The sequence below is a fragment of the Brucella sp. TWI432 genome (assembly GCF_039674445.1).
Lineage (GTDB): Bacteria > Pseudomonadota > Alphaproteobacteria > Rhizobiales > Rhizobiaceae > Brucella > Brucella chromiisoli.
On record NZ_JBDJNL010000001.1, the window covers coordinates 458,378 to 684,161 of the forward strand.

A 225,784-nucleotide genomic window follows, 5' to 3' on the forward strand; every position below is an offset into this window, starting at 1 on the left:
AATGGTTCAGATGGATGAACTCGGACCGGGTGAACTGGGCTTCATCACCGCTTCCATCAAGGAAGTGGCGGATACCCGCGTCGGTGATACAATCACCGAAGACCGCCGCCCGACCGAAAAGGCTCTGTCCGGTTTCAAGCCTGCGCAGCCGGTTGTGTTCTGTGGATTGTTCCCGGTTGATGCTGCCGACTTTGAAGACCTGCGCGCTGCGATGGGCAAGCTGCGTCTCAATGATGCGTCGTTCTCGTTTGAAATGGAAACCTCTGCGGCACTGGGTTTTGGCTTCCGCTGCGGGTTCTTGGGGCTTCTGCATCTTGAAATTATTCAGGAACGTCTTGAGCGTGAGTTTGATCTCGACCTGATCACGACGGCGCCTTCGGTTGTCTATCGCCTGAATATGCAGGACGGTTCGCAGAAAGAGCTGCACAATCCGGCTGATATGCCGGATGTGGTCAAGATCGAAGCGATTGAAGAACCGTGGATTCGCGCAACCATCATGACGCCAGATGATTATCTCGGTGCGATCATGAAGCTCTGTCAGGAACGTCGTGGCCTCCAGATCGATCTGACCTATGTTGGCCCGCGTGCGATGATCACCTATGATCTGCCGCTCAACGAAGTCGTGTTCGATTTCTATGATCGCCTGAAATCGATCTCGAAGGGCTATGCTTCGTTCGACTATAACCTCTCGGATTACCGTGAAGGCGATCTGGTTAAGATGTCGATCTTGGTGAATGAAGAGCCGGTTGACGCGCTTTCGATGCTGGTTCACCGTTCGGCTGCTGAAAAGCGTGGCCGCGCGTTGTGTGAAAAGCTCAAAGAGCTGATCCCGCAGCATATGTTCAAGATACCGATTCAGGCAGCCATTGGTGGCCGTATCGTTGCGCGCGAAACCATTTCGGCCCTGCGCAAAGACGTGACGGCCAAGTGCTACGGTGGCGATATTTCGCGTAAGCGCAAACTTCTGGACAAGCAGAAGGAAGGCAAAAAGCGCATGCGCCAGTTCGGCAAGGTGGAAATCCCGCAAGAGGCCTTCATTCAGGCCCTCAAGATGGGTGATGATTGATCCTGGGTTTGTTTTAAAGAGGCGCTTCGGCGCCTCTTCTTTTTTATAATATTACTTTATTATCTTTAAAGGAGATATTTATGTTTGGACTGCTGAGAGCTGCAATCGAGTTCTTAAACTCAGCCCTAAATCTTTTTGTGAACCGATCAGAGAAGCAAGACGAAAGCCGCCGAACGAAAGAGCAGCAAGCTTGGCAGTGGTTGGATTATCACTTGCCTGCTCTAGAAAACGCCGCGCAAGATGCATATTCCTTCATCTTGAAGAAGTCATCTGCGCAAGTTTTGCTGGATTATGCGGGAGCAACTTATCCCTTTGTTGAAAAGCTGAGTACTTTCCCATCAGACGACCGAAATGCCATCAAAGTCAATTTTCTGAAGCTTCGTGGTAAAGAATCCAAGAGAGGCTGGGCCAAGTGCAATTCTTATGTGAAACTATGGCGAAAATGCGTGGGACAGTTTCCTGCTGATTTGCCTGATTTGCCATACGATATTGAGAAGTTTGACAAGGTTTATCGAGTCTTTGTTACGGTGACCGGAACGAAGTAAGACGGAGGTACTGAAAATGTTTCCCGCAATCTCCATCACCTACTGCACGCAATGCAATTGGATGCTGCGGGCAGCGTGGCTGGCGCAGGAGTTGTTGCAAACGTTCGGACAGGACTTGAGTGAGGTGGCGCTGCGGCCCGGCACCGGTGGCGTGTTTGAAATCCATCTTTATATGCAGAACGGTCAGGACGAATTGATCTGGGAGCGCAAGCGTGATGGTGGTTTTCCCGAAGCCAAGGTGTTGAAGCAGCGCGTGCGCGATCTAGTCTGGCCTGATCGTGATCTCGGACATTCGGACAGCAAGCCAAAGCCGGAATAAGATAAAGCCCGCAAGTTGCGGGTTTTTGTTTATCTAAGTTGCAATCGAAATTGCTCTTGCTTGATCACAGAACGCACGCTTGCGTTATCGTTGATATTGCACAGGTTCGCATTTTCTTTTGTGCAGAAAAACCCAATAAATTGCCGCCCGAGTGAACGTTAGGCTTGTCAGCCGCGATAGGAGCGCTTATGCCAATTATGTAACGATATTACATAACAAATTGATGCAAGAGAGAGAACAAATATGGTAAAATTACTTGCTTCGCTTGGCTTTTGCGCGGCTATGGCTGTTTCAGCTCCGGCCCTGGCAGAGACAAAGGAAAAAGCGGTGTCCAGTCACAATCATTCTCATGATCACGCCCCTAAGCAGGATAAGAATGTTTACAACGGCTATTTCGAGGATAATCAGGTCAAAGACCGCAAGTTGTCCGATTGGGAGGGCGATTGGCAGTCAGTCTATCCCCATCTGAAGGATGGCACGCTTGATGCGGTATTTGCGCATAAGGCAGAGCATGGCGATAAGAGTGCCAAAGAATACAGCGATTATTATGAAATCGGTTATCGGACGGATGTTGACCGTATCGTTATCAAGGGTGATGAAGTGTCCTTTTATACAGGGGGCAAGGCCTCATCTGGCAAATATGTAAGCGATGGCTATGAGATTCTAACCTATGCCAAGGGCAATCGCGGCGTTCGCTTTATCTTTAAAAAGGTCGAAGGCGATAGCACAGCGCCTGACTATATGCAGTTTAGTGATCACCGCATCGCACCAGAAAAGGCTGATCACTATCACCTCTATTGGGGCAATGATCGTGCGGCTTTGCTTAAAGAAGTTACGAACTGGCCAACATATTATGCTTCTTCACTCAGCGGCAAAGCTATTGCGCATGAGATGATGCATCATTGATTATCTGATCTGCAAACAGAGAGAAAAAATCAAAGGCTGAGGCACGAAAAGTGCCTTGGCCTAGGTTATGTTGACAAAGTGAGGTAGCCGTATTTTGACGGCTGCGATAGCGAGGAACGCCTCAAAAGATTTTCTGGTTTTATCTTATCGTGTGGCAATGCGACCGAATTGTTTTAGTATGTTGAACATACGCTCAATGCGGTTGCGATCTTTGTAAGCTCGGAAGTCACAGGCGGGCGGGTCTTTCCGGTTCGCTTTGGGCAGAATAACGGGCTTTATGCCACTGCACGCAAGAGCGTTCCGAAACTATCGCCATCATACCCTTTATCAGCCAGCAATAGTCTGGGCTTCTTCACAGGTATAGACATCAATTCTGCGACAGCATTGTAATCCGAAGCTTCTCCGCCTGTCAGGATAAAGCCAAGAGCGCGTCCCATCGGTAAGATCACCACGCACCATCACTGCCTCCTAAAAGACAGTCTTGAATCATGCTTTAGTTGATTTTGGAATCCACTTTGTCAACGCGACCTAGCTGTGTCAGTCATTCTTACTTCCTCATTAGTCAGGTGCATTCAATTTTTCGTACGCTTCAAATAGCGCGGAAACGAGAACGCCATTTATGCGCATTCCTGTCAGATCCGCATCCTTTATGTCGGCATCCACAAGTGTGACGCCGCTGATGGTAATACCAGTCATGTTAGCGTTTGTGATGCTTATGCCGGTCATGTTTACATCATTGAATTTCGCTTTGCTCAAAACCGCGTAGAATCGTGCTTCTGACAGATTTACTCCGTCGAAATTGGTGCTGGACATATCTGCGCGGTGATAATGCTCGCCCTGCAACTGAGGTCCGTCGAATGGGGTGTTCTTTGGCGTATCACTCATGTTGGCGTATCCTCATGTTAATTCATCAACGATTTCAGTTTGCACTATAGCACCTGATTATCAACGGCTAACAAATGGACGAACGTCACGAGCGTCATGGAGTTCTACTGGGTCTCCTGAATTTTAAGGATGGGTCTGCGCAAAGTTGCGCATACCCCTATATTCCTGCCGGTATAATCTCGACGCCATACAACCACGATTATATCGGATTATTGTGCGCGCTAATCAAAACGGTGTAGTGGCGGATCGTGACACACCATTTTATTTTTGCTAACGATATCACTGTCAGTCTCTGGGAGAGTTGCGATGAATTGCGGACGATGTGGCGATGAAGCCTGCAAAGAGGGTTTGAAATGTTTAAGCTGCGGCGCTGAATATCGTCGTAAGCGGTTTCTTCTGTTCTCAACCGTTTTGTTGAGTTTGATTATTTCCGTTGGTTTCCTAGCGAATTGGTCAGGTTACGTGCCAGTCGTGTTTTGGATAGCCTTACAATTACCGCTGACTGCCTTGATGTATCGTGCATCTCGCAAATCTTGGCGAGTGAGACCGGTTAGTTAAAGTTTCGATTCTTTGTGTTTCAACCCCGCTTACTGCGGGGTTTTATTTTTGGAGCGATTGATAACCGCCAAACTTCTCGCTCTCTGCCTTTATCATCATCTCCGCATGCGCATTACCTAACAGCGTCACACAGCGCTGAATTTGCGGACCAATACGCGCGCACGCGCGAGGCTTCACCGATTTATCTGACATCATATCGCCAGAGAAACACCGATTTAATTCCGGTCATCACGCGAGCCTAAGCTGGAGAGGGTCTCTCCAAATTTGGAGACACCCGTTTTCATGGCTTTCACTAAAATACTACGATTTACTGGGTGTCCATTTTGAGCAGTGCGAGCGGGGATGGGGTTTTGAGGGTTTTGAAGGTTCCGCTTCTGGCGTATTTGATGTTTTTTCGACAAGGCAGAGAGCGCTAAAATGCCGCCGCATAACAGATCATATTCCGGCAAATTCCAGATAGGTTTCAAGGCTACCAAAATGTATTGGGGGAAATATTGGAGAAAGAAACATCCCCACTAAGGGAAATCTCTAATATTTTCAATTATTTACTGAAAAAGAAATGGCGCACCCGAAATGCTCCAAACCAATTTCTAACTAATTGAAATGATTGGAAAACTGGCGACGAATTTTGTGCGGTGGGGCGCGTAATGTATTGCAAAATGTGGCACAAAAATCAGCAATTAATTTAACCTAACACACTCAATAGATAGTCTCAATATTTGCAGATTGCCCCTGTGGATAAGGGGCGCTCTGCCACATTGATTTCAGTTGCCGCAGTCTACTTCCTCTTTGATCTGCTCGACTTCGTCCAATGTGCGGCACACGTTCTCGCAAGGGATACCATCGCCATCTCTGTCCGCCTGGCTGTATCCGTTGCACCACATTATCACGGCTTCCTTACATGAACGAGCTGCCTTACAGCTCGCTCGAGCTGCTTTCACGATCGGCGATGTTGTCTGCGGTGCCGTCAATGCGGCGGGTTGCAGTTCAGGGTTTCGCTGCTGCTTACGCCAATCCCATGGCATTTGAAATTCACCGCTCCAAAGCCCTCTCTTGGAAGATCGTGCCTCCTGTTCGTTTACGCTATAACGGCCGTCAGAATATTTCGTGTACTCTACCGCCCAACCACGTCTGACCATCTCTTGATTGATATCGACGCCATCAACGAAGCAAACAGCTATCGCGCGGCCATATCGATCAGTGTCCAGTTGCTCGCACGCAGCCCGGCCATTCCTTCCAATAATTTCTGCCAGGGCGTCGGCAGCCTTCGATCCACACAGATAGCGGTCTCCAAGTTCATTCAGACAAGGCTGCTTGCCTTCAGGCGCGTCGATCCCGTACAAGCGCACTCGTTGTTTCATACCTTCGATAATGATTGTATCGCCGTCGACGACGGTAGCTTTGCCTTTGAAATCGGCCGACACTGCCGGCCAGGCGATCAAACACAATAATGCTACTGCAACTTTAAGCATGAACTCCCCCTCACGTCGGCGCTGACCGATTTCATCGGCGCCACCTTTTGCCCACCGGCAACATGCATCTAGCCAAATCAAGTTGCAAGCTGGGCAGATACGGTGAGGCGGATGCAATCAGCCTCTAGTGGCTTGATCGCTGGCTTTCAAATGATCGGGTGTATGTCGCTTTAAAACCCGGGCTCTGTGCCGCAACAATAGCCGTCGCGTACCCCGAAGCTCCACAACCTTATCCCAGGCTGCAAGTGCGAAAAGCGCATTGCCCGAACAAAGAAGAAGCTGTTGCACGTGGAGATTATGATCGTCCCACTGCTCAATGTGAAATTCCATATCGTGATAAACTGGAAGACCGTAAGTCCCCATCTCGGATACCTTTCCATTGTATCGCGAGCATCACCGCCGGCAGCTATATAGGCTGATCATTCATACAGCGCCAGTGGACTACGTCGAGAATTGGTGTGATCTTGTGAATGACACACGTTAAGGATCATGGCTCATGGAGAATTTCGACGGTATCGCGGCAACATTACTTTCCTCGACCGCGACCTTTGCAGCATTAGTCTCTCTGCTCAAGCGTAAGGCGATACTATCCGATGAGGACGAGCGTGAAATGTACGAGCATGCGCTATTGTTGCTGGAAACTAGTCAGGCTGACGAACCTGACTGCGGCCCTATATATGAATTGGCTCGTAACGTTATCGAAGAACAGTTGAAGTCTCACGGGGAGGGATAAGCATGTGCGGACGCTTCACCCAGACATACACTTGGGCTGAGATACATGCCATGTATAATCTTATTCCTTCCACGCCGCGCAATCTTCAGCCTCGGTACAATATCGCCCCTACGACCCAGATTGGCGTCATTACACAGGACGGACAGAGTCTCGCATACTCTGAAATGCGTTGGTGGCTGGTTCCGTCATGGTGGTCAAAGGATTTGAAAAGCGTGCCAGCAACGTTCAACGCTCGGGCGGAAGACATTGAACAAAAGCCGATGTTCCGAAACGCAATTAAACGAACCCGTTGTTTGATCCCTGCTTCCGGCTTCTTCGAATGGACAGGTGATAAGTCCGACCGCAAGCCATGGTTCATTTCGGCTACTGACGGCAAGCCGCTGACATTTGCAGGACTGTTCGACACTTGGAAAGATCGCAGCACTGGCGAAGAGGTCCAAAGTTGCACGATCATTACGTGCGGCGCGAATGCCTTCATGGAACGCATACACAATCGCATGCCCGTTATACTTGATCAAAAAGATTGGCGTGATTGGCTCGCCCAACCGCGTACGGATTTGCTTAAGCCCGCAAATGATGACGTACTTCAGGCATGGAGAGTATCCACGAACGTCAATTCCAGTCGCTATCAAGGTGAAGATACAATGGAGGAGGTGCCGGAATGAGAGGACCGAAGCAAGCAGGTGACTATTCAGATCGGGATATCGATTGCCAACAGGACATGGCCGAGGGGTTCACCGATCGTTTCGACAGGGAGCTATTGAGTGGCAACGGTCGGCCGACTGCCATCAGGGAAGGCTTAAGAGCCACCCAACAGGTCGAATGGAACGACGTGGTAACAGACGCCGTCAATGCAGGTTGGTCAGAACAAGAGGCACAGACAGCGCTATCTATTGTCGTTGACGGGATTCTCCGCGGCGAGGCTGGTACTGATCCCGATGAGTAAAACGCAAAAAAGCCCCGACGCCGAAGCGCCGGGGCAATATCCTTGGGATGATAAATTATTAAACTGGTTGCGTGAGTAGGGACGTTCCAGAGGTCTCGACAGCTTGAAAATGCATTCCGAAGTAAAAGCCTATTAGTAGCAACACGGTGGAAATGATCGCTACGACCCACCATTGCGCTTTGATCTTCAGGCCGTCCGTCGTTATCTGAGGGCTGATTTGCATCAGACTGAACGCTGCTATGTGGCAGGCGCGGCCGAATTGCGATTGTGCAGAGCCAATCCAGTCCGGCGGCTGACCGTTGAAGTTCCACCAAAGTCCATACATCCCTGAAGAAGCTGAACCTATGGCGAAAAGGAAAACGGCTACTACAGCTAAGTGGCTACCTCGTCCTCCGTCTGGTCCGTAATGTCTTTCTTGCTTGAACAAGACTCGGTAGGCAGGAGGCGTATACTGGTAGAAAGTCATTACCGATGCGCAAAGCAAAGCAAACGATAGCGCGCTTGAGAGGTAGGGATTAGGAACCAAGGGCGCCAACATCCAGAACGCCAACGCGATCGAAAAGGCGAGCCACAGGAGGCGATTATTTTTTACGTTTGCCACTGTCAGCCTCCACTAGGATCATTGCGTGGGTCATGTTGCGAAGGACGCGGCTCGCAGACGTTACTATCTGCTCATGCTGGCGTACCTCGGCCTGTAATTCTTGTTGTGTAGACTGAAGGCGCTCACGCTCATTCGAAAGCTCGCTTTCCAGATTTCGGCGCTGCTTAACCGCCTTCGGACCTATCGCTAGTTTTTCGAGAAACGTTGAGAAGCTCATACGCGAATCCTTTCCCGAACGAGCTCGGACAATCTTGCGATGCCCTCAGCATTGTTGCGAGCTTGGTCCGCCAGTTTCACAACTGCTTCGCCAGTAGCGCGGATCTGCTCGGTATTTGCGCTTACGATCGAGCGTGTCGCTTCGCTTTCGGATGCGAATTTACGGACGTCCTCCAAATGCGCTTGTTGCGCTTCGGATTTTTCCTTGAGGATGGATTTTGCCCAAAAGAACATGGCGACAATGGCCGCCATCATAATCACGAGCAGCGAGCCTAAGAGAGGGTCATAATCCATAAGGCTCTTGCCGGCCGAGATGAGAGATGCATCGTTCATGGTAGCTCTCCCGGAAGGCAATAGGCTTTTCTCGCAGCATTATTCGCGCGAACTTCCAACTGCGTCTGTGGTGCATCGACACTAGAATAAGTGACGGGCTGCCAGGCTCGGCAAACATCTTTTGCGATTCCTGCCTCAGTCCCGACGGAACTCGTCGTCAAGTTCGGGGTGCACCCGACCAGCAAGAACGTCGTCGCGAGCAGCGACAGCGCGATCAACACGCTTGGAATGGATGTTCTCGATTTCATTGAGGACGGCTTTCTCTATGTCGGACCTTTCGGCTCGCCGCGCGAAATACGCAGCGAGCTTCAGGAGCAGGGTCAGGATCGAGAGCGAACTCATTTGTCGCTTATGACCGCAGAGACCTTTGGAGCCAGATGACGCTCAAGATCTTCAGGAGTGAGACCGAAATACTTTACGGCGTCTGGCACAGAATCGATAACGAACTTGACGCCACTTGCGAGTGCTGCATTTCGCAAATCAACCTTCACCCCGTTCGGAGTGGCTTTTGCGACAGCGTAGCGCGCACCGTTCATGAGAGCTGATTGCAGCGCTTCGCGGTGATTGGCTTCGATGGTGATGCCTGTCCAATCGCTCAGCTTCTTTGTTGCCCAGGTGATGGCGGCGGTGATTACTGCACCGAAGAATGCCAGCAAATAAGGAGTGAACTCGGCAATCAAGGAATCGAAATGCACGACCGTCGTTTTATCCGCCACCTCTTGGGCTACAGCGATAAGTGGCGCAATGAGAATTGCGATTACAGACAAGACGAGGAAGGCGAGGGCTTTGCTGATCATGATTTTCTCCATAAAAAAAGACCGCTAAAGCGGCCGCTGTGTTCACTTGATTGTTGCTTCCATCTCGTCAGCAAGATCTCGAAGCTTCTTGGCCATATCGCGCATGGGGTTTGGCACAGCGTCGACTTCGGTTTTTGGTCCGTCGATCAGGTCTAGATCGGCGCGGTTTGCCCACACACTGTAGCCTGCAGGTGTTTCGATCTGGACGCGCGCGCCGTCGGCCAACAAAACTTCAACATTGGTTCCCTTCGGCAGCTTTCCAGTAGGCGCTCCGGCTTTGGTCGAACTGGTTGGCACTTCCTTATTCGCCGCGACAATCGCGCCTTTCGGGAACGGCTCTAGCGCGGGCTCTACCTTTTCAGACATCGCAAGCGTTAAATCCGATCGCATCAGCGCTCCGATCGCAGCGGCGCCAGTTTTCTTGTCAAACACAAGGCGAGTGACATCCCACTTATTCCGTTGTGTAATCCCGAGGTTGGCTTGCACTTCAGCGTGGAAGAGAACTGTCTTCGGTGTGACTGGGATCTTGTAGAAGGCTGCCAGCTCAGCGGTTACCTTGATGAAGCTTTCCCATTGCGTAGCAGTGATCGGATATTTGCCCGGGTTAAACGGCGATTCAACAGATCCAGCCATCGCGCACATTGAAACGCCTATCGAATCCGTATTGCAGTTAAGCGTGTGCGCTGCGTAGCCATCCTTGATGGACCCGGAATTGCTGGCGATCGATGCATCTCCTCGGATGACAGATCCGTCACCCTGGATCAGGATGTGATAGGCCTTTTTATCCGTCGCATTCGCTGTATGCGTTCCAGCTGTCCAATGACAGATGATGCGTTTCATCGGGACGGCCGGCATCCATTGCGCTAATACAAGCGACATTTAATTCTCCTGATTTTTAAAGGAAAGCCCGCCCACTCAGGGTGGAAGGTGAGTGAGCGGACACGTCTTGGCCTATGGATTCAGCCAGACCTAAAACAGTGGGTTCAATCCCAAAGTGTCTTGAAAGCTTTTGCCTGCTCTTCCTGCGGGATGGCTGGCAGGATGATCCTCACGCCGGCCGGGAGGACAGGACCAAATGCTAAAGAATCCGGGTTGGCCTCCAAGAGCGCCTCGGTATTCTTGCTATGCTTCCCGTAATAGACGTAGGCGATGTCATCGAGCTTATCACCATCAACGGTGATATATACCTTTTCGCCTTTGATATTCGTGAAGACACGGTTCAGCATGATCTCACCTATCCTATGTTAGAACCCGGATCGCCCGTCAGGCTTGGAACGCCGGCTTCAACAACCGGACTGCGTGACGTAGCACCAGAAGGATTAGACTTTTTGGCTGTCGAAGATCGAGTACCGCCAGATCCGCTACCGCCCTGACCATCAGCAGAGTTCTTCTCATTCGCCTCTGTGCACGACAGAGATGTCGAATAAGCTCCGCTGGCAGAGAAATTGTGAACGACCGTCTTTGTGGACCAGATCCCGTCGACGTTCGATCTACACCCGCTGGCGACCGTTTGCGCCCCCGCCTGTGCGAAAGGCTCGCCGTTTATTTCAAACGTCGCCTCTTTGCTATCGCGCACAAGCTTCTTTGCCTGCGACTTGGCGGAGCGCTTTGCTTCCTCTGCATCCTGATGAGGCGTACGGATGACGAACTTAGGGCCATCCATCCCCGTATCCTCGGACACGGTCTTCTTTTCATTCTTGCCTCGGTCGTAATACGAGGCCTCGACATTCGAGTGCTTCGGCTCATCTTTTTCAGAAACAGAATAACTGAGAAGATTCTTGCCCCGGGCAGCGATAATGTCAGGGAGAAGCTCGCCGCTTGCAGTCATTCCGCTACCGCGATCGACAACGACAGCTCTTCCGGTCTTGATGGTGATTGATGCATTGAGCTTATCGCCAAGGCGCGTCATGAACTCGAGGGAGTTTTCCTCCGTTTGCGCCTCGTAGGTGTTAACCACCACCTTGATGCTTTCGGATATGACCAGCTCCAGCCCAACCTGCTTTGCGATGAACGAGAAGATGTCGCCGTAGGTGGCGTAATCTTTCTTCGGGAAAGCTTTAGGCTCTCGCTGCTTGGCCAGAGACTTCGCAGCAACTGACTTGGCCTGAATAGTTATCTGCTGCGGGAACCCTGAGAACACGACAGAGTCAACGGAGAAGTCACCGAAGTTTCTCATCTGCCCTTCATAGCCACCGACTGGCGTAAGGATGGCACCTGTTTTCGGAGCTTCGATAGATCCGTCAACATCATCGATGACAAGATTGAGTGTGTCAGACTTAGAGCCAATGTTGTCGGTGATGGTCATCGAGACGCCAGATCCAGCAAGGCGGGATGTGATGTCTACGCCATTCGCGCTGATGGTGAATTTAGGTACTGGCATTAGAAACCAATCCTCAATGAAACATTGAGCGTGTTATCCGCTCCGATGTTACCGGAAAGCGAGATCCCCCCAGCTGACAGGGCGATCGCAGCCATTCGCGCTGGAGACTTATCGTACCGTTTTAATGCAAGCGTCACGGTTATCGTCTGCGGCACGCCTGCGGTGTCGAACAATGTCTCTTCATTGCTTACCGACGTTGCGAGCCACTGGCCGAATATGTTCTGTCCTGCAGGGTTCATATGCACGAGCTGGAGAGGCGTCTGTGCGTTCGCTGCCTCTCTCACGCCTGCAAGCTGTGCCAACCCCCGGCCGTTGAAATGCCGGGGGTGAAATGTTGACGAAAGGGTAATCTCTTCCGATGCCGGACCAAGGCGATGCAAGAGCGGCGCTGCTCCGATGACAGCCTGTTCGCTCATACGCGGCGTAACTGACCGACTGATTGTTTCGACCGAGTAATTCGGTACTGTGAACCTGTACGGTCCCCACGCCATAAGCATTATGCATCTCCGTAAGATACGTTTCCGAAAACAGTTTGCAGAGATCTTGAAAGCTTGGCTTCCAGTTCCGCTGCTGCCTGCGAGACACCTCTTTTGATGGCGGCTTCGACAGAAGCAGGATCGCCATTTTTAACTTCGACCTTGATGTTTATTGGTGCGCTGACGCTTACCGTCGTGCCACCGCCACCGAGTTGTCCGATCTTGTTGTGCGGGATGATTGTGCCGTCAGAGCCGGGAGAAAATAGTTCCTGCCCACGTTCGTTGACCTCGTAGATGCCACCGGCTTTTACTGGGCCACCGAGAGCACGTCGGCCGTCAAGCTTTGGATCCAGAGATCCACCTGACGATGACACGCTTGCCCCGCCTATACCTCTGACCGCACCCGAAACCTGTCTAGCCAACGACAATGCTCTTTCCAGACTTGCCGTATCAACGAGCGGTGTTCCTGTAACAGATAGTTCGGTCTTGATCTGCTCTCCGATAGCCGATGCCTTAGCTTCCGCTTCGGCGCCACCCGTCGACAATGCTTGGATATAGGCTTGGATTCCCTGCTGTGCCGCGGCCGGCCACGATGCTGTCATGGCGCCGAGATCATTTGCAGAGCCGTCAGCCCCGGCCTTTGTCTTCACGCCCATATGGCCTTTGAGGGTGAAGTTTGGGTCCGCCGCATCACCAAGAAGAAATTTCTTCCATGAAGGTGTGCCGCCACGTTCAGCTTTGTTGACCCCGGCCTGAGCGGTCATGCCATAGAGCTTGATGATGTCAAAAAGGCTTGGCGCATATAGAGCTGACTCTTGGCCGAGTTGTTCCTTTTTCACTTCATCGAGATAGCGAGCCGTTTCAATAACGCCAACGGCTCCTAGAGCACCGGACGCCAGGCCTTTGACGCCAGTTCGGGGAGTTTTCCCGCCTCCGGGAATGACGGCGGGTCCTTTACCGCCACCTGCTTTCCCGGCACCACCACCACCGAAACCTAGAACGCGGCCGATGATGCCTCGAGTGGCACGCATCGCTGCGTAACCACCGGCGGCCAGAGCAAGGGCACCCATGACTTCGATTACCCGGCGCGTTGTCTGGCTTAACTGAGTGAACTCAGACGCAAGGTGATCGACAGACTTTAAGATGCCGCTGATCGGAGTTCCCCAGTCTTCAACCATCTTGATGAGTGCGGTTTCAATCGCACCTGTCGCGCGGGTGAAGTCACCGTAAAGGCCTTCATTCGCTTTCACACCAATCGTATTAGTGATGCCTTCCGGGGTATTGTTCATCAGCTCCATAGCCTGAAGAAATTCAGGCAGACGCTTGGATAAAATACTGGCACGAGCGCCCTGTCTCTGCGTGAAGAACGCATTGAGCTGTGCGATCGTTGGATCTGTCTGCAGGATGTCCATCAGCAAGCGTTCGGTATCCACGCTCTCAGCGCTGAACTTGTGGAAGTCACCAAGTTTCTTGGCCACATCCTTCTTATCCTTGGCTGACATCTTGCCGAACATTGGTTCGATCAGATCCATGATACCGGAAGTAAACATGCCTCTGTCGCTGCCGACTGGCAGATCCTCACCCAGCTCTTCGTTGAAGAATGTTTCCTCATCAATGTACTTGGTGATTTGATCCTGGACATCCTGTGTCAGACGGACACCGAAGTTTTCCTGGATCATCTTCGCTATGCCGCGCACCTTGAAGGCGTCCGGCTGCGTTACGTAATCGTCGTAATTGAGCCCCATGCTCTGGAGGGCGATACGACCGGGGTTGGTTGGAGATGCAAGTTTTGCTGAGGCGGTACGTGCGAACACACCAGCCTCGTCACCCTTATAGCCAGCCCGACGCAACACGACGCCCATGGCATTGGCAGTCTGATCTTTAAGGCCAGCGCTTTGCATTGCTGCGCCGCCATAGCGGACATACTGGCGTACGTCGCTGTCATCCATTCCTGCGTTCTTAGCCATCCAGACCAATGAATCCACGAAGCTGTTGATCTTCTTCACATCAGTCAGCGGGATCTGCCGTATCTGGGACGCACTTCGAATGGTTTCCGTTGCCTCTTCGAGAGTCACGCCCATAGCCAGCGCATAGTCAGTGATCGGCTGCATGGCGTTCATAATCGCGCCGGAGTCACGGATGCCGCCCTGGAGCAAACCAACCTGACCTTTTACGACGTCAGCATTGGTGAAACGGGTTTCGTAACCGATCTTCTCCGCCTGCGCATTCATTGCCGCTTTACCGGCCGCGTCAAACACATCGTAACCAAGCGCATCTCGATACGACTTAGCCTGATCGTAAGATACAGTGTCCATGAAGGCGTTGCGTGCAATACCACCAGCTCGGTGCATCGCATATCCGCCTGCGGCGCCGGCCGCCACTCCTGCTACAGAGGGACTGCGGCTACCACCGCCACCACCACCACCTGGGCGCGGTTGCGGCTTGCGGTTCTCACGCTCCATCTCACGCATTTTGCGGATGGTTTGTGACATCTCCTCGCGGACTCGGCGCTGAGAAGAGCTGATCCTCGATCGGCTGGTTATGCTGTAAGACCTGAGAGCCTGCTCCGCGGAGCGGACGGCTGATCTTTGTTCGTTGAATGCTGTGGTTGCAGACTTTAGCGCACTGCGCGCCGTGCGCATTTCGGCATTCATCTTTGCCGTCGGTTTGGTGACGGCCGCCAATGCGTCCTCGAGACGCTTGGCATGAGCGCGAGCTTCACGGAAGCTGCCGTATGTCTGGGCTAGTCCGCGACGAAGTTGACTAAACTCGCCCACCGCCGCTGCTTTACGACGTAGATAGTCGAGCTGGTTGCCGAGGTTCTTTGCCCCGGCAACACCGTTCTTGCCAAGTCTTCCGATCGCAGTTTCAAGACCTTTGAGGGCTTCAGATGTTTTCTTCGACGGTCCTGTTACGGAATCGATCAGCTGGAGACGAAGAGTTGCGATACGGGATGCCATAATGCCCACCTATTTAACTTGGATGGCTTCACCCCAAAGCTCAACGAGTTCGGGGAAAGTCATGTCCAAGATGGATTCAAATGAAACCCCGCCATGGCTTTCCTTCATCACCTTGAAAGCCAAGGTTAACCAGATGCCGATGTTTGCAGGGAGGGGTCTTCTTGCGCCGTCTCCGTCTCGTCCGTATCCAGATCCGTAGTCTGGATCCCATTCGGGGCCACCGCGGGGAGTAACGTAGACTGTGCGAAAAAACCCTCTTGCGCTGCCTCGACACGTTCGCCGTCAATGAAGTCGAGAGCACCGATGACAATCGTCGGAACGCTCATCCATGGCATGTCGACATCATCATCCGCGCCGGGACCATGTTCTTTCACAGCTTCGGCGCACGCGGTGATATAACTGCGCCACTCACGTAGCGATGGCCGTCTGATGGTGATCTGGTCAATTCTTACCCCGTCGTATTTGATGGGAAAATTCAGAGGCAGCACCATGCGGCGCTTCCCGTCCTCGTCAATGATGAGAGGAGGGGACTTCGCAGCTGCCTCTTTCTGCTTCTTTGTCTTGTCCGCGTTGCGAGCTTCCACCCTCGCGATTTCCTCTCTGCTGAGAGACGTCGTGACCTGGTTCATTCCTACTCTCCATCACTGCGCCCCGGCCTTATCGGCCCAGGGCTGTGTTCAGTTCTGCCAACTGGTCAATGCCGTCGATGATGCGTTTAGGTGGCCAAGCCTGAACCTCGTGCACGACATCCGAGCCTGCTTCGTAGCGCATGTATTTGATTGAGTTCATGATGAACTCAACGCCGCTCTTTTCTCCACGCTGCCAGCGATCACGAGAGTTGCCATTTATGGCACCTTCAACGATGCAGACGTGAGGGATGATGCCGCCGTCGAGTTCACTCAACATGCCGCCACGAAATGTGACGCGAGTTGTCCGACCGGGACGTAGCGCCATGCGCTTCATGATGTCTGGGTTGTGGCCCGCCATCTTCACAGTAACCTCGAGAGCTTCAATGGCCGACATCGCCTGATTGACGCCAAGGTCCATACCGCCGCCGCGATATTCCTGTGTCATCGGACGCGGAAGAGGCAGATCCACTTCTTCCGTATCGATACCGAAATCGAGGCTATCCAAGAACATGGTGAAGCCTTGCAAAATATGCCGCATTGGATGATCTCCTTATCGTGCGGTTTTGATTATGCTGTCTGGAGAGCGGCCCCAGCCATACGGGCGATTTCACGAGCGGCGTTGTCTGCAAGCACCGTGTAGTAACCGGTGTTGCGGGAGAACATGAACGTGATGTGCTCGATCGGAGCTGGCGCCTCTGCGTCATAGCTGATGTAGAGATGACCTGCCGCCCACGATTCCTTGGTGTTCAAGCCGGGATCAAGCCATACGCGACCGCCGAGTGTTGCGCCCAAAGCCATCCAGCGACGGAGACCAGAGTTAACTGTTTCCGCGATGTCAGTAAGGTTCTGGAGGCTGAACGGCTTGTCGATGAATGGTTCAGATGCAATCTCGACGGAATCGATGATCGTGTCGTGAGCGCGGCGCACAGACCAGAAGTTTTTCAGCGAGTCCGACGAAGGAACCCTACTACCCCAAAGCTTAAACCCACCGCGTGGCGAGCGCACGATCGCGGCGATCGCGTTACGGTTGAGCAGCTGTGATTCCGCTGCAGGATCGGTGATCGAATGCTCGATAGGACGCGAGATCCCGACGATGCCTTCAACAACGTGGTTCGACGGGGAAACCCAGAAGCCTTCCTCATAATCCACGCGAGCCTGAAGGCCAGCCACACGGGCCGATGCCGGCTCGTTCACCACTTCCCCATCCTTGAACACTTTAACCAGCGGTTCGACGATGAGCAGGCGATCTGTGTCATAGTCTAGGCGGTCTTGGATCGCAGCAGACGTAGTGGTTGCCGTCGAATCCTTGATCACACCAGCGCGGAAGCGGTTGGCTAAAGTCAGGAACTCAACCGTTACTGGGTTGGCCACAGTGCCAAGCTCTGATGTAGCCGTTGCAGGGGTAGTTGCCCCGCCACCAGTCAGGGTGACTGTAGGCTTAGTCGTGTAACCGAAGCCCGGCTTGGTGAGAACAATTTCATCAACAACGCCAGTGGTTGAATTGATTGTTGCCACTGCTTCGGCACCAGAGCCACCGCCACCAGTGATCGCAACTGTCGGGGCTTCAGTATAGCCAGCACCACCAGCCGTTAGTTCAAGTGATGCAACACCGTCAACCGGGCGAATGGACATGAAGCCGGGGGCTGTGAGCAGCTTAGGCTTGAGGCCATGCTCCCCCTGCGCTGTGCGCAATGCGTGCATACCGGTGTAGCCTGTCGAGCTGCCGATGATGTTTGACATCGTCGCGTTTGCTGTTTGGCCTTGCTGCACGCGCACCACAAGAACGGTCTGCGACACACGACCGGACTGATCGAATATCCCTTCGATAGCATCACGAAGCGTTCCGGCAGCGCCGAGACCAACGACCGGGCCATTCGATCCGTAGATTGGGATGACCTTATTCAGTGGCCACAATGTTTCATCGGCATCAGGCGCGGTGCCGACCAGACCAATTATACCGGTGTCGATGGTTTCGACAGGGCGGGGGCCGTTATTCCGCTCGACCGTTTCAATGCCGTGAAGATAAATGTCAGTCATTGGATTCTCCGTGAAGTTTCGGCCGCAGCCGCAACAAAAAAGCCCGGCGGTAAAGCCGGACTATCGGGTTTGGGTACACGCCGCGATAAGACGGGTCAGTGTTGGTTAAAACGTGTGTGTTTCCTACTCCGCAAATTTACGTTGTGGTGGGAGTTAGAAATATACTATGAGGCAGTAAAGACGGGGGCGGTTTTGCAAAAGAACAAAGTAGTTCAGGCACTACGAGGGATAGCGGCACTGGCTGTTGTTATTTTTCACGCCAGCGCGTTGCTCGCTGGTTTATCCGATGAGGCTAGACGGACTTACTACGTTCCGCTCGCCTTCGCGGGTGTAGACCTGTTTTTCCTTATTAGCGGATATATTATCGCATCATCGGTAACGCGGTTCGGTAGCGGGTTGCGCGCGTCTGGAGATTTCATCGTTAAACGTCTAATCCGCATTTGGCCTCCTTATGCGATTGCGACCGCTCTATTCTGTCTCGCGTTCTTTCTGAAAAATGGTGACGGACCCACTGTTTGGGAAATCACTCAAAGTCTTCTTTTTATTCAGTTCGATAACACCCCGTCGCAATACGGCTTTGCTGCGCTTGTTGTCGGCTGGACGCTAAATTATGAAATGTTTTTCTACGTCCTAATGGCGGCTGGCTTGCTTGTTCGCCACCGTTGGGCCTTTATACTGTCGGCATTTGCGATCTTGCTTCTAGCCGTACCGCTTTGGCAGCAACCCGATTTGTCCTTCATTCAGCTTTTGAATGCGGAACGTTTGCAAGCCAACGCATGGGTATTCACTAATCCGTTATGCTGGCTATTTCTCGTTGGCGCTGCGTTTCATTTTGTGGAACGGAAGCAAGTTACGGTAAGCAATGGCTATGTCTTGTCTGCTGTGGCTGTTTTGGCCTTCGCCTTCTTCATGGCGTGTTACCTTTCACCAGCAATGAGCCGACACGGGCTTACTGGAATGGGCCTCGCGGTTGTTCCACTTTTCGCGGCAGCTATCCTGTCTAGAAGTGTGATTGAAAAGTTTGTACCTATGCCGCTCGTCTACTTGGGAGACATATCGTACGCGACGTACCTGACGCATGTGATTATGTTGAGCGTAGTAAAAGCAGCACTGGCATCGATATTAGGCGAAGGATTTGCGCTGATGCTTGTTTCTATCGCTGTCTCTGTCGTCGTGGGAGCGCTCTACTACTCGATTATAGAGCGCCCCATTTCGGCGGTACTTACTTCGCTTCTGAACAAGCGTCGATCTCGCCCTGCAAGAGCCGCTGTTTAAAGTTTGGCAGCGTCTCTCCAAAAGGCGTCTTTCTGTTCCGGCACCCATTCGAGGGAAAGACGAACTGTCTCACTCAATGGATGCAGGCGATGAAAGTTTTGCGCCCCAACGACGAACATTTGTGCGTCGAAACGATCATCCTCGGTTGGCAGTTGGTCGATTATCGCTTGTAGTGGGGTCGGGATAATCCCGCCCTGCATCGCAGCAAGGGCGTCGGTTCGAGTGATAATCCCCATGACGGCAAGCTGTTGGAAGAATTGGCGTCGGCTGATTTCGTCAGGGATCGGCACTGGTTCTGGTTCTGGCTCAACAATTGCTGCGCCATTCCAGATTTTGCCGTAGACGGTTCCGCCGTGACCGCGCGTATATCCGAAGTCGCTATCGATCCCGATCAAATGGCCAGCGATTTGCGAGGACTGGAAGTCCGGTTCCATCGAGTAAATCCGACCATCATCATGCACAGCAATGTAAAACGGATGCGGGAACTCCTTCGCTAAGTCGAACCAATCATTTCCGTTGATATCTCGGAAAATTAGAACTGGTTGTTTACGCGGCTCCCCGAAGATTAGTTCGCCTTCTTCATCAAGTCCGACTGGTAGCGGAGGAAGCTCGATAATTTCCGTACTGGAAATGAATTTTCCGAAATCTCTCATTACCAGCCTCCTAATGCGCGCCAGCCTTGATTGGGTATGTATCTCTGTGGTTGCCTCGAATAAATATCGAGCACTTCCACATTGCGCTTTGATACTGCCGTCACCACGTAGCCAGATGCTCCCGTGATCGGCGAAGTTGCACTGCCTGTCGTACGCATTTCTTGCTGCAAATAGCCATCAAACCTCGTGTCACTAACACGCCAATTCAGCTGGTCTTGTATAGTGGCGAGGTTCCATCCACCAGCACCCAACGTGTTTGCGTAATTTGCTCCATCGGCCCAATTCGCTCCGCCGTTCGCTCTGCCGGAAATACTGACTGGCCAGTTATTGCCAAACCACGTCGCATCTACATTTAGCTCCAGCCCGCTGCCCCAGCCGATGCTAACGACGCCGCCGTTGAACTGCCGCACGGGCGTAAAGTCGAGCGCCTTTTGATAAATCGGATCAAAGTATGCTTTCAGCGTAGCTTTGATGTTCGCCCATGTTGATTTAAACATGGTCGAACTACCAGCTTCTACACCGGCAAAGAAATCTCCATCAGCAGGGGTTTGTTTTCCATTTGCACCGGCAACAGCTGCGCCTACTGTAGCGGTGGTGGGTTTTGGCACAGCATTAAACGCGGTGGATACCTTATGATCGACTTGCTCTTTTGTGTCATAATCCGTTGCGTCTGTAGACAAATAGGCCTCGACAAAATACTTGTCGCCTTGCTGCGGATTGTTGATTGTAATTATTGGACTGTTTTGAGTGTAATCATCATTCTCGCTGATCAAAGCTCCATTGATGAATACCAGGGCTGACGTAAAACCACCTCCGACGGTGATAACGCCATCGGGCTGAGGGCCGAAGATACCTTGCTCGAAGCGTCGACCGCCAATAGAAGTCGTCACAGTTGGGACATAACCGATCCCATCGTAAACGCGTGTGATGGACCCGTCCCACCATAATTGCCCGACGACTGGATTTGTTGGCGGGACAAGAGGCTCGGCAATCGCATCACGCAAGTTCGCATAAGCGGTTTCTGCCCCCTGCCGGGCACCGACAGAAATCTCGGCCGCGGTTTCCGAAGCGGCACGGTTAACTGCGACCGCCGCCCGATCTTCGCCTGTTACTTTTTTGTCGCTCGATACCTGTTCGCTTAGAGCCAGCGTTTGCTCGTAGTACGCTATTTGCAGCAAAGTTGCGCCGGGAAGGCTGGTAATGATCCAGTCTGTATAAGGACCACCTGGGCCCGTAATCTGCTCAAGCGTTATCGAGAGAGCGCCTGTCGAACGATTGAACGATTTCACTTTTGCTATTGCCCAATTCGCCACGGTGGATGCGCGCGAGAGCGCAAGGTATGGCGTGGGAGCAAAGAACTCTCTGTCAGCCGCCACAACGTTTAGGTTGAGCGTTGCAGCGTTCGCCAAAGTTGCTGAGGTATTCGACACGCAAATTACCGTGCCGCCCGTTACCTTCTGCTCAAACCTTGCGAGCTTAAGCGTGATGGACTCAGTACTTTCATCAAGGATCTGATCGGCCTGCTGCACGATAGGCGCAAGCTCTTGTTCGATCACAGTCAGGCCGCGAGCGATAATCGCGTCGGTGACTTCCTTTTGAATGTTGAGCTGTTCTTCGAGTGGAGCCAGTCTAGCCGCCACCGCCTCGATGAAGCCATCCCAAACGGCGGCACTCCAAGCTGTCCGCTTGGTCGAAAGGAAACTAGACAGGTCCGACATGTTATGCCACCTCGTAGGTCTTTACCGCGTCTTTGTCCTGGTCAATCAGGCTTTGCAAAGCGTCACCTTTGATGCGCGTGCTATTGGATGGGTTGATAACCAACCGACCGACTTTCACGCTTTTGGTGAGATCCACCTTGTAGAGCTTTTCAGGATCAATTTTCTTGTCTGGCATTTGCTTCATCCCAAGAGAAAGCCCACCGTTTTAAGGGTGGGCCTGGTTTCAAATATTATGGATATGCAACGCTTGTCGTGCTGGAGACAAGGAACACAGCCAACGCCGATGTGGTGCTGTATGTGGTCTTTCGTTTCCATGTCGATATCGCGGTGCCGAATGTCCATGTGAACGTCCGGCGGATAGAACCGTCTGGCTGCACTTCGTCTGTGACAGCTGAAGGTGCTGTTTCCGTACCAAAGCCGGCTCCGGTCAGCAGGCGACAGCTCAGGTCGTGGTTCACTTCGTCGTAATGCTCGAGGATTACGATCTCCATGATTTCCTTGACCGGACCCGGCGTCACAAAAGGTGTCGTGATATGGACACCGTCTCTGCGTGGTCGAGATACCGTTGCCTTTGACTGAAGCAGATTAATGCCAGGCATCAACTCGGTCGTACCAAGCATGACAATGCGAGCATTGATGTTGGCCGGAAGGTTCGCAAGAGGTGAAGCGCCGCTAACTACTTGGTCAATCGTGTGCCACACGGAGCCAATCTGAACTTCGTATGCAATGGCGCAACCATCGGGCACAGTCTGCCGGGTCACGAGATCGATACTGCAGATACCGCCGGAAAGGTTCCAAGGCTGCAGATTGACCGTGACACGTGGAGCAATGAACTCTGCGACCAACAGTTCAAAGCACGCATCAAGCGAGATACTGCCCTGTGACCATAGACCGTCAGTCGAGACGAAGAACGAACCCTGCGCATACTTATTGTTTTCAGCCATCGCCAACCAATGGTTGCCGGAGGTTATGACAAACCAAGCATATCGCTTACCACCTTCAAGGAACACAGGCTCGATCGCGAACCGTGTCTTGATCGGATGGATCTTAAGATCAGATGCCGAAACAGTTGTCGACGCATAGCAGGCTTCATAGTTCGGTGCGCCGTTCTGGAAGATCTCACACAATGCAAGGCGAACGTCACCGCCGCCGGCATCAACACGACTGAACATGAGGTTGACAGCTGTTACCCAACCCGATCGCGGCATCATGAATGTGTTGCCGGCGACCTGACCTGTGTACGAAGCTTGAACTACCGTCGCAGCCCAATATGGTTCTTCATAAGTATCGATGAAGATCTGACGCAGACGCTTGAACGAATGGTTCGGATCGCCGCTTGGATGTTGCTCCGAAAACTCAGCGTTGTATTCCACGCCGTCCTTATAGAACACACCCTTCACACTGTCGTAACGGCCGGTTTGCCACCAAGTCGCGTTCGTGCATACCACGAAAGGATCTCCGTAACGGATACGGGTTTTCGATGTCGTGTTGAGCTTGTACGAAATGGTCTGCGAACCACCGTTGGCAAGAGCGTGCTCTGTGGATCGCTCTACGATCGAGATCAGATTGTTTTCCGTATAGCGTGGAAGAACAAGCCCACCCTGTGAAGCCTGAATGCCCGTGTCCGAAGGGGTCAGCAAGCCCATGGTGAAGTCAGCCGAGTTGTCGTCGGCAAAGCGAATACCTTCTTCCACTTTCGTTACGGATTGGATGTGCGTGAGGTCCGTCCCGTTCGTGTCGAGGAAGTGATCCGTCTTTGAGTAAGACTTTCCTTCCGGCATGCCCGTCTGTTCAAATACACGGGCCATCTGTTCAAGCAGATAAACCTGCATGTCACGCGAAAGCTTATTGGAGTTGGATGCAACCAGCTTTGAAACGTCAGTCTTGAGACCTTCGACAACCGGCTGTGTTTCATCCATCCAATCTTCCACCAGCTGCACGCGGCTATCAAGCTGCCGTAGTGTGGTGATGCGATTGCGCGTGCTTTGCTCGACCGAAACGATTTCAGTACTGGAGAGTGTAACCCATGCGATCACCGCATTGGCGCTGTCGACAACCGGCCGGGTTGGCGATGGTGCAGGATCACCAAGCTGGATTGCTACGTTTGCCTTGCGCCATTCGATTGTTGCCGTCGGCTGCGGATCTACCTGCGGAGGGTAAACAGATCCATTGACAACAAAGTCACGAGGCTCTGTGCCATCAGCAACAGTCTGCGCCTGAAGAAGGATGGCGACAATACGTCGATTGCCCGAGGTCGGCACTTGAGCCAGCAAGTTCAGAACGGTTGGAGCGTCACCGCCCGTGTAAAGCCTGCCATCCTTGAAAAGGATAACTGGATTTTCAACCGTAACCTGAGTGGTTGCCGTTCGTGCGACTGTCGCGCCAGCATAGCAAGTATCAAGGCGGCCGCTGATCGCTGCTTGAATAAGCGTATCCAGAGCATCGCGTGGCAACTCTGCAATGTTTCTGAAGTCACTAAGGACCGCATTCTGGTTAGATGAAAAGCGGGCAATCTTCATAGTGAAGTCCTCTCGATGGGTATCATGCCGTGCCACGGCTGGGCGGCAGCAAAACTGAGATCGTTAATTTTCATTGGGCGGTAGGTGGCGGTCGTGAACCAGACCTGATCTCGCAGCGATCGCGATTTGTAGATCGCCTCACCGACATCATTCACTCGCTCTGTATTGAGGCCGATGTAGCTGTGACCGATGAACGTATCGCCAACATATGCCCATCGCCCTTCCTTCTCGTAAGTCGCTTTGACGCGGAGGAGGGCTGTGAATGGATCGAGCGCGATGTAACTGTAGTTGATGAACGGTGCGAACAAGCCGCCGGCCTGTCCGACGTTGATCTTCGATTCATCAAGCAGCCGCCATCGATCGTAAATGTATTGCGCCGCCACATCCGAATAAACGAAGGAGTGATCGACACCCGTCCGAGATCCTTCAGTAAGAAACGGCTCGAGGTATCTGCCAGCGTGGCGCTCATAGACGCGCTCTGGAGAGATGTTAAGAGGCGTGACGCTCTCAATGCCCGCCGGGATCTGCCCGGTCCCCAGCGTGCCGTCCCTGCCAACCGTAATGAGCCGGCCACGATTCTTGTTTGATATGAACGAGTGTCCGATATAGCTGTGATCGACAATGACATCGTTTGGCGATGCTTCAGCCGGGATGGCGAATGTTGTGACATCGAGCGCCACGTCACTGCCCCATGTTCCCATCTGGTCAAAGGATCTGATTTCAAATTCCACACCGTCAGAGATGATGGTTGCACGCCGGCCGTAATATCTGGCGGCTTCATTCTCCATTACGAAGAATCCACCCACATATCCCGGCACTTCCCTCGTGCCGTCACCGATCGCAAAGGCCGGCCGTTCACCGGGGATGCTATATGGATACAGCCGTAGCTCATCGAATTGCTTGCGCCATTCGGCCAGCGTGTCTGGCGAATAGTCTGTGAGATAAACACCGACAGGAGGGATGATCGCGTCATAGATCTCAGCGTCGACAAACGACAGGTATTTATTGATACCGGGAAGGGTGCCTTTGAGCCCCTTCATTTCGTAGATCTCAGCAGTGATCCTGCGCTTTTTCCACTCTGGCCAATTCTCTCTCCAGAGATCAACCCCTCGGCCCCATGCGAGGAACGGGAGGTGCGATACCGAACAAAGGAACGGGTCTCGCATCTTTTTCACAAGGTCAACGTCTACACGATTGACCGCAAAAACTGCGAGCTGTTCAAGTTCCTTTTCAAAGTCGGTCGCGTTCATAGGGAGGAGGGTTGCACCTCTATCCATCACGACACCTCAACTATTACCTCTGGCACAAAGACCGTGCCGTACTCTCCGGGAACAACATCGGCCGACGGCTCGATGACCTGGACCGTTTCCAGAGCGTTGTTTAGATGCGCCGCACCAATGATGCCGTCGACACGCAATGACTTTCCGATCGAGGATCTTGACTGCGCATAAGCTTCGATCGATGCTTTGGTGCGAGCCCTAACCGTGCTGACATCAGGCCCGGTTTGAGCCGTGATCTTCACACGTATGATTTGAGATACGACCGTGGCTGACCGGACATAAACGCTGTCAGTCAGCGGCCGGCGTGTCTTTGGCGACAGTGCGGCATAAACTTTGGCGACGACTTCCTGTGGCACAGTGCCGTCACCGTCACGGCCAAGCACGATAATATCGCAGCGATTGTTCAAACCCTTGATGGCTTCAACCTGCTTGATCATCGGGTCGGCCGACCATGCGAAATACCTGTAAGCGTCTTCCGGCCCCGCGGCGGCATAGCCATCCGGGGCAAGATTACGCCGCTGTCGAAACTCTTCATCGCTTTCAAAAACAGGGTTTCCCGCGGAATCTGTCCTGATAATGCGCCGGGTCATACCGAAGTCAGCTGCGAAGTTGTCGAGATCTGTCCCTCGCGCTGATGCGAGCATGACCGCACGAGCGACGTTATTACCGCGAGCTCGCCAGAGCAGTTCTCTTGAGGCGAAAACCTCAATGATGATCTTAGCCGCGTCTGTTTCCAACATCTCGACATTGTACGGCGGAAGCTCTGGCTTCTTTTCACGAACCTTGGCCCACTTCTGCTTGTATTCTACGACCATGTCTTCAAGGATTTGTTCGTAGCTAAGTGTCTCGATCACATCGGGAAGCGGGACAAGTGTTAGATCGATGGCCACGGCGTTTCCTCTCAGGTCAGGTGATTGTGTAAACTCCCCCTTCGATCTCGTTGAGGGCGATGATGGCCGTGCGCTCTACAGGGTTGGAATAATCCCCCAGATGACCGTTCTCAAAGAACACGCCACCTATTTGAAACTTGACAGTACCGGGGGTGGCAGCGTCGACATTCCCACGTAAGAAAACAAAGCCCGGTTCACCGAGTTGCCGCCCTTCAACGATGCGCGGCTCAAGAGCCTGCGCCGTTGCGACATACAGATCGATGATTGTTTCCACGGTTTGTGGCCGGTCAATGATGTTGGGGATGTTTGACCCGAACCCGCGAAGCTGAACGCGCTCACGCAATTCAGTCGTCAAGATCGTGATTATACTCTGGAGGCAATGATCCCACCCGAAGAGGCACCGACCGGTTGTCGCGTCGATGCCTACTCGAGCCATTAGCGTGTCTTCTTATCGAGAGTGGTTGGCGATGGTTCTCCAACCACGGCTGGTTCATTTTTACTACCTGATACTGAAATCAGACCAGACATCACGAGGTACTTTGCCTCGCGATCAGACAGCAAGAGGGATTCATCTTTCTTGCGTCCGGCACCGTGAATGAACCCATCTGCGTTAACGGTATAGCTTTTCTTGGTCATAGTTCCTGCTCCTAATTAGACGGCACGTCCGTGTTTGCTCTGCCCGGCTCTACGCCGCCATGGATATGATCGTTTCCGACATTCTTCCCGTCGTGCTCTTGCTTGCCCCCGGTCTGGGTGGAACCAGCAGCGGAGATCAAGTAGGAAACCCCGCCGACCTCAACGAGGAGTCCTTCAGCTGTAAAGCTAAGCTTCGACGGACCCACCTCAAGGACGAACCCTTGAGCTGATTGAGTGATGACAGCGTCACCAATAGAGGTGCGTTTTTCTGCACCTTTGTTGTGAGGCTGTGGTGTACTGTCCGTGAACCCTCCGCGGATCACGAAGGATTTTGAAAGCTCACCATCCGGCGACACGAGCATAACGCGCTGGCCTACAGACAGCGGGGTCCACTCGTTAATATCGCCAGCCTGTTCTGACCATGATGTTGGCGGGGACTCGACGCCATGGGCTTCGACGATCGCCGTACCTTTTTCAAAGTCGACTTCTTTGACAACGCCTTCTCGGAAGATGTTATTCTGGCGAACAGCATTGCGGCGAACGACACTTTCGATGGTCTCCAGACGCTCGACCAATTTATCGAAAATAGTGGCCATACTCATGTGGAGATACCTATATGTTCCCACTTGATCGGCGTCTTCAGTACAGGCTGTGAACCAACAGACGTGGAAAGCATCTCTGAGAGACGCTTGCCATAGCCAAGAGATTGCGCGCTTTGTTCGCTTGGCGTAAGCGCTGCATTGAGCGTGAGCATGTGCACCAAGTCGTCAACTCGGTCTTTGTAATCATCGAATGTTGAAATACGATCAAGGAAGTCTTTCACCTCTACAGGGATAACTCCCGCGATGTTTTCACGCGATGCTTTCATTTCAACAGTGAGCTGGCGCGCCGCCAACCGAAGACCGCCTTCGACGGATGCACCGCGACGACTGATAACCGTGTGGTATTTTGGGCAGATGTAATTGAATAGATCGCTTGCCACGCCGCCCTTGGTCAATGCTCGAAAGATCTGCTGCTCGAGCGCATCGAGCGTTGTCTCGATCTCACTATCGGTAGATGGGCACTCGAGGGAATATTCCGCGTGTGGCTGGCCATTCTTATCTTTCACAGTTTGAACGACTAGGATTTCAAAGGTCAGTGACATGAAGCGGTCCGCGTGGATTCCGCCGGCCTTAACCCAAGGATCTTTGTCGTAGTCTGTGTAGACAACCACACACGGGAAAACTCGATCGGTTGCAATATCCTCAACCGGCTCAATCTTGGAATCAAATATGTTTGGCCCAGCCAATGTCGGCCACGGCTCATCTTTATTGAGGTAGTTGTTCAGCGCGCAAACAGCGGCCATTCGCGTCAAGCTGCGATAAACACTCATACCTGCCCCTCTCTTTGAACGAGCAATAAGACCATTCGAGAAAGTCCGTCTCTCTGTGCGGAGACGACTTGAAATTCTGGAAGTTCTGGTCGGCCGGGGAAACTGATCAGATCGGACTGTTTTGGCTCATCCAATCTCACCGGGAAGTAAACTCTGTCAATTGATAGCTGCGGATCTCTGCCAGACTGAAGAGAACGCAAGTCGTTCGCTTCACGGTAGGATCTACGCACGCCAAGCTGAACGCCATATTCAGCCGCAATATAATCAAATATGCCTCTGCCTTTTATAACCTTGCGTCCCGCGTCGGGGCCGGGGCGACCGTTTGGTGTCGACTTCATGGGGGTGAACACGAACTCAATCGCGTTCACCCGATCGACCGTCCGGCTGACAGCTTTATCCATACGGTCGAACAGAGACATAGCTCACCTATTATTTTTTGCCTTCAAAAGGCGTGGCAGGATTGTTTTCCCGCGATGAGTCAGGAAGAGCCTTCTCATCGACATTGGCGTCCGACTTCTTGTCGCTCTTGGCGCCTTTAGCGTGGACAACTTCTTCGCCGTTCGCGAGGTCGTCATCACTATCGCCGTCCACATTATTGATCAGACCGGCCGACTTGTATGCCTTTGCGGTATCGACCGAGAGCGATACAGTTTCGCCCGCAGATACGGGACGGCCTTCGATGATCGTGTCATGCTCAACGATATAGTTTTTCATAACTCACCTTTTGACTGGGGCGGCGGCGGCCGATGTGACCACCGCCTTCCTGAATTAGAAGTTTGAGTTCAGGCGTACGCGGCCGGCGCCGGTCGACGCGGACACTGCTTCAGATGCGACCCCAGCCTTTGTGTTGGTGCCTTCAACTGTGGTGGCAATGCCGGCTGCGGTCATGTAAATGGCCTGGCCCTGCGTCCATGCTTCCGCAGCTACCTTTGGAAACTCATAGACTTCACCGATTTTCAGCTCAAACTGCTCGCCGGCTTTAGCCGAGGTTGCGGCCACACCAAACATGGTGCCGACCTTGACGAACGCGCCGGATACTACGGCTGCCGCTGCAACTACAGTGAGGTAATTGCCCGGCTGAATGAAGTTGCGCATTGGGATACTCCCTTGTTTCGCAAAAATGAAAAAGGCGCCGGTTACCTACCAGCGCCTATCGATTGATCGAGGTGACGATTAAGCCTTTGCTTCGCCCGGGTTCTTCTGCGCAAAGCGGAAGTCAGTCACACCGACACCGAAGTCATGAGCCAGCGTGTATTCAACGCCTTCAACGTCGAAGCCAATGCGCTCATTCGTGCGAGGCACTTCCGAACCGAGCAGGTGAAGGTAATGAATGCCACGGCCCATGGTCGAAGCCGCATCGGCAAACAGGAACCAGATCTTTTCTGCGACTGCATCAAGGCGATGCTCATAGACCGGAGTCAGTGAGCGGATACCCTGCGGCACGATGGCGTCAGTAGTGGTTGGAACGGTAACACCCCGGATAAGGATGTCCGCAGCGGTTTCCAGATCAGCGCCTGTGAAGAGGTACTTGGGAGTGACGTTGATGGATTCGCCGTCGATCGTCTTCTGCTTGCGGAACAAGAGGCGAGCGGCTTCGAGCGAATCCTTGGTAATCCCAGCGGCTGCGCCGATGTTATTATGATCAGCATGGAAGATACCCTTGCCATCCTTAAGCTTGATATTGCTCAGGATAGCCCCCCAGACAACGTCGCCCTCCAACTTTGCAGCCTTGAGACCCCAGTTGGAGATCATCTGCATGAAGGCGTTGAGCTGGTCGTTGATCAGCATTTCACGGGTAAACCCGATCTTGCGACCGTATGTCTGGAGCTTCATGCCCTCTGCGCTTTCGCGAACAGTACCGGACTTAAACTCGCCACTTTCACCCTTCGGCAGAAGATCAGGAGCCGAGCCGATGTCGAGCACTTTAGTTTCCCGGAAGTCCGAGAGGATCGTCTTTGTCGCGAAGAGCTGGAAAGTGTTTTCGTAAAGACCGTATGCATTGAGCAGGGTCTGGCGTGTGATGTCCCCAAGGATAATCGGGAAGTCACTGGTCGTGTGCAAGGCGCGTTCTGCAACATCGTGCATCGATCCGCGAACGTTTTCACCGCGTGCGCGGAGAAGTTCTTTCGCAATGTCCATCGTGGACATTGAGCGCCATTCGCGTGCGCCATCTTCCAGATCTTTGACCACGCCCTGACGATGAAGGATCGCATTTGCGACCATCTTACGAACGGTATCTTGTGCGTCCTGCATTCCGCGTGTCTCGATATGAGGGAAAGTTGGGTTGGACGCCTGACGCGCAACCAGCGTGGCAAACACATGATTGCGGAAATCGTCGACGCTACCGCCTTCGTCGATTGCCTTGCGAACTTCATCGCTTTCGACATCGATGCTTACCGAACGGGCAAGATCGTTGATGTCCTTAACACGCTTACGTTCAGAGGCCGTCGCTTCTGCCGACGCCGCATTTACCTGCTCAATGGTGAGCGGTGCCGGCACGACTGTTGTTGCAGGGGCAGGCTTGATTTCCGCAACGCCGCGAGCCTTCAGCTCTTCTTCAACCGCACGGCGAACAGCGCCTTCGGATTCCGCACGCTGCTTATCTTCTTCGTCGTATGCTGCGATGAGGCGAGCACGAAGAGCGTCATCTGTTTCGCCTTCGTTACGGGAAAGACCCGCACCCATTGCCAGTGCGTCAAGCTTGTCGCCATTGAAAGACTTGGCTGCTTCGCGCTTGTTCATTGCTTTATTCTCCGTGGAAATTGCGGGGTCTTCCGCAGTTTGGATCATCTGGCGAACCAGAACTTTTTCAAAATCTTCGCCAGCTGGCTCAGAGCGCTCAGAGCGAGAGATTGCCTCGTAGTCGGCAGGCACGGGGACCGCTGAAAGCTCCAGCGGTTCCCAGTCGATTGCGCGAAGGGTTGGCAGCCTGCCGTCAGAGCCTTCGGTTTTCTCGTAGCTATGGATGCGATAGCCAACGGAGATTGGGAGGGGATGACCGTCACGAAGATCCTGCAGGATGCTTTCGGCCATTGCATTTCGTGAGAACATGATCGTTGCGTAGCCGCGGCCGTTCTCAAATCGCACGCTGCCTGGAACAACAGTGCCAAGGCGGTTCTGCATGGAATACTGATCGTGCGTATCGAGCAGAGACATTGCGTTAAAGCGGCCCATTCGGATCGCCTTAGCATCAACGGCAAGCTCTTCCATGTAGTAGCCTTCGTCGTAGGAATAGCGCTTGACCGCAGCGCCGGTTGTCCAGCAAACCTCGACCGTGCGCTTTTCCTCGTTGAAGGTATCCGACCGCACCTCACAGGCCATGAATGGCTTAGGGATGCGGATCTCCGTTTCCAGAGATCTCTTAAGGGGTTTTGGCATTGCTGCCTCCGTTATCTTTAGCCTCACCATCACCGGCCCATTGAGCCTGCCCCTGCGAAGTCACCTTGCGCGGATCACTGTCGAGCACGACCTTGCTGGTGGTTTTGTCGACCATCAGATTCCACTCATCGGTTTCTTTGAGAACTTCTTCTGGGTCGCGGCCCGTGGAGGAAATGACCTCCTTCATCGATCGCTTGCCCATGCGAACCTCAGCGAGGTCTGCACGAGCGTCATCGAGACGAGTGATGCTCATCTTTTCAGGCGGATTCCACTCTGGATCTTCATCCCAGTTCTTTGGAATTTTTCCATCGAGCTTGGCGGCTTCGAGGAACCAACCCACAACCCGTTCAAGGACCATGGGGATGATGAGCTGCCATTGGATGATTTCAACAAAGCGTTGATACTCAAGCAGGCCGAGCTTGCCTGAAGCGAAGTTTGCCTGACTGAAATCACCTGTCACGACCTCGTATGGGATGCGTGCACCTGCCGCGATGCTGCGATGACGTGTGCGTATGTAAGGCTCAAGGCCTGCTGAAATAGCAGGACTGTTGAACTTGATGTCCTTGCCGCCACGCAACACACCAAACATTCCCGGCTCCATTCTTTCAAATGGGGTTCCGTAAATGTCTGTTACCGAGATACCTTCGTCGATATTTGCAGGATCATCCGTTTCCGCGATGCCAAGGTTAGGATCGTTCGGGTCCACTTCATCGTCACCAGGCACGACCATGCCGACAACACACGCCTCGACTTTCTTACGGATCTGCTCCGAGAGCTCGTAGTCAGCGAGGTTATGCATGTCCATCATGACAGGCGAAAGCCAAGGAACGCCATGAACCTGATTGGCCTGAGGCTCATAAAGATGCGCGATCTCTTCGGCCGGCACGAACTTACTCTGGAGATCCGTTGGAACCGTTAGCCATCCGGTGGATGATTTCGGGTTGCTTCCGTGCATCCAGTAGCCGCGACGGTTTCCGATCGCGTCAAACTCGACACCTTGAACAATCCGGTTGCCGGGGTTTGTGATCGGCGTGCCATACTTGCCCCAGTCACAGAATTCAGCGTCCAGGATCTGGAGTTGCAATGGAACCGGCAGTTTGTCTGCACGCTCTCGATACCGGCGACGAACATATACTTCACCGTCCGTCACCATCATTCTGGCCAGCAGGTGAATGCCGCCGTTGAAATCCAGATCAGTTCCCGTGAAGCAAACCTTCGACCATTTCTTGAAAATCTTGGAAACCCGAGGGTCTTTGAACCGAGGCGTGATGCCAAAGCCGACAAAGTTGTTGGCGTGAGCCGTTACGATCTTTGCCGCGAGCGCGTGATTGCGGACAAGGTTTCTCGACCGATCCCGGAGGATTGGACCTGCTTTACCAATTTCCGTATCAGCTGTTGACGACGGAGCACGGATGCCCGACGCAAGCCGTCCATTCGATGCGCCTTCATAGCCGCGAATCCCCGAAAGAATTTCCATTCTCTTCCGCTGCGCCAAGCGGTTCGCCCCAGCCCGTGGATTTATAAAGCCAATAGCTTTGTCCAGAAAGTTAGCCATTTAGTAACCCTTTCTGAACGTTGTGAAGACCGATCGAGACCGTCGCTTCTTTGGGAAAACTTCGGCCTCAAGCTGGTCGATGATGGCTTTCATATCCTCGCGGTTGCGATAGGAAACATCACGCTCACGGAATTTCACCCGCGTTGCGCCAAGGTAATAAGCTGTCTTGAGATCCCGCAGAAAAGAGAACTTTTCCTCGGGGGTGAACAGCTCCATCTCCAGCGGTAACGGGTCAGGTTCCACCAGCTCCGCTGGAGCCAATGGCTCTGCCTCGGGCTGGAGGATGTCGTTTGCATCTTCGTTATCTTCGATCGTCACCAGATGCTGCCTCCTCCACCCCAGTGACTGCCCGGCCGTCTGCGTGCATTAGGATCTGCACGCTTTGGCACCGGTGTTTCTTCGGGCGGTGTTTCGGGTTTATTTTTAGTGGATGCACGTCTTGACACCGTGACCCCTGATCGAAGCTTCGTCAGGTTCAGGATTACGCAGCACGCCCCCTGCATGGACTCACAGTCGAGGTAATGGTTTTCCTTACCGCGCTGCACCCATTTGACCTTGCCACCGGGAGCTCGCATTCGGCTCTCGGAAACAATCTGCTTGCAGTAATCCTGCGAGATGTCTTCAGGCAGATACCATGCGCCCGGCGTGCCATCTTCCCACCGGATCTTCTGCTGCACCCACGACTTGAAATAGTCGGTATCGAGACGGAGGAGATCCAAGCCGTTCTTGATCTCCTTGCCACCGATTTGGATGTCAATTTTGTTTGACGTGAGCGGCTTGCGCATCGGATTAGACGAACCCTTCGTCGCACGAACAAGGTTCGGGAAACGGCGGGCAAACGCATATACACGATGCTCAGGAACCAAGAATTTCTTGCCCGGCCGATAACCGGAATCCACAAGAACAAGTTTGATCGGCAAGCCGTCATAGGTATCGGTGATGACGGTTGCGAATGTGTCCCAGACCTCTTGATCTTCGGTAGGTCCATAGAGCTCGTTGGCTTCCACCAACCATGATGTGCCGCCCGGTCCCCATCCACGGATCGTGTAGATTATTCGATCGAGCTGCACGTCCGCCGTCAGCGTGAGGACCATCACTTCGTCTGGCACGCGGCCCATGACGTAATCAGATCCACGCTCTGCCACCTCGCTCCAGTCAGGAACATTGCCGCCGCCCAGTGAATACAATTCACCAAAGCCTTGGTTCTTTACTGACTGGATCGATCGAGGGTTTCCAGATCTTACTGCTTCCACATAGGCGGCCGCTCGATCCCCCCACGATTTAAACGGTGAGCAAAGACCTGAAGTCCAGTAGCTCAGTGTCCAGCTTTCAGGCTCTTCACCGTGCACCACACCTTCGGTATCGATGGACTGACCAGGCGCAACGTAATCGCCGCGCTCGTTCATCCATTCCTTTGTCGTCTTAACTGGGTCGCCATCCGGTGATGGATCCAACTCATAAATTAGGCAGCCGTTGCGAGGGCACTCGAGGTGTGCTGTCTTCATGGCCCGTGCTGGCTTGGATGGAAGCTCTCTGCCATCTTCCGACTTCGGCTTATCCCACGACAGGCAAGCGAAACGAGGAATGAAATATTCCTTGCAGTGCGGACATGGCCACGCCCAATGATGTCGCGTCCCGGTCATCCATAATCGCCAGACGGTAGACTTGATCTCTTCCGGGTCTGTTTCAGCCCAGAACTCAAGGCCGCTATCTGGATCGATTTCCACTTCGACAGCCCCTTCACTTGGTGTTGACGTGATGGCGTGGACGAAATCCGGGTACGTGTCACCGCGCGCATCAATCATGCCGACGGGATCGCCTTGACCTTTCAGGTTGCTTGCCAGCTCATCCACTTCGTCCGTTACGGCCAATCCGTAGGGGTCTGATTTCAGGGCTGTTGAAGATCCACCATGTGCCAGTCGCAGTGGCACACCGCTGATGATTTTCTTGGTCTTCTTCTGCTTCGACTTCACCGCAGACAGCGCTTTCAAAGAAGTGCTTCTCATCAACTCATCGATGCGCGGCTCAAACTGATTGGTTATGAAGTCTTTCGACGGGCCGACATACAGGATCGGAACCGGCTGCGTATCCAAGCGCTCCCCGATAATATCGAGGAATGTTTCAGTCTTGCCGGACTGCGCGGACACCACGAACACGACACGCTTGTGCGTACGGCCGTGAACAGCCATCGCAAACTTGGTCATGTAAGGTGTTATGTGTGGGTTTCTTTGCCCCGGTCGCCCTGCAGTATCTGGGTATTCTCGGTTGTCCATCGCCCATTGGATAGGGTTAGTCCTCGTCCTCGGCGTCAGCATCTTCCTGACCCGTGCGTAGAGCATCGATCTTTTTTCCGAGACGATCTGCGAGGCGGAGCCTTCCTTTATCAATGATGTCATGGAGCCTCTGCCGCTCTCGCGGCTCCTTCGTGATCTCGGCTGGCAAGCCATTCAAGTAAGCTACGAAAAGACCTGCCAGTTCATCGGCTGTTCCCAATGCTTCATCGAGTGTGATGAGTTCTCGATCTTTCCTCATGCGCGTCATTCGAGCGTCGAGAACTTTCTCAGCACGCAGCTGATCAAGCCCTTCGTTTCCGGTTTTCTTGACAGCGCCTTCACGCAGATATGCGGCGTAGGATTGGAAGACCGTACCCACCCGATACTTGCCCAGAGATTCGGAGAAGATGATTTCCTCCTCTTTCTCCAATTGGCGCAGCCGGCGCGTCGATATCCCGATCGCTTCAGCAAGATCAGTCTGGTTGACAATCATGTCCGCCAGTTTGATCTTCACTTCCGGTTTGATTGACGTACGAGGCTTTCTGGTTGACGTTTTCTTTGCAGCCGGCTTTTTGAGCGGCGGCTTTTTTTGCACGGGCTTCTTAGCCGCCGGCTTCTTCGCAACCATTAGAACCTCATCAATTTCTCGACGCGCTTACCCACATGCAGCTCAAGTTGCTGCGGACCTTCTCGCAAGAACGTAGCGAGCGACTGATCCTCGGGGATTTCTTTCATGAGTGAGGGGCCGAACAAGCGGCGGACCTTGCCGTATTTCACACCAGAAGATGCAAACTTGCCGCCAGCCCCGCGAGGCTGGTTCGACTTCAGGCCATAGGTCCAAAGCGCCCGAGGTGCGCGTGTTGACGTCCCTTCGCCCGGTGGCAACATCGCGTAGAAACCACCCTTCGTGGCAAACGATCGTTTGAAGATACGAGGGTTATTCCAAACACCCGATCGGACTGCGCCGCGTTCAGATGCCGAGCGGCCAACATTCATTCGATTACCTCGGCTTACCGAACGAAGTCCCCGATACTGTTCAATCGCCGCGCCGCCCTTAACACCGAAGATGTCGTAGGCGAGGATCGCTTTCCTCGGAACGCCTCTCGTCCCGGCGACAACGTAGCCCTGATAATTACCAGCCTTCAGGTTCATCTGTTTGTAGACGGCACGCTGCACGCTGGTCTTTGTCCGGCGACCCGCATCGACAATCCCGTTGTGAACCGCATTACGAAACTGAGGGCTCGATAGCCGCTCGGTCATTTTCCCGAAACTGCGGAGTGCACTGATGTCTCTTGTGCCAAGGCGGATCTGCATGGTGATTAATCCTTTTTGGGATCGGTCGCCTGTTCGATATTTTTAACGACGGCTCCCAGAGCATCGACCGTGTAAGGAACATCCTTTCCAGTCAGTGCGCCGCCCATCGTTACTGCATCTGCAAGCATGGCAACCGGTGTCTGGACCGTTGCCGCTACCGCTGCTTTGGTCAGGTTGGTTAGCATTCCGAACATGTTTGACCTCCAAACGACAAGTTTTTTCTACGAAACGTATTAATCGCTTTGTATTTGCGGAAAACCATTTCTATCGGCTCGCTGTCAGCCGATTAGATTTTCTAAAAACACCGGCTTCTACTGAGGCATCTCCGGCATACCACCCCATTTTCTTTCGTGTGGTTTGGGGCTTAACCGCCATGAAAGGCTCCACGTTTTCCCGGTGATCAGCCAGGTTTGGGACACACCCAAATGTCGGAATCGGAAGGGTGAAATGAAAAACGCAAAAAGCACTCAAAGACTGCGCTGCGCCCGACCCGCGGTGCCCCTGCCACCCCTCGGAAGAACCTAAAGCCCCACGGGGTCTAACCCATTGATATGTATTGATTATTGGCGGTGAGCGCTGATTGAGCGCTATAACAGCCGCTTATGAAGGCATTGCAGGGCAGGGCAAGCCATACCAGTGAGACGCACGCAAGAGCGCTTGACGGTATCAGGGCAGGGCGATGTGTGTCAGGTGATGCAGGCAGGGCAACACAGGGCAGGGCAAGGGCAAGCCGTGCATGTGGTGGCGCTGGTTGTGTGTGCGATTGTGTCCGGGCGCAATCCGTCCCTATGTAAGCGGGTATGACTCGGACATGTGGCAACACGCAATATTTTGTTTCACTTTCTCTTTCCCCTCTCTCTCCTCCTCCCCCCGTGTTGATTGGCAACACCTTATGAGCGGTACACGGGCATTATTGCGCTAGGGGCGGGTATCAGCGAAAGAGCGGTCTAATACGATATGAATGGATTATATGCGGTTATGTGGAAAACAATCGATGAACTAAGTTATTGATTTTATTAGTTTGAAAAAAATAATTTATGGGTTTTGCATTTTTCGCTTGTCAATACGAAATGAATTAAATTATACGTAATGTATCAGAACGGTTTAGCGGTCTGACGGGCGGGGTTCTCGCCGGTTCTTTGACATTGGAGCTTGGTTATCAAGGTTTCACTTTCCTTGTAGGTGTATCGGAAGAATGGCGGTTTACCGCGTATCATCTGACGATTGAACGGAAACTGATTCTAGCGAGACATAAGCGCAATAGGTGATTGATCCGTGGCGGGAGTGACAAACCGTCCAGTCAATCGGGGCCTGCGAAAATCTAGCGCTAATGCTAGTCCGGCCTGACTTAAGAATAGGACGCTTGCAAATATGCGCCGGGGTTTAACCTGACTGGCGATAAAGCAAAGAACGATAGGCAATATGCGGTCCGGCTGGAATAGCCCGGTTTGATGCACTGAACATGCGCCGCTCTATCAAGACTAGTCCCCTGCGATTGCAGGATACATAAAGAAACAAAAACCGAATAATCGAATTATCGAATACAGGCGGCGGCTTCATGCTTGCCGCCTTTCCGATTGTAACTCTAAGGCGTTCACATGAGCGCTTTATCGATGCAATCGAACAATCCGCAATTATGCGAAAAAGGTGATCCAATGGATTTTGAAACAGCGATTGAAAGCAACGTCTCACTTGATGAAGCGCTCAACGAATTGGAGCGACATGGCATAACAGCCGACTTTGAAGGCGATGAGCTTTTTGATTGCCGCAATGGTGAAACGATTGCATGGCGTCAAACTGGCGGCATGTATCAAGGCGGCGATGTGCTGGCGTATCTCGGCTATTGAATGACAGTATAAAGGGCAGGGCGCGACCTTGCCTTTTATGAAGTCATCCAGACTTCACCCCCCGCAATTATGCGACATATGGAAAAGGTTTTTATCATGACACAGTTCAACGTTCTCAAGGGTGCGGCTCTCGGTAAGGCTATCACTGGTCAGGGCAAAGCAATTGCCACGTTTACCGCACGGGAACATCAGCTCGCTTATTCGGCACTCGCTCATCTGGATGAGCACAATGACGCCAAGTACCTGAACGCTCTTTATGCCGTCACACCTGCGAACTATCGCGGTGGCTTGCGTGCGTGGGTATTGGCTTTCGGCAAGGCGTCATTTGAAGCAGATAACAACGAGTTTGCTTATGCCAAGGGCAAGAAATCCGACCTCGAAAAGGCAATGGAAATTGCCCCGGCGAATTACGCCAAGGAAGCTAAGGGCGGCAAAGCAGAACAGCCATTTGATGAGATCGAGTATCTGGAAAAGGCACTCAAGCGCTTGCAAGACAAGGGCGCGACCATCCAGACCATCAAGGCAATGGAAGGCGTTGTGCGTGTTGCAAAGGGCACTGCATTGACAGTGATCAAGGCTGAAAAGGCGGCAAGTCTGCCTAAAGCCGAAAAGCAGCTTGCATTGCCAGTAGCCGCAGCGGCCTGAAACAGCCAGCCATTCAAGGTAATTCACGGGGGTAGGCGTTAGCCTGCCCCTTTCTCATGTGGCTACGCAATGGCGCGCTTATGCGCTTTTTCGCGGCTTCATGCCGACCCCGCAATGATGCACAAAAGGAATAGACTGTTGGCAGCCACAATTGATACACTCGGCTTTGCAAAACACCTTCGGAGCGCTGGCGTTCCAGAACTACAGGCGGAGGCGCATGCGGAAGCGGTGCGCGATTATCTGATGAGCGAAGTCGCAACAAAAGCAGACATTGTTCGGCTGGAAGGCCGGATTGAGCGTCAAACGCTTCAATTAACGGTACGCCTTGGCGGCATCATCATCGCTGCCGTCGGCTTCATGGTTACAATGCAGAAGTTTTTCTAAGCTTCAGCACCACTCAAAAATCGACAGGCCGTGGGATTAACACCCCCACGGCTTTTTTTTACCCCCCGCAACTATGCGCACAATGGAGATCATCATGCTTTCACGCCCGGAATCCGTCCGGCGGCATATCGATGTGTCGCCCTTCAAGCATCCGCATTTTGAGACTTTTCGCGACCGCCAGAAACTGGCCTTCGTTCGCGAAGTAGCGGAAGCCGTCCGGCACTTCGACGCCATGCGTGAGCGTCTCCAAAAGTGCCGGATCTTGGAGGCTCTACAATGAAAACTGTTCTCGTGATGATCGCCATTTTGCATGGCGCGCCTGTTGAAACTCCAATTCGCGATTATTCGGCCGATCAAGCTGCCCTTTGCGTTGCTGATATGCACGCCGCATGGGAAGCCGGTTTTGACTCTGCGTGTATCCCTGCGGGTGAGCTGGACGTGCTTGCTCTCTCGCCCGTTTGCCGTGTCGCTGCCTATGCACCCACTGACGCAAACTTAGAAGCCTGTTACGGCATCCCAGTCGAGGAGGCGGTGCATGACTAACGCATCAATGTGCGATCGACCTCTCGCAGCGCCTGGCCTTATCAGCTTTCGTTGCCGCTCACCTTATGGCGGCTGGATCATGATCGGGGCAAATAATCCCGATGAGGCCATGAGCGAAGCCTTGCGCAGCAGCCAAACAGCGAGCCGCGACACACTGCAAATCTGGAATGGCTATCGCTATGTGCCGGTTTAATCGTCACCCGGTCGCCTACACATACCTTGTTGCCCGTGAACGGCGCACCACAACAAATGGAAGATGGGCGCTTTCGGTATTACTCGATGACGGCCTCATAGAGCCGCTCACCACTTACCGGAATATGGTCACGGCTTTAGCCGCGGCTCGTACCCTTGCCAGTCTGGCGGGTAACGTTGAGCTTCGACTGTCTTAATTCACGAGTTTGGCCGCCTTTCCCCACCCCCAAATTGTGCGGCTGATTTCCGATCTCACTAACGCGGAGGTGTCCCATGCGCCGGGCTTTTAAATCCGGCTAAATATCATCGGCGGGAAAACCGCGTGACCGCCCGCCCTCGCAACCGGCACGCACCCCCATCGCAATTATGCACCGAGGAAATCATGACGTTTGAAGCCGCATTCACAACAATTGGACTCGTTTATATCGCTGGGTCGCTTGTAGCCTTTTGTCTTCTACAGCGTGCGAAACGAGTCCCACTACCCGTAAAATGGTGGCGTTAATGAAAGCCACTCCTTTTATAGTCAACGTAAAATGCGGCTGTTTTTTCCAAGGTCGAGACTTCATCACTTCGCCAGATTGCCCCGAACACGGAGAAGATGATCTAGACGAAGAAGACACGTCAGCACCACCCCCGCCACGTATGGCAAATTCTGGAGACGAAAATGACAACGAATAAATCTGCATCCTCTGCACTTGCCACCCGCGCAATGATCGTCTCTCTTTCAATCTCACAATGGTCAGGCCGCCGCCTTGATCGGCAAATTACTGACGAAGTTAATCAACAGCACAACGCCGCCTCTGACGCCGGCCGCTATAACAAGCTGCTGCTACCTAAAGAGGCACTTGCGCCTATCTCGTCGATTGTGAACGAGACGCGCACAGACTTCCTAAAGCGTACACTTCCTTGGATGGATAACGGGTCGCGCATTATGTCGTCTGACGGTTATCTCGCTCACATGAGCTGGATCCGTGCACAAACATCCAAGTTTGAAAGAGCTGTTGAGGAGTTCATCGTTGCATATCCGGGCTATCTCAACGATGCGCGAAACCGGCTCAATGGTATGTTCAAGGACGATGATTATCCGGGCGCCGACATCCTGCGGAGTAAATTCGCAGTCGATTGCCGCGTCCTGCCTGTTCCAAGCAGTCAGGATTTTCGGGTGGATATGAGCGATGCCCAGGTAGAGCGTATTCGTGAGGAAATTGAATCGCACGTTACAGAGGCAACCAACGCGGCGGTTAAGGATGTTTATGCCCGTGTTGCTGAAGTTACCGGCCGCATGGTTGAACGGCTAAATGCTTATCGGCCAGCAGCGCGACCCGGTGATCGGGCAGAAGGCATTTTCAGGGACAGCCTTGTTGAGAATGTCCGCGATCTAATCAACATTCTTCCCGCGCTCAACATCACCGGTTATCCTGAACTAACAGCCATGGCCGACAAGTTGAAGCCTCTGGCCGCACACGATGCGCATGTGTTGCGTGATAATCCGGTAATCCGCCGTGAAGTTGCCAAGGAAGCCGCCGCAATATTGCAGACGGTCTCAGAGTATTTCGCATGAGAAAGATAATCGAACGGCTCAAAAGAGTTGTCGCTGCTTTCAAGGATCAACCGCGAAAAACGTACGCAGTGATCTACGATTATGTGGCGGACGGCAACGATGATGATGAAAGCTACTACGGTTATTTCTCTTCACGAGAAGAAGCTTTGCGCATGTTTAATGATTGCTATCCGCCGGAAGCTAACACTGTTCACAATGCACACCTTGTCGTTCTTGTTGAGGAGTTGCGCCCCTCACAGCATTAAAGCCGAAAAAGAAAACAACCTCCGCAAACATGCGAATTTATAGGAGACACACATGGGCGACCGTGTTTACGCCGCCATTACCTTTGGCGGTCACATCGAAACCGTAGCTGAGATGGAACAATTCGTTGATGCCTTAGTTGCCGAACGATTGAACAATCCTGATGGGACATTCCTGCCAAGGAAGGACGATGTAGGCCGATATATACGTGGTTGCGTTCAGGCCAAAGAAAGCCCTCAACTACATGCTGAGGAAGTCAATTACGGGACGTTTGAGGCTCTTGAAGACATGGTTGCCGACATCCACGGCCTTGGATGCTCCACGGATTATCAATCAGGCGGTGGCTTTGATGCTGGGATAAAGACCATTATGCCCGACGGTGATGAGCATGAGGTTAACTCCCACCGCGAGGGAGGAACCATGATTCCGATTGAGGACGTCATCGCCGCTCGCAACTCCCCGACCATGAGGGAGGCGTTTGACAAACTCATCGCTGATGCACAGCTTGGTTCTGGCGTTAATCTACCGCTCTTCACCGTTTCAGCAACTGTGGAATCTTGGCTCAAGATATTTATGGAGCCGTCATGAGCATCGGTATTCGTCCACCTCCACCGCCGCCAACAGTGCGCTTTCTTTTCATCCCTGAGATCGGCAGCATTAAGGAACATCGCTTTACAATATCTGCCGCGACCGTCGTCCCACTGGCGAAGATACGGGCAGCTACGAAAGAGATGTTCGATGAGGACATCGAACGCGTAAACGTCCTCTATCTGGGCGAGTATCGCGATATGTTCATCGGCGCTACGTCTTCGATTAATGGCCGTCATATCCGCAATATCCGCGCCACCGAGATCTACCGCAACAATATGATCGTGAATGTTCCGGGGACCGACCCGGATTCATTGCCAGCCCTCTCAGGTCCTGCCGTACTTTTCCCCGACTATCAGGTGTGGAAGTGAGCCGGTTCGGTGTGATGCATGGACCGTATGCCAGCCAGTTAACAGATTATCATTTCAAGCTTTGGTTTGCTTTCATCCCTGACGACGGAAAGATGACCCGTTACCAGCTGGCGTACCACCGCAATGATCCTGACCCTATCACCCGGCACCGAGAGATATTCGAGGGTAAGGTTCCTCAATATAAGGCGAACTTCAACGAATACCTCCCACCCGATGACATCCAGTCATATCCCGGCGAGCACTTTCCACGGCACAAAGGAGACACGATCAAGGCCGTGCTCGTATCACTTCTGACGGATCAGTACTTGGCTGATGTCATTAAGTTCTCTCGCTTCGGAATCCTCCCGATACTCGCGAAAGACAACGTACCTAAGAAATATCACGACAAGATCCAGTGTCTTGAACCCGCCACACATGGCAACACGGAGAAACAATCATGCATATTAAAACAGCCGCCCTTAATCTGATGGACTATCTCGACGAAGACACGCCAGCCTTTATGTGGGGCGCACCAGGCATCGGGAAGTCAGCAATCACTCATCAGATTAAAACTGAACGTAAATGGGGCTTGGTCGATTTTCGCGCTTCCACCCGTGACTCGGTCGCTCTCATGGGCCTGCCTGATTTCTCCGGCGATACGACGAAATGGAAAGTGCCTGACGAATTTCCGCAGGTAGAGCGCGACGGCAAGGAAGGTATCCTTTTTCTCGATGAGCTTAACGCTGCACCGCCATCGATGATGGCAGCGATGTTCGGTTTAGTTCTCGACCGCAAGGTTGGTGATTACCGCTTACCGGATGGCTGGCGCATCATTGCGGCAGGTAATCGCCAGTCAGACCGTGCGGCTGCACAACGTATGCCAAGCGCCTTGGCCAACCGCTTTGCCCACATCGACGTGGAGCCTGATCTCAGCGCTGACCATAACAACGTGCATCTTGAGCACTTCAACAGCATTGGCATTAACCCAATCCTGATGGCTTTCTTACGCTTCAGGCCACAGTTTATTCACCTTATGCCGGGCGAAACTTCGGGCAGTATCAAATTGCCGACTGACACTCGCGCATTCCCCACTCCTCGTTCATGGGAGCAAGCAGCCAAGTATATCGATAAGCCAAAAGAACGTCGCCTTAGCCTTATCACGGGCGTTGTCGGTGACGGCATAGCCGCAGAACTGGAAGGTTTCATCCGTATTTATCAAGATCTTCCGTCGCTGGATCTGGTCTTGGCCAATCCTAACAGCTCCCCAGTGCCAGAAAGCCCTGCTTCGCGGTTCGCTATAGCATCTGCCTTGGCCCGAAAAATCACCGAGAAGACATTCGAAAATGCCATGGCCTATATCCGCCGCATCCCTGCTCGTGAGTTTGAAATAATGTTCACCGTGGATGCAGTCCGCCGCGATACTGCCTTGTCACACACACAAACTTTTACTGACTGGGCTGTACGCAATCAGGACGTGACTATTGGCTAAGATTACTCAAATCTTTGGGCCTTACACCCATGTTATGAGCCGAACCCAAGCACGATGGAAGTTTTCAGGGGTCAGAGCTGATGGTTCCGCTGCTGCATGGGAGCTAACCTATTATGTTTCTACGCGAAAGTTTAAGGTTCAAGCGCTCAACACTTCCACTGAAAAGAAATATGCGGAGGCAATGTCTTCCGGGATGCTGCCTCTGCATCCCACTGGCGCCGCTCACTTTAAAGGAACCGTCACCGAAATCCTTCGGCAACACATCCCAAAAGAGCAACTGGCAGCGGCGATGGCGCGGTCGATTGCAGGAGGATGACATGGCAATAATTCGCAGAGTATTCGGCCCATTCCAAAGAGAAATAAAAGATGAGGGCCGAGTTACGGAGGAGTTGCACTGGCACTTTTTCGGTATCCGTGGAGATAGAACGACAGCGCATTGGACACTTGTATTCGACCCACGAAAGCGGTCTTACCGAGCGAGCAACAACCCCATTAACAGCAACCTTACTGGTCGCAGCCTGAAGGCATTGATTACTCAAGGAGTCGACCCGGTTGTGAAAAATGAAACCGCTCATCCAGATGCTTTTCTTGATGAAAGCCCTGTTATGGAAGGGACGATCACCAGCATCTTGAAGTCGAAACTTTCACCAAAAGATATTGCCTTGGCAACAGCCATGGTGATTAGGAAGAGATGAATATGGACGCACAAAGGTTAGCGACTGACTATAAACCACCCGTAGAAGTCACGAGGCCAAACGAAGTCCGCTTCTATTGGTCTGGCAAGATTAAGCCATATCCCCGTGCCCGTTATAGGCTGACATACATGGTCGATAGGCGTTCCTTCATGCTTGAGAAGTTTATCAAGCTACGTAGCGGAACCAGCAAGGAGATGAAACGAGTTGTGAGCAACGAAAGAACGGTCGCTCTCTTCCGTGACGCCCTCCTTCCTGAACAAGTTGCCTTGCTCACAAGACTCTCACTGGCATCATCAGAATAAAATCCCGCCAACCATGGCACCACGGAGACCTCCATGAAAACCGAGGATAAAATTCTCGCAGCCCAAACAGCGCTGCTTTGGGATCACCCATTCTTTGGCGTGCTCATGCTTCAAATGAACAAGATTGCTGTCGATGACCCGAAGCAGGTCGACACCATGGCAACTGACGGCCGCAATCTTTACTACCACCCACCATTTGTTGACAGCATGAAGAAAGACGAAGTTGTTTTCGTCCTGGCGCACGAGGTGATGCACAACGCTCTCGAGCACCATATCCGCAGGCAACATCGCAAGCCCGGCCGCTTCAACAAAGCGTGCGACTACGCCATCAACGGCGATCTTGTTGAATGCAAGGTGGGTAAGATGCCTGAGATTGGGTTGCTGGAAGATCGCTTTACGGGTCTTTCGGCCGAAGAAATCTACCGCATTCTCGATGATGAGGATGGCGGCGGCAATAGTGACGAAGGCAAGGGCGACATCGGCGGTTGCGGCACGACACTCGATGGCTGCGCACCGCATGATGAATCGGCCAAAGCTGATCTCCGTGCTGAAATGCAAACCATGATCCGTCAGGCGGCAATGGTCGCGCGATCGGCAAGTGCCGGCGTTGTACCTGCATCCATCCAGCGCATCATTGATGAACTGCTCGCACCTAAGGTCGATTGGCGTGCAGTTCTTCGACGTTTCATTGATGAATCCATCACCCGTGATTTCTCATGGGCGAAACCTAATCGCCGGATGATTCCATTCGGCTTCATTACACCCGGCACTGTGAGCGATGGCATTCCTCACATCGTCATTGCCGTGGATACGTCAGGCTCTATTGATGACGAGATCCTCAAGGACTTTGGCGGCGAGATTAACGGCGCTTTCAACGAAGGCGCAGTCGACAGGCTCACAGTTATCTATGCCGATGCCCGTGTGCATAGCATTGAAGAGTTTGAAACTGGCGACGAACTAATCCTTCATCCGGGTGGCGGCGGTGGCACAGCTTTCTCTGACACCTTCCGCAGAATCAACCGTGATTATCCTGAAGCCAAGGCAGTAATTTACCTCACTGACATGTACGTCTCAGACTTTGGTGAAGAACCGCAAATGCCTGTGTTGTGGGGCGTATATGGCCGAACGAAGCGGGATTTCGATAGCCTGACACCTCCATTTGGAGAGTGCATTAACATCAGCGTGTAACCGAACTAACCCGCCAACTATGGCAAAAAAAGGAAACCCAATGAAGCTCCCACGGTGGCTTCCAAAGGCCGCTTTTGCTCGCTTGCAAACGATGGACCAAGAAGAGGCCGAAGCTGAATTAAATCGTCTTCATGAGAGACACAAAGAAAAGCGTAGAGCATGGCGTGCGGCGAATAAAGAGTCGGCATATGCCAGCCAAGTGAAATGGAAGAGGAAGAACCGGAAGAAACACTTAGCCGCTAAAGCCAAGTACCGGGAAAGCGTACGCAACGACCCAGAACGAAAGGCCAAAGCTGCCCAGGTTAACCGCGAATATCGGGCGCGTACTGGTAATATATGGGCAAAGCGCTCTGACGAGGGGAACCGCAAGGCGTCATTGCTGCGGTACTGGCGTCTAAAAATACAGGACATGGCCCGTAATCGGCCAGAAAAACTACGCAAGGTAGTTAGTCCGATGGTGCCGGGATACCTCCAACCAGCTGCACGTGCTGATGTCATCAACGCAGTGATGGAGCTGGCGCTGTCTAATAAGGTGGATGGCCGAGATATTAAAGCGAGCGTGAAGCAATGCGTGGCCACGTACAATCGGCAATTTGATCACTTCAAGAACTTATCAATCGATGCACCTATAGCTGGCACCGATAACCTGAAACGGTCTGACCTTATCGATAGTGAAGCCTTCCATTTTTAACCGCCAAGCATGGCAGTATGGAGAATGACATGGAAAAGATTATCGCGTTTCTTGAGGGGTTTAAGGACGACGAAATGCAGGAAGGTATCCTTGAGAATATCCGCACGGTCAATGATGCTCTAAATCTCCTGCGTCGAAACCTTGATGCATGGGAAAATGAAGAGGTTACCGTGCAGGAAGAGCACGAAGATCTCATTCAAGATCTAAAAGACTTCCTGACGCCTGATCAATACAATCACGCCTTTGACTTTAACTTTGAAGTCATCTCCAGCAAGGCCGATGGTGCGGATATTACCGGTCCCATGCTTCGCGCCGCTCTTCACACATTCCTCAATGATCGAACAGATGACGATCTTCTTCGGAATATGAACATCTTCAATACGATGAAAAACGGAGAGTGACATGCCTCGCTATCTTGTCTCATGGGAGATCGACATCGACGCCGACACAGCGCACGAGGCAGCGAGGCAGGCTCATGAAATCGTACGCCGTCATGACACTACGGCCAATGTCTACAAGGTAATCGAGCACGATCGTAACGGCGAAGCGGTCACGGTTGACCTTGAGGAAGATAATCAGGCGCCGCCAGTTTATCTTCAAGCCTTCATTAGTGATCGCCAATGGCCAAACCCAAGCCAATAGGTGAAGCGCTTCTCGATAGGATTGATCGCGAATTGCATGCGGACCTCCTCGATTATGCCGACTGCCTCATCAGTGAATCGAACGACCACGCTCCCCGGTTGGATACTGGAGAGCGGTTTATCAATGTTGAGGAAAGGATCGAGGAATACCGGATCAAACTTATGGAGCAAACACAGATTTACCTGCGGCCAGTGTATGTCGATTACAATCATGACAAAGGCTACCACGCCGTGATTGAACCGCGCACCCAAAATAAACCCGCCAGCTATGGCAACAAAGGAGACTGAATTGAGAACAGATCAACAGATCGTCGACGAGACCAACGAACTCGCAAGGCTTTGCCTCCGTCATATAGGCACCGGTTATGAGGTTGCCGAAGGCCATTTGTTTTACGAGGCCGACGACCCGCGTTCAAAGACGGCTTGGAATATGGCCTGCGAAATTCAGCAGATGATGACCAAAACCGATCCGAATGATGCAATCACGAACCTTGATGCCGATTTTGAAGAAATCCCTCGCAACTTTCCTGTTCGCTTATGGATGACTGCACGCATGGTTTGCGAAACGACAGTCAAAGCGACATCCATGGAAGACGCAGTCGCGAAAGTGAAAGAAATTGATTTCGCCGATTATGACTTTGTCTTTGAGATGCAAGACGGAGATGAATCCGCGCATATCGAAGATCCTGACGATAAATCAGCAGACCCCATAGAGGTTGAATTATGGAGTGAGGGTGAGCCACTTTCATGGACCGCTGTTCATCTGACAAAGGATCTGGCGGCTCTCTTCGGTCAACCTTGGGACAGGCAGACAATCGATGATTTCGTATCTCGTGCGCACCGCGCCTGCACCAAGATCAGCGGCGGTATGGAGAGCTAACTATGAAACAGGAGATCTGGATCACCTTACGCTTGAAGGGGTATGTCGATGCTGACGCCGATGTGCAAAAAGTAGGGGAGAATTTACTCTCTCACCTCGAGAACCACATTCGGGAAGGCGGACAAGCACATGGGTTCATGAGCTCCCAGCCCGGTGATGTCCTTGAGATTGAGGAAGAGGCTGAGATTTACGATACCGAATGAACCACGCAATTATGCACAATAGGAGATACCTTTGACGCACGAAATCAAAACGACCCCTCGCGGTTTTGGTCTTATCAATTTTCAAGACTACAACGACATTGCTTGCAGCTTGCAAGAATCATCTCTTGGATCTGAAGCTGCCATCTGGCTGGGTCCGGACGATGCCTCGCCTCAGCGGCTGGTTCCGGGTAGTGGGTGGCAGCCAGTGCCTTTTCCGGACGGAACGTCCTTCACCACCCGCATGCATTTGACACAGGAACAGGTGCGCGATCTCTTACCCTATCTGAAAGCCTTCGCTGAGATCGGTACGCTATCGACGACATACCCGCCGATCGACAGTGCCGATGCATTATTTAATTGCTGCACTGAAGCAAAGGAACCAGATTGGTCACAGTTCACCCACCTCGAATTGGCTGGCTGTGTGAACGAGAATGATGACGACGATGATGAAACCTGCATCAACGGTAATCAATCTGCTGAACAGGCCCAGTTCTTCACTGTTTACGGTCGCGACAAGGAGGGGTTGGCTGAAGCAATTACAGATATTGACGACGCGAGGCGAGCTCTTCAGATTGCGGCTGCACTTTCTTTTCGCTCATGCCTGACTTGCCGTATCGCCACTTCGCTAATGTGACCGATATGCAGACATTTGCAGTCGAGCTAAGAATACGCATCTTCATTCTCGCCGATAATCCAGGCCAAGCAGTAAGCCAAGTGACTGCACGCCTTACTGAACCTCTTGCAAAACATGAGCCGCAATTGTTCAATGCTTCCAAGGTGGAGGCTTTGGCTTATCCCGCGGCTAATTTGGCCACGGATTAAACTTCGGAACCTCCCAAGTTTACGGAGGTTTTAATGTGCCGATCAATGTTTTTGTCTTTCACAATTTTAGCGTCGGTTGCATCTGGTGCAGCAAACGCTAGCCAAGCTATGGAGCAATTCGAGTTCCTTTCCATTTTGTCAGTGGCAAATGAGAAGTGCGTGGGCCAGAGATACAATCAGGCCTCAATCGACGGCCATCTTTATCGCTTAGGAATGGCTGAAGGATGGGAGAAAGACAAAATTGAAGCGGAAATTGTGAGCGAAAAAGAGCGCAGCGTCGAAAAGTATTTAGCTAATAAAAACAGATACTGTGCTGACGTTCAGGCCTCTAGAGACGATCAGTCCTCCGTTCTCAAGAACATGAAGATTATCGACTGATCGTAGGTGTAGAAACATGAAGGCCGGGCATGTCCCGGCCTTTTTATAACCCGCAATTATGCGAAATTGGAGACAACTATGCTTGCACAAGCGAACGCACTTGAACACGCGTTAACTGCAACACTCGATTATTCGGCATTTAAAAAGGCAGTTCTGAACGCCTGCAGGATAGTGGACAAGCGCAACACTATTCCTGTTTTGTCTACGCTACTGATCCGAACTGCCCGCAACGGCGCAGTCGTGTCGGGAACCGACCTTGATATTTACACAACCACCTTTGTATCTGGCGAAGTCTCTGACGGGTTCGCCTGTATCGTTGATGCGCACAAGCTCAAAGCCATGATGGACAAGGTCAAAGATGCTCGAGTGATTACATTCAGCCAAACCCATGAGCGCCTTGTGGCGACGATTGGCAAGCTCAAGCTTTCTCTTACGCAGGACATTGACCTTGATCAGTATCCAGAAGATGCGGGCTTTAGAAGCGACCTCAAGACGACGAATGTAAATTTCTTATTGCCGTCTGCACAGCTCGCAACCATCCTCAGTAAGATTGAGTTTGCCATCTCGACAGAGGAAACCCGTTACTACCTGAACGGTGTTTATATTCACTTCGATGAAAACCAGAAGAAGATGGCGTTCGTTGCGACAGATGGACATCGTTTGGCACGATATGAGATCGCAATGCCCGAAGGTTCAGAAGCCATGCAGGAAGATGGAGCCATCGTGCCGAGGAAGACAATTGCAGAACTATCGAGGCTTGTTGCTCGCAAAGACTGCCCGCCTGACCTGTCCATCTCAGTATCAAAAATAGGCATAGCGTTCACCATTGGCCATGAGGAGGAAATACTCGAATCCAAACTTGTCGACGGGACTTTCCCTGACTATGCCAGGGTAATTCCAACCTGCAACGAACATACGATCAATGTATTCACCGCCGATTTCATAAACGGCATCAAACAGGCAAGCGCTATATCTTCTCAAAGGGGAACAAAAATCACCCTTAAAACTGGTGATGGATCTCTGATAATCTCAAGCAAAGATGCCGATTTCGGGACGGCTTCCACGGATATTGTTGCCTTCCACGATGCCGATATTGAGATGGCATTTAACGGCGGATACGTGCTGGATGTGCTCGCGCGTATCGATGGGAAGACCACGATCATTGTCCACGACGCGGCGTCTCCCGCACTTTTCAAGGACACTTTGGACACTGATGCGACATTCGTGATCATGCCAGAACAAATTTAATACCCTGCCAATCATGGCCACCATGGAGATAATCATGAGCACACTCGTGCCATCCGCAACCATTGAACAACTGTGCGCTTATCGCGACGAAGCAATTCGATTATACGAAGATGCCTTTGAGAAAATCTCCGAAGCTTCAGCGGCCGTCACGAAGGCGGGCCGCATGTGGGAGTCAGCGTCGCCCGGTAAATCCAGCCGCTATTCCGATGACGCCGAGGAAGTGAAGGAGTTCTTCCGCGCCGTCCGTCTTCCTGATCGCGATCGCTACCTGCGCACAGCACGCCGTCTGATTGATGTGTCGGTCTGGTCCCACGTCATCGACATCGCCGGCATTGAGCAGCTCATGGATATGCAGGCCAAGAACGAGCTTCGTGAGCAGATGCGATATGTGCCGGAGCGCACGGGCCGCAACGGCGAGATCATCAATCAGGACGAGATCGACCGCATGCTTCCTGCGGTATCCCCGGACAACATCTACGCCACTCTCGAGAGGTTCCAGGGTGATGCGGAGATGATATTCCGGCGCGGTATCGTGAACGTTTTCACTAAGCTTGACCGCCGCTTCCGATCGCATGACGGGTTTAAGGTCGGCTCTCGCCTGATCATTGACTATTTCATGCGGAACCAGTCTCATCTCTATGGCGACCGGGCTGACATGCTGACCGACGTTGAGCGCACATTCCTCGTGCTGGACGGTCAGTCGGCGAGGGCGAATTACGCGGGCATCGTCGCCCAAATCAATCGCGTTAACCCTGGCAGTTATCTCCGCCCTCAGCAGTTCGAGGTCGAAGGCGAATACTTCAAGGTAAGGATCTTCAAGAATGGCAACGCCCATCTCTGGTTCACACGCAAGGATCTGGTGAAGAAGATCAATGAGATACTCGCAGACCATTATGGTGAGGTGATCGGTGATGGCATGACTCAAGAGGATGACCCCCTCAGGAACGTCAAGTCTACACCAGCGCGCTACTTCGGCTTTTACCCGACGCCCGACAAGGCTGCTGAAACCGTGATCAGTTATGTCCGCCTTCTGCAAAGAAAGGATGAGCCGCAGCTGCGAATCCTTGAGCCATCGGCCGGAACCGGCAACCTTGCGCGCCGCTGCCTCAGCAATCCGGCCATGTTCGACAACTGGTCAGGTGGACGAGACCGTTACATGTCGGAGTACCGTCTCGACAATGTGGTTGATTGCGTTGAGGTGCAGCCCCATCTGGCCCATCAGCTCGAGGCGCAGGGCGCTTATGGCAGAGTCATTTGTGCAGACTTTCTGCAACTCATACCCAGCCCAAACCTTCGTTACGACCGTATCGTCATGAACCCGCCATTTGACAGGGAAAGGGACATCGACCACGTCGTACACGCCATGCAGTTCCTCAAGCCAGACGGCCAACTAGTGGCAATCATGTCGGCTGGTACAGAGTTTCGTCAAACTCGCAAGGCCGTAGCCTTTCGGAAGCTGATGGAAGACCTTGGCGCTGATTGGAATGATTTGCCAAATAATTCTTTCTCAGAGGTCGGCACTTATGTGAATACGGGCATCATCTCTGTATGGAAAAACGGCAACAAGAAAGCTGGTCGTTATGATCGACCGACTTGGCCCAAGTTGGGTTAAGGAATAAACAGTAAAAACCTAACGAAGGATTCCCGATGTCGAACAAGCCCGCCTCCAGATTAATCGCAAAAGCATTGCCGCGCGGCTCACACTTCAACGCTCAATTCGCGCTACCTGGCCTTGTCCCCGATCTGGTCAGGGATCGCAATGGCGTCCGTAGGTTTGAAAGCGTCCGGGAGGCTGAGGTTGCTGCGATGGAGGCTGTCATCGGCCTTTACAACAGCCGGACAATCGACACACGTAAGGCAGGTGGCTACCGCCGCCTTGCCGGTGCCGAACTTGCTGTGATGCTCGACAAGGTAGACATCACACCAACTTACTTTGCCGAGATTGCCGGCGTGCCGCAGCACCGTGTGATGAAATGGCTGGATGGCGAGCAGGATATTCCACACTCAATCCATGTGCTCACGAAACTACTTGCCCACAGCGACCAGAATTTTGAGATCGCCCATCAAGTGACCGAGGAAAACCGGGATGACGGTAATAGCAACGAAGAATGATTTTCTAAACTGGATGACCCGCATGGGTTTGAACCAGAAGCAGACTTACCATGGTGCAAAACTGATTGGCATAATGGGTCAAACATCGGCCAGCCATACAGTTACAGGTAAGCGCGATCTAAAACAGGTTGAGCGCCTCGCAATGTCGGCGCTCCGTCTTGGTCTTAAGCCATGGTCTCCTGAATACGATTCACAGCTTGAGCGGATGGCTTTGGTTTTCTCCTCAACCAGCGGCGCCGATAAAACTGCTGATCTATGTAGCCCATCTGAAGGGCAGCAATGTCTAGAGCCCAGCACAGCGTCTCAATAGTTCCGAGGCGCTGTTTTCGTTTTTGCTCCTTGAGCTTGCGAGCACGTTCGCGAATAGAAGAATCTGCACTTTCGGGTAGCTTTATCTCTGGCAGTCTCAAATCTAACCAGTCGTCATTCCAGACTACCTGTAATAGCATTTCGAAAACCCATGGCTTTGGCATTGCACTTTTCACGCCATCGACTTTGATCATGCAGTCAAGTTTGTATCCGGGTATGTCGCCGGCTTTGCTGGAACCTCCGCCTGTGCCACCAAGGTTCGGTGAACGGAGGTTTTTAACCTGCGCACCTTCAACCAGTTCACGGAACCTTATTGCGGTGTGGAAACGGACACCGCCCATGCCGGCAATATCCTTTCCGCTCTCGAGCTCGCCGCGGGATGTCAGGTATTCAATAGGGCCAGACAGCTCGTTGATGAATATCGGCCGGCCGAGGTCATGAGGCACCACTGATCGCGTCGGCTCGACGTGGATCTGGATGGTGTCCGGTTGTCCATGACGCACAGCATTCAGCTTGGTTTTCAACTTCTGTCCTGCAGACATCTATCGCCCCTGTTTTACTTGCTTAGGACTGAGGTCAATGACCTTGTGAGGAATGCGGTCAAGTATTCCCCCATCCAGCAGCGTGCCGTCCGATGCACGTCTCATAGTGATCAACTCATCCAGCGCCTTTTGCCTGTCTACAAGTGACATTGCGGACCTGTTTGGATAAGGAGAGCGAGCAATTATTCCAGAAACTTGCTTGCGACTTTTCCCTAAGACGGCCCCAATCTTTGGCTCTGAAAAGCCAATCACCCACATAACCCATACCTTAAACAGGGTGGACTCGTCATGTCGCACTGTTGCGGTTCGACCATTTGTCCTCAGGGTCTTAGCCATTTCATTTGCTCCCCTTACGCACCACTTGGATACGCTTTTCTTTGCCCCTCTGTTTGATCAGAGTTGGGAATAAAGCGTTCGCATTTCGTGTGACTGACCCGCCGATTTCCCCTTCACGAACAAGATGTCCGTTCACGTATCGACAAAGGTTATGAGCAATGGCACGCAGCGCGTCAGCTTCTGACGGGAACAGGCGATGCTTTCCTCCCTGATCAAGGATAGGTTTAGCTTCAGCATCACATGCTCTACGAAGAAATGCTTTGTAACCAGCCGTGAGGCGCTCAACTCGAAAACCAAACTCGTTCATAGCATCGCCCCCTCAAGGTCTAGTGTGTTCTGGATGGAATCGATGTCGTGGTAGAGCGTCTTCGCCCCGTCCCAGATGAAAATCTTGCGGTCGCGTGGTGAACCGAAGCGATCTTTCAGCTTGAAGACTTCAATCTTCCCCCTCGATACGATGCACTTGCTGTCCCAATCTTCTCTCGCTTTGCCAGTATTGGTGCGAGGAGGGTTCTTCTGCAGCCAGTCGTAACGGTTGAAGTTTGCAAGCATGATGTCTGCGTGCTCTTCAAGGGAGCCGCCGTAGAAGTCTTCCATTTCAGGTTCTGGAATTTCCTTCTGGCGAGCCATCTTTGTGAACTGACAGAGTGCTATGACTACGCATCCAAGTTCTTGTGCGAGCTGCTTTAAATCACGCGCATTGAGATAAGCACGCTCGACTGGATCCATTCTGTATTTCGAGTGACGCTCTATAAGTTTGAGATGATCCACAACGAGAAGCCGCAAGCCGTGTTTACGCTTCTGCGAACGAGCAACGAACTTGATGGTGTCAATGTTCACGGGGGATTTGAACAGCATCTTGAGTTTGTGAAGTGAATAGCCCTTCTCAGTCTCCATAAACTTCTCGAGCTGGTTCTCAGTAAGGCCGCGCATAACGTCCCGAACGGGCACACCCGTATGCCCTGAAAGAGAACGCGCAACCAAGGAAACACCGTCCATCTCCAACTCAAATAGATAGCTTGGAAACTCCCGGCCGGTGAACAGCATCTGCTGCATTGCCATCGCAGTCTTGCCAGAGCCGGGGCCGCCACCCCACAGAACCAGTGACCCCGGAGGATAGAAGCCAAACATCTCTTCCAAACCGTACAGGCATGGGCGCAAGGCAATGTTGTTTGCTTTGTCCTCGCCAGCCGTTTCGATAATGTTTTTCAGAACGTCGGAGACAGTGGATTCATGATCGCTCGCGGATTCGCTGATGATGTCGGAAAGACGTTCAGTCGCACGTTCTACAAGGCGGTCAGGCGAGATTGAAATATCGAGTGCGGCCTTTTTCAGACTGTCACTCAACTCGATAATACGACGGCGAGCTGTGAATACGCGGAGCTCATCGGCATAATCTTCAAGAGGTATGCCGTTCTCCCTCGAGGCAGTGTGCAGAAGCATGGAGAGATATGCTTCGATACCCATGCCGTTGACTTCACCACCAATACGCCCAGCCAAAAGAGGCACACGTATTGCCCGGCTGTCCATTGCAAGCTGCTGCATGATTGCGAAGATCTTTTGATGGGCATCATTCGAAAATGAATCGATGCTTAACGTTCCCGCGACCGTCCAATAATTGGTTTCGTCCTGGAGGATTGAACCAAGCACCAGTTTCTCAAGCTCTATATTCGATGTTGCGCTGTTGGTGGTCATCTTTGAACCTCGAGACCCACACGTCCAGCCAATCATCAGGCTCTGGCGATGGGTAAATTACTGCTTCAATATTTTGCATAATTGCTTTTGCTTGGAGGGCTTCAGCTGCCGCTATTCCGGGAGGCTTGACGAGATCTCCTGTGCGCCTGTGTGACCTGTATCGATCACCGTCTGCGTAGATCTCAAGCCGCTCGACACCGTCTGGAATGTCGAAGCCGATCATCCCGGAAGTCGAAAGTGTGGCCCAAACAGACGCGCCATTGCCGGTAAGACGCTGCACTGCCAGAGAGGTTTCCATTCCTTCAGCAAGGCGCAAGGTGCGAGTGACGGGACCAAGCCGCACGGCGCCACCTTTTGCCGGACCGAAACCTAATTTGATCTTTTTGCCATCCTCACCGATCATCGCCCGGCCATCGGCATCAAGGAATATACGCCAGACCGCTATCAGTTTACGATCTACAGACTGCACCCCGCCGATAAGCGCCGGGTGTTCAACGCCTTCCAATTTCAAACGAGGGTGAAATCTTATACTCGGAGGCCAAGCTTCAAGGGAGGGGTTGCTGGCATCAAGGTTCAGGTGCCGTGAGATAAGATATTTCTCTGCTGGAGTGCCATCTATAGGGATTGCTTCTCGCCAGATTGCGCGGACGGTATCTGTCTTTCGCTCCAGATTGCGCTGATCTTGCTTGGCACGCTGTTCATCTTGACGCTTTCGCGCTTGCTCTCGCTTCTGACGCGTGGCGCGCTCTACCTCGGTCTCTTCCCGCGCATCAGGAATATTAACGCCAGCGAGGCCCGCAACCATTTCAATCGCACGAGGGAAGGAGACGCCGTCCAATTCCATAAGGAAGCGGAAGTGATCGCCGCTAACACCACAACCAAAGCAATGGTATCTGCCCTTCCGATCTTCACAATGAAATGACGGTCGGCTTTCACCGTGAAATGGGCAGCAACCCCAGAAATCTCCGCGCTGCACGTTGGTTTTCTTAGCGTCCCACGAAACGCGGGTCCGAATTACCTCCGATATAGGAAGTCGATCACGAAGGTCGGCTATGAAACTGTCAGTATAACGCATCCTATGCGCGTCCTGCTGGCGTGCTCGTCAACATATCGACGGTGGCATATATCTCATGAAGAGCTTTCGACCTTTCAACTTCAGCCGCCTCTTTCTGCATAGGGCTGGCATCTGGGTCGAAGATCGTGCCAAGAGCACGTATAAACTTGGCAGAAGATGGGCCATTAACCTCTGCCAATTCCGCAGCCCAGACACCCATGCCAATCATCACGAAGGAAGCGCCCGACATTCCGAGGCGCTGCGCTGCTGCCGCTGTTGCCTCTAAGAGCAGATCCTCAACATCTTTAAGAATCTGCACTTGCCCCTGGGCCGAAGGCCGAACGACGGTTTTACGCGGGTCTGTCATAGCAAGCCCTCCTGCTTATACGAGCGCCCTTTGTCGAAGGCATATTCCGGCTCATGGATGATGCGGACAGCATCGAGAATGCACAGAGCTTCAGCTTCATCGGCTGTGTTGTATGACCACCCTTGCTGATTGCAGTACTGGCGCGCTTGCTCTTTGAACCACTTGCTTTTGTCGTTCTGCTTGGCGTGTTTCATCGCGTCAGGAACGCGCGTTTTTCCATGGGTTTTCGAGCGCCATGTTTGAATGGCAACCATCTCCGGCTCGCGCAGATTCATCGTGTGACAAACCGTTTGCGCTATGCTTGGCCAGCCCGCCGAAAAAATAACCTGCTTCGCATCAATACGGTTGTCGTCACCGTGGGAAACGATGGTCGCCAACTCCATGGCGACGAGAGGATCTGGTAAGTCTTGGAGGAGGCGACGAAGATAAGAAGCGAAGGTTGCGAAAGCTTCCCCGGGCGCTGGCTGAGTGAACCGCCACGTTCCGTGCCTCAATTTTTCACCACCTGCCAAGCAATAAGCAAAGCCCATGCTGCGACCGGGATCAAAAACAAAATAGCTGGAAGGAGCGTCGGTCATACTGCACCTCCGTTGGAAGTGAACCATCCGAACTGTGTAGCGGTAACAGGGTTTGTGTTATCCCAAACCATCCAACAAAAATCGGGCGTACCGCCACTGGCTTTTCCACCAGCCTTCAAAAACTCACCGGGAGGACAGGACGGGCGCGGCGTAACCATCCAGATGCGTGCAGGTGGCAGCTCTCTATAGAGGCCGTCGGCCCGGCCGATGCTGGTCAGGAATCGCACCTCAGTAAAGGCGGCGACCTTTCCTTTGGCTACACTCAATGCCTTTCGGATGAAGGCTTCCGTACCAACTCCTTTGAAAAAGGGTGGATTCATTATGATATTGTCCGCCCACATCGCACGGTCGCCAAGGAAATCACTTTCTCCCCTGAACCAGCCAGCAGATCCAGTTCGATCGACGAGATCCGAACCGGATGCATTGTAACCATGGTCGATAAGCGTTTTAACAATATTGCCTTGACCGCAGCATGGATCGTGGATCTTCCCGATGAACCGCTCAACCTTTAGCAGCTGTGCAGTGCACCGTTCAGGCTCGACATACCAGTCGAGATCCCCGCGCTGCCAAATATGAGCTTCTCTTTTCTTCGCTGTAGGTTCCATCAACGTCTCCCTACGGAGCGCATGACGCGCTTTTCCATTACATCGAGACGCTTCTCGATCTGTCTGCTGAACCAAACGAGACGATATTTCATCGGTTCACCTGGACGAGGTCTGCTGATCATGCGCAGGAACAATGCCAGTGGGGTTGACCCCTTCAGCTTGTTGCAAGGCTCACATGCGGCAACGATGTTGTTTCTATGATCTAAGCCACCCGCAGAGCGGGGGATGATGTGGTCTCGGGTAGCTGTCTTCAACGTCAACCGAGAAAGGCAGTAAGCGCATTTGCCACCTTGCTTGCGGAGTGCTGCTTCACGATCTGCTCGTGCAAACGCAGCATCTAACTTGCGCTGTTGAAATCTTGTAGCTCGCCAGCCTGCCATGGCAATTTCCTATATGTGTGAGAGAGGAAGGGTTGGGGAGCATGGCTCCCCATGGCAGTGAACGGATTAATTTCCGGCTTCTTGCATTGCGCCAGAGAGATCCTTGTTCGCGAGTTCGGTCCCGTCATTAACGCCCTGCTGCCAGCGCTGACCTTCGCCAGAGCCGGGCTGGTATGGATTACCCGTGCTCTTGCGCTGTCTGCCGACGGCAAAGCCTTCTTCATAGGCGCGGTCTTCTTGAGGGGTGCGGTCTGCATCGAGCATGTCGAGCTGGCGACCAAGCTGATGGCCGAACATCTTGGCGATACGGATTTTACGCTCGAAATCTGCAATCACTTGTCCGACATCTTTGTCTTCAAGGGTCTTGGCGAACTCCACATCCTTCTTGGTCCAGCCAATATCTTTCAGGCGTTTGTAGACCGCGTTCATATCGCCCTTGGTTCCAGCCATCTTGGAGCCGTGATCCTTGAGCTCAGTGAAGCCCTTCAGAAACTGCTGTTCTTCGTATAGCTCTTGCTCAGTCTTTTGATTGTGGTCCTTCATTTTCATTCACGCCTCCTGTGCGCGGGGTTTGAGGCCAAGGCTCCGACGGGCTTGGTCGATTGACTTTCCAGACTTGAGGAGGTCGAAGTAACGGCCCTCCAGTTCCGGCGGGACATCAAACCCGCGCCGTTGAGCCCGCAGCTTTCGCATGTGCGTTGTCTGCTGCTCGAAGATGTTGGAGGGTGGAGGTGCAGGCTCCTTATCCGCCTGCTCCAAAGCCTCAATCAGAGCTTGTTCCGAAGCTAGAAGCTTGAGCCGGCGGCATACTGCGGCCCCGGACACACCCAGAAGGTGTCCCATTTGGCGCATGGATAGGTTGCGCTGCTGCATTGAAAGCAGCTTCCGATCTTTTTCATCGGTCCACCGTATCCAATTATACCGCTTGGTCTCTCCACCCATTCGAATAACCTCATACGTTACGTATTAACCGAAGGCGAGGAAGATGGTTGACGTCCGCGAGTGCGTCGCACGTCAATAGTCTTCTTAACATTCACCCGGTACTGCTTAGCCAGCATGTCGATCAAGATAATCAGAGGGCCGCTCTGAAGTTCATTTCTCTTTGATTCTAAACGATAAATTTGTGGCTGGCTTACCGCAAAACGACGTGCGAACTCCGCCTGTGACTCGTTTAGAACACGACGGATTGTGTAGATCTGATCCCCTGTGAGGGTTACGGCTGAGCCGATAACTGGAACGTCTATAGCAACCATTGTGATCTCCTTGTGATCAACTAATACGAAACGAATTAAAAACAGTCAATACGCTTGTTATTAAATCTTCTAGAATTCGAGGAAACCTGTGTTAAGGAGTATTGCGTATGAACACAGTAAATGGCGAAACGACCATGGAAGATACGAAACGAATGAAATCTGGGGATACTCCCGGTGAAAGGCTGCGGAAAGCTCGCTACTCATATGGCTTTGCGTCCGCATCCGATGCCGCGCGTCGTCTCGGAGTGAAAGTTCCGACGTACACTTCACACGAAAATAACACCCGATCATACACCGCCGATGAGGCGGTTTTTTACGGGGAAACATTCAAGGTTAATCCAGTTTGGCTAATCTTCGGCAGCGACTACGCTTCACCGGGCCGAGACACCATCGAGACAAGACCGCGGCGATCACCAAAAAGCATCGCTGTGAAGAATGAACCGAAGGCGTTAGCTCTAGAATCTATTCCGACAGGAGATTGGCGTGTTCCGGATCGGTTTCTGTCAGAACACCTCGGCGTGGATGTGGAGTCAGCTCGGATCGTGCAGTGTGTCGGCGGTAGCTCTGACGTCGCTGGGCCGTTGGGAGATTTTAATTTCTCCAGCTTGGAAAATGGCGATCGTCTTATCGTGGACGTGTCGGACAAAATCCCGGAGCCGCTTGCCCTTTTCATCGTCAGAGAGGGTGATAATCTTCTGTTTCGTGAACTGCGATATGTTGGAAAGGACGCTGACGGAATCGTCGATGTGGGCAGTCCGTTTTCTGCTCGTGCGAATTACACGATTGATCTTTCAACGATTGAAATCTTTGGACGTATCAAAGGTAGATTCTCAAAGATCTGATCTTGTGATTAATTACTAAGTTTAAAGGTTAGAACTTAGTGTTTCACGATGGTGAGCCTGGAACCCGAACATAGGAGGACTAAGCCCCGTGCTCAGAGAGCATCCGGAGTTAGCCCCTATGTCAGGTGATTTCACGACGGAGCCGCCTATCACCCTTCCGAGTTGGTCAATACCAGTGCCAACCCTCGACCGCACTTTATCGTCACAGCTGGGCCTGTAACGGCGAGCATCCCTTCGGTCTTTCGGAGTGGGACTGTACTTTGCTCGCGCCCGGTGGTAGTACTTTTCCTCGTGAGAGAGGCGAGATCGCCACCGTCTTCAACCGACCGATCTCGTTTTTTAGACCCCGGCTTTTGCGAGCCGGGGTTTTGTTTTTTCACAACGTATGTGTTCGCGTCAATACGAATTGTAAAAAAAGATACGAAAGGCATTGACCAACTTAATACGAAATGTATTATTGATGGTGTTGAAGACGTGTTTTCAGGCAGACGAACTCTCACAGGATTTCAAATTCGATGCCCCGCGACCATTCTAGCATTACCCACGAAGCCGAACTTTCCTCGGCAATTCAGACTTGGCATCGCGGCGAATCGTTATCTGCCCGGGAACAGGCTTTGATCGAAGAAGCGCAGTTTCAGACATTCAGGCGCGTGCTGATGTCCGACATGAAAGCTCCTTTGTCCGCTTCCGATCATAGGTGATCGGCTGTCGTAGCCATTCGAAGGGGAAACCCAATGAAAATCATTCAGTTTAATGCTGAAAACATTAAGCGCCTTGTAGCGGTTGAGATTGTTCCAGGTAGCAACCTAGTTCAGATCACCGGCCGGAATGGTCAGGGCAAGACATCAATCCTTGACGCTATCTGGTGGGCGCTTGACACAAACAAAGTCGTCCAGTCACGGCCCTTGCGTGAAGGTGAAGAGAAGGGCTTCGTGCGTCTCGATCTTGGCGAGTATATCGTTACCAAGACGTTCAAAGCAAAAGAGGGTGGTGAAGTCACCAAGTCTCTGACGGTGCAGAACCGTGACGGTGCCAAGTATGGCAACCCAACCGAACTTCTCAGCAAGTTTATCGGGGATCTGACGTTTGATCCGCTCGCATTTTCACGCATGAAAGCACAGGACCAAGTAAAAGCTCTGCGCGCGCTTGTTCCTGACTATGATTTTAACGTTGCTGATGCAGAGAACAAGCGGGACTTCGATAAGCGCACAGATGTCAATCGTAAGGTGCGAGAACTTGGTCTTCGTCTCGATGCAATCATCGTTCCAGATGATGCTCCTACTGAAGCTGTCAGCTCTGCCGATTTGATGGAAGAGCTGAACAAGGCGATGGACCATAACACCGCTGTTCAGACTGACATCAATAATCGCGACAAATTAAACCAACGCATTTTTCATATGCGGGAAAATGTGCAGTCACGTCGTCGCACGATTGAAGATCTTCAGCGCCGTATCAGCGAAGAGCAAACTGAAATCGAACACGCGGAAAGCTCCATCGCTGAGATGGACAAAGAGCTTGCCAACATGGGCGATATTTCTGCTCTTATTGAGATCGAGCCAATCAGCCAGAAGATTGCCGCGGCTGAAGAGACGAACAAGCTTGTGGCCGTGCGTGCTGAAAAGGAAAAGCTTGCGAGCGAGAAACAGCAAGCGGAACAGGAAAGCCAAGCGCTGACCACCGCAATCGATCAGCGTAAGGAAGCGTCGGCACAGGCGGTCAAGCAGGCCAATCTGCCTATCGATGGCCTTCAGCTCTCCGAAGACTCTGTCCTGTTCAATGGAATACCATTTGATCAGGCAAGTGATGCTGAACAGCTTCGCGTCTCAATCGCTATCGCAGGTGCGATGAACCCTCAACTGCGCGTAATCCGCGTTCGTGATGGTTCGCTTCTTGATGATGAGGCCATGAAGGTTCTGGAAGATTACGCCAACGAGAAGGATCTTCAGATCTGGATTGAGCGGGTGGATTCCAGCGGCGAAATTGGCGTTGTCATTGAAGATGGCCGGGTCGCGAATGTAGCGGAGGCAGCGGAATGAAAGTTGTCGCCTCCACCAACGACGGCTTCCTCGTCGAGATGACGGACGACGAGATCGCAAAGGCAGCGGGATACGGATCAACCTATGCGGATGCATGGGAGAAGGCCAACGGTAATAGCCGCAAACCGCTCGTTGGCGCAGTATTCGATGTCAGGGCTGCATACGACTATCACGTCCGCGTAAAGGACAACGCGGAGAAATGTCGAAGCTCTGCGGGCTTACTACGCGGGCTTGCAGATATGCTCGAAACAGGCATGCCGGAAGTAATCACTCTTCCGGAGCCAATTGTTTCTAAAAAAGCAGATGAGGTGCAATCATGATGGACGCCCTCGATTTTATCCCCAATGAAAAAGGTGAATACTGCTTTGAAGATGGCGTGTATTTCAACCTTCCGGAAAAGATCTATCACAAGGACAATGCCTTAGGCTCCACTTCAATCAAGGATCTCGCACGGAATCCCTATCGTTGGCAGTACGATCGAATCCGTCCGCGCCAGAAGATGGAAACGGAAGCGATGACTTGGGGAAGTGCATGGCATTGCCGTGTGCTGGAAGGCAAGGAAGCCTTTGACCTGCGATATGCCAAGCCACCGAAGCCTGACGATGTTCCGGGATGCCTCGTAACAACGGAGCATGTCAAAGAGTTCTTGCGTATGCATGGTCAGAAGCTGACCGGTACGAAAGGCGACATGATCGCACGCGCTAAAGATCTCGACGAGTGCCCACCCATCTATGATGAAGTGCTGGCGAAGTGGCGTGAGGAGCACCCAGATTATGTGGAGCTCACAGAACGCCAGGTGCAAGAGATTGAAGACGCTGTCACCAACATGGAAGCGGATGAAACTCTTCGAAATGTGATGCGTGCCGGATCTCTTATCGAAGGTTCTGCAGAGCTGTCGATCTTCTGGACTGTCGGCGGTGTTCGTAAGAAGGCGCGCTTTGACTATTCGCTCGCACCCACCGCAGGTCGCCCCAAAGCGCTAGTTGTGGATCTTAAATCCTTTACGACGTTCCGGTCAGGGACGGACGAGGAGGCGGCCGCGGATAAGGTCTATCTCGAATGCTATGACCTTCAAGCGGCCCATTACATGGATGCCTACGACGCTGCCCGTGAGCTGGTTGCTCAAGGAAAGATGTTCGGCACCGCACCGCGTCAGGGATACCTCAATGAGTTCCTGAATGCTCCGGGCGTTGATTGGGTCTGGGTAATGCTTCGTCGGGACTCCGGGATGCTGCCTGTTACCCTATCGATCGACACCGAAGATCAATTCTTCAAGAAAGCCCGCGACATTGTTGCCGACACGATCGACGTCTACCGCACGCATGTCGAGATGTTTGGGGTCGATAAACTCTGGCGACCAGCGCAACGCTTACCGCGACGTTTGAACTGGTCCGTAATGCCTACCTACAATCGAGGAGTTCGTTATGAGCAACCTAATGACCGTTGAGGACGCTGGCGGCTTTCTTGAACAAATCCGCGTCGACGTAGAGCCTCTGATTATCGACAGTGGGAAAAGCTTTGATCGCCTTAAAGCAGTCTTTCATATCGCTGTTCAGCAGGAACCGAAGATCCTTCAGTGTACGCTGGAAAGCTTACGCCGTGAGCTTATGAAATGCGCAGCGGATGGTCTCGTTCCTGACGCTAAGGAGGCCGTGCTTCTTCCGTACTACGATAACAAAGAAAAGGTGATGCTCGCTAACTATCAGCCGATGGTTCATGGCATCATTAAAAGGATGAAGGAGCTAGGCGACGTATTCACGATCGTCTGCAATCTCGTCCACGCGAATGATGAATTCGTTCTCGACGAAGCAGATCCGGATTCGATGTCTCACAAATCAGACCGGTTCTCAAAGGATCGTGGGGCCATCGTTGGTGGATACGTCATCTTTCGCGATGGTCAAAAGCGGCTGATGCATTTCGAAACGATGTCTATGGAAGATTTTGAAAAGGTACGGAAAGCCTCAAAGGCACCGGACAGTCCGGCATGGCGCAACTGGCCGAATGAAATGTATCGGAAAGCGGTGCTCCGTCGCGGTGCCAAATACATTACGATTAACAACGATAAAATTCGCGCGTTGATCGAACGCCAGGACGATATGTTTGACTTCTCCCAGCCAAAAGTCGCTGAACGTGTAAATCCTTTTGGCGGCGTGATTGAACACGATCAGACCAAGGCGATCTCTAACCATTCTCAGGCTGCAATGCCTATGGACACTGGCAGCCATACTGATAACGAGAAAGAAAAGGTCGAGTATCAGCAGGGAAAGCAGGAAAACAAGCCTGCTCAACAGACGAAGCAATCGTCTGATCAAGCCCAGACACAAGCTAAGGCCAAAGCAAAGGCTGATCTTCCTGACGTCATGCCTACGGTTCCTGACGTGCTGATACAGGCCGAACACAAAGATATGATCGTTGAGGGATGCACCAAGATTCTTGCCATCTCGCTCGATCAAACGATTGATGCGGCCGATCGACGTGTAACTCTGAAGCAGGCATCGGGCAACTGGAAGGGCACTTTCCCTGAATATGCTCATGGTTTGTTGAAGGCTTGCATCGACGCATCTGATTGGTCGATCCGGAAAGATGCCAAAGGTGAACCGTGGACAGCGGACCACGCTGCATTTGTTCACAAAGTTAAGACGCTTCTCAGTGTCGAGAAACTGAACGTCGGAAAGTATCCGTAAATTTTTGACGATGCATTTTGATTTTGGCGGTCAATGAAGGCCGCCGGAAAGGAAGAACCGTGTCCACATTTGTAACACACTTCGAAAATCTGCTTCGTCAATGCGAGGCAAAAGAACGGCAGCTTGCTGAAATCTTGAACTTCAGCAGTACGGGCGGCGAATTTCGGCTTCGTGTGACTGTCGACCATCCAGACCCGCAGGTCAGAGAGGCCGTCGAAAACCTAGCCGCTACATACACGCCCAACAAGATCATCCTGTCTCAAGTCCTTAAAGGTGCCCAAACTGAATATCGCAGGGCAAAGGAGGAGTTCGTGAAGACAGCATCGATCCATCCTATCGCTACAGAAGGGCCGGCCTCATGAAGATAAGAGTCATCGATTTTGAAACGACCGGCAGCGATAAAGACAAACAGGCTGGTAAGCCAGCCGCCATCTGTGAAGTGGGCTTTACGGATTTAGATTTGGAAACGGGTATCGGTCGCCCGGTCTCCGCCCTCGTGAACCCGGGAATGCCAATCCCTCCGATCACACGGGCGATCCACCATATAAGCGATTCGATGGTTGCCGATGCGATCAACACAATGGATGCCTGTCGTATGCTTATGGATGGCATGCAGGAAGGGGATGTTTTTGCAGCGCACAACCATAGCTTTGAGAAAGCTTTCTTCGGTGGCGGCAAGTTCGCATGGATCTGTTCACTGAAATGCGCGAGGGATATCCTTCCGGATGCTCCAAGCCATTCAAATCAAGTCTTGCGCTATTACCTCGATCTCGACAACGAGTTTGAATGGCCGGAGGCTGCAATGCCTCCGCACCGTGCGGGACCAGATACATATGTGACTGCACATCTTGTCAGAAAACTTCTCGAAAAGAGAACGTTACAAGAACTTATCCACACTACCAGCTCTCGCGTTATTCTCCAGACAGTCAACTTCGGCACTGCTCACAGAGGCAAACTTTGGGCAGACATGGATGAAGGTTTTTTGAGATGGGTTTTGGAGAAGGACTTCGACGAAGACGTGAAAAACACCGCGCGCCATTGGCTCAATGAAAGATCCCGGGCGGCCAAGAACTTCGTGTTCTAAGCGGACATCAGGCAACAGTAAAAATATTGTATTAGAATTTGGGAGTGAAGCCAATGGCTTACAAGAAGATCACCGTTCGCTTTGGTCAGAATGAATTCCAAGAGGACCAAATCTACGTTGTTGAGGACGGTGTTACTGAGGAGCAGATTTTGAAAGGAGACGATACGGGCGTGGTTTGTCTCTGCATCGCTGACCTGGCCGACACTCTCGTCGAATGTTTAAACCAGAAGATTGCGGCCTAACATGCAAGGTCGGCGGAAAAGTATCCCTGATAGGGTCAAATTGATCGCAGCACTAAGGCGGATGGGGCTGAAGATCGAGCAAGTTCAGTTCGATCATAATCCCGCTCTATGTTTTCGGCCGGTTAATCCCGAAACGGGGGATACGATCCCGCCGGCCAACGATCCGGAACATATCGATATGTTGCTCATCACCGAACACAAAGAGAAGACCTTTGGCAAAGGTGGCGAGAAGAGAATTACGACTGCTGGCAGCGACATCGGCAACTATCGAAAGTCGATACGGTTGAAGAAAGGACAAGAGGAGATGCGGCGCAGGATGCTTGCCAAGGAGCCGGGCTCGGAAACACCAAAGCCCAGAAGCAAATGGCCCTCACGCAAAATGAGATCTCACAAGCCCAATCGGGAGGTTTAGCCATGTCTGTCGTTAATACGTTTCGTATTTATTACGGTGATTTTAATGAGGACGTGCAGGCGGAGACGCCGACGGAAGCTCGCAAGTTGTTTCTGGAACGTCGCCCGAAAACGATCATCAAAAAGATCAAGCTCGTTCGCGGAGATACGAAATGAATCCTGTCGCCATGACTGAGAATAACGAGTTTGCGCCAGCGGTCCTGACTTACACAAATTATCGTGGGGAAGTTTCTACCCGTCGGATTATTCCCCATCGGCCTTACTTCGGCGCGACAGAGCATCATCCTGTACCGCAGTGGATATTGTCCGCTTACGACCTGGACAAAGGTGCGGTGCGCGACTTCGCACTCAAAGACTTCGGTCTGACGGTCGATCGAAAACAACTGACTGACGCAATCCATGAAGCAGTGTCAGGCGCATATGATTGCACGCGCGCTTGGAGCGCATGGAATGTTGGAACTATGACCGCGTCAGACTTCGTTCCTGTCGAAGACCGGGCCGAAGAGATCGCGGATGCTATTCTCCTTTCCCTACGCAGCTCGCCAGCAAAAGTACCAACCCTTTCGCCTATACCTGAGATCAATGTCCACGCGGAAGTCGAGGCGTATGAATGGCGCGGCGACGGTGATTACACAACGAACGAAAAGGAGAGGGCGCTTCTTGAAGATTTCGGCAACGGCCTGATCAGTAAGTTCGTCGAGCTTCTGGCCAATGTGCATGTGGTCAGCCGGTCCACATGTGTTGCGGACGCTGGTGAGGCTCGGGCGAACGCCGCCCATGAGTATTACGCAAGCCTCCCGCCATACCATTTAACAAAGGCCGAGTTTGAAGCGCTGCCCGAATACAGCGCAACGCTTCCAACAGGAACCACACCCGGCAAAATGTGGAAGCGTCACGACGGAGCGTATGATCCATCGTGCAAAGAACCCTTTTGGATTCTTGGTCAGTACGATCCAGAAGATGGCGGCAAAGGCCCGAACATCAAGATCAATTGGTACGTGCCGGTTTTGAAGCTGGACGCTCCCATTTCGGGAGGTGAAGCGAAGTGAAGAAGAAAAAGTTCCTTGTTGCTGATCTCCTTTGCGGTGCTGGTGGTTCATCTACGGGTGCGTCTCAAGCATTTGAAGCGATGGGCCTTGAAATGGAATTGGTTTGTGTGAACCATTGGCCAGTAGCCATAGATACACATCAGCGAAACCATCCTCACGCGCGTCATTTTGTTCAGGATATAGCCACAGTTAGGCCGAGCGAACTCGTGCCTGAAGGCTATCTGGATTTATTGATGGCTTCGCCAACTTGCACACATCATTCAAATGCGCGAGGCGGCAAGCCGACGAGCGATCAACAACGCAGCGACCCTTGGCACATTATCACTTGGCTTACAGAGCTCCGAGTCAAGCGGATCATTATTGAAAACGTGTGGGAGTTCGTCGGCTGGGGGCCAGTTGACCATAGAACCGGTCGGCCAGTGCAGTCTCGCAAGGGCGAGTATTTCCATGCATGGATCGAGACGCTGAAGCGGCTCGGGTTCGATCCCGAATGGCGGAAATTAAACGCGGCAGACTATGGAGATGCAACGACCCGGCAGCGTTTTATTCTTATGGCGCGGTCAGATGGACGAAAGGTCCATTGGCCGATGCCAAGTCACAAAAAGAAATCACTTACTGATGCAGATTTGTTTGCTGCTGAGAAGCCTTGGCGACCCGCACGTGAGATTATTGACTGGTCGATAAAGGGCCGATCGATATTCCAACGCCCCAAGCCTCTAGCACCAAAAACGCTCCTGCGCATTTATTCGGGTGCGGTTAAACACGAGTGGCCCGAACCGTTCATCGTGGTTCTGCGCAACCATATGTCTTCACAAGGCATAGATACGCCAATTCCCACGATCGCTGCCAAAGGCCAGCACATTGCTCTCGCTGAGCCCGTTGTCATTTCACCACGCCACGGCAAAGAGGGTGCTGGTCCTCGCCCTCGCGGCACAGAGCAGCCTCTTCCAACCATCACGGCTGGCGGGAGCCAGTTTGCGGTTGCCCAACCCGTCGTTGTTAACATGAAGGGCAAATCAAAAGCGTCCGGTGTAGACCTGCCTCTTCCAACCCAAACTGCCCATGCACCGCATTTGTACACTGCTGAACCCATCGTTCTATCGCAGAACAGTTTTGGTGTGGCGCGCTCAACTGAAGATCCCTTGCCAACAATCACTACAGGTGGAGCAGGCACGGATCGCAGGCCGGGCTGCGCTCGCCCAATGCTGATTGAGCCATTCGTTTTATCTCAGGCGTCTTGCGGAGCGCCCAGAGCCGTGAGTGATCCACTACCGTCATCGACCACCGGGGGCAGAGGCGGTTCCCATGCTTTGATAGCCCCTTATTACGGCTCAGGTTCCGGAGAGTCATGTTCATCGGCAACTAAGCCATTACCAACCCTCACTGCTAAGGCGCGCTTCGGCATGGTGGTGCCTGTTACGCAATCGAATGGCGGGGCGATCGCTCGCGATGTAGCTGAACCGTTACCGACGATCACCACTGCCAAAGGAGGGGAGTTTGCTGTCGTCCAGCCTGTGCCGTACGACGCCGAGAATACTCCATGTGCTGATGAGCTTGAATACGACATCCTTTTCAGGATGCTTGAACCACACGAGCTCGCTGGCGCCATGGGGTTTGATGGGTACCAATTTGCCGGGAATAAAACCCAACAGATTAAGCAGATTGGCAATGCTGTGTCGGTGCGAAAGATGAAGGCTTGCGTCCACGCCATCATGGGCGATGTGGCACCGGCTGAAATCGCAGGGTTCAAGGAGGCCGCCGAATGACGACGTGGTCCCCCCAGCAGAATGAAGCACTCGCGAAGGCAGGCGCTTGGTTGCGCATGCGATATGCTCCGACATTCTATCTTGCTGGATATGCCGGCACGGGCAAGACAACGCTTGCCATTCACTTAGCACAGCATGCCAAAGGTAAGGTCGCATTCGCGGCCTTCACTGGCAAAGCTGCTCGCGTAATGCGGTCAAAGGGGTGCCTTGGTGCGCGAACAATCCATTCGCTCATTTACTCTACTGAAGTTGATCCGATCAATGGTGATGTAAAGACACAGCTTCTCCCGCCATCCGCGCTTGAGGATTACTCGCTGATAATAATCGACGAGTGCTCGATGGTGAATGAGGAGATCGGTCAGGATCTGCTTTCGTTTGGAAAGCCTATTCTTGTCCTCGGAGATCCGGCACAGCTGCCACCGGTGTCTGGCGGCGGCTACTTCACAAGCCGTGATCCTGATTACATGCTGACGGAAGTTCACCGACAAGCTGCTGAAAGCCCTATCGTCAGGCTCGCCACGGCAATACGTGAAGGCAGGCAGTTCCCGAAGAGCTTCTGCCAGCCGGGACTTATCATCACTGCGCGCGATGACCTTAACCCGTCGCTCGTCACGAGCGCCGATGCAGTTCTTGTCGGCCGGAACAATACGCGGCAGAGATACAACAAGCGCTTGCGGGAATTGCTTGGCAAGAATGGCGAGCTCCCCGATGTTGGCGAGCCGCTGATTTGCTTGCGGAACGACACTTTCAAGAAGATTTATAACGGTGACATTTTAACCGTCGCCAAAAGACGATCGCTCAAAAACAAAATCAAACTCTGGATGAGCGATCCTGAAGGCGAACGCGAGACCACAATGGTTGACGTGTTGCCTGACTTTTTCCGGGATGACGTAGAGGCCGCTAAGCTTCCGTATTCCCAACTCCGTTCAACACAACAGTTTACTTTCGGCTACGCGATCACCTGCCACAAGTCGCAGGGTTCACAATGGAGCAATGTGTGCGTTTTCGATGAAAGCAGAGCCTTCAGGGCTGATGCTTCGCGCTGGCTCTATACCGCCGTCACCCGAGCTTCCGACCATCTCACTCTTGTCGTTTAGCGATCCAAGGAGCGCATCCATGTTTTCATTTTTCAAGAAGCGTCAGGCAATGCGAGCGGGCTATCCGTACTCGCTTCAGGAGTTCTGGCCGCCTCTCTATCTCAACTTTGGTGGGGAAGCGCCGAACGATGCGAAGGTCTTTCGCGATGTTTATCACGCCAATGTTGGCGATGTGATCCCCGTATTTTCAGCTGAAGGCAAAGTCGCACGCTACCGGCTGGATCGTATCACCAGCGCCGCCGGAAGCGATCATATCGTCTCGCCCCTCCAGTTTGATCTGACTTTTGTTTCAGTAAACCGCGCAGAAGTATCTGCAATTTCACAGGACAATCAACATGACTAAGAAGCTTTACGCAATTGCTACTCTCGTGTCTGCCCTAGCTCTGTCCGCATGTACGGATGCCCAGATTGCAGAGAGCAATATCAAGAAAGCCGCTGATCAATTCGAAATTAATCGCCGCATTGTTTTCTACAACGGCATTACTGACGGCTACATGCTGACGATTGAGGGGCTCTGTTCGATGGACCTGAATGAGAAGGGAACAGCGTTCAATGTAATCTGCAAAACAGGGCCAAGTGCATACAAGCGCCACACTCTGGTTCTGTCAGATAACACCAGTGCTTTTGTCGAACAGCTGGAGAGTGCACAGGCGAGCGCGTACCACTACCGCGTCGTCTTTAAACCACAGGCGCTCATTCCAGACGTGGACTTCCGCGGTGACGCAGAGGAGCTTCTGAAATGAGGGGACTACTTACAAGGATACGGCAGAGATTCTGCACCCACGATTGGAAGCCGACACGCTTTCAAGCTCTTGTTCCCGGCATCAGCTACAAATGCACCAAGTGCGGGAAGCAGAAACAGTTTTATCCACGTCCGACAAAGCGTGACGGATGACTGACCGCATTCAATGCTGCGTCCCTTACTGCAATCGCACACGTCATAACAGGGACAACACCAGTGAATGGATATGTTCTGTTCACTGGCCCACCTGCCCAACCCATCTGAAGCGCCGCAAGTACAAGCTCTTCCGTATATATAAGCGCCGCTTTGGAGAGAATGGGTTCTGGGCTTATCCCGCAGGATCTAAGCAGCGGATTGAAGCTGTCCGGTTAGACCGGCTCTGCAACACCGCATGGGATCGATGCAAGAAAGCCATCATAGAGAGAGCGATCGGAATATGAGCAGACTCGATCGAGCGATCGTCCGTAATGTCCTAGAGGGCAAGGCTGTTTTTACTGACAAAACAGCGCACCGCTTTGCCACAGTCGGGCAGCTGGAGTTGGTCCGAAACATACCAACAGAGAAATGGCATCTGATCATCAAGCGCGGCGATCAGATCAAGCTTAACTGGATCGCGCAATTCGCCCTGAACATCGCAGCCCGATACGCCCAGCATGGTGCAGCATTGGAGCACAAGTCATGACATTGTTTTCATCCAAGACATTGCAAGCAATTGATACGCTGTCCCGCTCTGTTGACGGGGCATACAACGTGTTCTTGAAGCGCCATGAAGGAAAGCCACCAAGTGGTAAATGTCAGGATTACGAAGGCCCATTAGTCAAAGGGATAAAGCACGAATGGGTTGATCAAAGCGGCGGTGGTTTCTCGGGAGATGACTTCCACGGAACCGTTACCTTTGTCGTCGGTGATTATCACCTGATTGTGAGTTACGCATCATGACAGTTTTATCAGCACAATCCATCCGCGCGCGCGGCATCTTCACACCCTTCCACGAACGCACAGTCAGCAGTGGAATGACCTTCGGTCTAGGGCCGGCCGGCTATGATGTTCGTATAGCGGAGACGGTCACTCTTGGCTTTCATGAGAAGGCACCGGGCATGTGGCGGAACAATCTCTCCATCCTTGCCAGCACGATGGAGCATTTCAACATGCCGGATGACTGCCTCGCTTACGTCAAAGACAAAAGCACATGGGCAAGGAAATTCGTTCTCGTGCAAAACACAGTGATTGAACCTGGCTGGCGCGGGCACCTCACGCTGGAAATCACATACGAAGGCGAGCAGGGATCACTGACGATAACAGAGGGTACACCGATCGCTCAGATCATATTCCACAAGCTGGATGAGCCAACTGAGAAACCATACTCAGGAAAGTATCAGGATCAGGCAGCAGGACCGCAGCCAGCAATACTGGAGAACTGATTTGAGATTGCCGCCCGCCTCGTCATTGAGCGGGCGGACTTCACCGCCAAAGGAGATAACAATCGAATTGTTGGAAGCTTGCCTCGATCGGGTAGCTCAGGCAATCGAAGATGATGAGGAGAGGGGCCACGCCTATCTGCCCATCTTCGAACGACTTGAGCGAGAACTTGAAGACATCCGGGATAGGCAAAGCACCTTGGCGAGAGTCCGTAGCCGCCTCAAACAATCGAAGGGTCGAATGGAAGTACGATCTTCATGAGTTCATCACGACGCCATTTCAAAGCGCCACCTGAACCGTACTCTACTCGATCTAACGTATGCCCCATTAAGATACGCCGGAGCTCATCACCGAGCCCGGCTTCTTTCATTCTATCCTCAAACGTATGTCGCAGCGAATAAACGACCTGTCCGTCTGTTTCGAGTAATTCATTTTCGGTCAAGAATTTGCCGAGCGTGGCAGACAAAGATGCCCCTTTATCTGCGTACCGGGGGAACCCTTTCGGGAATTTCTTGAATACCTCGTGCGCAACGCCGACCAAAGGAATCGTGCGGATAGAGGATTGAGTTTTGATCTCCCGCGGATCGTCAGGATCCTCACGCGGTTCAATGCGCAGATGCGGCACTGCATCATTCAGGATAATAAACTCTTCAGTGAGATTGCATATCTCACTCAGCCGTGCCCCTGTTTCGATTAGCGTTAGAAACACGCCGCGGGCCTGCTCATTGAGATTGGCCAGCTTACCCGGCTGCAGAAACTTGCCCTTGATCCATCCAGTTGAAAACGGAGGTCGGACACGCTTCTTCGATTTGTTGCCCTTCGTTCCATTTCGGAAGCCGAGGCCGTCGAATGGATTTGTTCTGTCAGGCTCACCGAGGTGATCAAAGTACCGCTTATAGAGTTGCCGCATATCGCCAAGGCAACGGTTTCCGGAATCGTTTGAGTAACGCTTCTCTCCCGGGGTGGACGGTACGATCTTCTTCAGCCAATACGCATATAGCTTTCTGGCGTCATCGCGCGTGATGTCCTCGATGGCCTTATCTTCGACGACTTCAATGAATGTATTGATCGCCCGGCGCTTCGTATTTTCCCAAAGCTCTTTCTGCTTCTGACTTTTGCCGGCAACTTCAGCGACGGCTATTTCCTTCAGGTACAAATCAAAGGCATCGGATACGGTTGTCTTCGGCTTCGTCTCGCCACCAAGAACGGCCGCGACTTCATCTGTCGAGGGTGAGCGCCCCATGATGGACGAAACGCGCGCGACGATTTCGTCGATCGACATCTGGGAGATCTGCTCCGAACTTCTGTAATCGAAGCCGAGAACTTCAGCGCGACGGATTGCTGCTTTGTATCGGGTGAGGGATTTGTCTGCTTCGTTTTCCAATACCAGCGACGACCAGTATTCATTGTCCGCCGCTTCAATCGCATCCCTTCGCTTTCGAGCGACGACGAGATCGCCAGTCTTCAGAGCCTTACGGATGTGTGTCCCGGACTTCAAAACGTCAACAAGGTTCACAGGAATCCTGCGCTTATAGTGATAATAATCACCGCGCATTATTAGGAATCTGTCTGGGTCTGAGAGCTTCGCTGTCCGCATTTCATGTCCTCGCTGGGGCACAAAATGGGCACGCTGTGGGGCACGAAGTCAAGAATAAAAAATTACAGGCGAATTATCCGTCTGGATAAATGCCTGAAAAATCAATGCGGTAGACCTAAATAAAGTAGAAGAAGAGTGGCGCACCCGAAAGGATTCGAACCTCTGACCCCCAGATTCGTAGTCTGGTGCTCTATCCAGCTGAGCTACGGGTGCTTGCCTGTGTGCCGCATCGTCTGCGGCGATGGGCGGTTGATAATCGGACCCATTGCTAAATGCAAGCACCTTCTTGGAAAAAAATGCGCTTATGTGAAGTTTTCTTGTCAACACCCGGTTTTGTGGGCTTTTTTAGCCTGTCATCAAGTGGGGAAAACCCCGGATAAATGAAAAGCGGATCAAAATTGGTCATGGAATCTATGCATTGGACGGGAATCACGCGGTAGAAAACTCTAACGATGCTGATTATTTTGCTTATTGTCCCAATTTGGCAGGTCTGGCAGGCGAATCTCGAAATGTGCGCCGATGGGGCGATCTTCGCGCAGCTCCACCGAGCCGCCATGAGCACGGATAAGTTCTTGCGCAATGGCAAGGCCAAGGCCGGTGCCGTCGCTGCGAGTTGACCCCTTGAAGGCTGTGAAGAGGTGATCACGGGCCTTTTGCGGTAAGCCTGGCCCCGTATCTTCTATGCCTATGATCGCCGTGGTGCCAATGCGGCCTGCTGAAATAGTCAGGCGTTTCACGGTGGAGACATCGCTGGTGTGATCGCGCTCCATTGCCTGCACAGAGTTGCGGCAAAGATTGCACAGAACGCGGAAGAGCTGTTCGGAGTCTGCAATGAGTTCAAAATCATCTGCAACCAGATTCTCAAACTCAATCCCGCCATCCGCGTTCAGATTGAGCGTTTCCTGCACATCGAGAACAATCGACTGAAGCAGCACACGGCGGGGCGCAGGAGGTGGCTCCTGGGAGCGACCATAGGCCATCACGCTTTCTGAATAGGTGATAGCCCGGCTCAGTGTGTGAATGAGCTTTGGAGCAAAGCGCTTCACCATTGGGTCTTCAGTATCCGCAAGCCTGTCCGACATGAGCTGTGCCGACGCCAGAATATTGCGCATGTCATGATTGATCTTGGAAACCGCCAATCCAAGATCAGCAAGATGCTTCTGCTCTTTGAGCGTGCGTTGCAGATCGCTTTGGATATGAGCAATCTGCCGCTGGGCGATACCGAATTCATCTTTGCGGTTTTCAGGCACGAGAATACGCGTTGGATTGTCGGGTGAGGCTGCAAAATCAATCATGTTTCGATGCATGAGCCGCACCGGGCGCAGCAGCATTTCATGGATGATGAGATAAATCAGGCTCGCAGCAATCACCGATATGAGCAAAGAGATGATAGCCACGTTGGTTGCGTAACTTAGCATGGCATGGCGAAGCGGTGCATCGGAAGTGACAATTTCAATGATGCGCCCCGGATTGGCGGATGGTGGGTTTGAACCAAAAATGCGCAACGTGCGATTGCCGCCGTTAAAAAGCGTTCCAAAGGCATCCCAGATCGCTGCGGCTTCGCTGATATTGTTAAGATCGACCACCTGATCGATATTGCCCGGCATTTCACTCATTGCCAGAAGATGCGATGCGCCAGCTTCACGCAAAGCGATTGCCTTGGTGCCTGTCGCGAGCAGAACCTTGTCCTGCACTTCGCGCGGAATATTCATGTGGCCGCTGGCGATCAATACCTCGCTGACAGCATCGACCGTATCAAGGCGCGAACTCATCCAACGCACACGCATATTGGCGATGGACGGAACGAAGATCAGAACTTCAGCTATAAGAACCGCAAGGGCGGTGAGAATGAGAAGTTTGCTTGAAAGCCGGTTGCGCCAGCGAAGACGCGTAAACTGGTTTGGTGACGTATTGTCCTGTGACGCCCGTTCGCCGGTTTCGGTGGATGCAGCTGTGGATTGGTCCGGGGGGCCAGAATGCGCGGCTGCGTCGGCCACGACGTTTCCGGTACTCATGGATTGATCAACCGCCACCATACATTAAATCCAGATTGAAAGGCTGCGGGGCATAATGCGCCCATGCCCAATTTAGTAAGCTTGCCACAATGAAATACGCAAAAATTTTACCTTTTATATATGGAGGCGTAAGAGAATTCCAACGGGCTTTAACTACTTTGCATGAAATTGGTTAGCAGCGCTTCCTGCTCCAAAACCTCTTTTCTCGGTTTCATAGCGTATTTCGCTTCTCCGGATATTATGCTCTCGTGGCCTCATTCTAAGTTTTATCTCCCTCATTCACAGGCATCGAGCAAATGTCACAATCAAAAAGATCACTCATATTACCGAAATTTAACTCGACCTGCTCAATCGCTGCGTGCAAAATCGCAGATGGGGAAATCCGTGATGGCTTAAGCAATGTGACATCTTGAGCACCCCATCATTTTGATACTTTTTGCGGGCATAATCTGCGGTCAAAGTGAATGTGCATATTTTGATTAGAATTTTGTCGACGTGTTCGGCAGAGTCTTGCCGGAGAGTTGAATGAAGTCCTGGAAGCAGATTGTTCTGTGCCTGCTTGTTATTATCGCTGCCGGTGGTGGCTGGTATTTTTACAAAAACAAGGCGTCTTCCACACAAGAAGCATCCGGCCAGCAGACCCATGAACAGTCTTCAGGAAAAGCAGCCCCTCTGGTGATTGTTGAGGCGGCAGGGCAGGAAACCATTAACAACCGCCTGACGGCTATTGGTTCTGCACGCGCGCTCAGCACCGTTTCGGTAACGCCCTATTCCAGCGGCACGATGAACAAGCTTTTTGTGAAAGCCGGAGATACCGTCAAGGCAGGTGACGCCATCGCGCAACTGGACAATGAGACAGAAACGATTGCTGTTGAAAAAGCGCAGATTGCGCTGAAGGATGCACAAACAACGCGTGAGCGCATAGCCCGGCTTCGCGCCACCAACACCGCAACGGTTGTGCAGGAAATAGAAGCCGATCTGGCGCTTGCCAATACCAAACTTGCCCTGGAAGACGCGCAGCTTGCTTTAAGCCGCCGTACCGTCACCGCGCCCATTTCGGGCATTGTTGGAATCCTGCCGGTTAATGCCGGCAATTACATTACGGCCGATACCTCTATTGCGCGCATCGATGATCGCTCCAAGGTTTTGATCGATATCTGGGTGCCAGAACGCTTCGCGCCACAGATTAAGGTGGGGTTGCCGGTCTCGGCAGAATCCACTGCGTTTCCCGGTGACACCTATAGTGGCAAGATCGATGCCGTCGATAATACGCTGGATGTCGCCAGCCGCACGCTGCATGTTCGTGCCGAAATTGATAACACGCAGGATCTGTTGCGCGCGGGCATGTCTTTTTCTGTGACCATTCTTTTCCCCGGTGATCGCTATCCGTCCGTCGATCCACTGGCCATTCAGTGGGACGCAGACGGCTCTTATGTGTGGCGCGTAGAAGACGGCGTTGCCAAAAAAGTCGCTGCCCGTATCGTACAGCGCAATTCAACGAATATCCTTATCGACGGGCCGGTCAAACAAGGCGATCTGATCGTGACGCAGGGCGTGCAAACCATCCGCAATGATGCGCCGGTGCGTGTACTCGACGAAAAGGGCACGGCTCTTGCAGTCCCTGCCAAAAGCCAGAATGCAGGGTGAGGGGCAAGCGTGAGCAATCCAAAATCGCCCGCAGGCAAGAACGGTGGTTCAACCGCGCTGTTTATTCGGCGCCCGGTTTTTGCGTTTGTCATCAATGTTCTGATTATCGTTGCCGGTCTTGCCGCCTTTACAGGTGTGGATATCCGCGAACTGCCAGATGTGGATCGACCTGTTATCACCATCAGCACGGATTTCAGCGGTGCATCGGCTGAAACCATAGACCGTCAGCTGACACAGGTTCTGGAAAACGCTGTCGCTCGTGTTTCTGGTGTGAAATCGATTTCGTCGACGTCCTCCTTTGAACGAAGCCGTGTCACGGTCGAGTTCAATGATGGCGTCGATCTCAATGTTGCCGCCGCTGATATGCGCGATGCGATTTCGCGCGTCGCCAACAATGTGCCGCAAGAAGCGGATCCGTCCCGCATCATCAAGGCCGATTCCAATGCCGATCCGGTGATGCGTCTCGCGGTTACGTCCGACACCATGTCGGTTGATGACATGACTGTTTTGGTTGAAGACCAGATTGAAGACGTTCTCTCCGCGGTTCCCGGTGTCGCTGATGTGCAGATCAATGGCGACCGCGACAAGATTTTTCGCATTGATATCAATCAGGCCCGTCTTGCCAGCTATGGGCTTACCATTGCCGATATATCCAGTGCTTTGTCATCAATGGGGCTTGATGCGCCCGCAGGTTCTCTGCGCAGTTCGGATCAATCTATCGTAGTGCGAGCCACCGCCAATCTCGAGAAGCCCGAAGACTTTGAAAATGTTTATATCAAAGGCCGCACGCAGATCCGCGATGTGGCCAGTGTTACGCTCGGGCCGGATATTGAAAGCTCGTCGGTGCGCTCCAATGGCAAAACGGCCATCGGCCTTGGTATTGTGCGTCAGGCGCAATCGAATACGCTCGACATCTCTCAAGGCATTCGTGCGGCTGTTGCGAACTTGCAGAAGACCCTGCCGCAAGGTGTCAATATTACCGTCACCAGTGACGATGCTAACTTCATCAGGGGCGCGATCCATGAGGTCGAGATCGCGCTGATTGCCTCTGTGATCATCGTGGTCGTGATCATTTTCATGTTTCTTTGGGATATCCGCGCAACGCTTATTCCGGCTTTGGCGATGCCGGTGGCATTGATCGGTACGGTTGCGGCGATTTATCTGACGGGCTTCTCGATCAATATCCTCACATTGCTGGCGCTGGTGCTTGCTACGGGGCTTGTGGTGGACGATGCCATTGTCGTGTTGGAAAACATCGTCCGAAGGCGCAATCAGGGCATGGGGCCACGCGCTGCCGCCGTTCTTGGCACGCAGGAAGTGTTCTTTGCGGTTATTGCGACCACATTGACGCTTGTCGCTGTTTTCGTGCCGATTTCCTTCCTGCCGGGGCAGGCGGGTGGTCTGTTCCGCGAATTTGGTTTTGTGCTGGCAATTGCAATTCTGCTGTCATCTATTGTGGCTCTGACATTGTGCCCAATGCTGGCGTCGCGCTTTCTCAAAGAAGGCAGTGAGGTATCGGAAGGGCGGCATGGGCCAAAGTTTCTGCAAAGGATCGGTGGCGGACTGTCGCGTTTTTATCGCAAGAGCCTGCACGCCTGTCTCTCCGCTCCCCTGATCGTCGTGCTCGTGGCCGTACTTTTTGCTGGCGCTTCTTACGTTGGTTTCGGCATGTTGCGACAGGAGCTCACGCCAACGGAAGATCGGGCCGTCGCGCTGTTGCGCATTAACGGTCCCCAGGGGATCAGCGTTGAATTTCTTCAATCGCAGCTCGATAAGATCGAGCAAGCGATTCAGCCATTACGCGACAATGGTGAAATCCTGACCACCTATGCAATTGCCGGCTCCGGCGGTGCTTCCAATAATGGCTTTATGGTGCTCACCCTTGCGCCGTGGACAGAACGCACCCGTTCGCAACAGCAAATTATGGCAGACATCAATGCTCGTGTGCGTGGGATTACGGCGGTTCGTATTTTCACAATGCAGCCAAACAGCCTTGGCATTCGGGGTGCCGGTAATGGCTTGCAGTTCGCCGTTGTTGGCAGTGATTACGCCAAGCTGCGACCGGCAAGCGATGCAATCGTTGCCGCACTGGAAAAAGATCCGCGTTTCGTTCAGCCGCGCTTGTCTGTTGACGCAACACAGCCGCAGCTTTCCGTCGAAATCAATCGCGAGCGAGCGTCCGATCTCGGCATCGATATTACCGGCCTTGCCAACGCCGTGCAGGCGGTGCTCGATGGTCGCAAGATCGGTTCGGTTTATGTCGGCGACAGAAGCTTTGACGTGAAGCTTGTATCGACCACCAATCCCATCAATGATCCGACGGATCTTGAAAACGTCTTCCTCAAAACGGGGGACGGTCGTTATGTACCGATGTCATCTATCGCGACAGTGGTGGAAAAGGCGGTGCCGCCGCAGTTGAACCGTGAAGAGCGCCAGCGTTCTGTTGCGATTACCACAGGTTTGCAGGGCGATTTCGCGCTGGGAGATGCTTATGCGGCTGCATTGGAGATCGCAGCACCGCTGTTGCCACCGGGAGCCCACATCATCCCGCTTGCGGAGGCTTCTACACTCAGCGAAACCTCCGGTGGCATTATGATGGTCTTCGGCTTTGCGATCATCATCATTTTGTTGGTTCTGGCCGCGCAGTTTGAGAGCTTCATCAGCGCGCTGATTGTCATGGCAACGGTGCCGCTTGGCCTCGGCTGTGCCGTCTTTGCAATGATCCTCACCGGCACAAGCCTCAACGTCTATAGCCAGATCGGGCTTGTGCTGCTGGTCGGCATCATGGCTAAGAACGGCATTCTGATTGTCGAATTTGCCGATCAGTTGCGTGACAAGGGCATGAATGTGCGTGAGGCAATTGAAGAAGCAGCCAATATCCGCCTGCGTCCCGTCTGTATGACGATGATCTGTTCGGTGCTGGGCGGCGTGCCGCTGGTGCTCGCCAGCGGAGCAGGTGCGGAAGCGCGTGTGGCACTGGGTTGGGTTATCGTTGGTGGCCTCGGACTTGCAACGATCGCAACCCTTTTCGTGACGCCTGTTGCCTATCTTCTGCTCGGACGCTTCACCAAGCCAAAGGTTGAAGAAGAAGCGCGGCTTGAACGCGAAATGGCCAGGGCAGCAACTCTGGAAGAGAAGCTGAAATGAAAAAGCCCGGTCGTGAGACCGGGCTTTTTGTTGTTACTTCTTCATCGCGTCTGTGACCTTCGCGGTCCATGCACCTTCCGGCTTTTTTGTAATGACCGGATCAGAACCACCACCAAGCAACGTTTCAACCGTGCGGTCGGCGGCAGCTACATCGAGTGTGCCGTCAGAACCATCAATCAGCTTGGCGATTTCCTTGACCATACGCTCCTGAACTTCCTGTGTCTGTGCACCAGAAGAGTCGTTTTCCAGAATGATTTCGGCAGCTTCGTCAGGATGTTCTGACGCATATTGCCAGCCCTTCATCGAAGCGCGGACAAAGCGGGCAAGCTTATCGACCATTGCCGGGTCTTCAAGGCTCTTATCAAGCACGTAGAGCCCGTCTTCAAGTGTTGCCACGCCCTGTTCTTCATAAGGGAACACAACCAGCTGATCTGCCGGAATACCGGCATCGATCACCTGCCAATATTCATTATAGGTCATGGTGGAAATGCAGTCGGCCTGCTTCTGGATCAGCGGATCGACATTAAAGCCCTGTTTGATCACAGTTACGCCGTCTTTTCCGCCGTCGGTCGGGATATTTAAATGGCTCATCCACGAAAGAAACGGATATTCATTGCCACCGAACCAGACGCCAAGCGTGCGGCCCTTAAAATCTTCCGGCTTGGTGATGTTGGTGTCCTTGCGACAGGTCAACATCATGCCGGATTTCTTGAATGGCTGTGCGATGTTGACGAGTGGAACGCCCTTTTCCCGAGTAGCAAGGGCTGACGGCATCCAGTCCACCACCACGTCAGCGCCACCACCGGCAATCACCTGTGGCGGGGCAACGTCGGGGCCGCCCGGCTTAATGTCCACGTCAAGGTCTTCTTCTTCGTAAAACCCCTTATCCTTGGCGACATAATAGCCTGCAAACTGTCCCTGCGTCACCCATTTGAGCTGCAAGGTCAGCTTGTCAGCTGCTATTGCCGAGCTGCTCATAAGTGCGAGCGCCAGTCCGGCTGTTCCAAGGCATAAAGAAATTGCCTTTTTCATTTTAGTTCTCCTCTGGTTGTTTTTATTGCGCGCATTTTGCCCGAAAACCGGTTCCCACTTTTCGGAATGTGCTTTGGTCTGCATTATACTTGCAGATGCCAAATATTCAGGCTTATGCCCTCCTGTAAGAAGGGTGCCAGAATGTCATTCTGCGCTCGATCAGCGCGATCAGCCCATAAGAAAGCGACCCCGCAAGAGCGGCTACAAAAATCTCGGCCCAGACCATGTCCACATTCATGCGGCCGATTTCTGCGGATATGCGGAAACCCATGCCGACGATGGGCGTACCAAAAAATTCGGCGACAATTGCGCCGATCAAAGCCAGTGTGGAGTTGATCTTGAGCGCATTGAAAATGAAGGGCATGGCCGCGGGCAGGCGCAGTTTGATGAGTGTCTGCCAGTAGTTCGAGCCATAGGTCTGCATCAGATCGCGTTCCATCGAACCGCTCGCAGCTAAGCCCGCAACCGTGTTCACCAGCATCGGGAAGAAGGTCATGATAATGACGACCGCTGCCTTTGACTGCCAGTCGAAGCCAAACCACATCACCATGATGGGCGCAACGCCGACAATGGGAAGGGCGGCTGCAAGATTACCAAGCGGCAGCAAGCCTTTGCGCAGAAATGGCACGCGATCAGCAATAATTGCGGTGATAAAGCCTAAGCCACAGCCCGCGATATAGCCGATAATGACCGCCTTCATGAAGGTCTGCTGAAAATCAGCCCACAGGATGGGAACCGAACTCGTGATCCGCGCCCATATGACGGAGGGCGCAGGCAACAGCACCTGCGGCACGGTAAACAGGCGCACACTCACTTCCCAAAGAAGAAGCATCGCGATGCCAAAAAGGGCAGGGACTGCAATGTCCAGCAGCTTCTGAGTGTGCGGGTTGCGCGCCTTGAGGCTTGCCACCCAGCCGACAATCGCCCATGAAACGGCAATCAGCGCGATAATGATTATCACATTCATCATCATGCACCCGCCCTTTCAGGTTTTACGCCCATGCGTCGGTTGACGATACGCGCAACCAGCCCGACAAGCGCCACAAGCAATCCCGCCATAATGGCGGCTGCAATGAGGGCGGCCCATATTTGCACCGTCTGACCGTAATAGGAACCGGCCAGCAAACGCGCGCCAAGACCTGCGACGGCCCCCGTTGGCAACTCGCCAACAATTGCGCCGACAAGGCTGATGGCAACCGCAATCTGCATCGATGTGAACAGGAACGGCATGGCCGCAGGCCAGCGCAACTTCCAGAAAACCTGATTGCGCGATGCATTATATGTCCGCATCAGATCAAGATGCATCACATCGGGCGAGCGCAGGCCTTTGACCATACCCACTGCAACCGGGAAAAAGGACAGATAAGTCGATATGATCGCCTTTGGCAGCAGCCCCGAAATGCCAATCGCATTCAGCACCACAATAATCATCGGCGCGATGGCAAGGATGGGGATTGTTTGCGAGGTGATGATCCAAGGCATCAGGCTTTTGTCAAGCGTGCGCGAGTGCACAATGCCGACCGCGAGCAACACGCCAAGCGCCGATCCGAGCACGAAGCCGAGCAATGTCGAGGATAGTGTCACCCATCCATGATAAACGAGGCTGCGCTTTGAACTTGGCTTGACATCAAAGACTGTTTTCCAGATTTCCTGTCCCACCTGATGTGGCGCAGGCAGCACCGGGCGATCCTGATGCATCGTATTGGCAACAATTGTCGAGAACGAAATCCCGGTTCCTGCGCGCTCTGCCTGATCTCGCTCAAACGGCGCGTTGAGAAAAACTGCAAGCAGATACCACAATCCGATGATCGCCAGCAGAACCGTCGCCACCGGAATAAATTTGTCGCGAAAAAAAGCTGTCAGTCCCGCCCGGGTTTCACTCATGAATATGCCCCAGCCGCAGGCCTTCGCGCACGCGATGGGCGATTTTGAGGAAGGCATCCGATTCACGAATATCCAGTGTGCGATCCGGCCCCAGATCGCAGTCGATAATTTCATGAATACGGCCCGGACGCGGACTCATCACGACGATCTTGGTTGACAGAAACACGGCCTCAGGAATGGAGTGTGTCACGAAGATCACAGTCTTCTGTGTTGCCGCCCAGAGTTTGAGAAGCTGTTCGTTGAGGTGATCGCGCACGATCTCATCCAATGCGCCGAAAGGCTCATCCATCAGCAGCATGTCAGGGTCAAACGACAATGCACGCGCAATCGATGCTCGCTGCTGCATGCCGCCGGAAAGCTGCCATGGAAATTTTTTGCCAAAACCCGTGAGGTTCACCAGCGCCAGATTCTTTTCAATCCGCGCTTTGCGCTCGGCAGCACTATATCCCATGATTTCGAGTGGCAGGCCGATATTGTCTTCAATCGTGCGCCACGGAAACAACGCTGCCGCCTGAAAGACGTAGCCGTAAGAGCGATCAAGCCGTGCCTGTTCAGGCGTCAGTCCGTTGACGGTCACAGAGCCGGAAGTGGGCTGTTCGAGGTCGGCCACCACGCGCATCAAGGTGGTCTTGCCGCAACCCGAAGGGCCGATGAAGGAAACAAACTCACCGCGTTTGATCGTGAGATTGATGTTAGAAAGCGCATGGACCGGACCGTCATTGGTTTCAAAAACCAGAGACAGGTCTTTGATGTCGATCACGGTCGGCGCACCATCAAAGCCCCGCTCCGGGGCCATGTTATCGATGTTTATCACATGCATTTCCCGAAGCGAAGCTGGAGCCATGGATCAGACCCCTATTGGCATATGTTCGGCGCTGCGTTCCACCTTGCGGGGCGCGACGATTTCTTTCCACTGCGACAGGGCCTTGTTGGCGGCACCGTTGGGTTCACGTTCGACAAAACGTCCATCACCCGGCTGTGCTGTGACATGGCCATGATCAAAGGCGAGACGACCGCGCGAGAATGTTTTGACGGGTAAGCCTTTCAGCTCAAAGCCTTCAAAGACATTGTAATCAATGGAAGAATGCTGCGTTTTGGCAGAGATCTTCTTGGTCGCTTCCGGGTCCCAGATGATAATATCGGCGTCGGCGCCCGGCAGGATCGCACCCTTTTGCGGATAGATGTTGAGGATCTTCGCAATATTGGTCGAAGTGACAGCCACGAACTCATTGGGCGTCAGACGACCGGTGCGAACCCCACGCGTCCAGAGTACAGGAAGCCGTTCTTCAAGCCCGCCGGTGCCATTTGGAATCTTGGTGAAATTACCAATGCCATGGCGCTTCTGCTCGGATGTGAAAGCGCAATGATCGGTTGCAACGCATTGCAGGCTTCCAGCGGCAAGTCCGGCCCAGAGGCTGTCCTGATTGACCTTGTCGCGGAATGGCGGCGACATTACGCGGCGCGCAGCATAGTCCCAATCGCGATTGTGATATTCGCTTTCATCAAGTGTCAAATGCTGGATCAGCGGCTCGCCATAAACGCGCATCCCTTTCTGGCGTGCACGGCGGATTGCTTCATGCGCCTGCTCGCAGGATGTATGCACCACATAAAGCGGCACACCGGCCTGATCGGCAATCATGATGGCGCGGTTGGTCGCTTCGCCTTCCACTTCCGGCGGGCGTGAATAGGCATGCGCCTCCGGTCCGTCATTGCCAGCAGCCAGCAGTTTTGCCTGTAATTGCGCAACAATATCGCCGTTTTCTGCGTGAACCAGCGGCATGGCGCCAAGTTCGGCGCAACGCTGGAACGATGCGAACATCTCGTCATCATTGACCATCAACGCGCCCTTATAGGCCATGAAGTGCTTGAAGGTGTTGATGCCGCGCTTCACCACTTCCGGCATTTCATTAAACGCGCGTTCGCTCCAGCCGGTGATTGCCATGTGGAACGAATAGTCGGTACGCGCCTTGCCTGCCTTCTGGAACCATTCCTGCAATGCGTCGAGCAGATTGCCTTCTGGTCCGGGAAGAACGAAGTCGACCACCATCGTCGTGCCGCCTGCAAGCGCTGCCGCAGTGCCAGTGTCAAAATCATCGGATGAATAGGTGCCCATAAAGGGCATTTGCAAATGCGTATGCGGGTCAATGCCGCCTGGCATGATATAACAGCCGGAAGCATCGATGGTTTCATCGCCGGTCAGATTATCGCCCACGGCTACAATCTTCTCGCCTTCGATGAGAACGTCGGCTTTAAAGGTGCGGTCTGCCGTAATGACGGTGCCGCCTTTGATGACCTTGCTTGCCCCAGAACTAACCATGTTCGCGTTCCCCTTTTTGGTTTTGTTTCGAACAGGTATTGGATAGGCTGAATGCTAACTCACGATTTCAGCGCTCTCCAATACGGCATGAAGAAGTACATCAGCGCCAGCCGATGCCCACTCCTTTGAGATTTCTTCGTCTTCGTTATGGCTGAGACCATCGACGCATGGACACATGACCATGGCGGTCGGTGCCACGCGATTGATCCAGCAGGCATCGTGACCGGCACCGGAAACAATGTCGCGATGGCTGTAGCCAAGCCGTTCGGCTGCATTGCGAATTGCCGTGACGCAGCCTTCATCGAAAGTGACGGGATCGAAATGGCCTGCCACTTCAATCTCGATACCAATGCCAACGTCTGCTGCGATTTTCGGCGCTTCCGTTTCAAAGCGCGCTTTCATTAAATCCAGCGTTTTCTGATCCGGTGAGCGGAAATCGACGGTGAAAACGATCTGACCGGGCAGCACATTGCGTGAGTTTGGCGAGACTTCAATATGGCCCACGCCACCGACCGCATCGGGCTGATAGTCCATCGTAATCTCATTGACCAGTTGCAGCAGTTTGCCCAAGCCAAGGCTTGCATTCTTGCGCATTTTCATCGGCGTTGAGCCGGTATGTGCTTCCTTGCCGGTCAGTGTTACCTGCAACCACCACAGGCCCTGACCATGGGTGACAACGCCAATATCCTTGTTTTCAGCCTCAAGGATCGGCCCTTGTTCGATGTGCAACTCAAACATCGAATGGATCTTGCGCTTGCCAACCGGCTCGTCGCCCTTCCAGCCAATGCGCTCCAGCTCATCGATGAATTTCTTGCCTTTGGCGTCGGTGCGCTCATAGGCCCAGTCCTGTTCTAGCACCCCGGCGAAAACGCCGGAAGCGAGCATTGCAGGTGCAAAACGCGTGCCTTCTTCATTAGTCCAGTTGACCACGACGATCGGGCGCTTGGTCTTGATGTTTGTGTCGTTCAATGTGCGCATGACTTCAAGTCCGCCCAGCACACCGAGCACGCCGTCATATTTGCCGCCTGTCGGCTGCGTATCGAGATGGCTGCCCATATAGACCGGATCAGCATCCGCATCTTCGCCTGCGCGCAGAAAGAACATATTGCCCATCGTATCGACGGTCATCGACAGTCCGGCCTGTTCGCACCATTTCTGAAAAAGCTGGCGACCTTCGGCGTCTTCATCGGTCAGCGTCTGGCGATTGTTACCACCGCGCAAACCGGGGCCAATCTGTGCCATTTCCATCAGGCTGTCCCACAGCCTGTCGCCATTGACCTTGAGATTACTGGAGAGCGCCATTTGCTCTGCCTCCACATTTCAAGCATGGAATAACTGCGGCATTGCCGCAAGCGCTTCGCATGTTATGTTGTTCCCGCGACCCAGCTCTTTGGCCTCAATCTTCTTGCAGTATTTGCAAAAACTTGACTAGTTGGTCAAAATGCAGGCTAGAAGAGCGTTCGACAGCGGTCAAGCGGTTTTAAGAAATTTTGCTCCGTCAAAAGGTGTTAAATGGTCACAGATGCGACAGCTCCCGCCGAAGCAGGTGTGAATGAAAAGGCGGAGGGTGCGACGCGCATTCAGGCGATCAATCGCAGGCTCATTCTGGATGCAGCGCTTGATGTCTTTTCCGCTTATGGGTTTCGCGGTTCTACAGTCGATCAGATTGCCGAAAAGGCAGGGATGTCGAAGCCAAACCTGCTGTATTATTTTCCGCGCAAGCAAAATATCTACGTGACGGTTTTGGAGGAGACACTCACCGAATGGCTTGGCCCGTTCGAGAGCATCAACCCTGAAGGCGATCCGCTTGAGGAACTCCAGAACTATATTGCGCAAAAGCTTGCGCTTTCGGCCAAAAGGCCGGAAGCATCGCGGCTGTTTGCCAATGAAATTCTGCATGGTGCACCGGCGATTACTGATTTTCTCAAAGGCCATCTGAAAGAGCTGGTCGATGAAAAAGCAGGCGTTATTCGTTGTTGGATTGAAGAAAAGCGCATCGCGCCCATTGATCCTTATCACCTGATTTTTACGATATGGGCCGTGACGCAGCATTATTCCGATTTCTCGGTTCAGGTTGCAGCCATTCTTGGCAACCGCACCGAGCAGCCGGATTTTTATGAGCAGACAGCACGCTCCATTGCAGCAATTATTCTTGACGGTGTGCGTGTTCGTGATGATGTTGCAGCATCATGAAAACGATTCTTATTGCAGCAGCCATTGTCCGCGATGAAGCGGGCCGTTTCCTCCTTGTTCGCAAGCGCGGCAGCGAGATTTTTTTTCAGCCCGGTGGCAAGATCGATACTGGCGAAGAGCCGCAGATTGCGCTTATCCGCGAAATCGAGGAAGAGCTTGGCATTCTGATTGACGAGAGCCAGTTGCGCTATGCAGCGCGCATGTCGGCACCAGCCGCCAACGAACTTGATTCCATCGTTGAAGCAGAACTGTTCCACCTCACTTTGAGGGAAGGGCAGGTGCCTGCCGCTTCGAGTGAAATCGAAGAGCTGATCTGGGTTAAGGCTGGCGATCAGTCGCGCCCTGTTGCGCTGCTTTCACAAAGCATCCAGGCACGCTTTTCACAAGCGGATTGAGATTCTTATTCGCAGATGAATAGGTTTTTCGTTTGCGAATTTATTATCTTCCTCTTATCAGTCTGTGCGCGTTTAGAGCGCATCCCGAAAAGTGTGAAACGGTTTTCGGACAAGATGCGCGCCGTTAAAGCGCGGGCATAGGTTCTGGAGGAGATATTTATGCAGCTTAAAGTATCTGATAGGCGCACACTGGGCCGCACGGGGCTGTCCGTAACGGCGCTTGGTCTGGGAACCGCACCTTTGGGCGGGCTTTATGCACCTGTTTCCCGTGCCGATGCGGATGCTTTGCTCGAAGCTGGCTGGGACAGCGGCATCCGCTATTTCGACAGCGCACCGATGTATGGTCTTGGTCGAAGCGAGCATCTTTTGGGCGATTTGCTGCGCGAAAAGACTGAACGCGCCGTGGTTTCTACCAAAGTTGGCCGCCTGATGACCAATGAGCGCGCTGGTCGCACGCTGCCGCCATCGCCACCAAAAAATCCTCTCGATTCCGGCTGGCACAATGGCCTCAATTTCCGTGAGGTTTTTGATTACAGCTATGACGGTGTTATGCGCAGCTTCGATGATAGCCAGCAGCGCCTTGGCTTTCCCGAAATCGATCTGCTCTATGTCCATGACATTGGCCGCGTGACCCATGCTGACCGTCATGAGTTTCACTGGAACGCATTGACCAAGGGCGGCGGTTTCCGTGCACTGAGTGAATTGCGCGAAGCAGGCAATATTAAAGGCTTTGGCCTTGGCGTGAATGAATGGCAGGTCATTCGTGATGCGCTTGAGGAAGCGGATCTCGATTGCTCGCTTCTGGCTGGCCGCTATTCACTGCTTGATCAGGTTTCGGAAAAAGAATTTCTGCCGCTGGCACAAAAGCGTGGCATGGCACTGGTGATTGCTGGCGTATTCAATTCCGGTATTCTGGCAGCCCCACGCGGTGGCGAACAAAAATTCGATTATGCCGATGCGCCTGCTGAAATCATTGCACGCACCAACCGCCTGCATGATATTTGCGACGACTTCAATGTACCGCTTGCCGCCGCCGCCATGCAGTTCCCGATGATGCATGAGGCCGTCAGCTCCATTCTGATTGGTGTGCGTTCGCCAGAACAGATCAGGCAGAATGTTGTCTGGTTCGAGCAGACAATCCCGGATGAATTCTGGGCGAAGCTCCGTTCGGAAGGTCTGATCTCGTAATCATGACGTCCAAAATTCTCTGCGTTGGTGCCCTTACCATGGACACCATTCTTCGCCTTGATGAACTCCCGAACGCGGCAGGTAAATATCTGCCGCGTGAAGCGGTCGAGATCGCCGCTGGCATGGCTTCGAGTGCAGCCGCTGCCATTGCCCGGCTTGGTGGGGATGTGGCGCTTTGGGCTTCTGCCGGAGTTGATCCGGTGGGTGAGCGCGCCATCTCAGAGCTTTCAGCCGAAGGCATCGATTGCTCTTATATCCGTCGGCTGGAAGGCGCGCGCACGGCATTTTCCTCAATTCTTGTCGATGCAAACGGCGAGCGCATCATTGTGCCATTTTATGACCCGGCACTTGCAAGCCCGTCGGATCAGATTCCGCCGATTGCAGCTGGCGCCTACGCCGCTGTAATGACCGATGTGCGCTGGCCATGGGCGGCTGAAACAGCCCTTCGCGCTGCTCGCGATGCAGGGATTCCAGCGATCCTTGATGCCGATACCGCACCTGTCGAGCTTCTGGAAAAGCTGCTGCCGCGTGCAACGCATATTGTTGCATCAGAACCCGCTGCGATCAGCGTGACCGACACGACGGATTTGCGCGAATGTGTGAACATTTTGGCCAGCCGCTATGATGTTTTCACCTCTGTCACCGCTGGCCCAGATGGCTGTTACTGGACGCAAGGGGCTGGCAAGCAAGTATTCCATGTACCGGGCTTTAAGGTGAAAGCCGTCGATACGCTGGCAGCGGGCGATGTCTTTCATGGCGCTTTCGCTCATGGTCTGGTTGATGGCAAAGGGATCACCGACATGATCCGATTTGCCAATGCAGCCGCCGCCATTAAATGCGCACGCTTTGGCGGCCGCGCCGGTTCACCAGACTATCAGCAAGTCCTTTCTTTCATAGAAAGCGGTGTTGTTCCGGCCCAGTAAGCCGGCAATCTCCTCCCAAAAACATACAAACACGCACTGAACCCGAATTGACTATTTATTAACATGTTAGTATGTGCCAACTTACAGTTCAAACTTGGGAGGAGCCAGTTTTGGCACAACAATATTCAGGGCAGGAGCGCTTTGGCCTCTCTGCGGCACTTACCACACCATTCGATGCTGACGGCAAAATCGATGTAAGCCGTGCGCTAGAGCACGCCCGCGCCCGCCTCGACAGTGGCTGCTCAAGCGTCACTCTGTTTGGCACCACCGGCGAAGGTTCGTCGATTGCCGATGCTGAACGCGCAGCGCTTCTTGATGCTTTCATCGCGGATGGTTTTTTGGCTTCGAACATCGTTGTCGGCGTCATGGAAAATTCGGTGGCCGATGCAGTAGCCCAATCCGCCGATGCGCTGCGTCGTGGTTGCAAAGCCATTCTTCTGGCGCCGCCATCCTATTTCAAAAACCTGTCCGACGAAGGCCTGTTCAACTGGTTCTCGGCGGTTCTCAAGGGTTTGGGCGATGATGCGCGCAGCATCATTCTTTACAATATCCCGTCTGTAACGGCGGTTGAATTGTCGGTCGATCTGATCACCCGTCTGCGTGATGCTTTTGGTGGCGTCATAACCGGCGTGAAGGATTCCTCTGGCAACTGGGCCTATACGGAAAAGCTGCTTGCTGCTCATAAAGACATTGCGATCCTGATCGGCGATGAGCGCGATCTCGCTGCCGGTGTCCGTCTCGGCGGGCAGGGTGCGATTTCCGGCATGGCAAACCTGTTCCCGGATCGCCTGCTGCGCATGGTCAATGACGGTCAGGATGACAATGAACTGGTCGGTGCTGTGCAGCAGCTGCTCAACTATCCGGTAACACCTGCGGTCAAGGCGATGGTCGCGCGTCATACGGGCGACAAGGAATGGCGTCGCGTGCGCGCACCGCTCATTTCGCTCAATGATGCGGATTTCGATGCAATTGGCAGTGTATTCGACCGTTTGCATATGGCAAAAGCGGCCTGACCACGGCATAAGCATCAATAAAAAAAAGGAATGGCTTTGGCGGAAGATCACAACGAACCGGTAAAATTGCGGGATAAGGCTTATCAGAGCTTTACCGAGCATTTGCTGGCGCGTGATTTTCATCCGGGCCAGTTTGTTTCCCAGCGTCAGCTCGTCGCCATGACGGGCTTACCGCTTGGCGCGATCCGCGAATTGATTCCGCGTCTTGAAACGGAAGGCCTTATCAAGACTGTTCCGCAGCGTGGGCTGCAAATCGCCCATATCGACCTTAATCTGATCCGCGAAGCGTTTCAGTTCCGCCTGTTCATCGAAAAGGAATCGGTAGCAATTTTCTGTCGGTCTGCCTCTGATGATTTACTGCGTTCGTTGCGCGCTGAGCATGAAGAAACGCTCAATCGGGCAATGAACGAAGGTGAAACGCCGGAGCTTGAAAAACAGGCACAGAATATCGACTGGAGCCTGCATGATACGATTGTTAGCTCGCTTAATAATGAAATCATTTGGCGTGCTTACCAGACCAACACAATCAAGATGCGTCTGATCAATCAGGAGCGTTTCCGTATTAACGGGCGTGTGATCCCGGTTATGCAAGAGCATCTGACTGTGTTGAGCGCCATTGAGACCCGTGACCCGCAAACGGCCATGGATGCCATCGCCGTTCACATCAACAACGCACGGAAACTGGCTTTGCACATTTAAAGACCAAGGTCTGGCGAGAGGAGTCGCCGGGCCGCAAACATTACAGGGGAGGAATAAGCGATGAATCTGTTACGTCCAACACGCCGTCAGTTTATGGCGGGAACGGCAGCAATTGCTGCATCCGGCATAACGGGCATTAGCCCGTCTTTTGCCCAGTCAGGTGTTGACTGGAAAAAATATGCGGGCACCACGCTTGAAGTAAATCTGATCAAAAGCCCGCGTGGCGAACTCCTTCAGAAGCATCAGAAGGAATTCGAAGACCTGACGGGCATTAAGGTTAATTCCGAGCAGACGCCGGAACAACAGCAGCGCCAGAAGGCGGTGATTGAGCTGACTTCGGGGCGTCCGAGCTTCGACGTTATCCACATCAGCTATCACGTTCAGAAGCGTCAGTTTGAAAAGGGCGGCTGGCTTGCCGATCTCAACCCGTTTTTGAAAGACCCGACGCTGACCGACGCGTCGCTCACCGAAGATGATTTTGCAAGCGCGGGTCTGACCTTTGCCAAAGATGCCAATGGTCGCTTTGGTGCACTGCCATTCTCGGTCGATTACTGGATTATCTATTGGAACAAAGACCTCTTTGCGGAGAAGGGGCTTGAATTCCCCAAGACCTTTGAAGAACTGGTCACAACCGCCGAAGCACTGACCGATCCGTCAACCCGAACCTATGGTTTCGTTGCGCGCGGCATGAAAAACGCCAATGCGCCGGTCTTCACCAGCCTTATGCTTGGTTATGGTAAGCAGTCGGTGGACGCTGATGGTAATGTTGAGACGGATTCACCGGAAGGCATTGAAGCGGCCAGGCTCTATCAGCGCCTGATGACCAAATCGGCACCTCCCGGGGTTGCGGGCTTCAACTGGGCAGAATGCCAGTCGAACTTCCTTCAGGGTCGCGTTGGCATGTGGCTCGACGGTATCGGCTTTGCACCGCCGCTTGAAGACCCGAACAAGTCGCGCGTTGTCGGCAAGGTTGGTTATGGTGTCATGCCAGCAGGCCCGAATGCACAGGCCGCACCGACGACCGGCGACGGTATCGGCGTCACAGAAGCTTCCAAGAACAAGGAAGCCGCATATCTTTACTGCCAATGGGCCATTTCCAAAGAAATGGGTGCGCGTCTGTTGCAGTCGGGTTCGGGTGTCCCGTTCCGCAAGTCGATCATTGACGACGAAGCCGTGCGCAAGGGCGTGACCATGCCGGAAGGCTGGGTAGAAGCGCTCTCGAAATCAGCGCCGATCAGCCAGCTCTGCCTGCCGGTCATCGTGCCTGTCACGGAATTCCGCGACATTATCGGCGTGGGCCTCACCAATCTGTTGAATGGTGCAGACGCTGAAACGGAAATGAAACGCGCGACGGAAGAATTCCGTCCGGTCCTCGCACGGAGCGAAGGGAAATGACATCTGCCGCCCCGATAGGTGCAAAAACAGGAGCAGCCGCAACGGCTGTTCCTGCCATCCGGCCTTTTAAAAGTCGTCTCAGACCCAGCTATTGGCCGTTCGTTCTTCCAGCCTTGCTCACCGTCGGGGCGGTGATCGTTTTCCCATGGGTGTTTACACTCTGGATGAGTGCCAATCAGTGGCAACTCGGCGGTGAGCAGAGTTTTGTCGGCTTCGACAATTATCTGCGCCTTGCTGCCGACATGCGTTTCTGGGAATCCATGTGGCATACGGTTGTCTATACGGTTCTCTCGGTCGTTGCTCCGATGATATTGGGCACGATTGCAGCGCTGGTCTTTGACAGTAAACTGCCGATGCGCGGGCTGTTGCGCGGCATTTTCGTGATGCCGATGATGGCAACGCCGGTGGCGGTCGCCCTTGTCTGGACGATGATGTATCATCCGCAGCTTGGCGTGCTGAACTATCTTCTGTCGCTGATCGGCATTCCGCCGCAGGAATGGATTTTCAATCAGAGCACGGTTATCCCGTCGCTGGTACTGGTTGAAACATGGCAGTGGACGCCGCTGGTCATGCTGATTGTGCTGGGTGGCCTTGCGTCCATGCCGCGCGATCCGTTTGAAAGTGCGGAAATCGATGGCGCCAATGGTTGGCAGAAGTTCCGTTACATCACTCTGCCGATGATCCTGCCCTTTATCATGGTGGCCGTCATCATCCGCTCGATTGATGCGCTCAAAAGCTTCGATATCATCTATGCAATGACGCAGGGCGGTCCGGGTACGGCATCGGAAACCATCAATATCTATCTCTATAATGTGGCGTTCTCTTACTATGACATAGGCTATGGCTCGGCGATTGCCGTGGTGTTCTTCATTGTCATTATCGCCATGTCCATGATCCTTCTGGCGCTGCGCCAGCGGACCAAGTGGAACTCGTGAGGACCGACCATGGCACGCAAATCTATTCTTTCAAAGCTTGGCACGGCACTCATGGTTTTTGTCATCGTGTCGCCTGCAATCTTCTTCTTCGTCTGGATGCTGTCGCTTTCGCTGAAATATGAAATCGACAATGGCGCCTATCCGCCCATCCTGATTCCCGACCGCATCGCCTGGTCGAACTATAGCGGGATTTTCGAAACCAACGACTTTCTGCTCTATTTCTGGAACAGTATTCTCGTAACCGGCACATCCACTTTGCTGGCATTGATTGTCGGTGTTCCGGCGGGTTATGGCATCGCACGCTTGCGCGCCAACAAATCGGCAATCGTTATCATGATTGCGCGTATGACGCCGGGCCTGTCATACCTGATCCCGCTGTTCCTTTTGTTCCAGACACTTGGCCTGCTCGGGACGCTTTGGCCGCAGATCATCATTCATTTGGTTGTGACGGTTCCTATCGTGATCTGGATCATGATTGGCTATTTCGAGACAACACCGATGGAGCTTGAAGAAGCAGCCACCATTGATGGTGCATCGTCGTGGCAGGTATTCATGAAAGTTGCACTGCCGATTGCCAAGCCCGGCATTGTGGTGTCGCTCATCCTTGCGGTGATCTTCTCGTGGAACAATTTCGTTTTCGGCATCGTGCTCGCCAGCCGCGAGACACGCACCCTGCCGGTCGCAGTTTACAACATGCTGTCCTTTGAACAGGTCAGCTGGGGTCCGCTTGCCGCCGCTGCTCTCGTGGTCACATTGCCGGTCCTGTTGCTAACCGTTTTCGCACAGCGCCAGATCGTTGCAGGTCTGACCGCAGGCGCCGTCAAATAAGAGTTGAGGTTCAAGATGGCATCTGTATCCATCCGAAATGCAATCAAGAAATATGGCAATGTCGGCGTTCTGCATGGCGTGTCGGTTGATATTGAGGACGGCGAATTCGTCGTGCTGGTCGGCCCATCGGGTTGCGGAAAATCGACGCTTCTGCGCATGATCGCAGGGCTTGAGGAAATCAGCGATGGCGAAATCGCTATCGGCCCGCGCGTGGTCAATGATCTGCGCGCCAAGGAGCGCGACATCGCCATGGTGTTCCAGAATTATGCGCTCTATCCGCATATGACGGTGGCCGACAATATGGGCTTCGCGCTCATGCTGAAAAATGCGCCGAAGCAAGAACGCGACAGCCGCGTTAATCGTGCGGCGGAAATCCTCGGCCTCAACAAGCTGCTCGACCGCTTTCCGCGCCAGCTGTCCGGCGGTCAGCGTCAGCGTGTGGCTATGGGCCGTGCGATTGTTCGCGATCCGCAGGTGTTTTTGTTTGACGAACCGCTCTCCAATCTCGACGCCAAGCTGCGTGTGCAGATGCGCGGTGAGATCAAGGGTCTGCATCAGCGTCTGAAGACCACCACGATTTACGTCACCCACGATCAGATCGAAGCCATGACCATGGCCGATAAGATCGTCGTCATGCGTGATGGTCTGGTGGAACAAATCGGTGCTCCGCTCGATCTCTATGATCGCCCAGCCAATATGTTTGTCGCTGGTTTCATCGGTTCTCCATCGATGAACTTTGTGAATGGCAAGATCGAAGAAGGTTCGTTTGTGGCTGATGGCGGCTTCCGCATCCCGCTTCCCGATGGCGATTATGGCAGCCTGTCGGGCACGGCCGTTTATGGCATGCGCCCTGAGCATATGAAAATTGCCGAGCAGGGCGTTCCCGTTACGGTCGATATTGTCGAGCCGACAGGTTCGGAAATCATGGTCATGGGCAAGCTTGGCGATCAGCCGATCACCTGCCTGTTCCGCGAGCGCCTGACAGTGCGTCCGGGTGATGTGCTGACCATTGCGATTGATCCGGCAACCAGCCATGTGTTTGAGCCCGAAAAAGGCAAACGCATCAGCCGCTAAACATAAAAAACGCCGGGGTTTCCCCCGGCGTCTTTGTTTTATTCGGCCGCTTCCTTGACGGCCATCGGATTGTTCGGATGCGTCGTCCAGTTGGCATATTCTGCCGGGATCGGTGCCTTGGTGCGCGGATCGAAATCGCCGATCTGCTCCATGGTGATGCAATCCTCGACCGGGCAGACATTGACGCAAAGATTGCAGCCAACGCATTCCTCATCGATCACTTCAAAGTGCCGCGCACCATTCACCAGATTGGTAATTGCCTGATGCGAGGTATCTTCGCAGGCAATATGGCAACGACCGCATTTGATGCAGGAATCCTGATCAATCCGCGCCTTGGTGACATAATTGAGGTTGAGATACTGCCAGTCGCTGACATGTCCAACGGCCATGCCGCGGAAATCATCAAGCGTCTGATAACCCTTGCTGTCCATCCAGTCGGAAAGACCATCGATCATTTCTTCAACGACCTTGAAGCCATAGGTCATGGCAGCAGTACAGACCTGAACGGTGCCGCAGCCAAGCGCGATAAATTCAGCCGCATCGCGCCATGTCGTAATGCCGCCAATGCCTGAAATCGGCAGGCCATAGGTTTCAGGATCGCGCGCAATTTCCGCCACCATGTTCAGTGCAATCGGCTTGACCGCTGGCCCGCAATAACCGCCATGGCTGCCGCGTCCGTCGATGGACGGAACAGGCGACATGCTGTCCAAATCAACCGAGACAATCGAATTGATCGTGTTGATCAGCGACACAGCGTCTGTGCCGTTGGCCTTTGCGCCTCGTGCTGGCTTGCGAATATCGGTGATGTTTGGCGTCAGCTTGGTGATCACTGGCATCCGGCTATATTGCTTGCACCATTTGACAACCATGCCGACATATTCCGGCACCTGACCAACAGCCGCACCCATGCCGCGTTCGCTCATGCCGTGCGGACAACCGAAGTTTAGTTCGATGCCGTCAGCGCCGGTTTCTTCCACCAGTGGCAGAATGGCTTTCCATGCCTCTTCTTCACATGGCACCATGATCGACGCGATCAATGCGCGGTCGGGCCAGCGCATTTTGACTTCCTTCATTTCGCGAAGGTTCACTTCCAATGGTCGGTCAGTGATCAGTTCGATATTATTAAGGCCGAGCAAACGTCGGTCAGCGCCATGAATTGCGCCATAGCGTGGACCATTGACGTTAACCACCGGCGGGCCTTCGGAGCCGAGCGTTTTCCAGACCACACCACCCCAGCCAGCTTTAAAAGCCCGCTCGACATTGTAAGCCTTGTCGGTCGGCGGAGCTGATGCCAGCCAGAACGGGTTTGGCGATTTGATGCCGAGGAAGTTCGTTGAAAGATCAGCCATGTTTACTCTCCTCAGCCCTGTTCCTGGCCCAAAGGCACGCTGCGGTCGCGGTGAGCAGATGGGGTTGGCGCATGAAGCGCACCGCCCGACAGCACCGCATCGGCAAAGCCTTCAATCGCTTGCGGACGCTTTGTCAGCGTTGCATGGATCGATTCAGCGGCAACCTTGCCGTCTTCCACCGATGCAACGGTCAGATCCTGACCACCCGCAACGCAGTCGCCCCCCGCCCATATGCCCTCAACGGATGTGCGACGCTCGTCATCAACGCGGATACGTCCTTTAGAAAGACCGATATTGGACCCGGCAATTGGCTCTGGCTCAAACTTCTGACCGATCGCCTTGAACACCTGATCGGCTTCAAGAATGAGATATTCGCCGGTGCCGGAAAGCTTGCCGTCTTGTGCTGCGGTATATTCAAACACAACCGCATTGACCGTGCCGTCTTCGCTTCGTTCAAGCGCGTGTGGCTGCAACCAGTGACGGATCACCACGCCATGAATCTGTGCCAGTTCCTGCTCATAGGCGCTGGCATTCATGCTTTCCTGCCCGCGACGATAAACGATGGTCACGTTTTCAGCGCCAAGCTTCTTGGTTTGAATAGCAACGTCCACCGCCGTCATGCCGCCACCGATCACCACGACATTGCGGCCAACGGGCAGCGACGAGAGGTCTTTTGCCTGACGCAGATTGGCAATGTAATCCACCGCATCAATCACATTCGGTGCATCTTCTCCGGCAAGGCCAAGATCATTAACCCCCGGCATCCCCATGCCGAGGAACACCGCATCATAGCCTGCTTTCAAGGCTTCAATCGTGATGTCCTGACCGAGCGTCTGGTTATATTCGATATGGATCGCGCCGATTTTCAGCACGAATTCCAGCTCGCGCTGGGCGAAATTATTGACTGTCTTATAGGCGGCAATACCATATTCATTCAGACCGCCGCCCTTGGGCCGCGCTTCAAAAATCGTCACCTGATGGCCATGCATCGCAAGGCGGTGCGCCGCAGAAAGACCTGCCGGACCTGCGCCAACAATGGCGATGTGCTTGCCGGTGTCGGGTGCGCGCTTGAATGGATGATTGCCGGTTTCCATCAGAACATCGGTCGCATAACGCTGCAACTCACCGATCTTGACCGGTTTGCCTTCCGAAGTCTCGCGAACACAGACTTCTTCGCAGAGCGTTTCGGTCGGGCAGACGCGGGCACACATGCCACCAAGAATGTTCTCTGAAAGAATGGTCTTCGCCGCACCGATGGCATTGCCAGTGTTAATCTGGCGAATGAAACGCGGAATATCGATGCTGGTCGGACACGCATTCATGCAAGGCGCATCATAGCAATAATAGCAGCGGTCAGATTCAACGAGGGCTTCATGCTTGTTCAGCGGCGGATGCAGATCATCGAAAACATGCGCATAGTCGGCCTTATCCAACCGCGAGCCGTGAATATCAGGCCCGTTCGCGTGTCCCGGATAATCAATTGCATCAATAGGCGAATTCTCTGCTGATCTCATAGATCGCATCTCCCATTTTTGCTTGTTCAGGCGCGGGTTCCCTTTGCGCACCGTAAACTCTGTTCCGGGCTGCGATCTTTGCCGTCGCGTGATGCCCGTTATTGACAGGATGACAGATTTTCACGGAAGGTCAAATTTTTTATCATCTGGTCAATTTATGACTTTTACGCACTAGAAATAGGCAAAGGCCCGGCTTTGAAAGCACGGGCCTTTGAAATGGAATTGGAATGGGAAGTCAGAGTGTATCGGATTTAAGAACGTCGCTGTCAGAGGTTTTTTCCGTCTCTGTTTCCTGAAATGCTTCTGCTTCTTTTGGCAGCGACGGACGCGCGCTTAATACCAGTGCGCAGCCAGCGATGATTACGGCAGCGCCGGCAAACTGGATGATGGAAAGCTGTTCTTTAAGGAACACGGCACCAACCAGCACAGCAATGACTGTGACCGCAAATTCCACGCTGATGGCTTTTGTCGGGCCGACATTGCCGACCAGCCTGAAATACAGCACATAGGTGAGGGCGCTCATCACGCAGGCTGAGATCAGCAGATAGACAACATCAATCAGCCCCGGCATGGCTGGCACAGGAATGACGAAGATCAGCGGCAGCGTGAGAATGCCGCCAAACACGAATGCGCCGATGGTGGTTTCCCACGAGCCGGTGGTGGACAGGCGGCGGCTTGCATAATTGCTGCCAAATGCCGCCGAAAAGCACGAGAACATCACGGCAATGCAACCCATGATGAATTCCGGCGTCACGGCCACAGCGGGAAAGCCAACCAGCAACACAATGCCGGTCACACCAAGCAACAGGCCGATCAGGCCGCGTGAGGTGATGCGCTCAAGCCCCCAGAGCTGGCTGATGACCATTGAGAAAAGCGGAATTGATGCCACACAGATTGCAGCCATTGCCGTGCCGATCAGAGGCGTACCATAGGAAAGGCCGATCAACTGTCCCGCAACAGTTGTAGCGCCAACAATGGCAAACGGCTTCCAGCCTGCTTGAAAATCAAGGCTGCGCCCTGATAGCTTGGCAATGGCAAACAGTGTTCCCGCCGCAATGAAGGAGCGGAAAGCCACCGCACCCACCCAGCCGAAGGCTTCAACCACGCGCAGCACCACGAGGAACGAAAGCCCCCATGCGATGGCAAGAAAAATATAGGTTGCGGTATCTCTGGGTTTCATGCCGATAGGCCTTAATGATGCTGTTGGATTATCGACTATCTGAGTTGGACGCAAAGCGAAAACGCTTTCCCATCCATCCCCATACCATCTTGGAATGAAATTATGCCGTTTTTGCAGCGGCATTATCGAGCGCTTTTTGAGCTGCCGCAGCGCCAATATTGGCAAAGAACCGATCCGCAATTTTGCGCGCCACTGAACCAAGCAGTTTCGAGCCAAGCTGGGCGATTTTGCCACCCGCATCGCCACGGATCACATAGCTCAGGATTGTATCATTACCGTCTTGGGTCAAAGTCACATCGGTGTCGCCATGCGCAAAGCCTGCAATCGAACCTTCGCCACGCCCGGAAATCGTATAGGAGGCAGGCGGGTTCATATTGGAGAGTTCAAGCATGCCGTGAAAGCGAACCTTAATCACACCGAGGCTGACTTTCAGCGCTGCACGGATTTCTGTTTCTGAAATTCTTTCCAGATCCTCGCAGCCGGGAATGCTGTTTTTCAGCGTTTCAATGTCATTGAGCGCGTCCCAGACGGCCTGCCGGGGTGCGTTGATTCTCTCTTCTCCGACGAGGTCCATGCTTTAAACTCGCTCCTATCAATCTATATTGATCAATATCCATATATGGAGCGGCATCAAAATGAAAAATTTCTGTAATTTAATTGGTGCAATTCTCGAATAAACTGCTTAATTATCCGCAATTAAATCGATTTGATTGACTGGAGTATCATCATGGCAAGAGACGCGGCGAAGCTTGAAGCAACGGTCGCAAAGCTGAAAAAGCACTGGGCGGAAGCAGCACCAAAAGACATGCGTGCCGCATTCAAAGCTGATCCGGGCCGTTTTGAGCGTTATTCGCTGTCACTTGATGATCTGCTGTTTGACTGGTCGAAGGCCCGCGTCAATGACGAGACGGTTTCGCTTTTGACTGAACTGGCAAAAGCCGCCGATGTTGAAGGCCGCCGCGCTGCCATGTTTGCAGGCGAGCACATCAACAACACTGAAGATCGCGCCGTTCTGCATGTCGCCCTTCGCGACACAACCTCGAAAGAAGTGTTGGTCGATGGCCACAACGTCCTGCCGGACGTGAAGGAAGTGCTCGACCGTATGGCTGTTTTCTCCGATGGCATCCGTTCCGGTTCTGTCACAGGTGCGACGGGCAAGAAAATCACCGATATCGTCAATATCGGTATTGGTGGTTCCGATCTTGGGCCGGTTATGGCGACGATTGCGCTTTCACCCTACCATGACGGCCCGCGCGCCCATTATGTTTCGAACATCGATGGTGCACACATTGCCGACACGCTCAATGTGCTTGATCCGGCAACGACACTGATCATCGTCGCCTCAAAAACCTTCACCACCATTGAAACCATGACCAATGCGCAGACCGCGCGTAAATGGATTGCCGATGCGCTGGGCGAAGACGCTGTCGGCGCACATTTTGCAGCCGTCTCGACTGCCCTTGATAAGGTCGCAGTATTCGGCATTGGCGAAGAACGCGTCTTTGGTTTTTGGGACTGGGTTGGCGGTCGCTATTCGGTCTGGTCGGCGATTGGCCTGCCGGTGATGATCGCAATTGGCGCAGATAATTTCCGCAAGTTCCTTGCGGGCGCGCATTCAATGGATGTGCATTTCCGCGATGCGCCGCTGGAAAAGAACCTGCCAATCTGGCTCGGTCTTATCGGCTACTGGCACCGCGCAATTTGCGGTTACTCCAGTCGTGCCGTCATTCCTTATGATCAGCGTCTGGCACGCGTTCCGGCCTATCTCCAGCAGCTCGATATGGAATCGAACGGCAAAAGCGTGACCGTTGACGGCAAGCCAGTTTCCGGCCCAACGGGTCCTGTTGTTTGGGGCGAGCCTGGCACCAATGGCCAGCACGCTTTCTTCCAGTTGCTGCATCAGGGTACAGACACCATTCCGCTCGAATTCATCGTTGCGGCAAAGGGCCATGAAAAGCATCTTGATCATCAGCATGAAATGCTGCTCGCCAACTGCCTTGCGCAGTCTGAAGCACTGATGAAGGGCCGCACGCTGGACGAAGCTCGTGCACAGCTGAAGTCCAAGAACCTGCCCGACGCGGAAGTCGAGCGCATTGCACCGCATCGCGTGTTCTCGGGCAATCGTCCGTCGCTCACGCTTGTTCACGACAAGCTCGACCCGTTTGCATTGGGTCGCCTGATCGCCCTTTACGAACATCGTGTGTTTGTTGAAGCGCAGATTTTCGGCATCAATGCCTTTGACCAGTGGGGCGTGGAACTTGGCAAAGAACTCGCAACCGAGCTTCTTCCTGTTGTTTCGGGTGCTGAAACGGCTGAGGGCAAAGACGCTTCGACCATCGGTCTCGTTGCGCATTTGCATGCGCGCCGCAAAGCCTGATATTAAGGCAAATCAATAAGGCAAGCCGGGCGCTCTGCCCGGCTTTTTGTGCTTTTAATGGGATGAGAGATGAAGACCGAGATTATCGAGTTTGCCGGCGACGTACCGGGTAACGCCATAGAACTGCGTGTGCTGCGTTTTGCAGGCAAAGACAGCGATGCACCGACCGCCTATCTGCAATCGTCGCTGCATGGTGGCGAATTGCCGGGGCAAGCTGCTCTCCATTTTCTCGTGCCGATGCTGAAAAAAGCTGCTGAAGAAGGCCGTATTCTCGGCAATATCACGGTTATCCCACAGGCCAATCCGATTGGCTCAAACCAGTGGCAGGCGCATCAGCATCTGGGCCGTTTCGAGTTTTTCTCTGCGCTCAATTTCAACCGCGCTTTCCCGCTGCTGCCGGATTTCGACACCAGTGAACTTCCCGGCCCGGATGCACCTGTTGCGCTTGCGCAGCGCCTGAAAGCAACGCTTTTGAAGTTGGCTCTCGAAAACGACATCGTGCTTGATCTTCATTGCGATGATGAAAGCGAAAGCTATGTGTATATCGCCAAGGAATTTGTGGAAGACATGAAGGATCTGGCCGTGGCACTCGGCTCGACAGCGATCCTCGCTTGGGACACGACCGCGGACGCAGCTTTCGAGGAAGCCTGCGCACATCCGGTTCTGCAATTGCCTGCTGATCAGCGCAATATGAAGCGCCGCGCCGTGACCACGGTTGAATTCCGTGGCTTGAGCGATGTCTATGCCGATATGGGCAAAGGTGACGCGGAAGGTCTTTACAGATTTCTCGTCCATCGCGGCGTGATTGTCGATGAAAGCGTCAAGCTTGATCTCGATTATAAGGGCCTCATTACGCCGCTTGAAAACGTTGAAATGCTGCGCGCACCGGAAGGTGGCATGGTGCTTTATCACGTCGCTCCGGGCGATGTGGTGGAAGCGGGCGTCAAGCTCGTGACCGTTGTGACCAAGCCGGGTGAACCGGAAGGCGACATCACACTCACTGCGCCGCAGGCAGGCCGCATTCTCACCCGTCGCACCCTGCGTTATGTTCGTCGTGGGGATGATCTTCTCAAGCTGCTGGCTGACAAACCATCGGCAGTGAAGAAACGCGCCGGTGCGTTAGAGGCATGAGTGCACCCCTTTCCTCCGAAAAGTTGAAATCAATCCGTGCCATCCTGTTCGATAAGGATGGCACGCTGATCGATTTCGACCGCACATGGTTTACCGTGTCGTGGAACCTTGCGCAGCGCACCGCCAATGGTGACGAGCATCGTGCGCGCTCGCTGCTTGATGCGGGTGGCTATGATTGGGAAGCATCGCGTTTTCGCGCCAATTCGGTGATTGCTGCCGGAACGGTCGAAGACATCGTGCAGCTCTGGCACCCGGAGATTGACGAAGCGGGTTTCAAAGCGAAGATCGACGAGTTTGACTCTTATACGGTCGCTGAAGGTGCGCGTTCTGCGGTGGGAATTGAGGGTTTGCAAGAGACACTCGAAGCACTTCGCGAGATGGGCTTTATCCTTGGCATTGCCACCAATGATTCCGAAGCGGGAGCACATGCGACCGCGAAGGCGCTGGGCATCGACCATTTGTTTGATGTGGTGATCGGCTATGATACGGCCGCACGCCCAAAACCTTATGCCGACCCATTGCTGTATTTTGCTGAGAAAACCGGCCTTGAACCGGGTGCAGTCGCCATGGTTGGCGATAATCTGCATGACCTTGAAACAGCGCACGCTGCAAAAGCCGGACTTGCTGTCGGTGTTCTGTCTGGCAACAGCCCACGCGAAGCGCTTGAGCCTCATGCTGATGTGGTGCTCGAATCTATTGCTGGCTTGCCTGGTTTGTTCAGATAAAACGAAGCGGCCCTCATAAAGTTGAGGGCCGCTTTTATTTTAGTCTCTCAATTCGCGGCGCAAAATCTTGCCGACATTGGTTTTCGGCAAGGCATCCCGAAACTCCACTTCGCGCGGGCGCTTGTAATTGGTCAGACGCTGGGCGCAGAACGATTTGACATCCTCTTCCGTGAGGGTCGGGTCACGGCGCACCACATAGAGTTTCACCACTTCACCAGAGTGCTCATTGGGAATGCCCACGGCAGCTGATTCCACGATGCCCGGATGTTCTGCGGCCACTTCCTCAATTTCATTCGGATAAACGTTGAAGCCCGAAACAAGGATCATGTCCTTCTTGCGATCAACAATCTTGGTGAAGCCGTTTTCATCCATGAAGCCCATGTCGCCGGTGCGGAAAAAGCCGTCAGTCATGATGGCGCGCTCCGTTTCATCCGGGCGGTTCCAATAGCCAAGCATAACCTGCGGGCCGCGCACGCAAATCTCGCCCACTTCACCCAGTGGCAGATCCTTGCCGTCATCGTCTCGAATAGCAATGTCGGTTGAAGGCATGGGGAGCCCGATTGTGCCACTGAATTCGGTCGCATCCAGTGCATTGGCTGAGGCAACTGGTGATGTTTCCGAAAGCCCGTAGCCTTCGGTGATGTGGCAGCCCGTCATTTCCTGCCAGCGTTCGGCAATTGGACGCTGCACTGCCATGCCCCCGCCGAGTGTCAAAACCAGTGGCTTGAAGTTCAGCGCTTTGAAATCTTCGTTGTTCATCAAGGCGTTGAATAACGTGTTGAGGCCCGGAAAGATGTGGAATGGATATTTTTGCAATTCCTTGACGAAAGCTGGAATATCGCGTGGATTCGGAATGAGAATATTGCGCGCGCCAAGCTTGATGCCGATCATCGCATTCACAGTCAGTGCAAAAATATGATAGAGTGGCAGAGCACAGACGAAGTTGAGTTCTTTCGGTTTGCCCTTTTTCAAAAATGCCACTTCCATCCAGAGCCGCATTTGTTCCACATTGGCCAGAATATTGGCGTGGCTCAACATCGCGCCTTTGGAAACACCCGTGGTGCCGCCGGTATATTGCAGAAAGGCAATGTCAGATTTGTCGACCGGGACCGGATTGAAAGACTTTGCCCTTCCTTGCTTCAAAGCATCTTTGAAGCGCACATGATCGGGAATGTTCCATTCCGGCACCAGTTTTTTCACCTTGCGCACCACCAGATTGATGATGTGGCCTTTCAGGCCGTGCATGTCACCCATAGAGGCAACAACGATGTTTGGAACATGGATGGAAGCCAGTGATTTCTGCACGGTGGTGGCAAAGTTTTCGAGCACGATCAGGGCTTGCGCGCCTGAATCATTCAATTGGTGCTGAAGCTCGCGCGGTGTGTAGAGCGGGTTTACGTTGACGACCACGAAGCCAGCCCGCAAGATTGCGGCAATTGCCACAGGATATTGCAGGATATTGGGCATCATCACCGCAACGCGGTCCCCCTTGACCAATCCGCGTGATTGCAGCCAAGCTGCGAGCGCGCGCGAATTCTCGTCCAGTTCCTTATAGGAAAGGTCCTTGCCCATGCAGGTGAAGGCTGGCTTGCCTGCGAATTGGCGGCATGCATTGGCAATCATGTCGCCAATGCATGTGGTCTTGCTCATGTCGATCTCGTGTGGAACGCTTTTTGGATAGGATTTCAGCCAAATCTTATCCGCTGCCGAAACAGCTGCGGTAGCCTTTTTCGACGTGGGTTTTGTTTCTGCTGCTTTTTTTGCCATGCCTTCTCCCCGGATTGCTCCGTCCACTGTTTGAGCAGCAAGCCCGCCACCCTTTTCCCAATACGACCCGTCCCGCCAATGCAGGTCAGGTGCTCCTCAGTCATGAATGTGGTCGAGTTTCGTCCTGACCGCAAGAGTTACATTGACGTAAGCGTAAATTAAAAGGGGATGAGCTGTCTCTCCCAATTTTTTAGAGTGGCAGCGGACTCCGAAAAAATACGTGTTTTAGCGGTCAGAAAGAGCCGGGTTCGTCGATACGCATGGAGCGTATCATTGTTTTGATGGTTTTACCGCCGGACTGAACCAGATCAAAGCTGCGTTCGCTTCGCATCCACTCGTTGAGAAGACCACTCAATACCGCAAGCAGGATTTGAGCTGCCGATATTGAAGTCCATTCCTTTGAGAGTTCTCCACGGCGTTCCGAAATGTCGAGCAATCCTGTAAACAGCGATAACATAGTGGCGCGGGCTTCTTTCAGACGATCGACCACAGGGGCAATTTCTCCGACATATTCGCAGCGCTGATGAATGATGGTGAAAACATTCTGCTGCTGCTCATTGGTCGCGAAAAGTTCTAACGCCGTTAAGATCGATTGTTCGAGGACATGCATTGGATTGGGATGATCACAGGCCGCAGCCTGTATCATGATCTCTTCATGCGGAAAGCAGGTGCGATTAATAATCGCTTGAAAAATGTCCAGTTTGTCGTGAAAATGAAAATAGATTGCGCCGCGCGTAACACCCGCTTGGCTGGCAATTTGTGACAGTGTTGATTGAGTGAGTCCGCGTTCGAGGAAGACGTGTTCTGCGGCGGCCAAAATGGCCTCCCGTGTTTCAGCAGCTTCAGCTTTTGTTCTGCGCATTCAATCTTCTCTCGACAAAGCAGATGCCTAAAATATGCGTTTCCCCCTTCACGACCAGGGTAACTCATTCGTGATATGTAATATTAAGTGATTGACTATAACACGGTAATTCGTGTTTACAAACACCGGTGTATGTTTATTTGGCCGCACCGTGCGACATCAAGGGCAGCTCCCATTATGACCATCAAACGTTCCATTCGGATTTTTGCGGCAGGTGTCGCATTTTTTATTCTTGCAGGGCAGACGGCCTTTGCGCAGGCGCCGGGAGGCGCAATGCCGCCGCCACCTCCTGTTACAGTCACGGAAATCAAGGCTGAAAATGTAACCGTGCCTTATGAATATGCGGCACGTGTGAGCGCATATCGTGATGTGCAGGTGCGTGCCCGCGTTGGCGGCATTCTTCTGCATCGTAACTTTGTTGAAGGTACGGAAGTCAAAGCTGGCGATCTGCTGTTTGAGATTGATCCGGCACCTTATGAAGCAGAAGTGGCACGCGCGCAGGCGCAGGTCGCGCAGGCAGAAGCAACCTATCAGCAGTCAATCCGCGATGCAGAACGTGCTGAACAGCTGGTTCAGCAGAAGGTGCAAAGCACAGCCGTTCGCGACAACGCGCTGGCAACGCGCGATCTGAACAAGGCAGCCGTTGCTGCTGCAAAGGCCCAACTGCGCACAGCAGAACTCAACCTGAGCTACACCAAGGTTACAGCGCCGATCAGCGGTATTACGAGCCTTGAGCAGGTTTCTGAAGGCAGCCTGATTGGTACAGACGCTTCTTCAAGCCTTCTGACTTCGATCACGCAGATCAATCCGGTCTATGTCAATTTCTCGTTTACGGACACGGAAGCGGCGGAAATCCGCAAGCTGCGTGAGGCACGCGGCGCCACCGGTCAGGATGCTGATCGTCTGCGGATCAAAATCCTTTTTGGCGACGGTCAGGCTTATGATCACGAAGGCACGATCGACTTCACGTCTTCGTCGCTCGATACCGAAACCGGAACACTCGGTGCCCGTGCCGTTGTTGAAAACCCGGACCAGCGCCTGATTCCGGGCCAGTTTGTCCGCGCTTCCATTCTGGGCGTAACCATTGACGACGCAATTCTGGTTCCCAAGGCGGCCCTGATGCAGAGCCCACAGGGGCAGTTCGTCTATGTGGTCAATAAGGACGATGTTGCGGAAGTTCGCCCGATCAAGGTCGGTCGTGAACTTACAGATTCCTGGCTGGTGAGCGATGGTCTCCAACCGGGTGACCGCATCATTACCGAAGGTGTGATCAAGGCTGCTCCCGGCAAGAAAGTTCAGCCTGTAGCGCCGAAAGCTGAAGGCGAAGCCGGAACGGCGGGCGATAAAGAACAGGCGGCGGGCAAACAATGAATAAGTTCTTCGTTGACCGCCCGGTTTTTGCTGCGGTTATCTCTATCATCATTGTCATGGCGGGCCTCATATCGATGCGGATCCTGCCGATTGCGCAGTATCCGGAGCTGACGCCGCCACAGGTCGTGGTCAGTGCGACCTATCCCGGTGCCAGTGCTGAAACCGTGACGCAAACCGTTGCCGCTCCTCTTGAGCAACAGATCAACGGCGTTGAGAACATGCTTTACATGCAGTCCTCAAGTCTTGGCAGCGGCACCATGCAGCTCACCGTTACCTTTGCTCTGGGCACTGACCCGGATCAGGCGACGATCAATGTCAACAACCGTGTTCAGCGTGCAACGTCATCGCTGCCGCAGGAAGTGCAGCGTCTTGGCGTAACCGTCGACAAGCGTTCCAGTACCATTCTCGGCATGGTGGCGATGTTCTCGACCTCGGACCGCTATGATCGCACCTATGTCGGTAACTATGCGCTTCTCAATGTTGTGGACGATCTCAAGCGTCTCAGCGGGGTGGGCGATGTCCAGTTGCTCGGCAACATCGAATATTCAATGCGCATATGGCTGCGCCCTGACAAGCTCGCGCAATATAATCTGACGCCTTCAGATGTTCAGACCGCAATTCAGGAACAGAATGCGCAGTTTGCAGCCGGCCGTTTTGGTGATCAGCCGGACCCACAGGCCGGTCCGTTCACCTATACGGCGACGACGCAGGGACGTTTGCCGGACGCAGCCGCATTCGAAGACATCATTCTGCGATCTGACAAAAACGCGGCAACGCTCAAGCTTAAGGACGTTGCACGCGTCGAACTGGGAACGGAAAGCTATCTCGTTGACAGTGCCCTGAACGGTACTGCCGCAGTTCCGATTGCAATCTATCTGCAACCGGGTGCCAACGCGCTCAACACCATGGAACTTGTGCAGAGCCGCATGGCGGAGCTGAAAACGAGCTTCCCCGAAGGCATCAACTATTCGGTCCCCTTTGACACGACCAAGTTCATCAAGGTGTCGGTCGAAGAGGTGATTCACACCTTCATCGAGGCGATCATCCTCGTTGTTCTGGTGGTGTTCATCTTCCTCCAGAACTGGCGTGCAACGCTTATTCCGGTCATCGCGGTTCCGATCTCGATCATCGGCACGTTCGCGGGCATGTATGTGCTTGGCTTCTCCATCAACCTGCTGACATTGTTCGGTCTGGTTCTGGCGATCGGTATCGTTGTGGACGATGCGATCGTGGTGCTGGAAAATGTCGAACGTATCATGACGACCGAAAAACTGCCGCCGCGCGAAGCTGCCATCAAGGCAATGAGCGAGGTGACAGGTCCGGTTATCGCGATTGTTCTCGTGCTCTGCGCCGTGTTTATTCCGGTTGCTTTCATGGGTGGTCTGGTCGGCGAAATGTATAAGCAGTTCGCTGTTACGATTGCGATTTCGGTGACGATTTCCGGCCTCGTGGCTCTGACGCTGACGCCTGCACTTTGCGCTCTGATCCTCAAGCCTGGCCATCACGAGCCGATGCTGCCGTTCCGCATTTTCAACCGCTTCTTTGATCGGTTGACGGCCGGATATACCAAGGGTGTGCGTTTCTTCCTGAAACGTTCAGCTGTGGGCCTGCTTATTTTCGCGGGTCTTTTGGGTGGCACATATTATCTCTTCCAGAAGGTGCCGAGTTCGCTTCTTCCTGACGAAGATCAGGGCTTCTTGTTCAGTGTGGCAATCCTGCCGCCAGCTGCGTCGCTGGAGCGTACATCTGCTGTTCTGCATGAAGCGAGTGAAAACATTCGTAAGCACCCTGCTGTTGAAAGCGTGTTTGAAGTCGCTGGCTTCGACCTGCTCTCAGGCGGGCTTAAGACCAGTGCTGGCACGATGTTCATCATGCTCAAAGACTGGAAAGAGCGCACCACACCTGACTTGGATGCACGTAATCTGCCCGGTACAATCATGGGGATGAATGCGGGTATTCAGGATGGTCTGGTTCTTGCGTTCAATCCGCCGCCAATCATGGGCTTGAGCACCACCGGCGGCTTTGAGCTTTATGTGCAGGACCGTACGGGCGGGGGTGTTCAGTCTCTGACCAATGCGACCAATCTTCTGGTTGAAGCAGCGAAAAAGCGTCCGGAGCTGACAGGCGTTCGCACGACTTTTGATCCGAATGTGCCGCAATATGACATTCAGCTTGATCGCCAGAAGGCCAAGGCTATGGGCGTGCCGATCAACTCGGTGTTTACCGCCATGCAGGCAACCTTCGGCAGCGTTTATGTCAACGACTTCACGCTTTATGGCCGTAACTATCAGGTGAACCTCCAGTCGGAAGCCGAGTTCCGCCGCGATCCAAGCGATCTCAAGCATGTGTTCGTGCGTGCCGATTCGGGCAGTATGATCCCTTTGAGCGCACTCGTGACGGTCAAGCGTATTGTCGGGCCCGATCAGCTTGAACGTTTCAATGCGTTTAACGCTGCAAAGGTTACGGGCAACCCCGCTCCGGGTTATACGTCGGGTGAAGCGATCAAGGCGATGCAGGAAGTGGCAGCTGAAGTGTTGCCACAGGGCTTCCAGATTGCTTGGACCGGCTCGGCTTATCAGGAAGTCACGACAAGCGGCAGTGGCACGCAGGCGATGATCTTCGGTCTGATCATGGTGTTCCTGATTTTGGCTGCACAGTATGAGCGTTGGAGCCTGCCGCTGGCCGTTATCACGGCTGTTCCATTCGCTATCTTCGGTGCGCTTCTGGCGACCGATCTGCGCGGACTGACCAATGACGTGTATTTCCAGATTGGTCTGGTCACGCTCATAGGCCTCGCGGCAAAGAACGCGATTCTGATCGTGGAATTTGCTGTGCTGCAACGTGAAGAGGGCAAAACCGCAATTGAGGCTGCCGCTGAAGCTGCACGCCTGCGTTTCCGCCCGATTGTGATGACGTCGCTGGCGTTCATTCTCGGTGTGGTTCCGCTGGCAATCAGCTCAGGCGCTGGTTCTGCAAGCCGTCACTCAATTGGTACAGGCGTTATCGGCGGTATGTTGGCTGCAACCTTTATCGCGACCTTCTTCATCCCGATGTTCTATAGCCTCATTGCGCGCAAGCCGCCTAAAAAGCGTCCTGACGATGCGGCTATAACGACCGCTCCGGCAGAGCCTGTCTCGGGCGAGAGCAGCGGGCCTGCACACTGATCCTTTTTCGGCATATCGCTTCAGGCTTGCCATTAGATAAGGACAGACAAGAACAAAATAGCCCCGCTTTATGCGGGGCTATTTCGTTGGAGAACCAATGTGATATGACGAGATCGGCGCAGTAAGAGCCGCTGTAAGAGCCATTGAAAAAAGCACAATCCCATCGCTTTGTTTTTCGCATTATCCCACGGAAAACCGCGTCATACTTCTTCTGGAAATGCTCTGGCCATATTTCCATTCTGCTGTGGTTTATGGATTTGAGGTCCCTAAACGTGCATGCAGCACCAATGATAGGAACTTCACATTCACCACGCTAGAAATGTGCTGCCACACCTTGAGCAATCGCCCAAAGGATGACTGCTGCGGGTACTGTCAGGCATGCCAAAAATATACCGAAGAATACATAAGTAGCTTCATTCGGCGAGCGCTGTGTCTGCGCAGGAGACTTGTGCCAATGTGTGCTGATGCCCTGGTACATGTATAACTCCTCCTTTTCCTCGATTTTGATTATCGATTAAAAGAGAAAATCTTCAAGCGTAAATAAATGTCTGGATTTATTGAGAAAATATGATAAAAGCGACATGAAAAATGCACGGTATCAAAAAAATCCTGCTAGTTTTTCGAGAAAAACCCTATCAATATTTTGATTTTAAATAATTTTACTTCTTTACTGTAAGTATCGAATGGTCGGAATTTTCAAAAATTACTGAAAATTAGATTGGCTGATTGCGACGGTGTGCGACAAAATGGCGCAAAATTGCCGCACGTCTCAATGCAGAGATCTGCTTTCGCGCGGCACTTTGGGGCGCGTTTTGATTGGAAGCCTCTTGCTCAAAGCATAAATTCTGGAATTCTTGGTCCGTGCTGATGGGGCTTATGCACTAGGGTCTGTGGACATTTACTTTAACGCGATGATGGTTGCGACGAGGTGCCAGTTTGCAGCGTAACTAAAGGCAGTTTTCTCGTACCGCGTTGCGATTGCTCCAAATTCCTTGATCTTCGCAAAGAAATTTTCGATCAGGTGTCGCCACCTGTATGCATGGCGATCAAAGTCGCGCTGCGTCTTTCTGTTTGCTTTTGGTGGAATAACCGCCGCTGTACCACGCTGATCGAGTTCTGAAAGCAACCAGTCCGCATCGAATGCCTTATCCGCGAGCAGCGCTCCGAACGACACATTGTCGATGAGCGGGGCAACACCTTTCATGTCATGGGCTTGCCCGGGCAACAGGTGAAAGTTGAACAGGTTTCCAAGCGCATCGACCAGGGCGACGATTTTGGTGGTCAATTCGCCGCGCGAACGCCCGATAGCCTGAGGTTGAGTCCCCCTTTTGCGCCACTGGCCTTCTGTTGAGCCTGGACTATCGTGCCGTCTATGAGCGCGTACTCGAAGTCCGGGACGCCCCGGATACCTTTGACAAGCCGCTCGAACACCCCGGCTTTGGCCCAACGGCGAAAACGTCGGAACACGCTGTTCCAGTTTCCGAACGCCGTTGGGGGATCACGCCGTGGCAATCCCGTACGCACTCTCCACAGAACGGCTTCAAGAAACACGCGGTTATCTTTGCCAGTTACTCCTCGATCCCCTTGCTTGCCGACAAGCAAGGGCTCAATGCGGGAGCACGCCGCGTCCGATACCACAAACCATGTTTCGTCCATTCAAATCTCCAATTGGGAGGCTTGAATCAGAAACGAGATCGCGATTAAAACATTCGTGTCGACAGACACCAGCACCGTCGATTGGCAAAAATTAGGAATTTTCAATGCCTATACCAATGGAATACAGGCTTGCGGCTAAAGAATTCGATAATTTTCTGGCAGATGTCGCTATGAAAACGAATTTAGGTTCCAGACACCAAGCATATACAACGACGCAAGGAGTGTTTTTTTGTTTCAGGCGCAGGCTGAGTATTCATGATGCGATTTCATTTGTGCAAGTCTTGCCTGCAATGCTCCGGGCTTTATTCGTTAGCGATTGGAACACCAATGAGCTGCAAGAAAAATCATGGGATCGGGACTTGATGACAGACGAGGTGAAGCAGCTTCGCAAGAATCACAATTTCTCCCCTGATACTGCAATTAATGATGTTGCCTGCGTTCTGCGCAAGTATGTAGATGAAGTCACATTCGAACGTTGTTTAAAAAAACTGCCGTCTCATGCTCGTGCTTTTTGGCTTTAGAACAGAATTTATTGTCCACGGACCCTAATAAAAGCTGGTGGGGAAATAGCGCAGATAGAGTTCTGTAAGCTTACCCTGCTGTTGCAGCGATTGAAGTGCATTGTTGAAGGCGCTTGCCAGCGGCGCATTTTTCTGTGTGACAGCTATGCTCAGGCCGGGGCCTAAATATTGCGGCGCGAGATAAGGTCCATCTGTAAAGGTGCAGCAATCATTGGCATCCTCGCCTTCAAGCCAGAAAGACAACGCCATTCCGTCATCAAAGGCGGCCTCTGTTTCGCCTTTTTGCAGTGCCGCCAGAAGTTCTGCGCGGTTTGGATAGGGTTTGGCAATGGCTTGCGGAAAATAAGCCTTTAAAAGTTGCTCATGTGCGGTGCCTGTTATGACGCCGATATTTTTTCCCTCTACCGCAATTGCAGCAGGCTGCGCAAAGAACTTGGCTTTGGTTGTTACAAAGCGTGCAGGCAGACGCATATATGCACGGGTGAAGATAAATTTCCCCCGGTTTTGTGAATTTGCGCTCAAACCAGCAATTATGGCTTCGGCCGCACCACTTTCAAGTTTCTCTTCAAGCTCGTTCCAAGGGGCAGCTTCAATCTGGCAAATGTCGTCTAATCCCATTTGAGCACAAAGCGCTTTTGCCAGATCGACATTATAGCCGGAAAGCTGCCCCGCCTCGTTGAGCGAATTAAACGGTGGAAAGTCGAGCGTCGTTATAAAGCGTAACCTGTTCAGCCCCTGTAAGGACGGCAGGGTCAGCCTTTCCTTCTGGTTAAAGAAGTCAGGTGCCTTGGGTGCGGATTGTGCATGTGCAGGATGGCCGCCTAGAAGCCAACACGCTGCGACCGCTATGCTCAAAAGGGGTCGTTTCATCGCTACTTCGTATAAGCATTATCTGATAATTTCGCGTTAACGGAGGTTTACCAGAAGGAGAGGCCCTGTTGCAGCATGTCTTAAATAAAAATATTAATGAAGGATTAAAGAATCTTATTTCTATTTAAATTAAAATGGAGTACATTTTATATGTAGGTATTTCTCCATAAAGTAATTTAGTAAATAATATTGATTGTGGAGAATAATCGAGAAAATATTACATTTAATTAAATTAATACTGCGTTTAGTGCGGGGGTACTATGAGTAGTGGATCGATTGCGTTCGATCTGGGGGTATGCACAGCCATATCCGCCAGATTGGAGCGGCGAGGTGTGTCGCGCAGTTGCCTGAAACGGGCCTATGAAACAGCGCGCGTCAATGGAACGAGTTTTTGCGAGGAAATTCAGCACGAACAGGCTGTTACGGAGACGATGCTTTTCGAGGCGATTGCAGATTATCTGAACCTTCCATTCACCGAAGAGATCTTGCCATCGCGTATCTTTGTTTCGGGGGAGGCGGCTGCATCAGAGGTGGAGGTGGGGCAGGCAATGGTTTTGGGCCATGACGGCTCAACCTACTTATATCTTGCGCCGAATGAGCGTCGAACGGCACGGCTTCTTGAACACCTGCGTCGCGCTCCAGAACTGCGTGGACGCATACGGATATGCACTCATTCCCTGCTGAAGCAGATTTTGCGGCAACGCCACCAGAAAGAGTTGATCGTCAGAGCGCATTCCATGACGCCGAAGAGTTTTTCTGCGTCGCGGGTGCTGGAGACGCCTCAGGCTTTTCTCATCGCCATGGGGTTATATGCTTTTGTAGCGGGTATCGTAATCTGGCCGATGCAAACAATATTCGCGCTTCATAGCAGCCTAACCCTGTTCTTTTTAGGTTGCGTTCTCATTCGATTGTTTGCGGCAGTTTCAAGCCGTCGTCTTCGTTTGTCACAGATCGCTCCCTTTCACAGACGCGATCTGCCTGTCTATTCCGTTCTTGTTCCGCTTTACCGCGAGCAGGCGGTTGTCGGGCAGTTGATCGCGGCACTTGACCAAATAAATTGGCCGCGCAGTAAACTCGATATAAAACTGATCTGCGAGAAGGACGATTTCGACACGCTTGCACCCATTCGGCGTTGCAGGCTGCCGAGGAATTATGAAGTCATTCTTGTTCCAACGGGCGGACCGCAGACAAAGCCGAAAGCACTCAATTACGCGCTCCAGTTTACGCGCGGCGAGATAATTGCCGTCTTTGATGCAGAAGATCGTCCGCACCCTGACCAGCTTCTCGAAGCCTGGCAGGCGTTTCAGCGGGAAGGTCCGGTGCTTGCCTGCGTTCAAGCGCCGCTCATTATCGCAAATTTTAGGGAAAACCTGCTGACGCGTATGTTTTCATTTGAATATGCGGCGCTTTTTCGCGGTCTTCTGCCTTGGCTTGCATCCCGCCGTCTCGTTATTCCGCTGGGCGGGACATCAAACCATTTTCGCCGCTCTTGCTTGGAGCAAGTTGGTGGATGGGATGCTTATAACGTCACGGAAGACGCCGATCTCGGTTTGCGTCTGGCGCGTTTTGGTTATGGCATCAGTGTCATCACTCGGGGAACGATTGAAGATGCACCGATCAGTTACAGCGTGTGGCACAAGCAGCGCACGCGCTGGATCAAGGGGTGGATGCAAACATGGCTTGTGCACGGACGCAATCCCTATGCGGCATCCCGCGAGCTTGGCTGGTGGCGTTTTACGATCAATCAGATTTACACTTTGGGGATCATTGCATCAGCGCTTTTGCATCCATTCATGCTGATGACGGTGGCTCTGTTGTTCGTGAGCATGATATTTATGCCACTTGACGCCGATAACATCTGGCTTCTTCGCATCGATATGGTGAATATCATGCTTGCTTATCTGAGTTTTTATGTGCTCGGCTCCAAAACTATGGAACCAACCGAACTGGGTGGATATTTCCATATTCTGGCCATACCCGCTTATTGGATTTTAATTTCAGTCTCTGCGTGGCGCGCAGTTTGGCAACTGGTGCGAAAGCCTCATCTTTGGGAAAAGACTCCGCACCAGCCATCCTTTTTCTATGTGCCAGATGAAGAGGACTGCGCAATTTTGGATGCAAGAAATGCAGCCCCACGACCGATGATGGACTGATCTTCTGGCCCGATGGCCGCAAGATCACGGTCTTCATATGGCAAGGTGAGCAAGATGCGTCGCATCGCGGCCAGTCTTGCCCGCCGCTTGTCGTTGGAGCGGATGATTGTCCAGGGTGCATAGCCTGTGTCAGTGCGCGCAAGCATGGTTTGCAATGCCGCTGAATAATCATCCCAGCGCGATATGCCTGCAATGTCCATCGGAGAGAATTTCCAGTTTTTGAGCGGACTATGGCGACGCTCGTGAAAGCGCTTGAGCTGCATTTCCTGACCAATATCCAGCCAGAACTTGAACAAGTGAATACCTTCGGTCACGATCATACGCTCGAAATCAGGTGTTTCGGTGAGAAATGTTTCAAGCTGCTGGGCTGTGCAAAACTGCATGACCCGTTCAACACCCGCGCGATTGTACCAGGAGCGATCAAAGGTCACGAACTCGCCGGACGTGGGGAAATGTTGGACATAGCGCTGAAAATACCACTGGCCACGCTCGGTTTCGGTTGGCTTGGGAAGCGCAACATTGCGTGCAGTACGCGGGTTCATATACTGCCGGACGGTAAAAATCGTGCCGCCCTTTCCGGCTGCGTCCCTGCCTTCAAAGACGCTGATGACCCGTTCTCCGGTCTTTTGCAGCCAGTATTGCAGCTTGACGAGCTCTATCTGAAGTCGCTCAAGCGTTTCCTCGTAGTCTTTTAACTTCATCTTCTCGGGGTAGGGATACCCGCCCGATTGCAGCGCGTTGTTTTCAATCCAGTCCGGAAGCTTGGGGTCGTTGATGTCGAACTTATGCGTTTCACCAGCGATTTTTATCTTTATGGGCTTATCAGCGAGTTTCGTAGGGTCTATTTCGGTCTTCTTGTTGTTAGCTGTCTTCGAACTGTCACCCACGATAGGCTCCCTTGGTTTATATAGGGCACGCACCGAAACGTGCCCGCAAATGCTCATCTATGATATGGGCTGTTTATAAGGCGCGTAAAGGATGCTGTTTCTGATTTTGCAGGGATGCTATCGAAAAACAGATCGCTTCGATACTGCGAGCGTAAAAGGAGTGCAGAATGAGTGAAGGCAACGGCGGGGATGTTGCGGAGCCCGCAAAGGATGAATCTCTTTTTGCACCGCTGTTTCGTGTAAAAGGCGTGATTTTTGCCAGCGTCGTGCTGATTCCCTGCATTCTGGCGCTGGACTTGCCAATCTGGTTTCGTGCCGCCCTGCTCATCATGGTGCTGATTGGAGCGGTCTGGGTTTCCAGTGCAACGGGTGACGATGAGCCAGCTCGCAAACAGGAGCAAAAAAAACAGATCAACGAGATGTCGGACGTGTCGGGCGCGCGTCTCGCCGATCTTCTGACCGATCCGATGATTGTCTTTGATCATCGCGGCACGGTGCTGTTTGTCAATGCCATGGCCATGGATGCATTTCAGTCGCTTGAGCCTGGAACGGCCCTTTACCTGCGCTTTCGTGCACCGGAAATGCACAGGCTTATTCAGAGCGTCATTACCGATGGCGAACCACGCAGCATCGATTATTTTGAGCGTGTGCCGATTGATCGGTGGTATAAGGCGATGGTCAAGGCTTTGCGTGATGCTGACGGCAAGCCGGAACTCTTCGTGTTGCTGTTTCGCGACCAGAGTGAAACCCGCCGCATCGACCGCATGCGCTCGGACTTCATCGCGAATGCGAGCCATGAATTGCGGACGCCGCTTGCATCGCTGCTTGGCTTTATTGAAACCTTGCAGGGGCCTGCACGCAATGATGCAGCCGCGCGCGATCGCTTTCTGGGTATTATGCAAAAGCAGGCCGAGCGCATGTCGCGGTTGATTGATGATCTTTTGTCACTCTCGCGTCTTGAAATGCGGGCACATCTGGCGGTGACCGAATGTGTGGATATGACGGCAGTGCTCAATCATGTGGCTGATACACTAAGCCCGCTTGCGGCAGGTCTTGACGTTACGATTGAGCGCCATTTGCCGGACCATCCGGTCAATGTCACAGGTACGCGTGACGAACTCATTCAGGTCTTCCAGAACCTGGTAGAAAATGCCTGCAAATATGGACAGGGTGGCAAGCGGGTAATCCTGCGTCTTGATGAAGAACAGACAGAGCTGGGGCAGGAACTGGTTGCATCCGTGCAGGATTTTGGTCCCGGTATTGCAACTGAGCATCTGCCGCGCCTGACGGAGCGCTTTTATCGTATCGATGTGGAGACAAGCCGCGCACAAAAAGGCACGGGCCTTGGCCTTGCTATCGTCAAACACATTCTGGCGCGCCATCGGGGACGCCTTGTCGTGCGTTCGCAACTTGGTGAAGGGTCTACGTTTGTTGTGCGTTTGCCAAAGCGCGCATAATAAAATGGTTTCAATCAGGATTACAGATAAAGAAAAACCCCGGAGCAGGGTGCTGCCGGGGTTTGATATTGAGCAATGTTTGCGCGTTGCATCAGCGGGCGCGGCGACGCTCTGCCGTTGGCTGGAAAGCCAGCTTGGAATGATAGCTGCAATAGGGGCTTGATTCACCGGATTCACTGCCGCAGAAATGGAAATCTTCATTAAGCGGATCGCCGATTGGCCATTTGCAGGTGCGTTCGCTGAGCTGCAAAAGCGTCAGCTTGCGCGAAATCGGAACCACAACGTCCGATGCGGGGCGTACAACGCGCTCCGCTACAGCATCAGCCACATATTCCATCTGAAGTGCAGTTGCGCCAACGGTCTGCGTAACTGTTGCGGTGCGGATGGTGGTGGTCGCCTGCGGGCGGCTGGTACCGGTGCTATTGCTTGTTGCTGCAGGACGCGGGGTCGCTGCAACGGTGTTCACTTTTTTACTGCGTGGCGCTGCCGTGGTCGTTTTGCCGCGGCCCGAAAGCTTCAGGCGATGCACTTTACCGATCACTGCGTTGCGGCTGACGCCGCCAAGCTGCGCTGCGATCTGGCTTGCACTCAAGCCTTCGTTCCATAATTTCTTCAGCAGTTCGACGCGCTCATCTGTCCAGTTCATCGCCCTGGGCTCCAATCAATTTTCGTTATCCGGAATCCACTCGCGTTTCCGGATTGCTCCGGCCACAATTACTATATCTATCCGGGTGACTAGGTCGGTCGCACGAAATGTAGTTTTAACTTTAAAAAAGAAACTACAATATCGAACGACTCCATGACAAGGGATAGCCTTGTCAGGCGGATTCCATTTTTATGGTTTTCCCCAACTTGGGTGATAATGACGGTTTTTCTGAGTCAGCTTTGCCCATTTAGCAAGCATTTTTCATGGATGGTACCCGTCAGGGAAAACGTCTCAGGGGTATATATCCACCTGATCCACAGAATGCCACCCCCGCGCTGCATGACACCTATCTTATATAAGGTGTGTTTCCGGCATGAGTTCATGCATAAAGATGCATGATTATCCGGGTCGGCTTTGATTGACATTTTTTTTGTGAACGCCAATATACGCGCGGGATTAAACAATGCCGCCTTGAGGGCGGTTTTTTATTTCCACTTTAGTATGGGAAACGCTGCCTGGCCGGCCCTTGCCGGAGGCGCTGCAATGAAAAGGCTAATGGAGGCCTGCTGCAATGACCAACGTTACGACTGTGCAACCGCTTTACGACACATATAATCGTGCGGCTTTGCGCTTCGAGCGAGGTGAAGGCATCTGGCTTATTACCGAAAGCGGCGAGCGTTATCTCGATTTTGCGGCTGGCATCGCGGTTAATGCGCTGGGCCATTCTCATCCGCATCTGGTGAGTACACTCAAAGAGCAGGCTGATAAGCTTTGGCATCTGTCGAACCTTTATGAAGTTCCGGGTCAGGAAAAGCTGGGTCAGCGTCTGGTCGACGCGACTTTTGCGGACAAAGTATTCTTTACCAATTCCGGTGCGGAAGCACTTGAATGTGCGATCAAGACTGCGCGTCGCTATCATTATGTAAATGGCCATCCTGAACGCTTCCGTGTCATTACCTTTGAAGGTGCATTCCACGGCCGCACGCTGGCAACGATCGCCGCTGGTGGTCAGGCCAAGTATCTTGAAGGTTTTGGCCCGAAGGTCGATGGTTTCGATCAGGTTCCATTCGGCGATGAAGCCGCATTGCGTGCAGCCATCACCGATGAAACGGCAGCAATTCTGCTTGAGCCTGTGCAGGGCGAGGGCGGTCTGCGCGGTTTCCCTGAAGAGTTTATGCGCCTTCTGCGCAAGATCTGCGATGAAAAAGGTCTGCTGCTGATCCTCGACGAAGTGCAGACAGGCGTTGGCCGGACCGGCAAACTCTTTGCGCATGAATGGTCGGGCATCACGCCAGACATTATGGCAGTCGCCAAGGGTATCGGCGGTGGTTTCCCGATGGGTGCTTGCCTTGCAACGGCTGAAGCTGCCAAGGGCATGACGGCTGGTGTGCATGGCACCACTTATGGCGGCAATCCGCTCGCTATGGCCGTTGGCAATGCCGTGCTCGATGTCGTGCTGGCCGATGGTTTCCTGGAAAATGTGCAAGAAACAGCACTCACCATGAAGCAGGGCCTTGCATCGATCATCGATCGTTTCCCGAATGTCATTTCGGAAGTGCGCGGTCGCGGCCTGCTGCTGGGTATCAAATGTGTTGTTCCAAACGTGGCACTTATTCAGGCTCTGCGCGACGAGCATCTGCTCAGCGTCGGCGCTGGCGATAATGTCGTGCGTATTCTGCCTCCGCTGGTGACAACACCGGAAGAAGCGCGTGAAGCATTGGCACGTATTGAAGCAGCCGTTGAACGGCTTTCTGTCGCAAATCCGACCAGCAAGACGGCATAAGATCATGGCGAACAACGGTATCAAGCACTTCATTGACCTCTCGACGGTTCCAGCTGACGAATTGCGCGCGATCATGGAAGACGCAAAGGCACGCAAGGCGCGCCTGAAGGCTGGCGAGATCGAAAAGCCTTTCGCAGGCAAGGTTCTGGCAATGATTTTCGAAAAGCCGTCCACGCGAACCCGTGTGTCGTTTGATGTTGGTATGCGTCAGCTTGGCGGCGAGACGATCATGTTGACCGGTTCGGAAATGCAGCTCGGTCGCAGTGAAACCATTGCAGATACGGCCAAGGTGCTTTCGCGCTATGTTGACGCGATCATGATCCGCACAACATCGCATGATCGGATGCTGGAACTGGCTGAATATGCAACCGTTCCGGTTATTAATGCACTGACCGACGACACACACCCTTGTCAGATCATGGCTGACGTTCTTACATATGAGGAACATCGCGGCTCGATCAAAGGCAAGACCTTTGCCTGGATGGGGGACGGCAACAACGTCTTGCATTCGCTTGTGGAAGCTGCGGCGCGTTTTGATTTCAACGTCAATATCGCAACGCCGGAAGGCAGCGAGCCGAAGCAGCAATATATTGATTGGGCAAAGGCAAACGGCGCGAACATCACGTCCACAGCGGACCCTGATCTGGCGGCACGCGATGCAGATTGCATCGTGACCGACACTTGGGTTTCCATGGGGCAGGAAGATCATGCTCGTGGCCACAATGTTTTTATGCCCTATCAGGTGAATGCTGATCTGATGGCTAAAGCTGACCCTCAGGCGCTTTTCATGCACTGCCTGCCCGCACATCGCGGAGAGGAAGTGACCAATGAGGTGATCGACGGCCCGCAATCGGTCGTCTTCGATGAAGCTGAAAACAGGCTTCACGCCCAGAAAGCTATTCTGGCGTGGTGCCTGCAAGGCAGCTGATTGGGAGCATAATTTGTCTGACAAGATCAGCGCAGAGCAAAATGAAGCTGAAGTCGTTCATATTGATCTGAACAATTTCGACTTCGCAGGCGATGACGCCGTTGTGCCTTTCCAGGTGGAAGGGCTCGACGTGCGTGGTCGCGCGGTACAACTGGGCGGCACAATCGACGCCATTCTGAAACGCCATAACTACCCCGAACATGTCGCACGCCTTCTGGCAGAAGCAACAGTTCTGACCACGCTTCTTGGCACATCGCTGAAATTCGAAGGGAAGTTCATTTTCCAGACGCAGTCCGATGGGCCTGTCGATATGCTGGTCGTGGATTTCCGCACACCGCATTCTGTGCGTGCCTATGCACGCTTTGATGCCGAACGTGTCGCGGAAGCGGTGAGCGCTGGCAAAACCCGTCCTGAAGAACTTCTTGGTCGCGGAACACTTGCTTTCACGGTCGATCAGGGCGCGCATACACAGCGCTATCAGGGCATTGTTGCGCTGGATGGATCAACGCTGGAAGAGATCGCACGCACCTATTTCCGTCAGTCGGAACAGATAGCGACCGATATGCGGCTGAGCGTTGCAAAGCTCGTTGAGCGCGACAGTGATGGTAAGCTTGTCGAGCGCTGGCGCGCTGGTGGTCTGATGATCCAGTTCCTGCCTGAATCGGAGCTGCGCGCACGGGTGCCCGATCTTCCGGGTGGTGACGGCGATGAGAACACCGTTGTTCTTGATCTTGAAGATGACGGATGGGATGAAGCGCGTTCGCTGGTCGGAACAATCGAAAGCTCGGAACTGACCGACCCACAGGTTGGCTCTGAACGTTTGCTTTACCGTCTGTTCCACGAGCGCGGTGTGCGTATCTATGAAGCGATCCGTGTTGAGGACAATTGCTCATGCTCGCGCGACAAAATCGAAGGCGTGTTCAATAATTTCTCGGCGGAAGAAATTCAGGACAGCATTCAGGACGGCAAGATTTCCGTGACGTGTGAATTCTGCTCAACGACCTATGAGTTCGATCCTGCACAGTTTGCGAAGTAATATTATGAAAAAGGCGCTTTGAAAAAAGCGCCTTTTTTAATTCAGTGTTCGCCTTGTTTCAGGAATATCCAGAGAAAAGGCGGGAATATCGACTTCAAAGGCACTCCCATCCGGTAATTGCATTTGATAGCGCCCGACCATAACACCGGATGTGGTGCTGAGAGGGCAACCGGATGAGTATTGATAAGAATCGCCCGGATTAAGTGTGGGTTGCTCGCCGATGACGCCAGCACCCTTCACCTCTTCGATGCGGCCATTGCCATCGGTAATCTGCCAGTAACGTGAGCGCAGCTGAACGGTCTGCGATGAATTGTTGGCAATGGTTATCCGGTAGCCCCAGACATAGCGATTTTCGTCCGGTTCGGACTGGTCTTCGAGATAAAACGGTTCAGCCGTTACCTCAATATCCCGCGTTACCGCTCTGTACATGCATACCCGCCTTTAAGTCTTATCAAACATACTACATAAAGCTATCGCCAAAGTTGCGCGGGAGGTCAACGAATTGATGCCGACAAATGCATTGCAATTGCCGAAATGTTCCGGCAATTGCGTCGTTTAGGCATCAATCTTTAGCGCGCGGCTGCAAGCGCTTCCAGCACGTCCTCAACCAGATCATCCTGGTCTTCCAGACCGACAGAGATGCGCAGCATACCATCTGAAATGCCGAGTTCCGCGCGTGCTTCGTCCGTGAGGCTCTGATGTGTCGTTGTGGCCGGATGAGTGATGATGCTCTTTGCATCGCCCAGATTGTTGGAAATGCTGAACACCTGCAAAGCATTTTCGAACTTGAACGCAGCTTCCTTGCCGCCTTCGAGTTCCAGCGCGATCAGTGTCGAGCCGCCAGTCATCTGCTTGGCGATGATGTCGGCCTGCGGGTGATCGGCGCGGCCCGGATAAATGACCTGCTTCACACCTGCCTGACCAGCCAGTGCATTGGCCACGGCTGCGGCAGATTGCGTCTGCTGACGCACGCGAACGCCGAGCGTTTCAAGACCTTTCAGCATGATCCATGCATTGAACGGGCTCATGCCGGGGCCGGTATGACGGAAGTAAGGCTGGAGAACTTCTTCGGTCCATTCCTGATCGGAAAGAATGATCCCGCCCAGACAGCGGCCCTGACCGTCAATATGCTTGGTGGTCGAATAGACGACAATATGCGCGCCGAGTTCCAGAGGCTTCTGGTAAAGTGGCGTTGCAAATACGTTATCAACGATCAGCTTTGCGCCGATTTCATTGGCAATGTCGGCGACAGCTGCAATGTCGATCACCTCAAGCGTCGGGTTTGACGGGCTTTCGAGCAGCATGACTTTGGTGTTCGGACGAACAGCCGCTTTCCAGTTTTCAATCTTTGAGCCGTCGATGATCGAAAACTCAACGCCATAGCGAGGCAGAAGCGTTTCAATGATGTAACGCGACGAGCCGAAGACGGCGCGCGCACAGATAACATGCTCGCCCGCCTGTACCTGACAGAGAATAGAGGCGGCGACGGCTGCCATGCCGGATGTGAAAGCGCGCGCATCTTCCGCGCCTTCGAGCGCGCACATGCGCTTTTCAAACATATCTGTGGTCGGGTTGGCATAACGCGAATAGATGAACCCCGGATCTTCGCCCTTGAAGCGGGCCTCGGCAGCTTCTGCTGTCGGATAGAGAAAGCCTTGCGTCAGATAAAGGGCTTCTGACAACTCTGCAAAGCCCGAACGCAGCGATCCTGCATGAACGAGCTGAGTTGCCGGGCGAAACTTACGGGTAGTCTTATTCGTCATTTTTCCAACCTGTCGAAAGCTGGTCGGCCGGGGCCTGGAAATGCCTCGGCGGCCAATAAAAAACCGGCCTCGCGAACACGCAAAAGGCCGGTAACGAACCGCGGCCTTATTTTAGCGAATTCTTTAACGTGGCTGCAAGCCGGCCGGCCAAATCACCACGGAACACTTTTTCCTTATGCCTCTTGAGCGGGGCCGTCAATGCTTGAAGAAGAGCGAAGAATAGAAATTGGCGCGTAGCGATCCTGTTGTTGCAATTTAAAGCTGGGGAAACTGGCTAAAAAAGCGTTAAAAAGCTGGTCTTGATTATTATGAGCGGTCAATGGTCATAGACCGATTTTAAGTAATTCACGGAGTTGAGTGGCATGACGCAGAGGGAAGCAGGCATTCTGGCAGATGCGGATATTGCAGCACTCTTTGAAAGCGGTTTGCTCAAATCTGCGCGTCCATTGGATGCTGATCAGATTCAGCCTGCAAGCCTCGATTTGCGGCTGGGTGCGAAAGCCTATCGTGTGCGCGCATCCTTCATGCCGGGTCCGGGCACGCCGGTCATCGACAAGCTGGAACGCTTAAAACTCCATGAGATCGATCTGAGCGCTGGAGCGGTGCTTGAAACTGGCTGCGTCTATATCGTGCCATTGCTTGAAAGCCTGTCACTGTCGCCGGAATTGTCTGCATCCGCCAATCCGAAAAGCTCGACCGGTCGCCTTGATATTTTCACCCGCGTTATCGCCGATGGCGCGCAGGAGTTCGACAAGGTGCCTGCTGGGTATAATGGCCCGCTTTATCTTGAAGTCAGCCCACGTACTTTCCCGATTGTTGCGCGCACCGGCTCGCGGCTGTCGCAAATTCGTTTCCGTCAGGGACGTGCGCAGCTGACTGAAGCAGAACTTGCAACACTGCATCAGAATGAAACGCTGGTGGCGGCAGAACAGCCAAATATTTCTGGCGGCGGTATCGCACTCTCGGTCGATCTTTCGGGCGATAAAGACAGGCTGATCGGCTATCGTGGCAAGCACCACACGGCGGTTGTGGATGTCGATCAGCGTGCGGCACATGATGTTCTCGACTTTTGGGAGCCGATCTATGATCGCGGTTCGCGTGAATTGGTGCTCGACCCGGATGAGTTCTATATCCTCGTTTCGCGCGAAGCAGTGCATGTGCCGCCGCTTTTTGCGGCTGAAATGACGCCTTTTGACCCGCTGGTCGGCGAATTTCGCGTGCATTATGCAGGCTTCTTTGATCCGGGCTTTGGTCACACCGCTGCTGGTGGAACGGGAAGCCGTGCGGTTCTGGAAGTGCGCAGTCATGAAGTCCCGTTCATTCTCGAACATGGCCAGATTGTCGGCCGTCTTGTTTATGAGCATATGTTGAATCGCCCGAAGGCGCTCTATGGTATCGATCTGGGATCGAACTATCAGGCGCAGCAACTCAAGCTCTCCAAGCATTTCAGGTGATTGCGTTCTTCCTGATCCCGTTCATATAAAGTGGGATGTGGTGGAGGACAGCTCAGGTGAAAAAAGGGAAGGATGAGGTTCGGGAAACAACGGCAGATGCGCCATTGCGCCGTCTATCTGTCGGTATCGTTGCGCTGCCCGGCTTTACGCTGACGGCACTCAGCCTGTTTCTCGATCCGTTTCGCCTCGCAGCCGATGATCGCGATAAAAGCCGCCAGATCCGTTGCGCCTGGAAAATCTGCACCTTATCGGGCGATCCGGTGACATCCAGTTCCGGCATGGTGATCGAGCCGACCGCTCCGCTGGGGGCGCTCGATGAATGCGATTATGTGGCAGTTGTTGGTGGCCTGCTTGCACAATACCGTCCGCGCCAGCAGGCATTGGTTGATCTGATCAAACGCGCAGACAAGCGCGGCAAGACTGTGGTCGGCCTTTGCACGGCTGCCTTTCTGCTGGCCGAAAGTGAGTTGCTTGACGACCGTAATTGTTGTGTGAGCTGGTTCCATCGTGATGATTTTCTTGATCTTTTTGATGGCTATACTGCCGATACGACAAGTCTTTTTCATCGCAGTGGCCGTCACTATACCTGCGCGGGGGGCTTGGGCGCGGCATCGCTTTCGCTGTCGATCATCCAGAATGAAATCTCTGAGGAACTGGCCCGTAAAAGCGCGTCTATCCTGATGATCCCTTACGAACTGGTGCGTTCAGAACAGCCGGCATTGAGCTTTAACGGCGTTCGCTCGCCGATGATCCGCAAGGCGATCCGCATTTTCGAGGAAACGCTGGAAGAGCCGATGCCGATGATCGATGTGGCGCGAAAGCTTGGCATTTCGGTGCGTCAGATGGAGCGCGGTTTTCGCATGGCCGTGGGGCGAACGGCGTTTGAGGTGCGCGAAGAATTACGGGTCAAGAAGGCGCGCGAGCTTTTGTCCGAAACCGGGCTATCGTTGCTGGAAGTTGCCGTCGCCAGCGGATTTACCGATACGCGCAGCATGAATCGCTCCTTTGTTCGTCAGAAGCAAAAGCCGCCCCGCGATTATCGCAAACAGCGGTGATTTTCTAAGTTTACTTGCGAATCCCGCTGCGAGCACCTATTTTCCGCGGCGAAACTGCCACTTTGGCAGGTGGCAGAATACTGGAGATTTGCATGTCTGATGGTGTGAACCGATTTCTTGGCGATACGCCCGCGCGCGTGCTGATCAAGCTTGTCCTGATCTCGCTGGTGGTGGGTGTGGTGATGAGCGCATTCCACTGGACGCCTTATGACATTCTTTATGGCATCCGCGATTTTGTTCTGCGCCTTTGGAATATGGGCTTCTCTGCCATCGCAGGCTTTGCCGATTATCTCATCCTTGGTGCAGCTGTTGTTATTCCCGTCTTTATTTTGCTCCGAATCCTGAGTTATCGCAAATAAGCGATAGTCCGGGAAAATGAAAATGCAGCAGAACAATAGTTTCACTCTTTCGCGCCGTGGATTTCTGATTCTTGCCGGCGGTGCGCTGGCTTATGCAGCCCTACCGAAGGGCTTTGCTGAAGCTGCTGCGGGCGACGTTGATCCAACGGCCTTGTTCAATCAGATCCGCAAGGCCAATGGCCTGCCATCCATGACGACCGACAGCAAGCTTGAGAAGGCGGCCCTTTATCAGGCGCGCCGCATGGCAAGCTTTGGCAAGATCGGCCATTCGGTCGGTTGGGGCAATGGTTTTGTCTCGCGGCTCAAGCAGGCCGGCATTCGCGGTCCTGCGGCGGAAAATGTTGCGGCTGGTCAGCCCAATACGCAAGCCGTGTTTGATGCCTGGATGAAATCGCCGGGGCACCGCAAGAACATGCTCGATCCGACATTCGGACATTACGGGCTGGCATGGGCCACGCCTGAAAACAATCCCCGTCGCATTTACTGGGCCATGGTGCTGGGGCTTTAATCCTGCTGACATAAGGTTGTCAGGGCTGCGACAATGCGGTGGCGGAATTCGCTGTCGCTTTGAATGATTCCAGAATAGAGCTTTCCCTATAAGCGCATCTTGAGACGTGGCAAGCGGTTGTCGGATAAGATGCGCTTTAGAAAAAAGATTGGAATTATGGGAAAGCCGGGGATCAGATGCTGCACGATAAGAGCATTGTTTCCAGACCTTTTGAAGTGACGCATCGCATGGTGATGATGATCGCCGTGCCGATGACATTGGCTGCTGTCACCACACCTTTGCTTGGGCTGGTGGATATGGGGGTGGTCGGTCAGATGGGGCAGGCTGAGCTGATTGGTGGCCTCGCTATCGGCGCGCTGGTGTTCGACTTTCTGCTGACCATGTTCAGCTTCTTGCGCTCAGGCACCACCGGACTTGTGGCGCAGGCGGTTGGTGCGGAAGACAAGGCCGAAGAACAGGCAATTTTCTGGCGTGCGATCATTATAGCGGTTGCCGCCGGTCTCTTGATGATCCTGAGCCTGCCGCTCGTGCTGACCATTGCGTCTGATTTCATTCATCCCACGCCTGCCACGCAGCAAGCGATGGCGACCTATGTGTCGATCCGCATGTTTTCAGCGCCGGTCGCACTCATTAATTATTCAGTGCTTGGCCTTCTGCTGGGGCGCGGGCAGGGCATTCTGGGCCTTAGCCTTCAGGTGCTGATTAACGGCATCAATATCGTGCTCTGTGTTGTGCTGGGACTGGAACTCGGCTGGGGTGTGTCCGGTGTTGCATGGGCGACCGTCACGGGCGAAACGGTCGCTGCTATCGTCGGTCTTGTGCTTGTGGCACGCCACTTCAATCGCTCGACGGGACGTAAACCCGACTGGACGCGCATCTTCGACAAGCAAGGTCTGGTGCGGATGGTTGCGCTTAACCGCGATATTATGATCCGCTCGATTTTGCTGCTCACAGCCTTTGCTTATTTTACGCGGGCAGGTGCAGAACTTGGCACAGTAACACTTGCGGCAAACGCTGTTCTGATGAATTTCTTCCTTATCTGCGGCTTCTTTCTGGATGGCATGGCAGCCGCCGTTGAGCAAATTGTGGGGCGCTCAGTTGGCGCGCGCTACAGCCCGGCTTTTGTGCGCGGTGCAAAGCTCACCTTCGTCTGGGGACTGGTCATGTCCGGCTTGATTGCGTTCTTTTTGCTGGTGTTTGGCGATTCCATCATTGATCTTCTATCGAAAGCAGAAGATGTGCGTGATGAGGCCATCCGATATTTGCCATGGGCGGCTCTGACGGGGCTTACGGGCCTCCTCGCATTCCATATGGATGGGGTTTATATCGGCGCAACATGGTCGCGCGATATGCGCAACATGATGTTCTTCTCGCTGATATTCTTTTTGGTCGTTCTTTATGCAGTAAAGCCCGTGATGGGAAATCACGGGCTTTGGCTGGCAATCAATCTGTTTTTGTCCATTCGCGGCATCACGCTTCTGGCGTTGCTGCCGCGCAGATATAAGGCAGAATTCTTTAAGCCCTAATCAGATAGGCGGCGCGCGGCCCATTCCTTTGTGTCGCGGTCGCGAAGATCAGAAATGCTGGTGACACCTGCGGCCTTTACAGCCTCAGAAAGCCCGCGCACGATTTCCGATGCGAGGCCCGGACCGCGATAAATCATGCCAGTGTAAAGCTGGATGAGATCAGCACCCGCTTTGATTTTTGCAAGCGCCGTTTCAGGGCTATCAATGCCGCCAACGCCGATCAGGGGCATATCTGCACCGACGCGCTCGCGCATACGGGCCAGAATGATCGTCGAACGTTCAAACAGCGGCGCCCCGGAAAGACCTCCGCTTTCTTCGCGGTTTTCAGCGCTGTTGAGACCATTGCGCGAGAGCGTGGTGTTGGAAACGATAATCCCGTCAAGCTTCTGCTCAAGGGCAACCGCTGCAATATCATCAAGCTCTTCGTCGGTGAGGTCCGGTGCGATTTTCAGAAACACAGGGCGCTTCAGCGTGCACATCTTGCCTTCTTCGTCGCGTGCGGCAAGCACACGGGAGAGAAGCTCGCGCAGCGCATCGCGCGATTGCAGATTGCGCAGACCCGGCGTGTTGGGCGACGAGATATTGACGGTGAAATAGCGCGCCAGCTGATAGAATTTGCGAATACCGGCAACATAATCGCCGATACGATCCTCAGCATCCTTGTTGGCACCGATATTGACGCCGACAATGCCGCTCTTGCCAGCGCGCTGCGACAGGCGCTTGAATGCTGCATCATGGCCTTCATTGTTGAAGCCAAGACGATTGATGACAGCGCGGTCATCCACCAGGCGGAAAATGCGCGGGCGCGGATTGCCGCTCTGCGGACGTGGCGTGATGGTGCCGACTTCCGTAAAACCAAAGCCGATTTTCAAAAGCGCATCCGGCACTTCGGCATTTTTGTCAAAACCTGCCGCCATGCCAACAGGATTTGGAAACTGCAACCCTGCAATCTTGACCGACAGCGCCGGGTCCTGCGGACGGCTACAGGTAACAATACCCGTTTTTAGTCCTGCGATGGACAGACCATGCGCTTGCTCGGCGTCGAGCGTAAACAAGGCACGTCGCCCAAAAAGTTCAAAAAGCCCGCTCATTTGTCCTCAAGCTCCGGGAAAATATGGAGACCATTTTCATCAAGCAGCAATGGCTCAACCTTCACGACCGCTGAGAGTGGCAGCACCGCATAAAGATGCGGAAACAAGGCGCCGCCGCGTGAGGTTTCGTATTTCAGCGCGTCGCCTAAAGAGGTCGCATCCACGCTTACCAGCAGCAGATCCGCTTGCCCGGCAAAATGTTTGGCGGCTGTTTCGCGCACCTGTTCATGGGTGGAGAAATGGATATAGCCATCGGCAACATCAACCGGTGCTCCGGTAAAAGTACCAGCCTGTTCTGCCTGCGCCCAGAGATCGCGCGGGGCGATCTTGTAGATGGTCGTTTTGGTCATGGCTGCTCTCTATCCCGAATTTATTTTAAAATCAAAGCATGACTTGTTCGTTTTTCTTGCATAGCTCCCATATGATGGGGGGCAGGATCGGAATAAGCCGATAGGAGATTTGACTATGTCTGGCCAAAACATGCCTTTGCTTCGCACACTCGTCGCTGTTTCATTTCTTGGCACGGGCTTTATAGCCAGCAGTGCTTATGCGCAGGATAATGGGCGCTATCGTATTGAAGGCACGGAAACCGGCTATGTGCGGCTGGATACGCGCACAGGTGCGCTTTCGGTCTGCAATGAGCAGCAGGGGCAGCTCATCTGCAAGATGGCAACCGAAGATCGCGAAGCATACGAGAACGACATTTCGGATTTGCAGGACCGCGTGAAAAAGCTTGAGGACAAGCTTTCAGCGATTGAATCGGGCGCTGCATCCGCCACGCCTTCCAAGCTTCCCTCCGAGGCAGAGTTTGAACAGTCGCTTGGCTATATGGAACGCTTCATGCGCCGCTTCATGGATGTCGCCAAGAGCTTTGACAGTGAGCCTGAGAAGCCAGCAGCTGGCACGCAGCAATAAGCGTATGCTGCGAACGTAGCTCTTGCGCGCCATCGCTGAAAATGCTTGCCTTCCCACATCTGTTTGCTCAATAGGGGCTTAACAGGTGGGGAGGGAAGTTCGGCAATATGCAGGGCTGGGGAGTTTTAGGCGTTGCTTTTCTGTATTTGCTGATGTTGTTTGCCGTGGCAAGCATCGGCGACCGGCAGGCTGCACGCTGGAGCAGCGCTCCGCGCCCTTATATTTATGCATTGAGCCTCGCGGTCTATTGCACGTCGTGGACGTTTTTTGGCTCGGTCGGCCTCTCGGCTCAGCGCGGCCTGGAATTCCTGGGCATCTATATCGGGCCTATTCTGGTTTTCACGCTCGGCAATCGCCTCCTGCGCCATATCGTGCGATTGGCAAAATCAGAACATATCACCTCAATCGCCGATTTTCTGGCTGCCCGTTATGGCAAAAGCTTTGGTGTTGCGTCGCTTGCCACTTGTATCGCAGCAGTAGGATCCATCCCCTATATCGCGCTGCAACTCAAAGCCGTTTCGGGCAGTGTCGGACTGGTGATGGAGCATTATGGCGCTGCGTTTGATCCGTCATCTTTTGTGTTTGGCGATATTTCGTTGCCGGTAGCGGCGGTGTTGGCGGTTTTTGCGATCCTGTTTGGCACGCGCCACACGGATGCAACCGAACATCAGGACGGGCTTATTCTGGCAGTGGCGCTTGAGTCGGTTATTAAACTCTGCGCGTTTCTTATGGTCGGCTTGGCCTGTACTTTTTTCTTGTTTGGCTCCCCCGGCGAATTGATCGACAGAATTTCACACTCGCCAGCCGCACTTGACGCTTTTCACTATGAGACATCCATTGGCACATGGATCGTGCATACAATGTTGAGTGCCGCAGCGATTATCATGCTGCCGCGCCAGTTTCATGTGACGGTTGTCGAAAGCCGCAGCGAGAAAGAATTGCGCACGGCCTTCTGGCTGTTTCCGCTTTACCTGATCCTGATCAACATCTTCGTTTTTCCGATTGCGCTGATCGGTGTGATGACGCTGGGCAATACAGTCAGCGGCGATCTTTATGTGCTGGCATTGCCGCTTTCAATTGGTGCGCACTGGCTGGCTTTGATCGCGTTTCTCGGTGGGCTTTCGGCTGCAACGGCGATGGTGATCGTTGCCTGCGTGGCGCTGTCGATCATGATCTCAAACCACCTGGTTCTGCCGCTGATCATCCGCAGACTGGCTGTTCGTCATCCCAATGGCCAGCACGATCTCACACAGATCATTCTCAATACGCGGCGGCTGACAATTATCGCCATTCTGGCGCTGGCCTTTGCCTATTATCGCATGGCGTCGAACAATATTCACCTCGCATCCATTGGCCTTATATCCTTTGCTGCCATTGCACAGTTTGTACCCTCCTTTATCGGCGGGTTATTCTGGCGTAACGCCAATGGGCGCGGTGCGATGCTGGGCCTTTTGGCAGGCTTTCTGATCTGGGCCTATACGCTGCTGCTGCCAACGGTTGCGCCGGAGGATGCAGCAATCCTGACCAATGGCCTGCTGGGTTTTACGGCCTTGCGCCCCGAAGCACTGTTTGGCACCGATGCGCTGCCATTGACGCATGGCGTTATGTGGAGCCTCGCTGCCAACACGCTGTTTTATATTCTGGGTTCGCTTTCGCGTGCCTCGACACCGCTTGAGCGTATTCAGGCCAGTATCTTTCTGCCGCGCTATTCCATTACGGTGCCAACACTCAAACGATTCCGCACCACCGTCACAGTTGCCGAACTCAAGGCAACCATGGCCCGCTATCTCGGTGCAGAACGCGTTGAACGTGCATTTATCCGCTTTGAAGGGCGCGAGCAGCGCAGGCTCGATCCCGGTATGACGGTCGATACGCCATTGATCCGCTATGCAGAACAATTGCTGGGTACGGCGGTTGGCTCGTCATCGGCCCGTCTGGTTCTTTCGTTGCTTCTCAAGCGCAATGATGCATCGGCACGGGATGCGCGGCAATTGCTGGATGATGCTTCCATTGCTCTCCAACAAAACCGCGATCTCTTGCAGATTGCACTCGACCAGATGGATCAGGGAATCACCGTTCTCGACAAGGATTTGCGGCTCACATGCTGGAATCGCCAGTTCCGCAGCTTATTCGATCTGCCGGATGAGGTGATGCAGGTTGGCATTCCGGTGTCCGAGATTGTGGAGCATCTTGCACGCAGTGGCGATCTTGCTCCCAATGCGCAGCATGCAGCCATTCGTTCGCTGGCGACATTGCGCAAACCATGGCGACTGACGTTGAAATCGACGGGCAAGGTGCTTGAGATCAATTCCAACCCGATGCCGGATGGCGGACTGGTTGCGACCTACACCGATATTACCGCCGAAGTGGAGGCGGATTTGATGCGGCAGAGGGCGGCGGAACTTCTGGAGCAGCGCGTGGCTGATCGCACGGCAGAACTCACCCATGTCAACCAGAAACTGGCCAAAGCGCAGAGCGCTGCCGAAGAAGCAAACCTCGGCAAGACCCGCTTTCTGGCCGCCGCCGGCCACGATATTCTGCAACCGCTCAATGCTGCCCGGCTTTACAGCACTGCACTGGCCGAGAAGCTTGGTCGCGCAGAGACAAGCCAGCTTGCACGCAATATCGATTCTTCACTTGAATCGGTCGAAGCCATTCTCGGAATGGTTTTGGACATATCCCGGCTTGATACAGGTGCGCTGAAACCCGAGGCGACAGTTTTTCGGCTCGACCGCCTTCTAAGCCAGATTGCAACGGACTTCACGCCGATGGCACGCAAAAAGGGGCTGAAGTTGCGTGTGGTGCCATCAAGTATTGTGGTCAAAACCGATCGCAACATGTTGCGTCGGCTTATTCAGAATCTTGTTTCCAACGCGATTAAGTATAGTCGCAAAGGCAGCATCCTCTTTGGAGTTCGTCGCCGTGGCAAGTTTGTTGATTTGCAGGTACTCGACACCGGCATTGGCATTCCGCAACAGAAGCTGAAGCTCGTTTTCCGTGAATTTACACGTCTTGATGAAGGAATGCGCGAGGCGGAGGGGCTGGGGCTTGGCCTGTCGATCGTTGATCGTATTGCGCGAATGCTTGAACTGCCACTGACCATTTCGTCCGAACCGGGCAGGGGCAGTGTGTTCACCCTGCGCCTTCCAGTCAGCGATGAGATCGTGCCGGTTGAGGAAGTTGCCAGCCGCAAGGGCGTTAAGCGCGCATCCAGCCTGACCGGGCTCGATGTGGTCTGTGTCGACAATGACGCCAATATTCTTGCGGGTATGGAAACTCTCCTCCAAGGCTGGGGCTGCAATGTGACGACGCTTCGCAACGGTGCGGGTTTGAAAGTCTTCTGCGTTGAACGTGAGGTGGCGCCCGATATTATCGTGGCGGATTATCACCTTGATCATGAAAACGGGCTGGATATGATCGGCTTTGCGCGGGAACGCTTCGGCAGCGACATCCCGGCGATCCTGCTGACGGCGGATCGCTCCAAAGAAGTGCGCAAGCGGGCCGATGATGAAAATGTCATTGTGCTGCACAAGCCTCTGCGTCCGGCGGCATTGCGCTCGCTGCTTTCAAGCGCACTGCATCAGCGTCAGTCAGCCGCAGAATGAATGATCAGGGCGTGTCAGAGGTGAGCGTATCACTGCCAATCCGCGACAGAACAATGACGGCTTGCGTGCGGCTGTCAACGCCAAGCTTTTGTAAAACAGCGGAAACATGCGCCTTGACAGTCGCTTCCGAGACGTTGAGCTCGTAGGCGATCTGCTTGTTGAGCAGGCCTTCGCCAAGCATTGTCAGAACGCGGGTCTGTTGCGGTGTGAGCGTCCTGATCTTGGCAATCAGGGCTTCGATTTCCGGGTCATGTGCCTGATCAAGATCAATATTCTCCGGCATCCAGACATCGCCTGCCAAAACGGCATGGACGGCTTCGCCAATGGTTTCCATGCTGGCAGACTTGGAAATAAAACCGGATGCGCCCAAGTCAAGCGCATGTCGAATCGTTGCAACATCGTCAGTTGCTGACACGATGATGATCGGCAGTGCAGGTTCAAGCGCTTTCAGGGCAACAAGGCCGGAAAGCCCCGTTCCGCCCGGCATGGTCAGGTCGAGCAGCAGAAGATCAATATCATCTCCGTCTGCGACCAGTTTTTTCGCAGCATCGAAATCGCCGACTTCAATGATTTCGGCCTCTTCCGGCAAGCTGGACAGCACTTGTCTGAGCGCGCCTCTGAAAAGCGGATGGTCGTCAGCAATGATAAACTGCATAAGCCTCGCACGCCATTTTGAAAGTCCTCCCCGAGCGATGCATTTTACATGCAACTGTTTCGTTTTATGCCGTTTTTCAATCCGGGCAACCAAAAATAGCGTTATCTGGCTGGTTTCTTATGTCGCATTGCCGCGTTGTGGCCGTATTATTTGCTAGTTTTAAGTTCGATCGAAAGCACCATGCTGTAGCGGGAATGAAAAGGCATCTTATGACGCGCAATACGCTTTATCCTGAAATTCAGCCCTTTAAAGAAGAGATGCTGCAGGTTTCACCCTTGCATCGCATCCATGTTGAACAATGCGGTAATCCTGATGGCAAGCCGGTTATCATGATCCATGGTGGCCCCGGCGGCGGTATAACGCCTGCTATGCGTCGTCTGCATGATCCCGAGAAATATCGTATCATTCTTTTCGATCAGCGCGGCTGCGGACGTTCCACGCCACATGCTGAATTGCGCGAGAATACAACCTGGGATCTTGTGGCCGACATGGAGCATATCCGCGCTCATCTTGGTATCGATAAGTGGCAGGTTTTCGGCGGCTCCTGGGGCTCGACATTGGGTCTGGCTTATTCCGAAACTCATCCTGAGCGGGTCTCGGAAATCATTCTGCGCGGCATTTTCATGGTTCGTCGGTTCGAAGTGGACTGGATGTATTCCAACGGCGCGAGCATCATTTTCCCGGACCACTTTGAGGCCTATCAGGAGCATATCCCCGAAGACGAACGCGGCGACATGATCGCAGCTTATTACAAGCGTCTGACTGATCGCGATCCGCAGGTGCAGCTTGCCGCAGCCCGTTTATGGGCGCGCTGGGAGGGTTCGGTGCTGTCAATCCAGCCTGATCCGGCGCGTGTGGAAGCATTTGGTGACGATCTTTATGCTGTCGCTTTTGCCCGTATCGAATGTCATTATTTCCAGAATCGGGGATTTTTGGAAAGCGATGACCAGCTTTTGCGCAATGTGGAGCGTATCCGCCAGATTCCGGGCGTCATTGTGCATGGCCGTTATGATATCTGCACGCCGTTTATCAATGCGTGGCAGCTTAAGAAAATGTGGCCGGAAGCCGATCTCAGAATCGTTGAAGATAGCGGTCATGCCGTGACAGAACCGGGGATCACGCATGAACTGATCGAAGCGACCAAACGCTTTGCAGATTAACTTTAAAAAAGGCGCATTTTCTGCGCCTCTTTTTTTAGAGATCGTTAAAAAGCCCCTTTCAAATAGCGCCTTTTGAAAGTTTATCTTTTCTTTGAATATTTTCGCCTACAATCTAACGAGAGAACAATTGCGACCATATTCGGTTTCAAGTGTTTATCGTAAGGATTTTGTGGCGAAGCTTATCCGTTAGCAAGGACGGCCCGGTATAAGTTCGTGTTCGAGAGGGATACAGCAATGTTAAAGGAATTCAGAGAGTTCGCTCTCAAGGGCAACATGGTCGATCTGGCCATCGGTGTGATCATCGGTGGAGCGTTCGGTGGTTTGGTCAATTCCATCGTCAATGACATCATCATGCCGATCATTGGTTTGATCACAGGTGGTATCGACTTCTCCAATATGTTCATTCAGCTCGCCGGTGCACCTCAGTCCACGCTGGCGTCGGCTCGTGAAGCGGGTGCGACGATTGCCTATGGTAACTTCGTCACCCTGCTCATCAACTTCCTGATCATTGCATGGGTTCTGTTCCTCGTCGTTAAAGGCATGAACAGGCTCAAGAAGAAGGAAGAAGCAAAGCCGGAAGCCGCAGCAGAGCTTCCACGCGAAGAGGTTCTGCTCGCCGAAATCCGTGATCTTCTCGCAAAGCAGAGCAAAGCCTGAGTGCTTGACAAACGCTGACAAAAACGGGGCCTTATGGCTCCGTTTTTGTTTGATCCATCAATAGAGCTTATCGGATCATCACAAAATGCCACGTGATTTCATGCGTGTGCCTTGCTAAGCAGTGCAAAGACAATCCAAGTTTATGTGAGAAAACATGACGCTTATTGCCAATCTTCGACGCGAAGCAGCCCTTTCCCCGGAAAGCGGCATCATTACCGTAGCCAATCACGGTCGTGGCAAGGAAGGCATTATCCCGCTTTGGGTCGGAGAGGGTGATCTGCCGACCCCTGAGTTCATCCGCGCGGCGGCCCAAAAGGGCATTGCCGATGGTGAAACTTTCTACACATGGCAGGCCGGTATTCCTGATCTGCGTGAAGCCCTAGCCCGTTATCATGCGCGCCATTTTCCGCAACCGTTCAAACCGGAAAATTTTTATGTCACCGGCTCTGGTATGCACGCCATTGAGATGGCGCTCAAGGCAACAACAGGCGCGGGCGAAGAGGCAATTTATCTTTCACCGGCTTGGCCAAATTTCGTCGGCGCGGCAGGTCTTGCAGGGGCAGTGCCCGTGCCTGTCGAACTTGAGTTTGGAGCCAACGGTTGGGTTCTCGATCCTGAAAGGATTGTAAGTGCGATCACACCGCGCACCCGCGCGCTGTTTATCAATACGCCCTCCAATCCCACGGGTTGGACCGGCGATCTTGATACGTTGCGTTTCATTCTCAATCTGGCGCGTGAAAAAGGCATCTGGATTATTGCCGACGAGATTTACACCCATTTCTATTATGGCGGCGGCCGTGCCCCTTCCTTCATGGATATTATGGAGCCGGATGACCGGATCATCTTCGTCAATTCTTTTTCAAAGAACTGGGCGATGACCGGTTGGCGGGTGGGCTGGATGAATGTGCATCCCTCCATCGGTCCGGCGATTGAAAACATGATCCAGTATTCCAATTCCGGCGTGGCGCAATTCATGCAGCGGGGTGCTGTTGCAGCCCTGGATCAGGGCGATGACTTTATTGCCATGCAGGTGGAACGCACGCGTTCAACACGGGACCGTCTTTGCGCAATGTTGCAGGAAACGGGAAGAGTTCGTCTGACACCGCCGCAAGGCGCGTTCTATCTGTTTTTCGGCGTCGAAGGTGTGACGGATTCGGTCAACGCCGCATTTGATATGGTCGATAACGCCAATGTCGGTCTCGCACCGGGCAGCGCATTCGGGGTGGGCGGCGAGGGTTTCTTCCGTCTCTGTTTCGGCCGAGATCCACAGCAGGTCGATGAAGCGGCGGCAAGACTGGTTCGCTGGATCAATAATCTTTAAAAAGAAAGGCCGGTGAAAACCGGCCTTTTTTCAATGCGTTGATGCTGAATTGATCAGCCGCCGGCTTTAGAAACCATCAGCGGAATGATGCGGTCAGAATTTGCAGCTTTCGGCGCGTCCGGTTCAGCAAATGGAATGCCCAGCGTGTTCCAGACTTCCAGCAGCGCATCCTTGAGGCCATCAATCAGCGCATCGTCATGCAACGGTGATGGTGTGATGCGCAGGCGCTCGGTGCCGCGTGGAACGGTTGGATAGTTGATGGGCTGAATATAGATGCCATGTACGTCGAGAAGACGGTCGCTGGCTTTCTTGCAAAGCTCTGGATCACCGACCAGAATTGGAACGATGTGTGTTTCCGATGGCATGACGGGTAGGCCGACTGCCGACAAAACATCCTTGGCGCGTTGCGACTGACGCTGCTGGCCATCACGTTCGACCTGCGAGACTTTCAGGTGGCGGATTGCAGCTGTCGCTGAAGCAGCAACCGCTGGTGGCAGCGACGTCGTAAAGATGAAGCCCGGCGCATAAGAGCGCACAGCATCGATGATCGCGCGGGAGCCTGTGATATAGCCACCCAACGCACCGAATGCCTTGGCAAGTGTGCCTTCGATAATATCCATGCGATGAGCAAGACCGTCGCGTTCGGTAATACCACCGCCGCGCGCACCATACATGCCAACCGCATGAACCTCATCAATATAGGTCATGGCGTTATATTTCTCGGCCAGATCGGCAATCTTTTCAATTGGCGCAATGTCGCCATCCATCGAATAGACGGACTCAAATACGATCAGCTTGGCGCGGGAACGGTCCGCAGCCTTCAAAAGCTGTTCCAGATGCTCAACGTCATTGTGACGGAAAATCTTTTTCTCTGCACCCGAACGACGCACACCCTCGATCATCGAAGCGTGGTTTAATTCGTCAGAAAGGATCAGGCAGTTTGGCAGCAAGCGACCGATGGTCGAGATCGACGCTTCGTTGGAGACGAAACCGGATGTGAAAACAAGGCCTGCCTCCTTGCCATGCAGATCGGCAAGTTCGGCTTCAAGCTCAACAAGCGGGTGGTTATTGCCCGAAATATTGCGGGTGCCACCTGCGCCGGAACCGGCGCTGTTGGCCGTATCGCACATTGCCTGAATGACATCGGGATGGTGCCCCATGCCCAGATAGTCGTTCGAGCACCACACAGTGATCTCACGTGCTGAGCCATTGTTACGCCAGGTAGCGCGGGGGAAACGTCCAACAATGCGTTCAAGATTGGCAAAAACGCGGTAACGTTTCTCGGCGTGCAGCTGGTCGATCGCTTCTTCAAAAAACCGGCGATAGTCCATTATACGCTCCTTAGTTATGCTCTAGTACCGCTTTTGCATCTCTGCGTCCATGGCAGATTGACGGGCAATTTGCCACGTTTTCGTGAGGCTGCATTGATCAAAATCAAATAAATAGCCAAGTTTTTTAGCGTGTTATTAAACGGTAGATGAATTTCGGCGCCAGATCTCTGCGGCGAACATAGACCCGTGGCATCCCGAACGGATCATCACTTGCTCTTGCGCGGGCATGGACTGTTGTGGTGGCGGTTTCATACCCGGCTTCACGGCACATTTCACGATGAACGGGAAGATTGCCGCCATAAGGGTAGGCAAAATTTGTCACTTCCGATCCAAGCATATCCTCAAGCACGGTTTTGCACTGAGCGATCTGACGGCGGGCTTCGTCGTCCGGTGTTTTCTCCAGATTGACGTGGTCAAGCGTATGCGCGCCGATCTCGTGGCCGAGTGCCGCCCATTCACGCATTTGCCCTACCGACATACAGGGCGATTGCGGTACCCCCACAGCATTGTCCCAGACATTGCTGCCGCCGATCTGATTGGCGACAAAATAATTGGTGGCAGTAAAACCAAATTCAGAAAGCACCGGCAGCGCATTTTCGTAATTGTTGAGAAAACCATCATCAAACGTAATGACCGCAACTTTGCCGGTCTTCTCGCCCTTGATGTAGGGCATGGCATCGCGCAGCGAAAGACCCTGATAGCCAAGCCTCTTTAACCACGCCATCTGGCTGCGGAATTTGTCAGGATGCACCCAAAGCCCGCGAAACGGAATTTTCTTGTGCGGTAAAGCGGCGATCTGATGATAAAGAAGAATCGGAACAGCCATATGTCTCACTTCGTTCTCGCAGAGAATTGGCGCACGCGCATCCGGTAGAGGGGGCGCAGGATTTCACGCGCAAGCTTGTCCTTGAAGGATTTTTTGTGCTGAATTGTCGTGCCGCCAAGCTCGGCAGAGATTTCTTTCACCCCGCCCGGAATGACGGCAAGTGGCTGTAATCCAGTCACCCAGCGCATCTGCACGGTGGTATCGACAGGTCGGTCAAACTGTTGAGTTGCGGCAAGCAGTTTTTTCGCGGCATCAAAGCTGACAAGTTGCGCCACCATGCCAAGCCCAATCGGGTTGGGGATGATGATGCGTAATTGATCATTGCGGAAAACTTCGCGGCCCTGTTCCCGGTCGCGGAACGTGAAGCGTACAAAGCTGCCCGGCTCGAAATGATTGGTGACAGCGTGAAACGCGGCATGGAAAACGTCTGTCAGTTCGATGTCATCTTCAATGATAAAGCCAGCATCCAGTTTCTGATCGACAATAGCCTGCCATGCTTTGCGGTGGGATAGAAAGCAGGCAATCTCATTTTTGCTCAATTCAAAAGGATAGCGGGGCGCGTGAAGTTTGCGCCGATAAACGCGCTTTATCTCCGCATCTGACAGGGTACGGCTATCAACAGCATCAATGATCTCGGCTTTCACATGCAGTTGCTGGATGAGCTTTTCGACTTGCGGTCTGCGATCCGTCGCGCGCGCCAAGTGAATGATGAGGGCCTTGATGTTCATGGTAAACCTGAGCGTATAGCGCGTAAAGTCAGCCGAATTGGCATTCTATATCTGCTATGTGCTCAATTTGCGCAAGTCGCACCTTCTATCCAACCTTGTGAAGATGTCCGATAGCGATCTTTTCTTCGATCCATTTGCGCTCCGCAGCCCAGTCATGCCGTTTCCAGCCCTCCCAGCTAAAGCCGCATATTTTGATCTCCCAGTCGGGCTGCGAGTATTTGCGTAAAACCAGCCAGATGCCGAAGAAGCCGGTGCTTGGGAACACCTTTTTCATCTGATCGGGGGTAATGCCCAACTCTTCGCAGACAGAAAAATAATCCTTTGAGGGCATGATGCGGATTTTTTTGCCAGCACGGCCAAAATAATCGATGGCCTCATTTGTCCAGTCGGCGCGTCGACCTTTGAGGCGGGACAGGATATTGGGCTGGTGGTGAAAGCGTTTGATGATGCTCGGATGGAACGCAAACAGAAGTTCTGGCGCATTGCGGACAATGTCCGAATTGATAAAAGCCGGGTCTTTGATCCACTGTTCCATTTGTTTGCTCGATGTGGCGAGCATCAGCATATCTGTCTTTGTGCCCGTCATGCCACGCGAAACGCGCGGCTCGTTGAAGCGAAGCACAAGATCAGCGGCATCTATCTGCGCGGATAAATCGTTCTCGACAGGGCCGTTGCCGACAATGAATATGGTTCTTTTCATATGGTGTGGGATCTTGTCTCGTGAGTCACAATTTACAGATTTAAACAAAATGCGGCTGTTGTAACCCTCTAAAACACCCCTCACGGTTTTACTCTACATTTAGCAATCACTTTTTTCGTACGCTCTAACGAACTGCGTTACTGTTCGCCATGTTTACGCGCGCTGTTCCAACATTGCAGCCATGCAGTTTATGCACTTCTCAAAACGATTAAAAAGACGGAAACTTCAGAGTGGGAGGAAGGTAAAAAGCCCAGCACTCAAAGGTGCTGAAGATAAGGGGATACCACCATGAACCACCTTCGTACCCAGTTCTCCCGTTGGATGCAGTACCGCGAAAATCTGCGCGAGTTAAGCGGTTGCAGTGATCGCGAACTTTCCGATCTTGGCTTGTCGCGCAGCGATATTCGTCGCGTTGCCCATGAGGCAGCTTTCGCCTGATCTTGTCAGGCGAAAGAGATGCGGTATGGCAAGCGCAGGCTTTAAACCTCGCCGGGCTTCTTGAAGCGGATGTGAATGTCATCGCCTGCAAGATCAAAACCGGCATAATTGCGTTGGAAGGCGATAAGGGCATCATTGACGCCCTTTGAATAATCATCGTCGTGTACGTCAACGTGATGCCGGTAAATGATCCTGTCGCCTTTGTAGAATATAACCTTACCTTCCATGATAGCCTCCTTTTGAGCAAATCCCGAAAAGCGTCGAGCGGCTTTCGGATAAGATGCGCAGTAAAATAGGTCTAAAAGACTGATGGTTGAGAAGGGCGTGAGTGCTCCCACAATGTCGGTATATTCAGAAAGATAGGCGAGCGGCTGGGCAGGTCAAGCCTGCTCCGCAGTATTCTCGCCTCTGCAAAGCGCAAGCCATGCCCTCGCGGCATGGGACAGGAACGCACCTTTTCGCCAGATGAGCGCCATGTCCCAGTTCAGTTTCGCATCCTTGATGTGATGAATGCGAACGCCGGGATGTTTGCGCTGTTCGGCAATCATTTGCGGCAGAAAGCCTATCCCCATGCCTGCTGCGACCAGCTCGACGATGAAGTCGATCTGGCTTGATCTGACAGCGACATGAGGAAACAGTCCGCGCTGATTGAATGCTTCAAGAATGATCTGATTGAGCGCAAAGCCGCTTTCAAAAAGAATGAAGGGCAGACTGGCAATATCGGACAAGGGAATACCGCCATCATCGACGAAGCTGTGGCTGGCTGGAAGCAGGGCAACAACGGGCTCACAACGAACGGCCTGCCACTCGAAACTTTCTTCGACGGGCAAAAGGGAAGCGGCCAGTTCGACGTCACCTGCCAGAAGAACTTCTTCCAGTCGTTTGCTGCCATGTTCGACAAGCTGAATGTCGATATCGGGATAAAGCTTGGTGAAGGCTGCAAAGACGGGGGCAAAAAGCACGCTGGAGCCGATGGGTGGCAGGCCAAGGCGCAGGAGTCCGCGCTTGAGGCCGCGCAATTCTTCAAGCTCGCTCAGCATGTCGTCTTTTTCAGTCAGCATTGCAACTGCGCGCCGATAGACGATTTCCCCGGCGCTTGTCAGGCGCGGTGGGCTGACCTCACGGTCAAGAAGGGTGAGGCCAAGCTCATCTTCGAGCTGCCGCACCGTCTTGCTGACGGTTGATTGAGTGGCGTTGATGGTGCGGGCCGCTGCCGAAAAGCCGCCCTGCCGCACCACTTCCACGAAAGCTTGAAAGCCGCGTAAGTTCATGAGCTATTCTATTATGGAATGGCTGCAATGAAATCAATTCATTTCTGGAATGGCGATACTGCGCCTATAGTGAATTCACAAATACCTGCATTGGAACATCATCATGAGCGCCCACAACCTGACAATCCGTTTTCGCTATGCGCTGCACAACAGCCGTCTTATGCAGATAGCGACATTGTTCGGCTTCTGGCTGGCAGGGGAAGCTTTTGTTCGCTTGGTCGGCTTGCCGCTGCCGGGTGGCATTGTTGGCATGGTACTGGTTCTGGCCCTGCTCTTAAGCGGACGCATCAGCCTGTTCAGCATGAAGCGCGGTGCGGAATGGTTTCTGGCAGAAATGCTGCTGTTTTTCGTGCCGGCGGTTCTGGCTATTCTCGAACATCAGGAACTGCTCGGCATGCTGGGCGTGAAAATCATGGCTGTTATTCTGGTCGGCACGCTGACTGTTATGACTGTGACCGCGCTGACTGTCGATATGTGTTATCGGCTGAGTGTACGCTATGCCGCTAAGTAACCCCTATGTGGCAACGCTGTTCTGGTCTGCCGCTACAATCCTTCTCTACCTCGCAGCAAAACGCGTCTATCGTCGCTTTCCGATGTGGTGGCTGACGCCGCTTGCTGTCACGCCGTTATTGCTGATGGCCCTGCTCATAGGGTTCAATGAAAACTACAGAGGTTATTTCAGCGCGACCCATTGGCTTGTGGCGCTTCTTGGCCCGGCAACCGTGGCTTTTGCGATTCCGATCTATCAGCAGCGTGCAACCATTCGCCGATATTGGCCGGTCTTGCTGGTTGGCGTCGTGGTCGGCAGTTCGTCTGCGATGCTCTCCGCCTGGGGGCTGGCGCATCTTCTTGGTCTTAGCGACGCTATCAGCTTGAGCTTGATGCCGCGCTCTATGAGTACGCCTTTTGCGATGACGGTTTCGGGCGATATTGGCGGAATGCCTGATCTGACGGCCATTTTCGTCGTGCTGACCGGTGTATTTGGTGCTGCAATGGGTGAAGTGATGCTCAACTGGCTGCCGCTTCGCTCTGCTTTGGCGCGCGGCGCGTTGTTCGGTATGGGGGCGCATGGCGCTGGCGTTGCCAAGGCGCATCAGATTGGCAGCGAAGAAGGGTCAATTGCCGGTCTTGTGATGGTGCTGGTTGGTCTGGTCAATGTTCTGGCTGCGCCATTGATCGCGCATCTTCTCTGAAATACTGATTTTGCAGCATATTTTTCTCAGCCTGCTCATTCTGTGAGCAGGTTTTTCATATTTAGGATTCTGCATTAAACTTAAGCATCGGCGTATTTGCATAACTGATATGCGTTATTGGTCGTTGTTGAATAAAGAGGCGCTTGGTAAACATTGGTCATCGGGTTCACTCCTCCTCCCAGAGCCCGATGACGAATACGGCACTCCTCCTCCCAGCCGTATTCAAGATCAGGCCGCGCATCCTCCTCCCGCGCGGCCTTTTTCTTTTTTAAAGCTTCCCTTAATCACTCTGATCTGTTGGCCGTGCGTTGCTCGCACCACCCATGGGCAATTGCGTTCAACAATACGTTCGCGGTGACAGTGTTCTCGCGCAAAAGCTTTGAAAAAAGACGAAAGGCAGCTGTGGAAATAGCTGTCCTTTATGGGCCTTGTGTAACTGAGATGCCGCAGCGGCATAATCTTTCCACAGGTCTCGACAATTAGGGCTTGGCATATCTCTTCCGGTAAAGAATATATTACCCGCGCCCACACTAAAATGTTGATCGGGCGGTTTGGGGATCAAGTCTTGTCGGGGAGTTGGGTTTTGCAGAGTATTTTTCGTCGCATCACCCCTGCATTTCTCGTTGTCCTGATTATCATCGCGGGCTGTGCAAGTCGGCCGGATGGTATTCTGATCCCTGTTGGTCAGAGTGTTCCGGGTGCATCCAAAGTCAATCTTATGGTTGCAACGACACGCGCGCCTTCGGGTGATCCCGGCACATTGTTTTCCGGGGAACGCGATCAGGATCTCAGTCTGACACAGATTGTGGTTTCAATTCCACCGGATAAAAATCGCAAGATTGGTGAAGTTCAGTGGCCCAAAAAGCTTCCGGCCAATCCGCTTAAAGATTTCACCACCGTTGAGGTGAAGGCAATCAATTCAACCAATGGCGCTCAACAGTGGTTGAACAGCAGCCTGCCCAAAAATCGCCGCGTGATGGTTTTTGTCCACGGTTTCAACAACACCTTTGAAGACTCGGTTTATCGTTTCGCCCAGATCGTGCATGACTCCGGCGCCGAAGTCGCACCAGTTATTTTCACATGGCCGTCGCGCGGCAGCGTGTTCGATTATAATTACGACAAGGAAAGCACCAATTATTCGCGAGATGCACTGGAAACAGTGCTACGAAAGATTGCGCAAGATCCACGCGTCAAAGACATAACGATCATGGCGCATTCGATGGGGAGCTGGCTGACCGTTGAAGCACTGCGCCAGATGGCAATCCGCGACAAGCGCGTTGATCGCAAGATCACTGACGTCATTCTTGCGTCACCTGATCTTGATGTGGATGTTTTCAACAAGCAGTTCCGTGCGATGGGCAAGGAGCATCCGCGTTTCACATTGTTCACATCACGCGATGACCGTGCCCTTCGTGCATCGCGCTTCATTTCCGGCAATGTTGACCGTCTGGGGCAGATCGACCCCTCGGTTGAGCCTTATCGCTCGCAACTTGAGAAGGCTGGTATCACCGTTATTGACCTGACGCGTCTTAAGGCGGGTGATAGTCTCAACCACGGTAAGTTTGCCTCAAGTCCCGAAGTGGTTCAGTTGATCGGTCAGCGTCTCGTCACCGGCCAGACGATCACGGATTCGGATATTGGTCTGGGTGAGCGCCTTGGCGCCGTAGCCCTTGGTACAGCGCAGGGTGTGGGTACGGCTGCGTCACTGGTCGTCAGTGCACCGATTGCGGTTTTTGATCCGAATACCCGGCGAACCTATAACGAACAGATTGACCGCTTTGGCAGAACGGTAGGCAGCACTGTTGAAGCCGTTGGCGGACAGTAATTGCTTTGCATTTTAGCAATTGAACTTGTAGGAGTGGCGGCCAAATCTGGTCATTTGGCAGGGAGGTCGCCATGCGGATCATCCATACGATTGAAGCTTTGCGTCAGGCGCTTGGTGCGGTCCGCAGGAGCGGCCAATCTATTGGTCTCGTGCCGACCATGGGTTATCTCCACAAAGGGCATCTTGAACTGGTGCGCCGCTCACGTCAGGAAAATGACATTACAGTTGTTTCGATTTTCGTGAATCCTTTGCAATTTGGCGCCAATGAAGATCTCGACAAATATCCGCGTGATCTGGAGCGTGATGCAACCCTGCTGCGCAGTGCGGATGTTGATTTTCTGTTTGCGCCTGCGGTGTCGGATATGTATCCGCGTCCGATGCAGACAGTGGTCGATGTCCCAACGCTCGGCAATCAGATGGAAGGCGAAGCACGTCCCGGTCATTTTGCGGGCGTTGCAACCGTAGTCAGCAAGCTTTTCAACATCGTCGGCTCGGACGCCGCTTACTTTGGCGAGAAGGATTTCCAGCAGCTCGTCATCATCCGCCGCATGGTCGACGATATGGCGATTCCGGTGCGGGTGGTTGGTGTTGAGACCGTGCGGGAGGATGACGGAATTGCCTGTTCGTCGCGCAATGTTTATCTCAGTGAAGCGCAGCGTGCCGCAGCGATCATCGTACCAAAGGCGCTGGATGAAGCCGAACGGCTTTATCGGTCCGGTGTCGATGACCCGGAAGCGCTTGAAGCAGCAATCCGTACTTTCATTGCAACGGAACCGCTGGCAGTCCCGGAGGTGGTGGCATTGCGTGATCCTGACACTTTGCAGCGTCTTAAGTCTGTTCAGGGCAGGTCGGTTCTGGTTGCGCTTTTTGTGCGGTTCGGCACCACGCGCCTTCTCGACAATCGTGTGATCGCGCATGTGGCGCAGGAAAAGGCCGCCTGACATGAGCGTCACCGTTAAGAAGAAACGCCTTTCGCCTAAGGCAATTCAGGCAATGAAGGGCGAGCGTCCGATCGTCAGCCTTACGGCCTATACAACACCGATTGCCCGTCTGCTTGATCCTCATTGTGATCTGCTTCTAGTTGGTGATTCCGTTGGTATGGTGCTTTACGGCATGGATTCAACGCTTGCCGTCACGCTCGACATGATGATTGCACATGGACAGGCGGTTATGCGCGGCGTCGAACATGCCTGCGTGACGGTCGATCTTCCATTCGGCGCTTATCAGGAATCGAAAGAACAGGCTTTTCGCAGCGCAGTCCGTATCATGCAGGAAACCGGCTGCGATGGCGTGAAGCTTGAAGGCGGCGAAGAAATGGCCGAGACGGTCGATTTTCTCGTCCGGCGGGGTATTCCCGTGTTCGGTCATGTCGGACTGATGCCGCAGCAGGTCAATACGGTCGGTGGGTTTCGCTCGCTTGGACGTGATGATGCGGAAGCCAATCGTATCCGCAAGGATGCGCAGGCCATTGCGGATGCCGGTGCTTTTGCGCTGGTGATTGAAGGCACTGTTGAGCTTTTGGCCCGCGAGATCACGCAAACGCTCTCCATTCCCACTATTGGAATCGGCGCATCGCCTGCCTGTGACGGCCAAATTCTGGTTTCCGACGATATGCTGGGACTATTTGAGGATTTTACACCGCGTTTCGTGAAACGCTTTGCCACGCTTGCGCCGCTGATTTCCGATGCTGCGCAAGCCTATGCGGATGAAGTGCGCGCCCGCTCATTCCCAGGGCCGGACCATGTTTTTGGTGTGAAGCCAAAAGCCTGATGAGAGAGCAGGCCTTTGGCGTATCAGATCAACTCCCGCAAATCTGGCTTTGCCAATAGCGATAAAGTGTGTCCACATCACTGTTGGTCAAAATTGCCATCGCACCTTTCAATTGGTCGTCCGACCAGTCCCACCACTGCATTTCCAAGAGTTGTCTGACGGCGACTTCATCAAAGCGGGAGCGGATGGTGCGGGCGGGGTTGCCGCCAACAATCGTGTAGGGCGCAACATCGCGCGTCACGAGCGCGCGTGTGCCGATAATCGCGCCATGACCGACTTTCACACCGGGCATGATAATGGCTTCAGAACCAATCCATACGTCATTGCCGATCACTGTATCGCCTGATGGGCTGTAGCCATTTGCGCTTCCTGCAAATATGTCCACTTCCGACATGAAGAAGAACGGGAAGGTACTGATCCAGTCGTGCCGATGGCCCTGATTGCCTGCCATGATGAAAGCAGCCCCCGACCCGATGGAGCAGAAGCTGCCAATGATCAGCTTGTCAGCACCTTCATCGGGCAGGAGGAAGCGCGCGCAATCATCAAAGCTATGGCCATGATAATAGCCAGAATAATAGCTGTAGCGCCCAACGAGGATGTTTGGATTTGTGACCTGCTTGTCGAGGGTTATGCCCTTGAATGGGCTTTCAAAGTAATTTTTCATGATAATGCTCACTGCATGAGTTCCGATGAGACCGGCATTTATCCGCTCGCATATAGTCAAGCGAAGACTGCGCAAGAAACGCGTGGTTTGCTTGCGTCCATGCTCCTTGTGCTTAAATCACAGGAGCGCGATGCAGGGGATACTCGAACAGTTTATCATGCGGGTGAGCATAAAGACGGCAGCGAGAAAAAGAAAGGGAGGCGTGCGCCCCCCTTATTTAAAAATATTTTTATCGCTTACTTTTCCACGAAAGCCTTTTCGATAACGAAATGACCGGCTTCGCTCTGGCTACCCTCTTCAAGGCCGAGGCCTTCAAGAATCTGGCGCATATCGGCCAGCATTTCCGGGCTTCCGCAAAGCATCATGCGGTCGTCCTGTTCGGAGAATTTCGGAAGGCCAAGATCTTCAAAAATCTTGCCGGAGCTGATGAGGTCAGTGATGCGACCCTTATTGCGGAATTCTTCACGCGTCACAGTTGGGTAGTAAATCAGCTTCTCGCGCACCATTTCGCCCAAGAATTCGTCTTCCGGCAGTTCTTTGGTGATGAGATCGGCATAAGCCAGTTCGTTCACTTCACGCACGCCATGCACCAGGATGATCTTCTTGTAGCGCTCGTAGACTTCCAGATCGCGAATGATCGACAGGAACGGCGCAAGGCCTGTACCGGTTGAAAGCAGCCATAGATTGTCGCCGGGAATGAGATTGTCATAGAGCAGCGTTCCAACCGGCTTTTTGCCGACGATTACCTTGTCGCCTTCTTTCAGGTGCTGAAGGCGCGAGGTCAGCGGACCATCCTGCACTTTAATCGAGAAAAACTCGAGTTGTTCATCATAGACGCTGGAAGCAATCGAATAAGCGCGCAGCAGTGGTTTGCCATTGACTTCAAGGCCGATCATGACGAACTGGCCGCTCTGAAAGCGGAAGCCCTGATCGCGCGTGGTGCGGAAGGAAAACAGTCTGTCGGTCCAGTGGTGAACGTCAAGAACGGTTTCCTGATAAAAATTGCTGCTCATGTCGGAACTGTCTCTGTTTCGCTTTTCACGGTATTTGCTTCAGATGAAGCAAACGTCTTTCATCGCAATCATGGGGGATCGCGTCTGGCTGCCTTGAGGGTGGCTTCCGCGGAGGTCGTGATTTGCCAACATGCTGTACCATGTCCGGCCGACGATTACGGAAGTTGGAATAATGCTTCTATGTCCCGACATCAAGAGTTAATCAGGCGATATGCGTCGCGCAATTAAATCGAATTCAAAGGCAGTCTCAAGGAAAGACGTCCTAATCAGGATGGCCTCCGAAGCATGATATGCTCTGAAGGCCTGTTTTCGTGTCTCAGCGTGAACTGCGCACCAGCGCGATTGCTGCAAAAAGCGCAACACTCGACATTGTAGCAAAGCCGATGAACAGCCAAAGTGCTGCATTTGACGTGCCGGCAAAGCCACCGGGATTGCTCAGACCGGCAAGATTGGCAATCATGCCTGCAAGGGCAGCACCCATGGCCGTGGTGAAAAGCTGGACGGTTGTCAGTGAAGCTGATGCGAGATTCTGGTCGCTCGCATCGGCCCGTTTGAAAATCCGCGTCAGCAGATGCGGCCATGTCATGCCAACACCAAAACCCACAACGATCATTGCAAGACAAATCGGAACAAGTGTGGTCCAATGACCGTCGCTGCCGGGGGGAACCAGAATGGCAAGTGTTGTCATGCCCAGAATGCCCATAATTGGCGCTGCAAGGATAACCCGGTTTACGCTTTTGCCTGTCACGCCGGATGAGCCGATGGAGCCGAATGTCCAGCTTCCGCCCATCAGCGCTGCAAGATAACCAGCCACCAGCGGTGATTGATTATGCAGGACCTGAAAGAACAGCGGCACGAACACTTCGGAACTTGTGACCGATCCGCCGAGAAAGCCCATGGTGAGATAGAGCGCACCAAGACGGCTCAGGCTGAAAGTACCCTTCGGCAGAATACGTTTCGTGGACCGATGCTCGACGAAAACAAGCAGCATCAGCACGGCAAATGCAACCGCAACGCCAGCGATGTTCCATATAGCACTTTGTGAAATACTTGCGGCCGAGATGATGAGCACGGCTGTGGTCAGCAGAATAAGCTGCGGCCATGCAAGCCGGTCTTTGTTCTCAGCGCTGTCTTTCTGCTTTGGCAGGACCAGCATTGCCATGACAGCAAAAATGCCGATCACCGGCACAAGCGACCAAAACGCTGCACGCCAGACGCCAAGTTCAGCAAAAATACCGCCTACTGCCGGGCCAACGAGCGTTGCCACACCCCACATGCCGGAAACGAGCGCAATAGCGCGAGGCCAGAGCCTTTCGTCAAAGACGATACGGATCATGGCATAAGAGAGCGCCAGCATCATGCCGCCGCCAAGCCCCTGCACCACACGACCGCCAAGCATGGCAGGCATGGAGGGGGCAAGACCACAGGCAAGCGTGCCAATGGCGAAGATGATCGCCGCCACGAGATAGGCATAGCGTGGGGCTGCCTGTGACAGAAGTTTGGGCACAAGCGCCGAGCCGAGAATGGACGCCGTTACAAACAGCGCTGTGTTCCAGGCATAATAGTCCATGCCGCCAATATCGGCGACGACGGTTGGTAATATGGTTGTGGCAATAAAAACATTGATAGCGTGGAGCGCAACTCCACCGACGAGCGTCAGCGAACGGATCGCATTTTTGCCCGCAAACAATTCTCCCCAGCCTGCAGTAGCCCCTGCGGTAGCAGTGGCGGCTGGATTTTCGGTCTGCATTTCTTTCCCTGGTCCTATCCCGCATTTCAGAGGCGGGTTGATGCCCGCTGTCCGCACGCGTGTGCTGGTTCTATAAAATGCTTTTTCAAACTTCGGAATAGGGGAGGAAGTAAAACAATATCAATCTTAATCAGAAGGGGTTCAATTTGCCCTGAAAAGCCCTATATAAAGCTTTGAATATAAAATCCGCCGCAGCAGGTGAGAAAATTTTCTCCAAACCTCTGTGGCGGATTTGTGTTTCTGTCACAAGCTTCCTATAAGCCTCTTTAAGTGCGGCTTTCTGTTGCTGCATAACATGCCGCCAGCCAGCTGGACAGGCCATCTTCCCTAATTGACGCCCCGGAACGACCATGATCCAGACGCCTTACTATCTGATTGATAAGACAAAGCTGAAACGCAACATGGAAAAAGTTGCTTATGTGCGCGAGAAATCCGGCGCCAAGGCTCTTTTGGCGCTGAAATGCTTTGCCACATGGTCGGTGTTTGATCTGATGAGCGAATATATGGACGGCACCACCTCGTCTTCGCTCTATGAAGTGCGTCTTGGCCATGAGAAATTCTCTGGCGAAGCCCATGCCTATAGCGTGGCCTATGCCGATTACGAGATCGACGAAGTCATCAGCCATGCCGACAAGATCATTTTTAATTCGATCAGCCAGTTTGAACGCTTTGCCGATAAGGCCGCCCATATCAAGCGTGGTCTGCGTTTGAATCCCGGCATTTCGTCTTCAAGCTTTGATCTTGCCGATCCGGCGCGTCCGTTCAGCCGTCTTGGCGAATGGGATGTCGCGAAGGTCGAAAAGGTCATGGATCGTGTCACCGGTTTTATGATTCACAACAATTGCGAAAACGCCGATTTCGGTCTGTTCGACAAGATGCTGACCGATATTGAAGAAAAGTTCGGCTCGCTTCTCCATCGCGTTGAATGGGTGAGCCTTGGCGGCGGCATCCACTTCACCGGCGACGATTATCCCGTCGATGATTTCTGCGCGCGCCTGAAGGCATTTTCGGAAAAATTCGGCGTACAGGTCTATCTGGAACCCGGCGAAGCTTCGATCACCAAGACTACGACGCTGGAGGTGACGGTGCTTGATACGCTTTATAACGGCAAGAATCTTGCTGTCGTCGATAGCTCGATTGAAGCGCATATGCTGGATCTGCTCATTTATCGCGAAAAAGCGAAGATGGCGCCAAATAATGGCGAGCACAGCTACATGATCTGCGGAAAATCCTGCCTTGCCGGTGATATTTTCGGCGAGTTCAATTTCGACAAGCCTTTGCAAATCGGCGACCGTCTCTCATTTGAAGATGCGGCCGGTTATACCATGGTCAAAAAGAACTGGTTTAATGGTGTGAAAATGCCAGCCATTGCCGTGCGTGAGCTGGATGGCACAGTCAAAATTGTCCGCGAATTTGATTACGCGGATTTTGAAGGGTCGCTTTCATAAAGATCCTGTTGCAGCGTTCAAACTGCAATGAACTCGTGTGTTCCGACGGGAAAGTGATCGGGACGTTTAACAGATGGCGGGGAACCGCTGGAAGAGGAAGCATCGACAGAAAATGAAGAAGAACGTTCTCATTATCGGCGCCGGGGGCGTGGCTCAGGTTGTTGCACATAAATGTGCACAAAACTCTGACATATTGGGCGATATCCATATTGCGTCCCGCACGGTTGAGAAATGCCGCAAGATTATCGATAGCGTGCATGAAAAGAAGAGCCTCAAGACCGAGGTGAAACTGGAAGCGCATGCGCTGGATGCTATGGATGTGGAAGCCACCAAGGCTCTCATTCAGAAGACTGGCGTTCAGATCGTGATCAATGTCGGCTCGGCCTTCCTCAATATGTCGGTCCTTCGCGCCTGTATTGATACAGGCGTGGCTTACATGGACACTGCGATCCATGAAGATCCGAAGAAGATCTGCGAAACCCCACCGTGGTATGGCAACTACGAATGGAAGAACCTGAAAGAATGCGAAGAGAAGGGCATTACAGCCATTCTCGGCATCGGGTTTGATCCGGGCGTGGTCAATGCCTATGCACGCCTGGCTGCTGATGACTATCTCGATGAGGTTAAATCCATCGACATCGTTGACATAAATGCCGGTTCGCATGGCCGCTGGTTTTCGACCAACTTCGACCCGGAAATCAACTTCCGCGAATTCACCGGCACAGTCTATTCATGGCAGGGTGGGCAGTGGCAGTCGAACAAGATGTTCGAAGTTGGCCAGACTTTTGATCTACCTGTTGTTGGTCCAAGCAAGGCCTATATGACCGGGCATGATGAAGTGCACTCACTATCCAAGAACTACCCGAACGCCGATGTGCGTTTCTGGATGGGCTTTGGCGATCACTACATCAACGTCTTTACCGTGCTGAATAATCTCGGTCTCCTGTCCGAACAGCCGGTCAAAACCGCTGAAGGTCTGGAAGTCGTGCCGCTCAAGGTGGTCAAGGCTGTGCTACCTGATCCATCATCGCTGGCGCCAGATTACACTGGCAAGACCTGCATCGGCGATTTCGTCAAAGGCACCAAGGACGGCAAAGAGAAGGAAGTCTTCATCTATAATGTTGCCGACCACAAGGACGCCTATAACGAAGTGGGCAGCCAGGGCATTTCCTACACCGCAGGTGTGCCACCCGTTGCAGCCGCAATCCTGATCGCTTCGGGCGAATGGGATGTGAAGAAGATGGTCAATGTGGAAGAGCTGAACCCGAAGCCATTCCTGCACATTCTGAACCAGATCGGCCTGCCATCGCGCATTAAGGACGAAGACGGCGACCGCGCTCTCGACTTTGCATAAGCGTGGGTTGAATGAATAAAGAAAGCCCCGCCTGGTGCGGGGTTTTTATTTCGACATATGTCAGCAGTTGAGAATTTACTTCTCAAGATATGTTGCTTCTTTATGCAAGTCTGGTATCCATTGCGCATTAATTTTGTGCCAATCGATGTGCAGCCCGCCTGGCTCCGGATCAGTCTCTGGAACATACACAACGTTCCCATTAGAGACTGAAGAACCCGAAAAGTGGGAGCAAAGTCGCAATCGCGATGAAAGCTCTTAGCCGGCATGGGGCGATCGATATTCGTATCACGATGCTAAATTCCTCAGATTGACATGGTCTCTGACGTCATGGCACGTGTTTCAGCTATGGATTGTCTGGCGGATTGACGGCCCCGGACAGTTCGGGGAGTGACTTGTGATCAATACAGTTGTTGAAGGCTTTCGTGAGCCACATTTGAGCCGTTTTCAGCGCTGGAGCCGGGAAATAATAACAGCCCTCAAGCTGGGCTGGCCGTTGATTTTCACCAATCTTTCGCAGGCTGCATTGACTGCCACTGATGTTATTTTCATCGGGCGGCTGGGTAAGGACACGCTTGCCTCGGCACTTTTGACGACCAGTTTTTATCATACGCTGATGATCTTTTCGATGGGGCTTGTCTCGGCTGTTATGCCAATGATCGCCATTGCACTCGGCAGGAACCGTCATTCGGTGCGCGACGTGCGCCGGACTGTGCGTCAGGGCATGTGGTCGGCCATTATGATCTCGATCCCGATATGGTTCGTGTTGTGGCATTGCGAGGAAATATTCATCTTCCTTGGCCAGCAGCCGGATATTGCCGCGCGTTCCACCGATTTCATGCACACGCTGCAATGGGCGCTGTTGCCTTATCTGTTCTATATTGTGCTGCGCTCATTTTTTGCGGCCATGGAAAAGCCGATGTGGACATTGCTGGTTGCGGCTGCGGCCATTGGTTTCAATGCGCTGGCTGGCTGGACACTCATTTTCGGTCACTTTGGCTTCCCACGTATGGAGTTGCATGGCGCCGGTATCGCCACCACGCTTTCGAGCAGCATGATGTTTCTTGGTATGGCGTTTATCGCGACCCGCCATCGGCGTTTCCGTCGCTATCGTCTGTTTGGTCGCTTCTGGCGTGCTGACTGGCCACGTCTCATCGAGCTCTGGCGTATCGGTTTTCCGATGGCGCTGACCTTTGTGTTTGAAACCTCGATTTTCTATGCTGCCGTCATCATGATGGGCTATATCGGCCCGACTGCGATGGCAGCCCATGCCGTTGCAATTCAGGTGGCGTCGCTTAGCTTTATGGTGCCGCTCGGTTTCGGGCAGGTCGCAACGGTTCGAGTCGGGCGTGCTTACGGACGCGGTGACCCGCAGGCTGTAGCCTATGCGGGTTGGAGCGCTTATGCGTTGGGAGTGGGCTTCATGGCGATCATGGGATTGCTGATGATTTTGATTCCACGCGTGTTTATTGGTGCGTTTCTCAATCTAAAAGACCCCGAGAATTTTGCCGTTATCGAACTTGCGGTGACATTTCTGGCGCTTGCGGCGCTGTTTCAGATCGTCGACGGTGCCCAGGCCGTTGCCGCAGGTATGCTGCGCGGTCTGCGTGATACGCGCATTCCGATGTATCTTGCGCTTGTCGGTTACTGGGGCGTCGGCTTGCCGTTGGGTGCGCTTCTGGCATTCCAGTTTAAGCTCGGCGGCGCTGGGGTCTGGCTTGGATTGGCCGCAGGCCTGGCCATCGTTTCCGTACTGATGACCATGCGCTGGCGACGTTCACTCACCCGCATCAGCAATATCTCAGTCGATGCATAAACAAAAGCCGCTCCACTTTCGGCGGGGCGGCTCTGCATTAGAGAGTAGAACGCTTACTTTGTCAGCGTGACGATGCGGTCAAGGGCGGCACCGAAGCCTTTCAGCGAAACCTTGAAGGCAACAGGCTGGCTAGGGCTGAGAGCAGTCGTGGTTACGTTAAGGTTGCTGCCAGCTTTCAGCGCTGCGGCCTGCTTGGCGTCAAAGCTCACAGGAGCGAGGCAGCCTTGCGGCAAACAGGTCGAGAAAGTCAGGTTCGGACCGGCGGCGTCGTCAATTTTGAGCGTGGCGCCCTTCGCGAGATCAAGGCCGAATGGCATCAGCAGTACGCCTTCAATCTTGCCGCCTGCCATATTACGAAGCTCGGCAGTCAATACGCGCTGGCCAGTCTGTGAACTATTCTGGTCCTGACGGATCGCGCAGACGGTCGTTTCCTTCTGTGACTGGCAAGAGACTGTCCAGTCCTCATAGGTTTCCTGAAGCGTGCTTGCGCCGCCTGGGAGAGGTGCTGCAAAAGCGGAAAGCCCCGAAAATGCTGTGAAGGCAACTGCGAGACCAATGGAGCGATAGTTTTTCATAAATGTATTCTCTGTTGAATTGATGTTGGTTAGTGACGACGGAAAACTCATAACCCTATTATTAATATTGAGCATAAAATAAGTCTCTGTTCAACAGGCAATATATTGGAGATTTTATTGACATTATAATATTCGAAATACCTTTCGTAAGGGTGTGTGGCATGTATTTCAATTTTTATCCCTGTTTTTGAAGCAAACGGCTGGCAGGGTGTTTTTTAGGATATTCTGAAAAATGGTTGAAGAGTGAAATTATAGAATATTAGTAATATAATTTTGAAAATAAAAAGTTGCTAGCTATTATTTTATAACTATTAATTGAATGTATAAATTTTAAAATTGGGATAATGTAAAGCAAATACTAAATAGTTGCGCATATGATACATATTAACTGCTGTTTTAAATAGTGATGAAAATGCGATTGCCGCTTATAATAATTGTGTTCTATCAGAAAGGAGTCTGAATTTATATATCTACTGGAGTATAATAAAATGACTATTAAAGGTCTTCTTCTTGGTTCCGCAGCCGTTATGGCTGTAGCGACAACCAGTGCTTACGCTGCTGACACGATCGTGTCTCCAGAGCCGGAACATGTTGAATATGTGCGTGTATGCGATGCTTATGGCGCGGGCTATTTTTATATTCCAGGCACCGAAACCTGCCTGCGCGTTTCCGGTTACGTGCGTTATGATGTCGGCGGCGGCGATAATGTTTATGGCCGTGGTTTCAGAGATCGTGAAGGTTTTGTCGACACCCGCCGCAACAGCTGGGACAACAAAGCGCGTCTTTCACTGCGCCTGAGCACCGCGTCGGAAACTGAACTTGGCACTTTGAAGACATATGCTGAAACCCGCTATGACTGGGGCAATGGTGTAGAAGGTGCTTCCGGTTCGCTTCGCTTTGGTTATATTCAGCTCGGTGGTCTTCGCCTTGGTCTTGATGAATCCGCATTCGTGACGTTCCCGGGTTATCTTGGCGACGTCCTCAATGATGACGTGATCCTCGCAGGCGGTTATCGTACGGGACTGGTCAGCTATACGTTCACTGCCGATAACGGCTTTTCTGCTATCTTGTCGCTGGAACAAGGCAACAACGAAGATACAGACAGCGCCTATGGCTTTAATGGCACGATCAAAGATTACACCCCGCATGTTGTTGGTGGTGTAAAGTATGAACAGGGATGGGGCACGATTGCCGCCGTTGCTGCTTATGACGCACGTAACGAAGAATGGGCTGGCAAGCTGCGCGGTGATTTGAACCTTACCGATCGCTTCTCGGTTTGGGCTATGGGTGGCTACAAGTCCAACAAGGACATCTATCAGGACGGTGTTCGCATGATCAGCAGCTTCTACGGCACATGGGGTGGCGATTGGGCTGTTTGGGGTGGTGCGAAATTTAAGGCAACTGACAAGGCAACGCTGAATGCGCAGCTTGCCTTTGATGGCACCAATACGCTGGCAGCGACGGCAAATGTTGCTTATCAGCTGGTTCCTGGCTTCACTGTTACGCCAGAAGTATCCTACACCAAGTGGAAGGATAGCCATTCTGTTCTCAATGGTAAGGATGCATGGGGCGGTATGGTTCGCTTCCAGCGCTCGTTCTAATATTAAAAAAAGGCCGTCACTATATGTGGCGGCCTTTTTATAATCTTCAATATTATCTTCCTAAGAAATAATAGCAATAAATTGTATTTTTACTTTGATTTTGGGTTGAATGATCAAAATAAACTATATGTGATTATTTTTAACTGAAAATACAAGCTATATAGAGAATGCCATAGAACGGCGTAGAAGGACTGCGCAAAGTTTATCTGATCTCCAGTCAGGCATGGCAGCGGCGGGCTTTTGGCCCGCCGTTTCTATTTTTAACGCGATAGCTTCATATGGCGGTTGACGTCTTTGTAAAGCAGATAGCGGAACTTTCCCGGACCACCGGCATAACAAGCCTGCGGGCAGAAGGCGCGCAGCCACATGAAATCACCGGCTTCCACTTCCACCCAGTCCTGATTGAGCCGATAGACGGCTTTGCCTTCCAGCACATAAAGCCCGTGTTCCATCACATGGGTTTCGGCGAACGGGATCACGCCACCCGGCTCAAAAGTCACTACAGTCACATGCATGTCGTGACGCAGATCGTTTGGGTCAACAAAACGCGTTGTTGCCCATGCGCCGTTGGTGTCGGGCATCGGTGTCGGTGCGATGTTCTTCTCATTAAGGAAAAGCGGCTCCGGCACGTCGAGGCCGTCGACATATTCGTAAGCCTTTCGCACCCAGTGGAAGCGTGCGACAGCGCCTGAATTGTTGCGAAGCGTCCAGCCGCTCTTGGGCGGCAGATAGGCGTATCCGCCTTCGCTCAACACATGATCCTTGCCCGCAAGCGTAACCGTGATTTCACCTTCGACAACAAACAGTACGCCTTGTGCGGCGTCATCGAGTTCCGCACGGTCGCTGCCGCCGCCGGGTTGTACTTCCATGATATATTGCGAGAAAGTCTCCGCAAAGCCCGAGAGCGGGCGGGCGATGATCCACAGCCGCGTCTTGTTCCAGAAGGGCAGGAAGCTTGTGACGATATCGCTGAATGTGCCTTTCGGAATGACCGCATAGGCTTCAGTGAACATGGCCCGATCAGTCAGAATTTGCGTTTGTGGCGGCAGGCCACCGGTCGGTGCGTAATAATTACGGCTCATTGTTGCCTCTGATCAATATAGTGTTTCGGGAAGAATATCTTTGAGCCGCAGCAGTGCGATGCGCTCGACCTGTTCACATGCGGTTTCCAGCTCCGCTTGTTTCGTGTTTTCAACACGCCGTTTGAAAGCATCGAGAATTTCCTTCTTGTTGCGTCCTTTGACCGCAATGATGAAAGGAAAGCCGAATTTCTGCGTATAGGCGTCGTTGAGTTCGGTGAAAGTCTTGCGCTCGTCATCGCTCAAAGCATCAAGGCCCGCAGATGCTTGCTCAGATGTGGATTCCGGTGTCAGACGCTTCGCCGCCGCAAGCTTTCCTGCAAGATCAGGATGGGCGCGTAAAACACCGAGCTTTTCATCGTCTGATGCAGCGCGGAATGCGCGGACCAGAACCGTATGAAGACCGGATGCAGAATCGGCCAGTTCCGTCAGACCCATGTCATAGGCGCGTTCGGCAATCCATGGCGAATGCTCGAAAATCCCGCCATAGCGCGCAACGAAGTCGGCCTTGCTGGCTTTGGAGGGTAGGACATCGGCCTGCTTTGGCTTGTGATGCTCATGCCAGTGACGCGCAATATCGACGCGCTTTGCAACCCAGACCTTGTCGTGGCTTTGCACATAATCGAGGAAGCGTTCAAGTGCTGCCACACGACCTGGACGCCCGACGAGGCGGCAATGCAGGCCAATCGACATCATCTTCGGCGCACCTTCTGCACCTTCGCGGTAAAGCACGTCGAATGTGTCTTTGAGATAGGTGTAGAACTGATCGCCGGAGTTAAAGCCCTGTGGCGTGGCAAAGCGCATGTCGTTTGTATCAAGCGTATAAGGCACGATCAGATGCGGACCTTTTGGCCCCTTTACCCAGTAAGGCAATTCATCGGCATAGGAATCGGCTGAATAGAGAAAGCCGCCTTCCTCCATCACCAGCTTCAGCGTGTTATCCGATGGCTTGCCCTGATAGATGCCGAGTGGGCGCGAGCCGGTGATTTCGGTATGCAGGCGCACAGCTTCGCGAATGTGTTCGCGTTCCACATCTTCGGGAACGTCTTTATATTCCCACCAGCGCAGGCCGTGGCTGGCGATTTCCCAGTCGGCTTCCTTCATGGCGCTGATGGCTTCGGGATTGCGCTCCATGGCAAGGGTCACGCCATAGACGGTTACCGGCATGTTGCGTCGCGTAAAAGCGCGCCACAAACGCCAGAAACCGGAGCGGGCCCCATATTCATAGATGGATTCCATATTGAGATTGCGCTGACCGTTCCATGCCTGCGCGCCGACGATTTCCGAAAGCAGGCATTCGGATGCGGGATCGCCATCAAGGATGCAGCTTTCACCACCTTCTTCGTAGTTGACGACGAACTGCACGGCGATATTTGCCCCACCCGGCCAGCGTGGGTCTGGTGTGTTGCGGCCATAGCCAACCAGATTGCGCGGATAACTCATGTGGAATTCCCTCGATTTTTGTCTGTTTTGCTCATGATAATAAAGATTTACGCCGACCATTCCCCCTCAAAATTTTGAAAGACATCCAACGATTATCATCTTTCCCAAGACATAACTTCGGTAAATACTCACAATAGGGAACAAGTGTGGTTCGCAAACACTCACGTGTTGCGTGAAATAAATCACACAAAAACAAGTGCTTGCAATGGTTCTAACGGTAATGTCGGAAGAATCGTGCAGGCGGCAGGAGTAAAAATGGGAAGCCAAGCAAGCGGTCAGGGCCGGTTAACGACGCATGTCCTTGATACGGTCAATGGTAAACCAGCCGCAAATCTGCGCATCGAATTACGACGCATCGAGAATCAGCAGGCAGAGTTTCTACGCGAAATTCGTACCAATGCGGATGGTCGCTGCGGTGAACCGCTGCTTGCGGGCGATGCGCTCCATTCTGGTTCATATGAGCTGCTTTTCCATGTCGGTGAATATTTCGGCAAAAGGGACGGTGTGATCCCGTTTCTGGATGTGGTGCCATTGCGTTTTGGTATTTCTGACGAAAAGGCGCATTATCATGTGCCGCTTCTGGTTTCGCCGTTTTCTTATTCAACCTATCGCGGGAGTTAAGCGGTATGGGTCAAGCAGTCAGACACACAATCCGCTTTCTGCTGAACGGCGAGACAGTTGAGCTCGACCGTGTTTCGCCGACAGAAACCCTGCTCGATCATCTGCGTTTGTCGCGCAAACTGCGTGGCAGCAAGGAAGGTTGCGGTGAGGGCGATTGCGGTGCCTGCACGGTGCTGGTCGGCAAGATCGTGGGTAACGAACTCGTCTATGAAAGCGTGAATGCCTGCATTCGTTTTGTCGGTTCGCTGGATGGCGCGCATGTCGTGACCATTGAGCATTTGCGCGGCTCCGACGGTGGCCTGCATCCGGTGCAAAAGGCGATGATCGATTTTCACGGCTCGCAATGCGGCTTCTGCACGCCGGGCTTCGTCATGTCGCTTTATGCGCTGTGGATGCGCAATCCAAAGCCTGTGGATGCTGAGATCGAAAAGGCGCTGCAAGGCAATCTCTGCCGCTGCACCGGCTATGAGGCCATTATACGTGCAGCGCGGGCGATTTCCGATTATGGCACTTTGATGGATGATGCGCTTGCTGTTGAGCGTGCGCATGTGTTCCGCCAACTGACGGCCTTGCGTGATGGTGCGCGGGTTGAAGTCGGCAGCGGCAAAGACCGTCTGGTCGTCCCTGCCGACCTCAATGATTTTGCCACTGTTTATGCAAATGAACCGAAAGCCACCATCGTTGCTGGTTCAACCGATGTCGGTCTTTGGGTCACGAAGATGATGCGTGATATTTCGCCGGTCATCTTTATTGGGCATCTCAATGAACTGCGCACAATCAGCGAAGAAAATGGCGTTATCAGTATCGGCGCGGGCGTCACTTATACGGAAGCCTTTTCGTTTTTGGCAAAACGTATTCCAGCGCTGGGAAATCTCATCAATCGGATTGGCGGCGAGCAGGTGCGTAACATGGGCACCATCGGCGGCAATATCGCCAATGGGTCTCCGATTGGCGACACGCCACCGCCATTGATCGCGCTTGATGCAAAGCTGACACTGCGCAGAGGTGCAGAACGCCGCACTATTGCGCTGCAAGATTTTTTCATTGCATACGGCAAACAGGATCGGCAGCCGGGCGAGTTTGTGGAGGCTGTGCATGTGCCGCTACCAGTGGCAGACAGCCAGTTCGCGATTCACAAAATTTCCAAGCGGTTTGAGGAAGATATCACGGCAACACTCGGTGCTTTCCATCTTGGACTTGACGCTGAGGGCAATGTGGCCTCTATTCGCATCGCCTATGGCGGCATGGCGGCAACGCCAAAACGTGCGCTCAATGTGGAAGCAGCCCTTCTTGGTAAACCATGGAATGAAGAGAGCATAGAAGCAGCAATTAAATCCTATGGCCTCGACTATCAGCCTCTGACCGATATGCGCGCTACAGCCGATTATCGTTTGCTGGTCGCAAAAAATCTGCTCCGCCGTTTTTATGCTGAGACGCAAGGCGAGGCTGAACCTTTGCGTGTGGTTGCGGCATAGGGAGGATGATATGAATAAGCATCCTGCAAATGAAATCAAAGCGAGCCGTATCAAGGGTGGTGTCGCCACCGATCAGCGCCATGATTCAGCCCATAAACATGTGACGGGCGAAGCAGTTTATATCGACGATATACCGGAGCCTGAAGGCACCCTTCATATTGGTGTTGGCTTCTCAACCGTTGCGCATGGCAAAATCACTGGCGTTGATTTGTCTGCCGTGCGCAACGCGCCCGGTGTGGTTGATGTGCTGACCTATAAGGATGTGCCGGGCGAAAACGATGTCTCGCCATCGGGGATGCATGACGATCCGATCTTCGCGGTCGATAACGTGCAGTTCCATGGCCAGCCGATCTTTGCGGTTGTGGCCCGCACGCGTGATCAGGCGCGTCGCGCAGCGCGTCTTGCAAAGATCGACTATGAAGAAATGCCGGGTCTGTTCTCCATTTCCGACCTTGATGGTTACAAGGATAAGCTGGTCTTCACGCCGCTGACGCTCAATCGTGGTGACGCCCGCAAAGCCATTGATGACGCACCGCGCAAGGTCAAGGCGCGTATGAAAGTCGGCGGACAGGATCACTTCTATCTCGAAGGGCAGGCTTCGCTTGCAATCCCCGGCGAAGATGACGATGTGACCATCTATTGCTCCACGCAAGGCCCAAGTGAAACGCAGCATCTGGTCGCCCACGCGCTTGGCGTGCCAAGCCACTCGGTGACGGTGGAAGTGCGGCGCATGGGTGGCGGTTTTGGCGGCAAGGAAACGCAGGCCAATCAATGGGCAGCGATTGCCGCGATTGCTGCCAAAAAACACAAGCGCGCCGTCAAAGTTCGTCTTGATCGTGATGAGGATATGACCTCGACCGGTAAGCGGCATGATTTCATGATTGATTATGAAGTCGGTTTCGATGATGAAGGCAATATTCTTGGTGTCGATTATCTGTTTGCACTGAATGCCGGTTTTTCTGCCGATCTGTCCGGTCCAGTCGGCGATCGCGCATTGTTTCATTGCGACAATGCCTATTTCTTCCCCGCCGTTCATGCGCAGTCGGCACCGCTTTATACCAACACCGTGTCCAACACGGCCTTTCGTGGTTTCGGTGGTCCGCAGGGCATGGTGGGTGCCGAGCGCGTGATTGAGGAAGTGGCTTTCGCGGTCGGCAAAGACCCGCTCGAAATCCGAAAGCTCAATTTCTATGACGCCATGGGCACAGACGGCACACGCAATGTGACGCCCTATCACCAGAAGGTGGAAGACTGCATCATCCAGCGCATCGTTGCCGAACTTGAAGAAAGTGCCGATTACGCAAAGCGCCGCGAAGCAATCCGCGAATTCAACGCCAAAAGCCGCTACGTCAAACGCGGTATGTCACTGACTCCGGTCAAATTTGGCATTTCCTTCACCAAGACGGAATCCAATCAGGCTGGCGCGCTGGTGCATGTCTATAATGACGGCTCGGTGCATATGAACCATGGCGGCACGGAGATGGGGCAGGGGCTTCATCTGAAAGTGGCGCAAGTGGTGGCGGAAGAATTCCAGATCGACCTTGATCGCGTGAAGATCACAGCAACAACGACCGCGAAAGTGCCTAACACTGCTCCCACCGCAGCATCGTCCGGGGCTGATCTCAATGGGATGGCCGCGCAGGATGCCGCGCGTCAGATCAAGAAGCGGCTCATTTCTTTTGCCGCGCAGCAATATCAGGTGGCCGAAGATCAGGTGGTCTTCCTGCCGAACCGTATCCGCGTTGGCAATCAGGAAATAAGCTTCAACGATCTGGTCAGGCAGGCCTATATCGGGCGTGTGCAGCTGTCTGCATCGGGGCATTACAAGACCCCGAAAATCCATTGGGATCGCGCCAAGGGGAAAGGCCACGCCTTCTATTATTACGCCTATGGTGCAGCCTGTTCCGAAGTGTCGGTGGATACGCTGACCGGTGAATATGTGGTGGAACGCACCGACATTCTTCACGATACGGGCCGCTCGCTCAACCGTGCCATTGATATTGGTCAGGTGGAGGGCGGTTTCGTGCAAGGTATGGGCTGGTTGACCACGGAAGAGCTTGTCTGGGACGACAAGGGCCGATTACGCACCCACGCACCGTCAACCTACAAGATCCCGCTTGCATCAGATCGTCCGAAGATTTTCAATGTGGCCTTGACCGACTGGTCGGAGGCTTATGAGCCGACAATTCACCGCTCCAAGGCGGTTGGTGAACCGCCGCTGCCGCATGGCATGTCGGTGCTTTATGCGCTGTCGGATGCAGTGGCGAGCGTTGCCGACCACAAGATCAGTCCGCGCCTTGATGCGCCTGCAACGCCCGAGCGCGTGTTGATGGCCATTGAACGGCTGCGGTCTCAGAAGGGCTGATGGTATGTCGGGCAGGCGGGACGATATTCGGGATTTTCTGAACCGTCGCCCTGATTGTGTGCTGGTGGAAGTTGCGGACGTTAAAGGCTCTGCCCCGCGAGACGTGGGCACGTGGATGCTTGTTGCGCGCGATATGATCTTCCGCACCATTGGTGGCGGGCAACTCGAATATATGGCGATTGACCACGCCCGAAAAATTCTTGCTGGCGGCAGGGATACGCCTATGGATATTCCACTTGGCCCTGAAATTGGCCAATGCTGCGGCGGTCGCGTGGCTTTAAGCTTCCGGCGGGTTAATCGTGGTCTGGCAGAAGACCTTATTGCCAAAGTCGATGCCGAAATTGCCACCCGCCCGCATGTCTATATTTTCGGTGCCGGCCATGTCGGCGATGCGCTGGCCTATGCGCTGTCGCTGACACCTGTGCGGGTAATTCTGGTGGATACGCGTGAAGCGGAACTGATGGCGGTTGATGCCCCCGGCGTTGAAACCTGTCTTGCGGCCATGCCGGAACAGGTGGTGCGTTCGGCTCCTCCGGCAAGCAGCTTTATTGTGCTGACCCATGATCATGCGCTGGATTTTCTGATCGTTGCCGAGGCTTTGCAGCGCGGCGATGCGGTCTATGTCGGCATGATCGGCTCGAAGACCAAGAAAGCCACTTTCAAAAGCTGGTTGAAACGAGAAATGGGCAGCGATGATTTATTTGAAAATCTCATATGCCCAGTTGGCGGGGCGCTTGTGAAAGACAAGCGACCGGAAGTCATTGCCGCACTGGCTGCGGCGGAAGTGCTGACTGCTGTTCTGACTTCCACCAAGGTTCTACAGCTTGTTTAAGCCAAAATCTCCTTGATCTGCCGCTGGCAGCGCTCTGTCATGAAATCAATGATCAGGCGCACTTTCGGGTCCTGAAACCGCTTGTGCGGATAGATCGCAGCGAGCTGGATGGATGCAGGAGGCGTGCTTTCAAGGATTGGAACCAGCCGCCCTTCGCGGATATATTCCTTCACCTCAAACAGCGGTTTGTTGATGATTCCGCGTCCACTCAGCGCCCATTGCGTCAATACGTCGCCATCATCGGAGTCGTAAGGTCCGGTGACTTCAAACTTGCGCAGGCCTTCCGGTGTCTGCAACGACCAGAAATACTCTTTTGAGCCGGGAAAGCGCAGCAGAAGGCAATCATGTTGATCGCCCAACAGCTCATCCGGCGATTGAGGCGTGCCGTGTTTTTCGAGATATGCGGGCGCTGCACAGATCACGCGTTCGCAGTTTAAAATGCCGCGCATCCGCAAGTTGGAATTTTCCAGAACGCCTAATTTGAAAGCAACATCAACGCTTTCACTCATGATGTCGATCTCGTGGTCAGATAGTCGCAGGCGCACTTCTATGTCCGGATATTTGTCGTGAAACTCCGGAATTGCCGCGGCGATCAGTCTGCGACCCAGCCCCAATGGCGCTGTAATGCGAATCGATCCTTTTGGATTTTTGGCGAGTTCTGCGACAGCGGCTTCGGCTTCGTCTACAGCTTCCAGTATTTTAACCGCACCGTCATAAAAAACGCGTCCATGCTCGGTTGGTGTGAGTTTGCGCGTGGTTCTGTTGAAGAGACGCACACCGAGATGCTTCTCTAACTCCTTGATTCGATTGCTTGCAACAGCGGGTGATGCGCGCTGGTCGCGACCTGCCGCAGACAAGTTTCCCAATTCGACAACGCGCACAAAAACACGCAGATTATCAAGATAAGACATGCGCTTGTTCCACCATTGTATATATTTTTTTGAAAGTGATGGTCTTGATGCGACGTTCACACAGGCGCAAAGCTTTGGCAAATAATAAACTAACAAACAAGGGAACGAGTAATGGGAGTGCCGGATGTATGATCTTGCTGTGGCCTGGGACTGGCTGGGCTTTGCAGCGCGGTGGCTACACGTGGTCACTGCGATTGCGTGGATCGGCTCGTCTTTCTATTTCATCGCGCTGGACTTAGGGCTTCGCCAGCGTCCCGGCTTACCCGTTGGTGCTTATGGCGAAGAATGGCAGGTTCATGGTGGTGGTTTCTATCACATCCAGAAATATCTGGTTGCCCCCGCGGAGATGCCCGAGCATCTGACATGGTTCAAATGGGAATCCTACGCCACATGGCTGTCGGGCTTTGCTTTGCTCTGCATCGTCTATTATGCGGGTGCCGATCTTTATCTGGTTGACCCGAATGTGCTCGATGTATCGGCGCCAATTGCAATCGCTATTTCGATTGCTTCACTGGCTTTTGGCTGGATTGCTTATAACACCATTTGCAAGCTGATGCTCGGCAAGAGCGATACGCTCCTGATGATTATTCTCTACGCCATTCTGGTGATGATGGCTTGGGGCTATACGCATCTGTTTACGGGTCGCGCGGCCTTTCTGCATCTGGGTGCTTTCACTGCGACGATCATGTCTGCCAACGTGTTCATGGTCATCATTCCGAACCAGAAAATTGTGGTGGGCGATCTTATCGCCGGCCGCAAGCCCGATCCGAAATACGGCAAGATCGCCAAGCAGCGGTCGACCCATAACAACTATCTGACGCTGCCAGTTCTCTTCCTGATGCTGTCGAACCACTATCCGCTGGCGTTTGGAACAGAATTCAACTGGATCATCGCTTCGCTGGTGTTCCTGATGGGCGTCACGATCCGCCACTGGTTCAACACGCGTCATGCCCGCAAAGGCAATCCGACATGGACATGGCTTGTGACTGTGCTCTTGTTCATCGTCATCATGTGGCTTTCGACTGTGCCAAAAATCCTCACCGGTGAGCCGAGCGAGCAGAAGATTTCATCGCTGCAACAGAGCTTCATTTCGGACCCGCACTTTGAAAAGGTGCGGGACACAGTTCTGGGGCGGTGCGCGATGTGCCACGCCAAGGAGCCCGGCTGGGAAGGTATTATTGAGCCGCCTAAGGGCGTAGTGCTTGAAAATGATAGGGAAATTGCAGCCCATGCGCGCGAAATCTATTTGCAGGCCGGGCGTTCCCATGCCATGCCGCCTGCCAATGTGACCGGTGTGAGCATCGATGAGCGCAAGCTGCTCGCATCCTGGTATGAATCCGCTACTTCTGGAGCAAAGTAAGAATGACCAAACTTCTCATCCGTGGCCGTGTGCTGAGTTTTCGCGACGAACCGCAAAGTCTGGATGATACTCAATCCTATCGCTATATCGACGATGGCGCCGTACTGGTTGAAAATGGCCGCATTGCGCGTTTAGGCGATTATGCCGATGTAATCGCTCAGGCAGGCAGCAACGTGCAGGTCGCCGACCATCGTCCGCATCTCATTCTACCGGGTTTCATCGATACGCATATTCACTATCCGCAGACGCAGGTTGTTGCATCCTATGCGGCCAATCTGCTCGAATGGCTCAACACCTATACATTCGTGGCAGAACAGAAATTCGCCGATGAGCAGCACGCGGAATTTATCGCTGAGCGCTTTCTGGACGAACTGATCCGCCATGGCACAACGACCGCCGTCGCTTATTGCTCGGTGCATCCGCAGAGCGTCGATGCCTATTTCCGCGCGTCGCAGCATCGCAATATGCGTATGCTGGGCGGCAAGGTGATGATGGATCGCAATGCGCCGCCAGCACTCTGTGATACCGCTCAATCGGGCTATGATGACAGCAAGCAACTGATTGCCCGCTGGCATGGCAAGGACCGCCTTGATTATGTAATCACACCGCGCTTTGCGATTACCTCGACACCAGAGCAACTCGAAGCCAGTCAGGCGCTAGTCCGCGAACACCCTGAATGCTTCATCCAGACCCATCTTTCCGAAAACCACGAAGAGATCGAATTCACAAAATCGCTTTATCCAAATGCGCCGGACTATCTTGGCATCTACGAGCATTATGGTTTGCTGGGCCAAAAGACGTTGCTTGGCCATTCCATCCATCTCGAAGAACGCGAAGTGAAGGTGATGGCGGAGACCGGCTCCGTTGCAGTTTTCTGCCCGACCTCGAACCTGTTTCTCGGTTCCGGTCTCTTCGACCGTGATCGGCTGAAAGCATCGGGTGTGCGCATGGCTGTTGCAACCGATGTGGGCGGCGGAACCAGCTTCTCGATGCTGCGCACGATGGACGAGGGCTACAAGGTTCTGCAATTGCGCGGTAATCGCCTCAATCCGTTCCAGTCATTTTATATGATGACGCTCGGCAATGCCCGCGCGCTGTCGATGGAAGACAAGATCGGTACGCTCGACGAGGGTACAGAAGCCGATATTGTGGTGCTTGATTCATCCGCCACATCGCCGATGCGCCTGCGCATGGCAGCGGGCGCAACGCTTGAGCAGGAGCTGTTCCTACTGCAAACACTGGGTGACGATCGCGCAATCGTCGAAACCTATGTGGCGGGTAAGCCGTTAAAGGCGGCACTTTCTTGAGTGTTTTTCGATGTCTGTAAACTGGAAGCTAATATATTTTATGGAGTAAATAAGTGTTATATAAATATTGTTCTTTTTAAAATTCCCTTTTTTTCTATAATAAAAGGGATTTTTTCATTGAAAAGCTATTGTTATAGGAAGAAAAATTATGACATATATTGATAATATTAAAGAAAAAAACTTGTCTGATATTATGAGGGCTGCTGATGCGTTCCCCATGGACAAAATAGTAGAGAGATATGCAAAAGATAATAATATCGATATAGATACGGCGCGAATGCATGAACGAGAATTGAAGCGGTTTTTGAGTTTAAGTATTGTGTTTAAAAGCCCAATTGGCATGCGCGGGCCGGTAGATGAATTATGGCATACTTTCATAACATTCACTGTTGAATATGAAAAATTTTGTAACCAGGTTGCTGGGCATTTTATTCATCATGTCCCAACAGATGAAAGTAGTTCGCCGGAAGCTATGCGTGAATCGGTTGCAGCATTCGATGAACTCTATGCCGATGTATTCGGTCATGAACCGCCAATCGAAGCTTGGCCCAAAACTGAAGCCAAATGTAGCTCATGCACTGATTGTATTACTTGTCTCGTTAAAAAAGATCATACTAAAATTCTTGATCGCCATGTTGTTTAGAGGATTTCCAGCAAAAGTGCGAAGCAGTTTTGCGTGGGATAATGCTTGAAAACAGACAGATAGAGCTTTTTCATTCATTTAATGGGTTCTGAGCCTAGATGCGTTTGCAACTTTTCTGTATTCTTGAGGTAGAAGGAAATATTGTAATTTTACATATCAGTTATATTTAGAGCGATTTGGGTTTCTTAAGCTCAAGTCGCTCTAGAGTGCGTTTCAATCTGATGGGGATCAGATCGACGCTCTAAATGTTGGTTTTAACGCGCATCTTTGTCCGAAAACCGTTTCACACTTTTCAGGATGCGTTCTAAAGTTCCTCTGGCTTCTTACCACCCATCGCATGGGTCAGCTCATCCGCTGTTGCGCGGATAATCGGTCCGAGATATTCGAGCCTCTTCTTGGGCAGACGAACAGCGGGACCTGAAATGGAAATGCCTGCAATCGCCTCACCATATTCGTTGAAAATGGGGGCTGCGATGCAGCACATGCCGAGCGTATGTTCTTCATCATCAATCGACCAGCCGCGTGCACGGATCACTTGAATATCTTTGAGTAGCGCCGGTAACGTGTCGAGAGTGCCTTCGGTGAAGCGCTCAAGCGTTTTGCCAGAGAGCGTGCGTGCGATCTGCGTATCCGACCATGTGGACAGAACAGCCTTGCCAATGCCCGAGGCATGGATTGGTCCGCGACGACCCGGACGGAAAAAGGCACGCATCGGTGCGTGGCTCTCTATCTGCGAAATGAACACAACGTCGCCGCCATCTTCGATGCCGATATTGGCCGTCTCGCCGCTCGCTTCCATCAGCTGTTTGAGATATGGCCGCGCCAATGTTCCAAGCTTGCGGAAACGGCGAAAAGCATTGCCAATCTCGAAAGCCTTCACGCCAATGGTCCAGTCGCCGCTTTCCACATCATGCGAAACCATGCCGTGATTGGCGAGCGAGGAGAGAAGCCGGTGCACGGTTGAAGGCGCCATCTGGCTCGCTTCTGCGAGGTCAGTCAGCGTTGAGCCGTCATTTTCGGCAATAAGCGCCAGAAGCTTGAGGCTGCGATCCAGAACCTGAACAGACGAAGGTACAGCATTCTCCGCCGCCTTGCGGCCTCGCTTTGCTTTTGTCTGTTCCATGAGCCGCCTCCGATTCCTTGTTTTTCATCACTACCTTATCCGCGTGAACCGCGAAAGTGTGCGGCGATTATCTCCATTCCGTTGAAAATCTTTATTTCCGTATAATGGTATTAATTTCCATTTTTTACATATAGCATCGCTAAATGGATATATATTCCATAGGAGGAAACCGTCATGGCCAGAATGCGCGCAGTCGATGCAGCCATACTTGTGCTGGAAAAAGAGGGGGTCAATTGCGCCTTCGGTGTACCGGGCGCTGCGATCAACCCATTTTATTCGGCCATGAAGGCACGGGGTTCTATCCGTCACATTCTTGCGCGCCATGTTGAAGGCGCTTCGCACATGGCCGAAGGCTATACCCGCGCTCAACACGGCAATATTGGCTTGTGTATCGGTACTTCCGGTCCCGCCGGCACCGATATGATCACCGGCCTCTACTCGGCTTCTGCCGATTCCATTCCAATCCTCTGCGTTACAGGCCAAGCCCCCCGTGCACGCCTCGACAAAGAGGATTTTCAGGCAGTCGATATCGCCAGGATCGCAGCCCCCGTTACCAAATTGGCGGTTACGGTTATGGAGCCGGCACTGGTGCCTTTTGTTTTCCAGAAGGCATTTCATATCATGAAGTCGGGTCGTCCCGGCCCGGTGCTGATCGATCTGCCGATCGATGTCCAACTCGCTGAAATCGAGTTTGACATCGATACTTATCAGCCGCTGGAGACATACAAGCCAGCGGCAACCCGCGCACAGGCCGAAAAGGCCATTGCTATGCTCAACGATGCGGAACGCCCGCTGATTGTTGCAGGTGGTGGCATTATCAATGCGGGAGCCTCCGATCTTCTGGTTGAATTTGCTGAAATCACCGGCATTCCGGTTATCCCGACCCTTATGGGCTGGGGCGTTATTCCCGATGATCATCGCCTGATGGCAGGCATGTGCGGCCTGCAAACATCCCACCGCTATGGCAATGCCACGCTTCTGGCCTCCGACATGGTGATCGGCATCGGCAATCGCTGGGCGAACCGCCATACCGGCAATGTCGACACCTATAAAAAGGATCGCAAGTTTATCCATGTTGATATTGAACCAACGCAGATCGGTCGTGTTTTTGCACCCGATTTTGGCATTGTTTCAGATGCGGGCAAGGCGCTCAAACTGCTGCTTGATGTTGCGACCGAATGGAAAACCGCAGGCAAGCTGCGCGACTGGTCCCAATGGGCGCAGGAATGCGGCGAACGCAAGAAGACCATGCTGCGCAAGACACATTTTGATCAGACACCATTAAAACCACAGCGCGTTTATGAAGAGATGAACAAGGCCTTTGGCCGCGACACCTGTTATGTGACGACCATTGGTCTGAGCCAGATTGCGGGCGCGCAGTTCCTTCATGTTTATCGTCCGCGCAACTGGATCAATTGCGGTCAGGCTGGCCCCTTGGGCTGGACATTGCCAGCGGCTTTGGGCGTGCGCGCCGCCGACCCTGATCGTCCGATTGTTGCACTGTCCGGCGATTATGATTTCCAGTTTATGATTGAGGAACTGGCAGTCGGCGCACAGCACAAGCTTCCTTACATTCATGTGGTGGTGAACAATTCCTATCTGGGCCTGATCCGTCAGGCACAGCGCGGCTTTAATATGGATTTCGAGGTCAGTCTTGCTTTCGATAACATCAATGCTTCGGGCGACACCGAAAAGGGCTACGGCGTCGATCATGTGGCAGTTGCCGAAGGTCTTGGCTGTAAGGCCATCCGCGTTCGAAGCCCGAACCAGTTTGCCGAGAGTTTTGAGCAGGCAAAAGCGCTGATGAACGAGCATCAGGTGCCGGTTGTTCTGGAATTCATCCTTGAGCGTGTTACCAATATTTCCATGGGAGCCGACATCGATCAGGTGGTCGAGTTCGAGGAGTTGGCCGAGCGCGGCGAAGATGCACCGACTGCGATTGCGGCTTTATTAGATTAGATTGAGAGGGAGGCGGAAATGCCAAGATTTGCAGCCAATCTGACTATGCTTTTCAATGAAGTGCCCTTCATGGATCGCTTCGCGCTGGCAGCCAAAGCCGGTTTCACAGGGGTGGAATATCTCTTTCCCTATGACTTCAACCGCCATGAGCTGAAAGCAGCGCTTGATCGTCATAATTTGGCGCAGGTTCTGCATAATCTTCCGGCTGGTAACTGGGCTGGTGGCGAGCGCGGAATAGCGGTTCTGCCGGATCGGGTCGATGAGTTCCGCCGCTGCGTTGCCGATGCGGTTGATTATGCGACAGCGCTCAACTGCTCGCAGGTCAATTGCCTTGCAGGACTTGCACCGCAGGGCGTCGATTCGGATGCATTGCGCGCAACCTTTGTAAGCAATCTGCGGCTTGCAGCAAGAGAACTTGGCAAGCACGGCATTCGCCTGCTGATCGAACCGATCAATCATTATGATATGCCGGGCTTCTACCTCAATACGGTTGAGCAGGCGGTGTCGATCATTGATGAAGTGGGCAGCAACAATCTGTTCATTCAGTATGATCTTTATCATCAGCAGCGCACGCGCGGTGAACTGATCGCGACTTACGAGCGCTACAAACCGCTGATCGCTCATATCCAGCTTGCCGATAATCCGGGTCGTAACGAACCGGGCACAGGTGAAATCAACTTTTCCTATGTGTTCGAGGCGCTGAAAGCGGCTGGCTACAAGGGCTGGATCGGCTGCGAATACAAGCCGAAGACCACAACTGAGGAAGGTCTTGGCTGGTTCAAACAGGATGAAACCGAACGGCTTAGAGCATAGGGAGATTTGATATGGCTAAAATCGGCTTCATCGGACTGGGCATTATGGGCAAGCCAATGGCGCAGCATTTGCAAAATGCGGGCCATCAGCTTTTCACTTCAAAACATTCAAAGCCGCCGCACAAGGACTTGCTGGATGCAGGATTGAGCGTGCTCGACACTCCAAAAGCAGTCGCCGCCGAATGCGAAACCATCATTCTCATGTTGCCCGATACGCCACAGGTGGCGGATGTCCTGTTCAGCGAAAACGGCGTTGCGGAAGGTTTGAGCCAAGGCAAAACACTCATTGATATGAGCTCAATCTCGCCGATTGAAACCAAGGAATTTGCAAAAAAGGTTAGGGAAACGGGTGCGGAATATATCGATGCGCCGGTATCGGGTGGCGAAGTCGGCGCGAAAAATGCCAGCCTTTCCATCATGGCAGGCGGTGCGCAGGATGCTTTTGACAAGGCATTGCCGCTGTTAAAGCTGATGGGCAAAAACATCACGCTTGTTGGTGATTGCGGCGACGGCCAGACGACTAAAGTTGCCAACCAGATTATCGTTGCGCTCAATATTGAAGCCGTGGCGGAAGCGCTGGTCTTCGCATCCAAGGCGGGGGCTGATCCGGCCAAGGTGCGCGAGGCGCTGATGGGCGGCTTTGCGTCATCGCGTATTCTGGAAGTGCATGGCGAGCGCATGATCAAGCGCACTTTCGACCCGGGTTTCCGCATTTCGCTGCACCAGAAGGATTTGAACCTGGCTTTGCAGGGCGCGAAGGCTTTGGGTGTTTCGCTACCAAACACCGCAACAGCACAGGAATTGTTTAATTCCTGCGCAGCGCATGGCGATGATGGGCTGGACCATTCGGGACTGGTGCGCGCGCTCGAACGCATGGCCAATCATGATGTTGCGTGATTGATTTTCTCTCAGTGGCAGGAAATAGTGCGCCCAAACAACAATAATATTGGGAATCTGATGACTGTCATCACCGATCCGAAGAAGTTTCTGACAAGCCTGTTTGATGCAGCAGTTGCGGCTGCTGATCCTGAGCTGGTGATCCGCGCCAATCTGCCTGCCAAGCCCAAGGGCCGGACAATTGTGATTGGTGCAGGCAAAGGCTCGGCACAGATGGCAGCGGCCTTTGAGCGCGCATGGGCCGAACGGCATGCGGGTGAGGACGCACCAATCGAAGGCATTGTCGTCACGCGCTACGGCTATGGCACGCCCTGCAACACCATTGAGATCATCGAAGCATCACATCCGGTGCCCGATGATGCCGGGCTTGTGGCCTCAAAACGACTGTTCGACGCCGTTTCCAATCTCACTGAAGATGATCTTGTCGTCGCGCTTATTTCCGGTGGAGGCTCGGCTTTGCTGCCATCGCCGCCGGAGGGGCTGACCCTTGAAGATGAAATCGCGGTCAACAAAGCGCTGCTGGCGTCTGGTGCGCCGATCTCGGCTATGAATGCGGTGCGAAAGCATCTTTCGACCATCAAGGGCGGAAGGCTGGCAGCCGCAGCACATCCGGCAAAAGTCTTCTCGCTGGTGGTGTCCGATATTCCCGGTGACAACCCTGCCTTTGTCGCATCCGGCCCGACGGTGCCTGACGCAACGTCTCGCGATGATGCGCTCAAAATCATTGAACGCTACAAGCTTGAATTGCCCGATGCCGTGCTTGCGCATATCAAAAGTGAGAAGGCGCATGCACCAAAGCCTGATGATAAAATCTTCGCGAACAACGAAATACGTGTGATCGCCTCCGCTGCCGTTTCGCTGGAAGCAGCTGTCAAAGAAGCCGAGCGTCATGGCGTTGAGGCGGTGATCCTGTCGGATTCAATGGAAGGCGAGGCGCGCGAAGTCGCCCATGTTCATGCAGCCATTGCGCGTGAAGTGGCGGATCGTGATCGCCCGTTTAAAAAGCCGGTTGTTTTGCTGTCCGGTGGCGAAACCACCGTCACCATCCGCGCCAAAGGTGGCAAGGGTGGCCGCAACAGCGAATTTCTGCTGTCCTTTGCGCTCGATATTGATGGCTATAACAACATTCACGCACTGGCGGCAGATACGGACGGCATTGATGGCTCGGAAGATAATGCCGGTGCTTTTGCCGATGGCACAACTGTTTCGCGGCTGCAAAAGGCTGGCGAGGACGGTGCAGCGCGGTTGAATGCCAATGATGCGTGGACCGCATTTGATGCGATTGGAGATCTGTTTATCCCGGGGCCGACCGGCACCAATGTCAACGATCTCAGAACCATTCTCATAACAGAATAAGATGAGATTGCAGCGTGTCATCACGCTGGGGGGAGGGGTGTATTGTTATAACGATTCAGACCGACATTCGCGATTCTGTTATAACGATTCATCTTTCTTGGCGGGCACCTGATCATCGTCGATAAGAATGCGGTTTGCTGCGCCGTCAAGGTCCTCATACTGGCCATTTTTGAGCGACCATAGAAAACCAGCAAGGCCCATCGCGCCCAAAAAAAGCGCGATGGGAATGAGAAAAAGAAGTCCGCTCATTTATGCGCTTCCTTCAAAACCACAGCGCGTGCAACAGTGGTCTGCATCGGCTGTTTCTGTTTTCCGGCCCGCAACCGCATCGCATTGCTGACAACCACGATGGACGACAGAGACATCGAGAGCGCTGCCACCAATGGTGTGACAAAGCCGAAAATCGCAATCGGCACAGCGATGATATTATAGCCGATGGAAAGCGCAAAGTTCTGCCTGATTAATCGGCCTGCCTCTTTTGACACTGCAAATGCCAGCGGAACAGCAGACAGACTTTCGCGCAGAAACACGAAGTCGGCAGCATTGCGGCCAATATCGGCGGCAGTTGCCGGAGCCATGGAAACATGTGCCGCAACAAGCGCAGGGGCATCGTTGAGCCCGTCGCCAACCATCAGCACTTTATGGCCGTCATTTGCTAAACCCTGCACAAGCCGGGATTTGTCGGCTGGCAGAACTTCGCCACGATAGGTATCCACACCCAGATAACCGGCAAGCTTTTTCACAGCAGGCATTTTGTCGCCGGAGATAATCTCAAGCTTCAAGCCATTGCGTTTCAGTGCACCGATTGCGGCGAGCGCATCTTCGCGCGGCTGATCTTCAAAGCGAAAGGTTTCAACGAGCTTGCCGTTAATTGAAAGGCACGTTTCCGGCCCATCAGAAAGATTAGCATCTGCCTTGTCATCAGCCCATTCACGTTTGCCAAGCCGATAGATCGTACTACTCAGTTCGGCCTCAATGCCAGCCCCCGGGATTTCTTCAATGCGTGTGAAGTCAGTCATAGGCTTTGCTCCGGAAAACAGAGCAAGTGCCCGCGACAAAGGATGGCGGGAATAAAGTGAGAGTTCAGATGCAATCTCAAGATTATTCGGATCGATTGACCCGCGATCAATCAGGCGAGGCTGGCCGAGCGTCAGCGTGCCGGTCTTGTCGAATACGGCCGTGTCGATCTCGGCCATCCGCTCCATGGCCGAGCCGTCCTTGATCATGATGCCGTTCTCAAACAGGCGGCGTGCTGCAACCACCTGAACAATTGGCACTGCAAGTGCGAGCGCACAGGGGCAGGTGATGATGAGCGTGCAGATAGCGATATAGATCGAGCGATACCAGTCGCCGCCGGTATAAATCATCCAGCCGACAAAGGCCGCAAAAGCAATTGTATGTACCATCGGCACATAAAGTTCAGACGCCCGATCAGCGAGACGGCGATAAAAAGCGCGACCGCCTTCGGCAACGTCCATCAGACGCACCATTTCGGCAAGGAAGGAATCTTTGGCTTCCGCCGTTGCGCGAATGACAAGTGGTGCGGAGAGGTTCATGGTTCCCGCACGAATATCCGAGCCGGGGCCGACTGGAACCGCATCGCTTTCGCCCGATGCAATGGCACAGTCGAGTTCCGAGCGACCATCTTCCACTTTGGCGTCGACAGGAACACGTTCACCAGCTGCAAGGATGATGCGCTGGCCTATGCGAATTTCATTGACCGGCAGATAGTTGCGTTCGTCATTGTCGCCGATTACCACAGCGCCGCGCGGGCTTAATTGTGCCAGACCACGCACGGCAGAGCGTGCACGTGTGCGCATCAGATAATCGAGTGTGCGGCCAATCAGCAGGAAGAACAACAGCGTGACCGAAGCGTCAAAATAGGCGTGCTGGCCATGGTTCATCGTTTCATAAACGCTCATGCCAAAGGCAAGCGAAATAGCTAGCGCAATGGGCACATCCATATTCACGCGTCGGGTCCGCAAGGCATTCCATGCAGAAACATAAAAAATTCGGCCCGAATAAATCAGTGTCGGTAGCGCGATCAGACCGGAAAGCCAGTGAAACATATCGCGGGTGGCAGCATCGGCCCCCGACCAGACCGCAACAGACAACAGCATGACATTGCTGGATGCAAAGGCTGCAACGCCAAGCGCGATCAAAAGCCGCGTGAAGGTCGGGTCCTTGTCCTGCACCATATCAAAAATATGCGCGTCGTAGCCAAGGCGACGGAGCGGATCGATCACATCGGGTGGCGTTTCGCCATCCTTCCAGCGAATGGTGACGCGGCGTGCGGTCAGGTTCACGCGCACATAAGAAACGCCCGGCAGCTTGCCGAGCGTCTGTTCGATGGTCTTGATGCACAAACCGCAATGGATACCGGGAACCGAGAGATCAAGCTGGCGTAAACCATCGCCGAGCGCACGGCTTGCGACCAGCATTTCGTCTGGCGAAATCGATTGGACGACCGTGGCTATCTGTGCATTTTCAACGCAGCAACTCATAAGATCCTCCCGTCCTTCACCAGAACACGGATGATGTGGCGATACGGGTCTTCAAGGCCCGCATCGGCATTGACTTCCATAATCCATGCGCCTTCGCCCAGTTCGAGCGGTGCTGTCAGAACACCGTCTTCTGCAATGGAGAGTGTGACTTTGGTGTCATGGGCATCGCCGACAGGACGCTTGAATTCGACCGTGCCGCCGCTCATGCTGACAGCCTTGCCATCACGATCGGTAAGACGCCACGTAAAGACACCTTCCGCAAAAGCGGGCTGCGACTGCCAGCCAAGGGCTGCCTGTTCCTTGCCGGTTTCGGCTTTGGCGTTGAACTCCTGACTGGCGACATAGGTGTTTTTCACAACCAGCCCGCTCCAGCTGCTGACTGCCTTATAAGCCATCGTCATATTGACGGCGATGATGACACCGAAGAAAGCGACCATAATGCCGAGCATGTGCCAGCCGGTGAAGCCGTTTGTGGTTTTTGATTTCACTGACATCATCTCTTCTCCCCGGTCATTTCTGGAGCCATGAAAGTTGCTTTGTAGCGGGCTGTTTCAGAGCCGTCTGCATCGCGCACTTCGATTTCATAGTCGGAGCGCTGCTCCGTTATGGCATCATGCGGCAGGGTTACGAAAACACGCAGCGTTTTCAGCCTGTCGGGTTCAACCGGCACATCATAATTGCCGTCTGCATCGATGTTTTCATCCTGCACGGTCAGCGTTGCACCCGGCAGGCCTTCGATTGAAAGCCGGAAGGTACGCGGAACAGGGATCATGTTGAGCAGCTTGACCGTATAGCCGTTGCGGATCGAACCATCGGACAACAGCACATATTGCGGTGTGCGGTCATGCAGCACATTGATGCCAATGCGCTGACGCGTCGAAAGCGAGATCACCAGCGTCAGACCGATCAGTGCCCAGATAATGAAATAGAACAGAATGCGTGGACGCAGGATCTTTTTCCACGAAAGATGCTCAACAGCACCAGACAACTTGTTTGGTGCCTCATAAACGCGCGCCGGATTAATCGGAACGGTGCCATTGTTGGTGGCCAGCGCCATATTCCAGTCGTAATCGGCAAGCGTTGCATAGGAAATGAGACCGCGCTCTTTGCCGACCTTGTCCATCACGCTGTCACAGGCATCGATGCAGAGCGCGCAGGTGATGCATTCTAGCTGCTGGCCATCGCGAATATCGATACCCATCGGGCAGGCGGCAACACAGGCGTTACAATCCACGCAATCGCCTACGGTTTCCCCGGCAGCAATTGCCTTCTTGGAATGGCGTGAGCGTGGTTCGCCGCGCCAGTCATTATAGGTCACAGTCAGCGAATTTTCATCAAGCATCGCTGCCTGAATACGCGGCCAGGGGCACATATAGGTGCAAACCTGCTCGCGCATCAGCCCGCCAAAAACATAGGTCGTGGCTGTCAGGATCGCCACGGTGATGTAAGCGACGGGAGCTGCATGTCCGGTTACAAAGTCGACGAGCAGGGTTGGTGCATCGGCAAAATAGAAAATCCACGCGCCGCCCGTCAAAATACCGATCATCAACCAGATGGCGTGTTTGGTGACACGCTTCCAGATTTTGTCGAAGCTCCACGGCGCTTTGTCGAGCTTCATGCGTGCGTTGCGGTCGCCTTCGATGGCACGTTCGACCACCAGATAAAGGTCGACCCATACGGTTTGCGGACAGGTATAGCCGCACCATGCGCGACCAGCCGCTGACGTTATCAGGAACAGGCCAAGGCCTGCCATGATGAGCAGACCTGCGACATAATAGAATTCCTGCGGCCAGATTTCGATGAAGAAGAAATAGAACCGGCGATTGGCAAGATCGATCAGAACTGCCTGATCGGGCGCATAGGGACCGCGGTCCCAGCGCAGCCATGGCGTCAGATGGTAGATCCCCAATGTGATGAACATGATCATCCATTTGAAGCGGCGGAAATTGCCCTGCACGCGCTTCGGGAAAATTTTGACCCGCGCCGCATAAAGCGACTTTCCACTTTTAGGGAGGCGGATCTTGGGGGAGTTAACTGCCTGAACGTCTATCCGTTCGACATCGTCTGACATTTGCCTTGCTCCTGAAGCACGATGCCGGACAGACAGAAGCTGGCTTGCCGGGGGATCGCACTTTCAATGTTTGAGAGCGGGGTGGTTATTCGCCGTCCGTTCCAATGCAGTGATTTGAAATGAAGCGACCGATTGCCGTTAGATCGGGGCATCATTTTTAGCTGGCTGGCCCCGTTGCCGGGGCCAGTATTTGTTATTCGCCGCCACCCAGAGAGTGAACGAAGATGGCAAGCTGCTTGACAGTCGCGTCGCCGAGGCGTGCTTCCCATGCGGGCATCACGCCATGCTTTGGACGAGCCACCTGCTTTGCAATCGCGTCTTCACCTGAACCATAGAACCAGATGGCATCGGTGAGGTTTGGCGCGCCGAATTCACGCAGACCCTTTGCATCTGCGCCATGGCAGACCGCGCAGTTTTCAGCGAAGACCTGCTTGCCTGCCGGGACCATGTCCGGATTGTGTGGCGTGCCGGAAAGGCTGACCACATAGGCGCTCACATCGCGAATCTGCTCTGGTTCGAGCACATCGACAAAGGCAGGCATTTCCGAAATGCGGGTTTCGCTGTCATCGGGCGAGCGCACACCATGGCGAATGGTCGTCAGGATGTCGTCTACCGAACCACCCCACAACCAGTCGTCATCATTGAGGTTCGGATAGCCGGGAGCGCCCTGTGCACCTGTGCCATGGCACTGAACGCAGTTCACGCGAAACGCTGCTGCGCCGCCAGCAATCGCATATTGGCGCAGGTTTTCGTCAGCGATGATCTCATTGACGTCTTTCGCATTGATCTGGTCCATGATGCCCTGACGCTCAGCCGTGATCTGGGCGTTTTCCTTCCAGAAATCGCCGCGGCTTGACCATTCAGTGAGACCAGCCGTCGAGCTTGAGATCAGTGGCCATGCCGGATAGGCGATGACATAGGCTAATGCCCAAAAGATGGTTGCGTAATATGTCCACAGCCACCAGCGTGGCATGGGGTTGTCGAGTTCCTGAATGCCGTCCCATTCATGTCCGGTGGTCTCTACGCCACTGACTTCATCAATTTTTTTGTCAGTCATTTTTGTCGTCCTTGAATGGAATTTCCTTCGCATCATCGGCTTTCTTTTTGCTTCCCGGACGGAAAGCAAAAAGCACCACGAATACAAAGAACAGAGCCATCGCGAGCAGGCCCCAGCTATCGGCGAAAGTGCGCAGGGTGTTGTAATCCATGGCTAATTCTCCGCTTTATCGTGCTTTGGGGGACTGGTCGTAGGTCGAGAAGTCAACGAGCGTGCCGAGCATCTGGAGATAGGCAATCAATGCATCCATCTCCGAAATGACCTGTGGGTTGCCGTCAAAGTCGCCAACTTTCGCCTTTGGATACCGTTCAAGAAGGGCGGTCGTATCAGCGTCCGGCTCAGCCTGCGCTTTCAGATCGGCAACCGCGTTATCGACCATCTCTTGGCTATAAGGCACCCCGACGGCAGCATTAGCTTTGAGGTTCGCCGAAATATCAGTGATCTTGAGCGGGGTGTTGAGTAGGAAGCCGTAATTCGGCATGACCGATTCCGGCACGACGTCGCGCGGGCGCACCAGATGCTGCACATGCCACTCGTTTGAATAGCGACCACCGACGCGCGCAAGGTCTGGACCCGTGCGCTTCGATCCCCACTGGAACGAATGGTCATACATAGACTCTGCTGCCAGACTGTAATGGCCATAACGCTCCACTTCATCGCGGAATGGGCGGATCATCTGGCTGTGGCAGAGATAGCAGCCTTCACGCACATAGATGTCGCGGCCTGCCAGTTCCAGTGGTGAATAGGGACGCATCCCTTCCACCTTCTCGATGGTATTTTCGAGATAGAACAGCGGTGCGATTTCCACGATGCCGCCCACAGTTACGACGGCCAGCGAGGCAATCAGCAACAGCGTTGCGTTTTTCTCCAGTTTGGAGTGGTTTTTCAGAAAAGACATCAATCACACTCCTTATTTCGCTGGCTGCATGGTTGCGTCAACCACAGGCTGCACACCGCCCATAGGGGCTTCTTTGCGCAGATTTCCGCGAATGGTCTGATAGACGTTCCAGGCCATAACCAGTCCACCGCAGAGATAGAGAACGCCGCCCATTGTACGAATGACGTAGTAAGGGAACATGGCAGCAACGGTTTCGACGAACGAGTAAACGAGGAAGCCCTGGCTATCATATTCGCGCCACATCAAACCCTGCTGGATACCGGAAACCCACATAGCAGAGGCGTAGAGCACGATGCCGAGTGTGGCGAGCCAGAAGTGCCAGTTGACCATACGGATCGAATAGAGGCGTTCACGATTCCACAGCTTTGGCGTCAGGTAGTAGACCGCAGCAAAGGTGATCATGCCGTTCCAGCCAAGCGCACCCGCATGAACGTGACCAATCGTCCAGTCGGTGTAGTGCGACAGCGAGTTCACAGCCTTGATCGACAGCATCGGACCTTCAAAGGTTGCCATGCCGTAGAAGGCGATCGCTGCAACCATCAGACGGATGATCGGATCAGTACGGACCTTGTCCCATGCACCCGAAAGCGTCATCAGACCGTTGATCATACCGCCCCATGACGGCATCCAGAGCATGATCGAGAACACCATGCCGAGCGTCTGCGCCCAATCGGGAACAGCGGTGTAATGCAGATGGTGCGGGCCAGCCCAGATGTAGAGGAAGATAATCGACCAGAAGTGCACGATCGACAAACGATAAGAATAGATTGGACGGTTCGCCTGCTTCGGCACGAAGTAGTACATCATGGCGAGGAACGGCACGGTCAGGAAGAACGCCACCGCGTTATGGCCATACCACCATTGGGTAACTGCATCCTGTACACCTGCGAAAGCCGAATAGCTCTTCACGCCAAGGAAGGAGACCGGAATCGCCAGATTGTTGACGATGTGCAACATGGCGATGGTGATAATGAACGACAGGTAGAACCAGTTTGCCACATAGATATGTGGCTCTTTGCGTCGCAGGATGGTGCCGAGGAAGACGACGAGATAGACGACCCAAACGATGGTGAGCCAGACATCGACATACCATTCCGGTTCAGCATATTCGCGCGATTGCGTGATGCCGAGCAGATAGCCGGTTGCTGCCATCACGATGAAAAGCTGATAGCCCCAGAAAACGAACCAGGCCAGATCGCCACCGATGAGGCGCGCGCGACAGGTGCGCTGCACGACATAGAACGACGAGGCGATCAGGATGTTGCCGCCAAAGGCAAAGATCACTGCCGATGTATGCAGCGGACGCAGGCGGCCAAAGTTGAAATAGGGTTGCAGATTGAGATCCGGGAAGGCGAGCTGTGCTGCGATAAGCACGCCGACGAGAAAGCCGGCCACGCCCCAAAACACGGTTGCGATGACGCCATAACGGATCGGCCCATCCATATAGGTGGACTGATCGACTTTCTTTGGCGTCAGGCCGTAATCGGCATTACGCATCAAAAGAATGGTGAAGATGGCAAGTGTTGCGAACAGAATCCACATGTGGATTCTAAACAGCTCATCATGAGAAAATCCGGCCAGAAGCACAGCAAAAAGTGCTCCCAGACCAGACAGGACTGTTCCAGCGGCGTAGTTCATGTAATCCCCTCGCAGCGCAAGTCAGAAGCTGCCCAAGTGTCCAAGTGACGACAGCTATAGCGATAGCCCTTCTATCGGCATTCCACGGTTGCGTGTCATTGATCTAAATCAAATAGCACTTGATTGGGATGCGACGAATTGGGCGTTTCGAGAGGAATAGCTTTTTTAGCGTGAGAAATAGCTATTTGATTCGATTAAAATTTTTGATTTCGGATTATTGTGCTGGGATAATCAGTGAAGCGCGCAAGCCGCCTTCGGGGCGATTGTGAAGCTGCATTTTTCCGCCCATACGGGCTGTTGCCATTTTCACAATAGCCAGCCCCAGACCGCTGCCATTCTCACTTCTGTTCGAGCCGCGATAAAAGCGTTCGGTCACATGTGCCATGTCTTCAGGCGCAATACCGGGACCATCATCCTCGACAGTGAGCACAAGCTTGTCGTCATCCCGCTGAAGGTTGCATCGCACAGACCCGCCTTCCGGTGAGTGGTTGACGGCGTTTTCAATCAGATTGCGCATGGCAAGCGTGAAGAGATGCGGATATTCCATTGTCACAAGCGGAAGATTATTGGGAAGCTCAATCGTCACGTTGCGATTTGCCGCAAGCATACGCATGTCGGTCGAGATAGAAACCAGCAACTGACAGGCGGGTTCGGGCGTGGGCCTCACCATCTCGTCACCTGTTTCCAGGGCCGCAAGGTCAAGCAGCTGGCTGACGAGGCGGCTCGTGCGATCAACACCTGACGCAATCTGGCGGATTGCCTTGAGACGCATGGTGTCATCTTTGGCACTCTCTGCAATCTGCGCCTGTGTCTTGAGGCCCGCCAGTGGAGTTTTGAGTTCATGCGCGGCAAAAATTGCAAAATTGCGCTCGCGTTCGCGCGCCTCTTCCACGCGATGGAAAAGATCGTTCAAAGCGGACACTGCGGGTGCGATTTCGGAAGGCAGCTTCTCTTCTGGCAGAGGATGCAAATCGCGCGCGTCGCGCTTCGACAACGTGCTGGCAAGACGGCTTAACGGATTAAGTCCGCGTCGCACGCACAGCCAGATCAGGATGGCAAGAATGGGCAGCAAGAGGAGGGCAGGCAGAACAACACCGGCTACCACATTTTGCACGAGGCGCTCTCGGACCGAGAGGCTATCGGCGACCATAACACGCAAACCAAGCTGCGTGTTTTCCACGGCAAAAACCCGCCAACGGTCGCCTGCAACAACCGTATCCGAAAATCCGTTCGCCACGTTGGTCAGGCGGGCGCCGGGCGCACTTTCCGAGCGGCCAACCAGCCTTCCATCGATAGCCCATATCTGGCAGAAAAGCTGACGGTCATAGAGCGGAAAATCGGGCAAGGGCTTGAGCGAAAGTTGTCCGCCATTTCCATCGGGCGCGACTTCAACACGCCGCTCGGTCAGCAGCGAATTAACCATGCGGGCTGCTTCCATGAGGCGCGCATCCAGTACTTTTTCAAGCCTTGCTTCCGTGCTCACATGAATCCAGATAACCGCAAACACCCAGACGAGAAAGGTGATCCCGATCAATATGCCCGTCAGACGGCTGCGGATGGAATTCATGTTTGTGCTCCCGCGAGCCTGTAGCCAACGCCGCGCACCGTTTCGATGAAGGCTGAACCGAGCTTCGAGCGCAAGTGATGAATATGCACTTCGACCGCATTGCTCTCCACCTCTTCCTGCCAGCCATAAAGTGCTTCCTCAAGCGATGACTTGGAAACGGTTGCGGTTGGCCGCTCCATCAATGTGCGCAGAATAGAGAATTCGCGTCGCGTCAGGCGAAGCGGTTCACCGTTGAATTGCACTGACATTTCCGCCGGGTCAAGTTCAACGCCCTGCCATTCAAGCGTGGCACTGGCACGACCCGCGCCGCGCCGGGCAATGGCGCGCACGCGCGCTGCAAGCTCATGAAGATCAAACGGCTTGCCGACATAATCGTCCGCACCCGCATCAAGCCCTGCAATGCGTTCCGGCACCTGATCGCGGGCGGTTAGCAACAGCACCGGCGTTTGATCCCGTGCCTGCCGCATCGACTTCAACACATCAAGGCCGGAACCGTCTGGCAGCATGAGATCGAGCACAATTGCGTTATAGTTCTGCGTTGCAAGGGCTGCTTCGGCGTCGCCGCAGCTTGCAACGGCATCCACGGTGAAGCCGGCCAATCCCAGCCCCACGGTAAGGCCGTCGAGCAGGAGTGCATCGTCTTCAACCACCAGAATACGCATAGTCGTCCCTGTTTCAGTGTTGACTGATTTTGAGCCAGCTTTCGCTTCGCCAGCTTAAGGTTGCCTTAAGGTGACGCGATCATTGGCTTTTTATAATCTACTTGTTCATTTAAATAAAATTTCAGCTTATGAAGGCCGGCATGTTTTGGGGACAGCGATATTGGGGTTTGAGAAATTGAATTTATGCACTGCGAAGCTAAGAACGTGCCTGTCATACGCGCGAATGATCCTGGTCGGCTTTTTACCACTGGCTCTTGCGGCGTGCACAAGCGTCCCCACAGACAGGCCGATTCCCGTCACCATGCCGCAACCCGTGGCCCTCGCGCCTGAGCCGGTGCGTGCTGCGCCTGTCGTTGAGCCTGAGATACAGACGGCGAAAAGCGAATATGAAGTCATGTATGGCGCGGTCACCGATCGTGGAAATCATATTGCGGCACTTGATCTGAGCAAAATAGCGCAAAGAAATCTTCGTAAGCAGGTCGACTATCAGACCACGCATCCGGTTGGCACGATTATCGTCGATCCCTATAAGCGCTATCTCTATCTGGTGCAGCCGGACGGCAAGGCCATGCGCTATTCCGTTGGCGTCGGGCGTGCCGGAATGACATTCAGCGGTGACGCAGAGGTCGCCTATAAGGCTCAATGGCCGCGCTGGACGCCAACGCAGAACATGATCAAGCGTAACCCCGAACATTATGCAAAACATGCCCAGGGTCTGGAAGGCGGTATCCGCAATCCGCTCGGTGCACGCGCACTTTATCTTTATCGTGATGGCAAGGATACGCTTTACCGTATCCACGGCACCAACGAGCCATGGTCAATTGGCAAGGCGGCCTCGTCTGGCTGTATCCGTCTCTTCAATCAGGATATTATCGATCTTCACAAACGGGTTTCCAACGGAAGCCGTGTTGTTGTTCTCAACAAGGCTCAATCGTCTCAGGGAGAAAGCTGATGATAAATCGCCGCCAGATGCTTGCTGCAACGGCAGCAGGAGCCGCGACGATTGCCATTTCTGGTGGCGGAAGTTTTGCGCAAAGCATGCCGAGCGTGGCCGATGTGCTTTATGACAAAGATATCCCGGTGCTCGGCAATCCTCATGGCGATGTCACCATTGTCGAATATTTCGACTACCAGTGCCCTTACTGCAAGCGAGGACATGCTGAACTGATGCGCGTTGTTGAAAACGATGGCAAAGTGCGGCTGGTGCTTAAAGACTGGATTATCTTTGGCGATAATTCTGCCTATCCGGCACGGCTGGTTCTGGCAGCAGAAAAATCCGGCGCCTATGTCAAGGCAATGGAAGCCATGATGCAAACGACAGGGCGTTTGAGCAAAGATCAGACGGACGAGGCTCTTAGAAAGGCCGGTCTTGATCCGAAAAAACTTGAAGCGCAATATCAGGCAGATGCCGTAAGGATTGATGCTATCCTTGAGCGCAACATGGAGCAGGGCGAGGCGTTTAATTTCGGTGGCACGCCGTCTTTTGTGATCGGCACCAGACTCTATGGCGGCGTGATGAAAAAGCAGGGCCTGATCGATGCAATTGCACAGGCTCGTAGGGGCTGATGAATTTGAAAGTAAGCAGCGGAGTGTTGTCAGTCTTGTAAGGCTTTAGATTTCCTTCATAGTAAGAAGGATCAATGGACATGAACCTGATGACATGCACGCCAACGCTCAACGATGACACGGATGAAAGCCGCTGGCACAAAGTTCTCACACGCGACAAAGCTGCGGATGGCGAGTTTTTTTATGGCGTACGCACGACGGGCGTTTATTGTCGCCCGTCTTGCCCTTCACGGCGTGGAAAACGTGAAAACGTTCAGTTTTTTGACATGGCAGAGGCCGCGGAACGCGCAGGATTTCGTCCCTGCATACGGTGTAAACCCAATCTGCCAGCAACGCTTGATGCACAGAACAATGCCCGTCATGCTGATATGATTGCAGCCGCATGTCACTATATCGATATTGCGGAAGAAATACCGGACCTTGACGAAATAGCGCGCGCAGTTGGTGCCAGTGCATCACATTTTCACCGTCTTTTCAAAGCCTTCACCGGACTGACGCCCAAAGAATATGTGGATGCGCAGCGCGGGCGAAAAATCCGTTCAGCCCTTGAAGCGCCGCAAGCAAGCGTGACAGCCGCCATTTATGAAGCTGGATATAATTCATCAAGCCGCTTCTATGAAGCATCGGACAAGGTTCTGGGAATGAAGCCAAAGACCTATAAATCCGGTGGGCAGAATGAGACAATCCGCTTTGCTGTCGGTCAGTCTTCGCTGGGGGCGGTTCTTGCTGCGGAAAGTGCGAAGGGTGTTTGTGCCATTCTGATGGGAGATGAGCCGGAGGCGCTGATCAGCAATCTCGAAGACCGGTTCCCGAAAGCCGAGCTTATCGGAGGGGACCGGGATTTTGAGGATCATGTTGCGCAAATTATCGGGTTCGTTGAAGACCCTCGTATTGGGCTTGATTTGCCACTGGATTTGCGTGGCACTGTTTTTCAGGAACGGGTTTGGCAGGCATTGCTGCAAATCCCGTTTGGTAAAACAGTGAGCTACACCGAACTTGCGCAAATGATCGGCGCGCCAAAATCAATCCGTGCCGTGGCGCAGGCATGTGGCGCCAACAAGATTGCTGTTGCGGTTCCCTGTCATCGGGTTGTGCGCAATGATGGTGGATTGTCCGGCTATCGCTGGGGTGTGGAACGCAAGCGCGATCTGCTTGAAAGAGAGCGCCAGCCTTCAAACATTGAGGGTTGCAACCCCGCTGCGGATAGCTTTTGATCGGATAAAACTTGAAGGATTCGGACATGAGCGTCACGATTTACGGCATCAAAAACTGCGACACCATGAAGAAGGCGCGCACATGGCTTGAAGATCATGGCATTGACTATGCTTTTCACGATTACAAGAAAGACGGCCTTGATGGTGCAACGCTGGACCGTTTCCTGAAAGACATCGAATGGGAAAAGTTGCTCAATCGTGCGGGCACCACGTTCCGTAAGCTGCCCGAAGAACAGCGCCACAATGTCGATGCTGCCAAGGCGCGTGAACTCATGCTGGCACAACCCTCTATGGTCAAGCGCCCGGTGCTTGAGAGGAATGGCGCGCTGACTGTCGGGTTCAAACCGGATCAGTATGAGGCGTTCTTCAAGGCTTGAGTACCGCAAAACCTGTCATAAATAGTATCTCCAGCGTGACGGATAAGTTGGCAGGTTAATAAATGCGTCAGCGAATAGAGAAGATTTTTCAGCAATGGTCAGTGAGTTGGCGTGATGCGCTGATTGCCTCTGTTGGTGGCGCAGTCGCATGGCTGATCTGTCAGTGGATGCTGGGGCAGCCGCGCCCTCTCTTCGCGATGGTGACAGCCGTTATCTGTCTTGCGCCCAATCTGCCCAATCATGGCAAACAGGCGATTGGCGTGATCGCAGGTGTGACGACTGGCGTGCTGGTGGGCGAGTTTTCTCTGCTTCTGCCCCATACGATTCCGGTCCTGCATATGAGTGTTGTCACCTGCATCGCCATGGTGATTGCAACGACCTTCGGTCTTGCGCCGGCTATCGCCATTCAATCGGGCGTTTCTGCTATTCTTGTCCTGGCAATGGGGCCGCAGGTCGCGGGAATGACACGGCTTATTGATGTTCTGGTGGGCGCGGGTGTCGGGCTTTTGTTCAGTCAGATATTGTTGACACCCGATCCGGTGCGCCTGATCGACAGAGCCGTGCGGGGACTTGTCGATAATATCCTGAAAGGTCTCAAAAAGTCGGCAATTGCGTTGGAAACACAAGATGTTATCCACGCACAGAGCGCAATCAACCAGTTTACACAGGCGCAACGCGCAGTCAACGCGCTGGGGGATGGCATAGCGCTCGCCCGGTCAAACGCGCGCTGGTCTTTGCGCGGTCGGCTGGTTGCGCGCGAGATCAGTGAAATGGCAGGCCGCTATGATCGCCGCGGCATCCGCCTTTATGCAACGGCTCTGCTCTTTGGAGAGGCCGTCGGTAATGCGCTTCGTAAGAAGGAAGCGTCGCCGCCCGAATGGATTTCACAATCGCTTCAATCGGTCATCCATAATTGTAATCTGGGCGAGGGCGACGCGCCTGAACGCCTTTCACCCGTGCCGCAGGATATTGATTTCAGTTGGCGGGATGCGGCTTTCCGGCTGCAATCAATGAACGAGACATTGCTGCATTTTCTTCATTCAGGCCAGCCAGACAGCGTGCCAACGCGCCCCCCAAAAAACAGACCGGATATACAGGCCGGTTAGGCTGCTTTTGCGGGATGCCGAAAAATTGAACTCAATTCGAGTGATTGTCTCAATCAGAAAAATTCAGTTGTGCACGATTACCCAAAGCGTATTTTCAGCGCTATGAATCAAGCACTCTCCCAGACAAATTCGCATCGTATTGCTCTTCGTTACGCTTTTGGCGGCTTTTTCGCCATGATTGCGGCAATGGGGATCGGCCGCTTTATTTACACGCCGATCCTGCCCGGCATGATGGTGGATGTGGGTTTTAATGCCGCAGATGCAGGCTTTATCGCTTCCGCCAACTATGTTGGGTATCTGTTGGGAGCAATGGTTGCGGGCTATGGCTGGTCAGCGGGGATTGAACGCAAAAGCGTCATTGCCGGTTTGATCATCAGTGCGGTTCTCTGTGCCGCGATGGCATTTTTTGATGGCGTTTGGCCGTTTTCGATCATTCGTTTTGCAGCAGGCTTTATCAGCGCCGTGACGATGATTCTTGGCACGACAATCGTGCTTAGCCATATAGCGATTGCCGAACGGGCAGAGCTTGGTGCGCTGCATTTTGGCGGGGTTGGCGCTGGTATTGCGCTTTCAGCGATCATGGTTGCGGGTATCCGGTTTTCGGGACTTGATTGGCGGGCCGACTGGATTGGAGCTGCCATTTTAAGTCTGGTCATGGCTGTTCTGGTGGTTGCGCTTGTGAAGGAAGGGCCAGTCGGCGGAGCCAATGGCAAGCGCGAACCGGCACTGCCAAGCAGCTTTGCTTTTAATGCGATTTCAATAGCCTATGGCATTTTTGGCTTTGGCTATGTGATCACGGCAACGTTCATCATCACAATCGTACGGGCAAATGATGGTGGCTCGTTGATGGAAGCAGCCGTGTGGGTTGTGACGGGATTATGCGCTGCACCTTCGATCTGGCTCTGGTCGCCTGCCATTCGGAAGTTTGGTCTCTTTATCGCTTTTGCGCTGACTGCGGCGATCGAAGCTCTCGGCGTGGCGGCAAGCGTGTTGCTTCCGCCACCTTTGGGGCCATTGGTTGGCGGTGCATTGCTTGGCATAACCTTTATGGCGCTAACGGCCTTCGGGCTTCAGACCGCGCGTGTGCTTGCACCGCAGTCGCCGAAGCGTGCCCTTGCAAGGATGACGGTTTGTTTCAGCATCGGACAGATTGCAGGGCCGCTGATTGCAGGCTTCATGGCGCAACGCTTTGGCTCGTTCACTGTCCCCACTCTCGTTGCAGCCTTTGCCCTCCTGATGACGGCGATCATTGCTTACGCCGCTGGGCGTGCTGCCAAGTAATGGAAAACCTTAAAAAAATTTAATTGGTAAACAGTTTTGGATCGGTGCCTTATGCAGCCAACATACTTGTTGGACCTATTGCAATGTTCGTATCCTTTTTCCCGCGTCCTAAGCTGTTCTTCTCATCCGTGCTCGTTTGGACACTGCTTGCCATTATTGGCTGGTATGAAGGTGGTGCGGCACTCGGAGGTTTAATCGGTTTGCCACCGGCGGCAGCTGATGTTGCACCCATCATTGGCGCAAGCCTCTTCTGGTCTGCGCCTTTCCTTTGGTTTTATATCTATTTTGCTGTCGCCGTGTTCGCATTCTATGCGGTCTGGTCATGGTTTGCGCCGCATCCATGGCAGCGATGGTCTGTGCTCGGTTCGGCTTTGATTCTGTTTGCGACCTATTTCAGTGTGCAGGTCAGCGTTGCGGTCAACGCATGGTATGGCCCGTTTTATGATATGGTGCAGAAGGCGCTGGGAACGCCCGGCTCGGTGCAGGCAGTTGATTTTTACTGGAGTATGGTGGACTTCGCAGGCATCGCCTTTGTTGGTGTCACCATTGGCGTGCTGAGCGCGTTTTTCACCAGCCATTATATCTTCCGCTGGCGCACGGCGATGAACGATTTCTATATGAGCCACTGGCCGAAACTGCGCTCGGTCGAAGGGGCTGCGCAGCGTGTTCAGGAAGATACAATGCGCTTTTCTACGACCGTTGAACAGCTGGGCGTCAATCTGATCAAGGCGATCATGACGCTGATCGCGTTTCTTCCGGTGTTGTTTTCGTTTTCTGACAGGGTGAGCGAGTTGCCAATCATCGGGCTGGTGCCGCATGCGCTGGTATGGGCGGCAATTGTCTGGGCGCTGTTTGGCACCGGCTTTCTGGCGCTGGTCGGCATCAAACTGCCGGGGCTGGAATTCAACAATCAGCGCGTGGAAGCGGCCTATCGTAAGGAGTTGGTCTATGGTGAAGATCATGCGCATCGTGCCGAGCCGCTTACGATGGGAGAACTGTTCTCCAATGTCCGCCAGAATTATTTTCGGCTCTACTTTCACTACGTCTATTTCAACGTTGCCCGTATCTTTTATTTGCAGGCTGACAGTATTTTTCCGACACTTATTCTGGTGCCATCAATTGTTGCGGGCAAGCTGACGCTTGGCCTGATGAACCAGATACTCAATGTGTTTGATCAGGTGCGTGGGTCGTTCCAGTATCTCGTTAATTCATGGACGACCATTATCGAACTTCTTTCGATCTATAAGCGTCTGCGTGGCTTTGAAGCGGTGATTTATGAGGAGCCATTGCCGGTGCTGGATCAGGAAAATCTCGGCCTGATGTCATAATCTTTACGATCTTCTCTGCGCGGCGCTGTCGCCCGGAGCGATGATTGTGTTGAGATAATCATTATATGTCGTGCATTTCACATCAGGCTTGTTGCAGACCTCGGATACGAGACGTTCCATGGCGCGCCAGTAAGCCCCGTCATTCATTAGCACAAAGTGAAAGCCAAGCTGTAAGGGAATGCGCTCACCATTATACTGTTTGTCGAAGGCCGTGCGGAAAGCTTTATAGGCACGTTCTTCAAACACAGCTGCCTGGGCGGGCGCTTCCTTGCCTTTGGAGTGGCGGACATAAAGATTGTAATCCATACCCACGATAAGCCGCTGCGATGGGCCTTCAGGAATAAGCGGCAGACCGAAAGACGCAAACTGCCCAGTGATCTGTGGCAGTTCCGGTCCACGCGTGATCGATGATGCTTGATAGCGGAAGCCATTGGCTTTCAATGCATCCTGTACGGGCTTTGATGCCGCAAGATACGGCGCGCGGAAGCCGTTTATGCCGTGGCGCGCCAGTTCTTGCCAGCCCTCGGGCTCGCCGTCGATACCGTTATTCTTATAAGCATCGGCAGTGATGCGGCGGAATTCTTTGATTTCCCTGTCCCAGTCGGCCGTGGACCAGTTGGTGCCATCAAAATGGCCGCAGCCATGGCTGGCAATTTCGTTCCCTTCCAGGTGCGCCTGCCAGATATTATCAAGGCGCGTCACAACTTCATCATGGCTCAAAGCAAAGCCGACATTGGATGCACCGGCACGTTTTTGCGGCGGTTGATAATCGCGGCGGTTTTTCTTTTCCATCAAAAAGACGCAGGACAGGAAATAAGTGAAATGCGCATTGTTGTTTTTCGCCAGTTCGCGTGAACGGGTCCAAAGCTTGTTGTCATGCGCGCCGTCAAAAGAGATCAGCACATATTGCGGCTTAGAGGTTTCTGCCTGAGCCGGATTTGTGACAAAAGCAAAAGTGGCCGTGACAGCAAGGACAGAAGAAAGAATACGCATAAGAGTGTGAACGCCACTTTGGGGGAAAGGTTGCTTCCTACGTGTTGAATAAGGCGAAGCTCGGACACAAATACAGATTGTTCGGGTAAGGTGCAGCTTATTTCGCTGACGGGTCTTACATATGGCGCGAATTCCGACTAAAAGCGCCTGAACATAGAAATTAAGATCAACAGTTTTCAGAGCGTGGCTTTATGCGCATAGCGCTCAAGTAAAAAATGGCAGGTCCATGGCAGACGACAGTTTCATTCGCGAGGTAAACGAAGAGCTCCGTTCGGAACGGGCGAAGCAGGTTTGGAAAAACTTTGGCCCTCTTCTAATTGGCGCGGCGATTGCGATTGTAATCGGTACAGCCGGCTGGGTCGGTTATAAGCACTGGACTGAGAGCAAGGCATCTGCCTCTGGCGATAAGTTTCTGGCGGCTCTCGATCTCGCCGCTTCCGGCAAGAACGAAGAAGCCATCGCCGCACTCGATGATCTTGAAAAGACAGGCTATGGCTCTTATCCGGTACTGGCGCGTTTGCGTGCTGCCTCTGTGCTGGCGGAGAAGGGTGATGTGCCAGCGGCTGTTACGGCTTTTGATGCGGTTGCAGCGGATAATGCAGTTCCCGCGCCGATGCGCGACATAGCGCGCATTCGTGCAGCCTATCTGCTGGTGGATTCTGGTTCTTATGATGATGTCGCAAAGCGCGTTGAAACGCTTTCGGCAGACGGCAATCCAATGCGTTCGAGTGCGCGTGAGACCCTTGGTCTGGCAGCATGGAAAGCGGAGCGTTTCGACGATGCCGCAAAACTTTACCAGCAGATTGCCAATGACACACTGGCTCCGGCGAACATCCGCCAGCGCGCCAATACAATGCTTGATCTCATGCGCGGCGCTGGCATTAAAATGCCAGAAGCTCAGGGCTGAGCTAAACCAATTTCGGAGTAATACGAACCTATGGGTTTCACTCTCGCCATTGTCGGGCGTCCCAATGTCGGCAAGTCCACCCTGTTTAATCGCCTCGTCGGCCGCAAGCTGGCGCTGGTTGATGACTTGCCGGGTGTCACGCGCGACCGGCGTATTCATGATGCCAAGCTTTATGATTTGAAGTTTCAGGTCATTGATACGGCTGGTCTTGAAGATGCTGCCAATGACAGTCTGGAAGCGCGCATGCGTGCCCAGACGGAGGCTGCCATTCAGGAAGCTGACGCCATTCTTTTCGTCATTGACGCGAAAGCCGGGCTGACGCCAGCCGATAGCACTTTTGCCGAACTGGTCCGCCGTTCCGGCAGGCCTGTTGTGCTGGTCGCAAACAAGGCGGAAGCGAGGGGCGCGCAAACTGGCCTCTATGATGCTTTCCAGCTTGGCCTTGGGGAACCATGTCCTGTTTCTGCTGAACATGGTCAGGGCATGCCCGATTTGCGTGACGCAATTGTCGCGCTTCTGGGCGAAGAGCGTGCATTTGCCGATCAACGTGCAGAAGAAGCTGCGGAAGAGGCTTTCACGCCGGCTGCCGTTGGTGAGTTGATTGGCGATGATATTGAAGACCCGGATGAGGAAATCATCCCGGATTATGATGCCACCAAGCCGTTGCGCATTGCCATTGTTGGACGTCCGAATGCGGGTAAGTCCACGATGATCAACACAATGCTTGGCGAAGATCGTCTGCTGACAGGGCCTGAAGCCGGTATCACGCGCGATTCGATCTCGGTCGAGTGGGAATGGCGCGGACGCAATATCAAGCTTTACGATACGGCTGGTCTCCGTCGTAAATCGCGCGTGCAGGAAAAGCTTGAGAAGCTTTCGGTTGCCGATGGTCTTCGTGCGATCCGCTTTGCGGAAGTGGTGATTATCGTGCTTGATGCGACGATCCCTTTTGAAAAGCAGGATTTGCAGATCGTCGATCTGATCATCCGCGAAGGCCGTGCGCCGGTTATTGCGTTCAACAAATGGGATCTGATCGAAGATCGCCAGATGGTTCTGGAAGATCTTTACGAAAAGACGGCGCGGCTTCTGCCACAGGTGCGTGGCCTTCGTGCTGTGCCGATATCCGGTGAGCGCGGGCAGGGGCTGGACAAGCTCATGGAGAATGTCGTCAAGACCCATGAAATCTGGAACCGCCGCATTTCGACGGGTCGTCTGAACCGTTGGCTTGAAGGCGTTATTGCACACCAGCCACCGCCGGCAGTTTCTGGCCGTCGCCTCAAAGTCAAATACATGACGCAGATCAAGACCCGCCCACCGGGCTTCGTGGTCTCCTGTTCACGCCCTGATGCGATGCCGCAATCTTATGTGCGTTATCTCATCAATGGCCTGCGTGAGACATTTGATATGCCGGGCGTGCCGATCCGTCTGTCGCTCAAGACGTCGGACAATCCGTTTGCGGGTCGCGCAAAAAAGAAGAGATAAATGAAAGCCCGGTTGTGAAGCCGGGCTTTCTTTTTGCGGGAAACGCGTCCTCAGAGCATTTAAAGTTCTAGCCGAAAACGCCGCCCTCATCAGCGTCGACAGTAATCGACAATGTGACATGGCGTGGGCGCGTGAGCGCAAAGAGCACAGATTCAACGATATCGCGGCTTGTGGCTGCTTGCCCCTTTTTTCGATGGGCGGAGGCTTCCCAGTTGTCCTCCAGGGGCGACGCGTCTTCGAGGTAGGGCGGGTGCACGATGATGGAACGCACTGGCGTTCCGGCAAGCTTTTGCCGTAGGCCGTCTGCCAGTGCAGCCTGTGCGCGCTTTGCAGCATAGAACGGCACCGAAACTGTTTGTAAGGGCGCATTTGGCAGGCCACTGATCGAACCGATGGTCACAATATCCGGGCGCGATGACGCGTTGAGAAGGGGCAGCATCCCTTGCGTGAACATAAAGGTTCCGGTTACCGCGGCATTGATGACGCCCGAAACTTCCTCAATGGAATATTCGTCCTCTCTGTCTTCCAGCCACATAGCGCCATTGTTGATAAGAATATCGATAGAACTGTGGTCCGCTTTGATTGTTTCCATAGCGGCAGCCACGCTTGTCATGTCTGCAAGATCGACCTGCACTGTTTGCACCTTGCACCCCGTATGTGCCGCAATCTTATGGGCCGTCTCTTCAAGTGCCTTCAGGTTGCGACCGCACAGCACGAGATCGCACCCGGCTTCGGCGAGGGAAAAAGCAAGAGCAGCACCCAAACCACGTGCGGCACCTGTTAAAACGGCAGTCGTTCCGTCTAAGCGGGACATGTGTGCTCCTTCGGTTCATTCATTGTGATTGTCTCTTATTCGTCTTTGGTGACTTGAGAAACTCTTATCTGTCTGCTACTTCGCCGCCTCCTGAAAATCCCCACCATTAGAGGCAGATTATGACGACCGTTAGCCAGAGCCAGTTTGACGGCGTTACACTGGGCATCGATTTCGGTACAACGAACACTGTTCTGTCTCTGGCCTCGCCAGATGGTAGGACGGCTGTGCTGAGTGTGCCAAAGGATGGCGTCGACATGGCCGGCTACCGCTCGATTCTCTGTTTCTGGCAGGATCGGGAAACTGGTGAGCGCACCTGCGAAAGCGGGGCATGGGCGATGGATGCCTTTGTGAATGCACCGCATTCAACGCGTATGCTGCAATCATTCAAGACGTTTGCGGCTCAAAAATCCTTCACCGATACGCCGGTCTTCGGCAAGCGTTTCAAGTTTGAAGATATTTTAGAGACGTTTCTTCAATCCGTTGCAGCACGCCTTGGTGATCGCCTGCCTCCAAAGGGCAATCGTGTCATTATTGGCCGTCCGGTCATTTTTGCCGGAGTATCGCCGGACGAAGACCTGGCCATGCAGCGTTATGAAAAAGCGTTCCGTGCTTTTGGCTTCGCCGACATTCACTATGTTTATGAGCCTGTGGCGGCGGCTTATTTTTATGCACAGGAACTCAAAACCCAATCCACTGTTCTGGTCGCTGACTTTGGTGGTGGTACGAGCGATTTTTCCATCGTGCGTTTTGACGTGGGTGCGAATGGTTTGAGTTTCACGCCACTGAGCCAGACAGGTCTTGGCATTGCGGGCGACACATTTGATTATCGCATCATAGACAATGCGGTGTCGCCGCTCCTTGGCAAAAATGGCGAGTATAAATCTTTTGGCAAGCGCCTGCCGATACCGCGGCATTATTATGCAAATTTCGCGCGCTGGAACACATTGTTTCTGATGAATTCGCCCGCAACTATTCGCGCACTGACCGATCTTGCCAAGAATGCAGTTGATCCTGAGCCGCTTGAACATTTCATCCATCTGATCGAAAACGACTACGGTTATGAAATTTATCGGGCCGTCTCAAATCTCAAGGTTCGCCTGTCGTCGGAAAAAGTATCCGAACTGCATTTCAAGGCCGATGATTTTGAAATTCGTTCCGCTATCACGCGCGATGATTTCGATAGTTGGATTGCCAGCGATGTGGCTAATATCGAGCAATCCGTTGAGCAGGCCGTGGAAAATGCCGGGCTGACGTTTGATGGCATCGACCGTGTGTTTCTGACGGGCGGCACTTCCTTCGTGCCGGCCATTCGCACGGCCTTCGAGCGGCGCTTCCCCGATGCAATGGTTACAAGTTCGAATCAGTTTGATTCGATTGCCAATGGTCTGGCATTGATTGGCCAGAGTGACGACATTCAACGCTGGGCGGTTAAGCCGAATTAAAGCGGGTTGGTTGTGCCTGCGCATTTTAAATTCATTTTTTACGCCGAATAGATCGCGAAGGGAGAAGCTTGCGCTCATTTGTTGTTTAGAGGTTCAAAAAAGCAAATGAAAACAAGCAAGCGGCGCCTGGTGTTAATTCAAAATTAATCAATATTTTCAAAGGGTAAACGAAAATCTGTTAACCATCCATCAAGGTTAATGCTCCATTATTCGCTATAGTTAAGTAATTGTTGCGAGTGGAGTTTGCGGTGCGTTTTGGTTCCATACGAGCGCTGTTTGGCCGGTCGAAGGCCGTTGCCGAGCCGGTATGGCACTATCCGGTGACGGGCTATTGCCCGGAGGATGGTCGCTATTACGCCGTGCGTGCCAAGCCACGTCAGGTCGTGCGCAAACCACACCGTATGGTGCCGCTCGTTCTGGCCGCAATCACCTATCTTTTCAATTCCAATGCAATTGCCTTTCAGGATATGGCAAGCCTCGTTCCGAGCGCTGATATTGCCGGTCATCGCTGGACGGCATTCGTCGCCAAAGCACCCGTTGGCTCGCTTCATCAGGCGGAAATGCCTTTCGTTGACGCAACGACTGTAACCGGCAGTATTTCCAGCGGTGGCATTGAAGTTCCGGGCATCGGTCGTGTTGCGCTTTCGGGTGGCCACAAAACCGCAAAGCTTGGCGTTGACGACCCGAACCCGGATGAAAACCGTATCAATCGCGCGGATAAAACGGACCGCATCGTTTCGGTCAAGCCGAAGGCGCCGGCGCGTGCATTTAACGCGGGCAGCATGTTTGAAAAAATCAGCATGATCACCGCGCCGCGCGAAAAGATCGATGCGCGGATGGCTTTCTCCAAGTCCAGCATAGAAGGGAAGGAGGTTGAGATTGCGATGGCGTTCCACGCGATCAAACCGCCCAAGCCCAAAAGTGACATTCCTGTTCAATTGGCAAAGCTTATAAACAACGATCAGCCCGACGTTCTCGCGTTGGGCTACGCGCCGTCTAAGCCGGATTATGGCAAAACCTCTCCATTTGAGAGCATTTTGACGCCAGAGGCCGATGCAGGCCGGTTTGTGCCTCCAATCAGCAGTCAGGATCATGCTTGGGCCGCAACGCCTTTACCCGCCGAGTCGTTTGGAGCAAAAGAACAGAAATGTCTTGCAGAGGCCGTTTATTACGAAGCGCGCGGCGAAACGGTCAAGGGGCAGGTGGCTGTCGCGCAGGTTGTGCTTAATCGGGTGCGCAATCCCGCCTATCCAGGAACCATCTGCGGCGTTGTTTATCAAAATCGCAACTGGTTGAATGCCTGTCAGTTTTCGTTTGCCTGCGACGGCCAGAAACATCGTGTAACCGAAATGCCGCAATGGCGCATGGCGCAGCAGGTTGCCAAAACGGTGACTGCAGGCCGCATCTGGTTGCCGGATGTTGGCTCTTCCACGCATTATCATGCAACCTATGTCAGCCCTTTCTGGGCGCCAACCATGAAGAAAATGACCAAGATCGGACTTCATGTGTTTTACCGGACCTATGGCGGCGGTTGGAGCTGATACAGCCCGTCATGGAAAATCACTTTCGCACACATTTATTTGTTTCGTATGCCGGTCGAAACAGGTGCAGATTGGTGAATCTCTCTGCTGACCGACGCCCAATTTGATTCCAATTTTTGGGCCGAATGGCTGTGTGATTTTTGCCTTTGGGTGGAAAATGAGTCGCACCAGGGGCTAAATTATTGTATTTCCAAGAGAAAAAACCTTTTGAAGCAACTGCTTCACTGCCTTGACTAGCGGGCGGTGTGTCAATATGTTGCGCGCAACTTGGAAATGGGCTTTCAACGCCCGCGTTTCTTGCAAAAAGGAGCTGCCAATGACGAGCGGCACTGAACCGGGAAAAGCACCCGGCGAAGGCAAGAATGCAGGCGGGAAAACTGTTTCCGGGGGGCTGGATCAGCGTTTGAATCGCCTTGAAGCCGAATTGGCCAAAAAGGGTATGTTCAAAGCTCCGGCTTCCGAGGATGAGCGGTCGGAAACTTCCAGTTCCGTTGCGCAGGCCATGAAACTCTCCAGTGAATTTATCGCTGGTATCATAGTTGGCGCGCTGATTGGTTGGTTTGTTGATCGTTACGCAGGCACGTCGCCTTGGGGGTTGATCATCTTTCTCCTTCTAGGCTTTGGTGCAGGCACCCTCAACGTGCTCCGTTCCGCAGGTTATGTCGCCGATCAAGGCAATATTAAGTCTGACGTGGATAAGGGCAGGAAAGACTAAGTCTTAGCGGACATGACAAGAATGTTCGCGTATAGACGCTTGTGACAACGGGCCGTTGGTCCGTGACTGAAACGCCCAAGCGAACCTTTGGTTCGCCAGTGAAGTGCCTTAGGGCAGGAACGACAGACGAGGTTAAGTTGGCCAACGATCCGATTCATCAGTTCCAGGTTTCCCGATTGATTCCGATCGACGTCGGTGGATTGGACCTGTCGTTCACCAATGTTTCGGCCTTCATGGTCGCAACTGTGGTGCTCGCATCCGGTTTTCTTTATTTCACATCGTCGAGCCGTGGATTGATCCCAAGCCGCCTTCAGTCGGTTTCGGAGATGGCTTATGAATTCGTGGCGTCAAGCTTGAGAGATTCGGCCGGTTCGAAGGGTATGAAGTTCTTCCCCTTCGTTTTCTCGCTGTTCATGTTTATTCTGGTCGCAAACTTTATCGGTCTGTTTCCTTACTTTTACACGGTCACCAGCCAGATCATCGTAACATTTGCGCTGTCGCTGCTCGTTATTGGAACAGTCATCATTTACGGTTTCTACAAGCACGGCATTGGCTTCCTGAAGCTTTTCGTGCCAAGCGGCGTGCCGGGCATTATCGTGCCACTGGTTGTTGCCATTGAAATCATTTCTTTCCTTTCGCGTCCAATCAGCCTCTCGGTTCGTCTTTTCGCGAACATGCTTGCAGGCCACATCACGCTCAAGGTTTTCGCAGGCTTTGTTGTCTCGCTCAGCTCGCTCGGAGCGCTGGGTGTGGGTGGCGCTATCCTGCCTCTCATCATGACGGTCGCGATCACCGCGCTTGAGTTTCTGGTTGCGTTCCTCCAGGCTTACGTCTTCACCGTTCTCACCTGCATGTACATCAACGACGCAGTACATCCGGGTCACTAAAGCATGTTGCGGAAAAGTGGTTTACCGGCTTTCCGACAACAACATGCGTAATGAAAATATTTAAAGCGCCTCGTATTGCTATAATAAAACACGAAGCGCTTTGAGGTTCTCACCGGCGGGTTTCCGCCAGAACAGAAATCCGCACTAATTTGCAATCCAGAAGGAGCTTTAACATGGAAGCGGAAGCAGCAAAGTACATCGGCGCCGGTCTCGCCTGTTTCGGTATGGCCGGTACGGCTCTCGGCCTCGGCAACATTTTCGGTAGCTATCTCTCGGGCGCTCTGCGTAACCCATCCGCTGCTGACAGCCAGTTCGGCCGTCTCGTGTTCGGTTTCGCTGTGACGGAAGCTCTGGGCATCTTCTCGCTGCTCATCGCGCTTCTGCTCCTCTTCGCTGTTTAATCAACAGTCGCAAGAAACTGGCCTGCCGCGATCTGTATCTTGAAATGCAGCGCGGCTGGCCTTTGCATATGAAGTCTGAGTGAGCATGGTTCAATTTTTCCGGTTCTTTTGCCCGGAAATGAATATGCTGGATTGAAGGGGAAATCTGGATGTTCGTGTCCACGGCGTTTGCCCAAACCGCCACCGAATCGCAACCGGCACCAGCTGCTGGCGAGCACGGCGCAGCCGATGCTGTGCACACCGAAACCGGGGTCGCGCACGATGCCGGACACGGCAGCGGCGTATTCCCGCCGTTTGATTCTACCCATTACGCATCACAGCTTCTGTGGCTGGCGATCACTTTCGGCCTTTTCTATCTGTTCCTATCGCGCGTGGTTCTTCCACGTATCGGTGGTGTGATCGAAAACCGTCGTGACCGTATTGCACAGGATCTCGAGCAGGCCGCCCGCCTCAAGCAGGATGCTGACAACGCCATTGCTGCTTACGAGCAGGAACTGACCTCTGCCCGCGCCAAGGCTGCTTCGATTGCTGAAGCTGCCCGCGAAAAGGGCAAGGGCGAAGCGAATGCTGAACGTGCAGCTGCTGAGGCAGCCCTTGAAGGCAAGCTTGCTGAAGCGGAAGAACGTATCGCAGCAATCAAGGCGAAGGCCATGAGCGATGTCGGTACGATTGCCGAAGAAACAACGTCTGCGATTGTTGAACAGCTTTTGGGCACAAAGGCTGACAAGGCTGATGTGACCGCAGCCGTCAAAACCGCAAACGCCTGAGGAGACGAAAATGGATTCAACATTTTGGGCGCTTGTTGCGCTTATTCTCTTCATCGCATTGATTGTTTATCTGAAGGTTCCGGGTATGATCGGTCGCTCACTTGATGAGCGTGCCGAGAATATCAAGAAGGAACTCGAAGAAGCCCGCACCCTGCGCGAAGAAGCCCAGCAGCTTCTTGCTGAATACCATCGCAAGCGCAAGGAAGCGGAAAAAGAAGCAGGCGACATTGTTGCCGCTGCTGAACGCGAAGCAAAGGCTCTTCTCGAAGACGCCGAGCGTGCGACCGAAGAATATGTCGTTCGCCGCAACAAGCTTGCTGAGCAGAAGATTGCAACCGCTGAAACCGATGCAATCAATGCAGTCCGTGCTTCGGCTGTTGATCTGGCAATTGCAGCCGCTGGCAAGATCGTTGCCGACAAGGTTGATACCAAAGTTGCAGGCACCCTGTTCAAGGATGCAGTCGGTCAGGTTAAATCCAACCTGAACTAAGTTCATCTCTATTAGAGTTTTATAAGCCGCCTCAAAAGGGCGGCTTTTTTATTTGGGTTTTGGCCAAAATATGAAGCTACGCAACATTTAGAAGGGAGTGCTGCCTCGCGCAAAGCAACCCAAGTTTTTGGAGTTTCGCTCAGAGGTGTGACGCCGTACCCTGGATTTGGTTGAAATTGGGAGGCTCTTGAGAGGATAAGGGGGGCTTTGATGCAGGACGATAATCGCCGTTTGGAGCGTGGCAGAGCAAAGCTCACATCATTACATGCAGACTCAAGCTGTAGCGTCGTTGAAGCTTTAGACGACATTGCGCCGGATTTTGCCCGTTATATTTATGAATTTGCTTATGGTGACATTTACAGCAGACCGGGCCTTGTGGCGCGCGACCGCCAGATTGGCACGATAGCGGCGTTAACGGCACTTGGTCATAACTCGCAGCAGTTGAAAGCACATATTCTGGCAGGCATGAACACCGGACTGACACGGGAGGAAATCGTTGAGGTTATAATCCAAATGGCTGTCTATGCTGGTTTTCCCGCAGCGATGAATGGCCTTGCTGTCGCAAAGGAAGCCTTCAGCGAGTTTGACAAGCACTCCTGCTAGTCAAACGTTGCCGTAAAAATTCAACATACAGAACTGCATTAAATAGACGAAAAGCGGCCTTTAATTGGTGCAAAAGTATAGCGGTGAACGCCTGGTACTGGGCCAACTGCTTCGATGGCTGCGCGGTGTTTAGCTGTGCCGTAACCCGCGTGCACCTCAAAGCCATATGCAGGATGAACCGCTGCACTGCGGGCCATCATGCGATCACGCGTGACTTTCGCCACAATGGACGCTGCTGCAATTGACATTGAGCGCTGATCGCCTTTTACCAATGCAGATCCCGGACAAGACAAACCGGGCGGAATATCGCGACCATCAATCAATGCGTGATCCGGGCTGAGTGTCAGGCCCAGAAACGAGCGGCGCATGGCTTCAAGCGCTGCTTTTCGAATGTCACTTCCATCAATGCTGCGCGCACTCAGGCTTGCGACCGAAACGGTGAGTGCTTTGGCCAGAATGATTTCGTAAAGCGCATCGCGCTTTTTGGCATTCAGGCGTTTGGAGTCATCCAGCCCCTCAGGCAGGTTTTCCGGATCAAGAACAACTGCAGCAGCAACAACGGGGCCTGCGAGCGGCCCGCGGCCAGCTTCATCAATACCTGCAATATGACGAAGCCCGCGCGCTATAAGCCTTGTCTCTTCTGAGAAGTCAGGTGCAAGCGGGATGTCAAAGAGGAGCGGAGAATCAGAACTCAAGCGTTTCATTTGGCGGCAATGCTCGCATTGCTTCTGATTCTCCGCAAGGTCCCTGCCGAGGATAGTGGCGTAAAAGCAGGGGCCTTCCGTCCGAAAAAATCAGACGGAGATTAAATACACAACTGACAACTCTGACATGCGTGAAGCGAACAATAGGCTCGCAGCGCCTTGCTTTTGTGGATAACGGATCCCCACACGCGCTGCGGCTCAAAAAAGAGAAAGCTGTTTGCCGCCTTTTTCGACAGGCTCGAACAGATCTGTCCGCAGCGCAACGCGCTTTGAATTGTAGCCGAGCTTGCGCGCAGCAATTTCAAAACGGCGCCCAATCTGCCAGGCATAGGGGCCTGTGCCGCGCATCCGCTTGCCCCATTCCGCATCATAGTCCTTGCCGTCACGCATCGAGCGTACCAGTGACATCACATGCCGATAGCGGTCTGGATAATTGCGCAGCAGCCAGTCTTTGAACAAAGGTGCCACTTCAAGCGGCAGACGCAGCAACACATAACCTGCTTCGCGCGCCCCTTGTGCGAAAGCAGCATCCAGAATGCGCTCGATCTCATGATCATTGATGCCGGGAATGACCGGCCCCATCATGACATTGGTTGGAATGCCGGCTTCGTTGAGCTTTCGAATGGCTTGAAGCCGCAAAGTTGGTGTTGATGCGCGCGGTTCCATCGTGCGCGCAAGGTTGGCATCCAGCGTGGTGACTGAAAGCGCGACTTTGGCCAGACCCTTTTCAGCCATACGGCTTAAAATATCGATGTCACGCACCACGAGCGCTGATTTGGTGACAATGCCGACGGGATGATTGGCAGCCTCCAGCACCTCGAGAATTTCGCGCATGATACGCCATTTCTTTTCGATGGGCTGATAAGGATCGGTGTTGGTGCCAATGGCGATTGTCTTGGGCTGGTAGCCGGGCTTCGCAAGTTCGCGTTCCAGAAGGCGGGGCGCATCCGGCTTGGCGAACAGGCGCGCCTCGAAATCAAGCGCGGCAGAAAGCCCCATATAGCTGTGCGTTGGACGGGCAAAGCAATAGATGCAGCCATGTTCGCAACCGCGATAGGGGTTGATAGAGCGGTCAAAATTGATATCGGGTGAATCATTGCGCGTGATGATGGTGCGGGGCTTTTCAATCTGCACGTCAGTCTTGAAAGCGGGCAGGTCTTCGAGCGTCTCCCATCCATCGTCAAATTCATGTCGTGTGGTCGGCTCAAAACGCCCTGTCGGATTGATGCCAGCGCCGCGTCCACGGCGCCGTGCGTGGTCAATACGTAAGCCTGCTTCGCTCACAAGCGCATTGGCGTGTTCTGCGCCTCCTGCTGCGAATGCTGCTTTGTCTGCCTGCTGGATAATTTCCATAACCGACTCTCTCGTTTCAGGCACTATTCGTAGTCCAATAGTCGGAACAAATCAAGAACATTATGTCAGGCAGCTTTTCGATCACGCAGCCTTGATATAAAAGGGCGCATGTTATCCGTTTTGATTATGACGCGAAATTCTGAGAAGCCTCTGGCTCAAACGTTGTCAGCATTGGTATCCGCCGTTGTTGAAGGGCTTTTGCGACGTGTTGTTGTTGCGGATAGCGGTTCCAGCGATGCGACACGATTGGTTGCCGAAGGGGCGGGATGTTCGCTTTACGATGCTAAGGATTTACCGAAGGCATTTGATGATCTGCGAACGCAGTGGCTTCTCGTCTTAGAGCCCGGTGCAATTCTTCAGGATGGCTGGGAAGATGCCGTGCGGCGGCATATGGAATCGGGAAAAGCGCCGGCACGCTTTTCAACACCACATGATTCGGGTTTGGTGGGCAGGTTTTTGGGTGCAAAGCCGTCGCTTGATGCAGGACTTCTGGCGCCTGTCTTGGTCATCAGGCCATTGATCCGGGATGGGGGCATCCCACCGGTTGTCATAAAACAACTCAAGCCTGTGCGGCTGTCCCACCCGATTTTGCCACCAGAAACAACAAAAGGCGGAGCCTGAAGCTTCGCCTTTTTGAATGATATCAGCGCAAGCTGATATTATTTCTGGTAGCTCGAAGGCGATGCGTCGCCAAAACGATGGGCTGAGCCGTCCTGATGGGTGTTCTGACCAATCGAAGCGGTTGCCGTGCGATCAACCTGCTGTGTTGCAACGGGTGTGCGGTCATTGGCATAAAGATCGGCAGGGGTGCCAACATTTGGGTTTTCAGCGAAAGCAGCACCGGCGCTCAGAACGACGGCAACAGCAGCAAGAGCAAACTTTTTCATTTTTCTATTCCTTCTATATCGCCCTTTGGATGGCATCAGTGCTTCCGGGGGCACCGGGGTGGCGCTAACGCCATCCACCGGGGAGATAACTGGGGTGCTGTTCGGATCATTCCGCCCAGCGGGATTGTTTACAAACTGAGCTTAGTTCTGAAAGCTCGAAGGCGATGCGTCACCGAAGCGATGAGCTGAGCCGTCCTGAACGGAGACCTGACCGATGGAAGCGGTTGCCGTACGATCAACCTGCTGGGCTGCAACGGGCGTGCGGTCATTGGCATAAAGATCGGCAGGGGTGCCAACATTTGGGTTTTCAGCGAAAGCAGCACCGGCGCTCAGAACAACGGCAACAGTAGCAAGAGCAAACTTTTTCATTTTCTATCTCCTTGGTTTTTGTGAAGCGACGCTGTGTTCGTCGTTTCGATGAGCAAGAGATAGGCCTTTCGATTGGCTGCGCCTAGCCACCGTTTGGTTCACAGATTGTATTCGTAATGGTGAACAATAAGGCGGATTTTAGCGGCATGCCTTCTCTGCGGTGAATTTTGTTCAAGTATATGTGAACAATAAAAGGCGAAGACCGGGCCTTACCAAGGCGTGTACCGAGAACGTTGGATAATGCTTGAAAACAAACACAGAGCATTTCCAATGATTCAATCAAACCAGGAAGTGCTTTAGTCAGCGGAAGCCGTTGTTTTCGTTGAAATAACGAACCAGTCCGGTTTCTTCGAGCTGATGGCGCTTGCCGCCATATGTGTGCGCGCCATGTCGTTGAATATGGCAAAGCACGTCGCTCCTGAACCTGACATTTGCGCAAAGAGCGCGCCGTGCTCGCGCAGGCAATCAAGCTTGTCGTTGATTTGTGGCGCAAGCTTGAGGGCGGCTGGCAGCAGATCGTTGCGTGTTGACCCAAGGTAACCGCAAATCGCTTCAACGCTGCCTTCAGGTGGCAAGGCGAGCGCCGGATGGTCGCGCTTTGTCAGCGCCTGGAATACAGCGGGTGTGGCAACAGCCGTGCCATCATTGATAAGCAAGAGGGGAAGCGACGGTATGCCTGTTACAGGGGAAAGCCGCTCACCAATGCCACGTGCAATCAACGGCGTACCAAAGGCCGCGCCATGCAGACACATAGGAAGGTCTGCGCCAAGCTTTAAGCCAAGCGCTGCAAGCGTGTCAGAATCCAGCTTCAGCTGCCATAGTTCATTGAGCGCAAGAAGTGTTGCCGCAGCATCGCTTGATCCCCCACCAATACCGGAGGCAACGGGCAGGTTCTTTTCAAGGTGGATGGCAACAGGGGGCAAATCACGCGCAGCATATTCTCGCAAAGCATCGCGGGCTTTTAAAACGAGATTGCCACCATCAAGCGGAACCCCTTTGGCGAAACGACCACTGATAGTGAACTGATCCTGCGGGGTGGGCGTCACTTCAATGACATCGCCATAATCGGCAAAAACCACAAGCATATCAAGCAGATGATAACCATCATCCCTGCGCCCGGTTACATGGAGCGCGAGATTGGTCTTGGCCGGAGCAGTGTGTCGAACCGTTTGTGCGGCCTGTGCTGTATTGTGCATTTTCTAGGTAAATCAGGATCAGTCTTTTTTGACGTAATATTCGCCGGTCTTGGGATCCTGAACCAAAGTGCCATTGGCACGGTTCTGGGCTTCCTTCTCTGCCCGACGCACACGCTGGGTCACGCGAACCGCTTCGCGCTTGAACGACCGGTAACCGTACCAGGCGGCGGCGAGGATCAGCAGCAGAAAAATAAGCTGGGGCATGGCCTCTAGTCCTTTTAGCATCGTGCCTTCACAGAATGAGAGCGCCCTTTGTGCGTCCAAAAGGACGCTTGACGCTCTAGGCTTACACATGTCCTGCAATTGCCATTTCAGGACATGTGTGGATAAATCTTAGCAGCAGTGTAACACTGATCTTGGTCTTTATGCACCATAACATGGTAAAACCATGGAATTCAAAGCCCGTATCGCGCCCAGAGTGCTTTTTCTTCCGCAACCGATAGCAAACCATCGCCAAGATGGGCTGCTATAGCGGAGGGGTCGATACCAAGGCCGAGGCCCATTTCGACACCCGGCACCTTCCGGCCCAGAAATCCGCGCTTGGGTTCGATCAGCTTGAGTTTCACCTTATTGCCATAGGTTTTACGCAAAAAGCTGCGCATATCTCCAAGACCGTCGATCAGGCCAATTTCTTTGCCCTTGATGCCAGTCCAGAACATGCCGGTGAAAAGGTCGGGATCGTTTGCAAGCTTGCTGCCACGACGCTCTTTCACCATGTCGATAAAGGTTTCATGAATTTCAAGCTGAAGCTTTTTCAGCCGGTCAATATCGGCCTTTTTCTCTGGCTGGAATGGGTCGAGTACGGCCTTGTTTTGTCCGGCTGTATAAACGCGACGCTCGACGCCGATCTTTTTAAGCAGTTCCGGAAAACCAAACGATGCCGATACGACACCAATCGAGCCAACGATGGAAGAGGGGTCAGCAATGATCTCATCGCCCGCCAGTGCAATCATGTAACCACCGGACGCAGCGGCGTCTTCCACGAAGACGAAAACACGCTTTTGATGTTCGTCCGCCAGATCGCGGATACGGCGATAAATCAGGCGCGATTGAACCGGTGAGCCGCCGGGCGAGTTGATCGAAATTGCAACGGCTGGCGCTTCCTTTTCGCCGAAGGCTTTTTCAAGCACGCCTGCTGCCGTTTCCAGCGAAAGCGAAGGACGCAACGGTGAACCGCCGCTCATGATCGCACCGTGAAGGCGTACAACCGGGATTTCAATTTCTTTTTTGCGAAAACGACGCGGAATGAAGCGGGACAAGAGGCCGGACAAATCAAACTCCAGTTGAAAAAATTGTTACCCCAGATGTAGAAATCATTCCTGAAAATACAAAGAAAAATGCCCGGAATTTTGTTCCGGGCATTAAAAAATCGTCAGTTTTGTGGTTTTGCCAGCATTCTGAGTAGGAAGTAACCACAGATTGCAGAGAGCGCAGAGCCTGTAAGGACGCCGATTTTCGTCTCTGCCTGCAAGAATTCCGACGGGAAGGACAGCAGACCGATGAAGATGCTCATGGTGAAGCCGATACCGCACAGAATGGCAACGCCGTAAAGCTGACCCCAGCTCGCGCCCATCGGCTTCTGCGCAAGCCCGGTTTTTATCGCAAGCCATGCTGCACCAAAAACACCAATCTGCTTGCCGACAAACAGCCCCAGCATGATGCCAAGCGGCAATGTGTCGAAGATGATTGAGGGTGTCATTCCGGTAAATGAGATGCCGGCATTTGCAAAGCCGAAAATGGGAACAATGATAAAGGAAACTGGTTTGGCCAGTGCGTGTTCGAGCTGGTGAAGAGGCGAACTCATATCATCCGGCTTTGCCTTGCCCGGCTTAAGCGGAATCATGAGCGCTGCGACAACACCTGCAACCGTGGCGTGAACGCCGGAATTGAGCACAAAGAACCACAGCACTGCGGCACCGATGAGGTAGGGCAGCAATTTGGCTACGCCAAAACGGTTCATGGCAAACATCACCGCCGCAGTTGCAAAGGCTGCGCCGAGATAAGGCATTGAAATTTCCGCTGTATAAAAGACCGCGATGATGATGACAGCTGCAAGATCGTCGAGGATTGCAAGCGTTGCAAGAAAAACCTTGAGACTTGTTGGTACCCGTGGTCCAAGCAATGATAATACGCCAAGAGCAAAAGCAATGTCAGTGGCGGAAGGCACAGCCCAGCCGTGTACTTTTTCTGCATCGCCATAGTTAAAGGCAACAAAGATCAGCGCTGGTACGATAACGCCACCTGCGGCTGCGATCCCGGGAAGGATGCGATTGGGCCAACTTGCAAGCTGACCGTCAAGGAACTCGCGCTTGATTTCAAGGCCGACCAGCAAAAAGAAGATCGCCATCAATGCGTCATTGATCCAATGTGCAAGGCTGAGCGGCCCGATATAGAAATGCAGCGCATCAAAATAAGCGCTTGAAAAGGGTGTGTTGGCGACGATCAGCGCAAGCGCTGCGGCTGCCATGAGCACAATGCCACCGGAAGATTCGCTGTCCAGAAAGCGGCGCATGATGGAGATGGGGCGGACAGGCTTCGGATTTGATGTCATTCTTCTTCTTTTCAGGTTGCTTCCGGAGTGTTGACTTCATACAGAACGAGATTGCGGTCCGTTATTTCCAGTTCGGGCCAATAGGAACGCCACTGATTTATATGGTCTGATGCGAAGTGTTTTTCCAGTGAATTGCGATCCTGCCATAGCTCTTTTACATGGATAATTCCCGGCTTGAGTACATCTTGAGAATAACAATAATCAATGCAGCCGGTCTCAGCGCGGCTTGCTTCAATCATTCGTTTCATGATGGGGCGAGCATCGTCTAATTTTTCCGCAGGCAGTCTCACAGTTCCCACGACCAGAATCATGACTTCATTTTCCCAGAATATATTGTTTGCAGATTCGACCGTGTGATGTGCAGCCATTTCTTAAAGCAGTGAAGTCTGGCCATTATTAATGGCTGTGGCACGTGGCGTGAAATCATTGCCTGCATCGCCATGCAAAACAAGGGCAGGCATGAGCGACAATCCTGCGCGGCTTCCACGAATGCCCGTAATGATGATGCGAATAGCTGAGTTTTGCGGTCGAGGCTGTATCGGAATGATTTTCAAGCCGCCAAAACGGCCTTCGAGTGCTTCAAGTATCGGCGCAATCGAGCCGGGGCGCGCAATGACGGAAACGCCACCGCCTGGCTTGACGATGCCGGAGGCCGTGCGCATCCATTGGTCAAACATGCCTTCCGGCATGACATGCGCTTCTGCTTTCACCGGGTCAGGTGTTGAGCGATCACGTGCCTCGTTGAATGGGGGATTCATGATCGCAAAATCGAAGCTGTCGTTGGATAGCCCCGCGGCGGCACGCGCCTTACCAGCCAGCGAGACATCGGCTTCAAGGATGTCGACGCGATCAGTCAGGGCTGCATTGAGTGGGTGGGCAAGTGTCTTGCGTGCGAAGCCGAGCATGAAGCCGGAGCGCTCAATAAGCGTGACCTGTGCATTTTTGCAGCGGGCCGCAACGGCAAGCCCTGCCGCACCCGCACCGCTTCCAAGGTCAGCAAGGCGACCGGCAAATCCATCTGGTACGCTGCTTGCCAGTATCATTGCATCGACGCCGGATCGATGCCCCTTCATTGCAGGCTGCACGAGATGAAAGGCCCCCCGATGGAATGTGTCGAGTGTCTCTTCCATGCTATCGTGCTGATGCTCGGATATGTTACTTGTCATGATCTCTTAATTCATGCTCCAGACCGGCATCGATAAGATAGCGCCGGGCTTCGTCCAATCTGTCTTCCTCGACCAGAAAGCGCCTCGGTATAACGCCAAGAGAGCCTTCAAGGATACTCATATTGGTATCGGCGATGAAGTAGATGATGCCTGCTTCTTTCATCAGAGCTTCCGCTACTGACAGCAGAACGGAATCATTTGTGCGCATAAGTTCGATCATTTCGACAATGTGTATTCAATAGACCGCATTGACAACAGCTTCCTTCAATGGTGAACAGGCTCTGAGTAAAAAAGCTTAAGCGTTGCTGGGCTGATAGGTGCCTTGAGCAATCCGGTTCGCTTTCATAATGTGACCGGGCAGCTAGGAGTGATGACATTGGGTGTGGTTTTGAATCTTGACGCGAAGAAAAAACAGGGCGGATCAGTGCAGCCACTGGTCGATTTGACGAAGGCCGATATGGGCCGGGTCAATGAGCTGATCCTGTCGCGTGCAGGCTCCGATGTTGAAATGATCCCTGAGGTTGCCAATCATCTGATCTCATCGGGAGGCAAGCGCCTGCGTCCGATGATGACACTCGCGAGCGCCCGTATGTGCGGCTATGAAGGTGATGGTCATGTGCGCCTCGCAACGGCTGTTGAGTTCATGCATACAGCAACGCTTTTGCATGATGATGTAGTTGATGAAAGTGATCTGCGTCGCGGCAAAAGCACTGCGCGTATGATCTGGGGCAATCAGGCAAGCGTTCTGGTTGGCGACTTCCTGCTTGGTCAGGCATTCAAGATGATGGTCGATGTGGGCTCGCTTGATGCGCTTGATGTTCTTGCAACCTCTGCATCGGTGATCGCTGAAGGCGAAGTGATGCAGCTGGCTGCCGCCAAGAATATGGAAACCACCGAAGATGAATACTTGGCGGTCATCAAGGCCAAGACGGCGGCGCTGTTTTCGGCTGCCGCTGAAGTCGGCCCGATTATCGCGGATGCGCCGCGCTCTGAGCGAGTTGCCCTGCGTGATTATGGTCTGAATCTCGGCCTGGCTTTTCAGCTTGTTGACGATGCGCTTGATTATGGTGGCTCGGCTGCTGATCTTGGCAAGAACACCGGCGATGATTTCCGCGAAGGCAAGATTACCCTGCCGGTTATCCTGAGTTATCGTCGCGGTACCGACGAAGAACGTGCTTTCTGGAAGCAGGCGATTGAAGAAGGTGCAAGTGACGATGCTTCACTTGAAAAGGCGATTGGCATCATGACAAAGCATGGCGCGATTGCCGATACCGTTCAGCGAGCACGTCACTTCGGTGAGATTGCGCGTGATGCTCTGGCACCGTTGAAAGCCACAGCTGAGAAGGATGCACTGATCGAAGTCATCGATTTTTGCATTAGCCGGGTAAACTGAGGCTATTGTTCAATTGAAAGAAAGGCATCCATCACGGATGCCTTTTGAGCATGTCACCTGAAAGTGGAAGCCGGTTTCAGGGCGATGACATGCTGATAAGAATGAAAGAAAAGCATCCATCACGGATGCTTTTCTTGCCCTGACATCCCAAAAAGGCCATGCTTGGGGTGCCTCTGAATAGGGGGAACTGATACGGATTTGAAAAGAGGACTGGGCTTTATGCGGCAGGGAACAAAACGTCATTCGTTTTATGGGTTGCTTTTGCTGGCTTTGGCTGGCGCAGCCTTGCCTGTAAACACGGCGATGGCAAAAGCCAATCCAGATCCTGTTTCGCAAGTCCGTGCCGGTTCTTTTGCGGCCGCTTTTCTGGCGGCCCGCACGGCCGAGGCCGACAACAATATTGGCGCTGCGGTGGATTTCTACCGTCAGGCCATGGCTTTTGATCCCGGCAATGACATTATCAAGCAGAATCTGCTTCTCGCACTTCTGACGGAGGGCCACTTCAAGGAAGCGCTGCCGATTGCGGAAGAACTAAAAGATCAGCCGGAGATTGAGCGCTTTTCGCGTGTTGCATTGGCAATCGATGCGATTTCCAAAAAGCAATATCGCAAGACCGGCCCGCTGCTGATGCTATCCGTTCAGTCTGATATGGATGTGCTCGCCACCAGTCTCATGAGCGCTTGGGTCAAAGTCGGGCAGGGCAATCCGAAACGTGCACTGGCCGATGTCAACAAGATTGAAGGCCCGGAATGGTATAACCTTTTCCGCATTTATAATGCTGCTTTGATTGCGGATATTGCCGGTCAGAAGCAGGATGCGCGCAATTACTACCAGCAGGCAATTGACGATCGCCCCGGTGGCGCTGCGGCTCCTGATACGTATGAGCGGGTTGTGATGGCCTATGCTTCCTTCAAGCTTCGTCAGGGCGACAAGGAAGGCGCGATCAAGCTTCTCAAAGACGCAGAAGAATTGCTCAACGGCCGCATGACCATCACTGAAATGCGCGAAAAACTTGAGGCGGGACAGAAATATCCTCGCCTGATCGACACGTCGCAGCAGGGCGTTGGCGAAGTGCTTTATACGCTCGGAACCGCGATCAATCGCGGTGGCGCGGAAGCTTTTGCCAAGCTTTATTTACAAATGTCGCTGCCGCTGCGCCCTGATAATGATGCAACACTTTATCAGCTGGGTGATATTTCGGCGAAATTGCGCCAGCCCGAACAGGCTGTTGAATACTATGCTCGTGTGCCTGAAAAATCGCCCTACCGGCGCGACGCCGAAATGCAGCGCGCGCTTAATCTTGCCGAAAACGACAAGACAGGCGAAGCGATCGCGCAGTTGAAAACCTTGCTAGAGCGCGACAAGACGGATCTGCGCACCTATCTGGCATTGGGTGCCGTCTACGCGCAGGACAAAAATTTTGCCGATGCTGCAAAAATCTATGATGCAGCGGTGAAGCAGATTGAAAAGCCAGAGCGTAAGGACTGGCCGGTTTTCTATCAACGCGGTATTGCGCATGAACGGTTGAAGGAATGGGATCAAGCAGAGCCGAATTTCAAAAAGGCGCTGGAGCTTTATCCCGATCAGCCGCAGGTGCTGAATTATCTTGGCTATTCATGGGTTGATCGCGGTGAAAACCTCGATGAAGCGTTGGAGATGATCAAGAAAGCAGTCGAACTGCGTCCGCAGGATGGCTATATCGTTGATTCGCTTGGCTGGGCTTATTACAAGCTCGGTCGTTACCCGGAAGCCGTGGTTGAGCTTGAAAAAGCCGTAAAACTGCGCCCGGAAGATCCAACCATCAATGATCACCTTGGTGATGCTTACTGGCGGGCGGGTCGCCAACTCGAGGCTACGTTCCAGTGGAATCACGCAATCGCTGGCAAGCCTGAGCCGGAAGAACTGGCCAAGATCGAAGAAAAGCTGAAAAAGGGTCTGGCACCCGATCCAACACCTTCTGAGGCACGGGTTCAGGAGAAGAGCCTTGCCCCGGCAAAAGCCCCTGAAAGCAAAACCGAATAGTTTTATAGCCCGGCAGTCGCACCGATTTACGGGCCTTGTATTTGTCGATCTGGGGCTTGGCGTATTCAGCGATCAAATGTCATGCTTGACCGTGGCAGGCGGACAAATTAGACCGGGCCAATCATTTCAATAACAAGGCCTGACCCCGTGTCCAGTACGTTGCCAGCACATATGCACCCCACCCGTTCCTTTCAGGGCTTGATCCTGACGCTCCATAACTATTGGGCGGAACATGGTTGCGCTATTTTGCAGCCTTACGACATGGAAGTGGGGGCGGGGACTTTCCACCCGGCAACGACATTGCGTTCACTTGGACCAAAGCCTTGGAAAGCCGCTTATGTGCAGCCATCGCGCCGTCCGAAGGATGGTCGCTATGGTGAAAACCCAAACCGCTTGCAGCATTATTACCAGTATCAGGTGATCATCAAGCCATCGCCACCGAACCTTCAGGATCTTTATCTCGGTTCGCTGCGTGCTATCGGTCTTGATCCGACGCTGCACGATGTGCGCTTTGTGGAAGACGACTGGGAAAGCCCGACGCTCGGCGCATGGGGGCTTGGCTGGGAATGCTGGTGTGACGGCATGGAAGTGTCGCAGTTCACTTACTTCCAGCAGGTTTGCGGCATTGAATGCTCGCCCGTGGCAGGTGAGCTGACCTACGGTCTCGAACGCCTCGCCATGTATGTGCAGGGCGTGGACAATGTCTATGACTTGAATTTCAATGGTCTCGAAGGCGAAGAAAAAGTTACCTATGGGGATGTTTTCCTGCAGGCCGAGCAGGAATATTCCCGCTACAATTTCGAAATGGCGAACACCGAAATACTGCATCAGCATTTTATCGATGCAGAGCGTGAATGCGCAGCCATTCTAAAAGCGGGCAGCACGGGCGAAGGCTCACTGCATAAATGCGTGTTCCCGGCCTATGATCAGTGCATCAAGGCATCGCATGTCTTCAACCTGATGGATGCGCGCGGCGTGAGCTCGGTTACCGAGCGTCAGAGCTATATTCTGCGCGTGCGCAATCTCGCGCGTCAGTGCGGCGAAGCATTTTTGCTCACCGACGCCGGCGGCTTCAACCTTAAGAACGAGGCTGTGTGATGCCTGATTTACTGCTCGAACTCTTTTCCGAGGAAATCCCGGCTCGCATGCAGCGCAAGGCTGCGGGTGATTTCAAGAAGATGATCACCGATGGTCTGGTGGAAGCTGGTCTGACCTATGAGGCAACCACTGCCTACTGGACGCCGCGCCGCCTGACGCTTGATATTCGCGGCCTGACAGTGCGCTCAAAAGACGTGCATGAAGACGTGAAAGGTCCATCCGTTACGGCTCCTGAGCAGGCCATCCAGGGCTTTCTGCGCAAGGCTGGATTGACCGATGTATCGCAGGCGCATGTGCATTCTGACCCGAAAAAGGGCGATTTCTACGTTGCTCATCTGACGAAACCGGGCCGTGCTGCCGAAGAAATCATCGCAGAACTCGTACCGCAGGTGATCCGCAATTTTCCATGGCCAAAGTCGATGCGCTGGGGTGCAGCCTCGTCAAAGCCGGGTGCGTTGCGCTGGGTGCGTCCGCTGCAATCAATCCTTTGCACGTTTGGGCCTGAAACCGAAGAAACGGTTGTGGTCGAGTTTGATGTTGATGGCATCAAGTCGGGCAATGTCACCTATGGGCATCGTTTCTTAAGCGATGGTCAGCCGATCAAAGTGCGCCGCTTTGAGGATTACGTCGATAAGCTCGAAAAGGCTTTCGTAGTGCTCGACGCCGAGCGCCGCAAGGAAATCATCTCGCAGGACGCGCATAATCTCGCCTTCGCCTCCGGGCTGGAACTGGTCGAAGATGCAGGCCTGCTTGAAGAAGTCTCGGGCCTTGTCGAATGGCCTGTTGTGCTGATGGGCGAGTTTGAGGAAGAATTCCTCGCAATTCCGCCGGAAGTCATTCAGCTGACCATCCGCGTGAACCAGAAATGCTTCGTCACCCGCAAACAGGGTGATACGGAGGCGCTGTCGAACAAGTTCATTCTGGTGTCCAACATTGCAGCACGCGATGGCGGCACGGAAATCGCTTATGGTAACGGCAAGGTCGTGCGCGCACGCCTGTCCGATGCGCTCTACTTCTGGCACACTGATCAGCATGATTTGCCGGACCTCGACAAGCTTTCAGCGTCGGGCGAAAAATTCGGCCTTGATCTCACAAAGCCGCTTGATCAGCGCATGGCGCGTCTGGATGCGCTGAATGTGACCTTCCACGCCAAGCTTGGCACGCAGGGCGCACGCGTTGAACGCATCCGCGAACTGGCAGCTGAGATTGCACCACTCGTCGGTGCTGACCCGAAGCTTGCCGCACGCGCGGCAGTTCTCGCCAAGGCGGATCTCACCACGGAAGTTGTCGGCGAGTTCCCTGAACTTCAGGGTGCAATGGGCCGCAAATATGCGCTTCTTCAAGGCGAAGATGAATCTGTCGCAGCCGCTTTGGAAGAACATTACAAGCCACAAGGTCCATCGGATTTCGTGCCGAAAAACCCGGTTTCAGTGGCTGTTGCTCTTGCTGACAAGCTCGACACGCTGGTCGGTTTCTGGGCGATTGACGAAAAGCCAACCGGCTCGAAAGATCCGTTCGCTCTTCGTCGTGCAGCGCTTGGCGTGATCCGTCTTGTGTTGTCACAAGATTGGAAGTTCCCGCTCATGCCACTTCTGCGTTCGGCCTATGCCTCGCTCAAGGAAAGTCAGGTTCAGCGTCAATTGCGCGAGTTTGAAGCAAAGCTGGCTGCTGAAAAGTCTGGCGATGTGGATGGCGAACAGGATGTCGATAACGCACTGCGCAACTTCGAAACAATGAAGCGTGCGGAAATCGAAGCCAACGCGGAACCACTGCTTGCTGATCTTCTGTCCTTCCTGCATGACCGCTTCAAGGTTCACCTGAAAGAAGACGGTGCACGTCATGACGCGATTGACGCAGTTCTGACTTCTGATGCCGATAATCTTCTGCTGGTTGCCCGTCGCCTTGAAGCGCTGATCGTCTTCATCAATGAAGAAGACGGCAAGAACCTGCTGGCTGGCACCAAACGCGCTGCCAATATTCTGGCTGCGGAAGAGAAGAAGGGCACCAAGGTTGCCGCAACTGTCGATGCGGCTCTGCTGAAACTCGACGAGGAAAAGGCGCTTTATGCGGCGGTAAACCTCGCAGCTAAGGAAGCCGAAGAAGCCATTGCCCGCGAAGATTTCGGTGGTGCGATGCTGGCACTCGCCAAGCTGCGCGGTCCGGTGGATACATTCTTCGAGAAGGTTCTGGTCAATGACGAGGACGAAAACGTCCGCGCCAATCGTCTTGCACTGCTTGAACAAATCCGCGCAGCCACCAGCAAGGTGGCCGATTTCTCGAAAATCGCCGGATAAAATAAAAGAGCCGCCTCAAAGGCGGCTTTTTTTAATAACTCATTCCGATCTTGCATTAACTGCCTTTGAGATACACTTGCTCAAAAGCAAGGCTTTGTGTAGCTAAAGCGGCAGGAGAATGACCTTGGCCGATATTCTGGACTTCGATGACAATGCTGTTTCGCGTGCGGTAGAAGTGCTCGCCCGCGGTGGCCTTGTCGCGATTCCGACAGAGACAGTCTATGGCCTTGCTGCGGATGCAGCGCATGGCGAAGGCGTGGCCGGTATTTTTGCCGCCAAGGGTCGCCCGCAGTTCAACCCGCTCATTGCCCATGTTGACAGCATCGCCATGGCCGAGCGCTATGTGACCTTTGATGCTGTCTCTCGCAAACTCGCGGAGACTTTTTGGCCGGGGCCGTTGACTCTCGTTCTGCCGCTTAAAGCCAAACAGGATACGCCGCGCCCAATTCATCCGCTGGTGACAGCGGGACTTGAGACACTTGCTATCCGTATGCCAACCGGAAAAGTACGTGATGTTATAAAGAATCTCGACAGTCCGGTTGCAGCACCGAGCGCCAATACTTCCGGCCGCATCAGCCCGACTTCGGCCAAAGCCGTGGCGGATGATCTGGGTGGCAAGATCGATATGATCCTTGATGCCGGTCCGTGTGGCGTAGGTGTCGAATCGACTATTCTTAAGGTTGAAGGCGAGCGCGTGCGCCTGCTGCGTCCGGGTGGTCTGGCTGCTGAGGAGATTGAAGCCGTTCTTGGTGTAAAACTCGAACGCGCCGAACACAAAGCTGCCATTCAGGCACCGGGCATGATGGAATCGCATTATGCGCCCAATGCTGCCATGCGGCTCAATACAGCGAGTGTTGAGGAGGGCGAGGCGTTGCTGGCATTTGGGCCTGAACGCGCAGGCGGTGCAGACAAGGCAGTCGCTGTGCTGAACCTCAGCTCGACAGGTGATCTGCGCGAAGCGGCCAGCAATCTGTTTGATTTCATGCGCAAACTTGATTTAAGCGGCGCACGCACCATCGCTGTTGAACCCATTCCGTTCGATGGTCTCGGTGAGGCCATTAATGATCGTCTTAAACGCGCGGCGGCCCCGCGCTAGTTCCCCAAACATCTAAGAGAAGCACATGCTCGACACCGCCCTGATCGAACGATTTGCAGCCATTGTTGGCGAAAAGAACGCGCTGACCGCACCTGAAGACATTGCGCCATTTATGATTGAGCAGCGCGATCTTTATCAGGGCCGTTCGCTGCTGGTGCTGCGCCCGGCTTCAACGCAGGAAGTTTCTGACATTCTGAAACTCGCCAATGAAACAAAAACGCCAGTTGTGCCGCAGGGCGGTAATACCGGCCTTGTTGGCGGTCAGACGCCGGATCAGAGCAACACTGCAATCGTTCTGTCGCTCGGCCGTATGAACAAGGTGCGCTCGGTTGATCCGGTTGGCAATCTGGTGACGGTGGAAGCCGGTGTGATCCTGAAAAACCTCCAGGATGAAGCGCAGAAAGTGGGTCGTCTGTTCCCGCTTTCGCTGGGTGCCGAAGGCTCCTGCCAGATTGGTGGCAATCTTGGTTCTAACGCTGGCGGCACGGCAGTTCTCGCCTATGGCAATATGCGTGAACTTTGCCTCGGTCTTGAAGTGGTTTTGCCAAGCGGTGAGATTCTCAACGACCTTCGCTATGTGAAGAAAGACAATACCGGCTACGATCTGAAGGACCTCTTCATTGGTTCGGAAGGTACACTCGGTGTTATCACTGCTGCCGTTTTGAAGATTTACCCGCAGCCAAAGGGCAAGGGCGTCGCTTATGCCGGTCTTCGCAGCCCGGAAGATGTGCTGCGCCTGTTCCAGCTTGCGACCGAACATGCCGGCCCGTCGCTCACCGGCTTTGAACTGATGCCGCGTGTCGGCGTTGAATTTACCATCGCCCATGTGGATGGTGTGCGCGATCCGCTTGAAAGCCCGCATGACTGGTATGCGCTGGTCGATATTTCATCGAGCCGTTCAGAAGACGATGCGCGTAC

General features: G+C 53.2%; 241 protein-coding genes, 1 tRNA gene, 2 pseudogenes and 1 riboswitch (2 of these 245 cut by a window edge). Of the genes and pseudogenes, 132 read left to right on the forward strand and 112 right to left on the reverse strand.

What is annotated here, in order from left to right:
- From lepA to ABE527_RS02170, 4 genes are all read left to right on the forward strand, one after another.
- Positions 1–1,066: the 3' portion of a translation elongation factor 4 gene (gene lepA, locus ABE527_RS02155; RefSeq protein ID WP_265982889.1), read on the forward strand. It extends 743 nt beyond the left edge of the window; 1,066 of the gene's 1,809 nt are visible here — the last part of the coding sequence; its start codon lies off the left edge, out of view; it ends in the stop codon at positions 1,064–1,066.
- An 80-nt stretch (positions 1,067–1,146) separates the two neighbouring features.
- On the forward strand, positions 1,147–1,611 hold the full coding sequence (locus ABE527_RS02160; RefSeq protein WP_499695950.1) for a hypothetical protein: 465 nt from the start codon (positions 1,147–1,149) through the stop codon (positions 1,609–1,611).
- Positions 1,612–1,627: 16 nt separating this feature from the next.
- The gene (locus tag ABE527_RS02165) at positions 1,628–1,930 is read left to right on the forward strand and encodes an Rdx family protein (protein WP_265982892.1); all 303 of its coding nucleotides are present in this window, start codon (positions 1,628–1,630) and stop codon (positions 1,928–1,930) included.
- A 243-nt stretch (positions 1,931–2,173) separates the two neighbouring features.
- A complete protein-coding gene (locus ABE527_RS02170) occupies positions 2,174–2,836 on the forward strand; it encodes a ZinT family metal-binding protein (RefSeq protein WP_499695951.1) in 663 nt (220 codons plus the stop codon).
- 60 nt (positions 2,837–2,896) lie between these two features.
- Here the strand turns inward: ABE527_RS02170 and ABE527_RS02175 are convergent.
- The 3 genes and pseudogenes from ABE527_RS02175 to ABE527_RS02185 form a co-directional block, all read right to left on the reverse strand.
- Positions 2,897–3,270 (reverse strand): annotated as a pseudogene (locus tag ABE527_RS02175) (transposase); the annotation flags it as partial.
- A 124-nt stretch (positions 3,271–3,394) separates the two neighbouring features.
- Positions 3,395–3,721 (reverse strand): pentapeptide repeat-containing protein, encoded by a 327-nt coding sequence (locus ABE527_RS02180; protein WP_499695952.1) that lies wholly within the window; start codon positions 3,719–3,721, stop codon positions 3,395–3,397.
- A gap of 1,322 nt (positions 3,722–5,043) precedes the next feature.
- Positions 5,044–5,751: a thermonuclease family protein gene (locus tag ABE527_RS02185; protein ID WP_499695953.1), complete on the reverse strand. Its 708-nt coding sequence runs from the start codon at positions 5,749–5,751 to the stop codon at positions 5,044–5,046.
- A gap of 496 nt (positions 5,752–6,247) precedes the next feature.
- Here ABE527_RS02185 and ABE527_RS02190 point away from each other — a divergent pair, with 496 nt between their 5' ends.
- The 3 genes from ABE527_RS02190 to ABE527_RS02200 are packed head-to-tail and all read left to right on the forward strand — an operon-like array spanning position 6,248 to position 7,430.
- Positions 6,248–6,484, forward strand: a complete 237-nt coding sequence (locus tag ABE527_RS02190) for a hypothetical protein (protein ID WP_499695954.1) — start codon at positions 6,248–6,250, stop codon at positions 6,482–6,484.
- Positions 6,485–6,486: 2 nt separating this feature from the next.
- A complete protein-coding gene (locus ABE527_RS02195; RefSeq protein ID WP_499695955.1) occupies positions 6,487–7,149 on the forward strand; it encodes an SOS response-associated peptidase in 663 nt (220 codons plus the stop codon).
- Positions 7,146–7,430 (forward strand): hypothetical protein, encoded by a 285-nt coding sequence (locus ABE527_RS02200; RefSeq protein ID WP_499695956.1) that lies wholly within the window; start codon positions 7,146–7,148, stop codon positions 7,428–7,430. The genes ABE527_RS02195 and ABE527_RS02200 overlap by 4 nt, the downstream gene beginning before the upstream one ends.
- Before the next feature lie 58 nt (positions 7,431–7,488).
- Here the strand turns inward: ABE527_RS02200 and ABE527_RS02205 are convergent, their stop codons facing one another.
- From ABE527_RS02205 to ABE527_RS02265, 13 genes are all read right to left on the reverse strand, one after another.
- Positions 7,489–8,031 (reverse strand): hypothetical protein, encoded by a 543-nt coding sequence (locus ABE527_RS02205; RefSeq protein ID WP_499695957.1) that lies wholly within the window; start codon positions 8,029–8,031, stop codon positions 7,489–7,491.
- A complete protein-coding gene (locus ABE527_RS02210) occupies positions 8,012–8,248 on the reverse strand; it encodes a hypothetical protein (protein WP_499695958.1) in 237 nt (78 codons plus the stop codon). Before ABE527_RS02210 ends, ABE527_RS02205 begins: the two co-directional genes overlap by 20 nt.
- Positions 8,245–8,580: a hypothetical protein gene (locus ABE527_RS02215; RefSeq protein WP_499695959.1), complete on the reverse strand. Its 336-nt coding sequence runs from the start codon at positions 8,578–8,580 to the stop codon at positions 8,245–8,247. The genes ABE527_RS02210 and ABE527_RS02215 overlap by 4 nt, the downstream gene beginning before the upstream one ends.
- Before the next feature lie 135 nt (positions 8,581–8,715).
- Entirely contained in the window at positions 8,716–8,922 is a 207-nt protein-coding gene (locus tag ABE527_RS02220) for a hypothetical protein (RefSeq protein WP_499695960.1), read from the reverse strand.
- Positions 8,919–9,377 carry a hypothetical protein gene (locus tag ABE527_RS02225; protein ID WP_499695961.1) on the reverse strand — a complete coding sequence of 153 codons (459 nt, stop codon included), beginning with the start codon at positions 9,375–9,377 and terminating at the stop codon, positions 8,919–8,921. The genes ABE527_RS02220 and ABE527_RS02225 overlap by 4 nt, the downstream gene beginning before the upstream one ends.
- 42 nt (positions 9,378–9,419) lie before the next feature.
- Entirely contained in the window at positions 9,420–10,256 is an 837-nt protein-coding gene (locus ABE527_RS02230; RefSeq protein ID WP_499695962.1) for a peptidoglycan recognition protein family protein, read from the reverse strand.
- A 104-nt stretch (positions 10,257–10,360) separates the two neighbouring features.
- Positions 10,361–10,603, reverse strand: a complete 243-nt coding sequence (locus ABE527_RS02235; protein WP_499695963.1) for a tail protein X — start codon at positions 10,601–10,603, stop codon at positions 10,361–10,363.
- 8 nt (positions 10,604–10,611) lie between these two features.
- A complete protein-coding gene (locus tag ABE527_RS02240; protein ID WP_499695964.1) occupies positions 10,612–11,757 on the reverse strand; it encodes a phage late control D family protein in 1,146 nt (381 codons plus the stop codon).
- A complete protein-coding gene (locus ABE527_RS02245; RefSeq protein ID WP_499695965.1) occupies positions 11,757–12,254 on the reverse strand; it encodes a phage tail protein in 498 nt (165 codons plus the stop codon). The genes ABE527_RS02240 and ABE527_RS02245 overlap by 1 nt, the downstream gene beginning before the upstream one ends.
- Positions 12,254–15,193, reverse strand: a complete 2,940-nt coding sequence (locus ABE527_RS02250) for a phage tail tape measure protein (protein ID WP_499695966.1) — start codon at positions 15,191–15,193, stop codon at positions 12,254–12,256. Before ABE527_RS02250 ends, ABE527_RS02245 begins: the two co-directional genes overlap by 1 nt.
- A gap of 125 nt (positions 15,194–15,318) precedes the next feature.
- On the reverse strand, positions 15,319–15,822 hold the full coding sequence (locus ABE527_RS02255) for a phage tail assembly protein (RefSeq protein ID WP_499695967.1): 504 nt from the start codon (positions 15,820–15,822) through the stop codon (positions 15,319–15,321).
- 28 nt (positions 15,823–15,850) lie between these two features.
- Positions 15,851–16,360: a phage major tail tube protein gene (locus ABE527_RS02260; RefSeq protein ID WP_499695968.1), complete on the reverse strand. Its 510-nt coding sequence runs from the start codon at positions 16,358–16,360 to the stop codon at positions 15,851–15,853.
- Between the two features lie 29 nt (positions 16,361–16,389).
- Positions 16,390–17,859: a phage tail sheath subtilisin-like domain-containing protein gene (locus tag ABE527_RS02265; RefSeq protein ID WP_499695969.1), complete on the reverse strand. Its 1,470-nt coding sequence runs from the start codon at positions 17,857–17,859 to the stop codon at positions 16,390–16,392.
- A gap of 192 nt (positions 17,860–18,051) precedes the next feature.
- Between ABE527_RS02265 and ABE527_RS02270 the strand changes: the two genes are divergently transcribed.
- On the forward strand, positions 18,052–19,134 hold the full coding sequence (locus tag ABE527_RS02270; RefSeq protein WP_499695970.1) for an acyltransferase family protein: 1,083 nt from the start codon (positions 18,052–18,054) through the stop codon (positions 19,132–19,134).
- Here the strand turns inward: ABE527_RS02270 and ABE527_RS02275 are convergent.
- The 21 genes from ABE527_RS02275 to ABE527_RS02375 all read right to left on the reverse strand — a co-directional run bounded on the left by ABE527_RS02275 (position 19,131) and on the right by ABE527_RS02375 (position 38,282).
- Positions 19,131–19,787 carry a hypothetical protein gene (locus tag ABE527_RS02275; protein ID WP_499695971.1) on the reverse strand — a complete coding sequence of 219 codons (657 nt, stop codon included), beginning with the start codon at positions 19,785–19,787 and terminating at the stop codon, positions 19,131–19,133. The two genes, ABE527_RS02270 and ABE527_RS02275, sit on opposite strands and share 4 nt — an antisense overlap.
- A complete protein-coding gene (locus tag ABE527_RS02280) occupies positions 19,787–21,505 on the reverse strand; it encodes a hypothetical protein (protein WP_499695972.1) in 1,719 nt (572 codons plus the stop codon). The genes ABE527_RS02275 and ABE527_RS02280 overlap by 1 nt, the downstream gene beginning before the upstream one ends.
- Before the next feature lies 1 nt (position 21,506).
- Positions 21,507–21,680, reverse strand: coding sequence for a hypothetical protein (locus ABE527_RS02285; RefSeq protein WP_499695973.1), 174 nt, complete (start codon positions 21,678–21,680; stop codon positions 21,507–21,509).
- Between the two features lie 55 nt (positions 21,681–21,735).
- Positions 21,736–24,024 (reverse strand): hypothetical protein, encoded by a 2,289-nt coding sequence (locus ABE527_RS02290; RefSeq protein ID WP_499695974.1) that lies wholly within the window; start codon positions 24,022–24,024, stop codon positions 21,736–21,738.
- A complete protein-coding gene (locus ABE527_RS02295; RefSeq protein ID WP_499695975.1) occupies positions 24,021–25,274 on the reverse strand; it encodes a phage tail protein I in 1,254 nt (417 codons plus the stop codon). The genes ABE527_RS02290 and ABE527_RS02295 overlap by 4 nt, the downstream gene beginning before the upstream one ends.
- Positions 25,275–25,300: 26 nt before the next feature.
- The gene (locus ABE527_RS02300; RefSeq protein WP_499695976.1) at positions 25,301–26,194 is read right to left on the reverse strand and encodes a baseplate assembly protein; all 894 of its coding nucleotides are present in this window, start codon (positions 26,192–26,194) and stop codon (positions 25,301–25,303) included.
- Between the two features lie 16 nt (positions 26,195–26,210).
- Positions 26,211–26,630: a GPW/gp25 family protein gene (locus ABE527_RS02305; protein WP_499695977.1), complete on the reverse strand. Its 420-nt coding sequence runs from the start codon at positions 26,628–26,630 to the stop codon at positions 26,211–26,213.
- A complete protein-coding gene (locus tag ABE527_RS02310; protein WP_499695978.1) occupies positions 26,630–26,830 on the reverse strand; it encodes a hypothetical protein in 201 nt (66 codons plus the stop codon). Before ABE527_RS02310 ends, ABE527_RS02305 begins: the two co-directional genes overlap by 1 nt.
- An 11-nt stretch (positions 26,831–26,841) precedes the next feature.
- The gene (locus tag ABE527_RS02315) at positions 26,842–27,432 is read right to left on the reverse strand and encodes a hypothetical protein (RefSeq protein ID WP_499695979.1); all 591 of its coding nucleotides are present in this window, start codon (positions 27,430–27,432) and stop codon (positions 26,842–26,844) included.
- Positions 27,429–28,202 (reverse strand): hypothetical protein, encoded by a 774-nt coding sequence (locus ABE527_RS02320; protein WP_499695980.1) that lies wholly within the window; start codon positions 28,200–28,202, stop codon positions 27,429–27,431. The genes ABE527_RS02315 and ABE527_RS02320 overlap by 4 nt, the downstream gene beginning before the upstream one ends.
- Positions 28,199–28,621, reverse strand: a complete 423-nt coding sequence (locus ABE527_RS02325; RefSeq protein ID WP_499695981.1) for a hypothetical protein — start codon at positions 28,619–28,621, stop codon at positions 28,199–28,201. The genes ABE527_RS02320 and ABE527_RS02325 overlap by 4 nt, the downstream gene beginning before the upstream one ends.
- A gap of 10 nt (positions 28,622–28,631) precedes the next feature.
- Positions 28,632–28,916 carry a hypothetical protein gene (locus ABE527_RS02330; protein ID WP_499695982.1) on the reverse strand — a complete coding sequence of 95 codons (285 nt, stop codon included), beginning with the start codon at positions 28,914–28,916 and terminating at the stop codon, positions 28,632–28,634.
- Positions 28,917–28,970: 54 nt separating this feature from the next.
- The gene (locus ABE527_RS02335) at positions 28,971–29,297 is read right to left on the reverse strand and encodes a DUF2190 family protein (protein ID WP_499695983.1); all 327 of its coding nucleotides are present in this window, start codon (positions 29,295–29,297) and stop codon (positions 28,971–28,973) included.
- Positions 29,298–29,375: 78 nt separating this feature from the next.
- Positions 29,376–31,580, reverse strand: a complete 2,205-nt coding sequence (locus ABE527_RS02340; RefSeq protein WP_499695984.1) for a prohead protease/major capsid protein fusion protein — start codon at positions 31,578–31,580, stop codon at positions 29,376–29,378.
- Positions 31,564–33,057, reverse strand: a complete 1,494-nt coding sequence (locus ABE527_RS02345; RefSeq protein WP_499695985.1) for a phage portal protein — start codon at positions 33,055–33,057, stop codon at positions 31,564–31,566. The genes ABE527_RS02340 and ABE527_RS02345 overlap by 17 nt, the downstream gene beginning before the upstream one ends.
- A 78-nt stretch (positions 33,058–33,135) precedes the next feature.
- Positions 33,136–33,453 (reverse strand): phage head-tail joining protein, encoded by a 318-nt coding sequence (locus ABE527_RS02350; protein WP_499695986.1) that lies wholly within the window; start codon positions 33,451–33,453, stop codon positions 33,136–33,138.
- The gene (locus ABE527_RS02355; RefSeq protein WP_499695987.1) at positions 33,450–35,531 is read right to left on the reverse strand and encodes a terminase gpA endonuclease subunit; all 2,082 of its coding nucleotides are present in this window, start codon (positions 35,529–35,531) and stop codon (positions 33,450–33,452) included. Before ABE527_RS02355 ends, ABE527_RS02350 begins: the two co-directional genes overlap by 4 nt.
- The gene (locus tag ABE527_RS02360) at positions 35,425–36,036 is read right to left on the reverse strand and encodes a hypothetical protein (RefSeq protein ID WP_499695988.1); all 612 of its coding nucleotides are present in this window, start codon (positions 36,034–36,036) and stop codon (positions 35,425–35,427) included. The genes ABE527_RS02355 and ABE527_RS02360 overlap by 107 nt, the downstream gene beginning before the upstream one ends.
- Positions 36,036–36,722 carry a hypothetical protein gene (locus ABE527_RS02365; protein ID WP_499695989.1) on the reverse strand — a complete coding sequence of 229 codons (687 nt, stop codon included), beginning with the start codon at positions 36,720–36,722 and terminating at the stop codon, positions 36,036–36,038. Before ABE527_RS02365 ends, ABE527_RS02360 begins: the two co-directional genes overlap by 1 nt.
- A 5-nt stretch (positions 36,723–36,727) precedes the next feature.
- Entirely contained in the window at positions 36,728–36,916 is a 189-nt protein-coding gene (locus ABE527_RS02370) for a hypothetical protein (RefSeq protein ID WP_499695990.1), read from the reverse strand.
- Positions 36,917–38,105: 1,189 nt separating this feature from the next.
- On the reverse strand, positions 38,106–38,282 hold the full coding sequence (locus ABE527_RS02375; protein WP_499695991.1) for a hypothetical protein: 177 nt from the start codon (positions 38,280–38,282) through the stop codon (positions 38,106–38,108).
- A gap of 38 nt (positions 38,283–38,320) precedes the next feature.
- Here ABE527_RS02375 and ABE527_RS02380 point away from each other — a divergent pair, with 38 nt between their 5' ends.
- The 28 genes from ABE527_RS02380 to ABE527_RS02515 all read left to right on the forward strand — a co-directional run bounded on the left by ABE527_RS02380 (position 38,321) and on the right by ABE527_RS02515 (position 53,724).
- Positions 38,321–38,569 (forward strand): hypothetical protein, encoded by a 249-nt coding sequence (locus ABE527_RS02380; protein WP_499695992.1) that lies wholly within the window; start codon positions 38,321–38,323, stop codon positions 38,567–38,569.
- A 96-nt stretch (positions 38,570–38,665) separates the two neighbouring features.
- The gene (locus ABE527_RS02385) at positions 38,666–39,214 is read left to right on the forward strand and encodes a hypothetical protein (protein ID WP_499695993.1); all 549 of its coding nucleotides are present in this window, start codon (positions 38,666–38,668) and stop codon (positions 39,212–39,214) included.
- Between the two features lie 138 nt (positions 39,215–39,352).
- Positions 39,353–39,598: an FHA domain-containing protein gene (locus ABE527_RS02390; RefSeq protein ID WP_499695994.1), complete on the forward strand. Its 246-nt coding sequence runs from the start codon at positions 39,353–39,355 to the stop codon at positions 39,596–39,598.
- 94 nt (positions 39,599–39,692) lie between these two features.
- Positions 39,693–39,878, forward strand: coding sequence for a hypothetical protein (locus ABE527_RS02395; protein WP_499695995.1), 186 nt, complete (start codon positions 39,693–39,695; stop codon positions 39,876–39,878).
- A complete protein-coding gene (locus ABE527_RS02400) occupies positions 39,875–40,141 on the forward strand; it encodes a hypothetical protein (RefSeq protein ID WP_499695996.1) in 267 nt (88 codons plus the stop codon). The genes ABE527_RS02395 and ABE527_RS02400 overlap by 4 nt, the downstream gene beginning before the upstream one ends.
- Positions 40,134–40,334, forward strand: coding sequence for a hypothetical protein (locus tag ABE527_RS02405; protein WP_499695997.1), 201 nt, complete (start codon positions 40,134–40,136; stop codon positions 40,332–40,334). The genes ABE527_RS02400 and ABE527_RS02405 overlap by 8 nt, the downstream gene beginning before the upstream one ends.
- Complete coding sequence (locus tag ABE527_RS02410) at positions 40,309–40,530, forward strand: hypothetical protein (protein ID WP_499695998.1); 222 nt, start codon at positions 40,309–40,311, stop codon at positions 40,528–40,530. Before ABE527_RS02405 ends, ABE527_RS02410 begins: the two co-directional genes overlap by 26 nt.
- 467 nt (positions 40,531–40,997) lie before the next feature.
- Positions 40,998–41,894 carry a hypothetical protein gene (locus ABE527_RS02415; RefSeq protein ID WP_499695999.1) on the forward strand — a complete coding sequence of 299 codons (897 nt, stop codon included), beginning with the start codon at positions 40,998–41,000 and terminating at the stop codon, positions 41,892–41,894.
- Positions 41,891–42,139, forward strand: coding sequence for a hypothetical protein (locus tag ABE527_RS02420; RefSeq protein ID WP_499696000.1), 249 nt, complete (start codon positions 41,891–41,893; stop codon positions 42,137–42,139). Before ABE527_RS02415 ends, ABE527_RS02420 begins: the two co-directional genes overlap by 4 nt.
- Before the next feature lie 52 nt (positions 42,140–42,191).
- Entirely contained in the window at positions 42,192–42,725 is a 534-nt protein-coding gene (locus ABE527_RS02425) for a hypothetical protein (RefSeq protein ID WP_499696001.1), read from the forward strand.
- A complete protein-coding gene (locus tag ABE527_RS02430) occupies positions 42,722–43,096 on the forward strand; it encodes a hypothetical protein (protein WP_499696002.1) in 375 nt (124 codons plus the stop codon). Before ABE527_RS02425 ends, ABE527_RS02430 begins: the two co-directional genes overlap by 4 nt.
- Positions 43,093–43,563, forward strand: a complete 471-nt coding sequence (locus ABE527_RS02435) for a hypothetical protein (RefSeq protein WP_499696003.1) — start codon at positions 43,093–43,095, stop codon at positions 43,561–43,563. Before ABE527_RS02430 ends, ABE527_RS02435 begins: the two co-directional genes overlap by 4 nt.
- On the forward strand, positions 43,533–44,564 hold the full coding sequence (locus ABE527_RS02440) for an AAA family ATPase (protein WP_499696004.1): 1,032 nt from the start codon (positions 43,533–43,535) through the stop codon (positions 44,562–44,564). Before ABE527_RS02435 ends, ABE527_RS02440 begins: the two co-directional genes overlap by 31 nt.
- On the forward strand, positions 44,557–44,880 hold the full coding sequence (locus ABE527_RS02445; protein ID WP_499696005.1) for a hypothetical protein: 324 nt from the start codon (positions 44,557–44,559) through the stop codon (positions 44,878–44,880). The genes ABE527_RS02440 and ABE527_RS02445 overlap by 8 nt, the downstream gene beginning before the upstream one ends.
- 1 nt (position 44,881) lies before the next feature.
- On the forward strand, positions 44,882–45,259 hold the full coding sequence (locus tag ABE527_RS02450) for a hypothetical protein (RefSeq protein ID WP_499696006.1): 378 nt from the start codon (positions 44,882–44,884) through the stop codon (positions 45,257–45,259).
- Between the two features lie 335 nt (positions 45,260–45,594).
- Positions 45,595–46,749 (forward strand): vWA domain-containing protein, encoded by a 1,155-nt coding sequence (locus ABE527_RS02455; RefSeq protein WP_499696007.1) that lies wholly within the window; start codon positions 45,595–45,597, stop codon positions 46,747–46,749.
- A gap of 40 nt (positions 46,750–46,789) precedes the next feature.
- Entirely contained in the window at positions 46,790–47,440 is a 651-nt protein-coding gene (locus ABE527_RS02460) for a hypothetical protein (protein WP_499696008.1), read from the forward strand.
- A gap of 29 nt (positions 47,441–47,469) precedes the next feature.
- Positions 47,470–47,841, forward strand: a complete 372-nt coding sequence (locus tag ABE527_RS02465) for a hypothetical protein (RefSeq protein ID WP_499696009.1) — start codon at positions 47,470–47,472, stop codon at positions 47,839–47,841.
- Between the two features lies 1 nt (position 47,842).
- The gene (locus ABE527_RS02470; RefSeq protein WP_499696010.1) at positions 47,843–48,082 is read left to right on the forward strand and encodes a hypothetical protein; all 240 of its coding nucleotides are present in this window, start codon (positions 47,843–47,845) and stop codon (positions 48,080–48,082) included.
- A complete protein-coding gene (locus ABE527_RS02475) occupies positions 48,061–48,369 on the forward strand; it encodes a hypothetical protein (RefSeq protein ID WP_499696011.1) in 309 nt (102 codons plus the stop codon). Before ABE527_RS02470 ends, ABE527_RS02475 begins: the two co-directional genes overlap by 22 nt.
- Position 48,370: 1 nt before the next feature.
- Complete coding sequence (locus ABE527_RS02480) at positions 48,371–48,961, forward strand: hypothetical protein (protein WP_499696012.1); 591 nt, start codon at positions 48,371–48,373, stop codon at positions 48,959–48,961.
- A gap of 2 nt (positions 48,962–48,963) precedes the next feature.
- Complete coding sequence (locus ABE527_RS02485; protein ID WP_499696013.1) at positions 48,964–49,164, forward strand: hypothetical protein; 201 nt, start codon at positions 48,964–48,966, stop codon at positions 49,162–49,164.
- A gap of 31 nt (positions 49,165–49,195) precedes the next feature.
- Positions 49,196–49,798: a hypothetical protein gene (locus ABE527_RS02490; protein ID WP_499696014.1), complete on the forward strand. Its 603-nt coding sequence runs from the start codon at positions 49,196–49,198 to the stop codon at positions 49,796–49,798.
- A gap of 5 nt (positions 49,799–49,803) precedes the next feature.
- Positions 49,804–49,986, forward strand: a complete 183-nt coding sequence (locus tag ABE527_RS02495; protein ID WP_499696015.1) for a hypothetical protein — start codon at positions 49,804–49,806, stop codon at positions 49,984–49,986.
- A 45-nt stretch (positions 49,987–50,031) separates the two neighbouring features.
- The gene (locus tag ABE527_RS02500) at positions 50,032–50,364 is read left to right on the forward strand and encodes a hypothetical protein (protein ID WP_499696016.1); all 333 of its coding nucleotides are present in this window, start codon (positions 50,032–50,034) and stop codon (positions 50,362–50,364) included.
- Positions 50,365–50,442: 78 nt separating this feature from the next.
- Complete coding sequence (gene dnaN / locus ABE527_RS02505) at positions 50,443–51,612, forward strand: DNA polymerase III subunit beta (protein WP_499696017.1); 1,170 nt, start codon at positions 50,443–50,445, stop codon at positions 51,610–51,612.
- A gap of 34 nt (positions 51,613–51,646) precedes the next feature.
- The gene (locus ABE527_RS02510) at positions 51,647–53,224 is read left to right on the forward strand and encodes a DUF4942 domain-containing protein (RefSeq protein WP_499696018.1); all 1,578 of its coding nucleotides are present in this window, start codon (positions 51,647–51,649) and stop codon (positions 53,222–53,224) included.
- A gap of 35 nt (positions 53,225–53,259) precedes the next feature.
- A complete protein-coding gene (locus ABE527_RS02515; RefSeq protein ID WP_499696019.1) occupies positions 53,260–53,724 on the forward strand; it encodes a hypothetical protein in 465 nt (154 codons plus the stop codon).
- A gap of 164 nt (positions 53,725–53,888) precedes the next feature.
- Here the strand turns inward: ABE527_RS02515 and ABE527_RS02520 are convergent, their stop codons facing one another.
- The 13 genes and pseudogenes from ABE527_RS02520 to ABE527_RS02580 form a co-directional block, all read right to left on the reverse strand.
- On the reverse strand, positions 53,889–54,575 hold the full coding sequence (locus ABE527_RS02520) for a hypothetical protein (RefSeq protein WP_499696020.1): 687 nt from the start codon (positions 54,573–54,575) through the stop codon (positions 53,889–53,891).
- Positions 54,576–54,911, reverse strand: coding sequence for a hypothetical protein (locus ABE527_RS02525; protein ID WP_499696021.1), 336 nt, complete (start codon positions 54,909–54,911; stop codon positions 54,576–54,578).
- 1 nt (position 54,912) lies between these two features.
- Entirely contained in the window at positions 54,913–55,218 is a 306-nt protein-coding gene (locus ABE527_RS02530) for a hypothetical protein (RefSeq protein ID WP_499696022.1), read from the reverse strand.
- Positions 55,215–56,606, reverse strand: a complete 1,392-nt coding sequence (locus ABE527_RS02535) for a replicative DNA helicase (protein ID WP_499696023.1) — start codon at positions 56,604–56,606, stop codon at positions 55,215–55,217. The genes ABE527_RS02530 and ABE527_RS02535 overlap by 4 nt, the downstream gene beginning before the upstream one ends.
- Positions 56,569–56,904 carry a toprim domain-containing protein gene (locus ABE527_RS02540; protein WP_499696317.1) on the reverse strand — a complete coding sequence of 112 codons (336 nt, stop codon included), beginning with the start codon at positions 56,902–56,904 and terminating at the stop codon, positions 56,569–56,571. The genes ABE527_RS02535 and ABE527_RS02540 overlap by 38 nt, the downstream gene beginning before the upstream one ends.
- A 48-nt stretch (positions 56,905–56,952) precedes the next feature.
- Positions 56,953–57,681, reverse strand: a pseudogene (locus ABE527_RS02545) (CHC2 zinc finger domain-containing protein); the annotation flags it as partial.
- A gap of 1 nt (position 57,682) precedes the next feature.
- A complete protein-coding gene (locus ABE527_RS02550) occupies positions 57,683–58,027 on the reverse strand; it encodes a hypothetical protein (protein WP_499696024.1) in 345 nt (114 codons plus the stop codon).
- Complete coding sequence (locus tag ABE527_RS02555) at positions 58,024–58,605, reverse strand: hypothetical protein (RefSeq protein ID WP_499696025.1); 582 nt, start codon at positions 58,603–58,605, stop codon at positions 58,024–58,026. Before ABE527_RS02555 ends, ABE527_RS02550 begins: the two co-directional genes overlap by 4 nt.
- Positions 58,602–59,210, reverse strand: a complete 609-nt coding sequence (locus tag ABE527_RS02560; RefSeq protein ID WP_499696026.1) for a hypothetical protein — start codon at positions 59,208–59,210, stop codon at positions 58,602–58,604. Before ABE527_RS02560 ends, ABE527_RS02555 begins: the two co-directional genes overlap by 4 nt.
- Positions 59,210–59,590, reverse strand: a complete 381-nt coding sequence (locus tag ABE527_RS02565; RefSeq protein WP_499696027.1) for an HNH endonuclease — start codon at positions 59,588–59,590, stop codon at positions 59,210–59,212. The genes ABE527_RS02560 and ABE527_RS02565 overlap by 1 nt, the downstream gene beginning before the upstream one ends.
- 66 nt (positions 59,591–59,656) lie before the next feature.
- Entirely contained in the window at positions 59,657–60,139 is a 483-nt protein-coding gene (locus ABE527_RS02570; RefSeq protein WP_499696028.1) for a hypothetical protein, read from the reverse strand.
- Entirely contained in the window at positions 60,140–60,532 is a 393-nt protein-coding gene (locus tag ABE527_RS02575) for a hypothetical protein (RefSeq protein WP_499696029.1), read from the reverse strand.
- A gap of 17 nt (positions 60,533–60,549) precedes the next feature.
- Entirely contained in the window at positions 60,550–60,843 is a 294-nt protein-coding gene (locus ABE527_RS02580; protein ID WP_499696030.1) for a helix-turn-helix domain-containing protein, read from the reverse strand.
- Between the two features lie 107 nt (positions 60,844–60,950).
- Between ABE527_RS02580 and ABE527_RS02585 the strand changes: the two genes are divergently transcribed.
- The 18 genes from ABE527_RS02585 (at position 60,951) to ABE527_RS02670 (ending at position 74,217) form a co-directional block, all read left to right on the forward strand.
- Positions 60,951–61,685 carry an XRE family transcriptional regulator gene (locus ABE527_RS02585; protein WP_499696031.1) on the forward strand — a complete coding sequence of 245 codons (735 nt, stop codon included), beginning with the start codon at positions 60,951–60,953 and terminating at the stop codon, positions 61,683–61,685.
- Positions 61,686–62,419: 734 nt separating this feature from the next.
- Positions 62,420–63,721 (forward strand): AAA family ATPase, encoded by a 1,302-nt coding sequence (locus tag ABE527_RS02590; protein ID WP_499696032.1) that lies wholly within the window; start codon positions 62,420–62,422, stop codon positions 63,719–63,721.
- A complete protein-coding gene (locus tag ABE527_RS02595) occupies positions 63,718–64,041 on the forward strand; it encodes a hypothetical protein (RefSeq protein ID WP_499696033.1) in 324 nt (107 codons plus the stop codon). The genes ABE527_RS02590 and ABE527_RS02595 overlap by 4 nt, the downstream gene beginning before the upstream one ends.
- A complete protein-coding gene (locus tag ABE527_RS02600; protein ID WP_499696034.1) occupies positions 64,038–65,168 on the forward strand; it encodes a hypothetical protein in 1,131 nt (376 codons plus the stop codon). Before ABE527_RS02595 ends, ABE527_RS02600 begins: the two co-directional genes overlap by 4 nt.
- Positions 65,146–66,405: a RecT family recombinase gene (locus tag ABE527_RS02605; RefSeq protein WP_499696035.1), complete on the forward strand. Its 1,260-nt coding sequence runs from the start codon at positions 65,146–65,148 to the stop codon at positions 66,403–66,405. Before ABE527_RS02600 ends, ABE527_RS02605 begins: the two co-directional genes overlap by 23 nt.
- Before the next feature lie 59 nt (positions 66,406–66,464).
- Positions 66,465–66,767 carry a hypothetical protein gene (locus ABE527_RS02610; protein WP_499696036.1) on the forward strand — a complete coding sequence of 101 codons (303 nt, stop codon included), beginning with the start codon at positions 66,465–66,467 and terminating at the stop codon, positions 66,765–66,767.
- Positions 66,764–67,489 (forward strand): exonuclease domain-containing protein, encoded by a 726-nt coding sequence (locus ABE527_RS02615; protein WP_499696037.1) that lies wholly within the window; start codon positions 66,764–66,766, stop codon positions 67,487–67,489. The genes ABE527_RS02610 and ABE527_RS02615 overlap by 4 nt, the downstream gene beginning before the upstream one ends.
- 53 nt (positions 67,490–67,542) lie before the next feature.
- Complete coding sequence (locus ABE527_RS02620) at positions 67,543–67,731, forward strand: hypothetical protein (RefSeq protein WP_499696038.1); 189 nt, start codon at positions 67,543–67,545, stop codon at positions 67,729–67,731.
- Between the two features lie 61 nt (positions 67,732–67,792).
- Positions 67,793–68,143, forward strand: coding sequence for a hypothetical protein (locus ABE527_RS02625; RefSeq protein WP_499696039.1), 351 nt, complete (start codon positions 67,793–67,795; stop codon positions 68,141–68,143).
- A 2-nt stretch (positions 68,144–68,145) separates the two neighbouring features.
- A complete protein-coding gene (locus ABE527_RS02630) occupies positions 68,146–68,298 on the forward strand; it encodes a hypothetical protein (RefSeq protein ID WP_499696040.1) in 153 nt (50 codons plus the stop codon).
- A complete protein-coding gene (locus ABE527_RS02635; RefSeq protein ID WP_499696041.1) occupies positions 68,295–69,191 on the forward strand; it encodes a hypothetical protein in 897 nt (298 codons plus the stop codon). Before ABE527_RS02630 ends, ABE527_RS02635 begins: the two co-directional genes overlap by 4 nt.
- Positions 69,188–70,957, forward strand: coding sequence for a DNA cytosine methyltransferase (locus ABE527_RS02640; protein WP_499696042.1), 1,770 nt, complete (start codon positions 69,188–69,190; stop codon positions 70,955–70,957). The genes ABE527_RS02635 and ABE527_RS02640 overlap by 4 nt, the downstream gene beginning before the upstream one ends.
- Positions 70,954–72,054, forward strand: a complete 1,101-nt coding sequence (locus ABE527_RS02645) for an ATP-dependent DNA helicase (RefSeq protein WP_499696043.1) — start codon at positions 70,954–70,956, stop codon at positions 72,052–72,054. The genes ABE527_RS02640 and ABE527_RS02645 overlap by 4 nt, the downstream gene beginning before the upstream one ends.
- Positions 72,055–72,073: 19 nt before the next feature.
- On the forward strand, positions 72,074–72,397 hold the full coding sequence (locus ABE527_RS02650) for a hypothetical protein (RefSeq protein WP_499696044.1): 324 nt from the start codon (positions 72,074–72,076) through the stop codon (positions 72,395–72,397).
- Entirely contained in the window at positions 72,390–72,797 is a 408-nt protein-coding gene (locus ABE527_RS02655) for a beta-sandwich lipoprotein (protein WP_499696045.1), read from the forward strand. Before ABE527_RS02650 ends, ABE527_RS02655 begins: the two co-directional genes overlap by 8 nt.
- Before the next feature lie 435 nt (positions 72,798–73,232).
- A complete protein-coding gene (locus ABE527_RS02660; protein WP_499696046.1) occupies positions 73,233–73,478 on the forward strand; it encodes a hypothetical protein in 246 nt (81 codons plus the stop codon).
- Positions 73,475–73,735, forward strand: a complete 261-nt coding sequence (locus tag ABE527_RS02665) for a hypothetical protein (RefSeq protein WP_499696047.1) — start codon at positions 73,475–73,477, stop codon at positions 73,733–73,735. Before ABE527_RS02660 ends, ABE527_RS02665 begins: the two co-directional genes overlap by 4 nt.
- Entirely contained in the window at positions 73,732–74,217 is a 486-nt protein-coding gene (locus ABE527_RS02670; protein WP_499696048.1) for a dCTP deaminase, read from the forward strand. Before ABE527_RS02665 ends, ABE527_RS02670 begins: the two co-directional genes overlap by 4 nt.
- A 218-nt stretch (positions 74,218–74,435) precedes the next feature.
- On the opposite strand, the gene ABE527_RS02675 is transcribed toward ABE527_RS02670, so the two are convergent.
- The 3 genes from ABE527_RS02675 to ABE527_RS02685 all read right to left on the reverse strand — a co-directional run bounded on the left by ABE527_RS02675 (position 74,436) and on the right by ABE527_RS02685 (position 77,827).
- Entirely contained in the window at positions 74,436–75,770 is a 1,335-nt protein-coding gene (locus tag ABE527_RS02675) for a DUF6538 domain-containing protein (protein ID WP_499696049.1), read from the reverse strand.
- Positions 75,771–75,948: 178 nt separating this feature from the next.
- A tRNA-Arg gene (locus tag ABE527_RS02680) sits at positions 75,949–76,025 on the reverse strand.
- 233 nt (positions 76,026–76,258) lie between these two features.
- Complete coding sequence (locus ABE527_RS02685) at positions 76,259–77,827, reverse strand: sensor histidine kinase (protein ID WP_499693396.1); 1,569 nt, start codon at positions 77,825–77,827, stop codon at positions 76,259–76,261.
- Positions 77,828–78,352: 525 nt separating this feature from the next.
- On the opposite strand from ABE527_RS02685, the gene ABE527_RS02690 reads away from it, so the two are divergent.
- Positions 78,353–79,474 carry an efflux RND transporter periplasmic adaptor subunit gene (locus ABE527_RS02690; protein WP_265982897.1) on the forward strand — a complete coding sequence of 374 codons (1,122 nt, stop codon included), beginning with the start codon at positions 78,353–78,355 and terminating at the stop codon, positions 79,472–79,474.
- 9 nt (positions 79,475–79,483) lie between these two features.
- A complete protein-coding gene (locus ABE527_RS02695) occupies positions 79,484–82,621 on the forward strand; it encodes an efflux RND transporter permease subunit (protein WP_499696050.1) in 3,138 nt (1,045 codons plus the stop codon).
- Between the two features lie 33 nt (positions 82,622–82,654).
- On the opposite strand, the gene ABE527_RS02700 is transcribed toward ABE527_RS02695, so the two are convergent.
- The 6 genes from ABE527_RS02700 to ABE527_RS02725 all read right to left on the reverse strand — a co-directional run bounded on the left by ABE527_RS02700 (position 82,655) and on the right by ABE527_RS02725 (position 89,156).
- Complete coding sequence (locus ABE527_RS02700) at positions 82,655–83,653, reverse strand: ABC transporter substrate-binding protein (protein WP_499696051.1); 999 nt, start codon at positions 83,651–83,653, stop codon at positions 82,655–82,657.
- A 112-nt stretch (positions 83,654–83,765) separates the two neighbouring features.
- Complete coding sequence (locus tag ABE527_RS02705) at positions 83,766–84,626, reverse strand: ABC transporter permease (protein ID WP_265982902.1); 861 nt, start codon at positions 84,624–84,626, stop codon at positions 83,766–83,768.
- On the reverse strand, positions 84,623–85,537 hold the full coding sequence (locus ABE527_RS02710; protein WP_499696052.1) for an ABC transporter permease: 915 nt from the start codon (positions 85,535–85,537) through the stop codon (positions 84,623–84,625). Before ABE527_RS02710 ends, ABE527_RS02705 begins: the two co-directional genes overlap by 4 nt.
- Complete coding sequence (locus ABE527_RS02715) at positions 85,530–86,333, reverse strand: ABC transporter ATP-binding protein (RefSeq protein ID WP_499696318.1); 804 nt, start codon at positions 86,331–86,333, stop codon at positions 85,530–85,532. The genes ABE527_RS02710 and ABE527_RS02715 overlap by 8 nt, the downstream gene beginning before the upstream one ends.
- A 51-nt stretch (positions 86,334–86,384) precedes the next feature.
- Positions 86,385–87,854 carry a dihydropyrimidinase gene (gene hydA, locus ABE527_RS02720; RefSeq protein ID WP_499696053.1) on the reverse strand — a complete coding sequence of 490 codons (1,470 nt, stop codon included), beginning with the start codon at positions 87,852–87,854 and terminating at the stop codon, positions 86,385–86,387.
- A 54-nt stretch (positions 87,855–87,908) separates the two neighbouring features.
- Positions 87,909–89,156 carry a Zn-dependent hydrolase gene (locus tag ABE527_RS02725; protein ID WP_499696054.1) on the reverse strand — a complete coding sequence of 416 codons (1,248 nt, stop codon included), beginning with the start codon at positions 89,154–89,156 and terminating at the stop codon, positions 87,909–87,911.
- A gap of 210 nt (positions 89,157–89,366) precedes the next feature.
- Between ABE527_RS02725 and ABE527_RS02730 the strand changes: the two genes are divergently transcribed.
- The 10 genes from ABE527_RS02730 (at position 89,367) to ABE527_RS02775 (ending at position 98,497) form a co-directional block, all read left to right on the forward strand.
- The gene (locus tag ABE527_RS02730; RefSeq protein ID WP_499693402.1) at positions 89,367–90,047 is read left to right on the forward strand and encodes a TetR family transcriptional regulator C-terminal domain-containing protein; all 681 of its coding nucleotides are present in this window, start codon (positions 89,367–89,369) and stop codon (positions 90,045–90,047) included.
- Positions 90,044–90,442: an NUDIX hydrolase gene (locus ABE527_RS02735; RefSeq protein ID WP_265982909.1), complete on the forward strand. Its 399-nt coding sequence runs from the start codon at positions 90,044–90,046 to the stop codon at positions 90,440–90,442. The genes ABE527_RS02730 and ABE527_RS02735 overlap by 4 nt, the downstream gene beginning before the upstream one ends.
- Positions 90,443–90,601: 159 nt before the next feature.
- Positions 90,602–91,630, forward strand: coding sequence for an aldo/keto reductase (locus ABE527_RS02740; protein WP_499696055.1), 1,029 nt, complete (start codon positions 90,602–90,604; stop codon positions 91,628–91,630).
- Between the two features lie 2 nt (positions 91,631–91,632).
- The gene (locus ABE527_RS02745) at positions 91,633–92,553 is read left to right on the forward strand and encodes a PfkB family carbohydrate kinase (protein WP_499696056.1); all 921 of its coding nucleotides are present in this window, start codon (positions 91,633–91,635) and stop codon (positions 92,551–92,553) included.
- Positions 92,554–92,663: 110 nt separating this feature from the next.
- Positions 92,664–93,566, forward strand: a complete 903-nt coding sequence (locus ABE527_RS02750; RefSeq protein WP_499696057.1) for a dihydrodipicolinate synthase family protein — start codon at positions 92,664–92,666, stop codon at positions 93,564–93,566.
- A 36-nt stretch (positions 93,567–93,602) separates the two neighbouring features.
- A complete protein-coding gene (locus tag ABE527_RS02755; protein ID WP_499696319.1) occupies positions 93,603–94,265 on the forward strand; it encodes a GntR family transcriptional regulator in 663 nt (220 codons plus the stop codon).
- A gap of 60 nt (positions 94,266–94,325) precedes the next feature.
- Positions 94,326–95,660: an ABC transporter substrate-binding protein gene (locus ABE527_RS02760; protein WP_396997721.1), complete on the forward strand. Its 1,335-nt coding sequence runs from the start codon at positions 94,326–94,328 to the stop codon at positions 95,658–95,660.
- Complete coding sequence (locus ABE527_RS02765; protein WP_499696058.1) at positions 95,657–96,595, forward strand: carbohydrate ABC transporter permease; 939 nt, start codon at positions 95,657–95,659, stop codon at positions 96,593–96,595. Before ABE527_RS02760 ends, ABE527_RS02765 begins: the two co-directional genes overlap by 4 nt.
- Before the next feature lie 9 nt (positions 96,596–96,604).
- Complete coding sequence (locus tag ABE527_RS02770; protein ID WP_499696059.1) at positions 96,605–97,423, forward strand: carbohydrate ABC transporter permease; 819 nt, start codon at positions 96,605–96,607, stop codon at positions 97,421–97,423.
- Between the two features lie 15 nt (positions 97,424–97,438).
- Positions 97,439–98,497, forward strand: a complete 1,059-nt coding sequence (locus tag ABE527_RS02775) for an ABC transporter ATP-binding protein (protein WP_499696060.1) — start codon at positions 97,439–97,441, stop codon at positions 98,495–98,497.
- A gap of 38 nt (positions 98,498–98,535) precedes the next feature.
- Here the strand turns inward: ABE527_RS02775 and preA are convergent, their stop codons facing one another.
- From preA to ABE527_RS02795, 4 genes are all read right to left on the reverse strand, one after another.
- Positions 98,536–99,846 carry an NAD-dependent dihydropyrimidine dehydrogenase subunit PreA gene (gene preA, locus ABE527_RS02780; RefSeq protein WP_499696061.1) on the reverse strand — a complete coding sequence of 437 codons (1,311 nt, stop codon included), beginning with the start codon at positions 99,844–99,846 and terminating at the stop codon, positions 98,536–98,538.
- A gap of 11 nt (positions 99,847–99,857) precedes the next feature.
- On the reverse strand, positions 99,858–101,369 hold the full coding sequence (locus tag ABE527_RS02785) for an NAD(P)-dependent oxidoreductase (RefSeq protein ID WP_499696062.1): 1,512 nt from the start codon (positions 101,367–101,369) through the stop codon (positions 99,858–99,860).
- A gap of 226 nt (positions 101,370–101,595) precedes the next feature.
- Entirely contained in the window at positions 101,596–102,540 is a 945-nt protein-coding gene (locus tag ABE527_RS02790; RefSeq protein WP_499696063.1) for a DMT family transporter, read from the reverse strand.
- A gap of 100 nt (positions 102,541–102,640) precedes the next feature.
- Complete coding sequence (locus tag ABE527_RS02795; protein WP_499696064.1) at positions 102,641–103,114, reverse strand: SRPBCC family protein; 474 nt, start codon at positions 103,112–103,114, stop codon at positions 102,641–102,643.
- A gap of 153 nt (positions 103,115–103,267) precedes the next feature.
- On the opposite strand from ABE527_RS02795, the gene pgi reads away from it, so the two are divergent.
- From pgi to ABE527_RS02810, 3 genes are all read left to right on the forward strand, one after another.
- Positions 103,268–104,917, forward strand: a complete 1,650-nt coding sequence (gene pgi / locus ABE527_RS02800) for a glucose-6-phosphate isomerase (protein ID WP_499696065.1) — start codon at positions 103,268–103,270, stop codon at positions 104,915–104,917.
- Between the two features lie 69 nt (positions 104,918–104,986).
- Entirely contained in the window at positions 104,987–106,048 is a 1,062-nt protein-coding gene (locus ABE527_RS02805) for a M14 family metallopeptidase (RefSeq protein ID WP_499696066.1), read from the forward strand.
- The gene (locus ABE527_RS02810) at positions 106,045–106,773 is read left to right on the forward strand and encodes an HAD family hydrolase (protein WP_265982932.1); all 729 of its coding nucleotides are present in this window, start codon (positions 106,045–106,047) and stop codon (positions 106,771–106,773) included. The genes ABE527_RS02805 and ABE527_RS02810 overlap by 4 nt, the downstream gene beginning before the upstream one ends.
- A gap of 39 nt (positions 106,774–106,812) precedes the next feature.
- On the opposite strand, the gene ABE527_RS02815 is transcribed toward ABE527_RS02810, so the two are convergent.
- The gene (locus ABE527_RS02815; protein WP_499696067.1) at positions 106,813–108,540 is read right to left on the reverse strand and encodes a long-chain fatty acid--CoA ligase; all 1,728 of its coding nucleotides are present in this window, start codon (positions 108,538–108,540) and stop codon (positions 106,813–106,815) included.
- A 232-nt stretch (positions 108,541–108,772) separates the two neighbouring features.
- Entirely contained in the window at positions 108,773–109,402 is a 630-nt protein-coding gene (locus ABE527_RS02820) for a TetR family transcriptional regulator (protein ID WP_265982934.1), read from the reverse strand.
- Positions 109,403–109,579: 177 nt separating this feature from the next.
- Between ABE527_RS02820 and ABE527_RS02825 the strand changes: the two genes are divergently transcribed.
- Positions 109,580–110,773, forward strand: coding sequence for an efflux RND transporter periplasmic adaptor subunit (locus tag ABE527_RS02825; protein ID WP_265982935.1), 1,194 nt, complete (start codon positions 109,580–109,582; stop codon positions 110,771–110,773).
- On the forward strand, positions 110,770–113,937 hold the full coding sequence (locus tag ABE527_RS02830) for an efflux RND transporter permease subunit (protein ID WP_265982936.1): 3,168 nt from the start codon (positions 110,770–110,772) through the stop codon (positions 113,935–113,937). Before ABE527_RS02825 ends, ABE527_RS02830 begins: the two co-directional genes overlap by 4 nt.
- 898 nt (positions 113,938–114,835) lie before the next feature.
- On the opposite strand, the gene ABE527_RS02835 is transcribed toward ABE527_RS02830, so the two are convergent.
- A protein-coding gene (locus ABE527_RS02835) for an IS5 family transposase (protein WP_499696068.1) occupies positions 114,836–115,593 on the reverse strand; the annotation gives its coding sequence in 2 pieces (ribosomal slippage) (positions 114,836–115,257 and positions 115,257–115,593; 759 coding nt in all).
- Positions 115,594–115,697: 104 nt separating this feature from the next.
- Here ABE527_RS02835 and ABE527_RS02840 point away from each other — a divergent pair.
- Positions 115,698–116,114: a DUF2267 domain-containing protein gene (locus ABE527_RS02840; RefSeq protein ID WP_396997710.1), complete on the forward strand. Its 417-nt coding sequence runs from the start codon at positions 115,698–115,700 to the stop codon at positions 116,112–116,114.
- A gap of 24 nt (positions 116,115–116,138) precedes the next feature.
- On the opposite strand, the gene ABE527_RS02845 is transcribed toward ABE527_RS02840, so the two are convergent.
- A complete protein-coding gene (locus ABE527_RS02845; RefSeq protein ID WP_499696069.1) occupies positions 116,139–116,984 on the reverse strand; it encodes a transporter substrate-binding domain-containing protein in 846 nt (281 codons plus the stop codon).
- Between the two features lie 260 nt (positions 116,985–117,244).
- Between ABE527_RS02845 and ABE527_RS02850 the strand changes: the two genes are divergently transcribed.
- On the forward strand, positions 117,245–119,137 hold the full coding sequence (locus ABE527_RS02850; protein WP_499696070.1) for a glycosyltransferase family 2 protein: 1,893 nt from the start codon (positions 117,245–117,247) through the stop codon (positions 119,135–119,137).
- Here ABE527_RS02850 and ppk2 read toward each other — a convergent pair.
- Positions 119,065–120,024 (reverse strand): polyphosphate kinase 2, encoded by a 960-nt coding sequence (ppk2, locus tag ABE527_RS02855; RefSeq protein ID WP_499696071.1) that lies wholly within the window; start codon positions 120,022–120,024, stop codon positions 119,065–119,067. The two genes, ABE527_RS02850 and ppk2, sit on opposite strands and share 73 nt — an antisense overlap.
- A 167-nt stretch (positions 120,025–120,191) precedes the next feature.
- Between ppk2 and ABE527_RS02860 the strand changes: the two genes are divergently transcribed.
- Entirely contained in the window at positions 120,192–121,481 is a 1,290-nt protein-coding gene (locus tag ABE527_RS02860; protein WP_499696072.1) for an ATP-binding protein, read from the forward strand.
- A gap of 91 nt (positions 121,482–121,572) precedes the next feature.
- On the opposite strand, the gene ABE527_RS02865 is transcribed toward ABE527_RS02860, so the two are convergent.
- Entirely contained in the window at positions 121,573–122,127 is a 555-nt protein-coding gene (locus ABE527_RS02865; protein WP_265982943.1) for a GcrA family cell cycle regulator, read from the reverse strand.
- Between the two features lie 571 nt (positions 122,128–122,698).
- Here ABE527_RS02865 and ABE527_RS02870 point away from each other — a divergent pair.
- Genes ABE527_RS02870 through ABE527_RS02880 form a run of 3 tightly spaced genes read left to right on the forward strand, consistent with a single transcriptional unit; the run spans position 122,699 to position 125,874 of the window.
- A complete protein-coding gene (locus tag ABE527_RS02870) occupies positions 122,699–123,910 on the forward strand; it encodes an aspartate aminotransferase family protein (RefSeq protein WP_499696073.1) in 1,212 nt (403 codons plus the stop codon).
- A gap of 4 nt (positions 123,911–123,914) precedes the next feature.
- On the forward strand, positions 123,915–124,838 hold the full coding sequence (argF, locus tag ABE527_RS02875; RefSeq protein WP_499696074.1) for an ornithine carbamoyltransferase: 924 nt from the start codon (positions 123,915–123,917) through the stop codon (positions 124,836–124,838).
- Between the two features lie 13 nt (positions 124,839–124,851).
- Entirely contained in the window at positions 124,852–125,874 is a 1,023-nt protein-coding gene (locus ABE527_RS02880) for an Hsp33 family molecular chaperone (protein ID WP_499696075.1), read from the forward strand.
- A gap of 36 nt (positions 125,875–125,910) precedes the next feature.
- Here the strand turns inward: ABE527_RS02880 and apaG are convergent, their stop codons facing one another.
- Both apaG and ABE527_RS02890 read right to left on the reverse strand, forming a co-directional pair.
- Positions 125,911–126,303: a Co2+/Mg2+ efflux facilitator ApaG/CorD gene (apaG, locus tag ABE527_RS02885; RefSeq protein WP_499696076.1), complete on the reverse strand. Its 393-nt coding sequence runs from the start codon at positions 126,301–126,303 to the stop codon at positions 125,911–125,913.
- 140 nt (positions 126,304–126,443) lie between these two features.
- Complete coding sequence (locus tag ABE527_RS02890) at positions 126,444–127,637, reverse strand: O-succinylhomoserine sulfhydrylase (protein WP_499696077.1); 1,194 nt, start codon at positions 127,635–127,637, stop codon at positions 126,444–126,446.
- Positions 127,638–127,725: 88 nt separating this feature from the next.
- Positions 127,726–127,806: riboswitch (SAM riboswitch) on the reverse strand.
- 193 nt (positions 127,807–127,999) lie between these two features.
- Here ABE527_RS02890 and ABE527_RS02895 point away from each other — a divergent pair.
- From ABE527_RS02895 to ABE527_RS02915, 5 genes are all read left to right on the forward strand, one after another.
- On the forward strand, positions 128,000–129,091 hold the full coding sequence (locus ABE527_RS02895; protein WP_499696078.1) for a 2'-deoxycytidine 5'-triphosphate deaminase: 1,092 nt from the start codon (positions 128,000–128,002) through the stop codon (positions 129,089–129,091).
- 35 nt (positions 129,092–129,126) lie between these two features.
- Positions 129,127–130,146 (forward strand): GlxA family transcriptional regulator, encoded by a 1,020-nt coding sequence (locus ABE527_RS02900; protein WP_499696079.1) that lies wholly within the window; start codon positions 129,127–129,129, stop codon positions 130,144–130,146.
- A gap of 92 nt (positions 130,147–130,238) precedes the next feature.
- A complete protein-coding gene (locus ABE527_RS02905) occupies positions 130,239–130,505 on the forward strand; it encodes a DUF6460 domain-containing protein (protein WP_187546315.1) in 267 nt (88 codons plus the stop codon).
- 22 nt (positions 130,506–130,527) lie between these two features.
- Positions 130,528–131,013 (forward strand): CAP domain-containing protein, encoded by a 486-nt coding sequence (locus ABE527_RS02910; protein ID WP_499696080.1) that lies wholly within the window; start codon positions 130,528–130,530, stop codon positions 131,011–131,013.
- A gap of 176 nt (positions 131,014–131,189) precedes the next feature.
- A complete protein-coding gene (locus tag ABE527_RS02915) occupies positions 131,190–132,539 on the forward strand; it encodes an MATE family efflux transporter (RefSeq protein ID WP_499696081.1) in 1,350 nt (449 codons plus the stop codon).
- Here the strand turns inward: ABE527_RS02915 and ABE527_RS02920 are convergent.
- Together ABE527_RS02920 and ABE527_RS02925 are read right to left on the reverse strand one after the other, a co-directional pair.
- A complete protein-coding gene (locus tag ABE527_RS02920; protein ID WP_499696082.1) occupies positions 132,536–133,630 on the reverse strand; it encodes a quinone-dependent dihydroorotate dehydrogenase in 1,095 nt (364 codons plus the stop codon). The genes ABE527_RS02915 and ABE527_RS02920 overlap by 4 nt on opposite strands.
- Entirely contained in the window at positions 133,627–133,980 is a 354-nt protein-coding gene (locus tag ABE527_RS02925) for a DUF952 domain-containing protein (RefSeq protein ID WP_499693424.1), read from the reverse strand. The genes ABE527_RS02920 and ABE527_RS02925 overlap by 4 nt, the downstream gene beginning before the upstream one ends.
- A gap of 115 nt (positions 133,981–134,095) precedes the next feature.
- On the opposite strand from ABE527_RS02925, the gene ABE527_RS02930 reads away from it, so the two are divergent.
- Complete coding sequence (locus tag ABE527_RS02930; RefSeq protein ID WP_499693425.1) at positions 134,096–134,545, forward strand: hypothetical protein; 450 nt, start codon at positions 134,096–134,098, stop codon at positions 134,543–134,545.
- Positions 134,546–134,652: 107 nt separating this feature from the next.
- Positions 134,653–138,150, forward strand: coding sequence for a PAS domain-containing hybrid sensor histidine kinase/response regulator (locus ABE527_RS02935; RefSeq protein WP_499696083.1), 3,498 nt, complete (start codon positions 134,653–134,655; stop codon positions 138,148–138,150).
- A 4-nt stretch (positions 138,151–138,154) separates the two neighbouring features.
- On the opposite strand, the gene ABE527_RS02940 is transcribed toward ABE527_RS02935, so the two are convergent.
- Positions 138,155–138,805, reverse strand: coding sequence for a response regulator transcription factor (locus tag ABE527_RS02940; protein WP_265982961.1), 651 nt, complete (start codon positions 138,803–138,805; stop codon positions 138,155–138,157).
- Between the two features lie 209 nt (positions 138,806–139,014).
- Here ABE527_RS02940 and pip point away from each other — a divergent pair, with 209 nt between their 5' ends.
- The 3 genes from pip to ABE527_RS02955 all read left to right on the forward strand — a co-directional run bounded on the left by pip (position 139,015) and on the right by ABE527_RS02955 (position 141,943).
- Positions 139,015–139,965, forward strand: a complete 951-nt coding sequence (gene pip / locus ABE527_RS02945) for a prolyl aminopeptidase (protein ID WP_265982962.1) — start codon at positions 139,015–139,017, stop codon at positions 139,963–139,965.
- A gap of 234 nt (positions 139,966–140,199) precedes the next feature.
- A complete protein-coding gene (gene mscL, locus ABE527_RS02950) occupies positions 140,200–140,622 on the forward strand; it encodes a large conductance mechanosensitive channel protein MscL (protein WP_265982963.1) in 423 nt (140 codons plus the stop codon).
- A gap of 154 nt (positions 140,623–140,776) precedes the next feature.
- Complete coding sequence (locus ABE527_RS02955) at positions 140,777–141,943, forward strand: pyridoxal phosphate-dependent aminotransferase (RefSeq protein ID WP_499696084.1); 1,167 nt, start codon at positions 140,777–140,779, stop codon at positions 141,941–141,943.
- 53 nt (positions 141,944–141,996) lie between these two features.
- Here the strand turns inward: ABE527_RS02955 and hemA are convergent, their stop codons facing one another.
- From hemA to ABE527_RS02975, 4 genes are all read right to left on the reverse strand, one after another.
- Positions 141,997–143,274 (reverse strand): 5-aminolevulinate synthase, encoded by a 1,278-nt coding sequence (gene hemA, locus ABE527_RS02960; protein ID WP_499696085.1) that lies wholly within the window; start codon positions 143,272–143,274, stop codon positions 141,997–141,999.
- Positions 143,275–143,398: 124 nt separating this feature from the next.
- Positions 143,399–144,100, reverse strand: a complete 702-nt coding sequence (locus ABE527_RS02965; protein WP_499696086.1) for a polysaccharide deacetylase family protein — start codon at positions 144,098–144,100, stop codon at positions 143,399–143,401.
- A gap of 5 nt (positions 144,101–144,105) precedes the next feature.
- Complete coding sequence (locus ABE527_RS02970) at positions 144,106–144,828, reverse strand: glycosyltransferase family 25 protein (protein ID WP_499696087.1); 723 nt, start codon at positions 144,826–144,828, stop codon at positions 144,106–144,108.
- A gap of 85 nt (positions 144,829–144,913) precedes the next feature.
- Complete coding sequence (locus ABE527_RS02975; RefSeq protein ID WP_499693429.1) at positions 144,914–145,528, reverse strand: glycosyltransferase family 29 protein; 615 nt, start codon at positions 145,526–145,528, stop codon at positions 144,914–144,916.
- Between the two features lie 288 nt (positions 145,529–145,816).
- Between ABE527_RS02975 and ABE527_RS02980 the strand changes: the two genes are divergently transcribed.
- On the forward strand, positions 145,817–145,966 hold the full coding sequence (locus ABE527_RS02980; RefSeq protein ID WP_265982973.1) for a DUF1127 domain-containing protein: 150 nt from the start codon (positions 145,817–145,819) through the stop codon (positions 145,964–145,966).
- Positions 145,967–146,007: 41 nt separating this feature from the next.
- On the opposite strand, the gene ABE527_RS02985 is transcribed toward ABE527_RS02980, so the two are convergent.
- Together ABE527_RS02985 and ABE527_RS02990 are read right to left on the reverse strand one after the other, a co-directional pair.
- A complete protein-coding gene (locus ABE527_RS02985; protein ID WP_499696088.1) occupies positions 146,008–146,193 on the reverse strand; it encodes a hypothetical protein in 186 nt (61 codons plus the stop codon).
- Between the two features lie 153 nt (positions 146,194–146,346).
- Positions 146,347–147,237 carry a LysR family transcriptional regulator gene (locus ABE527_RS02990; protein ID WP_499696089.1) on the reverse strand — a complete coding sequence of 297 codons (891 nt, stop codon included), beginning with the start codon at positions 147,235–147,237 and terminating at the stop codon, positions 146,347–146,349.
- Between the two features lie 103 nt (positions 147,238–147,340).
- Here ABE527_RS02990 and ABE527_RS02995 point away from each other — a divergent pair, with 103 nt between their 5' ends.
- The 5 genes from ABE527_RS02995 to panB all read left to right on the forward strand — a co-directional run bounded on the left by ABE527_RS02995 (position 147,341) and on the right by panB (position 152,025).
- The gene (locus ABE527_RS02995) at positions 147,341–147,748 is read left to right on the forward strand and encodes a CidA/LrgA family protein (protein WP_265982977.1); all 408 of its coding nucleotides are present in this window, start codon (positions 147,341–147,343) and stop codon (positions 147,746–147,748) included.
- The gene (locus ABE527_RS03000) at positions 147,735–148,430 is read left to right on the forward strand and encodes an LrgB family protein (protein WP_265982979.1); all 696 of its coding nucleotides are present in this window, start codon (positions 147,735–147,737) and stop codon (positions 148,428–148,430) included. The genes ABE527_RS02995 and ABE527_RS03000 overlap by 14 nt, the downstream gene beginning before the upstream one ends.
- 583 nt (positions 148,431–149,013) lie before the next feature.
- Positions 149,014–150,255, forward strand: a complete 1,242-nt coding sequence (locus ABE527_RS03005) for an alpha/beta hydrolase (RefSeq protein WP_265982980.1) — start codon at positions 149,014–149,016, stop codon at positions 150,253–150,255.
- A 71-nt stretch (positions 150,256–150,326) separates the two neighbouring features.
- A complete protein-coding gene (gene panC / locus ABE527_RS03010) occupies positions 150,327–151,196 on the forward strand; it encodes a pantoate--beta-alanine ligase (protein ID WP_499696090.1) in 870 nt (289 codons plus the stop codon).
- 1 nt (position 151,197) lies between these two features.
- Positions 151,198–152,025 carry a 3-methyl-2-oxobutanoate hydroxymethyltransferase gene (gene panB, locus ABE527_RS03015; protein ID WP_499696091.1) on the forward strand — a complete coding sequence of 276 codons (828 nt, stop codon included), beginning with the start codon at positions 151,198–151,200 and terminating at the stop codon, positions 152,023–152,025.
- Positions 152,026–152,053: 28 nt separating this feature from the next.
- Here the strand turns inward: panB and catB are convergent, their stop codons facing one another.
- From catB to ABE527_RS03035, 4 genes are all read right to left on the reverse strand, one after another.
- On the reverse strand, positions 152,054–152,689 hold the full coding sequence (gene catB / locus ABE527_RS03020) for a type B chloramphenicol O-acetyltransferase (protein WP_499696092.1): 636 nt from the start codon (positions 152,687–152,689) through the stop codon (positions 152,054–152,056).
- A gap of 236 nt (positions 152,690–152,925) precedes the next feature.
- The gene (locus tag ABE527_RS03025; RefSeq protein ID WP_499696093.1) at positions 152,926–153,702 is read right to left on the reverse strand and encodes a ferredoxin--NADP reductase; all 777 of its coding nucleotides are present in this window, start codon (positions 153,700–153,702) and stop codon (positions 152,926–152,928) included.
- Positions 153,703–154,018: 316 nt separating this feature from the next.
- A complete protein-coding gene (locus tag ABE527_RS03030; RefSeq protein ID WP_265982988.1) occupies positions 154,019–155,452 on the reverse strand; it encodes an MFS transporter in 1,434 nt (477 codons plus the stop codon).
- A 130-nt stretch (positions 155,453–155,582) separates the two neighbouring features.
- Positions 155,583–155,804 carry a hypothetical protein gene (locus tag ABE527_RS03035; RefSeq protein WP_499696094.1) on the reverse strand — a complete coding sequence of 74 codons (222 nt, stop codon included), beginning with the start codon at positions 155,802–155,804 and terminating at the stop codon, positions 155,583–155,585.
- Between ABE527_RS03035 and nspC the strand changes: the two genes are divergently transcribed.
- From nspC to ABE527_RS03050, 3 genes are all read left to right on the forward strand, one after another.
- Entirely contained in the window at positions 155,803–156,900 is a 1,098-nt protein-coding gene (gene nspC, locus ABE527_RS03040) for a carboxynorspermidine decarboxylase (RefSeq protein WP_499696095.1), read from the forward strand. The genes ABE527_RS03035 and nspC overlap by 2 nt on opposite strands.
- 112 nt (positions 156,901–157,012) lie before the next feature.
- On the forward strand, positions 157,013–158,254 hold the full coding sequence (locus ABE527_RS03045) for a saccharopine dehydrogenase family protein (RefSeq protein ID WP_265982992.1): 1,242 nt from the start codon (positions 157,013–157,015) through the stop codon (positions 158,252–158,254).
- Between the two features lie 397 nt (positions 158,255–158,651).
- Positions 158,652–160,067, forward strand: a complete 1,416-nt coding sequence (locus tag ABE527_RS03050; RefSeq protein WP_396997737.1) for an MATE family efflux transporter — start codon at positions 158,652–158,654, stop codon at positions 160,065–160,067.
- Between the two features lie 53 nt (positions 160,068–160,120).
- Here ABE527_RS03050 and ABE527_RS03055 read toward each other — a convergent pair whose 3' ends face one another.
- Entirely contained in the window at positions 160,121–160,642 is a 522-nt protein-coding gene (locus ABE527_RS03055) for an invasion associated locus B family protein (RefSeq protein ID WP_499693439.1), read from the reverse strand.
- Between the two features lie 488 nt (positions 160,643–161,130).
- Here ABE527_RS03055 and ABE527_RS03060 point away from each other — a divergent pair, with 488 nt between their 5' ends.
- Positions 161,131–162,243, forward strand: a complete 1,113-nt coding sequence (locus tag ABE527_RS03060) for a porin (protein ID WP_265982995.1) — start codon at positions 161,131–161,133, stop codon at positions 162,241–162,243.
- Positions 162,244–162,503: 260 nt separating this feature from the next.
- On the opposite strand, the gene ABE527_RS03065 is transcribed toward ABE527_RS03060, so the two are convergent.
- A complete protein-coding gene (locus ABE527_RS03065; RefSeq protein ID WP_499696096.1) occupies positions 162,504–163,325 on the reverse strand; it encodes a bifunctional allantoicase/(S)-ureidoglycine aminohydrolase in 822 nt (273 codons plus the stop codon).
- Positions 163,326–163,337: 12 nt separating this feature from the next.
- Positions 163,338–164,765 carry an allantoinase PuuE gene (gene puuE / locus ABE527_RS03070; RefSeq protein WP_499696097.1) on the reverse strand — a complete coding sequence of 476 codons (1,428 nt, stop codon included), beginning with the start codon at positions 164,763–164,765 and terminating at the stop codon, positions 163,338–163,340.
- 255 nt (positions 164,766–165,020) lie between these two features.
- Here puuE and uraH point away from each other — a divergent pair, with 255 nt between their 5' ends.
- Genes uraH through xdhC form a run of 4 tightly spaced genes read left to right on the forward strand, consistent with a single transcriptional unit; the run spans position 165,021 to position 170,058 of the window.
- A complete protein-coding gene (uraH, locus tag ABE527_RS03075) occupies positions 165,021–165,386 on the forward strand; it encodes a hydroxyisourate hydrolase (protein WP_499696098.1) in 366 nt (121 codons plus the stop codon).
- A 5-nt stretch (positions 165,387–165,391) separates the two neighbouring features.
- On the forward strand, positions 165,392–166,861 hold the full coding sequence (gene xdhA / locus ABE527_RS03080; protein WP_499696099.1) for a xanthine dehydrogenase small subunit: 1,470 nt from the start codon (positions 165,392–165,394) through the stop codon (positions 166,859–166,861).
- Between the two features lie 10 nt (positions 166,862–166,871).
- Positions 166,872–169,226, forward strand: coding sequence for a xanthine dehydrogenase molybdopterin binding subunit (gene xdhB / locus ABE527_RS03085; RefSeq protein ID WP_499696100.1), 2,355 nt, complete (start codon positions 166,872–166,874; stop codon positions 169,224–169,226).
- Between the two features lie 4 nt (positions 169,227–169,230).
- Positions 169,231–170,058, forward strand: coding sequence for a xanthine dehydrogenase accessory protein XdhC (gene xdhC / locus ABE527_RS03090; RefSeq protein ID WP_265983001.1), 828 nt, complete (start codon positions 169,231–169,233; stop codon positions 170,056–170,058).
- Here xdhC and ABE527_RS03095 read toward each other — a convergent pair.
- On the reverse strand, positions 170,055–170,969 hold the full coding sequence (locus ABE527_RS03095; protein WP_499696101.1) for a LysR family transcriptional regulator: 915 nt from the start codon (positions 170,967–170,969) through the stop codon (positions 170,055–170,057). The two genes, xdhC and ABE527_RS03095, sit on opposite strands and share 4 nt — an antisense overlap.
- Before the next feature lie 124 nt (positions 170,970–171,093).
- Here ABE527_RS03095 and ABE527_RS03100 point away from each other — a divergent pair, with 124 nt between their 5' ends.
- From ABE527_RS03100 to ABE527_RS03110, 3 genes are all read left to right on the forward strand, one after another.
- Positions 171,094–172,329 (forward strand): urate hydroxylase PuuD, encoded by a 1,236-nt coding sequence (locus tag ABE527_RS03100; RefSeq protein WP_499696102.1) that lies wholly within the window; start codon positions 171,094–171,096, stop codon positions 172,327–172,329.
- A gap of 2 nt (positions 172,330–172,331) precedes the next feature.
- Complete coding sequence (guaD, locus tag ABE527_RS03105; RefSeq protein WP_499696103.1) at positions 172,332–173,636, forward strand: guanine deaminase; 1,305 nt, start codon at positions 172,332–172,334, stop codon at positions 173,634–173,636.
- 148 nt (positions 173,637–173,784) lie between these two features.
- Positions 173,785–174,279, forward strand: a complete 495-nt coding sequence (locus tag ABE527_RS03110) for a glycine-rich domain-containing protein (protein WP_499696104.1) — start codon at positions 173,785–173,787, stop codon at positions 174,277–174,279.
- 304 nt (positions 174,280–174,583) lie between these two features.
- Here the strand turns inward: ABE527_RS03110 and ABE527_RS03115 are convergent, their stop codons facing one another.
- The gene (locus tag ABE527_RS03115) at positions 174,584–175,402 is read right to left on the reverse strand and encodes an IclR family transcriptional regulator (protein WP_499696105.1); all 819 of its coding nucleotides are present in this window, start codon (positions 175,400–175,402) and stop codon (positions 174,584–174,586) included.
- A gap of 174 nt (positions 175,403–175,576) precedes the next feature.
- On the opposite strand from ABE527_RS03115, the gene gcl reads away from it, so the two are divergent.
- The 4 genes from gcl to ABE527_RS03135 are packed head-to-tail and all read left to right on the forward strand — an operon-like array spanning position 175,577 to position 180,426.
- The gene (gene gcl, locus ABE527_RS03120; RefSeq protein WP_499696106.1) at positions 175,577–177,361 is read left to right on the forward strand and encodes a glyoxylate carboligase; all 1,785 of its coding nucleotides are present in this window, start codon (positions 175,577–175,579) and stop codon (positions 177,359–177,361) included.
- An 18-nt stretch (positions 177,362–177,379) separates the two neighbouring features.
- On the forward strand, positions 177,380–178,174 hold the full coding sequence (hyi, locus tag ABE527_RS03125; protein ID WP_499696107.1) for a hydroxypyruvate isomerase: 795 nt from the start codon (positions 177,380–177,382) through the stop codon (positions 178,172–178,174).
- 11 nt (positions 178,175–178,185) lie between these two features.
- A complete protein-coding gene (locus ABE527_RS03130; RefSeq protein WP_499696108.1) occupies positions 178,186–179,070 on the forward strand; it encodes a 2-hydroxy-3-oxopropionate reductase in 885 nt (294 codons plus the stop codon).
- 60 nt (positions 179,071–179,130) lie between these two features.
- Positions 179,131–180,426, forward strand: a complete 1,296-nt coding sequence (locus tag ABE527_RS03135) for a glycerate kinase type-2 family protein (RefSeq protein ID WP_499696109.1) — start codon at positions 179,131–179,133, stop codon at positions 180,424–180,426.
- Between the two features lie 78 nt (positions 180,427–180,504).
- On the opposite strand, the gene ccoS is transcribed toward ABE527_RS03135, so the two are convergent.
- From ccoS to ABE527_RS03185, 10 genes are all read right to left on the reverse strand, one after another.
- On the reverse strand, positions 180,505–180,675 hold the full coding sequence (gene ccoS, locus ABE527_RS03140) for a cbb3-type cytochrome oxidase assembly protein CcoS (protein ID WP_265983011.1): 171 nt from the start codon (positions 180,673–180,675) through the stop codon (positions 180,505–180,507).
- Positions 180,672–182,930, reverse strand: a complete 2,259-nt coding sequence (locus tag ABE527_RS03145) for a cation-translocating P-type ATPase (protein ID WP_499696110.1) — start codon at positions 182,928–182,930, stop codon at positions 180,672–180,674. Before ABE527_RS03145 ends, ccoS begins: the two co-directional genes overlap by 4 nt.
- On the reverse strand, positions 182,927–183,424 hold the full coding sequence (locus tag ABE527_RS03150; protein ID WP_499696320.1) for a FixH family protein: 498 nt from the start codon (positions 183,422–183,424) through the stop codon (positions 182,927–182,929). Before ABE527_RS03150 ends, ABE527_RS03145 begins: the two co-directional genes overlap by 4 nt.
- Positions 183,424–185,001: a cytochrome c oxidase accessory protein CcoG gene (gene ccoG / locus ABE527_RS03155; RefSeq protein WP_499696111.1), complete on the reverse strand. Its 1,578-nt coding sequence runs from the start codon at positions 184,999–185,001 to the stop codon at positions 183,424–183,426. The genes ABE527_RS03150 and ccoG overlap by 1 nt, the downstream gene beginning before the upstream one ends.
- 193 nt (positions 185,002–185,194) lie before the next feature.
- On the reverse strand, positions 185,195–186,058 hold the full coding sequence (gene ccoP, locus ABE527_RS03160; RefSeq protein ID WP_499696112.1) for a cytochrome-c oxidase, cbb3-type subunit III: 864 nt from the start codon (positions 186,056–186,058) through the stop codon (positions 185,195–185,197).
- Positions 186,051–186,209, reverse strand: a complete 159-nt coding sequence (locus ABE527_RS03165) for a cbb3-type cytochrome c oxidase subunit 3 (protein ID WP_265983015.1) — start codon at positions 186,207–186,209, stop codon at positions 186,051–186,053. The genes ccoP and ABE527_RS03165 overlap by 8 nt, the downstream gene beginning before the upstream one ends.
- 15 nt (positions 186,210–186,224) lie before the next feature.
- Complete coding sequence (ccoO, locus tag ABE527_RS03170) at positions 186,225–186,956, reverse strand: cytochrome-c oxidase, cbb3-type subunit II (protein WP_265983016.1); 732 nt, start codon at positions 186,954–186,956, stop codon at positions 186,225–186,227.
- A 12-nt stretch (positions 186,957–186,968) separates the two neighbouring features.
- Positions 186,969–188,594, reverse strand: coding sequence for a cytochrome-c oxidase, cbb3-type subunit I (gene ccoN / locus ABE527_RS03175; RefSeq protein WP_499696113.1), 1,626 nt, complete (start codon positions 188,592–188,594; stop codon positions 186,969–186,971).
- A 214-nt stretch (positions 188,595–188,808) separates the two neighbouring features.
- Entirely contained in the window at positions 188,809–190,161 is a 1,353-nt protein-coding gene (locus ABE527_RS03180; RefSeq protein ID WP_499696114.1) for an ATP-binding protein, read from the reverse strand.
- Positions 190,158–190,823 carry a response regulator gene (locus tag ABE527_RS03185; protein WP_265983019.1) on the reverse strand — a complete coding sequence of 222 codons (666 nt, stop codon included), beginning with the start codon at positions 190,821–190,823 and terminating at the stop codon, positions 190,158–190,160. Before ABE527_RS03185 ends, ABE527_RS03180 begins: the two co-directional genes overlap by 4 nt.
- Positions 190,824–191,046: 223 nt before the next feature.
- Here ABE527_RS03185 and ABE527_RS03190 point away from each other — a divergent pair, with 223 nt between their 5' ends.
- The 7 genes from ABE527_RS03190 to sbmA all read left to right on the forward strand — a co-directional run bounded on the left by ABE527_RS03190 (position 191,047) and on the right by sbmA (position 197,695).
- A complete protein-coding gene (locus ABE527_RS03190; RefSeq protein ID WP_396996560.1) occupies positions 191,047–191,775 on the forward strand; it encodes a L,D-transpeptidase in 729 nt (242 codons plus the stop codon).
- Positions 191,775–192,389, forward strand: coding sequence for a DsbA family protein (locus ABE527_RS03195; protein ID WP_265983021.1), 615 nt, complete (start codon positions 191,775–191,777; stop codon positions 192,387–192,389). Before ABE527_RS03190 ends, ABE527_RS03195 begins: the two co-directional genes overlap by 1 nt.
- Before the next feature lie 80 nt (positions 192,390–192,469).
- Entirely contained in the window at positions 192,470–193,603 is a 1,134-nt protein-coding gene (ada, locus tag ABE527_RS03200) for a bifunctional DNA-binding transcriptional regulator/O6-methylguanine-DNA methyltransferase Ada (RefSeq protein WP_499696115.1), read from the forward strand.
- A 26-nt stretch (positions 193,604–193,629) separates the two neighbouring features.
- Complete coding sequence (locus tag ABE527_RS03205) at positions 193,630–193,980, forward strand: ArsC family reductase (RefSeq protein ID WP_265983023.1); 351 nt, start codon at positions 193,630–193,632, stop codon at positions 193,978–193,980.
- Positions 193,981–194,042: 62 nt separating this feature from the next.
- Complete coding sequence (locus ABE527_RS03210; RefSeq protein ID WP_396996553.1) at positions 194,043–195,086, forward strand: FUSC family protein; 1,044 nt, start codon at positions 194,043–194,045, stop codon at positions 195,084–195,086.
- Positions 195,087–195,188: 102 nt separating this feature from the next.
- A complete protein-coding gene (locus ABE527_RS03215) occupies positions 195,189–196,367 on the forward strand; it encodes a YbfB/YjiJ family MFS transporter (RefSeq protein WP_265983025.1) in 1,179 nt (392 codons plus the stop codon).
- Between the two features lie 83 nt (positions 196,368–196,450).
- The gene (gene sbmA, locus ABE527_RS03220) at positions 196,451–197,695 is read left to right on the forward strand and encodes a peptide antibiotic transporter SbmA (protein WP_499696116.1); all 1,245 of its coding nucleotides are present in this window, start codon (positions 196,451–196,453) and stop codon (positions 197,693–197,695) included.
- Positions 197,696–197,698: 3 nt separating this feature from the next.
- Here sbmA and ABE527_RS03225 read toward each other — a convergent pair whose 3' ends face one another.
- Entirely contained in the window at positions 197,699–198,688 is a 990-nt protein-coding gene (locus ABE527_RS03225) for a polysaccharide deacetylase family protein (protein ID WP_499696117.1), read from the reverse strand.
- 226 nt (positions 198,689–198,914) lie between these two features.
- Between ABE527_RS03225 and ABE527_RS03230 the strand changes: the two genes are divergently transcribed.
- Together ABE527_RS03230 and der are read left to right on the forward strand one after the other, a co-directional pair.
- Entirely contained in the window at positions 198,915–199,595 is a 681-nt protein-coding gene (locus tag ABE527_RS03230) for a tetratricopeptide repeat protein (RefSeq protein WP_265983028.1), read from the forward strand.
- Positions 199,596–199,625: 30 nt separating this feature from the next.
- Positions 199,626–201,077, forward strand: coding sequence for a ribosome biogenesis GTPase Der (gene der, locus ABE527_RS03235; RefSeq protein ID WP_265983029.1), 1,452 nt, complete (start codon positions 199,626–199,628; stop codon positions 201,075–201,077).
- A gap of 67 nt (positions 201,078–201,144) precedes the next feature.
- Here the strand turns inward: der and ABE527_RS03240 are convergent, their stop codons facing one another.
- Positions 201,145–201,891, reverse strand: coding sequence for an SDR family oxidoreductase (locus ABE527_RS03240; protein WP_499696118.1), 747 nt, complete (start codon positions 201,889–201,891; stop codon positions 201,145–201,147).
- Between the two features lie 119 nt (positions 201,892–202,010).
- On the opposite strand from ABE527_RS03240, the gene ABE527_RS03245 reads away from it, so the two are divergent.
- From ABE527_RS03245 to ABE527_RS03280, 8 genes are all read left to right on the forward strand, one after another.
- Positions 202,011–203,333, forward strand: a complete 1,323-nt coding sequence (locus ABE527_RS03245; protein WP_499696119.1) for an Hsp70 family protein — start codon at positions 202,011–202,013, stop codon at positions 203,331–203,333.
- 248 nt (positions 203,334–203,581) lie between these two features.
- Positions 203,582–204,874 (forward strand): cell wall hydrolase, encoded by a 1,293-nt coding sequence (locus ABE527_RS03250; RefSeq protein WP_265983032.1) that lies wholly within the window; start codon positions 203,582–203,584, stop codon positions 204,872–204,874.
- A gap of 316 nt (positions 204,875–205,190) precedes the next feature.
- Positions 205,191–205,589 (forward strand): AtpZ/AtpI family protein, encoded by a 399-nt coding sequence (locus tag ABE527_RS03255; RefSeq protein WP_499696120.1) that lies wholly within the window; start codon positions 205,191–205,193, stop codon positions 205,587–205,589.
- Positions 205,590–205,726: 137 nt separating this feature from the next.
- On the forward strand, positions 205,727–206,476 hold the full coding sequence (locus ABE527_RS03260) for a F0F1 ATP synthase subunit A (protein WP_095446113.1): 750 nt from the start codon (positions 205,727–205,729) through the stop codon (positions 206,474–206,476).
- Positions 206,477–206,649: 173 nt separating this feature from the next.
- On the forward strand, positions 206,650–206,877 hold the full coding sequence (locus ABE527_RS03265; RefSeq protein ID WP_007632966.1) for a F0F1 ATP synthase subunit C: 228 nt from the start codon (positions 206,650–206,652) through the stop codon (positions 206,875–206,877).
- Positions 206,878–207,026: 149 nt separating this feature from the next.
- A complete protein-coding gene (locus ABE527_RS03270; RefSeq protein ID WP_499696121.1) occupies positions 207,027–207,644 on the forward strand; it encodes a F0F1 ATP synthase subunit B in 618 nt (205 codons plus the stop codon).
- A 10-nt stretch (positions 207,645–207,654) separates the two neighbouring features.
- Positions 207,655–208,134, forward strand: a complete 480-nt coding sequence (locus ABE527_RS03275; protein ID WP_499696122.1) for a F0F1 ATP synthase subunit B — start codon at positions 207,655–207,657, stop codon at positions 208,132–208,134.
- A gap of 210 nt (positions 208,135–208,344) precedes the next feature.
- A complete protein-coding gene (locus ABE527_RS03280; RefSeq protein ID WP_265983036.1) occupies positions 208,345–208,737 on the forward strand; it encodes a carboxymuconolactone decarboxylase family protein in 393 nt (130 codons plus the stop codon).
- A 38-nt stretch (positions 208,738–208,775) separates the two neighbouring features.
- Here the strand turns inward: ABE527_RS03280 and rnhB are convergent, their stop codons facing one another.
- Both rnhB and ABE527_RS03290 read right to left on the reverse strand, forming a co-directional pair.
- Complete coding sequence (gene rnhB / locus ABE527_RS03285; RefSeq protein WP_499696123.1) at positions 208,776–209,441, reverse strand: ribonuclease HII; 666 nt, start codon at positions 209,439–209,441, stop codon at positions 208,776–208,778.
- A gap of 198 nt (positions 209,442–209,639) precedes the next feature.
- On the reverse strand, positions 209,640–210,794 hold the full coding sequence (locus ABE527_RS03290; RefSeq protein ID WP_499696124.1) for a PA0069 family radical SAM protein: 1,155 nt from the start codon (positions 210,792–210,794) through the stop codon (positions 209,640–209,642).
- A gap of 108 nt (positions 210,795–210,902) precedes the next feature.
- Here ABE527_RS03290 and ABE527_RS03295 point away from each other — a divergent pair, with 108 nt between their 5' ends.
- Positions 210,903–211,415, forward strand: a complete 513-nt coding sequence (locus ABE527_RS03295) for a glycosyltransferase (protein ID WP_499696125.1) — start codon at positions 210,903–210,905, stop codon at positions 211,413–211,415.
- A gap of 38 nt (positions 211,416–211,453) precedes the next feature.
- Here the strand turns inward: ABE527_RS03295 and ABE527_RS03300 are convergent, their stop codons facing one another.
- From ABE527_RS03300 to ABE527_RS03340, 9 genes are all read right to left on the reverse strand, one after another.
- Entirely contained in the window at positions 211,454–211,681 is a 228-nt protein-coding gene (locus ABE527_RS03300; RefSeq protein WP_265983040.1) for a hypothetical protein, read from the reverse strand.
- A 141-nt stretch (positions 211,682–211,822) separates the two neighbouring features.
- Positions 211,823–212,050, reverse strand: a complete 228-nt coding sequence (locus ABE527_RS03305; RefSeq protein WP_499693466.1) for a hypothetical protein — start codon at positions 212,048–212,050, stop codon at positions 211,823–211,825.
- 296 nt (positions 212,051–212,346) lie between these two features.
- Entirely contained in the window at positions 212,347–213,246 is a 900-nt protein-coding gene (locus ABE527_RS03310; RefSeq protein WP_499696126.1) for a 4-(cytidine 5'-diphospho)-2-C-methyl-D-erythritol kinase, read from the reverse strand.
- An 18-nt stretch (positions 213,247–213,264) separates the two neighbouring features.
- Complete coding sequence (locus ABE527_RS03315) at positions 213,265–213,450, reverse strand: hypothetical protein (protein WP_265983043.1); 186 nt, start codon at positions 213,448–213,450, stop codon at positions 213,265–213,267.
- Between the two features lie 191 nt (positions 213,451–213,641).
- Positions 213,642–214,517 carry a S49 family peptidase gene (locus ABE527_RS03320; protein ID WP_499693468.1) on the reverse strand — a complete coding sequence of 292 codons (876 nt, stop codon included), beginning with the start codon at positions 214,515–214,517 and terminating at the stop codon, positions 213,642–213,644.
- Positions 214,518–214,618: 101 nt separating this feature from the next.
- Complete coding sequence (gene nhaA / locus ABE527_RS03325) at positions 214,619–215,797, reverse strand: Na+/H+ antiporter NhaA (protein WP_499696127.1); 1,179 nt, start codon at positions 215,795–215,797, stop codon at positions 214,619–214,621.
- 11 nt (positions 215,798–215,808) lie between these two features.
- Positions 215,809–216,108: a putative quinol monooxygenase gene (locus tag ABE527_RS03330; protein ID WP_265983046.1), complete on the reverse strand. Its 300-nt coding sequence runs from the start codon at positions 216,106–216,108 to the stop codon at positions 215,809–215,811.
- Positions 216,109–216,168: 60 nt separating this feature from the next.
- Positions 216,169–216,963: a methyltransferase gene (locus ABE527_RS03335; RefSeq protein ID WP_396996541.1), complete on the reverse strand. Its 795-nt coding sequence runs from the start codon at positions 216,961–216,963 to the stop codon at positions 216,169–216,171.
- Positions 216,953–217,183 (reverse strand): putative signal transducing protein, encoded by a 231-nt coding sequence (locus tag ABE527_RS03340; protein ID WP_396996539.1) that lies wholly within the window; start codon positions 217,181–217,183, stop codon positions 216,953–216,955. The genes ABE527_RS03335 and ABE527_RS03340 overlap by 11 nt, the downstream gene beginning before the upstream one ends.
- Before the next feature lie 156 nt (positions 217,184–217,339).
- Between ABE527_RS03340 and ABE527_RS03345 the strand changes: the two genes are divergently transcribed.
- From ABE527_RS03345 to ABE527_RS03370, 6 genes are all read left to right on the forward strand, one after another.
- The gene (locus ABE527_RS03345; RefSeq protein ID WP_265983843.1) at positions 217,340–218,356 is read left to right on the forward strand and encodes a polyprenyl synthetase family protein; all 1,017 of its coding nucleotides are present in this window, start codon (positions 217,340–217,342) and stop codon (positions 218,354–218,356) included.
- A 219-nt stretch (positions 218,357–218,575) separates the two neighbouring features.
- Entirely contained in the window at positions 218,576–220,378 is a 1,803-nt protein-coding gene (locus ABE527_RS03350; RefSeq protein WP_499696128.1) for a tetratricopeptide repeat protein, read from the forward strand.
- Positions 220,379–220,549: 171 nt separating this feature from the next.
- Complete coding sequence (locus ABE527_RS03355) at positions 220,550–221,476, forward strand: glycine--tRNA ligase subunit alpha (protein WP_499696321.1); 927 nt, start codon at positions 220,550–220,552, stop codon at positions 221,474–221,476.
- Complete coding sequence (gene glyS / locus ABE527_RS03360; protein WP_499696129.1) at positions 221,476–223,770, forward strand: glycine--tRNA ligase subunit beta; 2,295 nt, start codon at positions 221,476–221,478, stop codon at positions 223,768–223,770. Before ABE527_RS03355 ends, glyS begins: the two co-directional genes overlap by 1 nt.
- 118 nt (positions 223,771–223,888) lie before the next feature.
- A complete protein-coding gene (locus tag ABE527_RS03365) occupies positions 223,889–224,866 on the forward strand; it encodes an L-threonylcarbamoyladenylate synthase (RefSeq protein WP_499696130.1) in 978 nt (325 codons plus the stop codon).
- A 25-nt stretch (positions 224,867–224,891) separates the two neighbouring features.
- On the forward strand, positions 224,892–225,784 hold the 5' portion of the coding sequence (locus ABE527_RS03370) for an FAD-binding oxidoreductase (RefSeq protein ID WP_499696131.1). 520 nt of this gene lie beyond the right edge of the window; only the first 893 of its 1,413 coding nucleotides appear in the window; its start codon is at positions 224,892–224,894; its stop codon lies off the right edge, out of view.

Coding starts and splice junctions, on each gene's coding strand:
- ABE527_RS02160 (WP_499695950.1), top strand. CDS start 1,147: ATGTTTGGACTGCTGAGAGCTGCAATCGAGTTCTTAAACTCAGCCCTA.
- ABE527_RS02165 (WP_265982892.1), top strand. CDS start 1,628: ATGTTTCCCGCAATCTCCATCACCTACTGCACGCAATGCAATTGGATG.
- ABE527_RS02170 (WP_499695951.1), top strand. CDS start 2,174: ATGGTAAAATTACTTGCTTCGCTTGGCTTTTGCGCGGCTATGGCTGTT.
- ABE527_RS02180 (WP_499695952.1), bottom strand. CDS start 3,721: ATGAGTGATACGCCAAAGAACACCCCATTCGACGGACCTCAGTTGCAG.
- ABE527_RS02185 (WP_499695953.1), bottom strand. CDS start 5,751: ATGCTTAAAGTTGCAGTAGCATTATTGTGTTTGATCGCCTGGCCGGCA.
- ABE527_RS02190 (WP_499695954.1), top strand. CDS start 6,248: ATGGAGAATTTCGACGGTATCGCGGCAACATTACTTTCCTCGACCGCG.
- ABE527_RS02195 (WP_499695955.1), top strand. CDS start 6,487: ATGTGCGGACGCTTCACCCAGACATACACTTGGGCTGAGATACATGCC.
- ABE527_RS02200 (WP_499695956.1), top strand. CDS start 7,146: ATGAGAGGACCGAAGCAAGCAGGTGACTATTCAGATCGGGATATCGAT.
- ABE527_RS02210 (WP_499695958.1), bottom strand. CDS start 8,248: ATGAGCTTCTCAACGTTTCTCGAAAAACTAGCGATAGGTCCGAAGGCG.
- ABE527_RS02215 (WP_499695959.1), bottom strand. CDS start 8,580: ATGAACGATGCATCTCTCATCTCGGCCGGCAAGAGCCTTATGGATTAT.
- ABE527_RS02220 (WP_499695960.1), bottom strand. CDS start 8,922: ATGAGTTCGCTCTCGATCCTGACCCTGCTCCTGAAGCTCGCTGCGTAT.
- ABE527_RS02225 (WP_499695961.1), bottom strand. CDS start 9,377: ATGATCAGCAAAGCCCTCGCCTTCCTCGTCTTGTCTGTAATCGCAATT.
- ABE527_RS02230 (WP_499695962.1), bottom strand. CDS start 10,256: ATGTCGCTTGTATTAGCGCAATGGATGCCGGCCGTCCCGATGAAACGC.
- ABE527_RS02235 (WP_499695963.1), bottom strand. CDS start 10,603: ATGCTGAACCGTGTCTTCACGAATATCAAAGGCGAAAAGGTATATATC.
- ABE527_RS02240 (WP_499695964.1), bottom strand. CDS start 11,757: ATGCCAGTACCTAAATTCACCATCAGCGCGAATGGCGTAGACATCACA.
- ABE527_RS02245 (WP_499695965.1), bottom strand. CDS start 12,254: ATGCTTATGGCGTGGGGACCGTACAGGTTCACAGTACCGAATTACTCG.
- ABE527_RS02250 (WP_499695966.1), bottom strand. CDS start 15,193: ATGGCATCCCGTATCGCAACTCTTCGTCTCCAGCTGATCGATTCCGTA.
- ABE527_RS02255 (WP_499695967.1), bottom strand. CDS start 15,822: ATGAACCAGGTCACGACGTCTCTCAGCAGAGAGGAAATCGCGAGGGTG.
- ABE527_RS02260 (WP_499695968.1), bottom strand. CDS start 16,360: ATGCGGCATATTTTGCAAGGCTTCACCATGTTCTTGGATAGCCTCGAT.
- ABE527_RS02265 (WP_499695969.1), bottom strand. CDS start 17,859: ATGACTGACATTTATCTTCACGGCATTGAAACGGTCGAGCGGAATAAC.
- ABE527_RS02275 (WP_499695971.1), bottom strand. CDS start 19,787: ATGAGAGATTTCGGAAAATTCATTTCCAGTACGGAAATTATCGAGCTT.
- ABE527_RS02280 (WP_499695972.1), bottom strand. CDS start 21,505: ATGTCGGACCTGTCTAGTTTCCTTTCGACCAAGCGGACAGCTTGGAGT.
- ABE527_RS02285 (WP_499695973.1), bottom strand. CDS start 21,680: ATGCCAGACAAGAAAATTGATCCTGAAAAGCTCTACAAGGTGGATCTC.
- ABE527_RS02290 (WP_499695974.1), bottom strand. CDS start 24,024: ATGAAGATTGCCCGCTTTTCATCTAACCAGAATGCGGTCCTTAGTGAC.
- ABE527_RS02295 (WP_499695975.1), bottom strand. CDS start 25,274: ATGAACGCGACCGACTTTGAAAAGGAACTTGAACAGCTCGCAGTTTTT.
- ABE527_RS02305 (WP_499695977.1), bottom strand. CDS start 26,630: ATGGCTCGAGTAGGCATCGACGCGACAACCGGTCGGTGCCTCTTCGGG.
- ABE527_RS02310 (WP_499695978.1), bottom strand. CDS start 26,830: ATGACCAAGAAAAGCTATACCGTTAACGCAGATGGGTTCATTCACGGT.
- ABE527_RS02315 (WP_499695979.1), bottom strand. CDS start 27,432: ATGAGTATGGCCACTATTTTCGATAAATTGGTCGAGCGTCTGGAGACC.
- ABE527_RS02320 (WP_499695980.1), bottom strand. CDS start 28,202: ATGAGTGTTTATCGCAGCTTGACGCGAATGGCCGCTGTTTGCGCGCTG.
- ABE527_RS02325 (WP_499695981.1), bottom strand. CDS start 28,621: ATGTCTCTGTTCGACCGTATGGATAAAGCTGTCAGCCGGACGGTCGAT.
- ABE527_RS02330 (WP_499695982.1), bottom strand. CDS start 28,916: ATGAAAAACTATATCGTTGAGCATGACACGATCATCGAAGGCCGTCCC.
- ABE527_RS02335 (WP_499695983.1), bottom strand. CDS start 29,297: ATGCGCAACTTCATTCAGCCGGGCAATTACCTCACTGTAGTTGCAGCG.
- ABE527_RS02340 (WP_499695984.1), bottom strand. CDS start 31,580: ATGCCAAAACCCCTTAAGAGATCTCTGGAAACGGAGATCCGCATCCCT.
- ABE527_RS02345 (WP_499695985.1), bottom strand. CDS start 33,057: ATGGAAATTCTTTCGGGGATTCGCGGCTATGAAGGCGCATCGAATGGA.
- ABE527_RS02355 (WP_499695987.1), bottom strand. CDS start 35,531: ATGACATCATTGATAAAGGAAGGCTCCGCCTCGCAGATCGTCTCGGAA.
- ABE527_RS02360 (WP_499695988.1), bottom strand. CDS start 36,036: ATGGTTGCGAAGAAGCCGGCGGCTAAGAAGCCCGTGCAAAAAAAGCCG.
- ABE527_RS02365 (WP_499695989.1), bottom strand. CDS start 36,722: ATGCAGATCCGCCTTGGCACAAGAGACATCAGTGCACTCCGCAGTTTC.
- ABE527_RS02370 (WP_499695990.1), bottom strand. CDS start 36,916: ATGTTCGGAATGCTAACCAACCTGACCAAAGCAGCGGTAGCGGCAACG.
- ABE527_RS02375 (WP_499695991.1), bottom strand. CDS start 38,282: ATGAAGCCGCCGCCTGTATTCGATAATTCGATTATTCGGTTTTTGTTT.
- ABE527_RS02380 (WP_499695992.1), top strand. CDS start 38,321: ATGAGCGCTTTATCGATGCAATCGAACAATCCGCAATTATGCGAAAAA.
- ABE527_RS02385 (WP_499695993.1), top strand. CDS start 38,666: ATGACACAGTTCAACGTTCTCAAGGGTGCGGCTCTCGGTAAGGCTATC.
- ABE527_RS02395 (WP_499695995.1), top strand. CDS start 39,693: ATGCTTTCACGCCCGGAATCCGTCCGGCGGCATATCGATGTGTCGCCC.
- ABE527_RS02400 (WP_499695996.1), top strand. CDS start 39,875: ATGAAAACTGTTCTCGTGATGATCGCCATTTTGCATGGCGCGCCTGTT.
- ABE527_RS02405 (WP_499695997.1), top strand. CDS start 40,134: ATGACTAACGCATCAATGTGCGATCGACCTCTCGCAGCGCCTGGCCTT.
- ABE527_RS02410 (WP_499695998.1), top strand. CDS start 40,309: ATGGCTATCGCTATGTGCCGGTTTAATCGTCACCCGGTCGCCTACACA.
- ABE527_RS02415 (WP_499695999.1), top strand. CDS start 40,998: ATGACAACGAATAAATCTGCATCCTCTGCACTTGCCACCCGCGCAATG.
- ABE527_RS02420 (WP_499696000.1), top strand. CDS start 41,891: ATGAGAAAGATAATCGAACGGCTCAAAAGAGTTGTCGCTGCTTTCAAG.
- ABE527_RS02425 (WP_499696001.1), top strand. CDS start 42,192: ATGGGCGACCGTGTTTACGCCGCCATTACCTTTGGCGGTCACATCGAA.
- ABE527_RS02430 (WP_499696002.1), top strand. CDS start 42,722: ATGAGCATCGGTATTCGTCCACCTCCACCGCCGCCAACAGTGCGCTTT.
- ABE527_RS02440 (WP_499696004.1), top strand. CDS start 43,533: ATGCATATTAAAACAGCCGCCCTTAATCTGATGGACTATCTCGACGAA.
- ABE527_RS02450 (WP_499696006.1), top strand. CDS start 44,882: ATGGCAATAATTCGCAGAGTATTCGGCCCATTCCAAAGAGAAATAAAA.
- ABE527_RS02455 (WP_499696007.1), top strand. CDS start 45,595: ATGAAAACCGAGGATAAAATTCTCGCAGCCCAAACAGCGCTGCTTTGG.
- ABE527_RS02460 (WP_499696008.1), top strand. CDS start 46,790: ATGAAGCTCCCACGGTGGCTTCCAAAGGCCGCTTTTGCTCGCTTGCAA.
- ABE527_RS02465 (WP_499696009.1), top strand. CDS start 47,470: ATGGAAAAGATTATCGCGTTTCTTGAGGGGTTTAAGGACGACGAAATG.
- ABE527_RS02470 (WP_499696010.1), top strand. CDS start 47,843: ATGCCTCGCTATCTTGTCTCATGGGAGATCGACATCGACGCCGACACA.
- ABE527_RS02475 (WP_499696011.1), top strand. CDS start 48,061: ATGGCCAAACCCAAGCCAATAGGTGAAGCGCTTCTCGATAGGATTGAT.
- ABE527_RS02485 (WP_499696013.1), top strand. CDS start 48,964: ATGAAACAGGAGATCTGGATCACCTTACGCTTGAAGGGGTATGTCGAT.
- ABE527_RS02495 (WP_499696015.1), top strand. CDS start 49,804: ATGCAGACATTTGCAGTCGAGCTAAGAATACGCATCTTCATTCTCGCC.
- ABE527_RS02500 (WP_499696016.1), top strand. CDS start 50,032: ATGTTTTTGTCTTTCACAATTTTAGCGTCGGTTGCATCTGGTGCAGCA.
- dnaN (WP_499696017.1), top strand. CDS start 50,443: ATGCTTGCACAAGCGAACGCACTTGAACACGCGTTAACTGCAACACTC.
- ABE527_RS02510 (WP_499696018.1), top strand. CDS start 51,647: ATGAGCACACTCGTGCCATCCGCAACCATTGAACAACTGTGCGCTTAT.
- ABE527_RS02515 (WP_499696019.1), top strand. CDS start 53,260: ATGTCGAACAAGCCCGCCTCCAGATTAATCGCAAAAGCATTGCCGCGC.
- ABE527_RS02520 (WP_499696020.1), bottom strand. CDS start 54,575: ATGTCTGCAGGACAGAAGTTGAAAACCAAGCTGAATGCTGTGCGTCAT.
- ABE527_RS02525 (WP_499696021.1), bottom strand. CDS start 54,911: ATGGCTAAGACCCTGAGGACAAATGGTCGAACCGCAACAGTGCGACAT.
- ABE527_RS02530 (WP_499696022.1), bottom strand. CDS start 55,218: ATGAACGAGTTTGGTTTTCGAGTTGAGCGCCTCACGGCTGGTTACAAA.
- ABE527_RS02535 (WP_499696023.1), bottom strand. CDS start 56,606: ATGACCACCAACAGCGCAACATCGAATATAGAGCTTGAGAAACTGGTG.
- ABE527_RS02540 (WP_499696317.1), bottom strand. CDS start 56,904: ATGGAAACCTCTCTGGCAGTGCAGCGTCTTACCGGCAATGGCGCGTCT.
- ABE527_RS02550 (WP_499696024.1), bottom strand. CDS start 58,027: ATGACAGACCCGCGTAAAACCGTCGTTCGGCCTTCGGCCCAGGGGCAA.
- ABE527_RS02555 (WP_499696025.1), bottom strand. CDS start 58,605: ATGACCGACGCTCCTTCCAGCTATTTTGTTTTTGATCCCGGTCGCAGC.
- ABE527_RS02560 (WP_499696026.1), bottom strand. CDS start 59,210: ATGGAACCTACAGCGAAGAAAAGAGAAGCTCATATTTGGCAGCGCGGG.
- ABE527_RS02565 (WP_499696027.1), bottom strand. CDS start 59,590: ATGGCAGGCTGGCGAGCTACAAGATTTCAACAGCGCAAGTTAGATGCT.
- ABE527_RS02570 (WP_499696028.1), bottom strand. CDS start 60,139: ATGAAAATGAAGGACCACAATCAAAAGACTGAGCAAGAGCTATACGAA.
- ABE527_RS02575 (WP_499696029.1), bottom strand. CDS start 60,532: ATGGGTGGAGAGACCAAGCGGTATAATTGGATACGGTGGACCGATGAA.
- ABE527_RS02580 (WP_499696030.1), bottom strand. CDS start 60,843: ATGGTTGCTATAGACGTTCCAGTTATCGGCTCAGCCGTAACCCTCACA.
- ABE527_RS02585 (WP_499696031.1), top strand. CDS start 60,951: ATGAACACAGTAAATGGCGAAACGACCATGGAAGATACGAAACGAATG.
- ABE527_RS02590 (WP_499696032.1), top strand. CDS start 62,420: ATGAAAATCATTCAGTTTAATGCTGAAAACATTAAGCGCCTTGTAGCG.
- ABE527_RS02595 (WP_499696033.1), top strand. CDS start 63,718: ATGAAAGTTGTCGCCTCCACCAACGACGGCTTCCTCGTCGAGATGACG.
- ABE527_RS02600 (WP_499696034.1), top strand. CDS start 64,038: ATGATGGACGCCCTCGATTTTATCCCCAATGAAAAAGGTGAATACTGC.
- ABE527_RS02605 (WP_499696035.1), top strand. CDS start 65,146: ATGAGCAACCTAATGACCGTTGAGGACGCTGGCGGCTTTCTTGAACAA.
- ABE527_RS02615 (WP_499696037.1), top strand. CDS start 66,764: ATGAAGATAAGAGTCATCGATTTTGAAACGACCGGCAGCGATAAAGAC.
- ABE527_RS02620 (WP_499696038.1), top strand. CDS start 67,543: ATGGCTTACAAGAAGATCACCGTTCGCTTTGGTCAGAATGAATTCCAA.
- ABE527_RS02625 (WP_499696039.1), top strand. CDS start 67,793: ATGGGGCTGAAGATCGAGCAAGTTCAGTTCGATCATAATCCCGCTCTA.
- ABE527_RS02630 (WP_499696040.1), top strand. CDS start 68,146: ATGTCTGTCGTTAATACGTTTCGTATTTATTACGGTGATTTTAATGAG.
- ABE527_RS02635 (WP_499696041.1), top strand. CDS start 68,295: ATGAATCCTGTCGCCATGACTGAGAATAACGAGTTTGCGCCAGCGGTC.
- ABE527_RS02645 (WP_499696043.1), top strand. CDS start 70,954: ATGACGACGTGGTCCCCCCAGCAGAATGAAGCACTCGCGAAGGCAGGC.
- ABE527_RS02650 (WP_499696044.1), top strand. CDS start 72,074: ATGTTTTCATTTTTCAAGAAGCGTCAGGCAATGCGAGCGGGCTATCCG.
- ABE527_RS02655 (WP_499696045.1), top strand. CDS start 72,390: ATGACTAAGAAGCTTTACGCAATTGCTACTCTCGTGTCTGCCCTAGCT.
- ABE527_RS02660 (WP_499696046.1), top strand. CDS start 73,233: ATGAGCAGACTCGATCGAGCGATCGTCCGTAATGTCCTAGAGGGCAAG.
- ABE527_RS02665 (WP_499696047.1), top strand. CDS start 73,475: ATGACATTGTTTTCATCCAAGACATTGCAAGCAATTGATACGCTGTCC.
- ABE527_RS02670 (WP_499696048.1), top strand. CDS start 73,732: ATGACAGTTTTATCAGCACAATCCATCCGCGCGCGCGGCATCTTCACA.
- ABE527_RS02675 (WP_499696049.1), bottom strand. CDS start 75,770: ATGCGCGGTGATTATTATCACTATAAGCGCAGGATTCCTGTGAACCTT.
- ABE527_RS02685 (WP_499693396.1), bottom strand. CDS start 77,827: ATGAGTACCGGAAACGTCGTGGCCGACGCAGCCGCGCATTCTGGCCCC.
- ABE527_RS02690 (WP_265982897.1), top strand. CDS start 78,353: ATGAAGTCCTGGAAGCAGATTGTTCTGTGCCTGCTTGTTATTATCGCT.
- ABE527_RS02700 (WP_499696051.1), bottom strand. CDS start 83,653: ATGAAAAAGGCAATTTCTTTATGCCTTGGAACAGCCGGACTGGCGCTC.
- ABE527_RS02705 (WP_265982902.1), bottom strand. CDS start 84,626: ATGATGATGAATGTGATAATCATTATCGCGCTGATTGCCGTTTCATGG.
- ABE527_RS02710 (WP_499696052.1), bottom strand. CDS start 85,537: ATGAGTGAAACCCGGGCGGGACTGACAGCTTTTTTTCGCGACAAATTT.
- ABE527_RS02715 (WP_499696318.1), bottom strand. CDS start 86,333: ATGGCCCCGGAGCGGGGCTTTGATGGTGCGCCGACCGTGATCGACATC.
- hydA (WP_499696053.1), bottom strand. CDS start 87,854: ATGGTTAGTTCTGGGGCAAGCAAGGTCATCAAAGGCGGCACCGTCATT.
- ABE527_RS02725 (WP_499696054.1), bottom strand. CDS start 89,156: ATGGCGCTCTCCAGTAATCTCAAGGTCAATGGCGACAGGCTGTGGGAC.
- ABE527_RS02730 (WP_499693402.1), top strand. CDS start 89,367: ATGGTCACAGATGCGACAGCTCCCGCCGAAGCAGGTGTGAATGAAAAG.
- ABE527_RS02735 (WP_265982909.1), top strand. CDS start 90,044: ATGAAAACGATTCTTATTGCAGCAGCCATTGTCCGCGATGAAGCGGGC.
- ABE527_RS02740 (WP_499696055.1), top strand. CDS start 90,602: ATGCAGCTTAAAGTATCTGATAGGCGCACACTGGGCCGCACGGGGCTG.
- ABE527_RS02745 (WP_499696056.1), top strand. CDS start 91,633: ATGACGTCCAAAATTCTCTGCGTTGGTGCCCTTACCATGGACACCATT.
- ABE527_RS02760 (WP_396997721.1), top strand. CDS start 94,326: ATGAATCTGTTACGTCCAACACGCCGTCAGTTTATGGCGGGAACGGCA.
- ABE527_RS02765 (WP_499696058.1), top strand. CDS start 95,657: ATGACATCTGCCGCCCCGATAGGTGCAAAAACAGGAGCAGCCGCAACG.
- ABE527_RS02770 (WP_499696059.1), top strand. CDS start 96,605: ATGGCACGCAAATCTATTCTTTCAAAGCTTGGCACGGCACTCATGGTT.
- ABE527_RS02775 (WP_499696060.1), top strand. CDS start 97,439: ATGGCATCTGTATCCATCCGAAATGCAATCAAGAAATATGGCAATGTC.
- preA (WP_499696061.1), bottom strand. CDS start 99,846: ATGGCTGATCTTTCAACGAACTTCCTCGGCATCAAATCGCCAAACCCG.
- ABE527_RS02785 (WP_499696062.1), bottom strand. CDS start 101,369: ATGCGATCTATGAGATCAGCAGAGAATTCGCCTATTGATGCAATTGAT.
- ABE527_RS02790 (WP_499696063.1), bottom strand. CDS start 102,540: ATGAAACCCAGAGATACCGCAACCTATATTTTTCTTGCCATCGCATGG.
- ABE527_RS02795 (WP_499696064.1), bottom strand. CDS start 103,114: ATGGACCTCGTCGGAGAAGAGAGAATCAACGCACCCCGGCAGGCCGTC.
- pgi (WP_499696065.1), top strand. CDS start 103,268: ATGGCAAGAGACGCGGCGAAGCTTGAAGCAACGGTCGCAAAGCTGAAA.
- ABE527_RS02805 (WP_499696066.1), top strand. CDS start 104,987: ATGAAGACCGAGATTATCGAGTTTGCCGGCGACGTACCGGGTAACGCC.
- ABE527_RS02810 (WP_265982932.1), top strand. CDS start 106,045: ATGAGTGCACCCCTTTCCTCCGAAAAGTTGAAATCAATCCGTGCCATC.
- ABE527_RS02815 (WP_499696067.1), bottom strand. CDS start 108,540: ATGGCAAAAAAAGCAGCAGAAACAAAACCCACGTCGAAAAAGGCTACC.
- ABE527_RS02820 (WP_265982934.1), bottom strand. CDS start 109,402: ATGCGCAGAACAAAAGCTGAAGCTGCTGAAACACGGGAGGCCATTTTG.
- ABE527_RS02825 (WP_265982935.1), top strand. CDS start 109,580: ATGACCATCAAACGTTCCATTCGGATTTTTGCGGCAGGTGTCGCATTT.
- ABE527_RS02830 (WP_265982936.1), top strand. CDS start 110,770: ATGAATAAGTTCTTCGTTGACCGCCCGGTTTTTGCTGCGGTTATCTCT.
- ABE527_RS02840 (WP_396997710.1), top strand. CDS start 115,698: ATGCCTATACCAATGGAATACAGGCTTGCGGCTAAAGAATTCGATAAT.
- ABE527_RS02845 (WP_499696069.1), bottom strand. CDS start 116,984: ATGAAACGACCCCTTTTGAGCATAGCGGTCGCAGCGTGTTGGCTTCTA.
- ABE527_RS02850 (WP_499696070.1), top strand. CDS start 117,245: ATGAGTAGTGGATCGATTGCGTTCGATCTGGGGGTATGCACAGCCATA.
- ABE527_RS02860 (WP_499696072.1), top strand. CDS start 120,192: ATGAGTGAAGGCAACGGCGGGGATGTTGCGGAGCCCGCAAAGGATGAA.
- ABE527_RS02865 (WP_265982943.1), bottom strand. CDS start 122,127: ATGAACTGGACAGATGAGCGCGTCGAACTGCTGAAGAAATTATGGAAC.
- ABE527_RS02870 (WP_499696073.1), top strand. CDS start 122,699: ATGACCAACGTTACGACTGTGCAACCGCTTTACGACACATATAATCGT.
- argF (WP_499696074.1), top strand. CDS start 123,915: ATGGCGAACAACGGTATCAAGCACTTCATTGACCTCTCGACGGTTCCA.
- apaG (WP_499696076.1), bottom strand. CDS start 126,303: ATGTACAGAGCGGTAACGCGGGATATTGAGGTAACGGCTGAACCGTTT.
- ABE527_RS02890 (WP_499696077.1), bottom strand. CDS start 127,637: ATGACGAATAAGACTACCCGTAAGTTTCGCCCGGCAACTCAGCTCGTT.
- ABE527_RS02895 (WP_499696078.1), top strand. CDS start 128,000: ATGACGCAGAGGGAAGCAGGCATTCTGGCAGATGCGGATATTGCAGCA.
- ABE527_RS02900 (WP_499696079.1), top strand. CDS start 129,127: ATGTGGTGGAGGACAGCTCAGGTGAAAAAAGGGAAGGATGAGGTTCGG.
- ABE527_RS02905 (WP_187546315.1), top strand. CDS start 130,239: ATGTCTGATGGTGTGAACCGATTTCTTGGCGATACGCCCGCGCGCGTG.
- ABE527_RS02910 (WP_499696080.1), top strand. CDS start 130,528: ATGCAGCAGAACAATAGTTTCACTCTTTCGCGCCGTGGATTTCTGATT.
- ABE527_RS02915 (WP_499696081.1), top strand. CDS start 131,190: ATGCTGCACGATAAGAGCATTGTTTCCAGACCTTTTGAAGTGACGCAT.
- ABE527_RS02920 (WP_499696082.1), bottom strand. CDS start 133,630: ATGAGCGGGCTTTTTGAACTTTTTGGGCGACGTGCCTTGTTTACGCTC.
- ABE527_RS02925 (WP_499693424.1), bottom strand. CDS start 133,980: ATGACCAAAACGACCATCTACAAGATCGCCCCGCGCGATCTCTGGGCG.
- ABE527_RS02930 (WP_499693425.1), top strand. CDS start 134,096: ATGTCTGGCCAAAACATGCCTTTGCTTCGCACACTCGTCGCTGTTTCA.
- ABE527_RS02935 (WP_499696083.1), top strand. CDS start 134,653: ATGCAGGGCTGGGGAGTTTTAGGCGTTGCTTTTCTGTATTTGCTGATG.
- ABE527_RS02940 (WP_265982961.1), bottom strand. CDS start 138,805: ATGCAGTTTATCATTGCTGACGACCATCCGCTTTTCAGAGGCGCGCTC.
- pip (WP_265982962.1), top strand. CDS start 139,015: ATGACGCGCAATACGCTTTATCCTGAAATTCAGCCCTTTAAAGAAGAG.
- mscL (WP_265982963.1), top strand. CDS start 140,200: ATGTTAAAGGAATTCAGAGAGTTCGCTCTCAAGGGCAACATGGTCGAT.
- ABE527_RS02955 (WP_499696084.1), top strand. CDS start 140,777: ATGACGCTTATTGCCAATCTTCGACGCGAAGCAGCCCTTTCCCCGGAA.
- hemA (WP_499696085.1), bottom strand. CDS start 143,274: ATGGACTATCGCCGGTTTTTTGAAGAAGCGATCGACCAGCTGCACGCC.
- ABE527_RS02965 (WP_499696086.1), bottom strand. CDS start 144,100: ATGGCTGTTCCGATTCTTCTTTATCATCAGATCGCCGCTTTACCGCAC.
- ABE527_RS02970 (WP_499696087.1), bottom strand. CDS start 144,828: ATGAACATCAAGGCCCTCATCATTCACTTGGCGCGCGCGACGGATCGC.
- ABE527_RS02975 (WP_499693429.1), bottom strand. CDS start 145,528: ATGAAAAGAACCATATTCATTGTCGGCAACGGCCCTGTCGAGAACGAT.
- ABE527_RS02980 (WP_265982973.1), top strand. CDS start 145,817: ATGAACCACCTTCGTACCCAGTTCTCCCGTTGGATGCAGTACCGCGAA.
- ABE527_RS02985 (WP_499696088.1), bottom strand. CDS start 146,193: ATGGAAGGTAAGGTTATATTCTACAAAGGCGACAGGATCATTTACCGG.
- ABE527_RS02990 (WP_499696089.1), bottom strand. CDS start 147,237: ATGAACTTACGCGGCTTTCAAGCTTTCGTGGAAGTGGTGCGGCAGGGC.
- ABE527_RS02995 (WP_265982977.1), top strand. CDS start 147,341: ATGAGCGCCCACAACCTGACAATCCGTTTTCGCTATGCGCTGCACAAC.
- ABE527_RS03000 (WP_265982979.1), top strand. CDS start 147,735: ATGCCGCTAAGTAACCCCTATGTGGCAACGCTGTTCTGGTCTGCCGCT.
- panC (WP_499696090.1), top strand. CDS start 150,327: ATGCGGATCATCCATACGATTGAAGCTTTGCGTCAGGCGCTTGGTGCG.
- panB (WP_499696091.1), top strand. CDS start 151,198: ATGAGCGTCACCGTTAAGAAGAAACGCCTTTCGCCTAAGGCAATTCAG.
- catB (WP_499696092.1), bottom strand. CDS start 152,689: ATGAAAAATTACTTTGAAAGCCCATTCAAGGGCATAACCCTCGACAAG.
- ABE527_RS03025 (WP_499696093.1), bottom strand. CDS start 153,702: ATGAGCAGCAATTTTTATCAGGAAACCGTTCTTGACGTTCACCACTGG.
- ABE527_RS03030 (WP_265982988.1), bottom strand. CDS start 155,452: ATGCAGACCGAAAATCCAGCCGCCACTGCTACCGCAGGGGCTACTGCA.
- nspC (WP_499696095.1), top strand. CDS start 155,803: ATGATCCAGACGCCTTACTATCTGATTGATAAGACAAAGCTGAAACGC.
- ABE527_RS03035 (WP_499696094.1), bottom strand. CDS start 155,804: ATGGTCGTTCCGGGGCGTCAATTAGGGAAGATGGCCTGTCCAGCTGGC.
- ABE527_RS03045 (WP_265982992.1), top strand. CDS start 157,013: ATGAAGAAGAACGTTCTCATTATCGGCGCCGGGGGCGTGGCTCAGGTT.
- ABE527_RS03055 (WP_499693439.1), bottom strand. CDS start 160,642: ATGAAAAACTATCGCTCCATTGGTCTCGCAGTTGCCTTCACAGCATTT.
- ABE527_RS03060 (WP_265982995.1), top strand. CDS start 161,131: ATGACTATTAAAGGTCTTCTTCTTGGTTCCGCAGCCGTTATGGCTGTA.
- ABE527_RS03065 (WP_499696096.1), bottom strand. CDS start 163,325: ATGAGCCGTAATTATTACGCACCGACCGGTGGCCTGCCGCCACAAACG.
- puuE (WP_499696097.1), bottom strand. CDS start 164,765: ATGAGTTATCCGCGCAATCTGGTTGGCTATGGCCGCAACACACCAGAC.
- uraH (WP_499696098.1), top strand. CDS start 165,021: ATGGGAAGCCAAGCAAGCGGTCAGGGCCGGTTAACGACGCATGTCCTT.
- xdhA (WP_499696099.1), top strand. CDS start 165,392: ATGGGTCAAGCAGTCAGACACACAATCCGCTTTCTGCTGAACGGCGAG.
- xdhB (WP_499696100.1), top strand. CDS start 166,872: ATGAATAAGCATCCTGCAAATGAAATCAAAGCGAGCCGTATCAAGGGT.
- xdhC (WP_265983001.1), top strand. CDS start 169,231: ATGTCGGGCAGGCGGGACGATATTCGGGATTTTCTGAACCGTCGCCCT.
- ABE527_RS03095 (WP_499696101.1), bottom strand. CDS start 170,969: ATGTCTTATCTTGATAATCTGCGTGTTTTTGTGCGCGTTGTCGAATTG.
- ABE527_RS03100 (WP_499696102.1), top strand. CDS start 171,094: ATGTATGATCTTGCTGTGGCCTGGGACTGGCTGGGCTTTGCAGCGCGG.
- guaD (WP_499696103.1), top strand. CDS start 172,332: ATGACCAAACTTCTCATCCGTGGCCGTGTGCTGAGTTTTCGCGACGAA.
- ABE527_RS03110 (WP_499696104.1), top strand. CDS start 173,785: ATGACATATATTGATAATATTAAAGAAAAAAACTTGTCTGATATTATG.
- ABE527_RS03115 (WP_499696105.1), bottom strand. CDS start 175,402: ATGGAACAGACAAAAGCAAAGCGAGGCCGCAAGGCGGCGGAGAATGCT.
- gcl (WP_499696106.1), top strand. CDS start 175,577: ATGGCCAGAATGCGCGCAGTCGATGCAGCCATACTTGTGCTGGAAAAA.
- hyi (WP_499696107.1), top strand. CDS start 177,380: ATGCCAAGATTTGCAGCCAATCTGACTATGCTTTTCAATGAAGTGCCC.
- ABE527_RS03130 (WP_499696108.1), top strand. CDS start 178,186: ATGGCTAAAATCGGCTTCATCGGACTGGGCATTATGGGCAAGCCAATG.
- ABE527_RS03135 (WP_499696109.1), top strand. CDS start 179,131: ATGACTGTCATCACCGATCCGAAGAAGTTTCTGACAAGCCTGTTTGAT.
- ccoS (WP_265983011.1), bottom strand. CDS start 180,675: ATGAGCGGACTTCTTTTTCTCATTCCCATCGCGCTTTTTTTGGGCGCG.
- ABE527_RS03145 (WP_499696110.1), bottom strand. CDS start 182,930: ATGAGTTGCTGCGTTGAAAATGCACAGATAGCCACGGTCGTCCAATCG.
- ABE527_RS03150 (WP_499696320.1), bottom strand. CDS start 183,424: ATGTCAGTGAAATCAAAAACCACAAACGGCTTCACCGGCTGGCACATG.
- ccoG (WP_499696111.1), bottom strand. CDS start 185,001: ATGTCAGACGATGTCGAACGGATAGACGTTCAGGCAGTTAACTCCCCC.
- ccoP (WP_499696112.1), bottom strand. CDS start 186,058: ATGACTGACAAAAAAATTGATGAAGTCAGTGGCGTAGAGACCACCGGA.
- ABE527_RS03165 (WP_265983015.1), bottom strand. CDS start 186,209: ATGGATTACAACACCCTGCGCACTTTCGCCGATAGCTGGGGCCTGCTC.
- ccoO (WP_265983016.1), bottom strand. CDS start 186,956: ATGTCTTTTCTGAAAAACCACTCCAAACTGGAGAAAAACGCAACGCTG.
- ccoN (WP_499696113.1), bottom strand. CDS start 188,594: ATGAACTACGCCGCTGGAACAGTCCTGTCTGGTCTGGGAGCACTTTTT.
- ABE527_RS03180 (WP_499696114.1), bottom strand. CDS start 190,161: ATGAATTCCATCCGCAGCCGTCTGACGGGCATATTGATCGGGATCACC.
- ABE527_RS03185 (WP_265983019.1), bottom strand. CDS start 190,823: ATGCGTATTCTGGTGGTTGAAGACGATGCACTCCTGCTCGACGGCCTT.
- ABE527_RS03190 (WP_396996560.1), top strand. CDS start 191,047: ATGATCCTGGTCGGCTTTTTACCACTGGCTCTTGCGGCGTGCACAAGC.
- ABE527_RS03195 (WP_265983021.1), top strand. CDS start 191,775: ATGATAAATCGCCGCCAGATGCTTGCTGCAACGGCAGCAGGAGCCGCG.
- ada (WP_499696115.1), top strand. CDS start 192,470: ATGAACCTGATGACATGCACGCCAACGCTCAACGATGACACGGATGAA.
- ABE527_RS03205 (WP_265983023.1), top strand. CDS start 193,630: ATGAGCGTCACGATTTACGGCATCAAAAACTGCGACACCATGAAGAAG.
- ABE527_RS03210 (WP_396996553.1), top strand. CDS start 194,043: ATGCGTCAGCGAATAGAGAAGATTTTTCAGCAATGGTCAGTGAGTTGG.
- ABE527_RS03215 (WP_265983025.1), top strand. CDS start 195,189: ATGAATCAAGCACTCTCCCAGACAAATTCGCATCGTATTGCTCTTCGT.
- sbmA (WP_499696116.1), top strand. CDS start 196,451: ATGTTCGTATCCTTTTTCCCGCGTCCTAAGCTGTTCTTCTCATCCGTG.
- ABE527_RS03225 (WP_499696117.1), bottom strand. CDS start 198,688: ATGCGTATTCTTTCTTCTGTCCTTGCTGTCACGGCCACTTTTGCTTTT.
- ABE527_RS03230 (WP_265983028.1), top strand. CDS start 198,915: ATGGCAGACGACAGTTTCATTCGCGAGGTAAACGAAGAGCTCCGTTCG.
- der (WP_265983029.1), top strand. CDS start 199,626: ATGGGTTTCACTCTCGCCATTGTCGGGCGTCCCAATGTCGGCAAGTCC.
- ABE527_RS03240 (WP_499696118.1), bottom strand. CDS start 201,891: ATGTCCCGCTTAGACGGAACGACTGCCGTTTTAACAGGTGCCGCACGT.
- ABE527_RS03245 (WP_499696119.1), top strand. CDS start 202,011: ATGACGACCGTTAGCCAGAGCCAGTTTGACGGCGTTACACTGGGCATC.
- ABE527_RS03255 (WP_499696120.1), top strand. CDS start 205,191: ATGACGAGCGGCACTGAACCGGGAAAAGCACCCGGCGAAGGCAAGAAT.
- ABE527_RS03265 (WP_007632966.1), top strand. CDS start 206,650: ATGGAAGCGGAAGCAGCAAAGTACATCGGCGCCGGTCTCGCCTGTTTC.
- ABE527_RS03270 (WP_499696121.1), top strand. CDS start 207,027: ATGTTCGTGTCCACGGCGTTTGCCCAAACCGCCACCGAATCGCAACCG.
- ABE527_RS03275 (WP_499696122.1), top strand. CDS start 207,655: ATGGATTCAACATTTTGGGCGCTTGTTGCGCTTATTCTCTTCATCGCA.
- ABE527_RS03280 (WP_265983036.1), top strand. CDS start 208,345: ATGCAGGACGATAATCGCCGTTTGGAGCGTGGCAGAGCAAAGCTCACA.
- rnhB (WP_499696123.1), bottom strand. CDS start 209,441: ATGAAACGCTTGAGTTCTGATTCTCCGCTCCTCTTTGACATCCCGCTT.
- ABE527_RS03290 (WP_499696124.1), bottom strand. CDS start 210,794: ATGGAAATTATCCAGCAGGCAGACAAAGCAGCATTCGCAGCAGGAGGC.
- ABE527_RS03295 (WP_499696125.1), top strand. CDS start 210,903: ATGTTATCCGTTTTGATTATGACGCGAAATTCTGAGAAGCCTCTGGCT.
- ABE527_RS03300 (WP_265983040.1), bottom strand. CDS start 211,681: ATGAAAAAGTTTGCTCTTGCTGCTGTTGCCGTCGTTCTGAGCGCCGGT.
- ABE527_RS03305 (WP_499693466.1), bottom strand. CDS start 212,050: ATGAAAAAGTTTGCTCTTGCTACTGTTGCCGTTGTTCTGAGCGCCGGT.
- ABE527_RS03310 (WP_499696126.1), bottom strand. CDS start 213,246: ATGCACAATACAGCACAGGCCGCACAAACGGTTCGACACACTGCTCCG.
- ABE527_RS03315 (WP_265983043.1), bottom strand. CDS start 213,450: ATGCCCCAGCTTATTTTTCTGCTGCTGATCCTCGCCGCCGCCTGGTAC.
- nhaA (WP_499696127.1), bottom strand. CDS start 215,797: ATGACATCAAATCCGAAGCCTGTCCGCCCCATCTCCATCATGCGCCGC.
- ABE527_RS03330 (WP_265983046.1), bottom strand. CDS start 216,108: ATGATTCTGGTCGTGGGAACTGTGAGACTGCCTGCGGAAAAATTAGAC.
- ABE527_RS03335 (WP_396996541.1), bottom strand. CDS start 216,963: ATGACAAGTAACATATCCGAGCATCAGCACGATAGCATGGAAGAGACA.
- ABE527_RS03340 (WP_396996539.1), bottom strand. CDS start 217,183: ATGATCGAACTTATGCGCACAAATGATTCCGTTCTGCTGTCAGTAGCG.
- ABE527_RS03350 (WP_499696128.1), top strand. CDS start 218,576: ATGCGGCAGGGAACAAAACGTCATTCGTTTTATGGGTTGCTTTTGCTG.
- ABE527_RS03355 (WP_499696321.1), top strand. CDS start 220,550: ATGCACCCCACCCGTTCCTTTCAGGGCTTGATCCTGACGCTCCATAAC.
- glyS (WP_499696129.1), top strand. CDS start 221,476: ATGCCTGATTTACTGCTCGAACTCTTTTCCGAGGAAATCCCGGCTCGC.
- ABE527_RS03365 (WP_499696130.1), top strand. CDS start 223,889: ATGACCTTGGCCGATATTCTGGACTTCGATGACAATGCTGTTTCGCGT.